This window comes from Nitratireductor arenosus (genome assembly GCF_009742725.1).
GTDB lineage: Bacteria > Pseudomonadota > Alphaproteobacteria > Rhizobiales > Rhizobiaceae > Mangrovimarina > Mangrovimarina arenosa.
The window spans coordinates 1-223,965 of record NZ_WPHG01000003.1; the positions used below are offsets into that span (position 1 = coordinate 1).

The 223,965-nt window shown below is 64.6% G+C and carries 226 protein-coding genes, 2 tRNA genes and 1 pseudogene (1 of these 229 only partly in view); 151 read left to right on the top strand and 78 right to left on the bottom strand.

Annotated features, from left to right (window positions below; translation table 11 throughout):
* Window positions 1–273: 273 nt before the first annotated feature.
* The 7 genes from mobC (at window position 274) to GN330_RS11985 (ending at window position 9,307) form a co-directional block, all read left to right on the top strand.
* Window positions 274–678: a plasmid mobilization relaxosome protein MobC gene (mobC, locus tag GN330_RS11955; protein WP_156713718.1), complete on the top strand. Its 405-nt coding sequence runs from the start codon at window positions 274–276 to the stop codon at window positions 676–678.
* Window positions 675–1,931: a relaxase/mobilization nuclease domain-containing protein gene (locus tag GN330_RS11960; protein WP_156712950.1), complete on the top strand. Its 1,257-nt coding sequence runs from the start codon at window positions 675–677 to the stop codon at window positions 1,929–1,931. The genes mobC and GN330_RS11960 overlap by 4 nt, the downstream gene beginning before the upstream one ends.
* A gap of 79 nt (window positions 1,932–2,010) precedes the next feature.
* Complete coding sequence (locus GN330_RS11965; RefSeq protein WP_156712951.1) at window positions 2,011–2,667, top strand: DUF2726 domain-containing protein; 657 nt, start codon at window positions 2,011–2,013, stop codon at window positions 2,665–2,667.
* A 762-nt stretch (window positions 2,668–3,429) separates the two neighbouring features.
* Window positions 3,430–4,629 carry an anti-phage 6A-MBL system MBL-fold protein gene (gene mblB, locus GN330_RS11970; RefSeq protein ID WP_156712952.1) on the top strand — a complete coding sequence of 400 codons (1,200 nt, stop codon included), beginning with the start codon at window positions 3,430–3,432 and terminating at the stop codon, window positions 4,627–4,629.
* Between the two features lie 7 nt (window positions 4,630–4,636).
* Window positions 4,637–6,874: an anti-phage 6A-MBL system cap2_3 protein gene (cap2-3, locus tag GN330_RS11975; RefSeq protein WP_156712953.1), complete on the top strand. Its 2,238-nt coding sequence runs from the start codon at window positions 4,637–4,639 to the stop codon at window positions 6,872–6,874.
* 2 nt (window positions 6,875–6,876) lie between these two features.
* Window positions 6,877–7,599, top strand: coding sequence for a hypothetical protein (locus GN330_RS11980; protein WP_156712954.1), 723 nt, complete (start codon window positions 6,877–6,879; stop codon window positions 7,597–7,599).
* Between the two features lie 235 nt (window positions 7,600–7,834).
* Window positions 7,835–9,307, top strand: a complete 1,473-nt coding sequence (locus GN330_RS11985; RefSeq protein WP_156712955.1) for a T6SS phospholipase effector Tle1-like catalytic domain-containing protein — start codon at window positions 7,835–7,837, stop codon at window positions 9,305–9,307.
* Between the two features lie 147 nt (window positions 9,308–9,454).
* Here the strand turns inward: GN330_RS11985 and GN330_RS11990 are convergent, their stop codons facing one another.
* The 3 genes from GN330_RS11990 to GN330_RS12000 form a co-directional block, all read right to left on the bottom strand.
* Window positions 9,455–10,348, bottom strand: a complete 894-nt coding sequence (locus tag GN330_RS11990) for an ArdC family protein (protein WP_156712956.1) — start codon at window positions 10,346–10,348, stop codon at window positions 9,455–9,457.
* 338 nt (window positions 10,349–10,686) lie between these two features.
* Entirely contained in the window at window positions 10,687–11,433 is a 747-nt protein-coding gene (locus tag GN330_RS11995) for a hypothetical protein (protein ID WP_156712957.1), read from the bottom strand.
* Complete coding sequence (locus GN330_RS12000; protein WP_156712958.1) at window positions 11,430–11,702, bottom strand: hypothetical protein; 273 nt, start codon at window positions 11,700–11,702, stop codon at window positions 11,430–11,432. The genes GN330_RS11995 and GN330_RS12000 overlap by 4 nt, the downstream gene beginning before the upstream one ends.
* Window positions 11,703–11,992: 290 nt before the next feature.
* Here GN330_RS12000 and GN330_RS12005 point away from each other — a divergent pair, with 290 nt between their 5' ends.
* Window positions 11,993–12,559: a recombinase family protein gene (locus GN330_RS12005; RefSeq protein WP_156712959.1), complete on the top strand. Its 567-nt coding sequence runs from the start codon at window positions 11,993–11,995 to the stop codon at window positions 12,557–12,559.
* 53 nt (window positions 12,560–12,612) lie between these two features.
* Here GN330_RS12005 and GN330_RS12010 read toward each other — a convergent pair whose 3' ends face one another.
* Both GN330_RS12010 and GN330_RS12015 read right to left on the bottom strand, forming a co-directional pair.
* A complete protein-coding gene (locus GN330_RS12010) occupies window positions 12,613–12,969 on the bottom strand; it encodes a DUF3768 domain-containing protein (RefSeq protein WP_246188661.1) in 357 nt (118 codons plus the stop codon).
* On the bottom strand, window positions 12,966–13,208 hold the full coding sequence (locus GN330_RS12015) for a hypothetical protein (RefSeq protein ID WP_156712960.1): 243 nt from the start codon (window positions 13,206–13,208) through the stop codon (window positions 12,966–12,968). The genes GN330_RS12010 and GN330_RS12015 overlap by 4 nt, the downstream gene beginning before the upstream one ends.
* Window positions 13,209–13,532: 324 nt before the next feature.
* On the opposite strand from GN330_RS12015, the gene GN330_RS12020 reads away from it, so the two are divergent.
* The 4 genes from GN330_RS12020 (at window position 13,533) to GN330_RS12035 (ending at window position 14,526) form a co-directional block, all read left to right on the top strand.
* Window positions 13,533–13,754, top strand: coding sequence for a hypothetical protein (locus tag GN330_RS12020; protein WP_156712961.1), 222 nt, complete (start codon window positions 13,533–13,535; stop codon window positions 13,752–13,754).
* Window positions 13,755–13,871: 117 nt separating this feature from the next.
* Window positions 13,872–14,081 carry a hypothetical protein gene (locus tag GN330_RS12025; protein ID WP_156712962.1) on the top strand — a complete coding sequence of 70 codons (210 nt, stop codon included), beginning with the start codon at window positions 13,872–13,874 and terminating at the stop codon, window positions 14,079–14,081.
* Window positions 14,071–14,343 carry a type II toxin-antitoxin system RelE/ParE family toxin gene (locus GN330_RS12030; RefSeq protein ID WP_156712963.1) on the top strand — a complete coding sequence of 91 codons (273 nt, stop codon included), beginning with the start codon at window positions 14,071–14,073 and terminating at the stop codon, window positions 14,341–14,343. Before GN330_RS12025 ends, GN330_RS12030 begins: the two co-directional genes overlap by 11 nt.
* Window positions 14,344–14,364: 21 nt before the next feature.
* Entirely contained in the window at window positions 14,365–14,526 is a 162-nt protein-coding gene (locus tag GN330_RS12035; protein ID WP_156712964.1) for a hypothetical protein, read from the top strand.
* A gap of 6 nt (window positions 14,527–14,532) precedes the next feature.
* On the opposite strand, the gene GN330_RS12040 is transcribed toward GN330_RS12035, so the two are convergent.
* From GN330_RS12040 to GN330_RS12050, 3 genes are all read right to left on the bottom strand, one after another.
* Complete coding sequence (locus GN330_RS12040) at window positions 14,533–14,967, bottom strand: hypothetical protein (protein ID WP_156712965.1); 435 nt, start codon at window positions 14,965–14,967, stop codon at window positions 14,533–14,535.
* Window positions 14,968–15,041: 74 nt separating this feature from the next.
* Entirely contained in the window at window positions 15,042–15,560 is a 519-nt protein-coding gene (locus GN330_RS12045) for a hypothetical protein (RefSeq protein WP_156712966.1), read from the bottom strand.
* A gap of 404 nt (window positions 15,561–15,964) precedes the next feature.
* Window positions 15,965–17,746, bottom strand: a complete 1,782-nt coding sequence (locus GN330_RS12050; protein ID WP_197435141.1) for a ParB/RepB/Spo0J family partition protein — start codon at window positions 17,744–17,746, stop codon at window positions 15,965–15,967.
* A 433-nt stretch (window positions 17,747–18,179) separates the two neighbouring features.
* Here GN330_RS12050 and GN330_RS12055 point away from each other — a divergent pair, with 433 nt between their 5' ends.
* The 3 genes from GN330_RS12055 to GN330_RS12065 all read left to right on the top strand — a co-directional run bounded on the left by GN330_RS12055 (window position 18,180) and on the right by GN330_RS12065 (window position 19,953).
* On the top strand, window positions 18,180–18,827 hold the full coding sequence (locus GN330_RS12055; RefSeq protein WP_156712968.1) for a hypothetical protein: 648 nt from the start codon (window positions 18,180–18,182) through the stop codon (window positions 18,825–18,827).
* A gap of 76 nt (window positions 18,828–18,903) precedes the next feature.
* Complete coding sequence (locus GN330_RS12060) at window positions 18,904–19,557, top strand: adenylate/guanylate cyclase domain-containing protein (RefSeq protein WP_246188662.1); 654 nt, start codon at window positions 18,904–18,906, stop codon at window positions 19,555–19,557.
* Window positions 19,558–19,587: 30 nt separating this feature from the next.
* Complete coding sequence (locus tag GN330_RS12065; RefSeq protein ID WP_156712969.1) at window positions 19,588–19,953, top strand: hypothetical protein; 366 nt, start codon at window positions 19,588–19,590, stop codon at window positions 19,951–19,953.
* Window positions 19,954–20,355: 402 nt separating this feature from the next.
* Here GN330_RS12065 and GN330_RS12070 read toward each other — a convergent pair whose 3' ends face one another.
* Complete coding sequence (locus GN330_RS12070) at window positions 20,356–20,718, bottom strand: hypothetical protein (protein ID WP_156712970.1); 363 nt, start codon at window positions 20,716–20,718, stop codon at window positions 20,356–20,358.
* Between the two features lie 119 nt (window positions 20,719–20,837).
* Window positions 20,838–21,932, bottom strand: a complete 1,095-nt coding sequence (locus GN330_RS12075) for a porin (RefSeq protein ID WP_197435142.1) — start codon at window positions 21,930–21,932, stop codon at window positions 20,838–20,840.
* Window positions 21,933–22,337: 405 nt separating this feature from the next.
* On the opposite strand from GN330_RS12075, the gene GN330_RS12080 reads away from it, so the two are divergent.
* Entirely contained in the window at window positions 22,338–22,643 is a 306-nt protein-coding gene (locus GN330_RS12080) for a hypothetical protein (RefSeq protein ID WP_156712972.1), read from the top strand.
* A 114-nt stretch (window positions 22,644–22,757) separates the two neighbouring features.
* On the opposite strand, the gene GN330_RS12085 is transcribed toward GN330_RS12080, so the two are convergent.
* The 8 genes from GN330_RS12085 to GN330_RS12120 form a co-directional block, all read right to left on the bottom strand.
* On the bottom strand, window positions 22,758–24,161 hold the full coding sequence (locus GN330_RS12085; protein ID WP_156712973.1) for a sensor histidine kinase: 1,404 nt from the start codon (window positions 24,159–24,161) through the stop codon (window positions 22,758–22,760).
* On the bottom strand, window positions 24,148–24,825 hold the full coding sequence (locus GN330_RS12090; protein WP_156712974.1) for a response regulator: 678 nt from the start codon (window positions 24,823–24,825) through the stop codon (window positions 24,148–24,150). The genes GN330_RS12085 and GN330_RS12090 overlap by 14 nt, the downstream gene beginning before the upstream one ends.
* Window positions 24,826–25,014: 189 nt before the next feature.
* A complete protein-coding gene (locus tag GN330_RS12095; protein ID WP_156712975.1) occupies window positions 25,015–25,299 on the bottom strand; it encodes a copper-binding protein in 285 nt (94 codons plus the stop codon).
* Between the two features lie 19 nt (window positions 25,300–25,318).
* Entirely contained in the window at window positions 25,319–25,795 is a 477-nt protein-coding gene (locus GN330_RS12100; protein WP_156712976.1) for a cupredoxin domain-containing protein, read from the bottom strand.
* 38 nt (window positions 25,796–25,833) lie between these two features.
* Entirely contained in the window at window positions 25,834–27,192 is a 1,359-nt protein-coding gene (locus GN330_RS12105; RefSeq protein ID WP_156712977.1) for a multicopper oxidase family protein, read from the bottom strand.
* Window positions 27,193–27,208: 16 nt separating this feature from the next.
* Window positions 27,209–28,663 carry a TolC family protein gene (locus GN330_RS12110; protein WP_156713720.1) on the bottom strand — a complete coding sequence of 485 codons (1,455 nt, stop codon included), beginning with the start codon at window positions 28,661–28,663 and terminating at the stop codon, window positions 27,209–27,211.
* A complete protein-coding gene (locus GN330_RS12115; protein ID WP_156712978.1) occupies window positions 28,660–28,890 on the bottom strand; it encodes a hypothetical protein in 231 nt (76 codons plus the stop codon). Before GN330_RS12115 ends, GN330_RS12110 begins: the two co-directional genes overlap by 4 nt.
* 82 nt (window positions 28,891–28,972) lie before the next feature.
* Window positions 28,973–29,506, bottom strand: a complete 534-nt coding sequence (locus GN330_RS12120) for a hypothetical protein (protein ID WP_156712979.1) — start codon at window positions 29,504–29,506, stop codon at window positions 28,973–28,975.
* 1,723 nt (window positions 29,507–31,229) lie between these two features.
* Here GN330_RS12120 and GN330_RS12130 point away from each other — a divergent pair.
* Complete coding sequence (locus GN330_RS12130) at window positions 31,230–31,613, top strand: hypothetical protein (RefSeq protein ID WP_156712981.1); 384 nt, start codon at window positions 31,230–31,232, stop codon at window positions 31,611–31,613.
* 258 nt (window positions 31,614–31,871) lie between these two features.
* Here GN330_RS12130 and GN330_RS12135 read toward each other — a convergent pair whose 3' ends face one another.
* The gene (locus GN330_RS12135; RefSeq protein WP_156712982.1) at window positions 31,872–32,882 is read right to left on the bottom strand and encodes a TauD/TfdA family dioxygenase; all 1,011 of its coding nucleotides are present in this window, start codon (window positions 32,880–32,882) and stop codon (window positions 31,872–31,874) included.
* A 275-nt stretch (window positions 32,883–33,157) separates the two neighbouring features.
* On the opposite strand from GN330_RS12135, the gene GN330_RS12140 reads away from it, so the two are divergent.
* Window positions 33,158–33,865, top strand: a complete 708-nt coding sequence (locus GN330_RS12140; RefSeq protein ID WP_156712983.1) for a hypothetical protein — start codon at window positions 33,158–33,160, stop codon at window positions 33,863–33,865.
* 272 nt (window positions 33,866–34,137) lie between these two features.
* Here the strand turns inward: GN330_RS12140 and GN330_RS24205 are convergent, their stop codons facing one another.
* Window positions 34,138–34,329 (bottom strand): ribbon-helix-helix protein, CopG family, encoded by a 192-nt coding sequence (locus tag GN330_RS24205; RefSeq protein WP_156712984.1) that lies wholly within the window; start codon window positions 34,327–34,329, stop codon window positions 34,138–34,140.
* A gap of 107 nt (window positions 34,330–34,436) precedes the next feature.
* On the opposite strand from GN330_RS24205, the gene GN330_RS12150 reads away from it, so the two are divergent.
* Window positions 34,437–35,615: a hypothetical protein gene (locus GN330_RS12150; protein ID WP_156712985.1), complete on the top strand. Its 1,179-nt coding sequence runs from the start codon at window positions 34,437–34,439 to the stop codon at window positions 35,613–35,615.
* A gap of 10 nt (window positions 35,616–35,625) precedes the next feature.
* Here GN330_RS12150 and GN330_RS12155 read toward each other — a convergent pair whose 3' ends face one another.
* Window positions 35,626–36,264, bottom strand: a complete 639-nt coding sequence (locus GN330_RS12155) for a hypothetical protein (protein WP_156712986.1) — start codon at window positions 36,262–36,264, stop codon at window positions 35,626–35,628.
* Between the two features lie 276 nt (window positions 36,265–36,540).
* Between GN330_RS12155 and GN330_RS12160 the strand changes: the two genes are divergently transcribed.
* The 8 genes from GN330_RS12160 (at window position 36,541) to GN330_RS12195 (ending at window position 41,897) form a co-directional block, all read left to right on the top strand.
* A complete protein-coding gene (locus tag GN330_RS12160) occupies window positions 36,541–37,314 on the top strand; it encodes a SprT family zinc-dependent metalloprotease (protein ID WP_156712987.1) in 774 nt (257 codons plus the stop codon).
* A complete protein-coding gene (locus GN330_RS12165; RefSeq protein WP_156712988.1) occupies window positions 37,227–38,597 on the top strand; it encodes a hypothetical protein in 1,371 nt (456 codons plus the stop codon). Before GN330_RS12160 ends, GN330_RS12165 begins: the two co-directional genes overlap by 88 nt.
* Before the next feature lie 77 nt (window positions 38,598–38,674).
* Entirely contained in the window at window positions 38,675–39,244 is a 570-nt protein-coding gene (locus tag GN330_RS12170) for a hypothetical protein (RefSeq protein WP_156712989.1), read from the top strand.
* A complete protein-coding gene (locus GN330_RS12175) occupies window positions 39,241–39,642 on the top strand; it encodes a hypothetical protein (RefSeq protein ID WP_156712990.1) in 402 nt (133 codons plus the stop codon). Before GN330_RS12170 ends, GN330_RS12175 begins: the two co-directional genes overlap by 4 nt.
* On the top strand, window positions 39,639–39,944 hold the full coding sequence (locus GN330_RS12180) for a hypothetical protein (protein ID WP_156712991.1): 306 nt from the start codon (window positions 39,639–39,641) through the stop codon (window positions 39,942–39,944). The genes GN330_RS12175 and GN330_RS12180 overlap by 4 nt, the downstream gene beginning before the upstream one ends.
* Window positions 39,941–40,216, top strand: a complete 276-nt coding sequence (locus tag GN330_RS12185; RefSeq protein WP_156712992.1) for a hypothetical protein — start codon at window positions 39,941–39,943, stop codon at window positions 40,214–40,216. The genes GN330_RS12180 and GN330_RS12185 overlap by 4 nt, the downstream gene beginning before the upstream one ends.
* Window positions 40,213–41,649 (top strand): type IV secretory system conjugative DNA transfer family protein, encoded by a 1,437-nt coding sequence (locus GN330_RS12190; RefSeq protein ID WP_156712993.1) that lies wholly within the window; start codon window positions 40,213–40,215, stop codon window positions 41,647–41,649. The genes GN330_RS12185 and GN330_RS12190 overlap by 4 nt, the downstream gene beginning before the upstream one ends.
* Window positions 41,646–41,897 (top strand): hypothetical protein, encoded by a 252-nt coding sequence (locus tag GN330_RS12195; RefSeq protein WP_156712994.1) that lies wholly within the window; start codon window positions 41,646–41,648, stop codon window positions 41,895–41,897. Before GN330_RS12190 ends, GN330_RS12195 begins: the two co-directional genes overlap by 4 nt.
* Before the next feature lie 5 nt (window positions 41,898–41,902).
* On the opposite strand, the gene GN330_RS12200 is transcribed toward GN330_RS12195, so the two are convergent.
* Window positions 41,903–42,154, bottom strand: a complete 252-nt coding sequence (locus tag GN330_RS12200; protein WP_156712995.1) for a hypothetical protein — start codon at window positions 42,152–42,154, stop codon at window positions 41,903–41,905.
* A gap of 86 nt (window positions 42,155–42,240) precedes the next feature.
* Here GN330_RS12200 and GN330_RS12205 point away from each other — a divergent pair, with 86 nt between their 5' ends.
* The 4 genes and pseudogenes from GN330_RS12205 to GN330_RS24210 form a co-directional block, all read left to right on the top strand.
* Window positions 42,241–42,708: a hypothetical protein gene (locus GN330_RS12205; RefSeq protein WP_156712996.1), complete on the top strand. Its 468-nt coding sequence runs from the start codon at window positions 42,241–42,243 to the stop codon at window positions 42,706–42,708.
* A 153-nt stretch (window positions 42,709–42,861) separates the two neighbouring features.
* On the top strand, window positions 42,862–43,569 hold the full coding sequence (locus GN330_RS12210) for a hypothetical protein (protein WP_156712997.1): 708 nt from the start codon (window positions 42,862–42,864) through the stop codon (window positions 43,567–43,569).
* 14 nt (window positions 43,570–43,583) lie between these two features.
* Window positions 43,584–44,024 carry a hypothetical protein gene (locus tag GN330_RS12215; RefSeq protein WP_156712998.1) on the top strand — a complete coding sequence of 147 codons (441 nt, stop codon included), beginning with the start codon at window positions 43,584–43,586 and terminating at the stop codon, window positions 44,022–44,024.
* Window positions 44,021–45,010, top strand: a pseudogene (locus GN330_RS24210) (recombinase family protein); the annotation flags it as partial. The gene GN330_RS12215 and the pseudogene GN330_RS24210, both read left to right, overlap by 4 nt.
* Before the next feature lie 541 nt (window positions 45,011–45,551).
* Here the strand turns inward: GN330_RS24210 and GN330_RS12225 are convergent.
* Window positions 45,552–45,628 (bottom strand) — tRNA-Arg (locus tag GN330_RS12225).
* Window positions 45,629–46,006: 378 nt separating this feature from the next.
* On the opposite strand from GN330_RS12225, the gene GN330_RS12230 reads away from it, so the two are divergent.
* Together GN330_RS12230 and GN330_RS12235 are read left to right on the top strand one after the other, a co-directional pair.
* On the top strand, window positions 46,007–46,186 hold the full coding sequence (locus tag GN330_RS12230) for a hypothetical protein (protein WP_156712999.1): 180 nt from the start codon (window positions 46,007–46,009) through the stop codon (window positions 46,184–46,186).
* A gap of 40 nt (window positions 46,187–46,226) precedes the next feature.
* Window positions 46,227–48,107 carry a methyl-accepting chemotaxis protein gene (locus GN330_RS12235; protein WP_156713000.1) on the top strand — a complete coding sequence of 627 codons (1,881 nt, stop codon included), beginning with the start codon at window positions 46,227–46,229 and terminating at the stop codon, window positions 48,105–48,107.
* Between the two features lie 2 nt (window positions 48,108–48,109).
* Here GN330_RS12235 and GN330_RS24215 read toward each other — a convergent pair whose 3' ends face one another.
* The gene (locus GN330_RS24215) at window positions 48,110–48,400 is read right to left on the bottom strand and encodes a Rid family hydrolase (RefSeq protein ID WP_425487164.1); all 291 of its coding nucleotides are present in this window, start codon (window positions 48,398–48,400) and stop codon (window positions 48,110–48,112) included.
* Here GN330_RS24215 and GN330_RS23485 point away from each other — a divergent pair.
* Entirely contained in the window at window positions 48,314–48,598 is a 285-nt protein-coding gene (locus GN330_RS23485) for a hypothetical protein (RefSeq protein ID WP_197435208.1), read from the top strand. The two genes, GN330_RS24215 and GN330_RS23485, sit on opposite strands and share 87 nt — an antisense overlap.
* A 277-nt stretch (window positions 48,599–48,875) precedes the next feature.
* The gene (gene uxaC / locus GN330_RS12245) at window positions 48,876–50,285 is read left to right on the top strand and encodes a glucuronate isomerase (RefSeq protein WP_156713001.1); all 1,410 of its coding nucleotides are present in this window, start codon (window positions 48,876–48,878) and stop codon (window positions 50,283–50,285) included.
* A 19-nt stretch (window positions 50,286–50,304) separates the two neighbouring features.
* Here uxaC and GN330_RS12250 read toward each other — a convergent pair whose 3' ends face one another.
* Window positions 50,305–51,261 carry an NAD-dependent epimerase/dehydratase family protein gene (locus GN330_RS12250; RefSeq protein ID WP_197435144.1) on the bottom strand — a complete coding sequence of 319 codons (957 nt, stop codon included), beginning with the start codon at window positions 51,259–51,261 and terminating at the stop codon, window positions 50,305–50,307.
* A 212-nt stretch (window positions 51,262–51,473) separates the two neighbouring features.
* Between GN330_RS12250 and GN330_RS12255 the strand changes: the two genes are divergently transcribed.
* From GN330_RS12255 to GN330_RS12285, 7 genes are all read left to right on the top strand, one after another.
* Window positions 51,474–53,153 carry a glycosyltransferase family 39 protein gene (locus GN330_RS12255; RefSeq protein ID WP_197435145.1) on the top strand — a complete coding sequence of 560 codons (1,680 nt, stop codon included), beginning with the start codon at window positions 51,474–51,476 and terminating at the stop codon, window positions 53,151–53,153.
* Window positions 53,150–53,965: a hypothetical protein gene (locus GN330_RS12260; protein WP_156713004.1), complete on the top strand. Its 816-nt coding sequence runs from the start codon at window positions 53,150–53,152 to the stop codon at window positions 53,963–53,965. Before GN330_RS12255 ends, GN330_RS12260 begins: the two co-directional genes overlap by 4 nt.
* 98 nt (window positions 53,966–54,063) lie before the next feature.
* On the top strand, window positions 54,064–55,377 hold the full coding sequence (hmgA, locus tag GN330_RS12265) for a homogentisate 1,2-dioxygenase (RefSeq protein WP_156713005.1): 1,314 nt from the start codon (window positions 54,064–54,066) through the stop codon (window positions 55,375–55,377).
* Window positions 55,378–55,431: 54 nt separating this feature from the next.
* Complete coding sequence (locus GN330_RS12270; protein ID WP_156713006.1) at window positions 55,432–56,382, top strand: MBL fold metallo-hydrolase; 951 nt, start codon at window positions 55,432–55,434, stop codon at window positions 56,380–56,382.
* Entirely contained in the window at window positions 56,379–56,945 is a 567-nt protein-coding gene (locus GN330_RS12275; RefSeq protein WP_246188664.1) for a DinB family protein, read from the top strand. The genes GN330_RS12270 and GN330_RS12275 overlap by 4 nt, the downstream gene beginning before the upstream one ends.
* Before the next feature lie 49 nt (window positions 56,946–56,994).
* Window positions 56,995–58,608: an FAD-dependent oxidoreductase gene (locus GN330_RS12280; RefSeq protein WP_156713007.1), complete on the top strand. Its 1,614-nt coding sequence runs from the start codon at window positions 56,995–56,997 to the stop codon at window positions 58,606–58,608.
* A 2-nt stretch (window positions 58,609–58,610) separates the two neighbouring features.
* The gene (locus GN330_RS12285) at window positions 58,611–58,808 is read left to right on the top strand and encodes a DUF2783 domain-containing protein (RefSeq protein WP_156713008.1); all 198 of its coding nucleotides are present in this window, start codon (window positions 58,611–58,613) and stop codon (window positions 58,806–58,808) included.
* A gap of 23 nt (window positions 58,809–58,831) precedes the next feature.
* On the opposite strand, the gene GN330_RS12290 is transcribed toward GN330_RS12285, so the two are convergent.
* Entirely contained in the window at window positions 58,832–59,467 is a 636-nt protein-coding gene (locus tag GN330_RS12290; protein WP_156713009.1) for a helix-turn-helix domain-containing protein, read from the bottom strand.
* 143 nt (window positions 59,468–59,610) lie between these two features.
* Here GN330_RS12290 and GN330_RS12295 point away from each other — a divergent pair, with 143 nt between their 5' ends.
* The 9 genes from GN330_RS12295 to GN330_RS12335 all read left to right on the top strand — a co-directional run bounded on the left by GN330_RS12295 (window position 59,611) and on the right by GN330_RS12335 (window position 68,782).
* Window positions 59,611–60,756, top strand: coding sequence for an NAD(P)/FAD-dependent oxidoreductase (locus GN330_RS12295; protein WP_343040615.1), 1,146 nt, complete (start codon window positions 59,611–59,613; stop codon window positions 60,754–60,756).
* Window positions 60,744–62,030: a TRAP transporter large permease gene (locus GN330_RS12300; protein WP_343040616.1), complete on the top strand. Its 1,287-nt coding sequence runs from the start codon at window positions 60,744–60,746 to the stop codon at window positions 62,028–62,030. The genes GN330_RS12295 and GN330_RS12300 overlap by 13 nt, the downstream gene beginning before the upstream one ends.
* Before the next feature lie 46 nt (window positions 62,031–62,076).
* Window positions 62,077–63,057, top strand: a complete 981-nt coding sequence (locus tag GN330_RS12305; RefSeq protein WP_156713010.1) for a TRAP transporter substrate-binding protein — start codon at window positions 62,077–62,079, stop codon at window positions 63,055–63,057.
* 4 nt (window positions 63,058–63,061) lie between these two features.
* A complete protein-coding gene (locus GN330_RS12310) occupies window positions 63,062–63,604 on the top strand; it encodes a TRAP transporter small permease (protein WP_156713011.1) in 543 nt (180 codons plus the stop codon).
* Window positions 63,601–65,055 (top strand): M81 family metallopeptidase, encoded by a 1,455-nt coding sequence (locus GN330_RS12315; protein WP_343040617.1) that lies wholly within the window; start codon window positions 63,601–63,603, stop codon window positions 65,053–65,055. Before GN330_RS12310 ends, GN330_RS12315 begins: the two co-directional genes overlap by 4 nt.
* The gene (locus GN330_RS12320; RefSeq protein WP_156713013.1) at window positions 65,052–65,906 is read left to right on the top strand and encodes an alpha/beta fold hydrolase; all 855 of its coding nucleotides are present in this window, start codon (window positions 65,052–65,054) and stop codon (window positions 65,904–65,906) included. Before GN330_RS12315 ends, GN330_RS12320 begins: the two co-directional genes overlap by 4 nt.
* Complete coding sequence (locus tag GN330_RS12325; RefSeq protein ID WP_156713014.1) at window positions 65,903–66,895, top strand: ornithine cyclodeaminase family protein; 993 nt, start codon at window positions 65,903–65,905, stop codon at window positions 66,893–66,895. The genes GN330_RS12320 and GN330_RS12325 overlap by 4 nt, the downstream gene beginning before the upstream one ends.
* A 138-nt stretch (window positions 66,896–67,033) precedes the next feature.
* Window positions 67,034–68,008, top strand: coding sequence for a complex I NDUFA9 subunit family protein (locus GN330_RS12330; protein WP_156713015.1), 975 nt, complete (start codon window positions 67,034–67,036; stop codon window positions 68,006–68,008).
* Between the two features lie 6 nt (window positions 68,009–68,014).
* The gene (locus tag GN330_RS12335; protein ID WP_156713016.1) at window positions 68,015–68,782 is read left to right on the top strand and encodes a sulfite exporter TauE/SafE family protein; all 768 of its coding nucleotides are present in this window, start codon (window positions 68,015–68,017) and stop codon (window positions 68,780–68,782) included.
* 75 nt (window positions 68,783–68,857) lie between these two features.
* Here GN330_RS12335 and GN330_RS12340 read toward each other — a convergent pair whose 3' ends face one another.
* On the bottom strand, window positions 68,858–69,664 hold the full coding sequence (locus GN330_RS12340) for an undecaprenyl-diphosphate phosphatase (RefSeq protein ID WP_156713017.1): 807 nt from the start codon (window positions 69,662–69,664) through the stop codon (window positions 68,858–68,860).
* Between the two features lie 377 nt (window positions 69,665–70,041).
* Between GN330_RS12340 and GN330_RS12345 the strand changes: the two genes are divergently transcribed.
* From GN330_RS12345 to GN330_RS12390, 10 genes are all read left to right on the top strand, one after another.
* Window positions 70,042–70,734: a glutathione S-transferase family protein gene (locus GN330_RS12345; protein WP_156713018.1), complete on the top strand. Its 693-nt coding sequence runs from the start codon at window positions 70,042–70,044 to the stop codon at window positions 70,732–70,734.
* A 2-nt stretch (window positions 70,735–70,736) separates the two neighbouring features.
* On the top strand, window positions 70,737–71,909 hold the full coding sequence (gene queG / locus GN330_RS12350) for a tRNA epoxyqueuosine(34) reductase QueG (RefSeq protein ID WP_156713019.1): 1,173 nt from the start codon (window positions 70,737–70,739) through the stop codon (window positions 71,907–71,909).
* Window positions 71,906–72,790, top strand: a complete 885-nt coding sequence (locus GN330_RS12355; protein WP_156713020.1) for an SDR family oxidoreductase — start codon at window positions 71,906–71,908, stop codon at window positions 72,788–72,790. Before queG ends, GN330_RS12355 begins: the two co-directional genes overlap by 4 nt.
* 71 nt (window positions 72,791–72,861) lie before the next feature.
* A complete protein-coding gene (mepA, locus tag GN330_RS12360; RefSeq protein ID WP_156713021.1) occupies window positions 72,862–73,872 on the top strand; it encodes a penicillin-insensitive murein endopeptidase in 1,011 nt (336 codons plus the stop codon).
* Window positions 73,873–73,968: 96 nt separating this feature from the next.
* On the top strand, window positions 73,969–74,388 hold the full coding sequence (locus GN330_RS12365; RefSeq protein WP_343040619.1) for a methylglyoxal synthase: 420 nt from the start codon (window positions 73,969–73,971) through the stop codon (window positions 74,386–74,388).
* A gap of 6 nt (window positions 74,389–74,394) precedes the next feature.
* Window positions 74,395–75,423, top strand: a complete 1,029-nt coding sequence (locus GN330_RS12370) for a glucokinase (protein WP_156713022.1) — start codon at window positions 74,395–74,397, stop codon at window positions 75,421–75,423.
* A 196-nt stretch (window positions 75,424–75,619) separates the two neighbouring features.
* Window positions 75,620–77,473: an ABC transporter ATP-binding protein gene (locus GN330_RS12375; protein WP_343040620.1), complete on the top strand. Its 1,854-nt coding sequence runs from the start codon at window positions 75,620–75,622 to the stop codon at window positions 77,471–77,473.
* Window positions 77,474–77,478: 5 nt separating this feature from the next.
* Complete coding sequence (gene dapB / locus GN330_RS12380; RefSeq protein WP_156713725.1) at window positions 77,479–78,285, top strand: 4-hydroxy-tetrahydrodipicolinate reductase; 807 nt, start codon at window positions 77,479–77,481, stop codon at window positions 78,283–78,285.
* On the top strand, window positions 78,282–78,731 hold the full coding sequence (locus GN330_RS12385) for an EVE domain-containing protein (RefSeq protein ID WP_156713024.1): 450 nt from the start codon (window positions 78,282–78,284) through the stop codon (window positions 78,729–78,731). Before dapB ends, GN330_RS12385 begins: the two co-directional genes overlap by 4 nt.
* 9 nt (window positions 78,732–78,740) lie before the next feature.
* Entirely contained in the window at window positions 78,741–79,358 is a 618-nt protein-coding gene (locus GN330_RS12390) for a 2,3-bisphosphoglycerate-dependent phosphoglycerate mutase (protein ID WP_156713025.1), read from the top strand.
* Window positions 79,359–79,423: 65 nt separating this feature from the next.
* On the opposite strand, the gene GN330_RS12395 is transcribed toward GN330_RS12390, so the two are convergent.
* Window positions 79,424–80,116 (bottom strand): GNAT family N-acetyltransferase, encoded by a 693-nt coding sequence (locus tag GN330_RS12395; protein ID WP_156713026.1) that lies wholly within the window; start codon window positions 80,114–80,116, stop codon window positions 79,424–79,426.
* A gap of 186 nt (window positions 80,117–80,302) precedes the next feature.
* Window positions 80,303–80,890: an outer membrane protein gene (locus GN330_RS12400; RefSeq protein ID WP_197435146.1), complete on the bottom strand. Its 588-nt coding sequence runs from the start codon at window positions 80,888–80,890 to the stop codon at window positions 80,303–80,305.
* A 157-nt stretch (window positions 80,891–81,047) separates the two neighbouring features.
* Here GN330_RS12400 and GN330_RS12405 point away from each other — a divergent pair, with 157 nt between their 5' ends.
* Together GN330_RS12405 and GN330_RS12410 are read left to right on the top strand one after the other, a co-directional pair.
* A complete protein-coding gene (locus GN330_RS12405) occupies window positions 81,048–82,916 on the top strand; it encodes an ATP-binding response regulator (RefSeq protein ID WP_156713028.1) in 1,869 nt (622 codons plus the stop codon).
* 16 nt (window positions 82,917–82,932) lie between these two features.
* A complete protein-coding gene (locus GN330_RS12410) occupies window positions 82,933–83,331 on the top strand; it encodes a response regulator (RefSeq protein ID WP_156713029.1) in 399 nt (132 codons plus the stop codon).
* A 163-nt stretch (window positions 83,332–83,494) separates the two neighbouring features.
* Here the strand turns inward: GN330_RS12410 and GN330_RS12415 are convergent, their stop codons facing one another.
* Window positions 83,495–83,899, bottom strand: a complete 405-nt coding sequence (locus GN330_RS12415) for a response regulator (RefSeq protein WP_156713030.1) — start codon at window positions 83,897–83,899, stop codon at window positions 83,495–83,497.
* A 10-nt stretch (window positions 83,900–83,909) separates the two neighbouring features.
* Window positions 83,910–85,280 (bottom strand): aminotransferase class I/II-fold pyridoxal phosphate-dependent enzyme, encoded by a 1,371-nt coding sequence (locus GN330_RS12420; protein ID WP_156713031.1) that lies wholly within the window; start codon window positions 85,278–85,280, stop codon window positions 83,910–83,912.
* 352 nt (window positions 85,281–85,632) lie between these two features.
* On the opposite strand from GN330_RS12420, the gene GN330_RS12425 reads away from it, so the two are divergent.
* Complete coding sequence (locus GN330_RS12425; protein WP_156713032.1) at window positions 85,633–88,005, top strand: putative bifunctional diguanylate cyclase/phosphodiesterase; 2,373 nt, start codon at window positions 85,633–85,635, stop codon at window positions 88,003–88,005.
* 383 nt (window positions 88,006–88,388) lie between these two features.
* Here GN330_RS12425 and tlpA read toward each other — a convergent pair whose 3' ends face one another.
* Window positions 88,389–89,060, bottom strand: a complete 672-nt coding sequence (tlpA, locus tag GN330_RS12430; protein WP_156713033.1) for a thiol:disulfide interchange protein TlpA — start codon at window positions 89,058–89,060, stop codon at window positions 88,389–88,391.
* Between the two features lie 30 nt (window positions 89,061–89,090).
* Here tlpA and argH point away from each other — a divergent pair, with 30 nt between their 5' ends.
* From argH to GN330_RS12465, 7 genes are all read left to right on the top strand, one after another.
* Window positions 89,091–90,491 carry an argininosuccinate lyase gene (gene argH, locus GN330_RS12435; protein ID WP_156713034.1) on the top strand — a complete coding sequence of 467 codons (1,401 nt, stop codon included), beginning with the start codon at window positions 89,091–89,093 and terminating at the stop codon, window positions 90,489–90,491.
* 74 nt (window positions 90,492–90,565) lie between these two features.
* Window positions 90,566–90,775: an LPS translocon maturation chaperone LptM gene (gene lptM / locus GN330_RS12440; protein WP_156713035.1), complete on the top strand. Its 210-nt coding sequence runs from the start codon at window positions 90,566–90,568 to the stop codon at window positions 90,773–90,775.
* Between the two features lie 63 nt (window positions 90,776–90,838).
* On the top strand, window positions 90,839–92,104 hold the full coding sequence (gene lysA / locus GN330_RS12445) for a diaminopimelate decarboxylase (RefSeq protein WP_343040622.1): 1,266 nt from the start codon (window positions 90,839–90,841) through the stop codon (window positions 92,102–92,104).
* A 143-nt stretch (window positions 92,105–92,247) separates the two neighbouring features.
* Window positions 92,248–94,809: a TIGR02302 family protein gene (locus GN330_RS12450; RefSeq protein ID WP_246188667.1), complete on the top strand. Its 2,562-nt coding sequence runs from the start codon at window positions 92,248–92,250 to the stop codon at window positions 94,807–94,809.
* A gap of 113 nt (window positions 94,810–94,922) precedes the next feature.
* Complete coding sequence (msrB, locus tag GN330_RS12455; protein ID WP_156713037.1) at window positions 94,923–95,393, top strand: peptide-methionine (R)-S-oxide reductase MsrB; 471 nt, start codon at window positions 94,923–94,925, stop codon at window positions 95,391–95,393.
* Entirely contained in the window at window positions 95,383–95,913 is a 531-nt protein-coding gene (gene msrA / locus GN330_RS12460; RefSeq protein WP_156713038.1) for a peptide-methionine (S)-S-oxide reductase MsrA, read from the top strand. The genes msrB and msrA (GN330_RS12460) overlap by 11 nt, the downstream gene beginning before the upstream one ends.
* 265 nt (window positions 95,914–96,178) lie before the next feature.
* Window positions 96,179–97,426: a cation:proton antiporter gene (locus GN330_RS12465; RefSeq protein ID WP_156713039.1), complete on the top strand. Its 1,248-nt coding sequence runs from the start codon at window positions 96,179–96,181 to the stop codon at window positions 97,424–97,426.
* 76 nt (window positions 97,427–97,502) lie between these two features.
* Here GN330_RS12465 and GN330_RS12470 read toward each other — a convergent pair whose 3' ends face one another.
* Together GN330_RS12470 and GN330_RS12475 are read right to left on the bottom strand one after the other, a co-directional pair.
* Window positions 97,503–99,230 carry a M28 family peptidase gene (locus GN330_RS12470; protein ID WP_156713040.1) on the bottom strand — a complete coding sequence of 576 codons (1,728 nt, stop codon included), beginning with the start codon at window positions 99,228–99,230 and terminating at the stop codon, window positions 97,503–97,505.
* 221 nt (window positions 99,231–99,451) lie between these two features.
* Entirely contained in the window at window positions 99,452–100,258 is an 807-nt protein-coding gene (locus tag GN330_RS12475) for an IclR family transcriptional regulator (RefSeq protein WP_197435147.1), read from the bottom strand.
* A gap of 125 nt (window positions 100,259–100,383) precedes the next feature.
* Between GN330_RS12475 and GN330_RS12480 the strand changes: the two genes are divergently transcribed.
* The 11 genes from GN330_RS12480 to GN330_RS12530 all read left to right on the top strand — a co-directional run bounded on the left by GN330_RS12480 (window position 100,384) and on the right by GN330_RS12530 (window position 114,570).
* A complete protein-coding gene (locus GN330_RS12480; protein ID WP_156713042.1) occupies window positions 100,384–101,139 on the top strand; it encodes an aspartate/glutamate racemase family protein in 756 nt (251 codons plus the stop codon).
* A gap of 48 nt (window positions 101,140–101,187) precedes the next feature.
* A complete protein-coding gene (locus GN330_RS12485; protein WP_156713043.1) occupies window positions 101,188–102,843 on the top strand; it encodes an ABC transporter substrate-binding protein in 1,656 nt (551 codons plus the stop codon).
* An 84-nt stretch (window positions 102,844–102,927) separates the two neighbouring features.
* Window positions 102,928–103,905: an ABC transporter permease gene (locus GN330_RS12490; RefSeq protein WP_156713044.1), complete on the top strand. Its 978-nt coding sequence runs from the start codon at window positions 102,928–102,930 to the stop codon at window positions 103,903–103,905.
* Window positions 103,898–104,794 carry an ABC transporter permease gene (locus tag GN330_RS12495; RefSeq protein WP_156713045.1) on the top strand — a complete coding sequence of 299 codons (897 nt, stop codon included), beginning with the start codon at window positions 103,898–103,900 and terminating at the stop codon, window positions 104,792–104,794. The genes GN330_RS12490 and GN330_RS12495 overlap by 8 nt, the downstream gene beginning before the upstream one ends.
* Entirely contained in the window at window positions 104,791–105,807 is a 1,017-nt protein-coding gene (locus GN330_RS12500) for an ABC transporter ATP-binding protein (RefSeq protein WP_156713046.1), read from the top strand. The genes GN330_RS12495 and GN330_RS12500 overlap by 4 nt, the downstream gene beginning before the upstream one ends.
* Window positions 105,808–105,893: 86 nt before the next feature.
* On the top strand, window positions 105,894–106,832 hold the full coding sequence (locus tag GN330_RS12505; protein WP_343040772.1) for an ABC transporter ATP-binding protein: 939 nt from the start codon (window positions 105,894–105,896) through the stop codon (window positions 106,830–106,832).
* Entirely contained in the window at window positions 106,832–107,827 is a 996-nt protein-coding gene (locus tag GN330_RS12510; protein ID WP_156713047.1) for an NADPH:quinone reductase, read from the top strand. Before GN330_RS12505 ends, GN330_RS12510 begins: the two co-directional genes overlap by 1 nt.
* A gap of 51 nt (window positions 107,828–107,878) precedes the next feature.
* Window positions 107,879–109,705: a hydantoinase B/oxoprolinase family protein gene (locus GN330_RS12515; protein ID WP_156713048.1), complete on the top strand. Its 1,827-nt coding sequence runs from the start codon at window positions 107,879–107,881 to the stop codon at window positions 109,703–109,705.
* Complete coding sequence (locus GN330_RS12520) at window positions 109,692–111,731, top strand: hydantoinase/oxoprolinase family protein (protein ID WP_156713049.1); 2,040 nt, start codon at window positions 109,692–109,694, stop codon at window positions 111,729–111,731. The genes GN330_RS12515 and GN330_RS12520 overlap by 14 nt, the downstream gene beginning before the upstream one ends.
* Window positions 111,732–111,736: 5 nt before the next feature.
* Window positions 111,737–113,101, top strand: a complete 1,365-nt coding sequence (locus tag GN330_RS12525; protein ID WP_425487172.1) for a M20/M25/M40 family metallo-hydrolase — start codon at window positions 111,737–111,739, stop codon at window positions 113,099–113,101.
* A 191-nt stretch (window positions 113,102–113,292) separates the two neighbouring features.
* Entirely contained in the window at window positions 113,293–114,570 is a 1,278-nt protein-coding gene (locus GN330_RS12530) for a glycerate kinase type-2 family protein (RefSeq protein ID WP_156713051.1), read from the top strand.
* Window positions 114,571–114,652: 82 nt separating this feature from the next.
* Here GN330_RS12530 and GN330_RS12535 read toward each other — a convergent pair whose 3' ends face one another.
* Together GN330_RS12535 and GN330_RS12540 are read right to left on the bottom strand one after the other, a co-directional pair.
* Window positions 114,653–115,417, bottom strand: a complete 765-nt coding sequence (locus tag GN330_RS12535) for a class II aldolase/adducin family protein (protein ID WP_197435149.1) — start codon at window positions 115,415–115,417, stop codon at window positions 114,653–114,655.
* Window positions 115,414–116,553, bottom strand: coding sequence for a TauD/TfdA family dioxygenase (locus GN330_RS12540; RefSeq protein WP_156713052.1), 1,140 nt, complete (start codon window positions 116,551–116,553; stop codon window positions 115,414–115,416). Before GN330_RS12540 ends, GN330_RS12535 begins: the two co-directional genes overlap by 4 nt.
* A 116-nt stretch (window positions 116,554–116,669) precedes the next feature.
* Here GN330_RS12540 and GN330_RS12545 point away from each other — a divergent pair, with 116 nt between their 5' ends.
* Window positions 116,670–117,617, top strand: coding sequence for a LysR substrate-binding domain-containing protein (locus GN330_RS12545; protein WP_156713053.1), 948 nt, complete (start codon window positions 116,670–116,672; stop codon window positions 117,615–117,617).
* Window positions 117,618–117,700: 83 nt separating this feature from the next.
* On the opposite strand, the gene GN330_RS12550 is transcribed toward GN330_RS12545, so the two are convergent.
* The gene (locus GN330_RS12550) at window positions 117,701–118,843 is read right to left on the bottom strand and encodes an ABC transporter substrate-binding protein (protein ID WP_156713054.1); all 1,143 of its coding nucleotides are present in this window, start codon (window positions 118,841–118,843) and stop codon (window positions 117,701–117,703) included.
* Between the two features lie 52 nt (window positions 118,844–118,895).
* On the bottom strand, window positions 118,896–119,393 hold the full coding sequence (locus GN330_RS12555; protein WP_197435150.1) for a winged helix DNA-binding protein: 498 nt from the start codon (window positions 119,391–119,393) through the stop codon (window positions 118,896–118,898).
* A gap of 130 nt (window positions 119,394–119,523) precedes the next feature.
* Here GN330_RS12555 and GN330_RS12560 point away from each other — a divergent pair, with 130 nt between their 5' ends.
* Window positions 119,524–120,237: a glutathione S-transferase N-terminal domain-containing protein gene (locus tag GN330_RS12560; RefSeq protein WP_343040626.1), complete on the top strand. Its 714-nt coding sequence runs from the start codon at window positions 119,524–119,526 to the stop codon at window positions 120,235–120,237.
* 16 nt (window positions 120,238–120,253) lie between these two features.
* On the opposite strand, the gene GN330_RS12565 is transcribed toward GN330_RS12560, so the two are convergent.
* From GN330_RS12565 to GN330_RS12575, 3 genes are read right to left on the bottom strand one after another with little or no spacing between them, the layout of a single operon-like run.
* Window positions 120,254–120,814 (bottom strand): carboxymuconolactone decarboxylase family protein, encoded by a 561-nt coding sequence (locus GN330_RS12565; protein WP_156713056.1) that lies wholly within the window; start codon window positions 120,812–120,814, stop codon window positions 120,254–120,256.
* Window positions 120,815–120,817: 3 nt separating this feature from the next.
* A complete protein-coding gene (locus GN330_RS12570) occupies window positions 120,818–122,386 on the bottom strand; it encodes a class I adenylate-forming enzyme family protein (protein ID WP_156713057.1) in 1,569 nt (522 codons plus the stop codon).
* A gap of 30 nt (window positions 122,387–122,416) precedes the next feature.
* The gene (locus tag GN330_RS12575; protein ID WP_156713058.1) at window positions 122,417–124,765 is read right to left on the bottom strand and encodes an oxidoreductase; all 2,349 of its coding nucleotides are present in this window, start codon (window positions 124,763–124,765) and stop codon (window positions 122,417–122,419) included.
* 124 nt (window positions 124,766–124,889) lie between these two features.
* Between GN330_RS12575 and GN330_RS12580 the strand changes: the two genes are divergently transcribed.
* The gene (locus GN330_RS12580; protein WP_197435151.1) at window positions 124,890–125,378 is read left to right on the top strand and encodes a MarR family winged helix-turn-helix transcriptional regulator; all 489 of its coding nucleotides are present in this window, start codon (window positions 124,890–124,892) and stop codon (window positions 125,376–125,378) included.
* 153 nt (window positions 125,379–125,531) lie between these two features.
* Here GN330_RS12580 and GN330_RS12585 read toward each other — a convergent pair whose 3' ends face one another.
* Window positions 125,532–125,744 carry an ABC transporter permease family protein gene (locus tag GN330_RS12585; protein ID WP_156713060.1) on the bottom strand — a complete coding sequence of 71 codons (213 nt, stop codon included), beginning with the start codon at window positions 125,742–125,744 and terminating at the stop codon, window positions 125,532–125,534.
* 339 nt (window positions 125,745–126,083) lie between these two features.
* A complete protein-coding gene (locus GN330_RS12590) occupies window positions 126,084–126,986 on the bottom strand; it encodes a LysR substrate-binding domain-containing protein (protein WP_156713061.1) in 903 nt (300 codons plus the stop codon).
* A gap of 121 nt (window positions 126,987–127,107) precedes the next feature.
* Here GN330_RS12590 and GN330_RS12595 point away from each other — a divergent pair, with 121 nt between their 5' ends.
* From GN330_RS12595 to GN330_RS12640, 10 genes are all read left to right on the top strand, one after another.
* Window positions 127,108–128,775: a Na/Pi cotransporter family protein gene (locus GN330_RS12595; RefSeq protein WP_156713062.1), complete on the top strand. Its 1,668-nt coding sequence runs from the start codon at window positions 127,108–127,110 to the stop codon at window positions 128,773–128,775.
* Window positions 128,776–128,873: 98 nt separating this feature from the next.
* The gene (locus GN330_RS12600) at window positions 128,874–130,076 is read left to right on the top strand and encodes a 2-aminoethylphosphonate--pyruvate transaminase (protein WP_246188669.1); all 1,203 of its coding nucleotides are present in this window, start codon (window positions 128,874–128,876) and stop codon (window positions 130,074–130,076) included.
* A gap of 132 nt (window positions 130,077–130,208) precedes the next feature.
* A complete protein-coding gene (gene phnA, locus GN330_RS12605; RefSeq protein ID WP_156713063.1) occupies window positions 130,209–131,471 on the top strand; it encodes a phosphonoacetate hydrolase in 1,263 nt (420 codons plus the stop codon).
* A gap of 12 nt (window positions 131,472–131,483) precedes the next feature.
* Window positions 131,484–132,938 (top strand): phosphonoacetaldehyde dehydrogenase, encoded by a 1,455-nt coding sequence (gene phnY / locus GN330_RS12610; RefSeq protein WP_156713064.1) that lies wholly within the window; start codon window positions 131,484–131,486, stop codon window positions 132,936–132,938.
* 49 nt (window positions 132,939–132,987) lie between these two features.
* Window positions 132,988–134,334 carry a (R)-1-hydroxy-2-aminoethylphosphonate ammonia-lyase gene (pbfA, locus tag GN330_RS12615; RefSeq protein ID WP_156713065.1) on the top strand — a complete coding sequence of 449 codons (1,347 nt, stop codon included), beginning with the start codon at window positions 132,988–132,990 and terminating at the stop codon, window positions 134,332–134,334.
* A 59-nt stretch (window positions 134,335–134,393) separates the two neighbouring features.
* On the top strand, window positions 134,394–135,509 hold the full coding sequence (locus GN330_RS12620; RefSeq protein ID WP_246188670.1) for a TIGR03364 family FAD-dependent oxidoreductase: 1,116 nt from the start codon (window positions 134,394–134,396) through the stop codon (window positions 135,507–135,509).
* A gap of 12 nt (window positions 135,510–135,521) precedes the next feature.
* Window positions 135,522–136,361: a DMT family transporter gene (locus tag GN330_RS12625; protein ID WP_246188671.1), complete on the top strand. Its 840-nt coding sequence runs from the start codon at window positions 135,522–135,524 to the stop codon at window positions 136,359–136,361.
* Between the two features lie 179 nt (window positions 136,362–136,540).
* A complete protein-coding gene (locus GN330_RS12630; RefSeq protein WP_156713067.1) occupies window positions 136,541–137,563 on the top strand; it encodes a putative 2-aminoethylphosphonate ABC transporter substrate-binding protein in 1,023 nt (340 codons plus the stop codon).
* Between the two features lie 149 nt (window positions 137,564–137,712).
* Complete coding sequence (locus GN330_RS12635; protein WP_156713068.1) at window positions 137,713–138,834, top strand: putative 2-aminoethylphosphonate ABC transporter ATP-binding protein; 1,122 nt, start codon at window positions 137,713–137,715, stop codon at window positions 138,832–138,834.
* 7 nt (window positions 138,835–138,841) lie between these two features.
* Window positions 138,842–140,848: a putative 2-aminoethylphosphonate ABC transporter permease subunit gene (locus tag GN330_RS12640; RefSeq protein WP_156713069.1), complete on the top strand. Its 2,007-nt coding sequence runs from the start codon at window positions 138,842–138,844 to the stop codon at window positions 140,846–140,848.
* 243 nt (window positions 140,849–141,091) lie between these two features.
* On the opposite strand, the gene GN330_RS12645 is transcribed toward GN330_RS12640, so the two are convergent.
* A tRNA-Ser gene (locus GN330_RS12645) sits at window positions 141,092–141,181 on the bottom strand.
* Between the two features lie 254 nt (window positions 141,182–141,435).
* Here GN330_RS12645 and GN330_RS12650 point away from each other — a divergent pair.
* The 5 genes from GN330_RS12650 (at window position 141,436) to GN330_RS12670 (ending at window position 145,492) form a co-directional block, all read left to right on the top strand.
* Complete coding sequence (locus tag GN330_RS12650; protein WP_156713070.1) at window positions 141,436–141,774, top strand: hypothetical protein; 339 nt, start codon at window positions 141,436–141,438, stop codon at window positions 141,772–141,774.
* 30 nt (window positions 141,775–141,804) lie between these two features.
* Complete coding sequence (gene msrA / locus GN330_RS12655) at window positions 141,805–142,470, top strand: peptide-methionine (S)-S-oxide reductase MsrA (RefSeq protein ID WP_156713071.1); 666 nt, start codon at window positions 141,805–141,807, stop codon at window positions 142,468–142,470.
* Between the two features lie 173 nt (window positions 142,471–142,643).
* Window positions 142,644–143,633, top strand: a complete 990-nt coding sequence (locus GN330_RS12660) for a BMP family lipoprotein (protein WP_156713072.1) — start codon at window positions 142,644–142,646, stop codon at window positions 143,631–143,633.
* Window positions 143,634–143,924: 291 nt separating this feature from the next.
* Window positions 143,925–145,130, top strand: coding sequence for an MFS transporter (locus tag GN330_RS12665; protein ID WP_156713073.1), 1,206 nt, complete (start codon window positions 143,925–143,927; stop codon window positions 145,128–145,130).
* Window positions 145,127–145,492 (top strand): VOC family protein, encoded by a 366-nt coding sequence (locus GN330_RS12670; RefSeq protein ID WP_156713074.1) that lies wholly within the window; start codon window positions 145,127–145,129, stop codon window positions 145,490–145,492. Before GN330_RS12665 ends, GN330_RS12670 begins: the two co-directional genes overlap by 4 nt.
* 29 nt (window positions 145,493–145,521) lie before the next feature.
* On the opposite strand, the gene GN330_RS12675 is transcribed toward GN330_RS12670, so the two are convergent.
* The 4 genes from GN330_RS12675 to GN330_RS12690 form a co-directional block, all read right to left on the bottom strand.
* Window positions 145,522–146,247, bottom strand: coding sequence for an anti-sigma factor domain-containing protein (locus GN330_RS12675; RefSeq protein ID WP_156713075.1), 726 nt, complete (start codon window positions 146,245–146,247; stop codon window positions 145,522–145,524).
* A 99-nt stretch (window positions 146,248–146,346) separates the two neighbouring features.
* On the bottom strand, window positions 146,347–146,550 hold the full coding sequence (locus tag GN330_RS12680; protein ID WP_156713076.1) for a SlyX family protein: 204 nt from the start codon (window positions 146,548–146,550) through the stop codon (window positions 146,347–146,349).
* The gene (locus GN330_RS12685) at window positions 146,547–146,984 is read right to left on the bottom strand and encodes an acyl-CoA thioesterase (RefSeq protein ID WP_156713077.1); all 438 of its coding nucleotides are present in this window, start codon (window positions 146,982–146,984) and stop codon (window positions 146,547–146,549) included. The genes GN330_RS12680 and GN330_RS12685 overlap by 4 nt, the downstream gene beginning before the upstream one ends.
* 30 nt (window positions 146,985–147,014) lie before the next feature.
* A complete protein-coding gene (locus GN330_RS12690; protein WP_156713078.1) occupies window positions 147,015–148,190 on the bottom strand; it encodes an iron-containing alcohol dehydrogenase in 1,176 nt (391 codons plus the stop codon).
* A gap of 129 nt (window positions 148,191–148,319) precedes the next feature.
* Between GN330_RS12690 and GN330_RS12695 the strand changes: the two genes are divergently transcribed.
* The 8 genes from GN330_RS12695 (at window position 148,320) to deoA (ending at window position 158,057) form a co-directional block, all read left to right on the top strand.
* Window positions 148,320–149,852 carry an ABC transporter ATP-binding protein gene (locus GN330_RS12695; RefSeq protein WP_156713079.1) on the top strand — a complete coding sequence of 511 codons (1,533 nt, stop codon included), beginning with the start codon at window positions 148,320–148,322 and terminating at the stop codon, window positions 149,850–149,852.
* Window positions 149,849–150,991, top strand: a complete 1,143-nt coding sequence (locus GN330_RS12700) for an ABC transporter permease (protein ID WP_156713080.1) — start codon at window positions 149,849–149,851, stop codon at window positions 150,989–150,991. The genes GN330_RS12695 and GN330_RS12700 overlap by 4 nt, the downstream gene beginning before the upstream one ends.
* Window position 150,992: 1 nt before the next feature.
* Complete coding sequence (locus GN330_RS12705) at window positions 150,993–151,964, top strand: ABC transporter permease (RefSeq protein WP_156713081.1); 972 nt, start codon at window positions 150,993–150,995, stop codon at window positions 151,962–151,964.
* Between the two features lie 82 nt (window positions 151,965–152,046).
* Window positions 152,047–152,439: a cytidine deaminase gene (cdd, locus tag GN330_RS12710; protein ID WP_156713732.1), complete on the top strand. Its 393-nt coding sequence runs from the start codon at window positions 152,047–152,049 to the stop codon at window positions 152,437–152,439.
* Entirely contained in the window at window positions 152,436–153,233 is a 798-nt protein-coding gene (locus GN330_RS12715) for a purine-nucleoside phosphorylase (protein ID WP_156713082.1), read from the top strand. The genes cdd and GN330_RS12715 overlap by 4 nt, the downstream gene beginning before the upstream one ends.
* Window positions 153,234–153,253: 20 nt before the next feature.
* The gene (gene deoC / locus GN330_RS12720) at window positions 153,254–154,258 is read left to right on the top strand and encodes a deoxyribose-phosphate aldolase (protein ID WP_156713733.1); all 1,005 of its coding nucleotides are present in this window, start codon (window positions 153,254–153,256) and stop codon (window positions 154,256–154,258) included.
* A gap of 7 nt (window positions 154,259–154,265) precedes the next feature.
* The gene (locus tag GN330_RS12725; protein WP_156713083.1) at window positions 154,266–156,686 is read left to right on the top strand and encodes an aldehyde dehydrogenase family protein; all 2,421 of its coding nucleotides are present in this window, start codon (window positions 154,266–154,268) and stop codon (window positions 156,684–156,686) included.
* A gap of 51 nt (window positions 156,687–156,737) precedes the next feature.
* On the top strand, window positions 156,738–158,057 hold the full coding sequence (gene deoA / locus GN330_RS12730; protein WP_156713734.1) for a thymidine phosphorylase: 1,320 nt from the start codon (window positions 156,738–156,740) through the stop codon (window positions 158,055–158,057).
* 6 nt (window positions 158,058–158,063) lie between these two features.
* Here deoA and GN330_RS12735 read toward each other — a convergent pair whose 3' ends face one another.
* The 3 genes from GN330_RS12735 to GN330_RS12745 all read right to left on the bottom strand — a co-directional run bounded on the left by GN330_RS12735 (window position 158,064) and on the right by GN330_RS12745 (window position 160,573).
* On the bottom strand, window positions 158,064–158,888 hold the full coding sequence (locus GN330_RS12735) for a TIGR02281 family clan AA aspartic protease (protein ID WP_343040631.1): 825 nt from the start codon (window positions 158,886–158,888) through the stop codon (window positions 158,064–158,066).
* Window positions 158,857–159,486 carry a uracil phosphoribosyltransferase gene (gene upp / locus GN330_RS12740; protein WP_156713085.1) on the bottom strand — a complete coding sequence of 210 codons (630 nt, stop codon included), beginning with the start codon at window positions 159,484–159,486 and terminating at the stop codon, window positions 158,857–158,859. The genes GN330_RS12735 and upp overlap by 32 nt, the downstream gene beginning before the upstream one ends.
* A 115-nt stretch (window positions 159,487–159,601) precedes the next feature.
* Window positions 159,602–160,573 (bottom strand): adenosine deaminase, encoded by a 972-nt coding sequence (locus GN330_RS12745; RefSeq protein WP_156713086.1) that lies wholly within the window; start codon window positions 160,571–160,573, stop codon window positions 159,602–159,604.
* A 112-nt stretch (window positions 160,574–160,685) separates the two neighbouring features.
* Here GN330_RS12745 and ubiE point away from each other — a divergent pair, with 112 nt between their 5' ends.
* The 7 genes from ubiE (at window position 160,686) to GN330_RS12780 (ending at window position 166,601) form a co-directional block, all read left to right on the top strand.
* A complete protein-coding gene (gene ubiE, locus GN330_RS12750; protein ID WP_156713087.1) occupies window positions 160,686–161,462 on the top strand; it encodes a bifunctional demethylmenaquinone methyltransferase/2-methoxy-6-polyprenyl-1,4-benzoquinol methylase UbiE in 777 nt (258 codons plus the stop codon).
* 13 nt (window positions 161,463–161,475) lie between these two features.
* On the top strand, window positions 161,476–163,044 hold the full coding sequence (gene ubiB, locus GN330_RS12755; protein WP_156713088.1) for a 2-polyprenylphenol 6-hydroxylase: 1,569 nt from the start codon (window positions 161,476–161,478) through the stop codon (window positions 163,042–163,044).
* A gap of 84 nt (window positions 163,045–163,128) precedes the next feature.
* Complete coding sequence (locus GN330_RS12760; protein ID WP_156713089.1) at window positions 163,129–163,371, top strand: FitA-like ribbon-helix-helix domain-containing protein; 243 nt, start codon at window positions 163,129–163,131, stop codon at window positions 163,369–163,371.
* Window positions 163,356–163,778, top strand: coding sequence for a type II toxin-antitoxin system VapC family toxin (locus GN330_RS12765; protein WP_343040635.1), 423 nt, complete (start codon window positions 163,356–163,358; stop codon window positions 163,776–163,778). The genes GN330_RS12760 and GN330_RS12765 overlap by 16 nt, the downstream gene beginning before the upstream one ends.
* A gap of 18 nt (window positions 163,779–163,796) precedes the next feature.
* Window positions 163,797–165,017 (top strand): bifunctional phosphopantothenoylcysteine decarboxylase/phosphopantothenate--cysteine ligase CoaBC, encoded by a 1,221-nt coding sequence (coaBC, locus tag GN330_RS12770; protein WP_156713090.1) that lies wholly within the window; start codon window positions 163,797–163,799, stop codon window positions 165,015–165,017.
* A complete protein-coding gene (locus GN330_RS12775; protein ID WP_343040636.1) occupies window positions 165,014–165,556 on the top strand; it encodes a GNAT family N-acetyltransferase in 543 nt (180 codons plus the stop codon). Before coaBC ends, GN330_RS12775 begins: the two co-directional genes overlap by 4 nt.
* Before the next feature lie 127 nt (window positions 165,557–165,683).
* The gene (locus tag GN330_RS12780) at window positions 165,684–166,601 is read left to right on the top strand and encodes a pirin family protein (RefSeq protein ID WP_156713091.1); all 918 of its coding nucleotides are present in this window, start codon (window positions 165,684–165,686) and stop codon (window positions 166,599–166,601) included.
* Window positions 166,602–166,637: 36 nt separating this feature from the next.
* Here the strand turns inward: GN330_RS12780 and GN330_RS12785 are convergent, their stop codons facing one another.
* From GN330_RS12785 to GN330_RS12825, 9 genes are all read right to left on the bottom strand, one after another.
* Window positions 166,638–167,030: a VOC family protein gene (locus GN330_RS12785; protein ID WP_246188673.1), complete on the bottom strand. Its 393-nt coding sequence runs from the start codon at window positions 167,028–167,030 to the stop codon at window positions 166,638–166,640.
* Window positions 167,031–167,120: 90 nt separating this feature from the next.
* Window positions 167,121–167,660, bottom strand: coding sequence for an SRPBCC family protein (locus GN330_RS12790; protein WP_246188674.1), 540 nt, complete (start codon window positions 167,658–167,660; stop codon window positions 167,121–167,123).
* The gene (locus GN330_RS12795) at window positions 167,653–168,060 is read right to left on the bottom strand and encodes an ArsR/SmtB family transcription factor (protein WP_156713093.1); all 408 of its coding nucleotides are present in this window, start codon (window positions 168,058–168,060) and stop codon (window positions 167,653–167,655) included. Before GN330_RS12795 ends, GN330_RS12790 begins: the two co-directional genes overlap by 8 nt.
* Before the next feature lie 114 nt (window positions 168,061–168,174).
* Complete coding sequence (locus GN330_RS12800; RefSeq protein ID WP_156713094.1) at window positions 168,175–168,831, bottom strand: peroxiredoxin; 657 nt, start codon at window positions 168,829–168,831, stop codon at window positions 168,175–168,177.
* Window positions 168,832–169,031: 200 nt separating this feature from the next.
* Window positions 169,032–170,183: an adenylate/guanylate cyclase domain-containing protein gene (locus tag GN330_RS12805; RefSeq protein ID WP_197435152.1), complete on the bottom strand. Its 1,152-nt coding sequence runs from the start codon at window positions 170,181–170,183 to the stop codon at window positions 169,032–169,034.
* Window positions 170,184–170,292: 109 nt separating this feature from the next.
* A complete protein-coding gene (locus GN330_RS12810; RefSeq protein ID WP_156713096.1) occupies window positions 170,293–170,655 on the bottom strand; it encodes a hypothetical protein in 363 nt (120 codons plus the stop codon).
* Between the two features lie 75 nt (window positions 170,656–170,730).
* Window positions 170,731–171,108: a hypothetical protein gene (locus GN330_RS12815; protein WP_156713097.1), complete on the bottom strand. Its 378-nt coding sequence runs from the start codon at window positions 171,106–171,108 to the stop codon at window positions 170,731–170,733.
* Between the two features lie 77 nt (window positions 171,109–171,185).
* Window positions 171,186–172,772, bottom strand: coding sequence for a peptide chain release factor 3 (locus GN330_RS12820; protein WP_156713098.1), 1,587 nt, complete (start codon window positions 172,770–172,772; stop codon window positions 171,186–171,188).
* 103 nt (window positions 172,773–172,875) lie between these two features.
* Window positions 172,876–173,625: a pentapeptide repeat-containing protein gene (locus GN330_RS12825; RefSeq protein WP_156713099.1), complete on the bottom strand. Its 750-nt coding sequence runs from the start codon at window positions 173,623–173,625 to the stop codon at window positions 172,876–172,878.
* 212 nt (window positions 173,626–173,837) lie between these two features.
* Between GN330_RS12825 and GN330_RS12830 the strand changes: the two genes are divergently transcribed.
* Window positions 173,838–175,403: a tryptophan halogenase family protein gene (locus GN330_RS12830; protein WP_156713100.1), complete on the top strand. Its 1,566-nt coding sequence runs from the start codon at window positions 173,838–173,840 to the stop codon at window positions 175,401–175,403.
* Here the strand turns inward: GN330_RS12830 and GN330_RS12835 are convergent.
* Window positions 175,384–175,662, bottom strand: a complete 279-nt coding sequence (locus GN330_RS12835) for a DUF6356 family protein (protein WP_246188676.1) — start codon at window positions 175,660–175,662, stop codon at window positions 175,384–175,386. The two genes, GN330_RS12830 and GN330_RS12835, sit on opposite strands and share 20 nt — an antisense overlap.
* Window positions 175,663–175,793: 131 nt before the next feature.
* Between GN330_RS12835 and GN330_RS12840 the strand changes: the two genes are divergently transcribed.
* The 5 genes from GN330_RS12840 (at window position 175,794) to GN330_RS12860 (ending at window position 179,669) form a co-directional block, all read left to right on the top strand.
* Window positions 175,794–176,264 (top strand): Lrp/AsnC family transcriptional regulator, encoded by a 471-nt coding sequence (locus tag GN330_RS12840; protein WP_156713101.1) that lies wholly within the window; start codon window positions 175,794–175,796, stop codon window positions 176,262–176,264.
* Between the two features lie 82 nt (window positions 176,265–176,346).
* Window positions 176,347–177,543: an MFS transporter gene (locus tag GN330_RS12845; protein WP_156713102.1), complete on the top strand. Its 1,197-nt coding sequence runs from the start codon at window positions 176,347–176,349 to the stop codon at window positions 177,541–177,543.
* A gap of 79 nt (window positions 177,544–177,622) precedes the next feature.
* Entirely contained in the window at window positions 177,623–178,078 is a 456-nt protein-coding gene (gene dut / locus GN330_RS12850) for a dUTP diphosphatase (RefSeq protein WP_156713103.1), read from the top strand.
* Window positions 178,078–178,731, top strand: coding sequence for an HAD family hydrolase (locus GN330_RS12855; protein ID WP_156713104.1), 654 nt, complete (start codon window positions 178,078–178,080; stop codon window positions 178,729–178,731). Before dut ends, GN330_RS12855 begins: the two co-directional genes overlap by 1 nt.
* A 134-nt stretch (window positions 178,732–178,865) precedes the next feature.
* Window positions 178,866–179,669: an isocitrate lyase/PEP mutase family protein gene (locus tag GN330_RS12860; RefSeq protein WP_156713105.1), complete on the top strand. Its 804-nt coding sequence runs from the start codon at window positions 178,866–178,868 to the stop codon at window positions 179,667–179,669.
* 96 nt (window positions 179,670–179,765) lie between these two features.
* Here the strand turns inward: GN330_RS12860 and GN330_RS12865 are convergent, their stop codons facing one another.
* A complete protein-coding gene (locus GN330_RS12865; RefSeq protein ID WP_156713106.1) occupies window positions 179,766–180,626 on the bottom strand; it encodes an META domain-containing protein in 861 nt (286 codons plus the stop codon).
* 137 nt (window positions 180,627–180,763) lie between these two features.
* On the opposite strand from GN330_RS12865, the gene GN330_RS12870 reads away from it, so the two are divergent.
* The 5 genes from GN330_RS12870 (at window position 180,764) to GN330_RS12890 (ending at window position 185,283) form a co-directional block, all read left to right on the top strand.
* Window positions 180,764–181,765: a proline racemase family protein gene (locus GN330_RS12870; RefSeq protein WP_156713107.1), complete on the top strand. Its 1,002-nt coding sequence runs from the start codon at window positions 180,764–180,766 to the stop codon at window positions 181,763–181,765.
* 105 nt (window positions 181,766–181,870) lie between these two features.
* Window positions 181,871–182,488 (top strand): LysE family translocator, encoded by a 618-nt coding sequence (locus GN330_RS12875; RefSeq protein WP_156713108.1) that lies wholly within the window; start codon window positions 181,871–181,873, stop codon window positions 182,486–182,488.
* A gap of 151 nt (window positions 182,489–182,639) precedes the next feature.
* Complete coding sequence (locus GN330_RS12880) at window positions 182,640–182,978, top strand: hypothetical protein (RefSeq protein ID WP_156713109.1); 339 nt, start codon at window positions 182,640–182,642, stop codon at window positions 182,976–182,978.
* A gap of 172 nt (window positions 182,979–183,150) precedes the next feature.
* A complete protein-coding gene (locus GN330_RS12885) occupies window positions 183,151–183,405 on the top strand; it encodes a helix-turn-helix domain-containing protein (protein WP_343040639.1) in 255 nt (84 codons plus the stop codon).
* A gap of 168 nt (window positions 183,406–183,573) precedes the next feature.
* Complete coding sequence (locus GN330_RS12890) at window positions 183,574–185,283, top strand: SulP family inorganic anion transporter (protein WP_343040641.1); 1,710 nt, start codon at window positions 183,574–183,576, stop codon at window positions 185,281–185,283.
* On the opposite strand, the gene GN330_RS12895 is transcribed toward GN330_RS12890, so the two are convergent.
* Window positions 185,272–186,210 (bottom strand): LysR family transcriptional regulator, encoded by a 939-nt coding sequence (locus GN330_RS12895; protein WP_156713110.1) that lies wholly within the window; start codon window positions 186,208–186,210, stop codon window positions 185,272–185,274. The genes GN330_RS12890 and GN330_RS12895 overlap by 12 nt on opposite strands.
* 123 nt (window positions 186,211–186,333) lie before the next feature.
* Between GN330_RS12895 and GN330_RS12900 the strand changes: the two genes are divergently transcribed.
* Complete coding sequence (locus tag GN330_RS12900) at window positions 186,334–186,960, top strand: FMN-dependent NADH-azoreductase (RefSeq protein ID WP_156713111.1); 627 nt, start codon at window positions 186,334–186,336, stop codon at window positions 186,958–186,960.
* A 160-nt stretch (window positions 186,961–187,120) separates the two neighbouring features.
* On the opposite strand, the gene GN330_RS12905 is transcribed toward GN330_RS12900, so the two are convergent.
* A complete protein-coding gene (locus tag GN330_RS12905; RefSeq protein WP_156713112.1) occupies window positions 187,121–187,990 on the bottom strand; it encodes a C40 family peptidase in 870 nt (289 codons plus the stop codon).
* A 168-nt stretch (window positions 187,991–188,158) separates the two neighbouring features.
* Here GN330_RS12905 and GN330_RS12910 point away from each other — a divergent pair, with 168 nt between their 5' ends.
* From GN330_RS12910 to GN330_RS12925, 4 genes are all read left to right on the top strand, one after another.
* Window positions 188,159–188,854, top strand: a complete 696-nt coding sequence (locus GN330_RS12910) for a CerR family C-terminal domain-containing protein (RefSeq protein ID WP_156713113.1) — start codon at window positions 188,159–188,161, stop codon at window positions 188,852–188,854.
* The gene (locus GN330_RS12915; RefSeq protein WP_343040774.1) at window positions 188,854–189,813 is read left to right on the top strand and encodes an HlyD family secretion protein; all 960 of its coding nucleotides are present in this window, start codon (window positions 188,854–188,856) and stop codon (window positions 189,811–189,813) included. Before GN330_RS12910 ends, GN330_RS12915 begins: the two co-directional genes overlap by 1 nt.
* A gap of 1 nt (window position 189,814) precedes the next feature.
* Complete coding sequence (locus GN330_RS12920) at window positions 189,815–190,732, top strand: ABC transporter ATP-binding protein (protein ID WP_156713115.1); 918 nt, start codon at window positions 189,815–189,817, stop codon at window positions 190,730–190,732.
* A 61-nt stretch (window positions 190,733–190,793) separates the two neighbouring features.
* Window positions 190,794–191,924 carry an ABC transporter permease gene (locus tag GN330_RS12925; RefSeq protein ID WP_156713116.1) on the top strand — a complete coding sequence of 377 codons (1,131 nt, stop codon included), beginning with the start codon at window positions 190,794–190,796 and terminating at the stop codon, window positions 191,922–191,924.
* A 154-nt stretch (window positions 191,925–192,078) separates the two neighbouring features.
* Here GN330_RS12925 and GN330_RS12930 read toward each other — a convergent pair whose 3' ends face one another.
* Window positions 192,079–192,825 carry a hypothetical protein gene (locus tag GN330_RS12930; protein WP_156713117.1) on the bottom strand — a complete coding sequence of 249 codons (747 nt, stop codon included), beginning with the start codon at window positions 192,823–192,825 and terminating at the stop codon, window positions 192,079–192,081.
* Window positions 192,826–193,002: 177 nt separating this feature from the next.
* Between GN330_RS12930 and GN330_RS12935 the strand changes: the two genes are divergently transcribed.
* Window positions 193,003–193,299: a hypothetical protein gene (locus tag GN330_RS12935; protein ID WP_156713118.1), complete on the top strand. Its 297-nt coding sequence runs from the start codon at window positions 193,003–193,005 to the stop codon at window positions 193,297–193,299.
* A gap of 338 nt (window positions 193,300–193,637) precedes the next feature.
* On the opposite strand, the gene GN330_RS12940 is transcribed toward GN330_RS12935, so the two are convergent.
* Window positions 193,638–194,636 (bottom strand): threonine ammonia-lyase, encoded by a 999-nt coding sequence (locus tag GN330_RS12940; RefSeq protein WP_156713119.1) that lies wholly within the window; start codon window positions 194,634–194,636, stop codon window positions 193,638–193,640.
* A gap of 144 nt (window positions 194,637–194,780) precedes the next feature.
* Here GN330_RS12940 and mbfA point away from each other — a divergent pair, with 144 nt between their 5' ends.
* Window positions 194,781–195,764 carry an iron exporter MbfA gene (gene mbfA / locus GN330_RS12945; RefSeq protein WP_156713120.1) on the top strand — a complete coding sequence of 328 codons (984 nt, stop codon included), beginning with the start codon at window positions 194,781–194,783 and terminating at the stop codon, window positions 195,762–195,764.
* Window positions 195,765–195,781: 17 nt separating this feature from the next.
* Here mbfA and GN330_RS12950 read toward each other — a convergent pair whose 3' ends face one another.
* The 3 genes from GN330_RS12950 to GN330_RS12960 all read right to left on the bottom strand — a co-directional run bounded on the left by GN330_RS12950 (window position 195,782) and on the right by GN330_RS12960 (window position 196,772).
* Window positions 195,782–196,129, bottom strand: coding sequence for an antibiotic biosynthesis monooxygenase family protein (locus tag GN330_RS12950; protein ID WP_156713121.1), 348 nt, complete (start codon window positions 196,127–196,129; stop codon window positions 195,782–195,784).
* The gene (locus tag GN330_RS12955) at window positions 196,126–196,458 is read right to left on the bottom strand and encodes an NIPSNAP family protein (RefSeq protein ID WP_156713122.1); all 333 of its coding nucleotides are present in this window, start codon (window positions 196,456–196,458) and stop codon (window positions 196,126–196,128) included. The genes GN330_RS12950 and GN330_RS12955 overlap by 4 nt, the downstream gene beginning before the upstream one ends.
* 89 nt (window positions 196,459–196,547) lie before the next feature.
* Window positions 196,548–196,772 (bottom strand): YjiS-like domain-containing protein, encoded by a 225-nt coding sequence (locus GN330_RS12960; protein WP_246188677.1) that lies wholly within the window; start codon window positions 196,770–196,772, stop codon window positions 196,548–196,550.
* 68 nt (window positions 196,773–196,840) lie between these two features.
* Between GN330_RS12960 and GN330_RS12965 the strand changes: the two genes are divergently transcribed.
* The 5 genes from GN330_RS12965 to GN330_RS12985 all read left to right on the top strand — a co-directional run bounded on the left by GN330_RS12965 (window position 196,841) and on the right by GN330_RS12985 (window position 201,857).
* Window positions 196,841–197,527 (top strand): ArsR/SmtB family transcription factor, encoded by a 687-nt coding sequence (locus GN330_RS12965; protein WP_156713123.1) that lies wholly within the window; start codon window positions 196,841–196,843, stop codon window positions 197,525–197,527.
* A gap of 79 nt (window positions 197,528–197,606) precedes the next feature.
* Window positions 197,607–198,236, top strand: a complete 630-nt coding sequence (locus tag GN330_RS12970; protein ID WP_156713124.1) for a CDGSH iron-sulfur domain-containing protein — start codon at window positions 197,607–197,609, stop codon at window positions 198,234–198,236.
* A gap of 484 nt (window positions 198,237–198,720) precedes the next feature.
* Window positions 198,721–199,743, top strand: coding sequence for a C4-dicarboxylate TRAP transporter substrate-binding protein (locus GN330_RS12975; RefSeq protein WP_246188678.1), 1,023 nt, complete (start codon window positions 198,721–198,723; stop codon window positions 199,741–199,743).
* Between the two features lie 60 nt (window positions 199,744–199,803).
* Entirely contained in the window at window positions 199,804–200,469 is a 666-nt protein-coding gene (locus tag GN330_RS12980) for a TRAP transporter small permease subunit (protein ID WP_156713125.1), read from the top strand.
* Window positions 200,466–201,857, top strand: coding sequence for a TRAP transporter large permease (locus GN330_RS12985; RefSeq protein WP_343040643.1), 1,392 nt, complete (start codon window positions 200,466–200,468; stop codon window positions 201,855–201,857). The genes GN330_RS12980 and GN330_RS12985 overlap by 4 nt, the downstream gene beginning before the upstream one ends.
* Before the next feature lie 6 nt (window positions 201,858–201,863).
* Here GN330_RS12985 and cysK read toward each other — a convergent pair whose 3' ends face one another.
* A complete protein-coding gene (gene cysK / locus GN330_RS12990) occupies window positions 201,864–202,835 on the bottom strand; it encodes a cysteine synthase A (RefSeq protein ID WP_425487165.1) in 972 nt (323 codons plus the stop codon).
* Between the two features lie 8 nt (window positions 202,836–202,843).
* A complete protein-coding gene (locus tag GN330_RS12995; RefSeq protein WP_156713743.1) occupies window positions 202,844–203,644 on the bottom strand; it encodes a potassium channel family protein in 801 nt (266 codons plus the stop codon).
* Window positions 203,645–203,869: 225 nt separating this feature from the next.
* On the opposite strand from GN330_RS12995, the gene GN330_RS13000 reads away from it, so the two are divergent.
* The 10 genes from GN330_RS13000 (at window position 203,870) to GN330_RS13045 (ending at window position 214,564) form a co-directional block, all read left to right on the top strand.
* Window positions 203,870–204,481 carry a YkoF family thiamine/hydroxymethylpyrimidine-binding protein gene (locus GN330_RS13000; protein ID WP_156713127.1) on the top strand — a complete coding sequence of 204 codons (612 nt, stop codon included), beginning with the start codon at window positions 203,870–203,872 and terminating at the stop codon, window positions 204,479–204,481.
* Window positions 204,482–204,532: 51 nt separating this feature from the next.
* Complete coding sequence (locus GN330_RS13005; RefSeq protein ID WP_156713128.1) at window positions 204,533–205,114, top strand: ECF transporter S component; 582 nt, start codon at window positions 204,533–204,535, stop codon at window positions 205,112–205,114.
* Window positions 205,089–206,795 (top strand): ABC transporter ATP-binding protein, encoded by a 1,707-nt coding sequence (locus GN330_RS13010; protein ID WP_156713129.1) that lies wholly within the window; start codon window positions 205,089–205,091, stop codon window positions 206,793–206,795. Before GN330_RS13005 ends, GN330_RS13010 begins: the two co-directional genes overlap by 26 nt.
* Window positions 206,792–207,562, top strand: a complete 771-nt coding sequence (locus GN330_RS13015; RefSeq protein WP_246188679.1) for an energy-coupling factor transporter transmembrane component T family protein — start codon at window positions 206,792–206,794, stop codon at window positions 207,560–207,562. Before GN330_RS13010 ends, GN330_RS13015 begins: the two co-directional genes overlap by 4 nt.
* Window positions 207,563–207,662: 100 nt before the next feature.
* Window positions 207,663–209,027 carry a cytochrome ubiquinol oxidase subunit I gene (locus GN330_RS13020; RefSeq protein ID WP_156713130.1) on the top strand — a complete coding sequence of 455 codons (1,365 nt, stop codon included), beginning with the start codon at window positions 207,663–207,665 and terminating at the stop codon, window positions 209,025–209,027.
* A gap of 69 nt (window positions 209,028–209,096) precedes the next feature.
* On the top strand, window positions 209,097–210,101 hold the full coding sequence (locus GN330_RS13025) for a cytochrome d ubiquinol oxidase subunit II (protein WP_156713131.1): 1,005 nt from the start codon (window positions 209,097–209,099) through the stop codon (window positions 210,099–210,101).
* Window positions 210,102–210,244: 143 nt separating this feature from the next.
* On the top strand, window positions 210,245–212,530 hold the full coding sequence (locus GN330_RS13030; RefSeq protein ID WP_156713132.1) for an efflux RND transporter permease subunit: 2,286 nt from the start codon (window positions 210,245–210,247) through the stop codon (window positions 212,528–212,530).
* Entirely contained in the window at window positions 212,527–213,045 is a 519-nt protein-coding gene (locus tag GN330_RS13035; RefSeq protein ID WP_156713133.1) for a hypothetical protein, read from the top strand. The genes GN330_RS13030 and GN330_RS13035 overlap by 4 nt, the downstream gene beginning before the upstream one ends.
* A complete protein-coding gene (locus GN330_RS13040; RefSeq protein WP_156713134.1) occupies window positions 213,042–213,956 on the top strand; it encodes a carotenoid biosynthesis protein in 915 nt (304 codons plus the stop codon). The genes GN330_RS13035 and GN330_RS13040 overlap by 4 nt, the downstream gene beginning before the upstream one ends.
* Window positions 213,957–213,961: 5 nt before the next feature.
* Window positions 213,962–214,564 (top strand): SRPBCC family protein, encoded by a 603-nt coding sequence (locus GN330_RS13045; RefSeq protein WP_156713135.1) that lies wholly within the window; start codon window positions 213,962–213,964, stop codon window positions 214,562–214,564.
* Window positions 214,565–214,591: 27 nt separating this feature from the next.
* Here GN330_RS13045 and sigJ read toward each other — a convergent pair whose 3' ends face one another.
* The 4 genes from sigJ to GN330_RS13065 all read right to left on the bottom strand — a co-directional run bounded on the left by sigJ (window position 214,592) and on the right by GN330_RS13065 (window position 216,780).
* On the bottom strand, window positions 214,592–215,470 hold the full coding sequence (gene sigJ / locus GN330_RS13050) for an RNA polymerase sigma factor SigJ (protein WP_156713136.1): 879 nt from the start codon (window positions 215,468–215,470) through the stop codon (window positions 214,592–214,594).
* A 3-nt stretch (window positions 215,471–215,473) separates the two neighbouring features.
* A complete protein-coding gene (locus GN330_RS13055) occupies window positions 215,474–216,025 on the bottom strand; it encodes a hypothetical protein (RefSeq protein WP_156713137.1) in 552 nt (183 codons plus the stop codon).
* A complete protein-coding gene (locus GN330_RS13060) occupies window positions 216,022–216,414 on the bottom strand; it encodes a hypothetical protein (RefSeq protein WP_156713138.1) in 393 nt (130 codons plus the stop codon). The genes GN330_RS13055 and GN330_RS13060 overlap by 4 nt, the downstream gene beginning before the upstream one ends.
* Before the next feature lie 96 nt (window positions 216,415–216,510).
* Window positions 216,511–216,780: a hypothetical protein gene (locus tag GN330_RS13065; protein ID WP_156713139.1), complete on the bottom strand. Its 270-nt coding sequence runs from the start codon at window positions 216,778–216,780 to the stop codon at window positions 216,511–216,513.
* 356 nt (window positions 216,781–217,136) lie between these two features.
* Here GN330_RS13065 and GN330_RS13070 point away from each other — a divergent pair, with 356 nt between their 5' ends.
* Window positions 217,137–217,547 carry a hypothetical protein gene (locus tag GN330_RS13070; protein WP_156713140.1) on the top strand — a complete coding sequence of 137 codons (411 nt, stop codon included), beginning with the start codon at window positions 217,137–217,139 and terminating at the stop codon, window positions 217,545–217,547.
* 161 nt (window positions 217,548–217,708) lie between these two features.
* Here GN330_RS13070 and proX read toward each other — a convergent pair whose 3' ends face one another.
* The 3 genes from proX to GN330_RS13085 form a co-directional block, all read right to left on the bottom strand.
* Window positions 217,709–218,746 (bottom strand): glycine betaine/L-proline ABC transporter substrate-binding protein ProX, encoded by a 1,038-nt coding sequence (gene proX, locus GN330_RS13075; RefSeq protein ID WP_156713141.1) that lies wholly within the window; start codon window positions 218,744–218,746, stop codon window positions 217,709–217,711.
* 73 nt (window positions 218,747–218,819) lie between these two features.
* Complete coding sequence (locus GN330_RS13080) at window positions 218,820–219,740, bottom strand: ABC transporter permease (protein WP_156713142.1); 921 nt, start codon at window positions 219,738–219,740, stop codon at window positions 218,820–218,822.
* 38 nt (window positions 219,741–219,778) lie between these two features.
* A complete protein-coding gene (locus GN330_RS13085) occupies window positions 219,779–220,975 on the bottom strand; it encodes a quaternary amine ABC transporter ATP-binding protein (protein ID WP_156713143.1) in 1,197 nt (398 codons plus the stop codon).
* 318 nt (window positions 220,976–221,293) lie between these two features.
* Here GN330_RS13085 and lepA point away from each other — a divergent pair, with 318 nt between their 5' ends.
* Together lepA and GN330_RS13095 are read left to right on the top strand one after the other, a co-directional pair.
* The gene (gene lepA / locus GN330_RS13090) at window positions 221,294–223,099 is read left to right on the top strand and encodes a translation elongation factor 4 (protein ID WP_156713144.1); all 1,806 of its coding nucleotides are present in this window, start codon (window positions 221,294–221,296) and stop codon (window positions 223,097–223,099) included.
* Window positions 223,100–223,492: 393 nt separating this feature from the next.
* Window positions 223,493–223,965, top strand: partial view of a hypothetical protein gene (locus GN330_RS13095; protein WP_156713145.1) — the 5' portion only. 139 nt of this gene lie beyond the right edge of the window; the window shows 473 of its 612 coding nt (coding positions 1–473); it begins with the start codon at window positions 223,493–223,495; its stop codon lies off the right edge, out of view.

The window sequence follows — 223,965 nt, forward strand, 5'->3', positions numbered from 1 at the left end:
CTCGGCAACGTCCCGCCGGTCGAGTTCGCCATGAAGATCAGGCTGGAAAAACAGGCCGCATGAGGCCACAAACGAAACCCTCGGACTCTCCCTTACGCTGGAGGGAAGTCGGGGCTCAGGTCACTATTTCTGCTAACCTATTGAAAAATCTGGCGCGCCTTACAGGAGAGACGTCGAACCAGATTTTCGCAGAATTGGAGGACTGGGAGCAAGTCCTGAAACACACATCGCTGGCCAGACCACGGCCCCCGCAGCCGTGACGGGGTGGCCGCCATGTCACAGGATTCATCGGGTAATTCCGGGAGGAAGAAGCCCGAAACCAGGCCGTTTTCCATTCGCCTTACCGACGCCGAAAAAGCCCTTCTGCTGCACCGCGCGGGCTGTCTGCCGGTGGGCGCCTATATCCGGGACCGTGTGCTGGGCGACGGCGTGGCGTCAGAACGGGTGCGCTGGCGCAACCCGGTCAAGGATCACGAAGCGCTGGGGCGGGTTCTTGCCGCACTGGGCCAAACACGGATCGCCAATAATCTGAACCAGCTTGCCAAGGCCGTGAATATCGGCGTGCTGCCGGTCAATGAGGAGACCGAGGCCGATCTTTGTGAAGCCTGCCGCTCGGTGAGCGTCATGCGCTCGGAGCTGATGAAGGCTCTGGGGCTTTCCGGTGGAGATGGGGCATGATTCTCAAAGGCAGCAAACGCGGCGGTGCCTGGGATCTCGGCCGGCATCTGCTCAAGGCCGAGAACGAGCATGTCGAGGTTCACGAGATCAGGGGCTTTGTCGCCGACCGTGTGATCGATGCGCTCAAGGAAGCCGAAGCCATCAGCAAGGGCACACGCTGCCGGAAGTTTCTGTTCTCGCTGGCGCTAAACCCGCCCGAGACGGAAGAGGTGCCTGTTTCCGTTTTCGAGAATGCGGTTGCGTCAATCGAAAAGAAACTCGGGCTTGTCGACCAGCCGCGCGTGATCCTTTTCCATGAAAAGGAAGGCCGGCGTCATGCTCACTGCGTGTGGTCGCGGATCGATGCCGAAAGCATGACGGCGATCGATCTCCCCCACTTCAAGCTCAAGCTGATGGATGTCTCAAGGCAGCTCTACCGGGACCATGACTGGCGGATGCCGGACGGCATGATCGACCCGGCCTTACGCAGCCCACTCAGTTTCGATCGCAAGGAATGGTTCCAAGCCAAACGTGCCGGCACTGATCCGCGCGTCGTCAAGGAAGCGTTCCAGCAATGCTGGGCAGCCTCTGATTCCGGCAAAGCCTTTCGCAGCGCTATGGAACAGCGCGGCTATTACCTCGCACGCGGTGACCGCCGCGGCGTGGTCGCCCTCGATCTGGATGGTCAGGTCTATGCCGTCGCCCGCTGGGTTGGCATCCGATCCAAGGACGTTGTCAATCGGATGGGGAACGATGCAACGCCCCTGCCATCCGTCACCGAAGCCCGCGAACAGATCAAAGGCCTGGTAAGCCAGAAACTCTCCGCATTCGAGCGGGAAATATCCGAGGACTTCGCCCGGGCAGCCCAGCAGCTGGAAGCCGAACGTCTCGTTATGGTCGAGCGGCACAGGGCTGAACGCAGAAAACTACAAACCCTGCATGATGAGCGCTGGAACCGCGAGGCCAAAGCCCGCAGCGACCGGTTCCGACGCGGCCTGCGCGGACTATGGGATCGTATCACCGGCCAGCACGCCAGACTGCGCGAGCAGAACGAGGCAGAAGTCGCCGATGCCAAAGTCCGTGACAACAATGAAAAGCAAGCACTCATAGAACGCCAGCTGCGCGAAAGACGAAGGCTTCAGCAAGAAATCAAGAAAGAACGGATGCGCCATACGAAGGAGGTGACGCGTTTGCGGCACGATGAGCCAGGCAAGCACAGTCGCCGGCGCGTTCGCTCGATTTGTCCCGAGCGCCGAAGAAGCATTGAGCCATGACTTGGCAGCGAACGAGTAGATACAATTGCTTCATCGTGATTAGCGCCTTCTATGCACTTTCCGGCTATTTTGGCCGATCATGCCCATCGAACTTATCGCATTGGTCGACAACTCCGTTTTCCCGCTCGTCATCTTCCTAGGCGGCGCCTTTCTTGGTGTGGCCGCGGAGCGTTTGCGTGCGAGCGCAGCCCGCCGCAAATGGCGGGAGCAAAACGGATCGCGACGGGATGGCACGAAATTCACCAACGATGGCCGTGGCGCCGGACCGCTCGACGCGGCAGACCAGCTCAGGATCGTGATGGAAGCCGAGTTCTCGGTTCAACCGATCCTCAACAAAAGCGAGGCGCGTGTATTCAAGGAACTCGACCAGATGGTGCTAAGCTGCAATCCATCATGGCAAGTGATGGCGCAGGTCTCGCTGGGCGAAATTCTCCGGTGCCGCAATTCGAAGGCGTTCAGCTGCATCAATTCCAAGCGCGTCGATCTTTTGCTGGTCGACGAACATTGCCGGCCACGCCACGCCGTCGAGTATCAGGGGACCGGACATCATCGGGGAACGGCTGCTGCACGTGATGCAGTCAAGAAAGAAGCTCTGCGCCGCGCCGGCATCGGCTATCACGAAGTCGTTGCTGGCCAAACCACGCCCTCAGAGCTGAGGCGTCTCGTTGAACGCCTCGTGGACAAGCCGAAGACTCTCACCCACGCTAGCGCGGCGGGCGCTCGCCTTTCGGCTTAGATCGCGTCCGTGACGACGCCACACAATCGGTCGCCTCGCGCGGCAGCTTTGCGCCCTCGGCTTGGTCGTCCAGCGGTCGAGCTACCAACGGCGGATTTGAGCCCTTCCTCGTCATTAGACTCTTGTCGCAGTTGGGACACTCTGACCTGCTCTCCTGTATTGTCCTCGCTTTGAGGTTAGCCTGCTCCCAGGATTGGTCTGCTACCCGATGCGCCCTCGGCAGGCGCTAGAGTTTTCCGGCCTTGATCAGCAAGACGGGCTGGCTGCGTGTGCCGATTTCATAAGCGCGGCCGGGACCTTGTTCCCGATCGCGCCGTGTGGCTGCTGCTCGTTGTAGTCTCCACGCCAAGCCTCCGAACGGCGAAGTTTCGGCAATACCTAGGGTAGCAACTACTTGCGCACCGCTATCTACGTTCCTATCTTCAAACCCAGCCGCGACATTATGTCAGCAATGCAGACCAATTAACTGTTGACTTTTCAGATTTCCGCGATATTTTAAGTGTACGCACGCCATTTCAGATATTTACATCAAACTCGAGCTATGCCAGTAACAAAGGCAGCCGGCACATTGCGCCGACTGCCTTCGTTTGTTTCGAGCTGCGGTATTGCCCAGTCGCTGTCGCTCGGAGCTGACCACTAGCCCGAGACCTTCAACAAGTCCGATCTAGTGCGCAGAGGCCCCATGACAAGCTGGGCCTCAAAAGCTCGCACCGGTTAGGTCCTCCCAAGACGGCCGCGCGGGCAAGCACAGGACCGCGTCAAATGTCTGCTAAGCTATCTTTTTACCCCGTGGGTAACGGGGACATGGCACTTATTACCCTCGACAATGGCCAGAACATTCTCATCGACGTCAACATCCGCGCCGCTGCAGACGGTGAGGACGAGGATGTCCACGATGTCGCCCAGGACCTGAAGGACAGGCTGCCGCGCGATGATGATGACCGTCCCTACGTGGACGCCTTCCTTATCTCGCATCCGGACGTCGACCACGTCAGCGGCCTGCGCAACCACTTCCATCTCGGACCGCCGGACGAGTACCCGGACGACGACGGCGAAGACCGCATCCTCATCCGGGAGATGTGGTCCTCGCCGATCATTTTCCGCCGCGCCAGCTCCCAGCACAAGCTGGGCGATGACGCCAAGGCCTGGGCAAAGGAAGCACGCCGCCGCGTCGCGCTCTTCCGAAAGGAAGGCCTCGAGGGGACCGGCGACGGCGACCGCATCCTCATCCTCGGCAAGGACCGCGACGGTAAGACCGACGGTATAATGGAGATCGTAAAGCTCCAGGACGAGCTGGTCACCGCTGCCAACCGCGAGGAAGCCGGGCAGTTCGAAGCGCGGCTCCTCGCCCCGATCTACGTGGATCCGGACCAGGAGGATGCGGATAAGCTCATCGAGCTGCTGTCGAAGAACAACTCCTCCGTCATTCTCAGGTTCTCCATTAACGCCGACGGCAAGAAGGACGCCTGCCGCTTCCTTTCGGGTGGCGACGCGGGAGTCGAAATCTGGGACCGCCTGTGGCGGCGCCACAAGGGCAAGAACGAAGACTGGTTCAGCTACGACGTCATGGAAACCCCTCACCATTGTTCGTGGCGTACCCTCAGCCATGATCGCTGGTCGGAAATGGGCGAGGATGTGAAGGTCTCGAAGGACGCGCGTAACGCCCTGTCGCAGACGCGCGATGGCGCCCACATCGTCGCCAGCTGCAATCCCATCAAGAAGGAGGAGCCGAACCCGCCGCACGAGCGCGCCAAGCGCGAGTATGTATCGATGACGGCATCCGACCGGTTCACCTGCACCGAGGAATACTGGGAGAAGCACTCGCGGCCAATCGAGTTTTCGATCACACATGCCGGGCCCGCGTTCAGTCACCGGGTAGCTGCCAAGAAGGTGGCGGCGACGATCGGCATCTCAGCGATTCCTACGGTGGCACGGGGCCACGGGGCGCGGGGTCGCAGGTAAGACGGCCGTGGCAAAGGCTGACATGCAGCGACACGCAGAACATTTCCTGCGTGTTGTCTCCCAATATCCGTATGTCGTCACCGCCGGAATCACCGGCGTTGCCGACACTGCGGCGGTCCTGGCACTGGAGCTTGCTGTTGAGCTCCCTAACGCGGCGCGACTGGCTGGGCAGAGCAACACGGGCGTGCAAGCGGTCGAACCCGTCGAGGTTGTCTTGCGCGGCGATTATCCGCGCCGCTGCCCTGCATTCCGGCTCAGGCATGATTTCCCCCCGGCGATGCCGCACCTCGCGCCGGGTGACGGCAAGGCACGGCCTGTGCCGTGCCTTGTCGACGGTTCCCCCGATGAGTTCTTCGCTCAGCATGACCTCGTAGACGCAGGTATCATGGCGATCGTCGACCAGATGTGCCTCTGGTTCAAGCGGGCGGCAATCGGTCGGCTTGCAGATGATGAACACGGCTGGGAGCCAATTAATCGCGAACTCGCATTTCACCGGGTCGTTTTTGACCGGGAGGACATCCTTGCCAAGCACATCGGCAAGGACGCCGGCGATGTTTGGCTGCGATCGAACTACGTCAAGCGGCTCTTCCAGATCGATGGTGAGAACATCCTTGGCGTCTGGGCCTCGCGCGCAATAGCTCCGAAGAAGGGCAACCTCACGACCTTCCCGTTCACCTACGAGCTTGCCGATCAACCCGGCACTACCATAACCGCCGTGCTCTGGCCGAACGAGAAGGCAGTTAGCAGGGACATTCTTCCTGACGATGTCGCTGACATTGGGCAACTCGAGGCAAGGGCCGAGGCCTATGGCATGGGGGACCAGTTCCGGCAGCTCGTGACAGGTCTCGAAAACCGTTTCGCGGACAAATGGACGGAGGAGTCGATCCCGGTCGTCGTGATTCTCTGCGTGCGCCGGCCGTTCCGCCTGATGGGACGTACTTCGAGCATCGAGCTCCTCGCCTATTGGTTCAGGTATCACCGTCCGAAGGCGGCAAAGCAGCCTCCAGCTTTGACCAAGGACAGTCCTGTCTTCGTGGCGAAGCAGATCGACATGCCAACCCCGACCCTCTTCAGAAACGTCAGCGGCGCCCCAGAACTTCCTGCCACTAGCATCGTCGGCTGCGGCAGCGTCGGATCCAAGCTAGCCATGCATCTCGCCCGCAGCGGCGCGCACATCTTGGCCGTAACGGACAATGGACTGCTGAGTCCTCACAACATGGCCCGCCACGCGCTGGCCCGGAACCCCGTTCCGATGTTTAAGGCCTCCGAGCTCGCCGCCGAACTCGGCACACTCGGCGCGGCCCCGTCACCGCATATCGACAATGTCATTGCGGCACTCGGCAACCCCACCGACCTGCGCAGGATCATCCCCGACGCGACCGGCCTGCTGGTCAACACCACCGCCTCCCGGTTGGTCCGCGAGGCGCTGTCGGCATGCGCTGCTGGCAAGACCAAGGCTAAGGTGGCCGAAGTTGCTCTCTTCGGCCGCGGCGATGGCGCGTTCGTGTTCGCGGAGGGTCCTGGCGGCAATCCATCCCTCTCACAACTTGAAGCCAGTCTCTATGCGACCGTGACGAAGCGGGAGCGGCAGCTCCTGTTCGATCCGGACACGGGCCTGACCCAAGTGCAGATCGGCGAGGGCTGTGGATCGCTGACCATGCCGATGACAGATGCGCGGCTCTCCGCCATGACGGCCATGGCGACCGAAGAGCTTGCACGTATGGCACCGACCGCCACGGGCCAGGTCGCCATCGGTGTCAGGGACCGTACCGGGTTGACGACAAGTTGGAGGAGGATGGACGTTCCGGCCTTCCATCGCGTCAAGGTTGACGGCGGTAACTGGAACCTCGACATCGCCGACGATGTCGTTCGCCGGATCCGTGACGAAATCGCTGCCTACCCCGCGGTCGAGGCCGGCGGCCTGCTGGTCGGCACCTGTAACTCGCGGCTTCGCGCGATCACGGTCGTCGATATCCTGCCGGCACCGGAAGACAGCAAGCGCGGCGCGGCCCTGTTTGTGCTGGGCACCAAGGGTATGAAGAAGCTCGTCAGCCAGCGCTACCGGGAGAGCGGGGGCAGCCTTTTCGACGTCGGTACATGGCACAGCCACCTCGCCGACCAGGGTGCGTCGGCCCTCGACTGGCAGACCGCCAAGGCCCTCGCGGAGGAGCGGCCACCGCCCGCGGTGCTGCTGATCTGCACGCCCAAGCGATTCCTTGCTATCACCGGTACGAACGGGGCCTAACTATGGACTTCTTCGACACCTACTCCCTGAAGGCGCGCCTGTTTCCGGCCATCCTTACCGTGGCGCCAGTGGTAATCCTCTGCCTGCTGTGTGCGAGTTGGGTCGATCCTGGCCTGCCGGAAGCCGTTGGCGCGGTGGCGGTGATGGTGCTGTTCTTCGCCGCAGCCAACCTAGCCCGCCGCTTCGGCCGTGCCAAAGAGCGCGAGATATTCTCGGACACCGACGGCCGGCCGCGCAATCCCGAGTTGACGCACGCCGACAGCACTTTCCCCGCGTCACAGAAGGGCCGCTACCGCGACTACCTAGCCGCACAGCTGGGGCTTCCGGCTCCCACGGCCCACGACGAGCAAGAGCGACCGCGCGACGCCCAGGCATTTTACGACCAGGCTTACGTATGGCTTCGCGAGAACACCCGCGATACCGAGGCGTTCAAGCTGCTGTTCAATGAGAACATCAGCTACGGTTATTATCGCAATTTGCTTGGCCTGAAGCCGATCGGCATCCTGCTCAACCTACTGTCACTGGGCGTGGCAGCGGCTATCGTCCACTACCAGCCGGCCTTCGCGTCCCTTAGCAACGGCAAGCTGGTGGCCCTTGGCGGGTTGGCCGCTATCCACTTCGGCTACTTCGTGCTCGGCGTAACCAGGAAGGCGATGCTTGACGCATCTGCAATCTATGCGCGCCAGTTGGTGCTTAGCACGGAAGCCCTGATGAAACGAACTTAGCGCGTAGCTGATTGCATGGCATAGCCACCAGCAAACGGCTGGACATAGAGCTACAGCACCAGAACCCCACAACCTGCTTGCGGCCCGTGAGATGGCAGAGGGCGCTGGAGCAATCGCTGGCGCAACTCACAGAAGAGAACGCCTAGATTATTGGATACCTTGAGGTATGCAAGTAGTGTTGTAATGACGCTCGACGCATTGCGATTCGACAAGTTTCGACTAGGAGGGCGCGGCATTGGCAAAGTTGCTTTTGATCTTCTCCGATGGGACCGGTCAGGTCGGAGGACTTCGTCCTGACCAGCGGCTATCGAACGTCTACAAAATGTATCGTGCGATGCGGCCCGGCCCAGACTCTCCAATCAGGCCGCACCAGCAAGTCGCCTTCTACGACCCTGGTCTAGGAGCCGGTGAAACCGATGGACTCAGCTTCCGCAGAATTAGGAATACGCTTTCTGCCGCAGTGGGGACGGGTATCGATCAAAATGTCATAGATTGCTACGCGGCGATCATTGCCAACTACCAGCCCGGCGACAAAATCTGCCTCTTCGGCTTCAGTCGAGGAGCTTACACCGTCCGCTCGCTAGCGAACGTCCTGAACCTCTGTGGCGTACCAGCTAAAGGAGTCGACGGGGGACCCGTGTCGCGCTATGGGCCAAAACTGCGCAAGATAGCTTCGGACGCTGTCCGGTACGTTTACAATCACGGAGCTGGTTCCAAGCGGTCGCTCTATGAGGAAGAGCGCGAAGAAAAGGCTAGGCGCTTTCGAGCCAGATACGGCTCTGAGGGCGTTGGCGCGGACGGCGAACCGCAAGGCAACGTTCAGCCCACCTTCATCGGCGTATTCGACACGGTGGCGGCACTTGGTAGTCGACAGGCTACACTCTTAGCTGCCGTCGGCTTCTTTCTGCTCATTCTGTTGACTTGGTGGATTTCAACCGTGGCATCGTGGTGGATTACAGCGTTGTTTGCACTGGTTCCGTTGGCGGCCGCATACTGGACGATCGTAGTGATGGCTGGGCAAGTGAAATACTTCTTCAAAGACCCAGATCGACGCGTGCAGCTCTGGAACCCATTCGACTGGATCGCGATCGCGCGGCATGGACACCTCGCATGGTGGTCGGGAAAGAATTACGACCGCTATGTCGACCGCGAGGTTCGCTTTCTGCGCCATGCGCTCGCGATCGATGAGGCACGCCGGAAGTTCCCTCGTGTGTCTTGGGGCCGGAGCGTTGATGTCGATTGGAACAACAAGCGGGGCAATCACGATTGGATGAAGCAGGTGTGGTTCGCTGGCAATCACTCCGATATCGGCGGAAGCTATCCTGAGGAAGAATCGCGGCTTTCCGACATCGCACTCCAATGGATGATAGACGAGCTGAAAACAGCGATCCCAGAAATTCAGATAAGAGCGGAAATGCTCGTCACCTCGCCCGATCCCCTCGGGCTCCAGCATGACGAACGCGAAGGCGTGTTGGGCAGCCAACCTGCGCTGCTTCGTTGGTTGACCCGCGATCGCTTGACGTGGACCACGCAGGTGCGGAACATTGAGAACCAGGTGACGCTGCATCCTTCGGTCAAGGCACGCTTTGAAGCTGACGCCGTTCCGCAGATGGGGGAAGTAAAGGCCTACCGCCCCTCCAACCTGCACAACCATTCCCAAGTGGCCAAGTTCTACAGCGAAGACCTAGAGGCTCACAATCCTAGCTAAGGGATGCCTCCAGCTGCGAAGAGATCCATGTACGGCGGGTTCCTACCCGGACGGCAGCTTAGGCGGTCAAAAACGGACCGGCAGCAAGCGGCCCCATTCCAGCCATGCGGGCACCTTGCTGGTCTGCGACGATCCGGCGGTCCTTCCCTATTTGTGCGCCATCAGCCAGTTTGTGGCTTCGCTGGCTTTGGACGCAGCGGTGAACACTGCGCGCTTGTCGGTTTTGAGGACCTTCAACCAACTCGCGATGTAGGATGCGTGATCGGCACGCGGCTCGGGTGTGATGGCAAGCTCGCTGCAGAGGAAGGCTGCCCCGAGCTCGGCGACCAATTCCTCCATGGCGTAGCTGTTGGAACCGAACCGGCCGGTGAGATCGCGGGCGAGCCGGGATTTTGCGCCCGACCAATGGGTGAGTTCATGACATAGAGTCGAATAGAAACCTTCGGCGGGCGTCGTTGTGTCAGTACCGGTGAAGCGGTTGCGGTCCGGCATGCGGATGACATCGGCTGAAGGGATGTAATAGGCGCGATCACCGCTCTCCTCGATCACGGCGCCGGTGGCTCGTGCAAATGCTTCGGCGCGGGCGATCGGATCGAAAGCCGGTTCGTCCGGCAGATCGGGCGCGGGTTCGAGCTCGAAGTCTTCGACCTGCGCGGCGTTGAAGACGTGACTGGCCCGAGCAATAAGTCGTTCGGTCGTTCCGCCCTCGCTCGTAACCTCATTCGTCTCCTCGATCTCGAACGTCTTGTAGAACACGACCAACGAGGACTTTTCGCCCTTGCGAACCTGGCAGCCGCGCTGCTGCCATTGCCGGTAGGTGCCCCAGAGATGCGAGGGATAATCGGAGGCAAGCGCCGATATCCAAAGCGAGACGATGTTGACGCCATTGTAGGGATTGCCCGATGCGATATTGGCCGGGCGTTTCATCGATCCGCCCATGTCCCTGATCCAGGGCAGGCGGAACTCGCCGGCGGTTTCGATCGCGTCGACGATCCGGTTAGTGATCTCCTGGTGGACATCGAGTTTCTGATTGCGGGGCATGGCTTTCTCCTTTCGCCGATCTGAGCGCCGCGACCATCGCGGCCTGATGGCGTCCGAAGAGGCAGGGAGGAGCGCCCTTGCACCCCAAGCGGCACGCGCCGGGGCGGGCGAAGCGGAAAGACGGGGCATCCCGTTGCAAGGGTGCGGAAGGCCCCTGCCAGGACAGCCGAAATCAAGGCCGCCGGGATGCGGCCCCGTACATGTCCGAAAGGAGGAGTGCCCGAAAGCAGGTAACGACCTGAGGTGATCAGACCGGGTCGAGCGGTCCAGGCATTAGCCTGAGATGCGCGGAACGGGACAAGCTCAGGGAGCTTTCGACCCCTGCTGCTGAGCAACGGCTATCCGGGCGTCGGTCCGGTTGGTGCTGTCGACGGCATCATGTCCTCGGAGATGTCGAGGTCGATATCTGCGGTGACGGAGTCGGGTGCTGCTTCCGCGTCATGGTCTCGCGCAAGGTCGGGAATCTGAGCGCGGACGGCGCCGGGCATATCGGCCTTAAGGCCTTCGCGTAACTGCTCGTACTCGCCGCGGGTCAGGTTGCCCTCGTCCAGCCGCTCGCGCGCGTCGTCGAGCTTTTGCTGATAGTCGAGAATGTCAGTGCGTTCGTGCTCCAGCGATTCGAGCCGTTGCCACTGCGTCTCGAACTTTTCCCAGCGGGGCCGTCTGTCATCGATTTCCCCTGGTGCAATCACGTCACCAAAGAGTTCTTCGCCGTGCTCGTCGAAGACGCGCAGGCCATCGTCGGTCTTGAAGACGCGGCGGCCATCCGGGAGCACATGCGCCTTGGCCAATAGCCGGTCCATCTCCTCGCGGGTGTGGATCAGCTGGCGTTCGTTTTCCTGCAAGGCCGCGATGGTGGCGGCATCGTAGGTGTCGAGCTCAATGCGGAACTCATTGGCCTCGTCGATGGTGATCATCGCCATGGCGAAGTCCATGAACTCGGCAGCCTCGCCCTCCATCTGCTCCTTGCGCTCGCGGCGTTCTTTCTCCGCCAGTTGGTGTTGACGAGCGGCAAGGCGATAAGCCTCGCCGCTGCTTTGACGGAACGAACGTCGGAGATCGATGGGAGGCGAGACAACCATCATTCACCGCACTTCTTTTTAATGAGCGCGGCGACGATGACCGGTGGGCCGTGTTCGGGGTATTTGCGGAACGCTGCCGTAATATCCGCGTATGACTTGCCGTTCCCGGAGAAGAACCAATTGTAGATGCAGGTCATTCCGGTTTCAGTCTTGGCGCCCGCCGCAACGGTGTCTTTTCGGAACCGTGCATAGGCCATGCCTTCCACGATGCCGTAGACATAGGAGTAGAGTTCCTTGGGTTTCATCTTCTCCATGACGACGCCCGCGGTCATCGGCGTATCGGCCAACGCCGTGGGCGAACATATGCCCGCTGCCAGGCAAACGGCGATTGCTGCCGCTCCATTCCTTGAGAAACCTGTTCTCGAAATCGCCCTCATATCCGACCGGTTTGGTGGATATTTGAAGTGTGGGCTTCGGATTTGGTAAAATATTCTGAAAGACAGGAATTCCGCCGGTACGGCGGGTCGGGATCAACACGAACGCTGTCCGGGGAAGGACGGCACATAAAGGGTCAATAGTGTGGCCATGTGAAAGAAACTTAAGCCATTGAAACAAAACGATTATGAAGCGCATTGCCTACATCCGCGTGTCGACCGCCGAGCAGCGGCCCGACCGCCAGATTGACGGACTGAAACGGATCTCCGACGAACTGCATATCGAGACGCTCTCCGCCGTTGCCCGGCGGCGGCCTGTCTATGAGACGGTGGTTGCCCGCTTGGGGCCTGGTGACACCCTGGTCGTGTGGTCGCTGGACCGGGCGTTTCGCTCGGCGCGCGATGCGCTGAATGAGTTGCATTCCCTGCAAAGCGGCGGGGTGCAATTTCACATTGCCGATCTCAATCTCGATACGGCGACGCCGCACGGCAAGCTGACCTTCACGCTGATGAGCGCGGTCGCCGAATTCGAGCGCGATGTTCTGATCCAGCGCACCAAGGAAGGCATCGCCGCCGCCCGCGCCCGCGGCAAGCGCATCGGGCGCCCGCCCCTCTTATCCGAGCGGCAATTGAGTGAAGCACGCGAACGGGTCGATGGCGGCGAGACCCTCGCAGCGGTTGCCGATGATCTTGACGTCTATGCCTGGACACTTTCACGGGCGTTGAAGCGCGGTGTGGTGGATACGCTCCTTTAGCAGCAAGAAAACCGGCGCGTTGCCGCGCCGGTTTCGGTTGATAGTCAGCCTGATCAATACTCCGAGGCTAGCATGATGGTGAGCACGCGGCGTGTGACACTCGGGTCGGACGGATCGGGACTGCCCATCTCGTAGTCGAGATCGTAATAGTCGATCTTCCAGAAGATGGTTCCGACGCCTTCGTGCTCGATTGCCCCGAAATCATGCTCGCCGTAGGGATCGTTTTCCTCAGTGAAGACGTTGAAATCCCGCACCTTGGCGATGATCTCTATCTGCGCCACAGGAGGCAGCGCGGCGACGCCGCGCGTGATCAGGTGCCTGCCCTTAAGCTCGCTTGCCTCGAACTGGGGGATCTGCATCACAGAGCGGAAGCGGTCGTTCTGCTCTGCGAGCGTAAGGCGGGGGCTCATAATGAGCCCCCGTTGTCGGCCTGATCGACCGGCAGGACGAAGATGACGCCCTTGCGCTGTGCGAGTTCGACCGGGATATGGGCGAATGAGAGGATGCCGCCCTGCTTGCCGTTCTTGCGCGGCCAGATGGCGCCAATCTCCTTGGGCCGGGTGACGATATCGTTGCCGTCCCTGTCCTGCTCGATGCGCGAGAAGGTCACGCGGAAGAGCGGCCTGTCATTGGTGGGTTTGTGTTCCATAGGATGTCTCCTTTGCTTGGTTTGGCGGCTGGACCATCCAGCCGATGCGCGGGAGAGATCGGGCCGGTCACAAGGCCGGCGGTCATGGTCAACACGGCCCTCCGCCAAGGCTTCGGGCCGCAGGCGGGAGGGGTGGAGCGGGCAGGCCATTGAACGGCGGGCGCCGGTCCGAAATAACCGCCATCGAACCGGCTGGGTGGCCAGCGCCGGTAAGGGGATCGGACATCTTTCACCAAGCCACCGTCGGGCCAAGCTCTGCGCGGGTTTGAGCCCACAGGGCCGGAAATTCTGGCAATGAGAGGGTGAATCCGGTAGAATGAAGAGATGAGCAAGACGTCAAAAACGCAGCAGGACAAGGACCTTGCCGGGGCCAGGCAGCGCCGGCTCGTCGCCGCGCATTTGCAGGCCATCGAGGACAGCCCGCCGACGGCTGAGCAGACGGCGATGTTCGAGATGTTCGAGCGCGAGGGCTGGTCCCACCAAAAGCGCCGCGCCTGTATCAAGGCGCGCACCGAGGCCGCAACCGTGGTTCATGCCGCTGAATGACCGATGGCGCGTCCGCATGCGTCAAAATGCTGATATAATTACACTTTCCATAATCCACTGGGTGGCTCGAAGCGCATTCTTCTGGCGATTTCCGGCGTAATCGCCTATACTGGTTGTATGAGCTCCATCGAGACTATCAGCATCGATATCTACCCGTGGGCCGCGCCGACCGAGGCGCAGCGCGCCTGGTTCGATGCGCTCTCGTCCGAAGAAAAGCGCGAAGTCCTGCGCGCGGCGCTTGAGGAAGGCTTTGAAAGCCCTGCCTCGCAAAAATCGATCGACGACATCATCAAGGAGGCGCGCGCCGATCTTTCGCATGCGCCATAGGCTGACGCAGCGCGCGGAGCGCGACCTCAAGGATATCTACCGCTACACCTTCGAGACTTTCGGCCACAAACAGGCCGAGCGATATTTGCGCGAACTCGACGCCGTCTTCGAGCTGATCGCCGACCAGCCCGGAATTGGCCGCGTCTATGAAGGTCGCACACAGCTTTTCGTGCACGGCAAGCACATCATCCTCTACCGGCAAGCGGGTGGACACGTTACCATCGGCCGCGTCTTCCATGGCGCGCAGTCGCGCCCGCGCTGACACTGTCGGGGAGCCGTTTCGTTGCCGGATCGCAAGAAGCCGCCGATTCTTTTTGAGGGTCAGTCCATTCGCGAGCTGCCGCCCATTCCTTACTGGACGCCCGGCAAGAAGGGCTTTGTCGCCGGCGCGCTCGGCATGGCGCTGTTTTGCACCGTCCTGTGGTGGTTCGGCGTGATCGGATAGACTTGGCTAATGCGCTTCCCTGATCTTCCGCCAGGCCGCATCGGCCTGCTGCAAGGTGCGGATCATTTCAGCGCGGCCCTCGTCTCCGGCGAGATGGGTCAGGTCCTCGGATGCTTTCTGGATGATCACCCAGAGCTCGTAAGCGGGCAGGAAATGCGGCTTGGCGCCGCGTATGGTGGCGAAGGGAATGAGCAGTTCCGCCGTCCCCGTCTGAAACGTTCCGCTTGGTGCCGCGCCCCAGACGGGCCGCACGCCCGGCGGCATGGTCAGGCTGATGGAGAGCGAAAGAGAATCGTCGCGCACCGGCTTGGCCGTGCCTTCATAGCGTCCGCCGTCGAAGGTGTTGCCGCGCAAATAGCCGTTATGGAACGCGATGATGCCGAGGGAGCATCCGGCGCTGCCGCTGACCATCACCGAATAGACGCCGCGAAGTGTCTGCACGCTTTCGTTCCTGCTACTCACAAACCCACATAGCTAGTTCTCCTGCCGGGAACCCTGCACGAATCGGCAGGCTCTTATCCAAGCCGTTCCGAGGTGCCGTTGCCGGCATGTCTTACGTCATCTGGATCAAAACCCATCAATCGCCACACGTCATCAAGGCGGTTGATCCCACGGCGGTGTTCCGATGTGCTGAATATCGCACCAACGGTAAGGGTCCGACCGAAAAAGCGCACCACCCAGAGGCTTCTGACAGGGATATGATCTCTGAAGGTGACAAAAAAGTAATCCGCAACCTCCGGGTCTGCGTGGTGGTAGGCGGCAAGATCAAAGAACTCTTCCGGCATATCGCCACGCCAAATATCTCCCCAAACCCGCTCGTTGCCTGGGTAGCTCTTGTCTCCGTGATAGGCGTTAAGTCCGCGAATGACTTTTTGGAGGCTGGTGATAACCCGGGGGTCTTCGGCAGGATAGATACGATACCTGCCCGGCAAATCGGCTGCGGCCCTCAGAATGGGCCGTAGGTCGCGCACCCGCCGCATCCCGTCCTCTTTGCGCAAGCTGCGGGATATCTTGGTTCGCCAGACTTCGTTCACGGCAGAGCGTCCCTCTCCGGCCAGCGACATGACAAGTCGAAAGTGGGCGTCGTCGTCGGAGGCTCCGCCGTTGCACGTTTCGCAGGCCTTGATCGTGATACGCCTAGCCGTGCTGCTCTTCGGGTAGAACCCTTTGGGGATGACATGATCGACGGTGCTCAGACGCACCGCTCCGCACAGTTGGCAAGCCCTCACCCTTCGCTTGTTCATATGGCGTGATACCAGACGGCAATGCTCGTCAAAAGGCGTCACTGACTCCACGAATGGCACCGCCCCGCGCCCGAACTAGCTGGCGCCCGAGCCGGCAAAAGCCTAGCCTCGCGCGGCTGGAACAAAAAACGGTTGGAGCAACAAAAAGCGCCGCCCGGCCTTGAGCCGGGCGGCGTTTATCGTTCGGCATCGGCTCAGGCCGCGTCTTCGGCGTTTGCTTCATCGGCGTCGGTGACCTCGGCATCATCGTCGATACCTGCCTCAAACGGACCGACCACCGCATACCCCTCGAAACGCCCGGTGTAGCCGGTGCCGGGGAAGCCCATGTAGCGCGGTTGCCAGTGCTCGACCTTGGTGCGGTCTTCGCCGGAAAGGCATTTGGCGATGATCTTCTTTTGCAGCTTGGCGGTGGAGGAAAGATGCGCATCGGCTGTCGCCTCGCCCGCGACCTCGCGCAGCATGGCGTTGATGGCGGGCTTGTCGCGCAGGAGGTCGAAGAAGGTTTCGTCCGGCCTCCACCACTCGGCCATGTCGGTCTTGAGCAACTGGCCGAGCCCTTCGATCAGACCGGTTCCGGCTTCGAGCGTCTCGGCCATGACGAAGGTCAGGATGCGCAGCACGGTGTCATCGTCCATAAGCAAGAGCATGGCGAGAATATCGGCCAGTTCGCGCTGATGCTTGAAGAGCCCCGGCGGCACGATGCGCTGATCCTCGTCCTCGCCCGGCTCCTCGATGGCGAGAAGCGTGCGGATCGCCTCGCGTTCTTTTGCGAACTGCTGTTGCGCCGGTGATCCGGCGAGGCTGTCGCGGATATCCTCCGAATGCGCCCTTTGCGGCTCGGGATTCACGCTCCACAGGCTCGACCCGGCGATGATGTGGGCCACCACCAGCCGCAGCGCGACCTTGGGATGGGCCAGAAGCCCGGTGCGCACCGCCGCATGTTTGTGCAGATCGATATAGTTGACCATCGCCTTGGTGCATTCGGGCCGCGCGGGCTTGGTGTCGGCAGCATCACCGCCATCACCGCCTTTGCCCGCCTGTGCCTTTTCCAGCCGCCTTGCTTCCTTGGCGCTGACATAACCTTCATGGAAGGTCACTGCACCGTTGCGAGCAATGGCGATGAACACCTTGCCGCCCTTGGTTCTGGCGACCTTGGCATGCTCCCATGTGGCGAAACGCTCACCGGGTTCGAGGATGACAACCTCTTTCCAGCCCGCCGCGAGATAGGCATCGCGCCTTTCGGCGATGGCCTTGTTCTGCAACGGCCAGAAGGAAGCGGCATCGGCAAAATAACGTTCCTCGCCGAAGAGGTCGGCGATGATCGCGCCCGGATACTCGCCTTCGGCAAAAAGGGCTGCGGAGACGGGAATATGCTGCCCGCCAAAGAGCCAGTCTTTGAGCGCCTGTCCGTAGGGCAGGTATTGCTCTTCATCGGTGAAGAGCTCCCACCATGCCTTTTGCTGCGCCTTGGTGGCGAGCGTCAGAACCCGCACTGTGCCGGGATCGATATCCTGCTTGCGGTAGGCAGTGAGGATCGGGCCAATCAGATTGGCGATTGCCAGCCTTTGCTTGACCAGCCGCTCGGTGACGCCGAACTTCGCCGCCACGTCCGCCGCATCCATGCCCTTCTTCACCAGCGCGGCGAAGGCCTTGTACTGGTCGATTTCGTCCATGGGCAGACGGGCGATGTTTTCTGCAAGCGAGGCCTCGATGGCCCTGGCGTCGTCGCCTTCTTCCATCACCGCGCAGGGCACCGGCTCGGCGATGCCTTCCTCGGCCAGTTTGCGCAGCGCCCGGTAGCGCCGCCCTCCGGCGATGATTTCGTAAGCTTCCCCGTCCGGTCTGACCAGCAAGGGCTGCAGCACGCCGAGCGAGCGGATGGAGGGCAGGAGATCACAGAGATCGCCGCCGCCCTTCTTCCTGACGTTGAGTTTGGAGGGGAAAAGTTCCTTGAGTTTGAGATGGGTGAGTTTCATGGGCTTGGGTCCTTTCATAGCCTAAGAGTTGAAAAGCGAAGCCCTTCGAACCCTGCCCACCGGGCAGACACAAAAAGCCGCGCATGCACCCCTGGCCAGCGCCGAGCGTCCAAAACACAAAGCAACAAAAAGACCACGCCGCCGCCAAAGCGGCGGCGACCATTGATGGACGCAAAGGACCGAAAGCCGGGGGCGCCAAAGCCGAACCGCGCCAGCGGCGCCGCAGGCGGGCCCGACAACACGGCCCTTCGCCAAGGCTACGGGCCGCAGGCGGGAGGGGTGGTGCGGGCCGGAGGGCCTGAGGCTATTGGGTCACGTCCCCGGCGTCGGTGTAAGCTGGATCAAAGGGGTGCCAGGCGCGCGACCAGCGCGGCTGAATGACAAAGCCGGCCGTCAGGCCGTCACTATCACTACCGCGAGGGATCGAAGCCGGATGGCCGAGACAGCGCAGCGGCTCGGTTCACGAGAGCCCGGTCGCGAAGCGACGCGCCGATTGGCTAAAAAGCCGCGACGACTCGACATATCGGCATGCCGTGCGATGATTTCGCCGCTTGGGGACGAACCGGACATGCGGTGGATCCTGCTGTCAGTTGTGCTTTTGGTAAGTGCCTGCTCGGCAGGGCTGGCGCCATCAACCACGCCCGTCACGGAACAAAGCTTCACGGTGTTCGGGCCGGGCAATGCGGTGGTGTGCGAAGGAACCTACCAGCGTGCCCCGGACGCACTGACGGCAAGCGCGCCTGTCGCCTGCCAGGACGGCCGCAGCGGCAGCATCACGATAGACACGCAGGCCAACGGCCACCCCGTCACGGGTATGATTACGCTGGTCGACGGCGCTGCCTCACCCGTCAGCTTCATGCCGATCCTCGGGGACAAACATGCCTATGCCCGCGCCCCGATCCTCAGCCGGGCCCAGATCGACGTCACCCGCCCACCGCTGATTACCAGCCGGCCGGCAGCGCGCGCCGCCCGGGCGCAAAGCAGCGGCTGCTGCAAGGTCTGCACCACCGGAAAGCCGTGCGGCAATTCGTGCATTTCGCGAAGCTACACCTGCCGCAAGGGCGGAGGCTGCGCCTGCTGAGCAGCCGCGCAAGGAGAATTTTATCCACGGGGTCTCCAAACGAGCAGACAATCTGCGCGGACACGCAGGAGCCCCAATGATGATCCATACCGTCTTTGTCGACATGGCCGGCTTCAGCGCGATTACCGACGTCTATGGCGATGCCTCGGCGCTGGCCATCCTGGAGCGCTTCGAAGCCTTGGTGTTGAACGCCGTCGGACAGAGCGGAACGGTCGCCAAATGGATCGGCGACGAGGCCATGCTGGTCTTTGCCGATCCAGCGACCGCGATTCTGGCAATGGGGCGGCTGATACCAGCCAGCCGCACGATCGCGGAAATACCGCTGATCAGGGTGGCCCTGCATGACGGGCCGGTCGTCGAAAGAAACGACGATGTTTTCGGCGCCACCGTCAATATCGCGTCGCGCATCGCAGATGCCGCAAGCCGGCTTGGCATTGCCTCGCATTCGCTCGGTTCACGTGCGTTGCGGTCCGTCACCAAGCCTGTCGAACTTCACTCGGTCCATGTGGCGCGGGAAATCGACCCAGCGTGGATCGATCCGGTCTGCAAGATGGCCGCCTCACAGTCGACTTTCGAGACGAGGCCTCCTGGACGGGCCCTGGTTCTGTTCCGAAGGCTGCGAGCGAGCCTACAGGGCATCGCCGGACACATACCAGGTGTCTTCAGGAAGATAGCCGGTTGGCTCGGAAGACAACCGCGGTATCGGCGACGCGCCCGGACCATGCTATAATACCAACCCAAAAATTCAGGGAGGACTGCCATGTACGTGCATTCCCTGATTGCCGGCCTGCTGTTCGCCACGGTTGCCAGCGCCGGGGATATGCCGGTCTTCCACACGCTGCGTTTGGACAACACGACCGTCAATCTCAGCCTGCTCAGCAGCCTGGGCTCGACAGAACCCGGATATGACTTCGACGTCATCGTCGGATTGACGGAGCTGGATGGCAGCGGCCAGCGGATATTCCGCGACCGCGGTGGGCATCGCGCCCGGGTGCGTTGCGGCGCCCCGGCGAGCGTTTTCGTTGGCGGAGCCGACCATGCGATCGGCCTTGCCACCACATCTCACGAACCCAGGGATTGGAAGACCGATCTCTGGCGCTCGATCTGTACCGTGCCGACATCGTGAACTGGTGGCGAAAAGGAGTTGTAAAGCGAATGTCGCCCCCTATTGGCTGCGCTGATCGTCGCCGTCCTCCCCGTCGGCGTCGCGACCGTCCGCTGATATCGGCAGCGCCGCTCTGCTTCCGGCAGCTTCATCAGAATATCACCTTTCTATTCAATAATATCAGATATTGCTTTTTCAATTACCTGAACTATAATTTTACTTTCCGTATCATTCTCGCAGGAGGGATAGCATAAAACCTTGAATTTATCGTATCGTTGTTGTTTAATTTTTGCGATGCATATATTATAGTGAGGAAGCTGATCACGCAAAGCGATCTCAATCTCAGTTAAGAATTCGAAGCTATACAGTTTCGAATTGTTGGGCGGAATGATGATGAAGCGACGTCGCATATTTCGTTTCACCTTACTGGCTGCCGGCCATCAAGAATCCAAGACCGACGACGATGAGAGCGACGCCCGCGATCCGAATGCTATCGAAACTTTCGTCAAGAACAAACGCGCTTAACAGGGAGACGAAGACGTAGGTTAAACCCATCCCTGGAAATATTATCATGATGTCATATTGAGATATGAGCACCACATAACCTGAAAGAGATAACGCAAATAAAAATAGTCCGCCAATAAATCGCGCACTCGTTAGAAGGCGAATGATAATTGCGATATCGATCCTCTCTGCGTGCAACGATGATCTAGCTTCCAGTTTCAGCAATAGCTGTGACGCGGCGTTTGCCCCCGAAGAGATGACCAAGACCGTTGGAATATCCATTACATCACCGGTTTGGCGGCCGCAGCTTTCCGATGGCTGCGGCCGCGCTTTTCGGGTTACAGCAAGAGCGACTTTGTCGCTTTTCTCATGGGGGTCTTTGCCCTGCCAGCGCTTCGTTCCTAGAAGTACCGGGTGAACCGGAGGAAGCCAGACGTCGTTCCGCCGAGATTTTCGATTTTGCTGTGGGCAAGTTCGCCGCGCACCTCGAAATTCTCAACAGGCATCCAAACCGTCGAGATTTCCGCCGCGAAAGCATCGATACCAGTGGTCACCAGGCCTGCATGCAAGTTGCTGTAGTAGTGCCCAGCCACGGAAATGCCGAGTTGTTCATTAAACTGATGGTTGTAGGATGCCAGCGCTGACCATTCGGCGCTGATGGCGTCGAACTGGCCTGTAGAATAGATATTGGCGTTGTTGGCATACGTCCCGATCAGGCGAAGTGACGAACCAGGCATATTTGGCATGTTGACATGCAGACCAAGCTTAGCAGCCCATCCGTCCGTACCCAAAAACGATTCATCGTAGCCGAATTGTGCCCACGCGCCGCCCCAGCCTTGGTTAACGCCGGCCTTGACAACGACATCTGGCAAATATCCGTCACCCGCTAGCGCATCATCCTCCAGCGAGACCGTCCCATAGTAACCGGGGCCGCCCCTGAACGTGTAGGAAACCTGCGCTCGTTGCTGATAGCCATAGCCCAAGCCTGACCAGGAGTGGGAGCCTGGGAAGTTGGACACACCGCCGCCTTGGGTTCTTGTCCAGGCGGACTCGGTATATCCCATGCGCAGGCCGCCGAGTTCCAAGTAGGCCTGGTCGAAAACCGCCGGGCCGTCTCCCACACCGTTCCAATTTGCTTCGAGCCGAATGAACGATCGAAGCAAACCCCATTCAGTCTGCGAGCGAGCATCGAAGTTCAACCGGGCGCGTACTGTCTTGTAAAAGCCTTCGGTGACCGGATCACCTGGATGAAAGGTGAGCGGTGGCGTATCTCCAGCGTCCCGGCTCTCAGCGCCAATCTGATAATAGACGTAGCCCGAGATCTGTAGACACGTTTCGGTGCCGGGAATGTAAAAGAAGCCGGCACCATAAGCGTCACAGACGCGTACATATTCAACCGGCTCCGGTTCGGCAATAATGATCGCGTCGGCTGCTCTCGCCGATGTAATCCCTGCAGCGCTGGCTGCGCATGACAAAAGTACTAATATTTTCTTCACGTTGCCCACCTCCGTTGTTTGCGGGTTAACCAGCCGAAGACAGAGGCGCCACAAACGTCCATCCCGACTGCCGGAGAAATAAGGGGCGGAAGCCTGTCGAGATTTTTCCTCCAACTTTACATCTGCGTAAGATACGTTGCATTCGCCCTCTTGCACGAATGCTGTTGCCGATTGGCAACATTCGCATGGACCCTTTTTCCGGCCGATCATGACGTTTGTCAGATTCGTAAGTCGGACGAAAAGGCGAAGTGAACCGCGGCCTCTAGTTTCGTTCACGCATCGGTACTGAGCTCCGCGTTCTTCAGGAGGCAAGGGTCGATACCCTCTCTGAGAGAACGTTGCGGCCGCCGCCGGAGCAGTCGTCTGGGTGAGCAACCTGTCACCCCGTAGAAATTGGAGAAAACAATGACCCGCATTACCGCAATCACTACCGCCTTTTTGCTTAGCTCAGCATCTCTGGCTTTCCCTCACCAGCAGACGGTTGATCCTTTGACGACTTCATCTGTCTCAAACGCGCAGCGCGTGGAAGCGTTGCTGCAAGGAGAAGGCAGACCCGGTGACTCGGTGACTTCAGTTTCTGATCCGAACGTTACGTTTACTGTGATGGAAAACGGGCTGGTTGAAAGAAGGAACGATCGCTACGGCACAGTCCAATACATTCGGCCCCTCGCACCGTGGGAGCGTGGTTTTGACTACCGGGGGGGGCGGTAGTTCGTCGGCGAGCATTTTTACAGAGATGTAAACACGGAGAAAAGCGCAGCTTAACTCCCTCTGTAAGGGTACACCCGCATCTCTAGATGAAAAAGCATCTCCATGTGATGCCCTTTACCCGCCCGCGTACCTGACCTCCGCGGGCGGGTTTTTCAATAAACTATCGCCCAGCTTCGGAAACCGAATGTGAACGGCCAACCCCGGCTTGTTGTTTGCTAGGTAAAGCGTAGCACCATGTAGATCAGATATGGCCTTTACCATGCTCAGTCCCAGCCCCGAGCCTTCCGTCCGTCGGCTTTTGTCCAATCGATAGAAGCGTTTGAGAACGTTCAATCGTTCTTCAACCGGAATGCCAGGGCCGTCGTCTTTGACCACAATAACGACCTCCCCCTTCTGCGTTTCGCTTCCAAGTTCAATCTGCGAACCGGGCGGCGTGTGACTAATGGCATTTTGGACTAGGTTGGCTAGCATCTGTCTAAGCAGATCCGGATCACCCCGTAGCATGGTTTGGCCGCCCCGCTCCATGGCAAGACGAATGTGACGACCGTTGTTGCCCGCAATATCAGCATAAACTTCGAATACATCCTGGAGAAGTTCATTCACGTTAATTCGCCGAAACCGTTGGCGTTGCACCCCGGCCTCGATCTGGGAAATGCGCAAGAGCGCATCGAACGTTGCGGTGATCGCGCGGATATCAGTCAAGGCCGTTTGAATCAGCGGATGGGCGGCGCTAAGGGTTGAGGCTTGTGCCGCTGCCTCCAGCAACAGGAACAAGCGGGAGATTGGAGTCTTGAGATCATGAGCAATGTCGGTGGTAACCTGCCGCATGGCATTGACGCTGGCTTCAAGGTAGGCAAGTGACACATTTACCTCTTCTGCTAGCGCGTCAATGTCATCCATGCGCGACGAGACTGGCAAGCGCGTTGAAAGCTTACCGGAAGCTACCTCGCGCATGACGGCCGACAATGCTGCGATCCGCTTTCGCGTCCTCAAGGCAAGAAAGGCGCCCCCGCCTAGACCGGTCGCGAGCAGTATGGCCGTCGCCCAACCGAAACTTGTCAGGGCGATACTGCGCAGGCTGTTGGTATCATCGTAGCTTACGCCTATGATGAGTTCCGCTGGGCCGAGCGCGTTCCGATAGAGTCGATAGTTGACTGGGATGGCATTGTGACTACTCGCATCAAGGGTAGAAAAGCCTGGCGATGCGTCAGTGATGTCGATGTTCCCGGCGAGCAGAGTGCCATCCGGTGCGCGTAGCGAATAGATTGTTTCCTGACCTCGGATAGCGGGACCGTGGTTTTCAATCATCGCGCTGGCGCCGGCTAGTCCTCGCTTGTCGAAAGCTGTTTGGATTTCTCGGAAGCGCTCCATCACGTGCGAATCAAGACGCTGGCTGAGGTGACTGGCGACCATATTGTAGGCGGCCAAATTCACCCCAAGATAGCAGACCAGAAAGAGAGCCAAATAAAGTATTGCAAGGCGGAACGACGTAGTGCGTGCGATACTACCTTGGGACATGAAGGCTGTAACCGGTGTTTCGTGTCGTATGAAGCAAAGAAACCTCAAACGGCTTATCGATCTTGCTCCGCAGCCTGCTGACATGCGTCTCGACGACCGTACTCTGTGGATCGAAATTGAAATTCCATATACGTTCCAAGAGCATGTGTTTGGTCAGGATGCGACCTTCGTTGCGCATGAGAATTTCCAGCAGGGCAAATTCTCGCGGCAGAAGATCAATTACTTTGCCTTGTCTCTTGGCCACTCGTCGCACGAGGTCCAATTCGAGGTCTGCCACTTGCAGGTGAGTTTTCTCGCCGGACATCGGAGGGCGGCGCCCAAGGGCACTGACGCGCGCCGTTAGCTCGGAAAACGCAAACGGTTTCACCAGATAGTCATCTGCGCCCGCTTCCAGTCCCGCGACACGATCTTCCACTCCTCCAAGGGACGTGAGAAACAAGATTGGAATCTTGCCACCGGCTGCACGTAGGCTCTTTACAAGCGCAAGGCCATCCAACCCGGGTAGCATGCGGTCAACGATGGCCACGTCATAGGGCTCTCTAAGGCCGATACCGAGTGCATCGCGACCATCCTTCAGAATATCAACCGTGTGTCCCGACGAATGCAATCCGCTGGCAATGTAGTTGCTGGTCCGGTCATCGTCCTCGACCAGGAGTATTTTCATTGTGGTCGCCTTCTCGGTTGTAGTTATGCCGACATGGGTGACCTCTGGCAGGGGCAAGCGTACCCACCGCGCCCGGCGACGCCCGGCGGTAGGTACGCTGCATCTCTATCGACGGATTAGACCGTTCTTGGTTATTGGGATGGGCTGGATCGCTTCGGTCCGATTCGTCGGACCGAGAAAAGGCATTTGCTACTTGATCTCGGTGACCGTGAGTCGTCCATTTACGCGTTCGGCGACGAACTCTATCGTCTGACCTTCCTCGACCTTGTCGATCATGGCGTCGTCGGCGACGACGAACACCATCTTCATGGCCGGCATGTCGAGATTCTTCAGTTCCTCGTGCTTGATCGTCAGCTTCTTCTGCTTGACGTCGATCTTGGTCACCTCGCCCTTGGTGTATTCGGTGGCCGAGGCTGCACCGCCGAGCGAGATCGCCAGGCCGAGGGCGGCTATCGCGGTTGCGATGGATTTCATGGCTCTCTATCCTTTCTGCTTAATTGCTGACCGTGATCTCGCCCTTCATGCCGGCTTCGTAGTGGCCCGGAATGAGGCAGGCGAACTCGAAATTTCCGGCCTTGGCGAAGGTCCAGACGATCTCTCCCTTATCGCCCGGCGCCAGCCGGACGGAGTTGGGATCGTCATGTTCCATTTCCGGGAACTTCGCCATCATCTCCTTGTGCTTCATGAGCTCCTCATGGTCGTCCATCACGAACTCGTGGTCGGTTTCGCCCTTGTTGACGAAGCTGAGGCGGATGGTCTCGCCCTCCTTCACCTCCAGTGACGCCGGCTCGAACAGCATCGCGCCGTCGTCGTTCTCGAACATGGTGATGGTCACCGTCCGTTTTGCATTGACCGCTTCCGCCGGCTTGCCGATCGCCATTTCGTCGTGTCCACCAGCGTGTTTGCCAGCGGCATGCGCCGCGCCCAATGCGAGCGCCGATGCGGTGAGCGCAATGATCAGATGTCTCATGCTGTTCCTTTCCTGGTTGCTTGTCGGTTGAAGGAGACTCATCCCTGTTTGTGCCCCGCGTGCGGATCGGCCGGGAGCATCTCTTTTGTGTCGCCTGATCTTGTTGGCTCGGGCGTGTCGCCCGTCCATTCGTACGAGACGGTGCCGGCCGGGTGCTCATACCAGCCTGGGTCGGCGTAGTCGTCGGCGGCGAGTCCCTCGCGAACCTTCACGACGGAGAACATGCCGCCCATCTCTATCGCGCCGAATTGTCCCCAGCCTTCCATCATCTTGACAGTATTGTCAGGCAGCGGCATCTCCATCTCGCCCATGTCGGCCATGCCGCGAGTGCCCATGGCCATGTATTCCGGCTGCACCCGCCGGATTTTCTTGGCCACCTCGGTCTTGTCGGCGCCGATGAAGGTCGGCACGTCGTGGCCCATCGCGTTCATGGTGTGGTGCGATTTGTGGCAGTGGATCGCCCAGTCGCCGGGATACACCGCGTCGAACTCGTAGGCACGCATGGCGCCCACGGGAATGTCGATTGAGACCTCCGGCCAGCGCGCTTCGGGGCGTACCCAGCCACCGTCGGTGCAGGTGACCTCGAAGTCGTAGCCATGCATGTGGATGGGGTGGTTGGTCATCGTCAGATTGCCGACGCGCACCCGAACCCGGTCGTTCTTGGCCACCACCAGCGGGCTGATGGCCGGGAAGAGACGGCTGTTCCAGCACCACATGTTGAAGTCCGTCATCTCCATGACACGCGGCACGTAGGAGCCGGGGTCGATGTCGAAGGCGTTGAGCAGGAAGACGAAGTCACGGTCGACCCGGTGCTCGGCCGGATCTTTCGGGTGGATAACGAAAAAGCCCATCATGCCCATCGCCATCTGCACCATCTCGTCGGCATGCGGGTGGTACATGAAGGTGCCGCTCTTCACGAGATCGAACTCGTAGACGAAGGTCTTGCCGGGCGGGATGCCGGGCTGGGTCAGTCCGGTTACCCCGTCCATGCCGTTGGGCAGGATCATGCCGTGCCAGTGGATCGTGGTGTGCTCCGGCAGCCGGTTGGTGACGAAGATGCGCACCCGGTCGCCCTCCACGGCCTCGATGGTCGGGCCGGGCGACTGGCCGTTGTAACCCCACAGATAGCCCGTCATGCCGGGCGCCATCTCGCGTTCGACCGGTTCGGCGACAAGATGGAACTCCTTGACCCCGTTGTTGATGCGATGCGGCAGTGTCCAGCCGTTGAGGGTGACGACGGGCTGGTAGTCCGGCCCGCTCGACGGGAACAGTGGCGGCTGCATGTCGGCCGATTCCATGATCGGCGCTTCGGGCAGGCCCATTGCGGCGGTCTTCGTCCAGGCGGCCGCTCCGGCAAGGAACGCGCCGCCACCGAGGATTTGTCGTCTGGTGATCATTTTCCGGTTCTCCTGCTCAGTGTCCGCCGCCGCCGTCGCCAGCCGCCGCAACCTCGGTCGCCATTGCAGGCGACGAGCCCGAACCGCCCCCATGGATTGCGGTGCCCAGGTCAACGTCGGCCAGCCAGAACTGGCGCTTGGCGTTCAGCGACAGCATGATCGAATCGATCTTCGCGCGGGTGTCCGCGAGCAGTTCGAACGTGTTGGTGATCATGCCGTTGTAGGTGAGGAGAGACTCCTCCTCGATCGTCGTCCGCAAGGGGATGACGTTGTTTCGGTAGTGCCGGGCGATGTCGTAGGTTGACCGGTATGCGTCATAGGCGCCGCGCGCTTCGGAGCGGATGTTGACCGCCCTTTCGGCCAAGAGATTGGCAGCCTGCATGTAGGCGAGTTCCGCCTTGCGCATCCGCGCCTTGCCGGTGTCGAAGATCGGGATGACGAAGTCGATCTCGGCGATGCCGATGACCTCGGTTCTCGTGCTTCCATCCTCTTCCTCTTCCCGCTCGATCTCCACGCCGGATCGTAAGCCGAGATCGCTCACATAGCGGGTCGCCGAGGTCAGCCCGTAAGATCGCGCGAGAGCTTGGAGTTCGAGCCGAGCGATTTCCAGATCGACACGATTTTTCAGCGCTTCCGTTTCGATCGCCCGCTTCGCCTTCGTGCCCTTCGGCAATGCCGGAAGCGCGTCGGGGACTTGGTAGTCGACGTCGTAGCCCCACAGTCCCATGAGCCGCGTCAGCGCCTCCTTGGCCATCCGCGCCTGCATGCGGGCCTCGGCCGTCTGCCCGGCGAGCTCGGCATAGAAGACGTGTTCCCGCGCCTGGCCCGTCTTGGTGAAAGCGCCCGTTTCGCCGAGCTTCTGCGCGAGCGCGGACGCTGCGTCCGCCGCCGCCTGGGCGCGGTTGAGGTAGGCGACCCGCTCCCACGCCGCTACCGCTTCGATCCATGCGCGGCGCGTGTCGGCGGCCAGACGCAAGGTCTCCTCCGCCGCCCGCAGTTGCGCCTGCCGGAACCGCGCCTCGGCGATGGCCACCCTGCGCGGCCGGGTGATGAGCGCGAGGATGTTGGTGACGACGGCTGCTTCGACGGTTCGCACCGGATCGACGCCGATCACCCCGATCGAAATCGGCGGATTGACGAGCATCGTCTCCTGCCAGACGTCCGCCGCCGACATACCGATGTCGGCATAGGCGGCCTGAAGGCCCTTGTTGTTGAGGAGCGCCACCTGCACGGCCGTGTCGGGTCCGACCGTCCTGTTTCGGACCAGCGCCTGCACGCGTTCTCCGGCCTTGCGCGCCTCTTCGGCGGACTGGAGCCAGACCGTCTGCTTGCCGGTCACCGACGCGGTCCGGTCGGAGACGGGCGCAAAGGCGTTCAAGGGATTAGTGTCGACCGCTCCCGTCGTGGCGCAGCCGGCGGTTAGAAGAGGCAGCGCCGCAAGGGCGATGATCCTGGGAATGCCAGTCCTCATGACCCGGCTCCTTTCGAAGCCGGCGACAGCCGCTCGTTGAGCCGCCGCCAATCCTGCGGACCGACCGGCTGGCGGTGGTGATAATCACCCACGACGGGACGATAGCTGGTTTCGCGAACGCCCATCGCCGGGTCGGCTGCGTTGTAGGCCGGCAGCACGACCGGCGGTGTCGCCGCACATGCGGCAACCGAAAGCGGCGCGAGCACCGCAAAAAATGCAAGTTTCATCCTGAATTACCTGAACTGAACGAGGGATCGCGCCGTCGTGACACGAAACGTCACGCGGCAGGCTCCGCCCGATGAGGGCGCGTCAGTTCAGGTATCTGGGAGGTTTTGCGAGGACGCTGGTTTCGCCGTCGACGAGCGCGACGATGCATATCGCACCGTGGCCACTGCTGGCCGGCCATTGCGGGAACGGACAGTCGACCGGCACCGCGGTGACCGGTGCGCAATGCACCTCGCAACCGCCACCGGCAAACTTGCCGCCCTTGTGATGCTGGACCTTGCTTTGCGCGTGCCCGCTATCAACGCCGGCGTGATGACCGCCCTCATGCGCATGGTCCGCAACGGCATGCGATGTGTGGACCTGAGTGACCTCGGCGGGCATGGTCGCGGTCAGGCCCTTCGCGCTCGCCATGGAGAACAGGCCCGGCTGCACCGATGTGAGCAGAAGAAAAAGAAAAGCAAGCGCCAGCCGGAGCGGCGCGGCATACATCAGCTTGATGGCGTGCCCGATTTGCATGGCGCGAATAAGCTTGATCCGCGTGCTCCATGTCAAGTGGGATATTTGGGCCACATCCGGGCGCCGGCTGAGATGAGGCTCGATGCTCGAAGCAATCAGCATCGTCCTCACCAGACACCTTTGATCATTCCGGTCCACAGATAGAACCAGAACGTCGGATGGTACCATTGCTTCGACTCGCCGGTGGTAGGCAGTATCTTGATGTCCCCGTTCAAGACCCGCCCAACCGTCTCGACACAGCTCTCGCGGGAGCGTGCCGCCAGCCGGTAGGGATAGGTCATGATTAGGTTAATCTGGGTTGGGGTCTTCCTTTGGTTGAGGTTGGTGGGCGACGTGCACTACGGGGTCGCCCGCTAGCTGTGATCGTTCCAGCAGGTGGAATGTCAAGCTCTCTCTGATGTAAACTGGTGGGATCCAACGGGAGGCGTGGAACAGCCTCCCTTGGCAAGATGCGGCTGTACTGTTCTATGAAGAACGCTGACGTGTATTACAGCCGACAGCTTGCGAGGGTCGCAGGGCGACCTGACGGGCGGCTTTAGCCGACAGCTTGCGAGGGTCGCAGGGCGACCTGACGGGCGGCTTTAGCCGACAGCTTGCGAGGGTCGCAGGGCGACCTGACGGGCGGCTTTAGCCGACAGCTTGCGAGGGTCGCAAGGCGACCTGACGGGCGGCTTTAGCCGACAGCTTGCGAGGGTCGCAAGGCGACCTGACGGGCGGCTTTAGCCGACAGCTTGCGAGGGTCGCAAGGCGACCTGACGGGCGGCTTCGCGGCGAGGTTTTTCTGAAACGCCAAGCTCGCGTTAGTGGGCAGAGAATGTCACGGGACAGGGGACTGTTTTTCGGCTTGTATTCCGAAGTGGTACCCAGGACGTTGCAAACTCTCCCACCAACTTGAGTTAGGGGGAGTGCTGCTAGTAGACGGGATGTCCCTCGTGCTACAATTCGGCCGATGCCGCGTCCTCAGAATCCAATATCGCTGATCCATTCGCCTGCTGGCGACTTCGGGTCAGTTGGTTCGATCAGTCGACTGAAGACTTACAAATATTTCCGGCTCGCTGGCTTTCAGGACTTTCGTTTCCGCGCAGGGATTTTTGATAAGAGCCGCCTCTGCGTTGCGGAAATGGTAGAGGGAGCGAAGCGAGAGGTGTCGGCCGCTTGGGGCGCATTCCTGCCGCCCTCACTGAATGAAAACGATCGACTCGCGAGGTTAGGCGCATCGCAGGTTAAGCGCGCACTCGATGACAAATCGATGTCATTCCAGACAGCGTGTTTAGCTATTGTCGCCTTGGAACTCGCTGTCCAAGCAACAGGGCGAGACATCGATATCTACGAACGTCGCAGGAATGAAGATCCAGACCCGATAAGGATAGAACCTATGTTGTTCGGACCTGGATCAGCCCGCCGTCGTCGGCTTAGACCCCGCTGAGGAATTGAACGTCACGACCCAGTGCCTTTTCCTCAATCGACCATTCCCGCCGCTCGGCGCCGGTGAATATCGAACCGGCGCACCCAGCCACCTCACTCGGCTTAGACGTAAGCTCTAAGATCGTCATGTTGCGAAGCCTTCAGGGGCTCCGACCACCGCCCCTCAAACTCCGGTCCGAAATATGCCGCCGATAGGGCGTCGACGGTCGAGCGAGTATTAGTACCAATACGTCCAAACGGAGGTTAATTTGATGCGCACTCGAAACGAGTTTGAACTCTGGGTATCCATGATGGGAAACAATTCGTACGCACCAATATTGGTCGTCTGATGGTGTAGACCGCTGCATGGATTTGCATCGACTCCATCAATGCAAACCAGCCGGATCTTGCCCGTAAGGGAATGTCGATCGCTTATGCGAAACAGATCGCCATACTCTTGTGCTGCGAGTTCAACGGACTTGGCCTTCACGGCCCTAACAGGCCGTGCGTCAATCACATAGGCTCGCATGGCTCGGTCTACGGCGAAGATATCGGACTGTCGCACTTGGCGGCTAGCCTCAGCGGTTATGTCGGCAGAGGTGGCATCATCGCTTATTTCGGCTGTATGAACATCGAGGAAACCGAAATGGTTGATGGCGGCTCGAATCGCGAGGTGGATCGCGGTGTGGAGCCGCCGGCGCCTGCCTCGGTGGTTCGTGTCTATGTGGATGCTAACACGATCACCTGCAGCGAGGTCGAAACTACCATTGCAGATGATCCAAACTTTGCCCTCAAACTTTGCTGATTGGTTGAACGGTCGAGTATGACCAGACTCAGTTTGGATGAATCCTATGTCGGTCGGCTCGCCGCCCCCAGCGGCCCTCACCAAGTTCTCCGACGTCGCGAATGCGAGGTTGCCGAGAAGTGACTTGGTGTCCAGTACGGTCGTCGAGATCGATACGATCTCTGGCAGGCGAAGATAGAGATTGACTTGATCAGTCATGACGTACTCCGCAAAGTAAGAAGGTGGCGAAGCGTTGCTCCGCCACCAGTTGCTGTAGGGTTAGTCGGTAAGGGACGTGACGAAAGGATCGACCGGAAAAATAGGTCCCGGCTGCCCCGTCACTTTACGGAGCAGTTCGAGGCTTCGAACGCTGTATGTCCGAAAAACAAGACGGTCGCCGGAACCAATCGCGCCGCGCTTGTGTGCGCCCCGCAAGTTGTTGAAGGTGAGAAAGCAACCCGGATCGAGCGGCATGCCGACAGCGCGTTGGTTAAGAGCTGTCTTGAGCGCAACCAGCGCCGCCGCAGCTAAGGTGTCATCGGAAGCGATTGGGCGGGTCGCATAACTGGGAAATCGGAGTTCAAACTCGTTGCTAGGACCGCGGGTAACGATAGCGCAGGGCTGAGACCATCTGTCAGTGCCTACGCCAAAGCTGATGGGAAAGCGCACGCGAAATCGCGGCTCAGACAGCACCTCCTTGTGTTCGCGATCGAGCGAAAGCAGTGCATCGCCTACAGGCGAATAGCTGGTTAACGTTCCGGGCGGATTTTGTATGCCATAGAGATTGATGAACTCAGTGCGGGCCTCGCGAGGCATGGCGGCGTCGTCTGTATGGATGTCGAATTCATCACGGGTCGAGTTGGTGTTCGCCGCAGACTCCTGCAGCGGTCGAAGTTCCATTATTAACCTCCCCTCGTTCTGAGAGGAGTAGTTAAAGAGCATCCCCAGCTCGCGAGACATCCCCAGTAACGCAAGCTGGGCTCGGACCTCATCCGTAGGAAGCCCTGTGATATATAGCGCATCAAGCTTGCCGTTCTTCGCTTGGCGCAGCAGCTGCGAAACATGCGGAAGTGTATCCCGGATCAGAGCGCGCGCGGCGCCACCGATCGCGGCTTGCTCGTCTGGTTCATCCGGCCAGCGGATTGCTGCCGCAAACCGGTCGATTTCGAGTTCCAGGATTTTGCGTTCGTCTACAGCTAAAGCCGCAGTTTGAACGCGATCCGACGCGTTCGCGAGACACTGCGAACAAACTCCAGAACAGGCATCTTGACATACATGCTTTGCAAACATGGCATTTCTCCATTTCTGGGTTGGAAATGCCTTGCCTGCGCAAAGATCAGGCTCTACGTTGCAACCTTCCGCAGCTGCGGCGAGAACATCACGTCGCGCAAGCAGGCACCGTCACTTTTGTGACGGTGCCAATTTATTGGTCGCTGAATCGGCGGTACACTGAACGTGTTGGAACGTTCCTGGACCAGTTAAGATTTTCTAGAACCAGAGCTTGCAGGAAGCTCCCCAGCCGGTCTAATTCTACGCCAACCAAGGATTCTGAGGAGGGTGGCAGAATGCCGCGACCGACTTCGCCATATGATTTGATCTATGCCCCAGGTGACGATGTCGCGTACCCGGATTGGCTGCATGACGTCGGCGATCGAAGCGTTTTCAGGATCAGTGGCCTGTGGGAGTACCGTATCGCTACCGGGCGCGATGACAGCGGGAAGAAGGGATTTGCTAACCCGGCCCGCTTGGAACGGGCCACCGCAAAACTAGCGCAGTACGGTTGGGATACGTACTGCGAACCGGCCAGGACACCCCTGTCAGCAACCGGCGTTGCGACGATATTGCGGGCGCGTGACGGCCGGCGCACTAAGATGAGTCTTCATAGCGCCCTGCTTCTCATCCTTATGCTTGAAGATTTCCTGGCCGAGCGAGGGTCGCCGATTGACATTTACTCCGGCGGGTTCACACCTCGCTTGCCAGCCCCTGTCAGGATCGTCCCGTACATTTTTGATCTGAAGCAGGCGACCGCAGCGAGACTTGATGATCTTATCAGGCGAGGGCGGGAGATTCGCCGTCGAGCTTACCAGGAAAATTTGGATTTCCTCGAACATATGTGCCGCTGCGAGGAGATGTTCAGTGAACATACTTGTCGAGTGGTGTCCGAAGAAGGGCAACTTGAGGCTGGAATCGATACCGTGATCCGCAGAAAAAAGAACTCAGGTAATGGGTATCGCGTTGCCTGCAACCTAGATCGAGTTGTTTACCCTATTTAACTAGGGAGATTTGAATTTAGGTGGAAATATATTAAGTATGTTCTTTATCTTTTTCTTGTTCCCTTCGCTTGTTCTACTGACAATTCTCCAGAATTGCTTTTCAGATATTAGATCAAGATCCCCGTAGAAATGGAGACCGGAGTCGTAGAGCTTATCGTTAATCTTCCCAAGTGACGAATTCTGGCCAAATATCGTGTATATGCTCACTGCTTTGTATTTTTCATCATGTAAGTCCATTGTAACCTCTCAAAAGAATATTGAAGGCGATGTCCCTACAAGTCAAGATCACCTTGCGCACTGTCTTCGTGCTGCTCAAGATAAGCCAATAGTGCCTGTCGAATGTGGTGGGCGTTTGGCAGCCCCGTACGCGCCGCAACGGCGGTAAGGCGCCTATAGAGGCGCTCATCGACTTGCGCGCTAATCGGCACCTTCGTCTCCCGTACAGTGGCCTTGGAACCAGTCATGCTGCCATGCTGAGTGCAAACCTCGTCTCTACTCCCGAATCATAGCACAACATTCATTAGTTCAGAATGAGTTAATTTGAGTTACGCAAATCGAGCGAGGCTGGACGTTGCGAATTCAGATAGGTAACCAAGGCCGCGCGCCCGACAACAGGCGCCTGGGCGAATATGAAGCGTTTCGTCGGCTGGTCGAGAGGCGGCTAGGCTTATCGACGCTTCAGTTCTTGAGTAACGAGTTGCAGAACCAAGCATTTCAACGCTCTTTGGTGAGCGCGGCGCAATTGCTTGGGGGTTCTGTGTGTCAGCGTGACGCCCGAGGTCGCCGACTACTGATTTTGGCGGGCTATGTCGACCGAATGCTCCCTAATGCGCTGGCCGACCGTGACGGGGACACGCATCTGATCGCAATGTACACGCCGCTGTTCGCGGCTCTGAGCGAGTTCGCGATGTTCTGCTTCACGCAACGCGCCTTTTTCGCCGATGTCGGTGACCCGTTGGCAGAAACATCCCCGCCACCGCCGGAAGGCCACGTACCGGGCCTGTGGCTGCTACGCTACACGCTGGCCGGTGGCAAGGTCGAGGAGCGCCACCGTGAGCAATTCACGCCGCGCGACCCGGTGCGCTACGACATCTCCCTTTACCTCGGTTACCTGATGGCGCGGTTCGTGTGGTTTCACGAATACGCGCATTGCTTCAACGGCCATGTCGCCTATGTCCAGGAGAATGCCATTGCGCTGCGGCTCTATGAGGTCTCGGAGCCGAGCAAGGGGGCGCCTCGGGCTGCGCAGCCTGCCCAGCCGGGACCGCGCGACGACGAACTGCGCTGCCTGGAACTTGACGCCGACGAAGCGGCCATGTGGGCGACGTTGCAGGTGCAGGAAACCGACCGCGAAAACCTCGAAAGCTTCGCGTCACTGGATCGTAGCCTGCGCAAACGGCTTACGCTGTTTGGCGCCTATGCGATGACATGGCTGTTCGAAGAGTTTCAGAACTACATGGAATCAAACACGGGGCTAGATCACCCTGCGCCGTATCTTCGGCTGCAGAACATGGTACATCTGGCTCGGCAGCATTTTACCGCGCCGGAAGATCAGGAGCTCCAGCGGGTGGTGTTGAAGGAGTTCGATCACATCGCCTCGGTCATCCCGAACATGTATCGCTCCGACAATCTGATGCGCGACATTTCGGATCCGTGGCTCATTGGCGAACTTCAGCGCCAGCTCGCTCGGCTGGATGCATTGAGGCCGGCCTTGGCGCCCTACCGCTATGCGCCGGTAGCTGGCTCCTGATCGCGATGGGTCATCGCGACTGATCCTGCCCGCCCTCGACCCTGATCGTCAGCAGATGCAGCTCGCGTAGATGCTTTGGCTGGCGGGCGAAGTGCGCCGCGAGATCGCCGAGGGTCTGCCAGTCGAAATAGGTTCGCGCGCGCGCCGGCTTCGTGATCCCGGCCGGGAACGGCTCCGGCGCGACAAACAGCATGAAACGATGGATGCCGGGATGGCTGCGCTCGCGGATCGGAACGAAACGCTTGTCCTTGATGCCGGGTATCAGCACCGGCCCGGCATCGTGGCGGAGTGAGGCCTCGCCGCTAGCGAAGAGAACCGCGCCCCAGGCCTGCTGGGCGTCGTGCTGAAGGACAAAAAGGAAGCCGCGACGAGCGGTGCGGTATTCGATCAGGAAGGCCTCACCGAGACGGACCGCGGGGAGGTCATCATCGTCGGCGACGTGTTCGACCAGGCCGAGCGATGGCGGGCGGACCAGCTTGGCCGTGCCGGTCCGTGCCTCGGCGGCGATGATATCCTCGATTGACGGGGCGGTGTCGGCGGTCAGCGCGCGTTCAAGGGCGGCGACGCTGCCGGTCAGCAGTGCGGCGACCTCTTCGCGGGTGTGTTTGCCGGGCAGCGCTTCGGTGAACAGCGCGACCAGCGCGTCCATGTGTTTGTCGGGAACCCGGTCGGGATCCACGTTGCGCTTCAAATTGCCATCTGCCCACGACTCGATCGTGCTGACCACCACGCCGAGCCGCGCTGCGATATCGGCCCGTCGCCAACGCGGTCCGTGACGCCCGAGCAGCTTCAGCTTGATACGCAGTTGTGGAACGAACACTGGCGCTCTTCACCTCCCCTAAGCCAGCCTTTTGCTGGAAACGGTCTGGGTTTGGCAAGGCGGCCACGGTGTAGGGACGGGTTCGAAAGTGAGCCGCGACCCGACATGGCCAACAATCCGATCAAACGCACGCAGATCATCTCCGGTGACGGAACGACCCCGCACGCATTTTCTGTACAGCCAAATTCGCGCCGGCTGAGCCCGACCTTTGAGGTCTCGGCCGAATGGCAGGCGCGCTACTCCTATTTCAATGCGCGGCTGTTCGGCGGCATCCTGCCTGATTGCATCATCACCTTTACCAAGCACCCGCTGGCGCAGGGCTATTTCTGCGCCGAGGCGTTCCGCGACCGCGATGGCCTGATCGCGCACGAGATCGCGATGAACCCGGCCTGGTTCGCGCTGGGCGACATGGAAAGCTTCGCCACGCTTGTCCATGAGATGTGCCATCTGTGGCGTCATGTCTTCGGACCGCGCAACCGCAAGGGCGGATACGGCGCGCCCGGCTATCACGACCGTCCGTGGGCCGACAAGATGGAGGCGATCGGACTGATGCCGTCCGATACCGGCAAGCCCGGCGGCAAGCGCACCGGCTTCCACATGCGCGATTACCCGATCGAGGGCGGCGCATTCGATCTCGCCTGCCGGGAACTCTTGATCGGCGGCGACAGCGTGAACTGGCGCGACGCGCGCGAGTTCGAATGGGTTGCCGATCCCTTCGCCGGGACGGGCACGCCCGCCGGGGAAAACCCGATGCCGCCGCGCCGCTCCAAATCCACCCGCACGCGCTTCGAATGCGCCGGCTGCGGCCTGAAGGCGTGGGCCAAACCCTCCGCGCGGCTTTCCTGCCGCAATTGCAACCGTCCCCTGACCGCCAGCTGACCGACCAAGGAGTTTTTGTCATGGCCGATCCCCACACCAACGATCCCGTCCGGTTGCCGGCGCGCCGGCTGCCGGCACTGCTCGATATCGCGCTGCCGGCGGTGGCGGTCGGCAGCGGCGCGATGCTGTTCATGGCGGTGCCCAACATTATTGGCGGCGACGATCTCTGGTCGTGGACGAAGGCGATCACGCTGGCCTTGAGCGCAACCGTGGTCGGCTATGCGGTGAACAAGCTCGCCATTGAACGCGGCGCGCCGCAGGCCGTGCGGGGCTATCGCATGGCCGGTATCCTGAGCGTCGGCTCGATCCTGGCGGTCGGCGGCGGGCTTTTTGCCGCGACCTATTCCGGGCTGGTGTTCAAGCATGTCACCGAACTGCAGCTGCAAGAACATGGCGCGGCGCTGAGCGTCCATGTCAGCACGCAAGGCGCGGCAGCGGCGAAGACCGGACAGGTCACCCCGGCGATCGGCTCCATCACCACCGACCTGAGACAGAAGGCCGATTGCGAGATCGAAAGCTCGTGTGTCTCGGGGCGCGGCAATGGCGGCCGCGGCCCGGTGGCCCGCGCGCTCGATGAACGTGCCGGGCGCGCCGAGGCGATTGCCGGCCAGGTGGCCAATGGCGAACGCATGCGCGGCCTCAGGCTCGACGAACTGAACGGTCTGATCGGCGACTATCAGGGTGTGCTTGCCGATGATGAGGTTCCGATCTCCGAGCGGCGCGTCGAGCTGGCCGGGATCGATGCCAGGGTACGTCAGGTGGCGGGTGAGCTTGCCGAGGCGGTGCCGGTGGCAATGCTTTCAGCCTTTGCCGGCGAGCTCAAGGGCGGGGTGGAGATTCCAGGCCGTCCTGCCGCGCAGGCCAGCCTCAATGCCATCCTCGCGCGCCACGGCCAGGGGCTTGACGATGTGATCGGCTCGGTCGAGCGGCTGGAGATGGCGCCGCCAGCCTTTCCCAAACGCACAGGGGTCTCGGACACGCTCGGCTATTTTGGCCACTTCTTGCCGGTGGCGGCGATCGCGGCGGTGGTGGAGCTGATCTTCCCGCTGGCGCTCTGGCTCTACACCTTCATGGCCCTGCACTGGGAAGGCCATGTGAAGGAGGCGGGGCAGCGCCGCGGGCGGCCTGGCACTGGCGATGATGACCCGAGCTCGTCGTCGGGCAATGGCGCGCTGCCCCCGCAAGAACAGCTTACCGACACCAATGTCGCGGCGTTCCTGCCGCCCAGACGCCGCCGCAACGGGCGCGGTGCCCGGCGCGGACGCTTCGATTCCCTCAACTGATCCTTTGCCTGCCCACACCAAGGAGACCTCCCATGCTTCCGGGTCCTTTCCCCGCCGATATCCTGCCCAAGGCTTTTGTGGCCTCGCTGCTGGTTTGGGGCGGTGCCAACTATCTGCTGATCGGCCCCAAGATAGGCGAGCGGGTGGTGCGCGCCGATTACCTGCCGGCCTGCGAGATCAACCTCCGCCAAATGGTCAAGCAGCAAGGCAAGGACCGGCTCGCCGGTCTCAACCTGCCTTCGGCCGATCCCGCCAGGGAGCTTGCCGCGCGCCAGCTGGAGCGCTTTAGCAACAGCCCGGCCATGGAGGGACTGCGCCGCATGTCGCGTGGCATGGGCGATCTCTTCGGGCTCGATGGCATGGCCGGTGATCTCGGCGCGCTCTACCGCAGGCAAGCCGCAGAAGCCCGCCAAGCCTACCAGGATGCCAAAAGGCGCATCGAAGCCGAGACAAAAACCCGGCTCGGCGAGGCCGGCGATGTCTGCGGCTGCATTGCCGACAAGGCGATTGGCGAGACCAGGAGCGATTGGGCCTTGTTCACCGGCTCGCTCACCGCCTATCGGCCCGCCTCGATTGCCAGCTTCGGCCAGAAGATGGCCGAGGTGCAGCGCGCCGGTGCCTGCACGGGCAAGGCAGGTGGATCATGAGCGGCGCGATCTATTATCGCTCGGGCCGCTTCGAAGTGACCGAGTACCTGCTCAAGACGCCGCGCAAGACCTATGCGATCGCGCACATCGAAAATGTCTCGGTCGAGCGGCCTCTGCTTTACTTCCTCGTACCGCCCGCACTCGGGCTGATCGGCTTTGCCGCGATCTTCCAGCGATATCTCTATGCGAGCGAGATTGCGGCGCTGGCCGTAGCCTTCGCGCTCGCCCTTGCCGCCGCCCTTATCTTCGGTTGCCTGCAGGTGCATTCGCTGGCGCTGCGCGGTGAAGAGGTCGCGCTGACTTATGGGCTGGTCCGGCAATTGCGCGAGGTTCGCGACGCGGCCGCGGAAGCCATGGTCGCGCATGAAAAGCGCAGGCGCCGGGACGACGTGACATGAACCGTCTTCCGCGCTCCATCGGCGCCGTGATCGGCATCAATCTACAGCTTCTCTGGGCGGCGGCCTTCGGCTTCATCGCCTGGGTATCGTGGCCGGGCAGCGCCGAATGGTGGGGCTTTGGCGTTTTGAGCGTGATGATGGGCCTGGGATCGCTGGGCGCGCTGGTCAATGCGCTGAACGCCATTACCGGTCTTTATGCCCGCGACAAGGCGCTTGCCGAACTGATGGCCCAGGGCGGCCCGCCCAAATCGGCCCGGCTTGCCGGCCATGATGATTTGAAGCGTGCGGGGATGGTCGAATGAAGACGCCGCGCCAGCCTCTCGGCCTGATTGGTCCGCGCCCGCTCTTTGAGCCGGTATTGAAGCCACGGGCCACCCTCGTCGCGCCACCCGGCAGCGGCAAGACGACCTGCGTTGCGGTGCCGTTCGTTGGCCCTGGCGGGCAGGATCGCGATCCCGGCGTCACCGAAGACCACAAGGGCAGGTCGCTTCCGACATCGTTTGTCCGCGCCCCGCGCGGCGGTCGCCAGCCGGTCGTATTCGATCCGTTTTATATGAGGAGCAAGCGGCCATGAGATGGCTCCGCCCTTTCCGCCCGCGCCGCCGGCATGCACCCGCCGGACGCCGCATTCTCGGGCTGACCTTTGACGGGCGTCCGATCCTGGAACCCAAAAACGCCGGCTCGACGCTTGTGTTCGCGGCCGCGGGCGGCGGCAAGACGACCTGCGTCGCGGTCCCGGCGATCGAATGCCTGCTGGCGGATCCCGGCCGGGCGTTTTTTGCCAATGATGTCAAACAGGGCGAGATCGCCGCGCAGGTGGCGCCGCTTTGCGCCATTCATGGCCGCAAGTTCGGCATGGTCGACGACTTCGCCGTGCTGGGCAAGGACAATCCCTTTCGTCTCTCGCTCAACCCGTTCGGCGCGGCGGTGGAGGCCGTGCGCAACGACGATGACGATTTGCCCTTCATCATCGACAATATCTGTCATGCGCTGATCGAAGAACCGAAGGAGGATGCCAAGAATTTTTATTGGCGCGAGAGCCCGCGCGAGTTCCTGGCCGTCGGCCTCAATATCCTGCTCGCGCGACACCCGCGGCTGGCAACCCCAGGCGGGCTGAACGCGCTTTTGCGCGATCCGCGCTCCTGGCACAGGGCTTTGTCGGACGCTGCCGATGCCGATGACATGATATTGGCTACCGGCGCGCACCAGATCCTGGCGCTGATGGCGGACAATCCCGAGCATTATTCGCAGCATCTGCGCGCGGCACTCTCTGCGCTCAAGATCTACGCCAGCGGGCCGCTTGCCGAGGCCGGGCGTTCGCCCGATCTCACGCACCGTGAGCTGATCGCGGATGGCTGGGGGGTGTGTTTTGTCAATCCGGCGCGCCATACCGACCGGCTCGGCGCGCATTACGCCCTGCACTTCCTGGCGCTGATGAACGCGCAGCTCTCGGGCAATGTCGGCGCGGCGGACTATATTCTCGATGAGGTCTGCAACGCGCCGATGCGCGATGCGCTGAACCGCGTCACGATCCAGCGCGCCTACCGCGCTCGCTCCATCTTCATCGCGCAGTCTCGCCAGGACATCGTCCGCCGTTATGGCGAGAAAGAAACCGCGATCCTTGAGGAGAACTGCACCACCAAGCAGTGGCTGAAGTTCTCGAACTTCGAGGAAGCCGAGCGTGTCTCCAAAGCGATGGGCGACGGCCAGGCGGTCTCGACGGGCCTGGGGCTGAGCTCGAACCGCAATGATTATTCCAGCAATTACTCGAGCGGGCGCGAGCGCCTGTTCACCGCCGACATGCTGATGAAGCTCCCGCCGGACGAGCAGATCGTCCACCTCCCGGATGTGGGCTTCATCCATTGCAAAAAGATCCGCCAGAACGAGATCGGACCGTTCTGCTTCGATCTTGGCGCCAACCCGCTCGAAGGCGCGCCGCTGCCGCCTGATCCCAAGGTGTGGCTGGACGTTCCGCCGGCGCGTGATGCCGGGGAGGACGCCGCATGAAACCCCGCTTGCTGCGTCCCTCCTATCTTCTGTGGCTCCTCGGCCCGATCGCGGCGTTTGTGATCTACCAGGCTTACGGCCTGCCGCATCCGGTGTGGTCTTATTCCTATCATGGCGGGGAAACCGGTCTTGCGTCGCGCTGGTATACGCGCTGCGTCTTCACCGGTCCCTACGGTCAGTTCGTCACCAGGCCGAAAGACGGGCGCTGCCCGTGGTTTGTGATGCGCAAGAAGGAGGCGGCGCGATGATCGCCTCAATGGAGCGCATACCAGGGCATGACATCGCGCGGGCGCAGGCCGTAACGCTGGACAAGCTCAAGCCGCACCATGCCCTTGAGCACCGAAAGCGCGCTCGCCTCGTCGACGCTCCCGGCGGCGATGTCGGCATCGCAGTCCGCGCGCTCGGGCAGTTCGAGGCCGAACGGCGCGACCTCGCGCCAGAAGGCGTCCCAGCCGAGCGGTGCCAGCCACTCTTCCACATCTTCCCGGTCCTCGAAGCTCTGCATCCTGGAAGCATGCCGAAACCGGACCGGCCAATGCAAATCGTGTCATCAAAGCGAGGCTCAGCATGGGTTTGACGGTCTCAGAGGAATTGCGCCGGGTCTTCGAACTGGCATCCTTGCGCAAGGATGCAAGGGCGCTCAAGAGCCCGCGCCAGTGGGGCGAGCGGCAGGCGATCCAGTCCCGCTGCGATCGGGCCCGCGCCCGCGAGAAGGATCTTTATGCATCGCGTTACCTGAGCCGCGTCGAACAGACCCGTCGCCGGCTGATCGACGAGGCGGCGCAAAAATCGTTCGATCTCAAGCCGGCCTGGGCGGAACATGACCGCTTCGATGCCGCCGCCACGCTCCGGCAGGCGCAGCGCGAGGTGCGCGAGGCCCATCACCAGCGCATTGCCCGTATCGACGACTTCGAAAGCCAGAAACTGCGCGAGCTCGTCCAACGCTCCATGCGCGAGAACAATTGGCGCGGCAAGGCGCGCGAAGAGTTTGGGCGCGTCACCGACCGCCGCAGCGGCATTGAGCGGCGGGGCCGGCGCAACCGGCCGCGGCAGCGATGATCCGGGCAGGACACGGCGTCAAGCTGTGCGGTTGCACAGGTTACGTCAAATGAAACGAAACAAAGTTGCGCGGATTTGTCTTGGGTGTACTAGGAATAATGTCCTAGTATGTTCGCTGAATGTTCTGGTAGCAAGCAACGAAAGGAGACGACCATGAACTATTTTTACGACCCCAAGGAAAAAGACCGGGTGATGGAAGCCCGGGAGAGCTTCTCGGGAAGGCTTTTGACCGATCCCCAGTTCGACGAGGCGATGGCCAATACCGGCATCATCGAGCGCGAGATCAAGAAGTCCGGCGCCTTCAAGGAAAAGCTCTCCGACTACGCCTACGCCTTTGCCCGCACCGAGAAGATCGACCTGGCCAAGGGCGAGACCATTCTTCGCGATCTCTTCCGCATACGCACCGGCAAGTCGATGAACCAGATGCGTGAGGAGCTGGCCGAGCGCGAGCAGAAGCTGACCGAGCCGCAGCGCAAGCTTGCCTATGATTATGCGCTGGGCGTCGGCGACATGATCGAAAAAGGCGACAAGATCAACTTCAACCGTGCCTTCGCCCATCAGGGCGCGGCGCTTGCCGACGAGCTCGGCATCACCGATGCCGGCGCCAAGCGGCTGATGAAGGAGGAGTTCAAGGCCGCCGAGAACGCGGAGCTTTACGATTGGGGCAAGGAGCTCGAGGAGCAGTTCTACCGCCCGCAGATCGAGGCCGAGAAGGAAGCCCGCGAGCAAAAGAACGGGCGCGGTGAGCGCAGCCGCCGCTTCCAGCGTTCGGCCTCGGGCCGCGAGGATGGCGATGATGTCCGCGAGGCCCCGGCGCGGCGCCAGGGCGCCTCGCGCTCGCGTGTCGGCCCGCGGCCTTGAGGGGAGCTGGCGGTATGCGGAGTTTGACGACAAATGACGAGCATGGGGGCCGCGCCGTAACGGTACGCGGCCCCCATCGATCCGGGCTGGAGGACGATATCGATGAGGACGCGGCCTGCCCGCCGCGTCCGCTCGGGCCGATTGAGGTCGATTGGCGGCTGTTTGAACATCACCTGGCCGATAGCGATCTTAGCGAGGATCAAAAGCGTGAATTTATCGAGGCGCTCTGGTATATTATCATCACCTTTGTCGATCTCGGCTTCGGCATCGAACCCGTCCAGCAAGCCATGCGCCTTGCGGCTGCGTCCTCGAATGAAGAGGACGCGGCAACGCAGAAGGAGTCCGGCCCTGGCGCTGCGTTCGGCAAGACCGGAGGCGACCGGGAAGCCGGACACAACCAACAAGCCGGACACAACAAAGAAGAAGGAGACGATCCAGGAGGAAACACATCATGAAGTTCGATCAGAAGAACCACAACGTCACCCGCGCGGTGATCTATTGCCGCGTCAGCAGCCGCGCCCAGGTCAAGAGAGGCGATGGTTTGGGCTCACAAGAGACCCGATGCCGGCAATATGCGGCCTATAAGGGGTATGCCGTCGAGCGCCTGTTCACCGACGATCTGACCGGGCGCCGCGCCGATCGTCCCGGCCTGATGGCGCTGCTCACCTATCTGCAGGCCGACCGCAAGAACCCGCGTGTCGTCATCGTTGACGATCTGACGCGTTTTGCCCGCAATGTGCGTGTTCACTTCGAATTGCGGCAGGCGATCTCGCGGGCCGGCGGCATTCTGGAATCCCCCTCGGTCGAACTGCGCGATGACGCCGACGGCGAGCTTCACGAATATATCCTGGCTTCGGTCTCGCAGCACCAGAGCCGCAAGAATGCCGAGCAGACCTTGAACCGGATGCAGGCGCGCTGCCTCAACGGCTATTACGTCTTCGCCGCGCCGGTCGGCTACAAATACAAGAAGCGCGACGGCCACGGCAAAATGCTGGTGCGCGACGAGCCGCTGGCCTCGATCGTGCAGGAAGCGCTCGAAGGTTATGCATCCGGGCGTTTTGCCAGCCAGGTCGAGGTCAAGCGCTTCCTCGAGGCCCAGCCCGAATATCCCAAGGACCTGCCCAACGGAGAAATCCGCAATCAGCGTGTCAACGACCTGCTCACCCGCATCACCTATGCGGGATACATCGAAGTGCCCAAATGGGAGATTCCGCTTCGCGAGGCCAAACACAAGGGCCTGATCACGCGCCAGACCTTTCAAAAAATCCAGGACCGCTTGAAGGGCGGCGCCAAGGCGCCGGCGCGCCGCGATATTAGCGCCGACTTCCCGCTTCGAGGCTTTGTCACCTGTGGTTCGTGCGGGCGTCCCCTGACCGCCTGCTGGTCGACCAGCCGCACCGGCAAGAAGCACCCCTATTATCTCTGCCACAACAACGACTGCGTCGATCGCCGCAAATCGATCCCGCGTGACCAGGTCGAGGGCGCGTTCGAAGCGATGCTTCACGACCTGACGCCGACGCGCCGCATGTATGCGATCGGCAAGGAGATGTTCCGCACCGGCTGGGAGATGCGCCGCGCGCAGGTCGACGGACTTATCGAAGCCATGCGCGCCGAGATCGTCAGCATCGAACGCCAGGTCGAGCAGATCGTCGATCTGATCGTAAAGGCGACCTCCACGACCGCGGTCCAGGCCTACGAAAAGCGGCTTGCCAAACTGGAGCGCGACAAGCTGATTGCGGCTGAAAAGATGCAGGTGAAGCCGGCCCCACCGCGGTCCTTCGACGAAATGTTCGAACTCGCCATGGCCTTCCTCGCAAGCCCTTGGAAACTATGGGCTTCGGAGCGTCTGGACGACAAACGAACGGTGCTGAAACTGGTCTTTGCCGAGCGGCTGGCCTACCACCGCGAAGACGGGTTTCGAACCGCAAAAACCACCATACCATTCAACATGTTAGGAGGTCACGAGATGGCAAAAAGTGGATTGGCGCACCCGACAGGATTCGAACCTGTGACCTCTGCCTTCGGAGGGCAGCGCTCTATCCAGCTGAGCTACGGGTGCAGGCCGGTCGGCCGGCGATCATTCGCCAAGCTTGAACGAAAGCTGGACGACGTCGCCGCTTCTTAGCCGAAGCAGGCCGGTGCATCAATGAGGAAATCGAGCCGCATGCGGACTGAAGGCGGAGACCCGGCTTCCAGGCCTGCCGGGTAGGACTGGTGGAAAGGTGGCGGCGCGCCGAAAGAGCGGGCGTTCGTCGCCGCGCGTGCCCGCCGCCTTCGGCCCGCCATCCGCTTTCAGCACCGTCCTCGCGGCCGCCGGTGCCGGCGATAGCCTCGCACGGGCGTCGCCGGGCAAGATTGGAGCAAGTTTTGTCGAGCATGGTTGCCCGAACAGCTGTGATTCGACCGGCCGTCGCGTCCGCCGTTCCGGAGGACATCCATGATCGAGTTTCCGTGTGCCACCATATTCGCCGCATGTCCGTTCGCGCACGCTGCGGCCGCGCGGAACCATGTCGCGCCGGTTGTCGATGACGCCGAGGCCAATATCGTGCCGTGGCAGGCCGATACGGCTGGCGGAGAGCCGATCGTTACCGCCGGCGCCGGTGTGGGCGGCGCTTGACGGCACGGTTTGGCCCAGGCGCGAAACGCGAAGGACAGGCATGCGGCGATTCGGTTTTCTCGGCGGCTTGTCGATCACCTTCAAGCTGATCCTGGGCGCGGTTTTCGTCAATCTGGCGGCGTTCGCCTCGTCGATCCTCATCGTTGACCGGATGGCCGGGGCCGACCTCCAGGCGCTCGCCATCGACGGCTGGGCCATGCGGACCGGCCAGATCGCCGCGGCCGCGGCCGGGGGCATCGGGTCGAAAACGCCTGACCTGGTTGCCGAGGCCTATGCCGGTTATCAAGCCGATCCCGACAGGAGGCTGCTGATGGCCGCGGCGTTCGGCGCCGACACGGTCGAGATCGCCGGTTTCGTCGCGCCGGGCGTCGACGCGGCGCCGATCGAAGCAGCGATCGCCGCGCTCGTCGCGGCCGCGCCGGAGACGATCCGCACCACGCGGCTCGATGGCAGCGTCGTCATGGTCGCGCCGGCCGGCCGCGCCCCGAGCGGCAGACCGCTCGGACATATCGCGCTGGCGTGGAACACGGCCCCGATCGAGGATGTCAGCGGTTCGCTCTACGCCGGCCTGGCCCTCGTGCAGACGGTGTCGACCTTATTTCTGATCGTTCTTCTGTCGTGGATTGTCGGCAGGCTGATCTGCAAACCGTTGCGCGCCCTTGCCGGGCGCGTCGACGCGCTCGCGGCCGGCGATCTCGATCCCCCGGTCGCGCAGCGCCGGCGCGTCGATGAGATCGGCCACGTCGCCCGCGCGCTCGAGGACTTCCGCGCCATTTTAGCCGAACGGCGCGCGGCCGACCGTGACGTTGAGGCCCAGCGCCACGACATTGAGCGGGAGCGCGTTCGTAACGAGGCTGCCCGCGCCGCAGCGGCCAAGCTGCAGTCCGCGGTAGTCAGGCTGCTGGGCGCCGGCCTCGTTCGGCTCGCCGACGGCGACCTCACCACGCGGCTTACGGTCGATGTCCCGGCCGAGTTCCGCAAGTTCCGGGATGATTTCAATCGCGCGATGGACCGCCTCCAGGATACTATCGGCCGCGTCGCCGACACTGGATGCCGGCTCGAAAGCGGCGCCGGCGGGGTACGCGCCGCCGCGGTCGAATTCGCCCGCCGCGCCGAGCAGCAGGCCGCGGCGCTGGAACAAACCGTAGCCGCGGTCAACGACGTTGCCAGTTCGGTCACGGCTACTGCCAAGGGCGCGGCCGAGACGAGGGCCGCCATGTCGGAAGTGGCGCGCGACGCCGATCGTGCCGCCACGGTCGTCAGCCAGACGATCGTGGCGATGACCGGCATCGAAAAATCCTCGCGCGAGATCACCAAGATCACCGGCGTGATCGACGAAATCGCCTTTCAGACCAACCTCCTGGCGCTTAATGCCCGGGTCGAGGCTGCGCGCGCCGGTGAGGCCGGTAAGGGGTTCGCGGTCGTCGCCCAGGAGGTGCGTGCGCTCGCACGGCGTTCGGCCGAGGCCGCGCGCGAAATCAAACAACTGATCAAGGTTTCCGCGAGCGAGGTGAAGGACGGCACCCGGCTGGTGTCGGAGACCGGCGAGTTCATCGACAGCATCGGCGGCCGGGTCGGGTCCCTCGACGCGATTGTCAGCATCATCGCCAAGGCGGCCGAGGAGCAGGCACAGACCCTGCGCGACGTCGACCGGGCGATAAACGGCATCGACGCCGCGACCCGACGAGGCGCGGCGCTGGCCGAGCAGTTTGCCGCGACTGGCCACACAGTCGCGCACGATGGCGCGGCACTGATGGATCTGATCGCCGATTTTCGCGTCGAGGCCGGTTATCGGGTCGGAGGCCCGGCATCGCTCACGCCGTCCCACCAGGCAGGGTCACCGCCAGTGCCCCGTGCTGCGACCGACGGCGCCACCGCGCTTGCGCTTGACGCCGAGACGGATGGCTGGCGGGAATTTTAGGCTCAGGCTTCAAGCCGAACGGCCAACGCCCTAGCCCGCGATGACCGCATCGGCTTCGAATTCGACAAGCCATTCCGGGTTGACGAAACGATTACGGCCATGATCGTGTCCACCGGTCGGACGTCCTTGAAATATTCCTTCCGAACGTCAAGGGCGGTTTTCCAGTTGTAGATGTCCGTCAGAACTACGCGAGTGCGTACCACATCATGAAGACCGGAGCCGGCCTCCTCAAACGCCGCCTTGATGATTTCGATACATTGGCGCGTTTGCGCCGCGACGTCGCCCACGCCCACGGTCTTGCCGTCTTGCCATCTTGCCCGACCGGGGCGGTTCCGCCGATCGATATCAACGGGCCAACTCTGACAGCGCGGCTGAAACCGACGATTGCCTCCATTGGATTTCCGTTTGAAATCAGTTCTCGATCGAACATCACGACGCGCCCTCACTCGCAGCTTCCGACGGCCGACGGTAGGGCAATGGTGGTCAAATAACCATCGTTTGGTATTCCGGACTGCTTCGTGCGGGAAGCATTTCCGGCGCGATGCGCATCGGCGCCGGGGCGCAGGGAGCCCAGTCTGTGTCCGGCTTGAGTATCGGCGGGGTAATGCGCCCGGCACGATTTGTCGAAACATGCGTCGCACCGGGTTCTACTGCCGATCGCCGGCGAAGCCTCCGGCCAGATTTTTTGTCGTGCGGCCGGGGCCGGCGAGTTGACAGGCGCGCGCGGTGACGGGCTTGCTGCGCGCGGATCGACGATGGAGAGGCGTTTTGGGTGCGTTGCTGGACAAAGACCGTCTGTTTCCGATCGAGCCGGGCGCGCGGGCGCTGGCGCGGCGGCTTTACGATCTTGTCCGCGACCTGCCTATCGTCAGCCCGCACGGTCATACCGATCCGCGCTGGTTCGCGCGCGACGAGCCTTTCGCCGATCCCGCCGAGTTGCTTGTCATCCCGGACCATTACGTGTTGCGCATGCTCATCAGCCAGGGCGTGCGTCTCGACGCTCTCGGCGTCGCCAGACTATCGGGCGAACGGCGCGAAACCGACCGCCGCGCCGTGTGGCGGCTTTTTGCCGAGCATTATCACCTGTTTCGCGCCACCCCGACCCGGCTATGGCTCGACCACACCTTCGAGACGCTATTTTCCATGACCGTGCCGCTCGGACCCGAAACCGCGGATTGCTACTACGACCGCATCGCCGAGCAACTGGCAGGGGCGGAGTTCCGGCCGCGCCGACTTTTCGAGCGTTTCAACCTCGAGGTCCTGGCGACGACGGAGGGCGCGCTCGACGATCTTGCCTGGCACGAGCAGATAGCCGCCTCCGGCTGGAGCGGGCGCGTCATCACCACGTACCGGCCCGATTCCGTCACCGACCCCGATTACGAGGGTTTCGGTGACAATCTGCGCCGGTTCGGCGAGGTCACCGGCTGCGATACGCAAAGCTGGAGCGGATATCTGGAGGCCCATCGACGTCGCCGCGCCTTCTTTCGCGCCGCCGGCGCCACCGCGACCGACCATGGCCATCCCACCGCTGATACCGCCGACCTGTCGCCGGCCGAAGCCGCCGAACTTTATGCGCTCGTGGCCGGTGGCCGCGCAGGGGCCGGCGAGGCGACCCTATTCAGGGCGCAGATGCTGACCGAAATGGCGCGCATGAGCGTCGAGGACGGCATGGTCATGCAGATCCACGCCGGCGCGCGCCGCAACCATTCGCCGGCGATCCACCGGCTGTTCGGCCGCGACAAGGGCTTCGATATGCCAGGCCGCGCCTCCTATGTCGACGCGCTGAAACCGATGCTCGACGCGGTCGGCCTCGAGCCCGGCCTGAACGTCATTGTGTTTACCCTCGACGAGACCGCCTATGCGCGCGAACTCGCCCCGCTTGCGGGTGCCTATCCATGCCTCACCCTCGGCCCGCCCTGGTGGTTTTACGACAGTGTCGAGGGCATGCTGCGCCACCGCCGCGCGACCGTCGAAACGGCGGGGTTCTACAACACCGCCGGCTTCAATGACGACACCCGCGCCTTTCCCTCCATACCCGCGCGTCACGACGTCGCCCGCCGCGTCGACTGCGCCTTTCTGGCCGAGCTCGTCCTGACCGGTCGGCTGCGCGAGGATGAGGCGGCAGACCTTGCCGCGGACCTGGCCGTCAATCTGGCCCGGGCCGCCTATCGGCTCTGAGCGGGAAGGGGCGCCGGCTTCAGCGCGTCGCGCGCGGAATACCGATGCTCTCGAGCGCATCGGAAAGGTTCGCGCAATAAGGGTCGAGGCCGAAATCGGTCGGCGTGACCGCGTGCTCGAAGTCGAGCTCGCGGTGCTCCATGCAGTAGCGATCCCACGGCGAAAGCCGGATGCGGAAGGCGCGGATCGCCGATTCCGCCATCCAGTCGCGCAGCCGCAGGCGCCGCCCGACCGGACGGCCGATATGGGCGCAATAGGCCGCGACGAAATCGTCGACGCTCATAGCCGGATTGCCGAGCACCAGCCGCTCGGCGCCGGCGCGTTCGCCTGGTGGCGCGTCGACGAGATGCGCGACGATCCGGGCGATGTCTTCCGCGTGGATGAAATGAAAACGGCCATCCGCCGAAAGCCGGCGCACGAGACCCGCCCAGCGGCCGGCCTCGATCAGCAGCCGGGCGAAATGCGAATGGGTCTCCGGTCCGGTCCCGCCGATCACCAGAGTGGGAAACAGGCCGACCATGTCGACCCGCTCGGCCATGGCCTCCATGGCGCCGACGAGCTGGAATTTGGAGCGGATATAGTCGGTGCCCAGCGCGTCGGCAGCCGAAAGCAAGGCGCCGTTGCGGGCAAGCACGCTGGCGCTCGAAAAATAAAACACGCGGCCGCCATCGGTGACCAGGGCGGCGGCGACGCGATTGGCGTCGAGATTGAGCTGAAAAGCTTCCGGTCCGCCCCAGGCGGCGGCGGCGAGCACCGCGGCGTCGACCGCGCCGATCTCGGCCCGGTGGTCGCCGATCGCGCGCATGTCGGCCGTCACAAGTGTGATGCGCGGGTGATCCCGCGTCCACGCCTCCAGCCGGGTGGGATCGCGCACCACAAGCACCTGCTCGTGGGGTGTTTGCGCGGCGATGCGCGCGACGATGCGCCGTCCGACACAGCCTGTCGCGCCCGTGATCAGGATACGCTTGTGCGTCACTGTCGTTCCCCTGCCGCAAGGCATCGGCGAGGCCCTCGCCCGGGCGTTGCCGCGGCGCCGACGCGCGGCTCGATTGACCTTGCGTCGAAAACCCGTCTATGGCTTGCGCATGGTTGGGCCAGGGGCGCAATAGCCCCGCCGGCTGGCGGATGCAATCGCGTCGCGGGCGCTGCGTCCGAAACCGGATGTCGAGAGGCCCTGGGAGAGGGTGCGTGCTGGCCAAGGCGATGAGGCGAGCCGTCGAGCGGCCGATGCTGGTGCTGACGCCGATCCTCGCGCTCCAGACCCTGCCCACCCTGTGGGCGAAAGAGGTTTGGTTTCCCGACGAGCCACGCCATGCCGCCGCCTTCATGCAGATGATGGAAAACGGCCACTGGCTGGTGCTTCACGTCGGCCAGATACCCTATCCCGACAAGCCGCCGCTCTATTTCTGGATGCTGGCCGGGCTGAGCTGGCTATTCGACAGTCGCGACCCGGCCCTGTTCCAGTTCGCCGCCGCGCTGTCGGCGCTTTTTTTCCTCACCGCGACGGTTCATGCCGCGCGGGCCTTTTGCCTGCCGCGCAGCGTCCCGCTGCTGGCTGGGCTCGTGCTCCTGACGGATCATTTCTTTATCGAGCGTGCGCATTTCCCGCGCATGGACCTGTTGTTTTGCACCTTCATCCTGTTGAGCCATGTCTTTTTCTACCGCGCGGCGACGGGACCGCGGGACCTCACGCCGCGCGCGGCGATGCTCGCCTTCGCCATGGCCGGCCTGGCGACGCTGACGAAGGGACCTATCGGGATCCTGCTGCCGCTGGCGGGCCTCGTTCTGTTTCTCGCCCGCGAACGCCGGCTCGCCGCGCTGCTCGACCGTGGCTACGGGGCGGGCCTAGCCGTCTACGCCGCCATGATGGCAACCTATCTGGCCGGTGTCGTCGCCGTCGAAGGTTTGGGCTTCCTGCACGCCATTCTCGTCGAGCAAACGCTTGCGCGCGCGCTCGATACCTGGATCGCGGCCGAGCCGTTTTATTTTTATCTGCGTCGGCTGCCGGAATTCTGGCTGCCCTGGACGGTGCTGCTGTTTTTCCTGCCCTGGCGCCGGCTGGGCGAAAGCGCGTTTTGGCGTACGCTGTGGGGTGCGCCGCAAAAAAGCGGCGAACACAAGGGCCGCGCCTATCTCTGGATCACGGCCCTCGGCAGCCTGGCGATCATATCGAGCTTCGACTACAAAGTCCGCTTCCTGGTGCTGACCTTCTACCCGCAGACGGCGATGCTGATCGCGTTGTTTTTGGCCGAGCTTCCCCGCTCCAGGCGCGTGGCCGTGTTTTCGGTCGTGCTCGGCTTCCTGGCGGTGCTTGTCACCGCCCTGCCGGCCTTGCCGCAGGCGCTGCCGTGGCCGGAGCGGATCAAGGGCGAATGGATGATCTTTGCCACCGGACTGGTGGCGCTGGCGTTACTCGTTATGCTGCGTCGTCGGCCCCCGATTATCTTCGTAGGCAGCCTGGCGACCGGGCTGGCGCTGGTGTTTCTGCCCTATTACCTACTGACCATCCGGGGCTTGAACGATACAATGTCGCCGCGCGTGCAAGGCGAGATCATGGGCCGGCACGCCGATGCCGGTTATGCGCTCTATTATTACGATCCGCCCTTCAGCGAAGGCATGTTCGATTATTATGCCGGCCGCGCCGTACCGAACATCTGGGGCACAAAGGCGTTGGCCGCCGCCGTGGCCGGCAAGTCCTGCGGCGTTGTCGCCATGCGCGATCGCTACTGGCGCTCCTGGGACAACCGGCCCGAGGGCATGGAACTGATCGACGAGCGCATTCTCGACCGGCGCACGATCATGCTGTTGCGTTGGCGGCGCGGAGCGGACGGGGAAAAACCCTGCACTGTCCCGGCGGCGGCGTCGTGACGGCGGCACGAGACCCGTTCCGGCGCACGGTGGCGAGCACGCTCGCAGACCTCAACAGCCTCTTTGGCATCGACCCGGCCCCGTCGCCGTTGGCCACGCCGGAGGCGGCCGCGAAGGTCCGCGTCTTCGTCAGCCTGACGACCATCCCGCCGCGCATCGGTGGGCTCGGCCGCTGCCTCGATTCCCTTCTGGCGCAGTCGCATCCGCCCGAGCGCATCTTCGTCAACGTGCCACGCGACTATCGTCGCTTCGGCAGGTTGGACGCGGTTCCAGCCTGGCTCGGCGATCGCGATGAGCGCATCGAGGTCGTCCGCTGCGAGCACGACCACGGTCCGGCGACCAAGTTTCTCGGCGCGCTCGATCGCGTGCCGCGCACGCCCGACGCGCTGATGGTGGTCGTCGACGACGACGTCGCCTACCGCGATTACATGGTGTCGACATTCGCACGCGCCCATGCCGCCGATCCGCACCGCGCCCATTCCTTCTTCACATTCCGCTATCGCGGCGTCACCGTTGGCCAGGGGGTCGACGGCATCGCGCTACCGGCGGCGGCGCTCGACGGCATTGCGGATTTCTGGGCCCGGATCGCCAATGACGAGGACGCCTTCTTGGTCGACGATCTGTGGCTGTCCTACTATCTGCAGCGCGCCGGGCGCCCCGTCATCAGCCTGGCGCGCCAACGGCCGGATCGCGAGCCGGTCTACACGATCTACAACGATGCCGGTTCCTTGCTCGGCCTGACCGGCGCGAACCGGCGCTGGAAGGCGATGGCCGGCGCACGGCGCGCGCTGCGAGCGGCCTTCGGCGCCTGAGAACGGGCTTGCGGTCCGGCCGCGACCGGCGTTTGATAGTTACATTTTCGATGGTTACAAACGCAACGACTTGACCGCAACGCCGCAAGGAGGCGCGATTGGCCTTTTCCTACATGCCGGGCTTCGGCAACGATTTCGAGACCGAATCGCTTCCCGGCGCGCTGCCGCAGGGCATGAACTCGCCGCAACGGCCCGCCTACGGGCTTTACGCCGAGCAACTTTCGGGCTCGCCCTTCACCGCGCCGCGCGGCACCAACGAACGATCCTGGCTCTACCGCATCCGGCCGAGTGTCCGGCATACCGCGCGCTTTTCCGCCTTCGCGCAGCCGCACTGGAAAAGCGCGCCCAATGTCGACGATCACCAGCTGGCGCTCGGGCAGTTGCGCTGGGACCCGGTGCCGATACCGACAGTCGAAACCGATTTCGTCGCCGGCATCCGCACCGTGACCACGGCCGGCGACGTGCTGACACAGGTCGGCATGGCCGCGCATGTCTATGTCGCCAATGTCGACATGGTCGACGATCATCTCTTCAACGCCGACGGCGAACTGCTTGTCGTGCCGCAACAAGGCGGCCTGCGCTTCGTCACCGAGATGGGCGTGATCGAGGTTGCGCCCGGCGAAATCTGCGTGCTGCCGCGCGGCCTGGTGTTCAAGGTCGAGCTGATCGACGGTCCGGCGCGCGGCTATCTGTGCGAGAATTACGGCGCCAAATTCACCCTGCCCGACCGGGGGCCGATCGGCGCCAATTGCCTGGCCAATCCGCGCGATTTCAAGACGCCCGTCGCCTGGTTCGAGGAAAAGGACATGCCGTGCCGGCTGATCGTCAAATGGTGCGGCCGCTTCCATGTCACCGAGATCGGCCATTCGCCGCTCGACGTGGTCGCCTGGCACGGCAACTACGCGCCCTACAAATACGATCTGTCGACCTTCTCGCCGGTGGGTGCGATCCTGTTCGACCATCCCGACCCGTCGATCTTCACCGTTTTGACCGCGCCGTCGGGCGAGGACGGCACGGCCAATATCGATTTCGTCATCTTCCCGCCGCGCTGGCTGGTGGCCGAAAACACGTTTCGCCCCCCCTGGTACCACCGCAACATCATGAGCGAGTTTATGGGCCTGATCCGGGGCCAGTACGACGCCAAGGAAGAGGGTTTCGTGCCCGGCGGCATGAGCCTGCACAACATGATGCTCGCCCATGGGCCCGACGCGACCGGTTTTGAAAAGGCCTCGCGCGCCGATTTGAAGCCGGTCAAGCTCGACGACACCATGGCCTTCATGTTCGAGACCCGCTTTCCGCAGATGCTGACGCGTTTCGCCGCCGAGCTCGAGACCTTGCAGGACAACTATATCGATTGCTGGCGCGACCTGAAAAAGCGCTTCAACGGCACCAGGGAAGGCGATTGGAGCTGATCTCCGGCGCCGGCCATCAGGCGAACTTGAACCGATAGACGGGGACACCCATCCATGACCAAATCCTTCGCCTCCGCCGGCGACCTGGCCGAAAAGAAGATCTCCTTCACCGAGATCGGCCGCGATCTGTGGGCTTTCACCGCCGAGGGCGATCCCAATACCGGCGTCATCATCGGCGACGATTGCGTGATGATCGTCGACGCCCAGGCCACGCCGCGTCTCGCCAACAAGGTGATCGAGAAGGTGCGCTCGGTCACCGACAAGCCGATCAAATATGTCGTGCTGACCCATTATCACGCTGTGCGCGTGCTCGGCGCTTCGGCCTATGGCGCGTCGGAGACGATCATGTCCGACACGGCGCGGGCGATGGTGGTCGAACGCGGCCAGGAGGACTGGGAGTCCGAGTTCGGCCGCTTCCCGCGCCTGTTCGAGGGGCATGAATCGATTCCGGGCCTGACCTGGCCGAGCCTGACCTTCTCCAGGAGCGCGACCTTCTTCCTTGGCAAGCGCCGGGTCGATCTGCGCTTCCTCGGCCGCGCCCACACCGCCGGCGACATCGTGGCGTTCGTGCCGGACGCCAATGTCATGTTCACCGGCGACATCGTTGAATATCACTCCGCCTGCTATTGCGGCGACGGCCATTTCGGCGACTGGCCGGCGACGCTGGAGGCGATCCGGGCCTATCGCCTCGACGCGATTGCGCCAGGGCGCGGCGACGCGCTGGTCGGCGAGAAGATGGTCAACGCCGCGCTCGACAACACCGCCGATTTCGTCACCTCGACCTTCCGGCCGATCATGCGCATCGCCCAGGGCGGCGGTTCCTTGAAACAGGCATGGGACGCCTGTCGTGCCGCCTGCGACCCGAAATTCGCCGATTACGCGATCTACGAACATTGCCTGCCGTTCAACGTGGCGCGCGCCTATGACGAGGCGCTCGGCATCGACACGCCGCGCATCTGGACGGCCGAACGCGACCGCGAGATGTGGGCAAGGCTGCAGGGATGAAGACGGCCGACGCCGACAGCGACGCGAAATCCGGCGAGCAAGGAGCCGCAATGCAGCCCTATCGCCTGATGGCGCTGAACAATGCCTGGGCCAATGCGCGGCTATACGGCGCGCTGCGCGACCTGTCGGCCGCGGCCTTCACCGCCGCGCGTCCGGGGTTTTTCCCGTCGCTGGCCGCAACGCTCAACCATATCCACGAGGTCGATCTTTATTACCTCGACGCGCTCGAGCGTGGCGGCGCCGGGCGCGCGGTCTACGACCGGCCCGAGATCGACGATCCGGCCGCGCTCGGTGCCCTGCAGGCCGAGGCCGATCTGCGTCTGGCGCGGTTTTGCCAGGCGCTCGACCCGGCCGCGCTCGCCGAGACGCGGGTGACGGCGCGCGCGGACGGCGCGGTGACGGAACGGGTCGACGCGCTGCTGCTGCATCTTTTCCAGCACCAGATCCACCATCGCGGCCAGGCGCATGTGCAAGTGCAGCATGCCGGGATCGCACCGCCGCAGCTCGACGAATTCTATCTCGATTACGACCGCCATCCCACGGCCGCGCCCTATCACCGATAGCGCGTGAGGCAGGGGCCGGGGTCGGGTCGACGGGAGGACGACCAGCATCATGAACCGAATCTTCGAAACCCCGCTTTATGCCTATCGGCGCTCGCCCGATCAGGACGCAGCCACGCCCGCGCGCCGTCCGGTCGTCGTGGTCGGTGCGGGGCCGGTCGGGCTTGCCGCGGCGATCGACCTGGCGCTGAACGACGTGCCCGTCGTCGTGCTCGACGACAACGACAAGGTGTCGTTCGGCTCGCGCGCGATCTGCTTTGCCAAGCGACCGCTGGAAATCCTCGACCGGCTGGGTTGCGGGGCGCCGATGGTTGAAAAGGGCGTCACCTGGAATCTCGGCAAGGTCTATTTCGGCCAGCGCCGGGTCTACGGGTTCAACCTGTTGCCGGAGGCGGGCCACAAGCGGCCGGCCTTCATCAACCTGCAGCAATATCATTTCGAAAAATATCTGGTAGACCGGGTCCGCGAGCTCGAGGCCGAGGGCAGGCCGATCGAGATCCGGGGTCGAAACCGGGTGACGGCGGTGGAGACCGGCGCGGACGGGGTGCGGCTTGAGGTTGAAACCCCCGATGGGCCGTACCGGCTCGAGGCGGACTGGCTAGTCGCCTGCGACGGCGCCGGCTCGCCGGTGCGCGCCATGATGGGGCTCGATTTCGTCGGCCGCGTGTTCGAAGACAATTTCCTGATCGCCGACGTGCGCATGGAGGCCGATTTTCCCACCGAGCGCTGGTTCTGGTTCGACCCGCCCTTCAACAAGGGCCAGTCCGCGCTGCTGCACAAGCAGCCCGACGGGATCTGGCGGATCGACCTGCAACTGGGCTGGGACATCGACAAGGAACGCGAGAAGAAGCCGGAAAACGTCATTCCGCGGCTGAAGGCGATGCTCGGCGAGGACGCGCGCTTCGAACTGGAATGGGTGTCGGTCTACACCTTCCAGTGCCGGCGCATGGAGCGCTTCCGGCACGGACGGGTGGTGTTTGCCGGCGACGCGGCGCACCAGGTTTCGCCGTTCGGCGCGCGCGGCGCCAATTCGGGCCTGCAGGACACCGACAATCTGGTCTGGAAGCTGAAACTGGTTCTCGACGGGTTGGCGCCCGAAAGCCTGCTCGACAGCTACGATGAAGAGCGCCTCCATGGCGCCGACGAGAATATCTGCAACTCGACCCGGTCGACCGATTTCATCACGCCGAAATCCGAAACCAGCCGGCTGTTTCGCGACGCGGTTCTCGATCTGTCGGAAAGCTTCGCGTTCGCCCGGCCGCTGGTCAATTCGGGCAGGCTGTCGGTGCCGTGCACCTATGACGGGTCGCCGCTCAACGGGCCCGACGCCGACGACATGCCTGCGCGGACACGGCCCGGCTCGCCGGCAGCCGACGCGCCGGTGGCCGGCGGCTGGCTGCTCGACCGGCTGGGCGGCGGCTTCCAGCTTCTGACAATCGATCGCGACGCGCCCGACCGGCTCGACGTCGACGGCGTCGAGATCGCACGGGTCGCGCTGGCGTCGGATGACGACCCGTCCGGGGGGCTTGCCGAGCGTTATCTCGGCGCGGCGTCGGGTGCGGTCTATCTGATGCGGCCCGACCAGCACGTGGCCGCGCGCTGGCTGGCCTTTGACGAAGAGGCCGTGCGCGCGGCTCTCAGGCGCGCGGTAGGGCGGGAGACATGACGATGGCGAAACTCGTTACACAGCCCAACATTGCCGGTCCGGACGATTTTTATGCCGAGTTGCTGGCGCTGCATGACGGGCGCGACAAGGCCGAAAGCGACGCCATCAACGCGCGACTGATCCTGTTGCTGGCCAACCATATCGGCGATCGGAACGTGCTACACGAAGCGTTCGAGGCGGCGGCCGGCGACAAAAAATAAGCCGGCTACAGTTCGTAGCGCTGTTATGTCGACGAAGGCTCCGGCGGCTCGAACGGGCGCGTGCACACCACCAGCATGCGTGCCCCGTCGGGCCCGGCGGCGGCGTAAAGATGGCCGCGGCCCGAATCGAAATAGGCGCTCTCGCCGGTGGCCAGCGTGACGGGCTCCAGATCCTGGAAATGAATGGTCACGCTGCCCTCGATGACGAAGGCGAACTCCTCGCCGTCATGGCTGATGAAGCGGTCGAAGCGCATCGTCTCCAGCGGCCGCAACGTGCCCAGCATCGGCGTCATGCCCTTGTGCCACAGATCGGGAAACAGCATCTCGTAGGAATAGTTTTCCGTCTCGTGCAGGCGGAACTCACCGACACGCGACACCGCGACCTCGCCGGGGCGGAAGCGTTCGCCGTGTTCGGAAAACAGCGCCGACACGTCGACGCCGAGACCGTCGGCGAGCTGGCTGAAGCGATCATAGGTCAGCGCCATCAGGCCGCGCTCGACCTTCGATACGGTCGAGACGGCGAGCCGCGAACGTTTCGCCACCTCGGCCAGCGTCAGGCCGCGCTCGTGACGGATCTCGCGCAGCCGCTCGCCCATTCTGACCCGGCGGTCGGCCGGTTCGGTCAGTTTCAGGGCGCGTCGGTCTGTGGGTTTGTCCATCGGCGAAGTTTACGCGCGGCGCAGTGCGGCGTCCACAGATTTTCCGATAGGAAAATATCGATTTTCTTATCGGAAATTTCTTGCTACGGTTTTGACATTCGTCGGGCGACAGCCCGGGAGAGAGCTTTTGGGAGGAGGCTTGCGTGGCGGAGCGTTTGCCGCAAGACGTCGACATTGCCGTCATCGGCGCGGGCATTGCCGGCGCCTCGGTGGCGGCCGAACTGGCGGCAAGCGCGCGCGTGGCCTTGCTCGAGCGCGAGGCCCAGCCCGGTTATCACACCACCGGCCGCTCGGCGGCGTTGTTTTCGACGATTTACGGTCCCGCCCCGATCCGCGCCCTGTCGCGCGCCTCGGCCGGCTTCTTCGACGCGCCGCCGGACGGTTTCGCCGCCGGGCCGTTGCTGTCGCCGCGCGGCGTGATCATGATCGCCCGTCAGGACCAGCTTGGTTCCGTCGAGGCGATGTTGGCCGACCTGGCGCAAGGCAGCGCGGTCGCGCGGCTCGACGCTGCCGCGATCGCGGCGATGGTGCCGCTGCTGCGCCCCGGCTATGCCGTGGCCGCCGTGCACGAACCGGGCGCGCGCGACATCGACGTTGATGCGCTGCATCAGGGATATCTGCGCCGCTTTCGCGATCTCGGCGGTCGGCTCGTGACCGACGGCGGCGTTGACGCGCTGGCGCATGACGGCCGGGGCTGGCGCATCGACACTGCTCGCGGCGCCATCCGCGCCGGCACCGTGGTCAACGCCGCCGGCGCCTGGGCGGACGAGATCGCCGTGCTGGCAGGCGCGACCCCGGTCGGGCTGGTGCCCAAGCGCCGCACCGCGATGATCGTTTCGGCCCCGGAAGGAGTACCGGTGTCCGGCTATCCAACTGTCGTCGATATCGACGAAGAATTCTATCTGAAGCCGGAATCCGGCCGCCTGCTGATTTCGCCGGCCGACGAGGCGCCGTCGCCGCCCTGCGACGCCCAGCCGGAAGAAATCGATATCGCGATCTGTGTCGACCGGATCGAGCGGGCCTTCGACCTCAAGGTGACGCGCATCGACAACAAATGGGCTGGCCTGCGCAGTTTCGTCGCCGACAAGGTGCCCGTCGTGGGTTACGACCCGTCGGTGCCCGGCTTCTTCTGGCTGGCCGGGCAGGGCGGCTACGGCATCCAGTCCGCGCCGGCGCTGGCGCGCTGCGCGGCGGCGCTGGTGCTGCGCAACGACCCGCCGGCAGACATTGTCGACCACGGTCTCGATGTTCGCGCCCTTCGGCCCGAACGCCCGGCATGCCGCCGATGATCTGGCTCGTTCCGCTCGCCGCACTGGGACTTCTGGCGTCGGGTCTGGCGCTCGCCTACATCATCGGCGCCTCGGCGGTGCTTGTCTTCGTGGCGACCGACAATGCGCGCTATCTCGCCATCCTGCCGCAAAAAGTGTTCTCCCAGATCAGCGTCTTCGCGCTTCTGGCAATGCCGCTGTTCATCCTCGCCGGCGAAATCATGAACCGGGCCGGCGTCACCCGCGCGCTGATCGACCTGTCGATGGCGCTGGTCGGGCGCCTGCGCGGCGGGCTCGGCCACGTCAACATCATGACCAGCGTGTTCTTCGCCGGCATCTCCGGTTCGGCGGTGGCCGACGCGGCCGCGCTCTCCAACACGCTGGTGCCGGCGATGCGCGAGCGCGGCTACTCGGCCACCTATGCCGGCGCCATCACGGCGGCCTCCTCGATCATCGGGCCGATCGTGCCGCCCTCCATCATCCTGATCTTCTACGGCGCGCTGATGCAGACCTCCGTGGCGGCGCTGTTCATGGCCGGCATCCTGCCGGGGCTGCTTTTGACCGGGGCCTTGTTCGCGCTCAACGCCTGGTATGCCTGGCGAGACGACCATCCGCGCCTGGAGCGCGGCGAGGCACCCGCCTTCGGCCCGACCTTGGTCGGGGCCCTGCCGGCGCTCAGCCTGCCGCTGATCATTGTCGGCGGCATCGTCTTCGGCTGGATGACGCCGACGGAAGCCGCCGCGGTCGCGGTCGTCGCCGCGCTCGCCGCCGGCACCTTCTATACCGGCATCACCCGCCAAGGACTGCTGGAGGCACTGCGGCGCACGGCAACGCTTACCGGTTCGATCTTCATCATCCTGTGCGCCGTCGCGGCCCTCGGCCATCTGGCCGCGCTGGAGCGCATTCCCGAAGCGATCGCTAGGCTGGTCGCCGATCTCGGCCTCGGGCCGATCGGTTTCATGCTGGCCATGAACATCATCTTCATCGTTGCCGGCATGGTGCTCGACATCACCGTAGCGCTGGCGCTGCTGGTGCCGCTGCTCGCCCCGGTCGCGCTCGCCGGCGGTGCCGACCCGGTCCATCTCGGCATCGTGATCTGTTTCAATCTGTGCATCGGGCTGGTGTCGCCGCCGCTTGGCGGCTGCCTGCTGATCGTCTCGGCCGTCACCCGCGTCGGCTACTGGCAACTCGCGCGCGCCGTGATTCCCTTCGTCATTTTGGAGATGGTGGTGCTTGGCGCCATCATCGTCTTTCCGCAGATCAGTCTTGTCCTGCCCCGCGCCATGGGGCTGTGACGCAACAGGGCCGAACCGACAATAACGGCCAGAAAGGGAGGAGAACATGAAACTTCGACACTGGATCGGAAGCCTCGCGCTCGCTGCCGCCGTCGCCGTCGCGCCGCCGGTACTGGCGCAGACGGTCAAGGTGGCGCTCGACAGCCCGCCGGACCTCGAGCAGTCCGGCACTTACGTGTGGGCGCACGCCTTCGCGACCTATCTCAACGAGAACGGCATCGAAGCGGAGGAGTTCCAACGCGGCGCGCTGGGCGAGGAAGCCGAGCGCCTCGATCAGGTCAGCCAGGGCCTGCTTGAAGTCTCGATGTCGGACGTGAAATCGGCCGGCACGCTCGATACGCTGATCTACGGCGTCTATCTGCCTTATTTCTTCGACGATCTCGGCGAAGTCGACAAGGCGCTTTACGCGGGCGGGATGCTCGAGAAGATCAATGCCGGCACGACGCCCAAGGGCGTGCGGGTGCTTGGCGTTGCCCATCTCGGTCTTCCTGCCGGCATCTTCAACACCAAGAAGCCGGTTGCCGGCGTTGCCGACATGGCCGGGCTGCGCATGCGCGCGCTCGATGAAATCCAGATATCGCTGTTCGAGGCCTGGGGCTCGACCGGCACCATCGTAAGCTGGGCCGAGGTGCCGAACGCGCTCCAGACCGGGGTCGCCGACGGCTATATCAATCCGCCCTTCGTGCCGCTTCTGTTTGGTCATACCGGCTTCATCAAGCATTTCACCGATGCCGGCACGTCGCCCTCGGTCCGCCTCGCGATCGCGTCCGAGGACTGGTATCAGGGCCTGTCCGAGGAAGAGCGCCGGACGGTCGACGATGCCGTCAAGGCGGCCGACAAGGCCAATCGCGCCTGGCTTGAAAAGCGTTCCGGCATTCTGAGCGCGCTCGAGGAAGCCGGCATCGCCGTCACCCGCCTGACGCCGGAGGCGCGCGCCGAATTCCGCGAAAAGTCCCGGGCGGTCTACACCGCCGGTCCGGTCAGCGCCGATCAGCTCGCCATCTGGTCGGCGTCGCTGGGGCGCTGAGCGCATGCGGGCCGTGGCCGCCATTCTCGACCGGCTTTCGGCATCGCTCAACGCGGCCGCGCTATGGGGCGCGGTCGCGGCGGTGGTGGTGATGGTGCTCGCGGCGAGCTGGCAGGTCGTGGCCCGCTACATCCTGGCCGCGCCGCCGATCTGGACCGAGGAACTCGCCCGCTACGCCATGGTGTGGGCCGGCATGCTGGGCGCATCCTGCGCCTTTCGCGCCCATGCCGACCCGAACCTGTTTCCCGCCATGCGCGACAAGGCCGGCCCCGTCGGCGCGTTGATGGCGCTGGCGCGGCTTGCCGGCGTGGCCGTCTTTGCCGCGCCGGTTCTGTATTATTCGCTGTTTAGCGCCTCCGGCGACCCGACGCGCGGCTATCTCGCCCGCCTGGTCGGCCGCCATTCCGAGACGCTGGGCATCTCCATGGCCTGGTTCGGCCTCGCCATTCCGATCGCCTTTGCGCTGATCTTTCTTCATCTCCTGGCCGATTTCGCCGCCCGGCTGTCGGCCTTCGATCCCGACGAACAGCAGGACAGCACGCCGTGAAAAAAATCTTTATCGCCGGCCTCGCCACCGAGACCAACACGTTTTCGCCGATTCCGACCGGTCTGGCCTCGTTCGAGGAAACCTTTCTGAGCCGTGAGGCGACGCGGGAAACGCCCAACCTGTTTTCCGCGCCGCTGCATGTGTGGCGCCGCCGCGCCGAGGAACGCGGCTGGCAGGTGGTCGAAAGCCTCGCCGCCTTCGCCCAGCCGGCTGGGCTCACCATCGGCCCGGTCTACGAGGCCTTCCGCGCCGAAATCCTCGCCGACCTGCGCAAGGCGATGCCGGTCGACATCGTGCTCTTGTCGATGCACGGCGCGATGATCGCCCAGGGCTGCGACGATTGCGAGGGCGATCTGATGGCGCATATCCGTGAGCTCGTCGGCACGGAAGCGGTGATCGGGCTCGAGATCGACCCGCACAACCATCTCACCCCGTTGATGCTCGAATCCGCCGATCTGATCGTCTGCTACAAGGAATATCCGCACACCGATTCGCCCGACCGGGCCGAGGAACTGTTCACGCTCGCCGCCGATACCGCCGACGGCAAGATCCGGCCGGTCATGCGCGATTATGACTGCCGCATGATGGGCTCCTACCAGACGCCGAAGGAGCCGATGCGCGGTTTTGTCGACGCGATGATCGCCCGCGAGGGAAGCGGCGGCATCCTGTCCTTGTCGCTGGCGCACGGTTTTCCCTGGGGCGACCACCCGCTGGTCGGTACGCGCATGCTGGCGATCGCCGATGGCGACGCCGATCTGGCCGCCGCCACCGCGCGCGAATTCGGCGAGAAATTGTGGTCGATCCGCGAGGGGTTGCGCTCGGACTTCCCGTCGATCGACGCGGCGCTGGACCGGGCGAGCGCGTCCAACGGCAGCCCGGTGGTGCTGGCCGACTATGCCGACAATGCCGGCGGCGGCGCGCCCAGCGATGCCACCTTCGTCCTCCAGGAGGTGCTCAGGCGCGGGCTCAAGGACATCGTGCTCGGACTTTTCTGGGACCCGGGCGTGGTGCGCATGTGCCAGGAGGCCGGCGAGGGCGCGGTGATGCCGATCCGCCTCGGCGGCAAGGTCGGGCCGATGTCCGGCGACCCGGTCGACATCACCGTCACCGTCCGCAAGGCGGCCAGGAACCTGTCCCAGCCTATGGGCGAGACGCTGATGCCGATGGGCAACGTGGTCTGGCTGGAGGCCGACGGCGTGCATCTGGTCGTCAACGATCTGCGCACCCAGACCTTCCACCCCGAAGCCTTCACCCAGCTCGGCATAGATCTGGAAGCAATGCGCATCGTGGTGGTCAAGTCGTCGCAGCATTTTTACGCCGGCTTCGCCCCGATCGCCGCCGAGGTGATCCATATGGCGACCCCCGGCGCGATCGCCCCCGATTTCGCCGCCATTCCCTTCACCCGCAGAAAGGGCGATTATTGGCCCAAGGTGGAGAACCCGTTCGCATGACCAACCCGCTGATTGCCGACCGCGACCGTTTCGCCGCGCGCCATCCCGAACGGCGGGTGAGCCTGCGCGGCCGCGAATGGGGCGTGGTTGCGGCCGGCACCGAAGGCCCGGCTCTCGTCCTGATTCCCGGCACGCTGGGCCGCGCCGATATTTTCTGGCAGCAGATCGAGGCGCTGGCCGGTCGCGCCCGGGTGATCGCCGTCACCTATCCCGACAGCGGCGGCGTACGCGAATGGGGGGGCGACCTGGCCGAACTCCTGCGCCAGCGCGGCGTACGGGCGGCCACAGTGCTGGGCTCCTCGCTCGGCGGTTATCTCGCGCAGTATTTCGCCGCCGTTCACCCGGAACTGGTCAAGCGGTTGCTGGCCGCCAACACGCTTGGTTCGGTGGACGAGATCAAACAGTTCCCGCCCTATAATTCCGATCTCGACCACGGTCCGATTGCCGAGCTCAGGGCCGGCTTTGGGCGCGGCTTGACCGCGTGGGAAAAAACCCATCCCGACCAGGCCGATCTGGTCGCGCTGCTGATGGCCGAGCAGGGCGGACGCATTTCAGAACCCGAACTGCGCGCCCGGCTGAAGGCGCTGCGCGACGGACCCGATCTGCCGCCCGTTTCCCTGCCGCACGAGCGCATCGTCGCGATCGAGAGTGACGACGACCCGCTGCTGCCGCAGCCGCTGCGCGAGGCGCTGCGCGCGCGGCTCGACCCGGGCGTGTGTTACCGGTTCGCCTGGGGGGGCCATTTTCCTTACGTGGTTCGCCCGGCCGCCTATACCGGGCTTCTGGAAGAACAGCTCGATCTGGAGGTCACCGGCCAGGGTTGGGGCGAGGGGACGACGCGCCGGCAATGATCGTACTTTCCAATCTGAACGTTGCCGCCTGCCTGAAGATGGCCGATGCGATCGAGGTGGTGGAAACCGCGATGAAGGCGGTCTCCGCCGGTCAGGCCAATCTGCCGCTGCGCTCGCTCGTTAATGTCGGCGGCGACAACCGCATGGGCGTCATGCCCGGCGCGCTCCTGCCCGGCGTTGCCGGCCAGCCGGCCTGTTTCGGCATCAAGCTTCTGAGCCTTTTTCCGCAAAATCCCGATGCCGGGTATTCCTCGCACGAGGGCGCCTATGTGCTGTTTGAGGGCGAGCACGGCACGGCGATCGCGATGATGAACGCCGGGCTGATGACGGCGATCCGCACCGCCGCGGCCAGCGCGGTCGCCACCCGTGCGCTGGCGCGGCCAGATGCGCGCGTGCTGACCATCATCGGCGCCGGCGAACAGGCCGAGCATCATCTCGAGGCGATGATGTGCGTGCGCGATATCAGCCGGGTGCGCGTCGTCGGCCGGAGGATCAGGAATCGCGACGCCTTCATCGCCCGGGCCCGGGCGCGCTACGGCGAGGTTGCCATAGAGCCGGCTGACGACGTCAGAACCGCCGTCGCCGGCGCCGACATCGTCTGCACCGTCACCTCGTCGCCTGAGCCCGTTCTGAAGGGCGGCTGGATCGATCCCGGCACCCATCTCAACGTCGCCGGCGCGTCGGTGCCGTCGAGCCGCGAGGTTGACGAGGATATGGTCGCGCGCGCCACGCTGTTCGTCGATTACCGCGCCTCGACCTTCGCCCAGGCCGGCGAGGTCATCGCCGCGCTCGAAAGCGGCCGCATCGCCAGGGACCACGTGCGGGCCGAGATCGGCGAGGTGCTGGCCGGTGCGCATGGCGGCCGCGGCGCCGACGACGAGATCACGCTTTACCGTTCGCTCGGCGTCGCCGCGCAGGATCTGGCCGCCGCCTGGTACTGCATGGAGCGGGCGCGCGAGCGCGGTCTCGGCGTGACCGCGACGCTCTGACATCGTCCGGCGGCTGCGCTCCCGGTGGGCATGGCGAATGGTCGCGCTTTGCCTTCGCGCTGAAACCGATTATGAAGCGGCGCGAGGACGCCATTGTCTAATGGCGCGGTTTCGGCTGCCGACGGAGAAGTTCGCGCCATGACGACGATTATATCCAACCCCAAGCGCATCACCGTGTTCGGCGGATCCGGCTTTCTCGGCCGCCATGTCGTGCGCGCCCTCGCGCGGCGCGGCTATCTGGTACGCGTCGCCTGCCGGCGGCCCGACCTCGCCGGCCATCTGCAGCCGCTCGGCAATGTCGGTCAGATCCAAGCGGTCCAGGCCAATCTGCGCTATCGCTGGTCGGTCGACCGCGCGCTCGAGGGTTCCGACCACGCCGTCAATGCGGTCGGCATTCTGTTCGAATCCGGTCGCCAGCGCTTTTCGGCCGTCCAGGATTTCGGCGCGCGTGCGGTGGCCGAAGCAGCTCGCGCCGCCGGCATCGGCATGACCCAGATTTCTGCGATCGGTGCCGATCCCCAGTCCGAATCGATCTATGCCCGCTCCAAGGCGCTCGGCGAGCAGGCGGTGCGCGAGACCCTGTCCGACGCCGTTATCGTGCGTCCCTCGATCCTGTTTGGCCCCGAGGACGATTTCTTCAACCGTTTTGCCGGCATGGCCCGTTTTTCGCCGATCCTGCCCTTGGTCGGCGGCGGACACACCGGCTTCCAGCCGGTTTATGTCGCCGACGTCGCGGAAGTCGTGGCGCGTGCCGTCGACGGTAATCTGGCCGCTGGCACGACCTACGAGCTCGGCGGGCCGGAAGTGCTCAGCTTCCGCGAATGCATGGAAAAGATGCTTGAGGTGGTCGAGCGCAAGCGCATGTTCGTCGATTTGCCCTGGTCGCTGGCGCGCTTGCAGGCCTGGTTCCTCGAATTCATGCCGACCCCGCTTCTAACGCGCGACCAGATCACGCTGCTCCAGACCGACAACGTCGTTTCTGAAGCGGCGGTTGAGGACGGCCGCACGCTGGAAGGGCTCGGCATCCGGCCGCAGGCGCTCGACACCATCCTGCCGACCTATCTGTGGCGTTTTCGCAAGACCGGACAATTCGTGACCGGCAAGGTGGCCTGACCGGTCTTGGATCTGCCCTTCGCCCTGCTGCCGGACGGGTTTGGCATCGCGGCGGCGGCGATATTGGTGAGTGCCAGTTTCTTCACCTCGGCGCTGACGGCCGCTTTCGGTGTCGGCGGCGGCGTGGCCATGCTCGCGCTGATGGGCCAATTCATTCCCGTCGCCGCGCTGATACCCGTCCATGGAGCGGTTCAGCTCGGCTCCAACACCGGCCGGGCCTGGCATCAGCGGGCCAATGTGTATTGGGCAATCGCCGCCCCCTTCCTGATCGGCAGCGTGATCGGGGCGGCCGGCGGCGCCTTCTTCGTCGTGCAATTGCCCGACGCGCTGCTCAAGCTCGCACTTGGCCTGTTCATCATCGTGGTCACCTGGAGCCGCATTCCCGGCATCGGCCGGCTCGGGGCCGCCGGCTTGACGCTGGGCAGCGCGGTGCTGGCTTTCGTCACCATGTTCATGGGCGCGACCGGACCGTTGCTGTCGGCCTTCTTCGCCCAGCTTTTTCCCGACGACCGCAAGGCGCTGGTGGCCACGCACGCCGCCGGCATGACGGTCCAGCACGCGCTCAAGCTCGTCGTGTTCGGGCTCGCCGGGTTCGCCTTCTGGCGCTGGCTGCCGCTGATCGTGGCGATGATCGCCTCCGGCTATCTCGGCACGGTTTACGGCACGCGGCTGCTCGAGGCCCTGCCGGAAAAGGCGTTCCGCCAGGTCTTTCGGATTGGCATCACCCTTCTGGCGCTCGACATGATACGGCGCGGAGCGACGGCGCTTTTGTAAACGGCCCGAGCGCAAGCGCCGTAGCCTGAAAACGGGGCCGGATCGCGCTGTCGTCGGGTTTGCCGTGCTCGCGGTCTATCCCCAGACAAGAAGCGCGACCAGGCCGATGGAGCCGACGACCAGCCGCCACCAGCCGAACAGCCGGTAGCCGTGCCTGGAGACGTAGTCGAGCAGGTAGCGCACGACGATCACCGCCATAATGAAGGCCATGACGAAGCCGACCGCTATGATCGGCAGGTCGGATGCCGACAGCACGTCGCGGTTTTTGTACAGGTCGAAGACGAAGGCGCCGGCCATGGTCGGCATCGCCAGAAAGAAGGAAAACTCCGCCGCCGAGCGCTTGTCGGCGCCCATCAGCAGCGCGCCGACAATCGTCGCGCCGGAGCGCGAGGTGCCTGGGATCATCGCCAGGCACTGGAACAGGCCGATCTTGAGGCAAAGGCCGGGCGGATAGTCCATTACGTCGGAGTAGCGCGGCTCGAGGGCCAGGCGGTCGACCCAGAGCAGGATCACGCCGCCGACGATCAGCATGATGCAGATCAGCATCGGCGTCTCGAACAGCACCGTCTTGATGAACCCGTGTGCGGCCGCGCCGACGATGGCAGCCGGCAGGAAGGCGATCAGGATGCCGGCGACGAAGCGTCTTGTGCGGGCGTCGCTTGGAAAGTCGACGAGAAGCCGCAGCAGCCGGGTGAAATAGACGCTGAGAATGGCCAATATGGCGCCGAGCTGGATCAGCACCTCGAACGCCTTGCCGGTCGATTCGAAGCCGAGGAAATGGCCGGCGAGCAGAATATGGCCGGTGGAGGACACCGGTATGAACTCGGTCAGCCCTTCCAGAAGGCCGAGCATCGCCGCGTCCACAATCGTTTGCTGTGCCATGAAATTCTCCGGCTCGTCTTCCGGGCGCCGCCTTGCGCGTCCTAGTGTGTGCCCCTAAGAGACTGGCCTTTGACGCGACCTTGCCGGAGGCGCGGGAGATTTAGCGCGCCGGTCTTCAAAAGGCCATAGGCCGGGGCCAGTCGTCATGCGGGTTTTGGAGCGCGACATGAGAAATGATCTCCCAGATGCGGCATCGAGAGGGCGGAAGGGGGAGGTCCCTTCCATGCCGGCGCGCTTCCGTCATGGCCAATTGTGGCCATATCCTTGCGCAACGCGTTAGCTTTCGGCTTGCGCGCAGCCTGTCCCGGACTTGCCGGCGGCAAGTTCCGAGCTCCGAACCTAAACGTCGATTGGCCCCCTAACGCACAGTTCGAATCATGCTGACACTGTTTCATCACCCGCTGGTCGCTTCCTGCCGCTACGTGCGCCTGTCCTGCGCCGAATATGGCGAGGAACTGCAACTGATCGACGAAAAGCCGTGGCTACGGCGCCCGGAACTGCTCGAAATGAACCCCGCCGGAACCCTGCCGGTGCTGCTCGCCGAGGGCGACACGCCGATCGTTGGCGCGGGCGTGATCGCAGAATATCTCGACGAGACGCGCGGCGCGCTGATGCGTGAGCGCCGGCTCTACGGCGACGACCCGTTCACGCGCGCCGAGGTCCGCCGCCTGGTCGACTGGTACCTGGTCAAGACCGACAACGAGGTGACCCGCCATCTGGTGCGCGAGCGCGCCTTCAAACCGCTAATGACCAGTATGCAGGGCGGCGGCTCGCCCGATTCGGCGGCGATCCGTGCCGCGCGCGCCAATGTGAAGCCGCACATGAAATACACCAACTGGCTGGCCGGCACGCGCGACTGGCTGGCCGGCGACCGGCTGTCCTATGCGGATCTTGCCGCCGCCGCCGCGCTGTCGGTACTGGATTATCTCGGCGAGGTGCCGTGGGAGGATTATCGCGCCGCGCGCGACTGGTACGGGCGCATCAAGTCCAGACCGTCCTTCCGTCCGCTGCTCGCCGACCGCGCGCCGGGCCTGTCGCCGGTGTCGCACTACGCCGATCTGGATTTTTGATCATGGGCCAGACCGCGCGGCCGGCGAAGAGCCCCTTGCGGACCTTCCTCGATCGCGAGGCGGCAGCAGCCGGGTTCGATCTCGTGCGCGTGGTGCGGCCCGACGCCGTGCCCGAATTGCCGCAGCGGCTGCGGCAATTCGTCAAGGACGGTCATCACGCGACGATGGGCTGGCTCGCCGAACGCATGGAGGCGCGCGCCGACCCGCGCCGGCTTTGGCCGGAGGTCCGCTCGGTAATCATGCTGGCGATGAATTACGGGCCGGACCACAACCCGCTCGACGATCTCGCGCGGACCTCGCACGGGGTGATTTCGGTCTACGCGCAAAACCGCGACTATCACGACGTCGTCAAGGGCAAGCTCAAGCAGCTTGCCGGCAAGCTGGCCGCGCGCGCCGATGCCGACGTCAAGGTGTTCGTTGACACCGCGCCGGTGATGGAAAAGCCGCTGGCTGCCGCGGCAGGCCTCGGCTGGCAGGGCAAGCACACCAATATGGTCAGCCGCAGCCATGGCTCGTGGCTCTTCCTCGGCTCGATCTTCACCACGACCTTTCTGGAAGCCGATGCCGCAGAAAGCGATCACTGCGGACGCTGCAGCGCCTGTCTCGACATCTGCCCAACCAACGCCTTTCCCGCGCCCTACCGGCTCGATGCGGGCCGTTGCATCTCCTATCTCACAATCGAGCATCACGGTCCGATCCCGCGCGCACTGCGTCCGGCGATCGGCAACCGCATCTATGGTTGCGATGATTGTCTGGCGGTCTGTCCGTGGAACAAGTTCGCGCAGAGCGCCTCCGAAGCCAAGCTGGCCGGCCGGGCCGACCGGCGCGCGCCGGCTTTGCGCGACTTGCTGGCGCTCGACGACGCGGCCTTTCGCAGCCTGTTCTCCGGTTCGCCGGTCAAGCGCACCGGGCGCGACCGTTTCGTGCGCAACGCGCTGGTTGCGGCCGGCAATTCGGGCGACGCCGCGCTGGTGCCGGCCTGCCGACGCCTGCTCGACGACGCCGCGCCGGTGGTGCGCGGCGCCGCTGTGTGGGCGTTGTCGCGGCTTCTGCCGGCGCGGGATTTTCTCGCACTTGCCGCCGAACGCGCCGCCGATGCCGACCAAAGCGTGCGCGAGGAATGGCAGGCGGCGCGCACGGCCGCGCGCACCGGAAACGACAGGGAGTTCGCATGAGGCTGATGATCTTCGGCGCCGGCTATTCCGGCCGCGCCATTGCACGACATATGCGCGCCGAAGCCGAGTGGATCGCCGGCACCACACGCGCGCGGGAAAATTTCGACCGGCTGCGCGCTGCCGGGATCGAGCCGCTGGTCTTCGACGGTGAAACGTCCGATCCGGAATTGCGCGAACGTCTGTCACAGGCAACGCATCTCGTCGTTTCGATCGCGCCCAAGGGCGCGGCCGATCCGGTTCTGGCTGCGTTCGCCGACTTCGTCCGACGCGACATGCCGGAACTCGCCTGGATCGGCTATTTGTCGACCATCGGCGTTTATGGCGACCATGACGGTGCCTGGGTCGACGAGGACACCGCGCCACGGCCGGTTTCGCCGCGTTCGGTCGCGCGCGTGGCGGCGGAAGAGGCCTGGCTGGCGCTCGGCCGCGAACGGAGCGTCCCGGCCGCCATATTGCGGCTTTCGGGGATTTACGGTCCCGGCCGCAACGCGCTCTTGAACCTGTCGAAAGGCACGGCCCGGCGCCTGGTCAAGCGCGGCCAGGTCTTCAACCGCATCCATGTCGCCGACATCGCCGGCGCCACCGCCCATCTCGCGCGCGGCGCCCGGGACGGCCTCTTCAACATCACCGACGACGAGCCGGCGCCGCCGCAGGACGTGGTGGAATTCGCGGCCGAGATAATGGGCGTGGCGCCGCCGCCGGAAATCCCGTTCGCGGAAGCCGAACTGACGCCGATGGCGCGTTCCTTCTGGGCCGAGACCAAGCGGGTGTCGAACGCGCGCATCAAGGCGACGGGCTATCGCTTTGCCTATCCCGATTACCGCGCCGCGTTGACGGGGCTGTGGCGGGACGGAGCTTGGGATATCGAACCGGGCGCCTGAGCGGCGGCGTCGCGTCGCCACCGACGCCATGCTATGATTCGCGCAATATCGGGCGGCGATACCGGGAGCGCATGATGACTTTGACGGCTTTTTTCCGCGCCAGCGCGGCGGCGGCCCTTGTCGCCGCCGTGGCGACGACGCCAGGACAGGCCGCCGAACCGCTGGCCAAGGAGCTGTTCGGCGCCAAGCGCCTGCCCGCCGCGACCGCGCCCAAAACCTGGGGCTTCTATTCCAAGGGCTGTTTTTCCGGCGGCGTCGCGATCGCCGTCGACGGTCCCAACTGGCAGGCCATGCGCGTGTCGCGCAACCGTCGCTGGGGCCATCCGCAGATGATCCGGCTGATCGAAAGACTGTCGCGCGAGGCGGCGGCCGATGGCTGGCCCGGCCTTCTGGTCGGCGACATCTCGCAGCCGCGCGGCGGCCCGATGCTGACCGGCCACGCCTCGCATCAGATGGGGCTCGACGCCGATATCTGGCTGACGCCGATGCCTGATCGGCGCCTTACCGCCAGCGAGCGCGAAAATATGAGCGCGACCTCGGTGCTGAAGAAGGGCTCGCTCTACGTCGACGACCGCATCTGGACGCCGGCCCATGCGGCTTTGCTCGAGCGGGCCGCAAGCTACCGGGAGGTCGAGCGCATTCTGGTTCATCCCGGCATCAAGAAGAAGCTCTGCGACACGGTGACCGGCAACCGCGCATGGCTGTCCAAGATCAGACCGTTCTGGGGCCATCATTATCATTTCCATGTCCGTATCGGCTGTCCCGACGGCTCGACCGGCTGCCGCAGCCAGAAGCCACCGCCGGCGAGCGATGGCTGTGACAAATCGCTGGCCTGGTGGTTCACGGAGGAGCCGTGGCGCCCGGCCAAGGGCCCGGCCAAACCCAAGGCGCGCGACGTTATGGTAATGAAGGACCTGCCGGCCGCGTGTCGCCATGTGCTGGAGGCGCCGGCGCCGGTGTCCGAGGCCGCCGTGACTATCGGCGGAAGCGATGCCGTCACGGCGCCGCCGATCGCCGCCAGCGCCTTCGCCGCTACGCCGCGCCGCGAAATTCCCCTGCCCGAGCCGCGCCCGCGCCGCTGAGCCAGGTAATACGCGGCTTTTCAACGACCAGGGCTTGTCCTAAACTTTTTAAACCGGTTTAAGGAACCGAACGGACCGGCGGGAAGGAATCCAGACGTGTCTGACAGGCTGCGTCTTGCGCTGATCGCGCATGACAAAAAGAAGGATGAGCTGGTTGCATTTGCGCGCCGGCACCGCGCGCGGCTTGCCGCCTGCGAGCTTTACGCCACCGGAACCACCGGAGGGCGGATCGTCGAGGCCTGCCCGGCGCTGTCCGTCACGCGCGTGAAGAGCGGTCCGCTCGGCGGCGACCAGCAGATCGCCGCGCTGATCGCGGAAGGCGGCATCGACGCGCTGGTGTTTTTCGTCGATCCGCTGACGGCGATGCCGCACGATGTCGACGTCAAGGCGCTGATGCGGCTCGCGATCGTCTATGATATTCCCATGGCGCTCAACCGGTCGACCGCCGAAGCGGTTCTCGGCCGGCCGCGGGCACCCGGTAGCGATGATCCAGCTTCGGAAACGGACGGCAGGTAGGACGACATGCCCATTGCGGAGGATGCCGATACGGTTCTCAAATTCCCGATCCTGATCGGCGACATCGGCGGCACCAATGCCCGCTTCGCTATCCTGATCGATTCCTATGCCGAGCCGAAGCAGTTCCCGATCGTGCAGACGGCCGATTTCGCCACGATCGACGAAGCCATCCAGGCTTCGATCCTGGACCGCACCTCGATCATTCCACGCTCGGCCGTGCTGGCCGTCGCCGGTCCGATCGACGGCGACGAGATTGCACTGACCAATTGCGACTGGGTGGTGCGGCCGAAGGCGATGGCGGCCGCGCTCGGTCTCGAGGATATCGTGCTGCTGAACGATTTTGAGGCTCAGGCGCTTGCCGTGATTGCGCTTGGCGAGGAGCATATGGTCAAGATCGGCGGGGGTGAGGTCGAGCCCAATGCCGGCCGGATCGTGCTCGGCCCTGGCACCGGCCTCGGTGTCGCCGGCCTGGTCCATGCCTGCCATACCTGGATCCCGGTGCCTGGAGAGGGTGGGCATGTCGACATGGGCCCGCGCACCGCGCGCGATCTCGAGGTCTATCCGCATCTGGAGCCGATCGAGGGGCGAATCTCGGCCGAACAGCTTTTGTGCGGCCGCGGCCTCGTCAATCTCTACGGAGCGGTCGCGGCGGCGGACGGCAAACAGGCGCAACTCGCTACTCCGGCGGAGATCACGGCCGCCGCGCTCGACAAAAGCGATCCCGTCGCCGAGGAGGCGCTGTCGATGTTCGTGGTTGGCCTCGGTCGGCTCGCGGGCGATCTGGCGCTTGTCTTCATGAGCCGCGGCGGTGTCTATCTGACCGGCGGAATTGCCCAGAAGATCGTTCCGGCGCTGAAGGAGCCGGCGTTTCGTGCGGCCTTCGAGGACAAGGCGCCGCACAGTGAGTTGCTTGGGCAGATCCCGGTTTTCGTCATCACCCATCCGCTGGCCGCGCTCACCGGTCTGGCCGCCTATGCGCGCACGCCCGCCCGGTTCGGGGTCGAGATCGACAGCCGCCACTGGCATATCCAGTAAGGTCGCGGCGGCGCCGGCTTGACGCCGGTGTTGCAGCGAAGGCATAGGCATTGTCCGGCGATGACGCTAAGAGGGGCGCTCCCCGTCGGCAGGCGGGTTGCGCCTCCGTCGACCGCGATCCCGCGGCCGGCCGGCGGCGCGCTTAACTCCCGGACGGCCAACGGCCTTCCACCCGCCGCAACGATCGGAACCGCACGTGACGTCACAGGGATTGCACAGGCCATCGATCGATCCCGGCGAAGTCGTCGCGATCCTGCGCCGCGTGATACGCGAGAACGGGCGCGAATATCTGCCGCATTACGGCTTCGCTGTGCTGTGCCTGATCGCGGTCGCCGGCACGACCGCATTCGTCGCGTGGATCATGAAGGATGTCGTCGACAGCATCTTCAACGACCGCCGCTACGACCTGATCGTGCTGATCTGCGGCAGCATCGCCGCCGCTTTCATCCTGCGTGGGCTGGCCACCTACGGGCAGGCCGTGCTTCTCGCCAAGATCGGCAACAATCTCGTGGCGCGTTACCAGAGGCGGCTGTTCGACCATCTGATGCGCCTTGGCGTCGATTTTTTCGCCGACACCCGTTCGGGCCAGCTTGCCGCGCGTATCAACGAAAACGTCAACGGTATCCGCGATCTCCTGTCGATGACCCTGACGTCGCTCGCCCGCGACGCCGTCTCGCTGGTGGCGCTGGTCATCGTCATGATCATCCAGGACCCCGTCCTGTCGCTGGTGGCCTTCCTCATCGGTCCGCCGCTGATCTACACCGTCAACCGGCTGATGCGCCGGCTGCGGCGCGTGACGCGCGAATCGGTCGAGATCAACGCCCATCTGATCGGCGCCATGCAGGAAGCGGTGCAGGGTGTCGCCATCGTCAAGGCCTTCACGATGGAAGGACAGCTTTCGGCCCGACTGTCGCGGCTGATCGACGACGCCGAATACCGAGCCAACAAGATCGCCCGGGTTTCGGAGCGCACCACCCCGATCGCCGAGATCCTGGCCGGTTTCGCGGTGGCGGGCGTGATCGCCTATGCCGGCTATCGCACCGCCTTCGAGCAGGAGCCGCCGGGCGCGGTGATCTCCTTCATCACCGCGTTGCTGCTCGCCTATGATCCGGCACGCCGCCTCGCCCGCGTCCAGGTCAATCTCGAAAGGTCGCTCGTCAATGCGCGCATGATCTACGAGATACTCGACATAGAGCCGCGCCAGCGCGATCGCGTGGATGCGCCGGCGCTGGCCGTTGCAGGCGGCGGGGTGCGTTTCGACAAGGTCACCTTCGGCTACATACCGGATAATCCGGTCCTGACGGATGTCAGTTTCGTCGCGGCGCCTGGTCGAAAGACGGCCATTATCGGGGCCTCCGGTGCCGGCAAGACGACAGTGATCGCGCTCCTGCAGCGTTTCTACGATGTGTGGGACGGCACGATTTCGATCGACGGCCAGGACATATCCGGCGTGACCAAGCAATCGTTGCGCCAGTCGATCGCCTATGTCTCCCAACAACCTTACCTGTTCGAAGGCTCGATCCGCGACAATATCCGGTACGGTCGTCCGGATGCCAGCGACGGCGAGATCGAGGCGGCGGCGCGCCAGGCTCATGCCGACATTTTTATCGCCGCCTTGCCGCGCGGTTACGATACGCAGGTGGGCGAAAACGGCATGACCTTGTCGGGTGGCCAGCGCCAGCGCCTGTCGATCGCGCGGGCAATCGTGCGCAACGCGCCGATCCTGCTGCTTGACGAGGCGACATCGGCGCTGGACAGCGAATCGGAGGCGCGCGTCCAGCAGGCGCTCGAAACCGTGATGGAGGGCCGCACCACCATCGTCATCGCCCACCGGCTCTCGACTGTCGTCAACGCCGACCATATTGTCGTGCTCGAAGCCGGTCGCCTGGTCGAGGAGGGCACGCACAAGCAATTGATGCGCAACCGCGGCGGGCTTTATCACCGCTTCAACCAGATGCAGGGCACCAAGGATCTGGAACTCGTGCGCGACGTCGCCGGTAAGCCCGCAACCGCGACCGCGCGCAGGAAATCGGCGGAGAGCAAGTCGTGAGCGCGATGAAACTGGTCGTTGTCGGCGCCGCCGGCCGCATGGGGCAGACCCTGATCCGGGTCATTCGCCAGACCGAGGGGGTCCGGCTTTCCGGCGCGGTGGAAAGGGCGGGCTCGCCCTTCATCGGCCGCGACGCGGGCGAACTGGCCGGTATCGGTATGCTCAATGTCGCGATCCGCGACGACCCGCTGCCGGTATTTGCCGAGGCGGACGGTGTCCTCGACTTCACCGTGCCGGCGGCCACTGTCGAGTTCGCAGGTTATGCCGCGCAGGCCCGCATCGCCCACATCATCGGCACGACGGGCTGCGCGCCCGACGATGAGGCCGCGATCGCTGCCGCCGCCCGCCACGCCACGATCGTCAAATCGGGCAATATGAGCCTGGGCGTCAATCTGCTAGGCGTGTTGGTGCGCCAGGCAGCCGCGGCGCTGGACGAGGATTTCGACATCGAGATCGTCGAGATGCATCACCGTCACAAAGTGGACGCGCCTTCGGGCACGGCGTTGCTGCTCGGCGAGGAGGCCGCCTCGGGGCGCGGCATCGCGCTGGACGAGCACAGCGTGCGGGTGCGTGACGGCCATACCGGTCCGCGCCCGAACGGCGCGATCGGTTTCGCGACCTTGCGCGGTGGTTCCGTGGTCGGCGAACACCAGGTGATACTGGCCGGCGAGGGCGAGCGGATCGCGCTGTCGCATCTGGCCGAAGACCGTACCATCTTCGCCCGTGGCGCGGTCAAGGCGGCGCTCTGGGCGCATCGCCGCAAACCTGGCCTCTATTCCATGCTCGATGTTCTGGGGCTCGAGGGGCGATGAGCTCGCACTGGATCGGCACGGCTGCGGCGGTGCATGTGCGCATTGCGGTCGAAGGCGGGTTCGCGATGTTCTCGCATGGCGAAAAGGCGGCTGTCGCCAGGACCCTGCCCGGCGACTGGATCGCCTATTATTCGCCGCGCGAAGGGTACAGGGAAGGGGCCGAGTTGCGCGCCTTCACCGCCATCGGTCAGGTCCTGCCCGGCGATCCGGGCGAGCGCGAGATGGTAGCCGGCCATATCGGCTGGTACCGCCCGGCGCGCTGGCTCGCGCAGGCGCAACCGGCCGATATCTATCCGCTCCTCGACCGGTTCTCCTTCGTCAGAAACCGTCGGCACTGGGGCATGTATTTCCGCAAATCGCTGTTTTCGATCGACGCGGCCGATTTCGCGCAAATCGCCGTGGCAATGCGTGTCGGCGATCAGTTTTCGCAATCGGCAAGCCAATAGGGAGACCCCATGTCAGGCACACTCGTCCTCGTTCGCCACGGCCAGAGCGAATGGAATCTCAAAAACCTTTTCACCGGCTGGCGCGACGTCGACCTGACCGAAAAAGGCCATGGCGAGGCCAAGGCGGCCGGCGCGCTCTTGAAGGCGCGCGGCACGACGTTCGACATCGCCTTCACCTCGGTGCTGATGCGGGCGCAGAAGACCTGCCAGCATATCCTCGATGCCGTCGGCCAGGGCGAGCTAAAGACCGAGCGTGACCTGGCGCTCAATGAGCGCGACTATGGCGACCTGGCCGGGCTCAACAAGGATGACGCGCGCGCCAAATGGGGCGAGGAGCAGGTGCATATCTGGCGCCGGTCCTATGACGTTCAGCCGCCCGGCGGTGAAAGCCTGCGCGACACCGGCGCCCGTGTATGGCCGTATTACATGCACGTCATCCAGCCGCATGTGCTGCGCGGCGAAACCGTTCTGGTTGCCGCGCACGGCAACTCGCTGCGTGCCCTGATCATGGCGCTCGACGGGCTGAAGCCGGAGGAGGTGGTGAAGCTGGAACTTGGCACCGGCGTTCCTATCGTCTACCGGCTGAATGCCGATTCGACCGTGGCGTCGAAGGAGATTCTTGAATAGCGCCGGCGACCGGCTGATACGCTGCCGGCCTGGCGCGATCCGAGGCCCTTTGACATCGCGCGCGCTCAGCGCAGCGCGCGCATGGCCTTGCTGGCACCGGCGGCTCCGTCGGGACGCACGCCGCCCATAGCTGCGAACTGGAAATCGAGAACGGCCTTCGTCAGGCCAGAAAACGCCGCCGCGAGATCGGGTTCCGCCGCCGAGGCGGCTACAGGCGCGGGCCTGGCTGGCGGACGCGGCAGCGCGCGCGCTTTGCGGCCTTGCGCCGGCCGCTGGGTAAGATCGATCATGCCGGCCGCTTCCAGGTTTTCGAACCGCAGCCCGGCGTTGAACTTGCGCGCCAGCGCCTTCATCGCCTGGTTCTGGGGGTGGGTGGTCACGTACAGACTGACATGGCCGAGCGCGACCGCGCGCTCGATGAGGCGCTCGAACAGTCGGCTGCCGATGCCGCGATGCTGCAGCGAGCGTTCGACGCTGAACGCGATCTCGGCCGATTTTTTGGGCGCGTCGGCGCGTTCGTGCAGTTCGGCCGCGCCGCGCATGGTTCCGCCCGCGAAATAGCCGATCACCAGCGCCCGCTTGTCAAAACAGCGGGCGGCATAGGACATCACGAAGCGGTCGTCGGTCACCCCGTTGAAGCGATCGCGCCGGCTCGATGCGTCGAGGCGCAGCAGATGCTCACGGAAAAGGGGTAGATCGCGCGGCGAAAGCACGCGGATCGTGCCGGCCGGAGACGGAAGCGGGTGGCGCCTGGCCATGTGTCAAACATCCTCGCGGTATTCCTCCCCGAGTCGTCGACTCTTTGCATGGCACGCATATTGTGCGCCGCACACAAAAGAACAAGGCGCCGGCGCCGTTTCAGCCACCCGTTCGCGAATTTCTGATGCCTGCATGATGCATGGCTCGCGCCGCCCGCGAACTGGTTGCCTGCCGCCGTGTCGATGTCAGAATTTGTAGCCGATCCGCGCGGTCACCGTATCGAGGCGCGCGTCGATCAGCGTGTTGTCGAATTCCTCGAAATCGAAATGCGTATATTGCAGGCCGAGCAGGATATTGTTCGTCAGCGCGTAATCCACATTGGCGCCGAGGGTCCAGCCCCAATCCTGCAACCTGATATTGGTCGTGGCATAGACGGCGCCGCCATGGGCCGACACGAGCAGCCTGTCCATCGCATAGCCGGCGCGCAGCTTGGCCGCTACCGCGTCGTTGGCGTAGATTTTGAACGGCGCGCGCTCGAAGCGGATGTCGAGATTGGTGTATTCGACCTCCGCGCCCACCACCACGGAGCCGAACTGATGCAAATAGCCGGCATGGGCGCCGACGACCCAGTCCTCGCCATGGTCGGGGAAGGGCGGGACGAAGGATCTGTCGACATCGTTCATCCATGAATAGCCGACGCTGGCGCCGACATAGGCGCCCGTCCATCCGAAACGCTCGGGATTGATCTCGGGGGCCTCGATGATATCGAGATCGGCCGCCGAAGCGGCGCCGACGGTCGCGAGCAGAAAAAGGCAAGAAAAGGCCTTGCGCATGGAAAGGCTCCCTAACGATCCATAAACCATGTTTGGAAAGATACGTGCTTATGGTTTCCGATTGCTTAACGGCCAACGGCGCGCGTGAAGCCTTGTTTACGTTCTCTCAAAACTTGCGGCGCAAAATTGCCTGTCAATCGGGGACGAGGGTCGACAAATGGAAATTCTGCGCAGACTCGACGCGCTGCTGGAGTGGCTGACGCCACCGCAATACCGCAACGACCTGCACGTGCAGAAGCGCGTGCGCATGTTTCTGATCAGCCATATGTTCGGGCCGATCCTGGGCGCGCCGATCCCGGCCTTTCTCTACATCGCCGACCCCAGCCCATGGCCGCACGTGCCTCTGCTCGCTGCCTCGATCACGGCGTTCTGGTTATTTCCCATCGCGCTGAAACTGCTGCCGAACCATTATACGGGGCTGGCGCTCTTGTCGGTCTTCAACCTAAATTTCGCGATCCTGTGGGGGTCGTACCACTATGGCGGGGCGAGTTCGCCCTTCCTGATGTGGCTGCTAGTCATGCCTTTGCTGGCGTTTTTCTACCTCGGCTCGAACATGAACACCCGCATCATCATCTTCGCGCAGATCGCGTTCGGGCTCGCCTCCTTCTATGCCGCCTTCCTGCTCGAGAACTCCTTCCCCTCGCATATCCCCGTCCAGGACATGGTCGAGATCGGCGTCATCTCCGCGTTCTGCGCCGCGACCTACGTCTTCTTCATGGCGAGCTACTATTCGCGGGTGGTCGATTCCCAGTCCGAACTCCTGAAGGAAATCGATCGACATCAGGACACGATGAAGATGCTGCGGGCCTCCAAGGAGGAGGCCGAGCGCGCCAACGGCGCGAAGTCGGAATTCCTGGCCAAGATGAGCCACGAGCTGCGCACGCCGCTTAACGCGGTGCTCGGCTATTCGGAGATTCTGCTTGAAGACGCCGAGCTTGAGGGGCGCGGCGAGGACATCGCCGACCTGCAGAAGATCAGCGCCGCCGGCAAGCATCTTCTCGCCATGGTCAACGACATCCTCGACATCTCCAAGATCGAGGCGGGCAAGATGGAACTCAATATCGAACCTATCGATCTTCCCGACCTCATTGACGAAATCGAGGCGACGGGCCGGCCGCTCGCCGCCAAGAACACCAATGCCTTCATCGTCGATCGTGCAGCGGATCTGGGCGCCATGAACGCCGACGCCACCAAACTGCGCCAGACGATCTTCAACCTTTTGAGCAATGCGGCCAAATTCACCCAGAATGGCGAGATCACGTTCTCGGCCCGCCGCGAGCGCCGTGGCGGAGCCGACTGGCTGGTGATCAGCGTCAAGGACACCGGCGCGGGTATCGCGCGCGAGCAACAGGCCAATCTGTTCTCCAATTTCGCCCAGGCCAATCCGGCGATCACGGCGAAATATGGCGGCACCGGTCTCGGCCTGTCGCTGAGCCAGAATTTGTGCCGCCTGATGGGCGGCTGGATCTCTGTCGAAAGCGAGCTCGGCAAAGGCTCCTGCTTCACCATCCACCTCCCCGCAGGCACGGAGGCGCAAGCCGACGCTGGCGAGCAGGAGATGCTTGCCGATGCGGTCGCTGGAACCCGCGAGCGCAAGGCGGGCTTTGCTGGTTTGTCGAGCGCCGAGGGCGCAGCGCGGCAGAAGATCCTGATCGTCGACGACGATGTGGTGTTCCTGGAACTTGCCGAGCGTATGCTCGTCAAGGAGGGCTTCAGCCCGGTCTGCACCGACGCCCCGGAATCGGTCCTGCAGATCGCGCGCACGGTCATGCCGGCAGCCATCCTGATCGACATCCAGATGCCGGGACTCAATGGGTGGGACGTGCTCGACACGCTGCGTTCCGACCCGGTCACCACGTCGATCCCGGTCTTCATGCTGTCGATCTACGAGGAGCGTCACAAAGCGCGTGAAAACGGCGCCTCGGGCCTGATCTCCAAGCCGCTCGACATCAACAAGCTGAAATCCGCGATGCGCTCCGCGCACGAGCAGCAAGCCGACGCCGCGCCCGCCCGCGCGACGGGCTAGCCAAATAGAGGCGATCATGACCCTGATTCTCATTGTCGAAGACAATCCCATCAATCGCGATGTTCTCGGCCGCCGGCTCGAACGACGCGGCTACAACATACGCTTCGCCGAGGATGGCCCGGCCGGCGTCCAGGCGGCGGGAGACGTGATGCCCGACGTCATCTTGATGGATATCGGCCTCGGCGAGATGGATGGCTGGGAGGCGACGCGGCGCATCAAGGCCGATCCGCGCACCGAAGCCATCCCCATCATCGCGCTGACGGCGAGTGCATTCGAATCCGACCGTGTCAAAAGTCTTGAGGCCGGCTGTTGCGATTTCGACACCAAGCCCGTTGACCTGCCGCGGCTGCTGGGAAAGATCGAAGGCAGTCTGCAGGCCCGCGCGCGCTCGCGCGCAGCCGACAGCGCAGCCTGACTGACCGGGCCCGCTGTCGCTCACATCAACCGGTCGCCTGCCCTCCGCCCCGCATCCAGCGTCATGGCGGAAGCGCTTCGATCAGCGGCTCCAGGCAAGCTCTGTTTCGAAATCCGCGTCCAGCCTTGCGGCGCAATACGCCAACGGCCGAAGTCGCGGGCGGTCAGGCGGCGGCTACAACCTCCCGCGACAACAGCATGGCGCGCAATTTCTGGAAATCGAGCGGTTTCTGTTGCACGTAGGGTACTTTGAGGCCAAGCGCCTCGGCTCTGGCCTGGGTCTGCAGGAGGACATCCTCCTGCTCGCCGCTGACTATCAGGATGCTGCCTGTGAACCCGGCCTGCGAAAGCAGGCGCATCAGGTCGAGCGCGTCCAGGTTCGGCATGTTGATGTCGAGCGCCATGATGTCGGGCGACAGCGCTCGCGCGATGTTCAACACACCGCGCGAGTCGGAGGTTGCGAAGGCTTCATAGCCGCAACGCTCGGCCACGCGCACGATGAGTTCGGCCGAGGCCGCGTCGTCGTCGACGGCGAGCAGACGCAGGGAGTGCGTAGGACGGCGGTTCATGCCCTGGGCCTCATGCCGCGTGCGAGGCGGCTTCCCAGCCGCGAACCGCCCCCGGCGAGGGGTCGTTTTCACGATAGGAGCGGAATTCGAGGTCGGCGTGGCGCATGGCGTCGCGCATCAGCCGAACCAGTATGTCGACGTCCTCGGCCGAGTGATCGGCCATCACTTGCACCCTGAACCGCGCCCCGCCCTGCGGCACCGCGGGATATTCGACCAGATTGGCGATCGCGCCCACCGAAGCCAGCTCGCGCGAGGCGATCCGCGCCAGGCCTTCCGCCCCGACGCGCACGGGCACAATGGGGGACGGGTCGCCCAGCGTTTCCATGCCGGCCTTGGTCATTTCGTTGCGCATGTAGAGGATGTTGTTCATCAGACTGCGGCGGCGCTGGCGGCCCTCTTGCGAGCGTATGATATCGAAGGCGGCAAGCACGGTTGCCGCCTGGACTGGCGACAGCGCGTTGGAAAAGGTCTGGGTTGCGCTGTAATATTTCAGATATTCGGCCGTGGCGCGGCTCTTGACGGCGACGAAGCCGCCATTCGAGGCGAAGGTCTTGGAAAAGCTGCCGATGATGATGTCGACATTGTCGATCATGTTCTGCAGCCCGAGATGGCCGAGGCCGTCATCGCCGATGCAACCGAAATCATGCGCGCAGTCGACGAGCAGCGTCGCGCCGTACTCGTCGCATGTCGCTCGCAGTGCGGCGATGTCGGGTGTGTCGGAATGCATTGAAAACAGGCTCTCGGTAACGACGAGTATGCCGTTTTCCTTGTCCGAGTTGCGGATGCGCTGAAGTCGCCGCGCCAGCCCTTCGACGTTGAGATGACCGTGAAAATGAATGTTCTGCGTCGCCGCCCGGGCGCCTTCCTGGAGACAGGAATGGGCCAAGACGTCGAGAACCACATGGTCGTTGGGCCGGACTAGGCCCTGCACCGACGCGAAACCCGCCGACCATCCCGTCGGGTAAAGCACGATTTCGCGCTCGTTCAGATAGTCGGAGATCGTCCGCTCCAATTGCAGCGAATGGCGGGTGTTACCCAGAAGCGCGGCCGAACCGGCACTGTGAACGCCATATTCCTCGATTGCCTCGATCGCCGCCTGCTTGATCTGCGGATGCGAGGCGAGGCTCAGATAGTCCTGCGAGGCGAAATTGACTCCGGAGATTTCCTCACCGCAATCGGTGCGGGCCGAACAATGTGTTTTCGGTGCCGAAGCGGTTGACTTTGCGTAGGGCCACAGCCCGTACTCGCGGCGTTTGCCCTGCCAGGCGAAAAAGCCGTCCCCGCGCCTGATCAGGTCGGCGCCCGCCGGTTGGCGATAGTCGCGCAGGCTGCCTTTCAGCGCTGCTTCCGGGATAACCGTGCCTTTTTCATGTGCATTCATGATACCGTCCCCTGTCCCATGGTCGCATTTGTTTCCACGAGACAATAGGCAGGAACACTTCAATGTCGAATTAAGACGAATGGTTTATTTTGAATTTATGCGTTATCTAGAAGTATAGAGCAAATATCAGACGGACGTTATGAAAAATTAGTATATATAAGCTCGATGTAATTTATGTTAAATTTGAACTGCCAAATCCTGGTATGATTAAATATTTGTTATGTTGCCAGGATGACGAAAATCTACATCCGGCTTATCAATTTCATTTTGGCGTGGAAACAGAAACTTAAGTGGATCGCTCTAGTGTCGGCGAACGCAGACCGTGGGGGTTGAGTTGTCGATATTGGGGGTAATGCGCCGGTTAGGCGCCAGGTTCGAGCGTGTGGTGGGGGCGAAAGAGCTTGGTCCGTCTATCCGCGCGGGTTTGTACAATCAGCAGATCAAGGCGGTTGCGGAAATCCTGCCGACCGCCGCTGCCGGAGCGCTCGTCGCCGCCCTTTCCCTTATATGGGTTGCGGTGGGGACGCCGGCGTTTCCGGCGATCCTGATCTGGGCCGCAGCGCTTCTGGTTTCGTTGCGCCGCAGCCTGACATTGTGGCGTGGAACCGTACGCGAGGACGCGATAGGCGACCGGACGCTACGCGCGATCGTTACCGACACATTGGTCACCGGAACGCTGTGGGGGCTCGTACCGGTCTTGCTGATAAGGCAGGATCTGCCAACCGTAACCCTGATCACGACGGTGACTATCGCCGGCATGTTGAGCGCCGGTGGGCTGATCCTGGTCACCCTTCCGCAGGCGGCCGTGGCGTTTTTGCTACCGGTTTTCCTTGGTTCGCTCATCGCGCTCACCCAGATGCGGGACCACGCCGCCGCGCTGGTGCTGGCCATGCTTCTGGTTTGCTTCATGGTGGTTATCACGCTCGCCAGTCTGCGCCATGTCCGCGACTTCGTTGCGCACCGCGTGTCGGAAATGAAGATCCGGGAGCAGAATGAGATCATTTCCCTGCTTCTCAAGGAGTTCGAGGAAAATTCCTCCGACTGGCTGTGGGAATTCGATCGCGATGGGCGCATCGACCGGGTTTCGGAGCGATTCGAGGCCGCCGCGGGCCGCGGGCGGGCGGCGCTGGTCGGCGTCGATTTCCTCGCCTTCCTGCGCAGCCTGGGCAGCGGCAACGACCCGGTCATCCGAAGCATCGAGGTCGCGATCGCCGAGGGCGCCCCGTTTTCCGATGTTGAGATCCGGATTGACGACGGTTCCCGCGAGACGTGGTGGCGTATGACCGGCAAGCCGGCGCGCGACGAATTCGAAGCCTATCGCGGTTATATCGGTACCGCGTCCGATGTAACCGCCGAAAAGAAGGCCGAGCGGCGGATCAGCTTCCTGGCCCACAACGACGCTTTGACCGGGCTGGTCAACCGCGCCCGCTTCACCGAGCTCCTGAAGCAGAACGTCGCCAGGCTGGAGCGTTATGGTTCGCCGTTCGCGGTGCTTTATCTCGATCTCGACCAGTTCAAGGCCGTCAATGACAGCATGGGCCACATGGTCGGCGACAAGCTGCTTGAAATGGTTTCGCGGCGCATCAAGAAGGTCGTGCGCGAGACCGACATCGCCGCGCGGTTGGGCGGCGATGAATTCGCCCTGATTTTGGCCAATGAATGCGAGACGGCGACGGTTGCCGACCTGGCGGCGCGGCTGGTCGAGGACCTGTCCAGCCCCTACCAGATCGAGGGCGATTTCGCCTCGATCGGCGTCAGCATCGGCATCGCCATCGCACCGGTCAACGGCATTCGTCCCGACCAGATCCTACGCAACGCCGACCTTGCGCTTTATCGCGCCAAGGCCGAGGGGCGCGGTGCCTATCGCTTTTTCGAATCGCAGATGGATTCGGATGTGCGCGAACGCCGGATGCTGGAGGCGGAACTGCGTCAGGCGATCGCGGAGAACGAACTCGTCCTACACTATCAGCCGCTGGTCTCGGCCGAGGACAACCGGCCCAGCGGCTTCGAGGCGCTGGTGCGCTGGAACCACCCAATCCGCGGTCTCGTACCGCCGTCGGAATTCATCCCGCTTGCCGAACAATCGGGGCTGATCAAGCAGATCGGCGACTGGACGATCGAGGCGGCCTGCAAGGCCGCCACCTTGTGGCCGGGCGACTTCAACGTCGCGGTCAATCTGTCGGCGCGGCATTTCCAGCTTTCCGACATAGTTTCCGTCGTCAGCGACGCGCTGGCGAAAACCGGGCTGCCGCCCCAACGGCTGGAGCTCGAGATCACCGAGAGCCTGTTGATCGAAAACCCGGACGAGGTCATCGAAAGGCTCAACCGCATTCAAGCTTTGGGTGTCACGGTCGCCATGGATGATTTCGGCACCGGCTATTCCAGCCTCGCCTATCTGCTGAAATTCCCGTTCGACAAGATCAAGATCGACAAGTCGTTCGTGACGGCTTCGTCGGAAGACGCGGTGGCGCGTGATATTCTGCGCTCGATCGCATCGCTGGGCCGCACGCTCAAGATCCACATCACCGCCGAGGGGGTCGAAACCCTCGAACAGGTCGAGTTCCTGCGCGAGATCGCCTGCAACCAGTTGCAGGGGTTCTACTTCGCCAGGCCGCTGGAGGAACTGGATCTGGCCGGATACGTCCTGGCCAACGCGGCCCCGCGGCTCGAAGCGCGCGCGACCCCGCCTGGTCCGCCGCAGCGCAAGTCCGAAGCGGCAGGCTGATCATGCCGTGAAAGGAAAACGACCGATGATGGCGAACCGTCAAACCACCACAATTTTCTAGAATTCGAAGTCTAGAACTCGAATTTCTGACGGCTGTCGCCGAACAGATCCCGGAAAGGATCGTGCGGATGCGCCGAATGCGGGACCCCGTTGAACGGAGATGCCTGCTCCTGCGATGAGTCTGCGACATCCCGCAATACAGATTCACTGCCAGAACGGTCGCCGTGAGGCTGCTGTTTGTCTTCCCCGACCATAGTCCCCTCGATCACGCTACGCGTTGCCACAAAATCAGATCTGCCCCGGAAGTGCGTCTGTATACGCCAAAACCGACCGCGACGCTGTCACAAATCCTTACGGCGTGTTACCTAATTGTGGCCTATTCCCTAATCGTTATCCTGGACGGCGCGGATGAGCGCCTTTGCTTCCTCGGCGTGCCATTCGGCCGGGCCGTTCATATGCGCCAGCAGGCAGCCCTCCTCGTCGATCAGCAGCGTTACCGGCAAGCCGAGAGCGAGCGAGCGTTTTTTCAGCTCGTTGAACAGGCCAAGCGTGTTGTCGCGGTAGAAGCCCAGCGCCTCGACGCCGATCTCGTCCAGGAATTTCAGCGGCTTCTCGTCGCTGCCGGTATCGACATTGACCGCCACCACTTCGAAATCCGGACCGCCAATCTCCTGTTGCAAGGCGTCGAGCGCCGGCATTTCGGCCCGGCACGGCGCGCACCAGGTCGCCCACAAATTCATCAATACCGTCTTGCCGGAAAGCGCGGCGAGCGTGATCGGCTTGCCATCCGGGTCGTTGAAGGCGAGATCGGCCAGCGATTGCGGTGGGTCGGCGGCCAGCATCGCCGCGACCGCGCCCTTTGCGGCCGCGCCGGCGGCGGCGGCGTTGGCCGTCTTGGCCTCGCAGCTTGCCGCGGCAACCTCGGCACCCGGGGTGCCATTGTTGCCATCTGGAGCCGACCTCACGTATACGGCGATCGCGCCGGCCAGAATTCCGGCGACCGCGGCGGCCAGGATCAGGCGTGTGGCGGGCATGTTCAGCTTCTTCCAGTCCATAGGGCCTAACTCCGGCGTCCGGTTAGCATCATGAGCAACAAAAAGACCAGCAACGAAATGTGGGGCGGACGTTTTGCCTCGGGGCCGGCGGCCGTCATGGAGGCGATCAACGCATCCATCGGCTTCGACCGCAAGCTTTACGCCCAGGACATTCGCGGCTCGCTCGCCCATAGCGAAATGCTCGCCGAAACAGGCATAATCTCGGCGGAGGATCAAAACCGTATCGCTCACGGCCTGAACACGATCCTGCGAGAAATTGAGGCGGGCGAGTTCGTCTTTTCAGCCGCGCGCGAGGATATCCATATGAATATCGAGGCCCGCCTGGCCGAATTGATCGGGCCGGCGGCCGGGCGTCTGCATACCGCGCGCTCGCGCAACGACCAGGTCGCCGTCGATTTCCGGCTGTGGGTGAAGGAGGAGCTTACCCGCACCGCCGAGGCACTCAAGGCACTGATCGGCGCCTTTCTGGCGCGCGCCGACGAACACGCCGCAACCATCATGCCGGGTTTCACCCATCTGCAGTCGGCCCAGCCCGTGACCTTCGGACATCATTGCATGGCCTATGTGGAGATGTTCGGCCGCGATCTGTCACGGGTGCGCGACGCGTTGGAGCGTCTTGACGAAAGCCCGCTCGGCGCCGCCGCGCTCGCCGGCACCGGCTTTCCGATCGACCGCGCCATGACCGCAAGGGCGCTCGGTTTCCGCGGCCCGACCCGCAATTCGATCGACAGCGTGTCGGATCGCGACTTCGCGCTCGAATTCCTGTCGACGGCGGCGATCTGCGCCACGCATTTGTCGCGCCTGGCCGAGGAGATCGTCATCTGGTCGACGCCGCAATTCGGCTTCGTGCGCCTGTCGGATTCCTTTTCGACCGGCTCCTCGATCATGCCGCAGAAGAAGAACCCCGACGCCGCCGAACTCGTCCGCGCCAAGACCGGGCGCATCAATGGCGACCTGCTTGCCTTGCTGACGGTGATGAAGGGCCTGCCGCTCGCCTATTCCAAGGACATGCAGGAAGACAAGGAGGCGGTGTTCGATGCCGCCGAAGCACTGGAGCTCATGCTGGCGGCGATGACCGGCATGGTCGCCGACCTTGCGGTCGACAAGACCGCCATGCGCAAGGCGGCCGGCGCCGGCTATTCGACCGCGACCGATCTCGCCGACTGGCTGGTACGGGTGGCCGGTCTGCCGTTCCGCGAGGCGCACCATGTTACCGGCCGCGCCGTGGCGCTGGCCGAAAGCAGGAAAACCGCGCTCGAAAAACTGACCCTAGCCGAATTGCAGGCAATCCATGCCAGTATCACCGAGGACGTTTATTCGGTTCTGTCGGTGCGCAATTCGGTACGCAGCCGCACTTCCTTCGGCGGCACCGCGCCTGGCGAGGTGCGCCGCCAGATTCGCTCCTGGAAAAAACGGCTGGCGCGGGCCTGACGCCGCGTTCCAAAAGGGGTGCATCGCAAAACGATCTCCGCTAAACACAGTGCATCGTCATGACGAGGATTGCCATGAGCCTCCGCCGAACCGCCCTGCTGTTTGCCCTGCTGGCCGTCGCTGGCTCCCTGGCTGCATGCGGGCGTCGCGGTCCGCCGATCACGCCTTACGAGGCCGCGCTGGAAAAACGCGCCGAGGCCGAGAAGAGGGGCGAGGAACTGCCGCCGGCGCCCGAGCCGCCGCAAGCTGACAAACCCTTCATCCTCGACGGCCTGATCGACTAATGCGCGGCGCTGTCCGGCGCCCTCGCGCCGACCCGCCGGAAATTTCTCTTTGCTGGACATGACGTGAACCATTTCGACTATCGCGACGGCGTCCTGTTCGCCGAAGACGTGCCGGTGCCGCGGGTCGCGGCCGCCGTCGGCACCCCGTTCTATTGCTATTCGACCGCCACTCTGAGCCGGCACTACACAGTGTTTTCGGACGCCTTCGCCGATCTCGACGCACTGGTGTGTTACGCGATGAAGGCGAATTCAAACCAGGCGGTACTGAAAACGCTCGCCGGCCTCGGCGCCGGCGCCGACGTGGTCTCGGAGGGCGAGTTGCGCCGCGCGCTGGCGGCTGGCATCGCACCGGGAAAAATCCTGTTTTCGGGCGTCGGCAAGACCGCCGCCGAGATGGACTTCGCGCTCCAGGCCGGCATTTTCTGCTTCAACGTGGAATCCGAGCCCGAACTGGAGCTGTTGTCGGCGCGCGCAGTCGCGGCCGGGCGGGTCGCGCCGATCTCGCTGCGCATCAACCCGGACGTCGATGCCAGGACGCACCGCAAGATTTCCACCGGCAAGGCTGAAAACAAGTTCGGCATCGCCTGGCAGCATGCGCGCGACGCCTATCGTCGCGCCGCCGCCCTGCCGGGGCTGCGCGTCGCCGGCGTCGACATGCATATCGGCAGCCAGATCACCGAGTTGCAGCCTTTCGACGACGCCTTCGCTCTGCTGACGGAATTGACGCAGGCGCTGCGAGCCGACGGCCACGCCATCGAGCATGTCGATCTTGGCGGTGGGCTCGGCATTCCCTACCGTTTCGACGACGATCCGCCGCCCTTGCCGGATGCTTATGCGGCTATCGTACGCAAGCGCATGGCCGGGCTGGGCGTCAAGGTGATCTTCGAGCCGGGGCGCATGATCGTCGGCAATGCCGGCATCCTGGTGTCGAGCGTCATCTTTGTGAAGGAAGGCGATGCCCGTAACTTCCTGATCGTCGACGCGGCCATGAACGATTTGATCCGCCCGACGCTCTACGACGCCTATCACGACATCCGCCCGGTCGTGCAGCCGGGTCCCGACACGCAGCATCTGACGGTCGATGTGGTCGGGCCGGTGTGCGAGACCGGCGACTATCTCGGACTGGAACGGTCCCTGCCCCGGATGGAGCCGGGCAACCTGATCGCGGTTGGTACGGCCGGTGCTTATGGCGCGGTGCAGTCGGGCACCTACAACACCCGCCTGCTGGTGCCCGAGGTGCTGGTCAACGGCGATCGGTATCATGTCGTGCGCCCGCGTCCGACCTATGACGCGCTGATCGGCCTGGATTCGGTTCCCGACTGGCTTTAGCGCGGGGAAAGCGCGCCTGATGATCCCCGAATGGCCGCACGATCACGATTGCGGGAATTGCCTCGTCTTCGCCGTCATTTGAGATATCTTGTGAGTCGTGACGCGGTGTCGATCGGCGGCCGCGAGCGGAACAGGACGACGCAATGGCGACAGACCCCGCGGGCCGCGCCGGCGGAAACGGCTCCCTGAAGATCGGCCGAACGCGGTTTTCGGCCGGGCTGGCGATGCTTGCCGAGCGTGGTTGGCCGCTTGTCCTGCCGCTGTTGTTGGTGGCGGGGCTTTTCCTCGCGGCCTCATGGTTCGGCCTGTTCCGTCTCTTCCCCGACTGGGCGCGCATCGCCGCGGTGATCGCCTTCGGCCTGGCGGCGCTTGCCGCGCTCTATCCCTTGCATGCCTTCCGCTGGCCGTCGGCGACGGAGATCGACCGGCGCATCGAGTTGGCCAACAGGCTTCGGCATCGCCCGGTCACAACCCAGACGGACCGGCCCGCCGGATCGGCTGACGATTTTTCCGACGCGCTGTGGCGCGAGCACCAGCGCCGCCTCGCCGAAGGTCTCGGAGCGCTTTCGGGCGATCTGCCGCGCCCGCGCGTGCCCGAACGCGATCCCTGGGCCCTGCGTGCCCTGGTTCCGCTGCTGCTCGTTGTCGGTTTCGCCTTTTCGACCAGCCCCTATGGCGGGCGCGTCGGCGACGCGTTTCGTCCGCATGCGGCGACCGGCGCGGTGCCGGCGCGCATCGACGCCTGGGTGACGCCGCCATCCTATACCGGTAAGCCGCCGATTTTCCTGACTGCCGAAACCAATCGCGGGCAGGAGGGCTTCGAGGTGCCGGCCGGAAGCGAGGTGTCGCTGCGCGTTACCGGCGGTTCGGGTGAGGAATCGCTTTCTTTCCGCGCGGCCGCCGCGCCCGAGGGGGCCGATATGACGGCCACGGCCGATGGCGAAGCGGCCCGGCCCGGGGTCTCGCAGTTTGTCTACCGCCTGCGCGAGGACGGCACGCTCTCCCTGATGACGGGCATGCGCGAACTCGACCGGTGGGCCTTCACCGTGATCCCGGACCAGCCGCCGCGGATCGCTTTCGTGGAGGAGCCGAAACGCGCGGTCAACGGCACGCTTGAACTCGTCTACGAGATCGAGGACGATTACGGCGCGGCCTCGGCGCGCGCGATCATCAAACAGCGGGCTTCGCCGCCGGAGAATGCCCGGCCCCTTTACGAGGCGCCGGACCTGCCGCTTTCGCTGCCGCGCCGCGGCGCGGACGAAAACCGTGCCAAGACCTCCCGCGACCTGACCGAACATCCCTGGGCGGGTGTCGAGGTCGGCATGCGGTTGGCTGCGGTCGACGATGCCGGCCAGGAGGCAACGAGCGAGGACAAGACGCTCGTCCTGCCCGAGCGGCCCTTTACCAATCCGCTGGCGCGCGCGGTGATCGAGCAGCGCCGGCTTCTGGCGCTCGACGCCAACCGCAAGGCACGGGTGCTGGCGCTGATGGACGCCGTCACGTTGAGACCCGAGGATACGTTCGACGCCATGGCGCATTATCTGGCCCTGGTGAGCGCGCGCGAGCGTCTGGCGCTGGCCGGCGACGACGATGCGCTGCGCGGCGTGGTCGACTATCTGTGGGAGATCGCCCTCGGTATCGAGGACGGCGACCTGACGGCGGCCGAAAAACGCCTGCGTGCCGCCCAGCAGGCCCTGCGCGACGCGCTGGAAAACGGCGCGTCGGACGAGGAGATCGAGCAGTTGATGGCCGAACTGCGCGAGGCTATGCAGGAGTTCCTGCGCGAATTCGCCGAGCGTGCCGCGCGCGACCCCAACATGGCCATGCAGATGCCGCAGAACGGCGAGGAACTGCGCCGCAACGACATCGACCGGATGCTCGACCAGATCGAGGATCTCGCGCGTTCGGGCGCCCGCGACAAAGCCCAGGAACTCCTGTCGCAACTGCAGAATATGATGAACAATCTCCAGGCCGGTCGCCACCAGCGCCAGCAGGGCGACGGCCAGCAGAGCGAGATGCGCCAGCAGATGGACAAGCTTGGCGAGATCATGCGTCGCCAGCAGGAAATGATGAACGAGACTCACCGGCTCGACCAGATGCGGCGCGGCCAGCAAGGTCAGGATCCCGGTGAGCGGCGCGGCCAGAACGGCGGGCAACGCGGCGACAATGGCGAGCAGGGGCAAAACGGCCAGGGCGGCATGAGCGCGGAGGAATTCGCCGAAGCGTTGCGCCAATTGCAGCAAGGCCAGGGCCAGCTGCGCGGCGAACTGGGTGAATTGACCAATCGCCTCGAAGGCATGGGCATTCAACCCGGCCAGGGCTTCGGCGAAGCCGGCGAGGCGATGGGCGAGGCCGGCGAGGCGCTCGGTGAGGGCCAGGGCGATCGCGCCGTCGGCGAGCAGGGCCGCGCGCTCGAAGCACTGCGCCGCGGCGCGCAGGATATGATGCAGCAGATGCGCCAGGCCATGCAGGGCGAGCAGGGTGGTTCGGAGGAAGGCGGGCGCCAGCAGAACGCCGACCGCGATCCACTCGGCCGGCCGCGCGCCACGACCGGCCCCGATTTCGGCGATTCGGTCGAGGTGCCCGACGAGATCGACGTTCAGCGCGCGCGGCGCATTCTCGAAGCGATCCGCCGCCGGCTCGGCGATGCGCTGAGCCCCGAGCTGGAAAAGGACTATCTCGAACGCCTGTTGCAGCTCGAATAGGCGCTGCGCCCGCGCCAGGTCCTGTGGCTCGAAATGCCCGACCACATCCGGGCGGGACTGGCGAGACCGCGCGCAAATACCCATCTCACGACCGACAGGATCTGGAGCGGACCATGACCGGCAAGACGTACCGAAAGACCCGTGAGGCGCTCGAGCGGCTGAGCGCGGAGCAGTTTCGTGTCACCCAGCAAAACGGCACCGAGCGGCCGTTTTCGGGCGCCTATGTCGATAACAAGGATGCGGGCCTCTATGTCGACATCGTCAGCGGTGAGCCGCTTTTTGCGTCGACCGACAAGTTCGAGTCCGGCTGCGGCTGGCCGAGCTTCACCCGCCCGCTAGCAGCCGCCGAGATTGTCGAGAACCTGGATGAGAGCCACGGTATGCGACGCATCGAGGTGCGCTCGGGCCATGCCGACAGTCATCTTGGCCATGTCTTCGAGGACGGGCCGCGCGAGGCCACCGGCCTGCGCTATTGTATCAACTCCGCCGCCTTGCGCTTCGTTCCCGCCGCGGAAATGGAGGCTGAGGGCTATGGTGAGTTTCTGCACCTGTTCGCCGAGAAGGAGAAGACCGATGAGCGCTGACATCGAACGCGCCGTGCTTGCGGGGGGCTGTTTCTGGGGCATGCAGGATCTGCTGCGCCGGCTCCCGGGTGTGGTCGCAACCCGCGTCGGCTATACGGGCGGAGATACAGACCGGCCGGTCTACGAGACCGTGAAGAAGGGAACGACCGGCCATGCCGAGGCGATCGAGATCGAATTCGATCCCGGCAAGACCACCTATCGGGCGGTCCTGGAGCTGTTTTTCCAGATCCACGATCCCACGACCCTGGACCGCCAGGGCAACGATGTCGGCAGCCAGTACCGCTCGGCGATTTTCTACACCACCGACGAGCAGCACCGCATTGCCGAGGACACGATCGCCGATGTCGAGGCGTCGGGCCTGTGGCCAGGCAGGGTGGTAACCGAAATCGTGCCGGCCGGTGCGTTCTGGGAAGCAGAGCCCGCTCATCAGGACTATCTGGAAAAATATCCGAACGGCTACACCTGCCACTTCCCGCGCCCGGGCTGGACGCTGCCGGTTCGAAATACGCTGACGGCCTGATCACCGCGCACTGTCGGCCGCAGGCAGCGGCACGGATCGGATCTGGACGCGTACGCTCGCTTCCGGCCCGGCCAGCATAGCGCGACGGCCACCCGCCGCCCTATGCTGGTTGTGTGGTGCCATCACGATACTTTCTGTAATACCCTTTGTCATGGCCGCGCGGCAGCGAGTCGCGCCGCGCCGGAAACCCGGTCATCCGCTCTATGGGTCACGACGCACCTGAGGCAGACGTCCGGGCGCGCGTAACCGCCTGACAGGAGGGGCGATGTCGTCGGAACTGGTTGTCGGACTGTTGTTCCTGGTGGCCGCCTACGCCTTGCTGTCGCGCGTGCTGGAAGTCCGCCTGATCACCTTGCCGATGGTATTCACCGCAACAGGGCTCGTCGTCGGGCTCGCCGGCGCGGAAATCGTGCCGATGCATGGCGGGCGCGAAGTCGTGCATATGGTCGCCGAGGTGACGCTGGTGCTGGTGCTGTTTTCCGATGCCTCGCGTATCAGCCTGCGCGCGCTGTCGGGCGGTTTCGCTATTCCCGTGCGTATGCTTTTAATCGGCATGCCGCTGACGGTGCTGTTCGGCACGCTGATCGCCAAATGGGTCTCGCCCGACCAATCCTGGGCGCTCGCCATGCTGGTCGCCGCCATTCTCACCCCCACCGACGCAGCGCTCAGCCAGCCGGTGGTCACCAGCGATGCGGTGCCGGGGCCGATCCGCCGCGGCATCAATGTCGAAAGCGGGCTCAATGACGGTCTGGCCCTGCCGATCGTTCTTATCGCGGCCACGCTTGCCGCCGGCGCCGGCACCATCGATGCAGCCCAGCAGCCTGGCGGGCTCGCCGCCTTCGCGCTGAAGCAGGTCGTGCTCGGCCCGCTGGTCGGCGTGGCGATCGGTTTCGGCGCCGCGCGCCTGCTCGATGTCGCCATCCGGGTCGGGACGTTGAGCGAGGTCTATCAGGGTATCTTTTTCCTCAGCATCGCCTTCATCGCCTATTTCGGGGCCGAACTGGTCGGCGGCAACGGCTTTATTGCCGCCTTCACCGGCGGGCTCGCCTTCGGCAACAGCCTGCGCGCTTCCGCGCGCTTCATCGAGGAGTTCATGGAAGGGGAGGGTCGGTTGCTGACCATGCTGACCTTCCTGATCTTCGGCGCGGTGCTGGCGCCGCTCGGCTTCCAGCATGCCAGCCTGAAGACCGTGGCGCTCGCGATCCTGTTCCTGACCGTCGTGCGCATGTTGCCGATCTGGCTGTCATTGGCGGGGTCGGGGCTGGGCAATTACGAAAAGCTGTTTCTGGGCTGGTTCGGGCCGCGCGGCCTGGCCTCGATCCTATTCGTGCTTTACGTACTCGAACAGTTCAACGTGCCGGGGCGCGACGAACTGATCGCCTGCGTGGTGCTGACCGTGCTGATCAGCATCGTTGCCCACGGGCTGACCGCAAGCCCGCTGGCCGCCCGCTTCGCCGGCCGAACCGAGGCCGGCAGGGGCGAACCGGCGGAAAAAGTGCCCGGCGATCATTGACCGCCGGGCATCCGACTTTTTGACCCTCCGGCCGGCGCCTCGGCGCCGGGCTCCACGGTGCGCTCGCGGCGGACGATCAGCCGGCGACGAGCGCGATGTGGCGCTGGGCCTGGCGCAGCGCCGAGATCAGGCGGTTTTGTCCACGCACGAGCTGGGTCCTCGCGAAACCGAGCGTGGTGTCGTCGAACCGGTCGAGTTCGGCGGCAGCCGCTATCGACGGCAGCGGCGGAATGGTCAGGGCCGGATCGTGACGGAACCGGTTGACGCGGGTGAAGTTGATAGGCACCAGGATGCGCGCCAGGTCCTGGATCACCCGGTTGGCCTTGCCGGCGTCGACCGCTTTTGACGCGACACGGCCATAGAAATCCTCGAGCGCAGCCCTGAGGTCCCTGACCGCCTTCGTGGACGGTGTGAGGTCGAAACGGTCTCCGGCCTTGGCCTGGTACTCCGCCACCGTCTCGGCGAATTCCTTCGCCGTCGCGCGCCAGTCGAACGGCAGGATCTCGGCGTTGGCGTTGCGCAGCACGGCGAGCAAATAGACCTTGATGTCGCGCAGCAGGATGTCCTTGTCGGCGATCTCCAGCGTGTCGTTTTCGGTGTGCCAGGCGATGTTGCCGCCGCAGCCGCCGACCGTGTAGTACTCCTTCTCCTCGCGCAGCACGTCAGGCATGGTCGACGACAGCATCAGATAGCTGGAAATGCCGATATTGTTGAAGGAATAGTCGCCCGCCCGGTGCGGCCGCTCACCCTCGATCGCCTTGCCGGCGACCTCTTCGATCACCCCGGCCAGAAAATCCTCGGTTTCGCTCATCCGGGTCAGGTTGATGAACTCGGTGGCCCAGCGGCAGCCGGGACTGTCGCAATTGACCTGGGCGACGCAATTATCCTCCAGGTCGAGCGCGAAGGCGTCTGAAAACCAAGTCGAGCCGGCATAGCGGCCGGTCGAATGGCCCGGCCACCAGCAGATCCGCACCGAACGTTTCAACGCGCCGCGATTGGCCCACAGAACGCGCGCGATCTCCAGCATCGTCGCGTCGCCGGTGGCGTTGTCGCCCACGCCGACGTCCCAACTGTCGAGATGGCCGTGCAGGAAGACATATTTGTCGGGCTCTTCGCTGCCCTTGATGAAAACCTCCAGCAGCTTGGAGCTGTACCAGCCTTCCTCCATCTCGGCGAACAGCGTCACGCTGCCGCCTTGATCGGCGATGGCGGCCAGCTCTTCCCCGTCCGGCTTGTTGACCGCGACGGCCGGGATTGTCGGCTTGCGCGGCAGATCGTCGAGATCTGGCGTGCCCCAGATCGTGGTGCAGATGCCCCAATGGACATCGACGCCGGGATTGATGCCGATCACGCCGATCGCGCCGATCTCCTCGAACTGCGCGACCAGACCGGGGCTCGCGAAGCCTTCCGACATCACGATCTTACCACGCACCCGCTCGGCGAGTTCCTTGGTGGTGTCGATCTTCTGCTCGAACATGTCGGTGATCATGGCGTTGTGTCGCGCGCCGACATAAACGAGCGTTCCCGAAAGCCCGCTGCGCGCATCGACGCAATAGGCCGGCGGCTTTGCACGGTAGCTCTTGCCGTTCGCCTCTACGCGGGCGGCGCCCGGCAGGCTAAGATAGAGGCTCGGCTCGTGCACCGTCACCTCGACGCCATGCTTGCGCAGCCGCGAGACGACCTCGTCCATGCCGCGGTTCACGTCGTCCGGGTGTTCGCGCTTGAAGCTCGCGAAGCTCTCCACCAGCCCCCAGGGCTCGTCCAGCGTCACCGCATCGAGGATCGCGGATTCGGTCTCGTTCATGCGAACACTCCTTTCTCGTTTTATCTATCGAAACAATGTTTTATAATTATCGAGACGCTAACAGAGCTTCCGTGCCGCCGCAAGCCTTAGGGCCAGGGCACGGCGCGGTGCGAATTGGGTGCATCATCACGGTCGGCGCCGGTGGTGGTGCGTCGGCGGGCCATCGGGCTGGTGGGGGGCGTGGGCGGTTGGGAAAGGGCGCCTTAACGCGTGCCGCCTGCTCAGGCGCTCGATTTCACCGGCGCCGGCAGATGATCGCCGGACGGATGGATCGACAGTTTCGACGAGATCGCCGCGGCGGCGTCGCGTACCGCCTTGAGGTGGATTTCGCGCTTTTCCTCGTTGTAGCGCGCCACCGCGCCGGCGACCGAGATCGCCGCGATGACCTCGCCGTCGATGCCATGGATCGGCGCGGCGATTGAAAAGGCGCCCTCATCGAGGTCATTGAGCGCGATATTGTAACCGTTGGCGCGGATGCGTTCGAGCGTTTCGCGCAATTTCTCCCGGTCTGTGATCGTGTAGGGGGTGAACGCTTCCAGCGGTTCGGCCAGCACGGCGTCGATGACGCTGGCGTCGGCATAGGCCAGAACCAGCAGCGAGCCGCCGCCGGCGTGCAACGGGCCGTTGCGTCCGGCCTGCGCGAACAAGCGGATCGAGTGATGGCCAGGTCGGGTGGCCAGCACCAGCGAACGGTGGCCTTCGCGCACGACCAGATTGACGTTTTCCAGCGTCCGGTCGCGCAGCGCGTCCATTACCGGCCGCGCCGCGAAAAGCAGGCTGCCGTCGCGCCCGACCCGCTCGCCGAGCACGCCCACCCGATAGCCGAGCGAATAGACCGCTCGTTCGGGGTCGCGGAACACGAAACCGCGATCCTCCAGTGTCTGCAGCAACCTGAAGACGATCGTCTTGGTCATGCCCAGCGATTTCGCCAGCGCTGTGACGCCTTGGTCGGGCTGGTCGGCCAGCGCTTCCAGGACGGAGAGCGCACGATCGACCGCGGCGATCTTGTAGTTCTTCGTGCCGTTCATCGCGAAAGCTCCCTTTGGACCGATTATGGTCGGTTGAACGGTTCTTGCAATATTGCAGAAATATGGTTTACTCAACAAAATAAGAAACATTGTTTCGACCAATGAAACAAATATGAGGGGCGGATATGCGAATTGCCTATGTCGTGCCGGGCCCGATGTCGAAGGGACCGATGGGAGCAAGCGAGATGCGCCGGCGTGAGGCGCTTCTCAACGGCTGGGCCTTCGCCGGGACCGAGGTCGTCGTCGTCGATGTGCCCGACGGTCCGGCCTCCATTGAATCGGCCTATGAAGAGGCGATGTCGGTGCCGGCCACGGTCGAGCGCATCATGGCTTGCCAGCGTGACGGTTTCGACGCCGCCATCATCGGCTGTTTCGGCGATCCGGGCCTGGAGGCCGCGCGTGAGCTGGCTACCATTCCGGTCATCGGACCGTGCGAAGCCTCGCTGCTGCTTGCCGCCGGCCTCGGCCACAAATTCAGCGTGCTGACCATCTTCGATAGCCTGATCGCGGGCCAGGAGATGCTCGCCGTTCGCGCTGGCGTGCGCGACAAGCTGGCATCGGTGCGTGCGACCAACATTCCCGTGCTCGATCTGATGAAAGACCCCGGCGCGACGAAAAAACGCCTTGTCGACGTGGCGCGCGCCTGCGTGGAGGAGGACCGGGCTGACGCCTTCTTGTTCGGCTGCATGACCATGTCCTTCCTCGACATGGGCGACGAGGTTTCAGCTGCGGTCGGCGCTCCGGCCGTCAACGCCGGACGAGCCGCGCTCAAACATGCCGAAATGCTGGTTTCAATGGGGCTTAGCCATTCCAAGAAAGCCTATCCCCTGCCGCCGAAAATGGCGGCCGGACAGTCCTTCGAGACCTTGCGGGTCGCCTGAGGCGTTCCGCCAATAATGATAACGATCCCGTTCCAGAGGAGAAAAGCGATGAAGTTGATCCACAAGGCGGCGCTGGCGACTGCGCTTGCCACGCTGTTTGCATCGGCCCCGGCGCTGGCGGGCGACCCGATCCGCACCATAGACCTGTTCACCCGTCCGCAGGCCGCGCAGCCGCAGGAATTCCAGTCCGTCCAGCTGATCGCGCAGGAATGGCGCAAGCTGGGGCTCGACGTCAATGTACGGGTCATGCCGTGGGAGCAGATGGCCGATATCGTCTGGTATCAGCGCGACAAGTGGGACGTGACCGCCTGGCAGATGGTCGGCCGCCCCGAGCGCTCCGATCCGGACGAGATCGTCTACAATCTGTTCCATTCCTCGACCGCCGAGAAAGGCTATAATTTCATCGGCTACAGCAATCCCGAGTTCGACGCTGTCGCCGAGGCGCAACGCGTGGAGATCGACGAGGCCAAGCGCAAGCAACTGGTCTACAAGGCGCAGGAAATCCTCGCCGCCGACCAGCCCAACATGATGCTGGTGCATCCCAAGTCGACCTTCGCCTATGACAAGACGGTGTGGAAGCCGGACTCGGTCGTCAACCAGAGCGGCATCGGCATCCGCAACACCTGGACCTTTATGTCGCTGGAGCCGCTGGGCGATCAGCGCGACATCATCGTCAATTCCGGCGACAACGTGCAGGCCGTCAACCCGCTCTACATTTCGGGCGGCGTCGACAGCTGGGTAACCGAGCTGCTCTACGACCGGCTGGCGCGCGTCGGGCCGGACGGCCTGCCCAAGCCGTGGGCGGCCGAAAGCTACGAGTGGAAAGACGACAAGACGATCGAGGTCAAGCTGCGCGCCGGCATGACCTGGCATGACGGCAAGCCGGTAACGGTCGAGGACGTCAAGTTCTCCTTCGATGCCGTCGTCAGCGGCGAGGCGCCGATGTACAAGCCGTTCGCCACCAATGTCGCCGGCATCGACATCGTCGACGACCGCACCTTGGTCTTCCATCTCAACAATCCCGCCGCGTCCTTTGTCACCTCGAGCCTGGCCAAGATCAACCTGATTCCCAAACATGTGTGGGAGCCGGTGCTTGAGGACCTCAAGACCAAGGAGGAAAACGCCGAGAGCTATCAGGAAGACACCCCGATCGGCTCGGGCCCCTTCAGGTTCGAGCGCTGGCTGACCAACGAGGAGATCGTTCTGTCGGCCAACAAGGATCACTTCAACGCGCCGAAGGCCGACCGCTGGATCCTGCGCATCGTTCCCAATGTCGAGGCCGCGCTCGGTATGCTGCGCTCCGGCGAGATCAACTTCATTGGCGAGTTCTCCGGTGATCCGCAGGTGTTGATCGACGCCGCCGAGGCCGATGGCGACCTGAACGTGGTGTCGACCGTCGATATCGGCTTCCGCTATCTCGCCTTCAACGAGCGGCGCGCGCCCTTCAACGACGCGGCGTTCCGCCGCGCTCTGTCGGCCGCGGTCGACCGGCGGCTGATCGTCAAGGCGGCCTTTAAGGGCTTCGCCGAAGCCTCGAACTCGGTCGTATCGCCGGCGCTCGAATTCTGGCACGACGCCGCCGTGGTCGAGAATTTCAAGGCGGGCCAGGACGTGGCCAAGAAAATCCTCGAAGACGCCGGCTACACGCTCGAGGGCGACCGCTTGCACTATCCGGGCGACCAGAAGGAAGAATACGCCCAGTAGAGACCGAAGAGCCGTGCCGGTCCCGTTCCGGCACGGCCTTGCTCGACAGGGCCGTTCTGACGCCACCACGGGAGTGCTCGGGGAATGTTTCAGCTAAAGGCGGCGGTCGGCCGGATCCTGCAGCTCGGTCTCGTGCTGTGGGCGGTCGTGACAATCTTGTTCCTGATGTTCCGCCTGATGCCCGGCAATCCGATGGCGGCCTATATCGATCCAACCTTCACCGAAGAGCAGCAGCTCGCTCTGATGGCCCAGTTCGGCCTCGACAAGCCTTTGTGGGAGCAATATTTCATCTATCTCGCCAATCTGGTGCAGGGCGAACTCGGCCAGAGTTTCCGCTACCGCGAGCCGGTCGCCGAACGCATCCTGGCCCTGTTGCCCAACACGCTCATCCTCACCTTCACCTCGCTGATCATCGCCTATGTGTTTGGGGTTTTGGCCGGCGCCTATCTCGCCTGGCGGCGCGGCAGCGCGGTCGAACAGGCAGCGATCCCGGTCGTCCTGACGACGCGCGCCATGCCCGAATTCTGGCTCGGCATGGTTCTTCTGGCGATCTTTTCGTTCTGGCTCGGCTGGTTTCCCGCCGGTGGCACGCGCTCGGCCGGCACCGATCATGGCAACCTTCTGGGACTTTACACCTCCGCCGATTTCCTGTCGCATCTGGCCCTGCCGGCGCTGACGCTGGCCATCTACAGTCAGGGCCTGCCGCTGCTTTTGATGCGCTCCAATATGCTCGACGTGATGAAGGAGGACTTCGTCACCATGGCGCGCATCAAGGGCCTGTCTAACTGGACCGTGGTTGTGCGCCATGCCGCGCGCAACGCGCTGTTGCCGGTGATGACCTCCTTTGCGATCGCCGTCGGTTACCAGCTTCAGGGCAATGTCGTGGTCGAATCGGTGTTTTCCTGGCCGGGGCTGGGGCGCGAACTGGTCAATGCGGTGTCGGCCTCGGACTACCCGCTCGCCCAGGGTGCGTTCTTGATGATCGCGATCGTGGTCATCCTGATGAATTTGATTGCCGACCTGCTCTATGCGCTGCTTGATCCGAGGGTGACGCATGTCTGAAACCGTCATCGCCCGCCCCGCCCTCGTCTCGCGCCTGTTCGGCGCGCTGCGCTTGCCCATCAACGATCCGTTCGCCGTCGCCGGGCTTGTGATCTACGCCGTTTTCGTGTTGACCGCGATCTTCGCCGACCAGATCGCGCCCTACGATCCGACCGAGATCCTCTACACCGAGGAGTTCGATCTCGCCGCCGATCTGAGACCCGGCGAGCAGGGCTTCGTGCTTGGCACCACCAGTCTCGGCCGGGACATCTTTTCGCAGATCGTCCACGGCAGCCGCTCGGCGCTGCTGATCGGCGTCACGGCGGCCTTCATGGTGGCGCTGATCGGCTCGATCGTCGGCCTCGTCTCGGGCTACTTCGGCGGCTGGATCGACGCGCTTTTGATGCGGCTGGCCGACATCGCCTTCGGTATTCCGTTCCTGCCCTTCGTCATCGTTCTGGCGGCCTTTCTGGAGCCGTCGATCTGGAACGTGGTTTTCGCCATGGCGCTGGTCTTGTGGCGTGACACCGGCCGCGTCATTCGCAGCCAGGTTCTGACCCTGCGCTCGCGCGGTTATGTCGAGGCGGCGCGCGTGGCCGGTTCCTCCAACCTCAAGATCATTACGCGCCACATCGCGCCCAACATCCTGCCGCTCTCCTTCCTCTACGGCTCGATCGCTATCGGCTGGGCGATCCTGACCGAAGCCTCGATCAGCTTTCTCGGCTTCGGCGATCCGAGCCAAATCAGCTGGGGCTACATGCTGCAGGACGCCTTCGCCAGCCAGGCGCTCGCCAAGCAGGCCTATTACTGGTTCGTGCCGCCGGGCATCTGCATCATCCTTGTCGTCAGCGCGGGCTTCTTCATCACCCGCGGTTACGAAAACATCCTGTTTCCGAAGTTGGGCAGATGAGCGACATCCTGCTTTCGGTGCGCGACCTCGAAGTCGGCTACAAGGTCGGCCGCCGCATTATCCATGCCGTCGACGGCGCCAGTTTCGACGTGCCGCGCGGCGCGATCGTCGGGCTTGTCGGCGAATCGGGGTGCGGCAAGACCACGGTGGCGCGCGCGCTGACCCGCGTCATCGCCGACAACGCGCTGATCACCGGCGGGCAGATGGTCTTCGACGGCCGCGACATCGCTGCCCTGCCCGAGCGCGAGATGAACAGGCTGCGCTGGCGCGACATTGCCTTCATCCCGCAAAGCGCGATGAACTCGCTCGATCCGGTCTACACGGTCGAATACCAGCTCAACGAGGTGCTGCGACGGCGCGGCGGGCTGAGCGCGCGCCAGGCGCGCATGCGCTCGGAAGAGCTGTTCGAGATGGTCGGCATCGAGCCCGGCCGGCTGCGCGATTTTCCGCACCAGTTCTCCGGCGGCATGCGCCAGCGCGTGGCGATCGCACTGGCGCTGGCGCTCAATCCCAAGCTGATCATCGCCGACGAGCCGGTGACCGCGCTCGACGTGATCGTGCAGCGCCAGATTCTCGACCAGTTGCGCGAGCTGCAGTCGCAGCTCGGCATTTCGGTGATCCTGGTCACACACGATATTTCCGTCGTCGCCTATGTCTGCGATCGCGTCGTGGTGATGTATGCCGGCCGCGTCGCCGAGGCCGGACCGATGGCGGCGACTATCACCCGGCCGGCTCACCCTTACACGATCGGGCTGCGCAATGCCTTTCCCGATCTGCAGGGCGCGGCCGATGGCATGCTGGTGCCGATCGAGGGCGCGCCGCCGAGCCTGGTCGAGCCTCCGCCCGGCTGCCGGTTCGCGCCGCGCTGCCCGTTCGCGCTCGAAAGATGCCGCCTCGAGGTGCCGGAAACCCACGTGCTGGCCGATGGTCATAGCGCTGCCTGCCATCGCTCCGGCGAGGCCGACATGCTGCGCGCGGAAGGATCGAAAACCCAGACATGGCTCAGCGCATGACGACGGCCGGCAAGCACAGGCATGAGGTGTTCGTGTCCGCGCGCGATGCGCAGCTCCATTTTCGCGCCGGCGGCGCGTTGGCCGCGATGCGCGGCAAGTCCCGCCTGATCAAGGCCGTCGACGGCGTCAGCTTCGACATTTGCCGCGGCGAAAGCGTTGGCCTGCTCGGCGAATCCGGCTGCGGCAAGACCTCCATGGGCCGGATGCTGCTCAAGCTGGAGGAGGCGACCGGCGGCGCCGTCACCTTCGACGGGGCCGATCTCAACACGTTGCGCGGCGAAGCGCTCAGAGCCTTCCGCACCCGCGCGCAACTGATCTTCCAGAACCCGTTCGACGCGGTCAATCCGCGCTTCACCATTCGCGCCACGCTGGCCGAACCGCTGGAGAACGCGGGCGTGCCCCCGGCCGAGCGCGAACAGCGCATCATCGCCGCGTTGGAACTGGTGCGCCTGCCCAATCCGGCCGAATTCCTCGACCGCCATCCACATCAGCTTTCCGGCGGCCAGCTCCAGCGCGTGGTGATGGCGCGCGCACTCATTCTCCAGCCGGATTTCGTGGTGGCCGACGAGCCGGTCTCGATGCTTGACGTGTCGGTGCGCGCCGGCGTTTTGAACGTGTTTCGCGACGTGCGCGACCGGCTGAACCTGACGGCGATCTATATCAGTCACGACCTGGCGCTGGTGCGTTATGTCTGCGAGCGCACCATCGTCATGTATCTCGGCCGCATCATGGAGGACGGTCCGACAGAGGACATCGTCCGCGAGCCGCTGCATCCCTATACCAGGGCGCTGGTCGCCGCCGTGCCGGTGCCCCATCCCGACCAGGACCACGCGCCATTGCCGATCGGCCGCGGCGCTCCCGACCCGCTCAACCCGCCATCGGGTTGCGTGTTCCGCGATCGCTGCCCGAAGGCGCACGCACGTTGCGCCGCCGAAATCCCGGTGCCGCGCCAGGTCGGCACGCGCCGCGTCGCGTGTCATCTCTATGACGAGGCCGGGGCGGCCGCGCCGGGGAAGACGGCCTGATGCGCGCCGCCTTCTACACCCGCACCGGCCCGGCCGCCGACGTGCTCGAAATCGGCGAACGCCCCGATCCGGTCGCCGGACCCGGCGAGGTGTTGGTGCGCGTGCGCGCTTCCGGCATCAACCCGGCCGACGTCAAGCGCCGCGCCGGCTGGCGCGGCATGGCGATGGAGCATCCGCTCGTCATCCCCCATACCGACGGCGCCGGCGAGATCGTCGATGTCGGGCAGGGCGTCGATCGGGTGCGGATCGGCGAACGGGTGTGGCTGTGGAACGCGCAGGGCGGGTATGGCGAGGCCGGTCGCCCCTTCGGCAGCGCCGCCGAGCTGATCGCGCTTCCCGCCGCGCAGGCGGTCCACCTGCCCGATGAATTCGACTTTGCGGCCGGCGCCTGTCTCGGCGTGCCGGCGATGACGGCGCATCGCGCCGTCCATGCCGACGGGCCGGTCGCGGGCCTGACGATCCTCGTCAATGGGGCCGCCGGCGCCGTCGGCCACATTGCGGTGCAGATCGCCGTCGCCGGCGGCGCCAACGTCATCGGCACGGCCGGCAGCCCAGCGGCGGCGGCGCACGCCCGCGCCGCCGGCGCGGCTGAAGTGATCGATCGCCGTCGCGAGGATGTCGCCGCGCGGGTGATGGAACTGACCGGCGGGACCGGCGTCGACCGGGTGGTGGAGGTCGATTTCGGCGCCAACCACCACACCGACATCGCCGTGCTGAAGGCGAACGGCACGATTGCGTCTTATTCGTCGACGAGCGCGCCGGAGCCGATGCTGCCCTACTACGCCTTTGCCAACAAGGGCGCCAATCTGCGCTTCATCCAGGGGTTCGCCATTCCCACGGCCGCGCGCCGGGCCGGCGAACGGCGCCTGGCCGAACTCGCGGCGGCCGGCCGGCTGACGGTCGCGATCGCCGAGACCTATCCGCTCACCGAAATCGCCGCCGCCCACGCGCATGTCGAAAAAGGCGCCATCGGCAATGTCGTCGTCACGATCTGAGTTGAGCCGGGCGCGGACCGCGCCCGCAGATGATCTTCGAGGAAGGAAATGATGCTTCAATCCGTTGAACAGCACAAGCCGGGCGCGGAGGCCGGCCGGACTTGCGATCCGGTGTCGCTCGAGATTATCCGCGGCGCCATCGCAGCGGCCCAGTCGGAGATGGAGGCGCTGCTCGAACGCACCGCGATCTCGGCCTTCATCCGCGAGAAGAAGGATTTTTATACCGCCTTGTTCGATGCCGATGGCGTCATGGCGGTCGGCTCGATGGTGCCGATCTTCGGCGACATGACGGGCCCCGTGCTGGAGGCATTTCCCGCCGACACGATGAAGCCCGGCGATCTCTACTGGTACAATGATTGCTACGGCTCGCGCGGCGCGGTTTCGCATTCCAACGATCAGGTGCTGCTGGCGCCGGTGTTCCAAGACGGCAGGCGTTGCGCCTTCGTGATGAGCTGGGCGCATTTTGCCGATATCGGCGGCATCCGCCCGGGCTCGATCAGCCCCGACGCGACCGAAATCTTCCAGGAAGGCATCATCATCCCCGTCACCAAGCTGATCGACGGTGGCGTGACCAACGAGGCCACGCTGTCGATCTTCCACCGCAATTCGCGGTTCCCCGAGCAGAGCGTCGGCGACATGCGCGCCCTGATGGCGAGTGTGGAGCTGGGTGTCAGACGTGTTGCCGAAATCGTCGACAGGTTCAGTCCGGACGTGTTTTCCGACGCGCTCGCCCAGTTGCTGGCCCGCACCCGGCGCCTGGTGCGCGAGAGGCTCGCCGAGACCTTCGATTATGGCACCCACCGCTTCACCGACGCCATTGACGGCGACGGCCACGGCAACGGACCGTTCAAGATCCGGTTCGCCCTGACCCGGGAAAAGGGCGGGGACGGCGAGGATCGTTTCGTCTTCGATGCCGGCGAAACCGACGACCAGGCGCCGGGTCCGGTGAACTACATCATGAATCGCGGCGTGCCCGGCATGGCGCTCGGGCTTTATTATCTCGGCGGCGATGCGGGCCAGGTGTGCAATGCGGGCGGGCCGGACGCGATCGACGAGGTGCGCCTGCGCGAGGGCTCGCTTCTGATGCCGCGCTTTCCGGCCCCGCTCGGCATGCGCGGCCTGACCACGATGCGCGTCCTGTCGGCCATGAACGGTCTCGTCAATGTCGCCGGCGGCGGCGCGCCGGCCGCCAATTCGGCCTATGTGATTTCCATCATGCGCGGCAATTTCCGCACCGAGGCCGGCCAGTTGGAGCGTTTTCTGCTCGCCGACGGTATCGGTGTCGGCTATGGCGCCAGACCCAACGCCGACGGCATCGACGCCGTCTATTTCGTCGCCCAGGAGAACTATCCCGTCGAGTTCCTCGAACTCGGCTATCCGGTGCGGCTCCTGCGCTACGGCGTCGTGCCCGATTCCGGCGGACCCGGCCGCTACCGAGGCGGCTGTGGAATCGTGCGCGAATACGAGATCCTCGCCGAGGATGCCGTGCTCGCCGTGCGCATCGACAGCGTCAAGAACCCGCCCTGGGGCATCGATGGCGGGATGGGCGGTGGCGTCGGACGCGCCACGGTCAATCCCGGCACCGAGCGCGAGCGGGTTCTTGCGCCGTTGTCGGACGGCAACCGTCTGGTGCGCGGCGACATTCTGCGCATGGAGACCGGCGGCGGCGGCGGCCACGGTCACCCCTTCGACCGGCCGGCCGAGCGTGTGCTGGACGACGTGCTCGGCGGCTATGTCGGCGTCGACGCCGCGCGCGACAACTATGGCGTCGTCATCGCCGATGGCGAGATCGACAGGCAGGCAACGACCGCCCTGCGCAAGAAAAGGCCGGCCACGCGCCGCTTCCACCGTCAGGAGTATGTCGATGCCCTCGTCTGAGCAGTTCGCGATTGCCGTCGACATCGGCGGCACCTTCACCGACATCTCCTTGCTCGAGCGCGGGACCGGCAAGGTCTGGCGTGCCAAGACGCCGAGCGTGCCGTCCGATCCCTCACAAGCCTTCCTGACCGGCATAAGGCTGGCGCTCGGTGATGCCGGCCGCGACGCGTCGACCCTGGCCCAGGTGCTGCACGGCACCACCGTGGCGACCAACATGATCCTGGAAAACAAGGGCGCGCGCGCCGCGCTGGTCACGACGCAGGGCTTTCGCCATGTGCTGGCCATCGGCCGCCAGGACATCCCACGCAAGGCCAACCTCTACAATTGGGTGAAGCCGGAACGGCCAGTGCCGGCCTCGCGCATCGTTGAGGTCGACGAGCGGGTTGCCGCCGGCGGCACCGTGCTGCGCGAACTCGACGAAGCGAGCGTTCTTGCCGCCGCCGAAAAGCTGAAGGCGATGGATATCGAGGCCGTCGGCGTCTGTCTGCTGCACGCCTTCGCCAATCCCGTCCACGAACGGCGGGTCGCGGACATGCTGCGCCAGGCGCTGCCGGACATTGCGGTCACCACCTCCACCGACGTGCTGCCGGTGGTGCGCGAATATGAGCGCTCCCTGACCACCGTGCTCAACGCCACCGTCATGCCCGGCGTGACGAACTATGTCGGCCGGCTCGAACAGCGTCTCCAAAGCGAGAACGTCGCCGCGCCGCTGCTTTTGATGCAGTCGAATGGCGGCGTAGCCGGCGCTGCGGCGATCCGCCAGGCGCCGGCGCTGACCGCGCTTTCCGGCCCGGCCGCCGGTGTTGTCGGCGCGCGCGCGATCGCCGCTGCCTGCGGCATCGACGACCTGATCACTGTCGATATCGGAGGCACCAGCGCCGATATCTGCCTGATCAAGGACGGCAAGATCGGGCTCACCCAACACGGCAAGGTCGGCGAATGGCCGCTGCCGCTGCCGATGGTCGACATGGTCACGATCGGCGCCGGCGGCGGCTCGATCGCCGCAGTTGGGGACGACACGCTCACGGTCGGGCCGCGCAGCGCCGGCGCCATGCCGGGGCCCGCCGCCTACGGCCATGGCGGCGAAGACGCCACCGTCACCGACGCCCACGTCGTGCTCGGCCATCTGCCGGCCAGGCTGCTGGGCGGAAAGATGGCGCTCGACGCCGAGGCCGCCCGCGCGGTGATCGACAGAAACGTCGCCGGGCCGCTCGGCCTGACGGTCGAGGAGGCCGCGCGCGGCATTCTGGCTATCGTCGACAACCACATGATCGGCGCCGTGCGGGTGGTGTCGGTCGAGCGTGGCCACGACCCGCGCGACTTCACGCTGGTGCCGTTCGGCGGCGCCGGGCCGCTGCATGGCTGCGCGCTCGCCGACCTGCTCGGCATCGCCCGCGTGCTGATCCCGCCGGCGCCGGGCGTGCTGTGCGCCGACGGCCTGCTTGCCGCCGACCTCAAGGCCGAGTTCAGCCGGACCCTGCCCAAAGCCGGCCCGGTCGACGTTGCTGCGGCCGCGACGATCTTCGCCGATCTGGAGACACAGGCCAGGCGCTGGCTGGAAAGCGAGAATGTCGCGGCGCAAAACCGGCGCATCGCGCGGGTCGCCCTGCTGCGCTATCACGGCCAGGGCGGCGAGATCGCCGTCGCCTGGGGCGAGACTGCCGACGAGATCGAACGCAGCTTCACCGCCGAACACCAGGCGCTCTATGGTTTCACGCTCGACGCCGCGATCGAACTGATCACGCTCAGGGTCGAGGCGACCGGCCTGACCGCACCCACGGTACCGGAGACGCTGGCTCCGGGTGATTCCATCGAGCCTTACGATCATGTGCCGGTCCATCTCGGCGCCGAAAGAGCGAAAGTTCCCGTGGTCGATCGCGCCGGGCTCGGCGCGGGGGCGCGTTTTGCCGGGCCGATGGTGCTCACCCAGCTCGACACCACCACCCTGGTGCCGCCGGGCTGGAACGCAATCGTTCACCCGACCGGCGCCCTGATCCTAACCCGCAGCGAGGACGACAAGGCGTGACCGAGATTGCTTCGCCGCTTGCCGGCATTTTCGACCATATCGAGGCCAACCGGGACGCGTTCGTCACGCGGCTGATGGACTATGTCCGCCATCCGAGCATCAGCGCCCACAATCAGGGCATCGGCGAGGTCGCCGGGATGCTCGTGGGCTTCCTGCGGAAGCTCGGCATGGAGGCAGAGACGGTGCCGACCAGCGGCCACCCGATGGTGCTTGGCCGCCGCGATGTCTCGCCCGACAAGCCGACCGTGCTGCTTTATGGCCATTATGACGTGCAGCCGCCGGACCCGCTGGAGCTGTGGACCAGCCCGCCCTTCGAGCCGACAATCCGCGACGGGCGCATCTATGCGCGAGGCATCGGCGACAACAAGGGCCAGCATTTCGCGCAACTGCTGGCGCTCGAATCGCATCTCGCCGTCACCGGCGACCTGCCCTGCAACGTCTTGTTCCTGCTTGAGGGCGAAGAGGAGATCGGCAGCCCGCATATCGCCGAGTTCGTGCGCGCCCATGCCGACAGGCTGAGGGCCGATCTGGTCGTGACCTCCGACGGGCCGCTGCACGAAAGCGGCGCGCCCGTCGTCACCTTCGGCGTGCGCGGCGTCGCCGCCTTCGAACTCAGGGCCAAGACGGCCTCGCGCGACGTCCATTCCGGCAATTTCGGCGGCGTGGTGCCCAATGCCGTGTGGACGCTGGTTCATCTGCTCGCCACGATGAAGGACGAGGACGGCGAAATCACCATCGAGGGGCTGACCGAGCCGGTGATCCCGCCGACCAATCTGGAGCGCGACGCGGTCGAGCGCCTGCCGCTCGATCTCGAGGCTATTAAGGCCGAACTCGGCCTGTCGCGTCTCGATGCGCCGGCCGGACGAGGTTATTTCGACCGGCTGATGTTTCATCCCACACTCACCGTCAACGGTTTTCATGGCGGTTATGGCGGGCCGGGCATGAAGACGGTCTTGCCGTGCGAGGCGTTCGTCAAATGCGACATTCGCCTGGTCGAGCCGCTGACCCCGGACTATGTGTTCGACAAGGTGCGCGCCCATGTGCAAAAACACGCGCCGGAGGTCGAGTTCGTGCCGCTCAACGGCATGTTGCCGTCGAAGACCCCGATGGACTCGCCCTTTGCCGAACCGATCCGCCGCGCGGTGGTTGCCGCGCGCGGCGTCGAGCCGCTGCTCTACCCGACCGTCGGCGGCAGTCTGCCCGACTATGTCTTCACCAAGATCCTCGGCCTGCCGGCCTTCGTCATTCCCTACGCCAATGCCGACGAGGCCAATCATGCGCCGAACGAGAATTTGAAGATCGCGTGTTTCATCGACGGCATCAAGACGGGCGCCGCGCTGCTTGCGGAACTGGGCGCGCTGCGGCGCTGACGCCCCGCGTCGCGTTGCCTCGGCCCAAACCGTTGCAGCGCGGCCGGGGCCTTGCCAAGCGGCCGGCCTATCGCCGATGATCGGCACGAGCCGGCGCGGTGGACGGACAATCTCCCGTCCGCGCCGGCCCGTTTTCGTCACGGCGGCGCGCTGCCCGCCCCTCTGTTCGGTCTCGACACGGTGATGCCAGGATGACGCCGCCTCTTGCCGATCCGCGCGGGTTTCTCGCCGGCCTGTTTGCGACCGCCGTCGAGGCCGCCGATCCGCTGGCGGCGCTGCGCAACCACCTTCCGCAACGCCCAGCCGGCCGCACCGTCGTGGTCGGCGCCGGCAAGGCGGCGAGCCAGATGGCGGCCGCCTTCGAGCGCCTGTGGGACGCAGAGCTCACCGGGGTCGTAGTCGCGCGCGCCGGCCCGGTTGAGGCCTGCGAGCGGATCGAAGTGCTGCAGGCGTCCCACCCCGTGCCAGACGAGAACGGGCTTGCCGCCTCGGCGCGGCTGCTTGAAACGGTCGGCGGGCTGACCGGCGACGATCTGGTCGTGGCGCTTATCTCGGGCGGCGGGTCGGCCCTGCTCGCCGCGCCGGCCGAAGGCCTGACGCTTGCCGATGAGATTGCGGTCAACCGCGCGCTGCTTTCCTCGGGCGCGCCGATTTCGGTCATGAACGTGGTGCGCAAGCACATCTCGCGCATCAAGGGCGGGCGGCTGGCCGCCGCAGCAGCGCCGGCGCGGGTAGCAAGCCTGATCGTTTCGGACGTGCCGGGCGACGATCCGGCGCTGGTCGCCTCCGGGCCGACCGTTCCCGACTCCGCCACCGCCGAGGAAGCGCTTGCGATCGTGCGCGACTATCGCATCGAGCTGCCCGAGCGCGTTCTCGCCCATATCCGCTCCGCCGGGTCGAGAGCGCCGTCGCCCACAGATCCCGCCTTCCGCGACAATGTGGTCGAGGTGGTCGCCTCGGCGCGGCTGTCGCTCGACCGCGCGGCCAGGGCGGCGCGCGCGGCCGGCGTGGAAACCACGATCCTGTCCGACCGCATCGAGGGCGAGGCGCGCGAGATCGGCCGCATGCATGCCGCGCTTGCGCTCGAGCGCGCGCGTCAAGGCAGCACCGATGGTCGGCCGGTGCTGCTGCTTTCGGGCGGCGAGACCACCGTCACCATCGGCGACGGCACGTATGGCAAGGGCGGCCGCAACACGGAATTTTTGCTTTCCTTCGCGCTCGACATTGACGGGGTCGAGAACGTTCACGCGCTCAGCGCTGACACGGACGGCATTGACGGCTCGCAAGACAATGCCGGCGCATTTTGCGACGGTACGACGGCGGCCCGCATCCGCGCGGCGGGCGGCGACCCGCGCCGTTTGCTGCTCGCCCACGATGCCTGGTCGGCCTTCGATCTTGCAGGGGATCTGTTCGTGCCGGGGCCGACCGGCACAAACGTCAACGATTTCCGCGCCATTCTCGTCAGGTGAGAGCGGCAGCCTCGCGTCTTAGAGCGCTTCCACGCGAACCGCCTACCTCTCCGCCTGAAAACGCGCGAATGGCGGTGCGGCTCTATTCGCGCCAGGACGGATCGCGGGCGTCGAGGGTCGATTTCAGGTAGTCGAAATGGCGTTGCCCCATGCCGCGATAGGCGGCCCAGCCCGCCGCGGTCGCGCGCGCAACGTCATCCGACAGCACCGAAAGCGACTGGCCGGTGGAGCGCGCCAGCACCAGCGTTTGGGCGGCCTTTTCAAAAAAATACAGATCCTCGAACGCGTCGGCGACCGTCTCGCCGGCGATCGACACGCCGTGATTGGCCATGACGAGCACGGTATTGCCCTTCATCGCCTCGGCCAGGCGCAGGCCTTCCTCGGCCGCATCGGCAATGCCGCCGAAGGCGAGGTCGTACCCGATGCGCCCGAAGAACCGGGCGGTGTTGTTGTCGAGGGGCAACAGCGTCGGGTCCTTCAGACAGGCCAGCGCCACGGCATGGGGCGCGTGGCAATGCAGGATCACCCGCGCCTGCGGCAGCATCCGGTGCATGGCGCCGTGGATGGTCCAGGCCGACGGGTCGGGTGCGTCGGGCCGTTCCATCACGCCCGGATCGTCGGCGTCGAGCAGGATGAGGTCGCTGGCCCTGATCGTGGCGAAATGCTGCCAGCGCGGATTGAGCAGGAAGCGCCGCCCGTCCGGCGACACGGCGGCGCTGAAATGATTGCCCACCGATTCGCTCCATCCGAAATGGTGGCAAAGCCGGAAGGCGGCGGCCATGTCGCGGCGCAGGGCGACGACCTCGTCGGTTGGGTCCGGAACGGCTTTCAGGCCGCGTGTCATCATGTCTTGAACCGTCCTTCGCCGACCAGCGCGCGATAGGTCGAGCGCATCTCGGCGCGGTCGGTGTAGCAGCCGCGCAAATAACGCTCGCCGCTGGTTGCCGAATAGGCGGCGCGGCCATGCACGATGCGGTGATTGTCGAAGGTGATGCATTCGCCCGGCTTGATCCGGAAATTCATCACGTAGCGTGGGTCCTGCAGCATTTTCCCGAACCGGCAGAAGGCCGGATAATAGTCGTCGAGCAGGCCTTGCGGCAGGTCGAACATGTCGGCTAGGTGCTGGCTGATCGTCAGGCCGCTGACCTCGTTTTTGTCGTCCAGCTCGATCACCCTTTGGCGCGCGCGCATGTCGTAGCCGTCATGTTCGCAGTAAAACGGGATATCGATACTGGACAGGAGGCGGAAGCCTTCGGGATCGATCGCGCGAAAGTCATTGGCCACCGCCACGCCGTCGGCGAACAGGTTGCCGCCGCCTTCGACAGAATTGGCGCGGCAATGCAGGAACTGGACCCCTGGCGCGACCTCCTCGGCCGGCGTATCGGTGTGCAGTTCCAACGCCTTGGCCGTATAGGCAAGGTTCGTCGGCTTTATATGGGTGCGCACGTCGAAATAGCTGCCCCAGAAGGTCGGGCGAACCTGACCGATCAGTTGGGCGGTCTCGGTCAGTCCCGCGTCGCTGTCCGGCATGTCGGCGACCAGCGCGACCCCATCCACGATCATCGCCTCGATCCAGGCGGACACTTTTCCACGGTCGGCAAGCAGCTCGGGTTGCGAGAAACGCGCCATCCGCGGGTAGTGGTCGGCGTACCAGGCCTGCCGCGGCAGGTCGGCCGGATCGGGGCGCCGGTTCCCGTCCGCGTAAAGGGCGAGCGTCGCCACCGGCATCCGCGTCACATGGTCCTCGCCCTGCCAGCGCACCATCAGCGCATCGCCGTCGAATGCGGCCGTTTCGGCGCGCGGCGGCTGGTCGAGATGGAAGATGTCGAACACCCGCTCGCGCGTTGCCGGATCGAACGATGTGGGGCAATTGTCGCGCAGCCAGTAATAGTTGAAATAGGCTTGCTGGCCGTCGGCAAGGATGACATGCAGCCCCTTTTCCGACAGGCTGACGGCTGGGGTCGCGGTCTGCATGACGTTCATCGCATTGTCCTTAACTTAAGAACGGTGTTGGCTTGTGGTAACGCCAGCATCGCTCTACTCTCTCGGCAAAGAAAAGGCGGATAAAACTGATCTCAACTTAAGTCGGGTATTAAGTCATGTATCGCTTGCCGCCGCTTCGTCTGCTGACGGCCTTCGACCTCGTCGCCCGGCTCGGCTCGATGCGCCATGCGGCAGCGCGGCTCAACGTGTCGCAGCCGGCCGTCACCCAGGCGCTGAAGGCGCTCGAGGACCATGTCGGAACCGCGTTGCTGGATCGGGGCACCCGCCCGGCGCGCCTGACGGAGGCGGGCCAGCAACTCGCCCGCGCAACCGGCGAAGGGCTCGGCATGATTGCCGCCGCCATCGCCGATCTCCGCGCCTCCGCCGATATCCAGCACCAGCGGATTACCGTCGCCTGCACGCTCGGCATGGCGACCTACTGGCTGATGCCGCGGCTGCCGGATTTTTATGCGGCTCATCCCGAGCTGCTGGTCAACGTGCAGGCGCCGCCGACCGATCTCCCGGCGGTCTCCGCAGGCATCGATGTCGCGCTGCGCTACGGCTGGGGCGGGTGGACGGACGGAGAGACGCAAAAACTGTTCGACGAACTCGTCTGCCCGGTCGGCCATCCCGTGCTCATGAAGCGGCTGCTGGGGTCCGGCACCGGCCTGGAGGGCGCGCCGCTCATCCACGTGCGCAACGCCGAGACGCGGCATTGGGCCGACTGGCCGGACTATCTGGCGCGGCGCGGCGCCGGCCGGCATACCGGTTCCAGCCAGATCTTCGACAATTACGTCCAGGCCGTGCAGGCTGCCGTTGGCGGCAGCGGTCTGGTGCTCGGCTGGCGCTCGATCACCCAGGGACTGGTCGACGAGGGGGCGCTTGTCGCCTGGCCCGACGCCGGCGTTGACCTTGGCTCGGGCTATTACGCCACGCTGTCGCCGGGCGGTGCTGCCAAGCCGGCCGCGCGCGTTTTCGCCGCCTGGCTCAGGACGGTCCACGCGCGGGAGGCTTCGAGGGAGGTCGCGCGCGCCGTCCTCGATCGCAGCGGCAAACACAGCTGAGCCCGCCCTCCCGCTTTGTTGCCGCGGGAGGGCGGGCCCGGTTGGTCGTCACCGGCCCGGCCGGCGGCGTTCAGCCATCGGTATTAAAGCTTGCAGTCCTTGGCGTAAGCGTCCTGGTGATCCTCGAAGGCGACGCCGACCACCTCGTTGGTGAGGTCGCCGTCATCCGACTTGACGACCTTGCGCACATAGATGTCCTGGATCGGATGATTGTTCGACCCGAACCGGAAATCGCCCCGCGTGGAGGCGAAATCGGCCGCCTTCAGGGCCGCGCGGAACGCATCCTTGTCCTTCACGTCCGCCTTGGCCGCCGCCGACAGGATCAGCTTGGCGGTGTCGTAGCCCTGGCTGGCGAAGATCGAGGGAATGCGGCCATATTTGGCCTTGAAGGCCTCCACGAACGCCTTGTTGGCGTCGTTGTCGAGATCCGGCGACCATTGCGCGGTGTTGAACACGCCGAGTGCGGACTCGCCGATCGCGCCCAGCACGTCCTGGTCCATCGCGAAACCCGGCGCCATCACGGGAATGTCGACCGCCGACTGGGCGTATTGCTTCATGAAGGCAATCCCCATGCCGCCCGGCAGGAAGAAATAGACCGCGTCGGCGCCCGAGGCCCGGATCTGGGCGATCTCGGAGGCGTAGTCGCTCTGGCCGAGCTTGGTGTAGAGCTCACCCGCCAGTTCGCCCTCGTAGAAGCGCTTGAAGCCGGTCAGCGCATCGGTGCCGGCCGGATAGTTCGGCGCCAGGATGAAGGTCTTTTTGTAGCCCGACGTGTTGGCGTGCTTGCCCATTGCCTCGTGCAGGTTGTCGTTCTGCCAGGCGGCGTTGAAATAGTTCTCGTTGCACAGCTTGCCGGCCAGCGCCGAGGGGCCGGCATTGAGCGAGACGTAAAACAGGCCCTGATTGACCGCGCCCGGCACGACGGCCATCGCGAGGTTCGACCAGATGATGCCGGTCAAAACGTCGACCTTGTCGCTCTGGATCATCTTGTCGGCGATCTGCACGGCAAGGTCGGGCTTCATGGCGTCGTCCTCGATGACGACCTCGATGTCCTTGTTGCCGGTTTCCTCGATCGCCAGCATGAAGCCGTCGCGGGCGCCGATTCCGAGGCCGGAGCCGCCGCCCGACAAGGTAGTGATCATGCCGATCTTGAGCGGCTCGGCAAAGGCCGCCGTACTTGCCAGTGAGACGCCCAGAAGCGCCGCGATTGCAGTGATCTTCTTCATGCCATTCCTCCCAAAAATGGTGTGTGGTCATCATTGCCGGCCGCGCCGGGGGTCAGTCCTCGTGTCGTTGCGCCGACATCAGCCTGCTGCCGTGGTCGTAGACCCCGGTCAGCAGTCCGAGCGCCCTGGTCAAGGCTTCGAGATGTTGGTCGCCGTCGCTGAGTTCGCCCACCGAAGCGGTCAGATATTCGCGCCGCATGGCGACCAGCCGGGCCGAGATGCGCGCGCCCTCGGCGGTGACCTCGTAGGCCGTGCCGCGCTTCGAGGCGCCCCGGACCTGGCGCGCGAGACCCGCCTTCATCAGCTTGCGCAGCGAATATTGGACGTTGGAGGCGTCGTCGCGATTGGCGAAGCGCAGCAGGTCGCCGACCTTGCGCGGCGAACCTGCGACCACGAGCTGCTGCAGGATGACGCAATCCTGGCCGGTGAGATTGTTGTCGCGCGCCGCTGGGCCGAGCAACGAACTGGCAAAACGATAAAACGCCTCGGCCGCGCAGATCAGCGCTTGTTCGAAGGCGGTGATGGCCGCCTCGCGGCTCGTCGCAGACAAATGCGGCGCGATCCGAAGCGCTGACGCGCCCTCGGTCATGTGAGGATTATCACTGGATTTGACCGATGGTTTCAATGTAATTTCACCATTAAATTCACGATTGATTATGCCGATCGCGCAGGAAAGGTCAATGGCGATGTCGATGGTTCTCTACGAACTCGTGGGCCGGGACGGTCTGCGATACAGCCAATTCTCCTGGCGCTCGCGTCTCGCCTTGGCGCATAAGGGGCTGGACGCTTCTTTCTGCCCGGTCGCCGTCAGCGACAAGGCCGCGCTCGCTTTCAGCGGCCAGGACAAGGTGCCGGTCCTGGTCGACGGCGCGCGCGTCGTCCCCGATTCCTGGGCGATCGCCACCTATCTCGAAGAGCACTATCCCGACCGGCCGTCGCTGTTCGGCGACGCGACCGCGCGGGCGTTGGCGGCGTTCGCTGCGCAATGGGTCGACCGGCAGGTCGTGCCGGTGCTGGTGCCGCTGCTGGCGATCGATGTGGTCGCGTGCCTGGACGCGGCGGATGCCGCCCATCTGCGCGGCCAGTTCGAGCGCGCTTTCGGCGCCACGCTCGAAGAGCTCGCCGCCGATCGCGAGCGGCGTATCAAGAGCTTCCGGCGGACGATCGCGCCGGCGCGCGCGGTGCTGCGCGCGACGCCGTTCCTGTCGGGCGCGCGGCCGGCTTACGCCGACTATGCGCTGTTCAGCATCTTTCAGTGGGCCAGGCTGGTCAGTCCGTTCGAGCCGCTCGAAGACGGCGATCCGGTCGGCGTGTGGCGCGAGGCGATGCTGGACCTGTTCGACGGTCTCGCCCGCTCCCATCCGTCGTGGCGGGAGCGGGCTGAAGCGGACTGAAGGCTGGGGCCGCGCCTCACACCCGATCGTTGCCGTCCCAGGCCATGCGCGACAGGAAGTCGTCAAGCGGCGTTTCGGCCAGCCGCGAGAAATAGTTGGACAGCGTCTTCATGGCCAGGCCGACCAGCAGTTCGGCCGCCTGTTGCTGGGTGAAGCCCGCATCGAGAAAGGCCTCGATCTCCGCCTTGTCGGCCTTGCCGCGCCGTTCCAGCATATGTTCGGTGAAGCTGCGCAGCGCCTGCAGGCGGGTATCGTTAGCCGGCGAACCGGCTCGTACCGCCTCGATCGCCTCCTTGTCGAGCTTGGCCATGCGCCCGCCCGACGAATGCGCCGCCACGCAGTAGCGGCAGCCGTTGCGGGTGCTTGCCGTCAGCAGTACGAGCTGCTGCTCGGCCGGCGTGAAGGAGGTCCGGGACAGGATCTCCGTTAGCGTCAGATAAGCTTCCAGCACGACCGGCGCGCCGGCCATCTGGCGGTAGAGATTGGGCAGCAGCCCGCCCATCTTCTCCTGCACGCCCGAAAGCTGCGCACCGGCATTGCCCGGCGCGGATGCGGGCTCGAAAAGTTCGTATTGCATTGTCTATCCTTGTTGGGTTTTGGGAGTGATCAGCATTGCCGCCAGCGCGCCGCGCATGACCTTGCGGGTCGGCGTCATCGGCAGATTGGGAAGGATCTCCAGCCTCTCGGGCCATTTATATTTGGCGACGCCGCGCGCCTCGAGCAGCGTGCGGATATCGTCGAGCGTGATCGCCTGGCCGGGCCTTGCTTCCACGCACAGACAGGCGCGCTCGCCCAGGACGGCGTCCGGATAGGCAACCACGGCGCAGTGCAGCACGGCCTGGTGCGTGATCGCGATCAGTTCGACCTCGACGGGGTTGTATTTGACGCCGCCGCGATTGATCAGCTCCTTGGTCCGACCGGTGAGCGTCAGATAGCCGGCCTGGTCGATGCGCGCCAGATCGCCGCTGCGGAACCAGCCATCCGGGGTGAAAGCGCGTTCGGTTTCGGCCGGGTTGTTCAGATAGCCAGCAAAAACCGACGGACCGCGTACTTCGAGTTCCCCTTCCACGCCGGCTGGCGCCGTTTCGCCGGTCTCCGCCACGATCCGCAATTCGGTGCGCGGCGAAACCCGGCCAGCCGTGGCGATACGCGTTTCGAGCGGGTCTTGCGGACGGCCGAACGTGCCGGCCTGCAATTCGCTCATCCCCCAAAGCTGGATGACCGCGCCGTCGTCAAGCAGCGCGTCGACCGCCGCGGCGAGCGGCGGCGGAACGGTCGTGCCCGAAAGGCAAAGCACTTCCACCGAACGCAGATGCGCCTCCGTCAGCGCGCTCTCGGCGACCAGCGGGGCGAAATGCGCCGGCGCGGCAAACACATGGGTCGGCGCGAGCGCCTCCAAGTCCTGGGCGAACGAGGCCGGCTGGAACGCCGGCAGCAGCGTGATCGTCGCCCCGGCAGCCAGCGCCAGGTGGACGGTGAACAGCCCGTAGAGATGCGACAGCGCCGCGACCGACAGGACGCGCGAGTCCGGCCCGATCTCCAGTTCGGCGACGGAGCGGAACGCGTTGCCCAGAAAGGCGCGCGCGCTGTGCGGGACACCTTTCGGCTCGGCCGTGGTGCCGGAGGTGTAAAGCACAAGATAGGTGTCATCGGGGCCGGCCGCGGTTTCGACCCTGAGGGGCTCTGAACGCAGCAGCGCCGCGTAGGACAGTGTCCCGTCGACAGCCCCGCCGACGCCGACGACATGCTCGAGTGTCGGCAGCTCGGCCTTCAGCGCCAGGATGTCGCTTGCCGGCGAGGCCCCGCCGGCGGCCGCGAGCGCAAACACCGCCTTGGCACCGGCATGGCCGATGAGATAGCGCAGTTCCTTGCTGCGATAGGGCATGTGCAGGGTCTGGAAGATTGCCCCGAGCGCTGCCGTGGCCAGGAACGCCGTCACGAATGCCCGGCCATTGGGCAGTTGCGCGGCCACGACGTCGTTCTTGCCGATGCCTGAAGCCGCCAGGCCCGCGGCAAGCCTGGCGACGTCGTCGGCCAGCTCGGCGTAGCTGACGTCGGCGCCGTCGCCGCTGATCGCGACGGCGTCCGGGCGTTCGCGCCGGTGGACCTCCAGCCAGTCCGGCAGCGTCGCCAATTCGGTTGTCGGCATTGATGGACCTCCCTCCTCGTGAACTCGCGGTCAGGCGAGATTGTGCCGTCCGGGCGCGGCCTTCTTTTGCAGGTCGACGAGTTTTTCACGCGTCTTTTCCTGCTCACGGAAGGCCTGCATGGCGCCGGAAAGATATTGTTTCGGCCACATCGCCTCATTACGGGTCCCGTACCAGGCGGCGGCCTGATGGGTGAAGAACGGGTTCCACAGATGCGGCCGCGCCAGCGCGACCAGATCGGCGCGCCTGGTGTGCAGGATGGTGTTGATCTGCGCCGGTTCGGTGATCGCCCCGACCGCCATCGTGGCGATCTTGGGCACGTTGCGGACGGCTTCGGCCAGATGGGTCTGGAACATGCGTCCATAAACGGGCTCCTGATCGGCGACCGTTTGGCCGGCCGACACGTCGATCAGGTCGCAGCCGGCCTCGTGAAAGGCCGTCGCGATGGCGAGAAGATCCGCCTCCGACAGGCCGCCCTCCTTCCAGTCGGTGCCGGACACGCGCACCGACATCGGCCGTTCGGACGGCCAGGCCTCCCGCATGGCCGAAAACACCTCCAGCGGCCAGCGCAGCCGGTTTTCGATCGGCCCGCCATAGGCGTCGCTGCGCGTGTTGGTCAGCGGCGACAGGAAGCTGGCCAGCAGATAGCCGTGCGCGCAATGCAATTCGAGCATGTCGAAACCCGCGCGCGCGGCGCGCCGCGTCGCCGCCACGAACTGGTCGCGGATGCGCTCCATGCCGGTCCGGTCCAATTCGGCCGGCACCGCGTTGACGCCGTCGACGAACGGGATCGGCGAGGCGGAGACGAGCGGCCAGTTGCGGCTTTCCTCGGCGATCGGCACGTCGGCCTTTTGCCAGCCGAGCTGGGTCGAGCCCTTGCGGCCGGCATGGCCGAGCTGCATGCAGATCCTGGCCCCCGAATGGGCATGCACGAAATCGACGATCTCACGCCAGCGTCGCTCGTGTTCGTCGCTCCACAGGCCGGTGCAGCCCTCGGTGATGCGCGCATCCGGCGACGGGCAGGTCATCTCGGTGACGATCAGCCCCATGCCGCCCATCGCGTGCGATCCGTAATGCACCTTGTGCCAGTCGGTCGGGTTGCCCTGGTCGTCGGCGCTGTACTGCGCCATCGCGCTCATCACCACCCGGTTGGACAGTTCCATCTCGCGCAGGCGAAAGCGGGTGAACATCGGCGTCGGCCGGTTGTCGCGCACGTCCTCGCCGGTCTCGCGCCAATGGCGCTCGTACCAGGCGTCGTCGGCGCGCTGCACGAAGCCGGGGTCGCGCAGCAGGAGATTGTCGTAGGTCACCGATTTCGCGCGACACATCACCACCATGGCGAATTGCAGCGGATCGAGATCCCACGACCGGTCCATGTGCTCGAACCAGGCAAGCGAGACGTCGGCATTGTGCTGGGTGATCTGGCAGGGCGTGCGGCGTTCGCGGTCATAGGCCTCGAAGGCGGCCTCGACGCCGTCCCGTTCATGCGCCACCAGCGCGTCCGACAGGGCGATGGCGCATTCCATCGCCAGCTTGGTGCCCGAGCCGATGGAAAAATGCGCCGACGCCTTGGCGTCGCCCAGGATAGCAATCTTGCCGGACCGCCAGGTCTCGCAGAACACGCGCGGAAAGCGGCGCCAGAACGAGCGGTTGAGCAGCAGGGGATGTCCCTCGAGCTCCTCGGCGAAGATGGATTCGAGGCGGCGCCGTGAATCCTCCTCGTCGAACTCGGAAAATCCGTGCCCCTGCCAGCACGCCTCGTCCATCTCGAACACCCAGGTCGAGCGGTCGGGCTGGTACTGGTAGCAATGCGCGCAGATGATGCCGTGTTCGGTCTCGCGGAAGAAATAGTTGAACGCGTCCATCGGGCGCGACGAACCCATCCAGCAGAAGCGGTTCTGCTTGAGCTCGGTCTTTGGCCGGAAATCCTCGGCAAAAGCCTCGCGAATACGCGAATTGATCCCGTCGCTGGCCACGATCACGTCGCTGTCGGCGAAACGTTCGGCGATCGTGTCGGGGTCGATCGTCGTCCCGAAGCTCAGCGCGACGCCCAGTTGCGCGCAGCGTTCCTGCAGGATGCTCAGCAATGTCTGGCGCGACACGCCGCAAAAGCCGTTGCCGCCGATGCGGATTTCCTCGCCTTTGAAATGAATGGCGACGTCCTGCCAGTAGGCGAGTTCCTCGCGCATGCGCTCGAAGACCGGCTTGTCGCGGCTCAGGAATTCGTCGAGCGTCTCGTCGGAAAAGACGACGCCGAAGCCGAACGTGTCGTCGGCCTGGTTCTGCTCGAACACTTCCACCGTCCAGTCCGGACGGGCCTTTTTGGTCAAGAGCGCGAGATAGAGGCCCCCCGGGCCGCCTCCGACGACGGTGATCTTCATGAACGGCGCTCCAGGGCGGTCAGTGTTATTATGTGGGAAAGCACATATCATACACATAATTGCCAATCAAGACGTCGCCGTGGTAACTGGCGTTTGGCGTGGACAGCCGGAAGGGAAACGGGCCTTGGCGACGGACGAGATGGTGGAGACCGATGGCGATGCGCGCGTGCCGCGCCCCGACGAGCCGCTGGTCGACGCGCCGGAATATCTGATCTCCTTCCTGCAACGCCTCAATCGCGATCAGATGGAGACCGCGCTCAGGGCTTCGGGGCTGAAGCTCACCGGCTGGCGCATCCTGTCGTGCCTGGACGAGCGCGGCCCGATGTCGCTGCTGGACCTGGCCGAGCTTTCGGTGATCGAGCGCACGGTAACGAGCCGTCTTGTCGATCGCCTGATCGCCGACGGCCTGGTCAGCAAACAGGCGTTCTCGCACGACAAGCGCATTTCGATCGTGGCGATAACCGGCAAGGGGCGGGACCTGCTGCGGGCGAGCAATCTCGGCGTGCGCAATCTGCGCGCCCAATTGTTCAGGGATTTTTCCGACGACGAATACCGTCAGCTGTGCCGGCTCCTGCAGCGCTTGAAGGCGAACGCGCAGTCGCTGCGGCGCTGACCGGGAACATTGTCCCGAAACACTGGCCGAAACCATGAAAACGGAGCCGTCCGACGTGGGCGAAGCTCGGTTCTCGGTGTTATGGGATTGCTGCAAAGACCGTAGGCGCTGAACGTCACCAAGCGAGGGAAATTCCTACCGCATCCTGGCGATCTACTTGCGCACCCAGCCGGACCCGATCTCGGCCAACAGCATCAGGCCGACGATCACCAGCAGGATCGCCGCGACCCGCGTGCTTTCCAACTGCTGCGTCGTCCCCTTGAGATACCACCCCATGCCGCCGCCGCCGAAGAAGCCGACCACGGTCGCCGCGCGGAAGGCGACGTCCCAAGTGTAGATGGCGATGCCGGTAAAGGCGACGCGCACCTGCGGCAGAACCGCGTATTGGAATACTTGCTGCGGGGCTGGCGCCCGCGGAGCGCATGGCCTCCACTGGCCCCCTGTCAATCGGCTCGAGGTCGCCGGAAAACAGCTTGCCGGCGAAGCCGATGCAAAACACGGTCAGAGCCAGCGTTCCAGCAAGCATGCCGAAACCAAGCAACCTCACGAACAGGATTGTCCAGATCGTCTCGTGGATCGAGCGGCTGCCTATGATGGCGAATCGGCTGAGCGGATAGGCGATGCGTTTGCTGATGGTGATATTGCGCGCCGAATACCGGCTGGCCTGTCTTCAGCTGCGCCGCCATTCCCCCAAGATCGAAGCGTTTATGGGCCCGGTTCCGTAGGCGCAGGCGACGTATCGACGGATGCCAGTTCACCGGCGATGCTCCAGAACGCGCGCACCAGCTTGCCACCCGAGCGTTCGCGCAGGCAGATCAAGGCTTCGTCCATCAGCATCTGCGGGGCATCGATCTCGATCGATGCCAGCGTGCGATCCCTGCCAAACTCGGCTGACGACACGAAGCCGACGCCGCCGCCCGACGCGACGATCTCCCGGACCGCCTCGCGGCCTTCCGCTTCGATCGACGGGCGCAAGGCGATATTCTGCGATGCGGCCATCGCTTCGAGCTTCTGCCGGGTCTTGGATCCACGTTCGCGCAGGATCAGCGAATGCTCGGTCAGTTCGGTGAAGCTCATCTTTTTCCGACCCGCAAGCGGGTGTGCGTTCGCGACGAAGGCGATGATCGGCGTCGAGTTCAGTTTCAGCATGTCGAATTCGCGCCCTTTCGGGATTTCGCCGAGAACGCCGATATCGGCTTCATAGGCGAACAAGCTGGCGATCACCGTCTCCGTATTGCCGGATCGCACCGATATCCGGATGCCGGGATAACGTTCGCGAAAGCGGCCGAGAATCTGCAGCAGATGATGCGCGGCATCGGCGATGATACGCAGCGTGCCGGACCTGAGCGCGCGCGATTCAGACAAAAGATCCAGCGCCTGCTGCTCGGTGTCGAACATCCGATGCGTGATTTCGAGCAACTGCTGTCCGAAGCCCGTCAGCGTCACCTGCTTCTTATGCCGGTTGAAGAGGAGCACGTCATACTCCTCTTCCAGTTTCCGCACTTGGTCGGAGATCGCCGGCTGGGTCAAAAACAGCGCTTCGGCCGCGCGCGAAAATCCGCCGGTAATGGCGACGTAGTGGAAGGCGCGGAGTTGTACATAACGCAAGCGGCGGAGCCTTCGATAGTTTCAATCGATGGAAGTATAGAAACTAACGAATTGACTTATGTAAAGCGAAAAGTGACCGTCCCCGCTTCTGTCATGCGTCTACGAAACGGGGCGGCACGCCATGCATTTTTCCATCATCCTGCTCCATCTGGCCGGCGCGACGATGTTGTTGCTTTATGCCGTGCATATGGTGCGCACCGGCATGGAGCGGGCATATGGAACCGCGTTGCGCCGGCTGCTGGGCGGGGCCAAGAGCGGCCCGGTGAAGGCCGCCGGCGGCGGCGTTGCGCTGGCGATCATGCTGCAGAGTTCGACGGCGGTGGCGATGCTCGCCTGCGGCTTCGCCGCCAGCGGCGTGCTCGCGCTGCCGGTGGGGCTGTCGCTGCTGCTGGGCGCCGATCTCGGTTCGGCGCTGGTTGTGCGCGTCCTGTCCTTCGATCTCGGCTGGATGGTGCCGGTCTGCCTTTTCGCCGGCGGTGTGATGTTTCTCAAGTTGCCGGGACAAAGGGTCCGCGAGGCGGGACGCATGGTGCTCGGCATCGGCTTTGTTCTCTTGTCGCTAAACCTTATCGGCGAAGCCACACACCCACTGCGCGAAAGCACTATGTTGCCGGCCTTCTCGGCCTATCTGGCCGACGACTACGTCACCGCCTTCATCATCGGCGCGATGTTCACCTGGCTGGTTCATTCCAGCGTCGCGTCGGTCCTGATGGTGGCGGCCTTTGTCAGCCAGGGCCTGCTGCCGTTGGAGGCTGGCGTGCCGTTGGTTCTCGGCGCAAATCTGGGCGGCGGGCTGATAGCTTTCTGGCTGTCGCGCGGCATGCAGCCAGCGGCGCAGCGCATCCCGGTCGGAAACCTGCTGTTCCGGGCTGTCGGCGCCGTGTTCGCCCTGATGGCGGTGGAAGCGGCCGGTCTGCCGGTCGAGCTGCTCGGCGGCAATCATGGCGCCGCCCTTGTCAATCTCCACGTCGTCTTCAACGCCTGCCTGCTCGTCGTTTGCCTGCCCTTCGCGGGGTTGATGGCACGATTGACCCAGGCGCTGCTGCCCGACCTGCCTGGCGCCACCGGCGCGGAAAGCCAGCTCGGCAACCGGACCAGCGCGCTCGATCGAGCCGTCATCGACAGACCCAGGCTGGCGCTTGCCAGCGCGACGCGCGAACTGTTGCGCATGGGCGAACTCGTCGAGATCATGGTGCGCCCCGTGATGAAGCTTTTCGCCTCCGGCACGCGCGAGGAAATCGCCCGCTTGCGCGGGGTCGATACCGAGGTCAACCGGGCCCATACCGAGATCAAGCTCTATCTCGCCGAGGTCAACCGGGGCCACATGACCGGCGAGGAGGCCAGGAAAAGCATCGAACTCACGGACTTCGCGATAAACCTCGAACACGCCGGCGACATCGTCGCCAAAACCCTGCTGGTGCTTGCCGACGAGCGGTTGCGACGCAATCTGCGCTTTTCCGGCGAAGGTTGGGCCGAACTCACCGAACTGCACGACCGGCTGGTGGAAAACATGCATCTGGCGCTCAACGTACTGGTGTCGAACGACTTGCCGGCGGCGCGCCAACTCGTCGTCGAAAAGGAACGGATGAGGGTGCTGGAGCGCCGCAGCCATGACCGTCACCTCTCGCGGCTGCGAACCGGTACGCCGGAAAGTGTCGAAACCAGTGACATGCACCTGGAGGTCGCGCGCGCTCTCAAGGAGATCAACTCGCTCCTGGTCACCGTCGCCTATCCCTTGCTGACCGAAAGCGGCGATCTTCTGCACAGCCGGCTCACACAGACAACATGAACGATCTAGTTTATGATTTGATATAAAATAACGATTTTGCAGATACATCGAATTGGCCCAGAGTGCTGCGGATACAGGCGGCACCGGGAGGAACCACGATGAGGGCCGAAACCGACATGGCAACGACCGAAGGCTTCGATTCGCCAGCATTGGGCGAACCCTATCTCCTAACCCCCGGCCCCTTGACCACGTCCTTCGCCGTCAAGCAGGCCATGCTCCGCGACTGGGGCTCGTGGGACGGTGACTTCCGGGCCATGACCGCCGATCTGCGCCGCAGGCTGCTGGCGCTGACGGGCGACGCCAAGGCAGAATTCGACTGCGTGCCGATCCAGGGCAGCGGCACTTTCTGCGTCGAGGCGATGCTCGGCTCGTTCGTGCCGCGCGATGGCAAGGTTCTCGTGCTGGCCAATGGCGCCTATGGGCTGCGCGCCGCCCAGATCATGCAATATCTCGGTCGCGCCCACACGCTCATTGATAAGGGCGACTACCTTCCGCCCCGCGGTGAGGAAGTGGCCGCGGCTCTCGACGCCGATCCGGCGATCACGCATGTCATCGCCATCCATTGCGAGACAAGCTCCGGCATCCTCAACCCGGTCGCCGAAATCTCCCGCGCCGTCTACGCCAGCGGCCGCAAGCTTCTGGTCGATTCGATGAGCGCGTTCGGTGCCATTCCCCTCGACGTCAACGAGATCCGGTACGAGGCGATGGTGTCCTCGGCCAACAAATGCATCGAGGGTGTGCCGGGTTTCGGTTTCGTCATCGCCAGGAAGAGCGAGCTCGAGGCCGCCAAGGGCCGCAGCCATTCCTTGTCGCTCGACGTCCACGCCCAATGGGCGACGATGGAAAAGACCGGTCAATGGCGTTTTACGCCGCCGACGCATGTCGTCGCCGCTTTCCTTGAGGCATTGCGCGCCCATGAGGCCGAGGGCGGAGTCGCGGCGCGCGGTGCGCGTTATCTCAAGAACCGCGACGTCATGGTCGCCGGTATGCGCCAACTCGGCTTCGAGACGCTGCTTTCCGAACGCTGGCTGTCCCCGATCATCGTCACTTTCTTCTGTCCGGCGCATGCGAATTTCTCGTTCCAGCGCTTCTACGAGCTGATGAAGGACAAAGGGTTCGTCATCTATCCGGGCAAGCTGACGGTGGTGGAATCGTTCCGCATCGGCTGCATCGGCCGCATGAACGAGGATGTCATGCGTCGCGTGGTCGAGGCGGCGCGCCAATCGCTTTCGCAAATGGATGTGTCCGACGCGGCGCCACCGCGCGCCGCGCTCGACGAGCGCGCGAAGCTGGCCGCGTGAATATATAGATCAGATCAATGGATAGAATTCAGAATAACGATTTTGGCAAATGGATCTACTGAACCAAGGATCCCGCCCAACGATCAGCGATACGCGCGCGATGGCCGCGCGGCCGAGCCAGGGAAAGCAGCGATGAACCAGATGTCCCCCGTCACAGTTTCCGCCAACGGGCGCAACTACGCTTGGCCACGTGTGGCCGCGATCGCGATCTGTCTGGACGGTTGCGAGCCGGCCTATCTGGATGCGGCGATCGCGGCGGGTCTGATGCCGGCGCTGGAGAAAATCAAGGCGAAGGGCACGGTCCGCTTCGCGCATTCGGTGGTCCCGAGCTTCACCAATCCAAACAATCTGTCGATCGCCACCGGCCGGCCGCCGGCCGTGCACGGCATTTGCGGCAACTATCTCTACGAGCGGGAGACCGGCGAGGAAGTGATGATGAACGATCCGCGCTTTCTGCGCGCGCCGACCGTCTTCCAGGCCTTCTACGATGCCGGCGCCAGGGTCGCGGTGGTCACGGCCAAGGACAAGCTGCGCGCGCTGCTCGGCAAGGGTCTGAAATTCGACGAAGGCCGCGCCATGTGTTTCTCGGCGGAAAAGTCGGACACTACCACCGTGGCCGAGCATGGGATCGACAATGCCTCGAAGCATTTTGGGCTGGCCGTGCCGGAAGTTTATTCGGCGGAGCTGTCTGAGTTCGTGTTCGCTGCCGGTGTGCAACTGCTCAGCGAGTTCAGACCCGAAATCATGTATCTGACCACGACCGACTATGTGCAGCACAAATACGCGCCGGGCGTGCCGCAGGCGAACGCCTTCTACGAGATGTTCGACACATATCTCGCGAAGCTCGACGCCATGGGCGCGGCGATCGTCGTCACCGCCGATCACGGCATGAAGCCGAAGCATCTGGCCGACGGCTCGCCGGCGGTGGTCTACGTGCAGGATCTGCTCGACGAATGGCTGGGCAAGGACGCCGCCCGTCTCATCCTGCCGATCACCGATCCCTACGTTGTGCACCATGGCGCGCTCGGCTCGTTTGCGACCGCCTATCTGCCCGAAGGCGTCGACCGGCAGGCGATCATCGACAGGCTTGCGAAGGTGGACGGCATTCTGCTCGTCGTCGACAATGCGACGGCCTGCGACCGTTTCGAGCTGCCGGCCGACCGCATCGGCGACATCGTGCTGATCTCCACGCAGAATATGACCATCGGCACCAGCCAGCACAGGCACGATCTCGCGGCGCTCAACGAGCCGCTACGCTCGCATGGTGGACTGACCGAGCAGGAAGTGCCGTTCATCGTCAACCGCGTCCTGCCCGACCTGCCCGACAGGCCCGACTTGCGCAATTTCGACGCTTTCTACTACGCGGCGCTGGCCGCGGCTCAGCAGACGAATTGAGGTTGGAACGCCATGACCAAGGCTGAAACAACTATCGCGGTCCGCCACGAGCCGATGCGGATCGCCGGACAAAAGGTCGATGCCGAGGGCGTTGTGGAGGTCCGCTATCCATGGAACGATACAGTCGTCGGCACGGTGCCGGCCGGCGGCGCGGACCATGCGCGACGCGCCTTTGAGATCGCTGCCGCCTACAAGCCGACGCTGACGCGCTACGATCGCCAGAAAATCCTGCTCAAGACGGCGGAGCTTCTAAACGCGCGCAAGGACGAGATATCCGATCTCGTCACGCTGGAACTGGGCATCTCCAAGACCGACTCGCTTTACGAAGTCGGCCGGGCCTTCGACGTCTTCACCCTGTCGGGGCAGATGTGCATTCATGACGACGGACAGATATTTTCCTGCGACCTGACCCCGCACGGCAAGCAGCGCAAGATCTTCACGACGCGCGAGCCGCTGAAGGCGATTTCGGCGATCACGCCCTTCAACCACCCGCTCAATATGGTGTCGCACAAGGTGGCGCCGGCGATCGCGACCAACAACTGCGTCGTGGTGAAGCCGACGGAACTCACGCCGATGACGGCGCTGGTGCTGGCCGACATGCTCTACGAAGCCGGTCTGCCGCCCGAGATGCTGTCGGTGGTCACGGGCTGGCCCGACGATATCGGCGACGAGATGATCACCAATCCGGACATCGAGCTGATCACCTTTACCGGCGGCGTGCCGGTTGGCAAGCTGATCGCATCCAAGGCCGGTTACAAGCGTCAGGTGCTCGAACTTGGCGGCAACGACCCGCTGCTTGTGCTCAACGACCTCTCCGACGACGACCTCGCCAGGGCCGCCGACCTCGCGGTGGCCGGCGCGACCAAGAATTCGGGCCAGCGTTGCACAGCCGTCAAGCGCATCCTCGTTCAGGAGCGGGTGGCCGACCGTTTCGTGCCGCTGGTGCTGGAACGGGCCAAGAAGCTCCGTTTCGGCGATCCGATGGACCCTTCGACCGACCTCGGCACGGTTGTCCACGAGCGTGCCGCGAAGCTGTTCGAGGACCGCGTCGACATGGCCGCCGAGGCGGGCGCGGACATCCTCTACAATCCAGGTCGCCGCGGCGCGCTTCTGCCGCCGATCGTCGTTGACCGCGTCCCCCACGCCTCCGAACTGGTCATGGAGGAGACTTTTGGGCCGATCGTGCCGATCATCCGCGCGCCCGACGATGACGACGCTCTGATCGCATTGTCGAACTCGACGGCGTTCGGCCTCTCGTCTGGCGTGTGCACAAACGACTTCCGCCGTATGCAGAAATATATTGCCGGTCTTCAGGTCGGTACGGTCAATATCTGGGAAGTGCCGGGCTACCGTATCGAGATGAGCCCCTTCGGCGGCATCAAGGATTCGGGCAACGGTTACAAGGAAGGGGTCATCGAGGCGATGAAGAGCTTCACCAACGTCAAGACGTTCTCCTTGCCGTGGTAGAACTTGGCGGCGTCTTTCTCGCGCCGCCGGCTGCCGACAGGGAGGGGCCATGAGCGTCGTTCATACCGAAGGCGAATCGAACAGGGCGGCCGCGCGCCTGGAATGGAACGCCAGACAGGATCACGCCCCCTCGCGTGACCTGCTTGAGCGCGATGCCAGGGCCTTCCTGCATCAGAGCCTGTCGAGCCCCTGCGTTGCGACGATCGCCAGGGCGCAAGGCATCTGGATCGAGGATTTGGCCGGCCGCCGCTACATGGATTTCCATGGCAACAGCGTCCACCATATCGGCTATGCGCACCCGCGGCTGGTCGGCGCCATCAAGCAACAACTGGACGAACTGAGTTTTTCGCCGCGACGCTTCACCAACGAAACGGCCGTCGAACTGGCGGAGACGTTGGGGCGGCTCGCGCCGCGTGATCTGTCGAAGGTGCTGTTCACCACCGGCGGCTCGGACGCGATCGAGGTCGCGCTGAAGGTGGCGCGCGCGGCAACCGGACGGCACAAGACGCTGTCGTTCTGGGACGCGTTTCATGGCGCGGGCTTCGGCGCGGCGAGCGTTGGCGGCGAGGCGACCTTCCGCTCCCACATCGCCGGGCCGATGATGACCGGTGCCGAGCATGTGGCGCCATGGGCAAGCCGCAACTGCGCTTACGGTCACGACAATCTGGAGAGTTCGGCGCGCGCCTGCGCCAACATGATCGCCTACGTTCTCGGCCGGGAAGGCGACTTCGCCGCGTTCGTCGCCGAGCCGATGCGCGCGACGCCGCTGGTCCCGGCACCGGGTTTCTGGAAGGCGGTGCGCGAGGCCTGCGACAGGCACGGCACACTGCTGATCTTCGACGAGATTCCGACCGGGCTCGGCAAGACCGGCAGCTTCTTCGCCCATGCCCACGACGACGTGACGCCCGATATGGTCGTGTTGGGAAAGGCGCTGGGCGGCGGCATTCTGCCGATTGCATCCGTGATCGCGCGCTGCGATCTCGATGTCGCCGGTGACTTCGCCATCGGCCACTACACGCATGAAAAGAACCCCGTCACAGCGCGCGCGGCGTTGACCACCATCGCCATTATCCGCGAGGACGGGCTCGCCGAGCGGGCCGCCGAACTAGGCGCCTACGCGATGGATCGCTTACGGGAACTGATGGCCAAGAGCCGGCACGTCGGCGAGGTGCGCGGGCGCGGCCTGATGATCGGCGTGGAACTGGTCGATGATCGGGACGATTACCAACCCGCCCGCGACATGGCCGAGCGGGTCTATTACCGGTGCCTCGAACGTGGGCTGAGCTTCAAGATAAGCGCTGGAAACGTCCTGACGCTGTCGCCGCCGCTGGTGATCGGCCGCGAGGAGCTCGATAGCGCGCTCGCGATCGTGGAGGATGCCGTTCTTGCCGCCTGAACCGCAGTCTGCTGGCGATGGCCGGACTCCTTTGGTCCCCTTTCTCGCCCGGAGTGATCATGCATTATGACCTCGCCGTCGTCGGAGCCGGCATTATCGGCCTGGCCCATGCGCTCGCCGCGGCCAGGCGCGGCCTGCGCGTCGTCGTCATCGATCGCGACCGGCAAGCGAACGGCGCGTCGATCCGCAATTTCGGGCTCGTGGTCGTCACCGGGCAGGCGCCCGGTATCTCGCGACGACGCGCGGAGCGGACACGCGAAATCTGGCTCGACCTCGCCGCCGAAGCCGGCCTCGACATCCTCCACACCGGTAAGCTCGTCGCGGCGCGGCGGCCGGAGGCGCTGGCGGTGCTTGAAGCGTTTTCAGCCGGTCTTGACGGCCGGGAATGCCGGATGCTCACGGCGGATGAAACGGCCGCGCATCAGCCTGGCCTCGCCGCAGAGAGGGTCGTCGGCGGCCTTTATAGCCCGTTCGAACTGCGCGTTGAATCGCGCGACGTGCTGCCGAGACTGGCCGCTTTCCTGGGCGAGCGCCATGCCGTGGAGTTCCGCCTTGGCGTCGCAGTTTCGTCTGTCGAGCCGACCGCGTTGCAAACCAGCGACGGGCCGGTGCACGCGGCCAGGATCGTCGTCTGTCCGGGCGATGATCTCACCACGCTTTGTCGCGAGCGCATCGCGCACTATGGCGTGCGGCGTTGCAAATTGCAGATGTTGCGGCTGGCCGACCCCGGCATGCGGCTGAATTCGGCGCTGGTCTCGGATCTCAGTCTTTTGCGCTACGGCGGTTACACGGGGTTGGACGAGGCGGCCGCGCTGAAGCAAAGGCTGATGCGTGAATGCCCGCTCGCCCTCGACAATGGTGTCCACCTGATCGTGGTGCAGAGCGCCGACGGTTCCCTGATCGTCGGTGATTCGCACCACTACGCCGAGACGCCGGACCCGTTTGCCTCCGACGCCGTTGATCGGCTTATACTCGACGAATACGCGGCCCTGTTCGGCGCGCCGCCGCCCGTGATTGCGCGCTGGACGGGCACCTATGCCTCGGCGCCCGGCAATGATTGTTTCAGCGATGCGCCGCACCGGGACGTACGCCTCGTCATGGTGACAAGCGGCACCGGCGCCAGCACCTGCTTTGCGATCGGCGAGGAAACGGTCGCCGATCTGTTCGCCGTATGAAGTCGGCCTGAATTGTCCACCACCGCACTTGCCATCGTCCTGTTCTGCGCGCTCCTGCATGCGAGCTGGAACGCGATGGTCAAGGCCGCGGACGACCGCGCGCTGACCCTGGCGGCGGTGTCGGCCGCGCATGCGGCGGCGGGGATTGCTCTGATCGCCGTGTCGGACCCGCCGGCGCTGGCCAGCTGGCCTTCGGTCCTTGCGTCGACGGCCATCCACTACGCCTATTACGCGCTGCTGTTCAGCGCCTACCGTCTGGGCGACCTCAGTCAAGTCTACCCGATCTCGCGCGGCATGGCTCCGGCGCTTGTCGCCGTCGGCACATTCCTGCTTATTGGAGAAACCATGTCGCTGACGGGCTGGGGCGGTCTCGGTCTCGTCACGCTCGGCATCGGCACGATCGCGTTTCAGCGTGGTGCTGCGCAGGCCGACCGCACGGCGATCGGCGTAGCAGCGCTCCTCGGCCTGGCCATCGCGGCCTATTCCGTCGCCGATGGTATCGGCGTGCGGCTTTCCGAAAGTCCCACCGGCTATATGGGCTGGCTCTTCCTGCTCGAGGCACCGGTGCCACTGGCGATCCTGTGGCGGCGTCGCGCCATCAGAAACCCCATCGACTGGCGGGTGTTCGTATTGGGTCTGGTCGGCGGCGTCCTCTCCGTCACCGCCTATGGGCTGGTACTCTACGCCAAGACGATCGCACCGATCGCCGCCGTCTCGGCGGTGCGCGAATCGAGCGTCATCATTGCCGCGTTGATCGGCGTGCTGGTGTTCGGGGAACGGCCGTGGCAAGGCCGCGTCCTTGCCGCCCTGCTTGTCGCGGCCGGTGTGGTCGTCCTAGCCACCAGTGGGTAAAATCCTCGCAAACGCATCGCGTAGGTCGATAGCTTCATAGGATAAATAGATTTTACTTATCCCTCGACCCATACGACCATCACTGGACAGACGAAATCGTCCGGCCGCGCGGCCGGCGCATGGCCGAAGAGCACGATCGTCTCGATGCATCGCAGATTGTGTCAACGGGGAACTGAATCATGAAATCTTCAACCTCCATCGTCATCGCCGCCCTTGCGGCAGCCCTTTCGGCGTCGGCGGCCTTCGCCGAAACGACCCTGACCGTCTACACTTCGGTCGAGGCCGTTGATCTCGACCGTTACAAGCAGACCTTCGAGGCCGCCAATCCCGATATCAAGATCGACTGGGTCCGCGATTCCACCGGCGTCATGACCGCCAAGCTGTTGGCCGAGAAGAACAACCCGCAGGCCGACGTGGTTTGGGGCGTGGCGGCGACCTCGCTGCTGCTGCTCAAGGGCGAAAACATGCTGGAGCCCTATTCGCCGGTCGGCGTCGAAAAGCTCGATCCCAAATTCGTCGATTCCGCTACACCGCCCAGTTGGGTCGGCATGGACGCCTACGTCGCCGCGCTCTGCTACAACACCGTCGAGGGCGAGAAGCTCGGCCTGACCCCGCCGACAAGCTGGGCGGATCTCCTCAAACCCGAATATAAGGGTCATGTGATCATGCCCAACCCGAATTCGTCGGGCACCGGGTTCCTTGATGTCTCGGCCTGGATCCAGATGATGGGCGAGGAGGCGGCCTGGGCCTTTATGGACGGCCTGCATGAAAACATCGCGGCCTACACGCATTCAGGCTCCAAACCGTGCAAACTGGCCGCCGCCGGCGAGACCGTGATCGGGGTTTCCTTTGAATTTCCAGGGGCCAAGGCCAAGAAGGATGGCGCGCCGATCGAGATCATCTTCCCCACGGAAGGCTCCGGCTGGGAAGCCGAGGCGACGGCCATTATCGCCGGCACCGCCAATCTCGAGGCCGCCCGGAAACTGGTCGACTGGTCGATCACCAAGGAAGCCAACGAGATGTACAATGTCGGCTACGCGGTCGTCGCCTATCCGGGTGTGGCCAAGCCCGTCGAGTTCCTGCCCGAAGATGTCGCCTCCAAAATGATCGAGAACGACTTCGAGTGGGCCGCCAACAACCGCGCCGCGATCCTCAAGGAATGGGCAGCGCGCTACGACGGTAAGTCCGAACCCAAGACCTGACCAGGCTTGTCGCCGAGGCGGGCGCCGTAATCGAAAGCGGCGCCCGTATTCAAAAGTCAGCGCGGATTTGTTCGCCGATCTTGACCGGATATGCGATGAAACATGAGAGCATTTCACAACGCGCGGCCGCTCCGCTCGGAGGCATCGCAATGCCAGACACCGCCGCCGGCCAAGCCTATCTGCAGATCGACGATCTGTGGAAGGCGTTTGGCGACTTCATTGCCCTGCGCGATATATCGTTATCGATCCAAGAAGGCGAATTCGTCTGCTTCCTCGGACCTTCGGGGTGCGGCAAGACCACGTTGCTGCGCGCCATCGCCGGGCTCGATCTGCAGTCGCGAGGCACGATCCGGCAGGCCGGCGAAGACATCTCCACCCTGCCGCCATCGCGGCGCGACTACGGCATCGTCTTCCAGTCCTATGCGTTGTTCCCGAACCTAACCATCGAGCGCAACATCGCCTTCGGGCTCGAGAATGCGAGGCGCCCGCGCGCTGAGATCAAGCGCCGCGTCGAGGAACTGCTCGTTCTGGTCGGGCTCGCCGAGCAGGCTCGAAAATATCCCGCGCAATTGTCCGGGGGCCAGCAGCAGCGTATCGCGCTTGCCCGCGCCATCGCGATTTCACCGGGCCTGCTGTTGCTCGACGAGCCGCTGTCGGCACTCGACGCCAAGGTGCGTGTGCATCTGCGCCACGAGATCAAGGAACTGCAGCGCAAGCTCGGCGTCACCACCATCATGGTCACGCATGACCAGGAGGAAGCGCTGTCGATGGCTGATCGGATCGTGGTGATGAACCATGGCGTGATCGAGCAGATCGGCACGCCGACGGAAATCTACCGCCATCCGCAGACGCTGTTCGTCGCCGATTTCATCGGCGAGACCAACCAGTTTCCGGCCAAGGTGCTGGCCGATGGCAAGGTGGCGCTCGCCGGGACGCAACTGGTCTGCGCCGGGCACCAGGTGCCCGTTGGCGCGGAGGCGACCGCCGTTATCCGGCCCGTCGACATCATCCCGCACGGCATCGGCGTCCGATCGCCCGGCACGCCCGACATCGTCGAGACACCGGAAAACCTCGTTGAGACGACGGTCGAGGAAATGGAGTTTCTCGGCGCCTTCTGGCGCTGCCGGCTTTCGTCACCACGGCTTGGCGCGCGTATCCTCGTTGCGGATTTCTCGATCAACGCCGTGCGCCGGCTCGACATCGTGACGGGTGGCTCGATGCGGATCGAGTTGCCCGGCGAGCGCCTTCTGGTCTTTGCCGGGAATGAGTGAGGCGACCATGACGACGCTGTCTCTTCCGGCAGGTCGCCTGCCTCGCCACTCGGTATCGCGCGACGACATCGTCAAACGTGGATTGATGGTCGCGATCTCGCTCTACCTCATCCTCTCCCTGGCGGCGCCGCTTTATGTGATGTTGTCGAAGTCGATGTCGGTCTATCGTTTCGACCTCACGCAGTTCGAATTCCAGGTCAGCGACGAGACGGCGACCGTCTGGAGTGAACCCAGGACCGCCGCGGCACTCAACGCCGAAAGCTCCGCCGTCAGCGCCGACGATCTGCGCGCCGGCTCCGACAGTCGATTGGCGGCGACCAGCTTCTTCGCGGATTTTTCGTTTCGCAGTCCCGTGAGATATCGCCTGCGCGGCACCGTCGACGAAGCCAGTTGGCTGGTCGGCTCCACACCGGGCGGCGGCACGGAGTGGCAGGAATTCGATTCCAATACGTTCCGCCGCATCGTGCTGCGCCCGTCGAGCACTTTCGGGCTGGACAATTTCACGACCTATTTCGCGACCCCGTCGCTCTCGAACTCGATCCGCAATTCGGCGCTGATGGCGACCATCAGCACGGTGATCACGATAAGCGTCGCCTTCGCGCTGGCCTATGCGCTCAACCGTAGCAATATGCCCTTCAAGGGGCTGGTCCGGCTGGTGACGACAATCCCTATCCTCGTGCCGTCTTTGCTGCCCGGCATCGCGCTGATCTACCTGTTCGGCAATCAGGGGCTCCTGAAACCGTTGATGATGGGATATTCGATCTACGGGCCGATCGGCATCGTCATCGGTTCGGTGTTTTTCACGCTGCCGCATGCCTTTCTGATCATTTCGACGGCGCTCGCGGTCGCCGACGGCCGGCACTACGAGGCCGCGGCCTCGCTGGGCTCCTCGAAATGGCGCACTTTCTGGGTGGTGACCGTGCCGGGCGCGCGCTTCGGCATCATCTCGGCGATGTTCGTGGTTTTCACCCTAGTCATCACCGATTTCGGCCTGCCCAAGGTCATCGGCGGTCAGTACAACATGCTTGCCGTCGACATCTACAAACAGGTGATCGGCCAGCAGAATTTCGAGATGGGCGCGGTCGTCTCGGTCATCCTGCTGTTGCCGGCCATCATCGCCTTCACCGTCGACCGCATCATTCAGCGCCGGCAGGTGGCCCTGTTGTCGGCCCGGTCGGTTCCTTATGCGCCGCGGCCCAGCCGCGGGTTCGACATGCTGTGCCTCGGCTGGTGTCTTGCCGTCGCAATCTTCCTCGTCGGCATTATCGGCATTTGCCAGTTCGCCGCGCTGGTGAAGCTGTGGCCCTACGATATGAGCCTCAGCCTGAAGAACTATGCCTTCGACCTGATGGATGGCGGCGGCTGGGCCTCTTACGGCAATTCGATCAAGCTCGGATTGCTGACGGCGTTTTTCGGCACCATCGTCGTCTTCACCGGCGCCTATATGGTGGAAAAGACGCAGGGCTTTTCGGCCGGCCGCTCAGCCTTTCATTTCCTCGCCATGCTGCCGATGGCGGTGCCCGGCATGGTACTTGGCCTCGCCTATATCTTCTTCTTCAATGACCCGTCCAATCCGCTCAACGCCATTTACGGCACGATGGTCATCCTGGTCGTCAGCACGGTGACACATTTCTATACTGTCTCGCATCTTACCGCGCTCACGGCACTGAAGCAGATGGACGCCGAGTTCGAGCCGGTGGCGGCCTCCTTGAAGCAACCGTTCCACAAGCTGTTCTTCCGGGTCACCGTTCCGGTTTGTCTTCCGGCCATCCTCGACATCTCGATCTATCTGTTCGTCAACGCCATGACGACGGTTTCCGCAGTCGTGTTCCTCTATTCCACCGACACGCAGCTTGCCTCGGTGGCGGTGCTCAACATGGACGATGCCGGCGACATCGCGCCGGCGGCGGCGATGGGCATGATGATCTTTTACACCAATGTCGCCGCCCGGCTGGTCCATGCCGGCGTCTCGACGCTGCTCCTGTCGCGCACTCAGCGCTGGCGCGCCCGCTGACGGCAGGTTTCGGGCTCGTCGGTACCGGTTCACGGGAATGGCTACGAGCGAGAACCGCAATGGCGAGAAGAACCGGCGCCGACGGTGATGATTGGCGTGCCGCAAGCTCGTGGCAGAGGTTTGAATGTGATTTCGAACCCGGTGCCGAAGGTCGCGACCGCGGAGAGGCCAACACGGGACGGCCACCTACGTCTTAGGTGCGAAACGCCACCCATGTCTCCGGTATGGACCCAACGAAAAAAATGGCGGAGAGAGAGGGATTCGAACCCTCGATACGGTTGCCCGTATACACGCGTTCCAGGCGTGCGCCTTCAACCACTCGGCCACCTCTCCGCAGGCGACGCGTCCGCGTGACGGACCGGCCATCCGCGCTCATCTAGTCGATATGGCCGCGAATGCCAAGCCGTTGCGGCACGGAATTTGGCGATAGCCGGCCAACGATCCTCGCGCGCTCGCCCCGGGGTCGGCGGCGGCGGCGGATGTCAACTTCGCGTGTGACGATTGAAGCGCCGCGCGCTTGGCCATAAAAGGGCTGCGTCAAAGCCCAAGCACGGGCGGAAAGGACGTCGCATGGCGGGCAAGGCAGCATGATCAGGTTCGTTTTCCGGCTTCTGGCGACGGTCGCGCTGGCTGTCGCGGTCATCATGGCCGTTCTCGACGCCACCCGTTCGGTCGCCGCGTCCGCGCTGATTTTCACCCCGCTCGGCACCAGCTGGTACGCGGTCTCGCCGGACACACTCAACCTCGCACAGGCGCTCACCCAGCGTTATGTGCATCCGCTGCTGTGGGACCCGGTAATGATCCGCATCCTCACTTTGCCGGGTTTCGTGGTGTTTTTCGCCCTAGCCTTGCTGCTTTACCTGATCGGCCGGCGTCCGCGCCGTCGTGGCGGTCCGCTCGGTCGCGGAAGCCGCAGCCTGTCCTGAACAGCCTGTCTCGAAGCGGAGTGACGAGCGATGTTTTTCCTGAGCGACATGCTGAACAAGAAGCTCACCCTGCCGGCCGCCGATGAGGCACTGCCCGGCCGCGTCAAGCCGGTCGCCACCGCGGCCAGGCATGCCGTGTCGAAAAGACCGCTGCGCGGGCCCTATCCGGTCCGACTGGAGAGCGCCCATTTCGGCATGGGCTGTTTCTGGGGCGCGGAGCGGCTTTTTTGGCAAACGCCGGGCGTGTGGGTGACCGCGGTCGGCTATGCCGGCGGCTTCACGCCCAATCCGACCTACCAGGAAACCTGCACCGGGCTGACCGGCCATGCCGAAATCGTGCTGGCGGTGTTCGATCCGGTCGCGATTTCCTATGACGACATGCTGAGGCTGTTCTGGGAAAACCATGACCCGACCCAGGGCATGCGCCAGGGCAACGATGTCGGCACCACCTACCGTTCGGCGATCTATGCGGCTAACGAGGCCCAGTTGCAGGCCGCGCTTGCCTCGCGCGATGCCTATCAGGCCGTTTTGACGCGCGCCGGACGCGGCCGGATCACCACCGAGATCGCACCCGCACCGGACTTCTATTTCGCCGAGGCCGAACACCAGCAATATCTGGCCAAGAACCCGTCTGGCTATTGCGGCTTGAAGGGTACGGGCGTGTCCTGCCCGCAGCCGGGCGGCGCGGCGGAGTAGGCGCCGGCACCGGCACCTTGTCCAGAAGGTCAAATTTCCGCGTGAATTTTGCGCGACGGCATGCAACAGTAAATGCCGAGCGGGCGACGAACCCGCGGGGCTTTGCGCGGCCGCTCGCTGACGCGCGAGGTCCGGACAAGAACCGTACGCAAGACCAACAGGGTGTGGATCACATGAAGCGTTTCGTATTCGGCCTCCTGGCCGCAACCGTTTTCGCCGTCCCGGCCGTGGCCGCGGATATCAAGCCCGGCCTGCTGTTCGACCTGGGCGGCAAGTTCGACAAATCCTTCAACGAGGCCTCGTTCAACGGCGCGGAGAAGTTCAAACAGGAAACCGGCATTGAATATGTCGAGTTCGAGATCTCCAACGACGCCCAGCGCGAGCAGGCGCTACGTCGCTTCGCCGAGGACGGTCGCGATCCGATCGTGATGGCGGGTTTCTCCTGGGCCGCCGCGCTCGAGAAGGTGGCTGCGGAATATCCCGACACCGATTTCGCCATCATTGACATGGTTGTCGACGCGCCGAACGTGCGCTCGGTCGTCTACAATGAGCACGAAGGCTCCTATCTGGTCGGCATGATGGCGGCGATGGCCTCCGAAACCAAGAAGGTCGGGTTCGTCGGCGGCATGGACATTCCGCTGATCCGCAAGTTCGGCTGCGGTTATGTCGGCGGCGCCAAGGCGGCGGGTGCCACGGACGTCATCCAGAACATGACCGGCGACACGCCGGCGGCCTGGAATGACCCGACCAAGGGCGGCGAGATCGCCAAGTCGCAGATGGACCAGGGCGCGGACGTCATCTACGCCGCTGCCGGCGGCACCGGCGTCGGCGTCATGCAGGCGGCCGCGGACGCGGGCAAGCTCGGCATCGGCGTTGATTCCAACCAGAACCACCTGCAGCCGGGCCATGTCCTGACCTCGATGCTCAAGCGTGTCGACGTTGCCGTCTATGACGCCTTCAGCGACGCCATGAACGACAAGTTCGAGGCCGGCATCAACGTGCTCGGCCTGGCCGAGAACGGCGTTGGCTACGCCATGGACGACAACAACAAAGACCTCGTCAGCCAGGAGATGGTCGACGCGGTCGAAAAGGCCAAGGCCGAGATCATCGCCGGCGACATCAAGGTCCACGATTACATGTCCGACAATTCCTGTCCGTACTGATCGGAACGGATCATCCGACAAAGAACCGCCGGGCTCCGCGTCCGGCGGTTTTTTCGTATCGCGCGCAGCCTGGTGTTCCGAATCCGAAATCCGCTTCATTCTCGGGCGCGCCGTACCGATTTCGTATTTAATCAGGCATGCGCAAAATCACGAGGCTGAAACGCACGGAGCGAAACTGAGGATCGCGGCACGAGTTGGTCTTCCCAACCGGGGTCCGTGGGCCATTTTGCCGCGCGCGCTGGCGCGCTATTCAGGCGCCCGGCCGAATCGGCGGCAAGGAATGGAGCGCGCATGAGGCAGGACCTGACGACCGCAGCCGAAGGCCCTCGTCGCATCGCCGCCCTCATATTTCTGCTTCTGGCTGGCATCCTGGCCGGAACTCAGCTCGGCAAGATTGCGCCGCTGGTGGCCTGGTACCGCGCCGAAGCCGGCTTCTCGCTGGTCATGGTTGGCTGGCTGACCTCCACGCTTGGCCTGTTCGTGGCGCTCGCCGCCCTGCCGGCCGCCTTTGCCATCGACCGGGCCGGGCTCTACCGCTCCTATCTGGTGTCGGCCATCGCGCTCGCCATCGGCGGTGTCGGCCTCGCGCTTTTCGACGGGCCGCTCGCCGCGCTCGCCGCGCGGCTGGTTGAGGCGCTCGGTTATCTCATCCTGGTGATCGCCATTCCCGCACTGCTTGCCACGCTTGCGCCGGAGCGGTTGAAGGCGCCGGCGCTCGCCATCTGGGGCGGCTTCGTGCCGCTCGGCTATGCGGTGGCCGATTTCCTGTCCGCCGCCATGCTGCCGACCCACAGCCCGCAGCGTTTCCTTCTGGTCAGCGTGGCGTTGTTCATCGTCCTGGCCGCGCTCGCCGCCTGGCTGGCGCGCGGCCTCGAGCCGGTCGCCGACACGGCGCGACCGGCCGGCGGCACGCCGGGCGTCGCGCGTCTGGCCGCGTCCTTTTCGGCGCCGGTCGCGCTTTCCGCGCTCGCCTTCGGCGTCTACGTCATCCTGTCGATCGGCTTTTTCACCTTTTTGCCGAGTTTCGTCGCCGAGGGGCCGCCCGTGGTGCTGTCGGCCGGCATGATCGCGCTGCTGGTTCCGCTCGGCAACGTGCTTGCCGGCGTCCTGCTCAAGCAACGCGACGCCCGCTTCGCCGCCCTTGTCATCATGGCCGGCTTTCTCGCCAGCGCTGCGAGCGCGGTGCCGTTCTTCGGCGCAGGCGATCCGGTGCTGGCGACGGCGTCGGCGATGGTGTTCGCGATTGCCGGCGGCGTCGTCGCCGCCGGCATTTTCGCCAGCGTGCCCTTCATCGTGCCACCGGGCGGGGCGGCGGCGATCGTCATCGGTCTGATCGCCCAGTCGGGCGGGCTCGGCACGCTCGCCGGGGCGCCGCTTGCCGGCTATGTCATCGGGCGCTTCGGCTGGTCGGGTTTCGGCTGGGCGCTTGCCGCCTTCAGCTTGCTCGGCTTTATTTGCATGGCGCCTCTGGTGGCGCGACGCAGGAGGCCGGCATGACCAAGGTGACAGGCATTGGCGGGTTTTTCTTTCGTGCCCGCGACCCCAGGGCGCTCGCGGCCTGGTACGAGACCCATCTCGGCGTGAACGACATCGCCGCGGCCGTCTGGCGCCAGGAGGCCGGCACCACGGTCTTTGCCCCCTTCGCGCACGACACGGATTATTTTGGTCGCCCCGATCAGGTCTGGATGATCAATTTCCGGGTTGATGACCTCGACGCCATGATGGCAAAGCTCAAAGAGGCCGGCATCGCGGTCGAAACGCGCGCCGAATGGGATTCCGAGATCGGCCGCTTCTGCCGCGTGCACGATCCGGAAGGCAATCCGGTCGAGTTATGGGAGCCAGCCGATACGGCCGTCTGATCGGATCGGCCGCGCACCACTGGTCATTTTCAGCGTCCTGGGACAATCCGGTTACGCGGGCCTTCGGCCAATGCCGTTTCCGAGCTCCCGCCCGCCGCATTTTCCAGCGTGAGACGATAGGCGCGCACGGCCTCGGCCGTGCCGCCGGTTGGGGCCTGGAGTCGCGTCGCTCCGCTGACCGCGACCCTTCCCAGCGCCACCGCCCTTTCCGGCGCCTCGCTGATTGCCCAAAGCCGTAACACCGTGTCTGCGGGAAGTTCGGACAGGGTCAACGGCTGGAACACAAGCGTCCCGTCGGCGAAACTTTCCACCAGCGCGCGCGGTGCGCCCGCCATGTCGTCGAGCATGGCGAGCGCGCGCCTGTCATCGGTGGCGTCGGCCATCCTGCCGGCCACCAGGCCGATACCGAAGGCGGCGGCTAGGCAGGTCGCGACCGCCACCCCGCGCCAGCCGCCGAGCGCGTGCGCCGATGCTCCCGGCCCTGGGGGCGCTTCGGCGGGCACGAAACCCGCGGGTGAAGCGGCGCGCATTTGCGGCAGGTCGGCAATGTTGGCATGGACCGCCCGCCACACATCGCCGCGCGGCCTGGCTCCGTCGGCGGCGGGGCCGCGCAGCCTTTGGGCGAACCGCATCACCGCGTCGCGGAATGCCGGATCGCGTTCCAGATCCTTTTCCGCGCGCTCGCGCTCGGCCTCGTTCATGCGGCCCATGACGAAATCGCCGGCGCGTGCCATGCGGTCACTGTCGCTTGTCATCGAAAACACCCGCGACCCAGTCGTGTCCGCGGAAATTTTAGAGCGACTGGCCGGCGAAGGAAACCGAATTGCGTTGCGCCAGCGTCGCGGCCGGAACCGCTACCAGTGCGGCGGTTTGGTTATCGGAACCTCGGGCCCGGTCTGCTCCTCCAGCGCCAGGAAGCGCTGGGTCAGCCGATCGAGCTGCTTTTGCAGACGTTCGATCGTTTTCCATTGGGCGGCGACCTCACCCGACAGCTCCTCGATCGTGCGTTCCTGTTCGGCGACGACTATTTCGAGCGTCGCGGTGCGGTCCTGGGTCATGCGATTATGTCCTCAAGTGCGGCGCGTAGCGCACCGGCGAGCGGTTTGGGGCGTCGCGTCGCGCTGTCCACATATACATGCACGAAAAACCCCTCGGCCGCCGCATGTTCGTCCCCGTTGCGAAACAGGCCCACCTCGTAGCGTACCGATGAACTGCCGAGCCTGGCGACCCGTAAGCCGGCGGTGACAGTGTCGGGAAAGGCGAGTTCGCCGAAATAGCGGCAGCCCGTTTCCACCACAAGCCCGATCTGGTCGCCGCCATGCATATCGAGCACGCCCTTGTCGATCAGCCAGCCGTTCACCGCGGTGTCGAACAGCGAATAATGCACCACATTGTTCATGTGGCCGTAGATGTCGTTGTCCATCCAGCGCGTCGTGATCGCACGGAAGGCGCGATAGGCGGCGCGCGCGGCCGGTGCCGGACGATCAGCCATCGATGTATTCTCCTGCTCGGTCGATGGCGCTCACCACGCCGCCCGGTAGATTGCCAGCGCGTCGGGCTCGCGCAGTTCGCGCGGATTGTTGACCAGAAGCCGCGTCTGTTTCATCGCGTCGGACGCCATCTTGGCAAGATGTTCCTTGCCGATACCGACTTCGCGCAATTGTGCGGGCAGTCCGAGCTTTTTCGAAAGCTCGGCCAGCGCCCCGATGAAGGCGTCGCATCGTGCCTGCACGCCGTCTTCATGCGTCAGTTCGGGAAAGGCGTCGGCGGCGATCTCGGCGTAGAGCCCCGCGGCCTCCGGCGCGTTGAAACGCAGCACATGCGGCAGCACCAGCGCGTTCGACAGGCCGTGCGGTACGTGAAACGTCCCGCCGATCGGATAGGCCAGCGCATGCACGGCCGCGACCGGCGAATTGGCGAAGGCCTGTCCGGCCAGCATCGAGCCGAGCAGCATCGCGCCGCGCGCGGCCACATCGTGGCCCTCGAAGACGGCGGTTTCGATATGCGCGCCCAGAAGCCGCAGGGCCTGGCGCGCCAGCATTTTTGACAGCGGGTTGTTGTTGGCGTTTCTGGAGGCGTAGGCCTCGATGGCGTGCACCATGGCGTCGATGCCGGTCGCCGCGGTGATCGCCGGCGGCAGGCCCAGCGTCAGCTCCGGGTCGAGAACGGCGATGTCGGGCAGGATGACCGGGCTCGAAACGCCGCGTTTTTCCTGCTCGCCGACGGTGATGATCGAGACCGGGGTCACCTCCGAGCCAGTGCCTGCCGTGGTCGGCACCAGCGCCAGCGGTAGGCGCGGTCCCCGTGCATTGCCCACGCCCCACGCAGCGTCGAGGTCTTCGCCCGAGCCGATCAGGAGCGCGGCGAGCTTGGCGACGTCGAGCGAGGAGCCGCCGCCGAAGCCGGCGACACCCGTGACCCCGGCGGCCCGGCCGGCCTCGACCGCTGCCGTCAGCGTTTTCAGCGACGGATCGGCCTCGACCCGGTCGAAGATCGTCACCGCGATCCCGGCCGCTTCAAGCGAGGCGAGCGCCGGATCACACAGGCCGAGCGCCCGCAGGCCGGGGTCGGTGACGAACAGAACCGTCTGGCCGAGACATGGCCCGGCGATTTCGCCGAAGCGGCGGGCCGCGCCGGCCTTAAACCGCACTGATGGCGTCGTATTGAAGGCAAAGGGCGGGAAAGCGTCATTTGTCATGCCACGAAAATTGACAAGCCGCCGCGCTTTTGTCGAGAGTGATTGGCACGACGGTGCGGATTGGCAAATGGCTTGCCGCCATGTTAGTTTTTTTACCAAACGATAAAAACCAGAGGGGTAGGCGGTTGCATGGCTCAGTCTGCAATCGAACTTAAGGGGATCGACAAGAGTTTTGGTGCCGTGCGCGCCAATCGCGACATCAATCTCGAAATCGCGCCAGGCACCATTCACGGCATCATCGGGGAGAACGGCGCCGGCAAGTCGACGCTAATGTCGATCCTGTACGGCTTTTACCAGGCAGATCGCGGGGAAATCTTCGTCAACGGGCAAAAGACCGACATCGACTCGCCCAATGACGCGATCGCCGCCGGCATCGGCATGGTGCACCAGCATTTCATGCTCGTGCACAATTTCACCGTGCTTGAAAACATCATTCTGGGCGCCGAGGGGTCTTCGCTGCTCAATACCGGGATCGCCCGCGCACGCTCCGAACTGCATCGGCTGGAGGAGGAATACAGTCTCGATGTCGATCCCGACGCGATTGTTGAGCAACTGCCCGTCGGCCTGCAGCAGCGTGTCGAAATTCTCAAGGCGCTCTATCGCGGCGCCGAAATCCTCATTCTCGACGAACCGACCGGCGTTCTGACCCCGGCCGAGGCCGATCATCTGTTCCGCATCCTCCGCAAGTTGAAGGACGAGGGCAAGACGATCGTCCTGATCACCCACAAGCTGCGCGAGATCATGGCCGTGACCGACAATGTGTCGGTCATGCGTCAGGGCACCATGGTCGCCACCCGCAAAACCGCGGCAACCACGGTGGAAGAACTGGCCGAACTGATGGTCGGCCGGCGCGTGCTCCTGCGCGTCGAAAAGGGTGAGGCGAGCCCGAGTGGCGTCAAGCTCTCGGTCAAGAACCTGTCGGTCAGGGATTCGCGCGGCGTCACCATGGTCGACAACGTCTCCTTCGACGTGCGCGCCGGCGAGATCGTCGGGATCGCCGGGGTCGCCGGCAACGGCCAGTCAGAGCTGATCGAGGCGATCGCCGGCACCCGTCGGGCCGAGACGGGCACCGTTTTGCTCGACGGCGCGCCGATCGACGTCGCCGGTTCGGCCGACCCCGGCGAGTTGCGCGCGCGCGGTCTCGCCCATGTGCCGGAGGACCGCCACCATGTCGGCCTGGTATTGCCCTTCGAGGAGAACGAGAATTCGATTCTCGGCTATCACGGCATGGATTTTTATCTGAACGGCCCGTTCCTCAATATCGAGGCGATCCGCTCCGACGCGCGCGACAAGATCGAGAAATACGACATCCGTCCCGCCGATTGCCGGCTGAAGACGGCCAATTTCTCCGGCGGCAACCAGCAGAAGATCGTGCTCGCCCGCGAGATGGAAAAAGATCCGGGCGTGCTCGTCGTCGGCCAGCCGACGCGCGGCGTCGATGTTGGTGCCATCGAATTCATCCACAAGCAGCTCATTGCCATGCGCGACCAGGGCAAGGCGGTGCTTCTGATTTCCGTCGAGCTCGACGAGATCCGTTCCCTGTCCGACCGCATCCTTGTCATGTTCGACGGTCGCGTCGTCGGCGAACGCGGCCCGGACGCCACCGAAGGCGAACTTGGCCTGTTGATGGCCGGTGTCGAGGCGCAGGAGGCAGCCGAATGAGCGCACCCTATGCAAAGCTGCCGGCCTGGGCCGATTACGGGCTGATTCCGCTTATCAACCTCTTCGTCGCCTTTCTGGTCGCCGGGTTGGTGGTGCTTCTGGTCGGTGAAAGCCCGATCGAGGCCGCCGGATTGTTGTTGAAGGGGGCTTTCGGCTCCGGTTCCGGCATAGGCTACACGCTGTTCTACGCCACCAGCTTCATCTTCACCGGATTGGCGGTGGCGGTCGCCTTCCATTGCGGCCTGTTCAATATCGGCGGCGAGGGCCAGGCTTATGTCGGCGGGCTCGGCGTGGCTCTGGTCTGCCTCACCTTCGACGGCATCCTGCCCTGGTGGCTCAATTTCCTCCTCGCCATTGTCGGCTGCGCCGCGATCGGCGGCATCTGGGCCATGATCCCCGGCTGGCTGCAGGCCAAGCGCGGCAGCCATATCGTCATCACCACCATCATGTTCAACTTCATCGCCGCGAGCCTGATGGTCTATCTGCTCGTCGGGCCGCTGAAGCCGCTGGGCTCGATGGCCCCGCAAACCCGTACCTTCATGCCGGACGCGCATCTGCCCAAGCTCAACTGGTTGATCGAATTGTTCGGGTTTTCGGTGCGCTCGACGCCGCTCAATCTGTCCTTCATCCTGGCGCTGGTGATGGCGGTCGTGGTCTGGGCGCTGATCTGGCGCACCAAGCTCGGCTACGAGATCCGCACCATGGGCTTTTCGCCCAAGGCGGCGCGTTATGCGGGCATCAAGGAGGCCAGGATCATCGTCATCACCATGGCGATCTCCGGCGCCCTCGCCGGCATGATGGCGCTCAATCCGGTCATGGGAGACCAGCACCGCCTGCAGCTCGATTTCGTCACCGGCGCCGGCTTCGTCGGTATCGCCGTTGCCCTGATGGGACGCTCCCATCCGGCCGGCATCGTGCCGGCGGCGATTCTGTTCGGGATGCTCTACCAGGGCGGCGCCGAAATATCCTTCGTCATGCCGCATATCAGCCGCGACATGATCGTCATCATCCAGGGGCTGGTGATCCTGTTCGCCGGCGCGCTGGAGCATATGTTTCGGCCGGCCGTGCAGGCCGCTTTCGCCAGCCTCAGTCCGCGTTCCGTCGGCATCGACGTCGAAGCCAAGGGGGAGGGTGCCTGAGATGGATTTCCTCAACCTAATCCTGCAACTCCTCGACGCCACGATCCGCGTCTCCGTGCCTCTGCTCCTGGCCTGCCTCGCCGGCCTCTATTCCGAACGGTCCGGCGTGTTCGACATCGGTCTGGAAGGCAAGATGCTGGCCGGCGCCTTCGCCGGCGCCTCCACCGCTGCCGTCACCGGCTCGGCTTGGCTCGGCATGCTGGCCGCCATCACCATATCGGTGTTTTTCGCGCTGGTGCACGGTTTTGCCTCGATCACCCATCGCGGCAACCAGATCGTGTCGGGCGTGGCGATTAACTTCATCGCTGCCGGCTCCACCGTCATTCTCGGTCAGGCCTGGTTCAGCCAGGGCGGGCGCACCCCCTCGCTGGTCGCCGATGCGCGTTTCAACGCCATCACCCTGCCGTTCGCCGACACGCTGCGCGAGGTGCCGCTGATCGGGCCGATCTATTCCGAACTCGTTTCGGGTCATTCGCTGATCGCCTATATCGCCTTCCTGATGGTGCCGTTCACCTGGTGGGTGCTGTTTCGCACCCGCTTTGGCCTGCGTCTGCGCGCCGTCGGCGAAAACCCCGCCGCCGTCGACACGGCCGGCATCTCGGTCGCCTGGCTGCGTTATCGCGCCGTCATCTGTACCGGCGTGCTGACCGGTCTTGCCGGCACTTATCTCGCTGTGTCGCAGAATGCCGGCTTCGTGAAGGACATGACCGCCGGCAAGGGGTTCATCGCGCTCGCCGCGCTGATCTTCGCCAAATGGCGGCCGGTGCCGGCCATGTTCGCCTGCCTGCTGTTCGGCTTCCTCGACGCCTTCGCAATTCGCTTCCAGGGCATCGCTCTGCCTTTGATCGGCAAGGTGCCGGTGCAATTGATGCAGGCGCTGCCCTATATCCTCACCGTTATCCTGCTCGCCGGCTTCATCGGCAAGGCGATCCCGCCCAAGGCCGGCGGCGTCGCCTATGTGAAGGAGCGGTGAGAATGGCTGCATGCGATAGTTTCGGTTTTCGCCCCTCATCGTCAGGATCCGACACCATGGCCAGGCAGAAAAAGTGACGTTTATGTCCCACGATCTGTTCGAGGCCGCCGTCGCGGCGATGACCAAGGCGCACGCGCCCTATTCGAAATTTCCGGTCGGCGCGGCGATCCGCACCGTCGACGGCCGCATTCATGCCGGCGCCAATATCGAAAACGCCTCTTTTCCCGAGGGTTGGTGCGCCGAAACCACCGCGCTGTCGCATTTCGTCATGGCCGGCGGCGGCGAGATCGCCGAGATCGCCGTGGTCGCCGCGCGCATGGCCAGGATCACGCCGTGCGGCGGCTGCCGGCAAAGGTTGGCCGAATTTGCCACCGCCGACACCAGGCTGCATTTGTGCGACGACACGGGTATAGTCGAGACCACCACCATGGGCGCGCTGCTCCCGCTCGGTTTTCGCGGAGATGGGCTGAAATGAAGGCTGCCGTCGATCTGCTCGTCGAAAGGCTTGACGGCTTAGTTCCCGGGACCGCGGTCGTCCTTGGCTCGGGTTTGGGAGGGCTGGTCGACGAGGTCGCCGATCCGGTTCGCCTGCCCTATGCCGACCTGCCCGGTTTCCCGCAAAGCGGCGTCACCGGCCATGCTGGAGAGCTGGTAGCCGGCAGCTTTTCCGGTACGCCCGTGCTGATGCTGGCCGGCCGCGCCCATTATTACGAGCACGGCAACGCGGCCGCCATGCGCCCCGCGCTCGAAACCCTGGCCGGGATCGGCATCAAGCGTCTGGTCCTGACCAACGCTGCCGGTTCGCTCGACCCCGACATGCCGCCCGGCTCGGTGATGTTGATCACCGACCATATAAATTTTTCCGGCACCAATCCGCTGTTCGGCGAGCCGAGCGACCGGCGCTTCGTCGGCTTGACCGAGGCATACGACGCCGATATGCGCGCGGCGCTCGAAAACGCCGCCGAGGCGACCGGAACGCCGCTGAAAAAGGGCGTCTATATGTGGTTTTCCGGCCCGTCCTTCGAGACGCCGGCCGAAATCCGGATGGCGCGCGTGCTCGGCGCCGACGCAGTCGGCATGTCGACCGTGCCGGAGGTGATCCTCGCCCGCTTTCTCGGCATGCGGGTTGCCGCCTGTTCGGTCATCACCAATCTCGCCGCCGGCATGACCGGCCAGGAACTCTCGCATCAGGAAACCAAGGACATGGCACCGCTCGGCGGCGCGCGCCTCGCCGCCGTTCTGCGCCGCGCCATCGGAGATTTCCAATGAATGTCGACCCGCAAAAAACGATGACCGACGCCGTCGGGGCGGGCGCGGCCCGCGATCTCGTTCAGGTCGCGCAGCCCCATTCACGCAACCAGGGTGTCGCCTTCGACGCCGCCTGGTTCGACGCGACGGATATCAATCTTTCGGCGGTCGAGCGCCGCACCGCCACCTTGACCACGCGCCGCACCGTCAAGAAGGAATGGCAGGTCGCCTGGCTGATCAAGGCGATCGAGGTGATCGACCTGACGACGCTTGCCGGCGACGATACCCCGGGACGTGTCGCGCGGTTATGCGCCAAGGCGCGCAATCCGTTGCGCGCCGACCTCGCTGACGCCCTCGGCCTGGCCGGCCGGCGGCTGACCACCGGCGCGGTCTGCGTCTATCCGACCATGGTGGCCGGTGCGGTGAGGGCGCTGGACGGCTCCGGCATTCCGGTCGCCTCGGTCGCCACCGGTTTTCCCGCCGGATTGACGCCGATGGCCGAGCGGCTTGCCGAAATCCGCTACGCGGTCGGCCAAGGCGCGGCCGAGATCGACATCGTGATCACCCGCGCACATGTGCTGACCGGCAATTGGGCCGCGCTGCACGACGAGATCGCGCTGATGCGCGAGGCCTGCGGCGACGCCCATATGAAGGCGATCCTGGCGACCGGGGACCTGAAGACCCTGACCAATGTCTACCGCGCCTCCATGGTGGCCATGCAGGCCGGCGCCGACTTCATCAAGACCTCCACCGGCATGGAGGGCGTCAACGCCACCTTGCCGGTCAGCCTGGTGATGGCACGTGCCATTCGTGATTATCTCGAGCGCACCGGCCACAAGGTTGGTTTCAAACCGGCCGGCGGTATCCGCACGGCCAAGGACGCGCTCGCCTGGCTGATCCTGATGCGCGAGGAGCTCGGTCGCGAGTGGATGGAGCCGGAACTGTTCCGCTTCGGCGCCAGCGGTCTGCTCGCCGACATTGAACGCCAGATCGAGCATTTCGTCACCGGCCGCTATTCGGCCAATGATCGCCACGGCGTGGCGTGAGGGCTTCATGAACAAGATCGTCTCAATCCTCGACAGCATGGAATACGGCCCCGCGCCCGAGGACGACGCCAATGTCCGCGCCTGGCTGGCGCGCCACAAGGGCAGTTTCGGCCATTTCATCGGCGGCGTTTTCACGCGGCCCGGCAAGGGCGCGAGCCTGACCGCCGTCAATCCCGCGAATGGCGAGGCGCTGGCCGAAGTGGCCGAGGGCGGCGAAAAGGATGTCGACGCCGCGGTCGAGGCCGCGACCAAGGCCTTCAAATCCTGGTCGGCGCTATCCGGCACGGCGCGTGCTCGCCATCTCTACGCGCTTGCCCGCCAGGTTCAGAAGCACGCCCGTTTCCTCGCCGTTCTGGAGACGCTCGACAACGGCAAGCCGATCCGCGAGACGCGCGACATCGACGTGCCGCTGGTCGCGCGCCATTTTTATCACCATGCCGGCTGGGCCGAATTGCGCGACCAGGAATTTCCCGGATACGCGCCTGTCGGCGTATGCGGCCAGATCATCCCATGGAACTTTCCGCTACTGATGCTGGCCTGGAAGGTGGCGCCTGCGCTCGCCGCTGGGTGCACGGTGGTGTTGAAATCGGCCGAGCACACGCCGCTTTCCGCGCTCGCCTTCGCCGAGATTTGCCGCGAGGCCGGACTGCCTGCCGGTGTCTTCAATCTCGTCAATGGCGGCGGGGCGACCGGCGCCGCCCTTGCCGCCCATGACGGGCTCGCCAAGCTCGCCTTCACCGGCTCGACCGAGATCGGCCGCGTCCTGCGCCGCCAATCGGCCGGCACCGGCAAGAAATTGTCGCTTGAGCTTGGCGGCAAGTCGCCCTTCATTGTCTTCGACAATGCCGACATCGACGCCGCGATCGAAGGTGTGGTCGACGCCATCTGGTTCAATCAGGGCGAGGTTTGTTGCGCCGGCTCGCGCGCCATCGTCCAGGAAGGCGTGGCTGAAAAATTCCACGCCCGGCTCAAGGCACGCATGGAAACCTTGCGGGTCGGACCGCCGCTCGACAAATCGACCGATATCGGCGCCGTCGTCGCCCCGGTGCAGATCGAGCAGATCCGCGCCCGCGTCGAGGCCGGCGTCAGGGAGGGGGCGGCACTTCACCAGCCGAGCTGGGCCGGCGAGACTTTCGCCCGCGCCACCGAGGGCGGCTGCTTCTTCCCGCCCAGCCTGTTCACCGGTGTCTCGCCGGCCTCGCCGCTGGCCCAGGAGGAGATTTTCGGCCCGGTTCTGGTCTCCATGACCTTCCGTACTCCCGGGGAGGCGATCGCGCTCGCCAACAACAGCCGCTACGGGCTCGCCGCCTCGATCTGGTCGCAGAACCTCGACACCGCCTTCGACGCGGCCCGCAGGGTCAAGGCAGGCGTGGTCTGGATCAATTCCACCAATATGTTCGATGCGTCGGTCGGGTTCGGCGGCTACAAGGAAAGCGGCTTCGGGCGCGAGGGCGGCCGCGAGGGGATGTTCGAATATCTGGTGGCAGCCTGGCAGAAAAATGCACGGGCGCTCCCCGAAAGCCCGCCGCTGGCCGCACCGGTGCCGGTCGACGACGAGGCCGGCCCCGGCTCGGCGCCGGCCGGGCTCGACCGCACCGTCAAGCTTTATATCGGCGGCAAGCAGGCGCGTCCGGATTCGGGCTATTCCTACCCGGTCCTAGACGGCCGGGGGCGCCTCATCACCGAAGCCGGCCACGGCAATCGCAAGGATATCCGCAACGCGGTCGAGGCGGCCCGCAAGGCCGAGGGCTGGACGGCCATGACCGGCCATGCCCGCGCACAGGTGCTGTATTTCCTGGCCGAGAACCTTGAATTGCGCGCCGGCGAGTTCGCCGAGCGCGTCGCCCGGATGACCGGCATTTCGGCGAAGAAGGCCGCCGCCGAGGTGGATACCTCGGTCGCACGCCTCATCCACAACGCCGCCCGCGCCGACAAATATGACGGCCGCGTGCGCGCGCCGCAGCCGCGCATGCTGGCGCTCGCCCTGCCCGAACCCTACGAGGTGATCGGCATTTCCTGTCCCGACGAGGCGCCGCTGCTGGCCTTCGTCTCTCTGGTCGCACCGGCGATCGCCATGGGCAACCGCGTCGTCGTCACGCCCTCGCAGCACCATCCGCTCGCCGCCTGCGACCTATATCAGGTGCTCGACACGTCCGACGTGCCGGGCGGCGTGGTCAACATCGTGACCGGCGCCCGCGATCAGCTCGCTTCCGTCATGGCAAAACACGACGACATCGCGGCGTGCTGGTATGTCGGCTCGGCCGAGGGCAGCGCCATGGTCGAGGCCGAATCGGCCGGTAATCTCAAGGCCACCTGGGTCAATAACGGCAAGGCGCGCGACTGGTTCGATGCCAGCCAGGGCCAGGGCGAGGAGTTTCTGTTCCACGCCACCCGCATCAAGTCGATCTGGACGCCGTTCGGTGTGTGATCCGAGAAGAGGTGAACGCGGGACGGGCGAGGAGGCCCGGCGCTGCGCATGATGCTTCCCCAGGAATTCATCCGTCTGAAGCGCGACGGCAAGCCGTTGCCGGGCGACGCGATCGCCGCCTTCGTCGCCGGCATCACCGATGAAAGCGTCACCGAGGGACAGTTGGCCGCCTTCGCCATGGCCGTCTTCTTCAACGGCATGAGCCGCGACGAGGCGGTGTCGCTGACGCTGGCAATGCGCGATTCGGGCGACGTGCTGTCGTGGCCCGGGCTCGACCGCCCGGTTGTCGACAAGCATTCCACCGGCGGCGTCGGCGACAATGTCTCGCTGATGCTGGCGCCGATCGTGGCCGCCTGTGGCGCCTATGTGCCGATGATTTCCGGCCGCGGCCTCGGCCATACCGGCGGCACGCTCGACAAGATGGACGCGATCCCCGGCTATCGCAGCCAGCCCGACAATGACGATTTCCGCCGTACCGTACGTGCGGCCGGTTGCGCGATCATCGGCCAGACCGGCGATCTGGCGCCGGCCGACAAGCGGTTTTATGCGGTGCGCGACATCACCGCGACGGTGGAATCGGTGCCGCTTATCACCGCCTCGATCCTGTCGAAGAAGCTCGCCGCCGGGCTAGGGGGGCTGGTGCTCGACGTGAAATCGGGCAATGGCGCCTTCATGCAGAAAAGTCGGGATGCCACCGCGCTCGCCAAGAGCCTGGTTGAAGTGGCCAATGGCGCCGGGCTTCAGACCTCGGCGTTGATGACCGACATGAACGAACCGCTCGCCTCGGCCGCCGGCAACGCGGTTGAGGTCGTCAACGCGGTCGATTTTCTGACCGGCCGTGTCCGCGATCCTCGGTTGGAGGAGGTCACGCTTGCCCTTGCCGCCGAGATGTTGATGTCGGCCGGTCTAGCGTCGTCTCACCGCGAGGCCGGCGTGATGGCGCGGGATGCGCTCGGCTCGGGAGCCGCGGCCGAACGTTTCGCGCGCATGGTGGCGGCGTTGGGCGGCCCTTCCGATTTCGTCGACGATTGCCGGGCGCACCTGCCGAAGGCCCCGCTCGTCCGTCCCGTGCTGGCGCCTGCCGACGGGTTCGTGACCGCGATCGACACACGCGGTCTGGGCGTCGCCGTGGTAGCGCTCGGCGGCGGTCGCGTTCGTCCCGGCGACCCGGTCGATCACGCGGTCGGGCTGAGCGGCATTGCTCCGGTCTGCGCTGAAGCCCTCAAGGGTGAACCGCTGGCGATGGTACACGCTAGGAACGAGGCGGATTTCGAGGTCGCCTCGCGCGCGGCGCTCGCGGCCTACGCGATCGGGCCGACGCGTCCGCCGCGCCGCAAGCCGGTGTCGCGCCGTATCGGCCCATCGGCTTGAGGGCTGTCATTGCTCCATCAGCATGGTGCCGTCTTCGACCCGGAAGACTGCCAGCTTCTTCAAAAAGCTCATGCCGATCAGCGTGCTCGACAGCGCCTTGTCCTCCAGCACCAGCGCCTCGACGTTCTCGATATGGATCCGCCCGATCTGCAGGCTGTCGATCCGGGCCGCTGCCGCCGAAACCGTGCCGTTGGCCGTATTGACCTCGTAGCGGAAGTCGGACGGGCCGAGCTTGATTCCGACCCGGCGCGCGGTCGTTTCGTTGAAGGCCACCAGCGTGGCACCGGTGTCGATCATGGCCGGAAGGCGGCGGCCATTGAGCTTGAACTCGGCCATGAAATGCCCGCGCGAATCCATCGGCACCTCGACCCGGCGACCGCTCAGTTGCTTGCGTTCGCGCGCCGGCTCGCTCGTCTTTGCAAGCTGCGGCTGAGCGCTCTGGGCGGGATTTTCGGTGAACCGTTCGCGGACGATTGTTTCGAACAGTTCCGGATTCGTCTGGTAGATCAGCGGCACCGACGCCGCGCTGCCGACAATGATACTCAGGGCGATCAGTTTGTGCATCACCGTTCCCTTGGACGTGAGCGCGAAAGCGGGACCCGGCCTTCGAAAACGATCATGCCCCAACCAAATAAAGGGATCACAACCGCGCTTTTGCGAAACGACATCGTGATCCAGAGTCGGCGACAAGATAGCCGCGATTGATTGACCGCGTTTTAACCGCTCGGCACCGCAAGGACCTGGCGATCCGGAACCGCATCTTGCGTTAACCGGTGGTAAATGCGCGGCAAAAGGCGTTCTATTTGGTGCCGTACATGCGGTCGCCCGCATCTCCCAGCCCTGGCACGATATAACCCTTCTCGTTTAAGCGCTCGTCGATCGCAGCGGTGAAAATCGGCACGTCGGGATGGGCGGCGTTGAAGCGCTCGATGCCCTCTGGAGCGGCCAAAAGGCACAGGAACCGCAGATTGGTCGCGCCGCGCTCCTTCAGCTTGTCGATCGCGGCGATGGCGGAGTTGGCCGTCGCCAGCATCGGGTCGACCACGATCACCAGCCGGTCGGCAAGGTCGCTCGGCGCCTTGAAGAAATATTCCACCGCCTCCAGCGTATCGTGGTCGCGGTAAAGTCCGACATGGGCGACGCGGGCGGCCGGCACCAGGTCGAGCAGCCCTTCCAACAGGCCGTTGCCAGCGCGCAGCACCGAGGCGAACACCAGTTTCTTGCCCTCCAGCGTCGGTGCGTCCATCGGCTGGAGCGGCGTGTCGATCCGCGTCGAGGTCAGTTCCAGCTCGCGCGTCACCTCATAGCCCAAAAGCAGCGATATCTCGCGCAGCAGGCGTCGAAAGCCCGCCGTCGAGGTCTGCTTGTTGCGCATGATGGTCAGCTTGTGCTGGACGAGCGGGTGGTCGATGACGGTTACGCCCTTCATGACACCGGTTTCCCCTCTTCTTGTCGGCCGCGCTGCCAATCAGCTTTAGCCGGTCGACGCTTTGGGCGAAACGATCCACGCGTCCAAACCACAATTAATTGTCGATCGCCGGCGTCTATGCCTTTTGCGCCAGCCGGGCGAGCAGCGCCGTTTTGGTGGCCTTGTCGACAAAGGCAGCCGTGATCGCGGTTCGGGTGATGGCGAGCAGCGCCTTGTCGTCGAGCCCGAAATGTTGGCGAGCGATCTTGTATTCGCGGCCGATCGAGGTGGCGAAATAAGGCGGATCGTCCGAGGACAAGGTGACCTTGCAGCCGGCCGCGCGCAATTGCGGGAACGGGTGGTTGTCGAAATCGTCGAAGACCTGCAGTGCAACATTCGAACCGGGACAACATTCCAGCACGATCCCCTCGGCCGCGATCCGGCGCACGAGGTCTGCGTTCTCGATCGCCCGCACGCCATGGCCGATCCTCGACGGCCTGAGATGGTCGAGCGCGTCCCTCACACTTTCCCAGCCGCTGAATTCGCCGGCATGCACGGTGATGCCGAGCCTCGCCTCGCGCGCGATCTCGAAGGCGCGCACATAATCTTCCGCCTGGCCGAAGCGTTCGTCGCCGCCCATGCCGAAACCGGTCACCAGCGGCTCGCTGCAGCGTGCGGCGAAGCGGGCTGCCGTCTCGACCGCCTCGACACCGAAATGGCGTACCCCGGTCACGATCATGCGTGATTCGATCCCCGTCTTGGCCTTGGCGCGACGCATCCCCTCGGCCAGCGCCGCCGTATAGGCCGCCGGCGACAGGCCGGCGCGTCTGGCGTGATCGGGTGAGGTGAAGAATTCCGAATAGATCGTGCCTTCGCGCGCCAGGCTGGACAGATAATGTTCGGCAAGCCGGGCGTAGTCCTCTTCGTCGCGAAAAAGGCTCGAGGCGGCGTCGTAGGCCGCCAGAAAGCTGGTGAAATCGTGCCAAACGAGTATGCCGTCGCGAATGAAGCCGGACGTGTCCGCGCCGTATTTCCGTGCCTGGCTCTCGACAAGATCCGGCGCGGCCGCGCCTTCGATGTGGCAGTGGATCTCGGCTTTCAGCACCATGGTTCCTCGGCATATCGGATTGATTCGGGCGCGGCGGTTCACCGCGCTTGCGACAATAGCGCCCTGCGGGATCATCGGCTATGGTCCGGCCGGTTTCTTTGGATCGGGATTGATGTCCGAAAAGCGAACGACCGCCGCGGGCGGCATGGAACACTCCTTCGGCTTTCGCGCTGTCGCGGCGGCGGACAAGCAGCCCATGGTCAACGAGGTGTTCGACAAGGTCGCGCGCCGTTACGACGTCATGAACGATTTCATGTCGGCGGGCCTGCACCGCGTCTGGAAGGACGCCATGGTCACCTGGCTCAATCCGCCGAAGCGGCCGGACTACCTTGTGCTCGACGTGGCCGGCGGCACGGGCGACATCGCCTTTCGCATCGTCGAGGCGTCGGGGCGCCAGGCCCACGCCACCGTGCTCGACATCAATGGCGAAATGCTCGCCGTCGGCACCGAGCGCGCCGCCAAGCGCGGCTATGGCGACAATGTCGATTTCGTCGAGGCCAACGCGCAGGAGCTGCCGTTTCCCGACGACAGCTTCGATGCCTATACGATCGCCTTCGGTATCCGCAACGTGCCGGTGATCGCGAAGGCCCTTTCGGAAGCCTTCCGGGTGCTCAAGCCGGGCGGTCGTTTTCTTTGCCTGGAGTTTTCCGACGTCGAAATGCCCCTGCTCGACCGCGCCTACGAATTCTGGTCGTTCGAGGCGATCCCGCGCATAGGCCGCGCGGTCGCGGGCGAGGCGGAGCCCTATCGCTATCTGGTCGAATCGATCCGCAAATTTCCCAACCAGCGCGACTTCGCCGCCATGATTGCGGCGGCCGGCTTCGACCGGGTCACCTTCCGCAACTATACTGGCGGCATCGCGGCGCTTCATTCCGGCTGGAAACTTTGAGGGCGCGCACGCAATGAGCACGGTCGGGGCCTATTTCCGGCTCGCGCGCGCGGGCTGGGTCATGGTGCGCGAAGGCGTATTCGCGGCCTTGCCGGGCGACCAGCTCGTCGGCCTGCCGAAATTTGGCTGGCGGCTGTCGCGGGTGCTTGCCCGTCGCCGCTCGACGGGGCGCGACCGGTCGGAAAACCTGTCCAAGGCGGCGGCACGGCTGGGGCCATCCTATGTCAAGCTCGGCCAGTTCCTGGCGACGCGCCCCGACGTGGTCGGCGCCGACGTCGCGCTCGACCTTGCCAGTCTCCAGGACCGCATGGAAACCTTCCCGCACGACCAGGCGGTGGCAACCGTCGAGGCGTCCCTCGGTCGACCCGTCGGCCAACTTTACGGGACGTTCGGCGATCCGGTCGCCGCCGCCTCGATCGCCCAGGTTCATCGTGCCACCAGCGCTGAAACCGGCGAGCCCGTCGCCGTCAAGGTCATCCGCCCCGGCGTGCGCCGGCGCTTCTTCCACGATCTGGAAAGCTATTTCGTCGCCGCGCGCCTGCAGGAGCGTTTCATTCCGGCTTCCAGGCGTCTGCGCCCGGTCGAGGTGACGCAAACGCTGGCCCAGACCACCAAGGTGGAGATGGACCTCAGGCTGGAGGCGGCCGCGCTGTCGGAGATCGCGGAAAACACCAAGAACGATCCCGGTTTTCGCGTGCCGACGGTCGACTGGGCGCGCACCGGCCGGGACGTGCTCACGCTCGAATGGATCGATGGCGTCAAGCTTTCCGATATCGAGGGTGTGCGCGCGGCCGGCCACGACCTGGAGGCGCTCTCCGTCTCGCTGATCCAGACCTTCCTGCGCCATACGCTGCGCGACGGTTTCTTCCACGCCGACATGCATCCGGGAAACCTGTTCGTGCAGGCCGACGGCACCATCGTGGCGGTCGATTTCGGCATCACTGGCCGGCTCGGCAAGAAGGAGCGTCGTTTCCTGGCCGAAATCCTCTACGGTTTCATCACGCGCGACTACCGTCGCGTGGCCGAGGTGCATTTCGAGGCCGGTTATGTGCCGGCCAGCCACGACGTCGCCGCCTTCGCCCAGGCGATCCGCGCGATCGGCGAGCCGATCCACGGCCAGCCCGCCGAGACGATCTCCATGGCCCGGCTTTTGACGCTGCTGTTCGAGGTCACCGAACTTTTCGACATGACCACGCGCACCGAGCTGGTGCTTTTGCAAAAAACCATGGTCGTGGTCGAGGGTGTGTCGCGCTCGCTCGATCCGGCCTTCAACATGTGGAAGGCGGCCGAACCGGTGGTGCGCGAATGGATCGCCTCGCATCTCGGACCCCAGGGCGTACTGTCGGATGCGCGCGACGGTGTGGCGGCCGTCCTGTCGCTTGCCCGCCAGGCGCCCGAACTGGCCGCGCGCACGGAAAAGCTGTCGCGCGAGATCGACAGCATGGCCGAGCACGGCCTGCGCTTCGACGACGCGACGGCCAAGGCGATCGGCAAGGCCGAGGCGCGCGCCGCCCGTTCCGGCCGCATCGCGCTGTGGGTAATCGCGGCGACGCTGGTGTGGATCGCCTGGGCGCTGGTTTGACGTCAGCTCGCTGCTGGCACTGCATGCGTTGCTAGCATTGCATGCGCCGGCTGATACACCTATTCTTCAGGTGGGAGCAGTGCCATGGCCACGCTGACGATCCGCAATCTTGATGATGACGTAAAACGCGAACTGCGCAAACGCGCGGCCGAGCGCGGCGTTTCTATGGAGCAGGAAGCGCGTGACAGGCTGGCAGCGAGCGTGGCTCGGGACCGTCAACAACGGCGCAGGAAGTCTGTTCTGGTGGAGCTGAGGAAACTGTCCTTCAAACCCGACCGTCGGATCGACTTCAAACGGCTGAGCGACGCGATGTGGGAAGAGAGTTGACAGATTTTGTTGCCGACACTTCCGCGCTGATTGCCATTCTTACCGCCGAGAGCGAAGCGGAGGCGTTCATGGCCGCGTTCGATTCGTGTGAAGCCTATGCGATCAGCGCCGCCACGCTGCACGAGGCGCACTGCGTGGCACGGCGAGCCGGGCTTGTTGATGGCAACGCTCGGCTGGACAGGTTCGTGGAGCTTACCCGCCCCAATGTGGAGCCGTTCGACGGCCGGCAACTCGACGTGGCTCGAGACGCCTATCTGCGATATGGCCGGGGCAGCGGCCACCGGGCTGGCCTGAATATGGGCGACTGTTTTTCCTATGCGCTTGCCAGAACGCATGGTCTTCCCTTGCTTTTCAAGGGGGATGATTTCGTCCATACCGACATTGAGCCGGCGCTGACGCCGCAATGAAAGGATAACGGTCGGGCCATGACCCTTTCCGGCACGCGCATCCTGTTGATCATTTCCGGCGGCATCGCCGCCTATAAATCGCTCGACCTGATCCGCCGCCTCCGCGAGCGCGGCGCGCATGTGCGCTGCGTGATGACCGAGGCCGCGCATCAGTTCGTCACGCCGCTTTCGGTCGGCGCGCTTACCGCCGATCACGTCTTCACCGATCTGTTCGACCGCCAGGCCGAGCACGATGTCGGCCATATCCGGCTGTCGCGCGAGGCCGACCTGATCGTGATCGCGCCGGCAAGCGCCGATCTCCTGGCCAGGATGGCGCACGGGCTGGCAAACGATCTGGCCACCGCCGTCCTGCTTGCCAGCGACAAGAAGGTGCTCGCCGCGCCGGCGATGAACCCGGCGATGTGGAACCATCCGGCCACGCGGCGCAATATCGAGACGCTGAGCGGCGACGGCGTTGCCTTTGTCGGCCCGGCCACCGGCGAGATGGCCGAAAGCGGCGAGGCCGGCCAGGGCCGCATGGCCGAACCGCTGGAGATCGTCGCCGCCGTCGAGGCGAGCCTCGGCGGCGGTTCGAAGCCGCTTGCCGGCAAGAAAATCGTCATGACTTCCGGCCCGACCCATGAGCCGATCGACCCGGTGCGCTATATCGCCAACCGCTCGTCCGGCAAGCAGGGCCACGCGATCGCCGCGGCGCTGGCGCGGCTGGGAGCCGACGTGCGCCTCGTCTCCGGTCCGGTGGCGATCCCCGACCCGGACGGGGTCGAGACGCTTCATGTCGAGAGCGCGCGCCAGATGCACGACGCCGTGCTTGCGCTCTTGCCGGCCGACGCCGGCATCTTCGTCGCCGCCGTCGCCGACTGGCGTACGCAGGACGCCGCGGGCGAAAAGATCAAGAAGGTTGCCGGCAAGGGGCCGCCGGCGCTGCAGATGGTTGAAAATCCCGATATTCTTGCGACTGTCGGCCATCACCGGCAGCGGCCGGGCCTGGTGATCGGCTTTGCCGCCGAAACCGCCGAGGTGGAGACCAACGCGGCCGCCAAGCTTGCCAGGAAGGGCGCCGACCTGATCGTCGCCAACGACGTGTCGCATGACAGCGGCATCGGACCGTCGGGCGTGATGGGCGGCGACCGCAACCGCGTACGCATCGTGTCGGACAACGGATCCGACGCCTGGTCTGAAATGACCAAGGACGAGGTCGCCGCGCGACTGGCCGCGCTGGTCGCCGAGCGGCTGGCGTGAACAGGGCGGGCGTCGACGGCGTGCTCGAAGCGCCCACGCTCGCGACGGAGCGGCTGGTGCTGCGCGCCCACCGGCCCGAGGATTTCGACGCTTACGCGGCAATGTGGGGCGATCCGGAAATGGCGCGCCATGTCGGCGGCAGGCCGTTCACGCGCGAAGAGGCCTGGGCGCGGATGCTGCGCCATCGTGGCCTGTGGGCGATACTCGGCTTCGGCTTCTGGGCGGTGATCGATCGTGTCGACGGCACGCTGATCGGCGAGGCCGGCGTGCAGGAACTCAACCGCGACATCGATCCGCCGATCACCGGCATGCTGGAGGCCGGCTGGGGCGTGATACCGCGCGTCCAGGGGCGGGGTCTCGCCCGCGAGGCGGCGCGCGCCGCACTCGGTTGGGCGGAGACGCGGTTTCCCGGCCGGCCGTTCGCCTGCCTGATCGATGCCGGTCACGTCCGCTCGATAAGGCTCGCCCGCGATCTCGGCTTCCGCGATTTCGCCAAGACGAGCTACGCCGGCGAGGCGGTGGTGGTGATGCGCCGCTGAATACGGCGCGGCCGGATCCGCCCGGCGATGAGTGCGGATGTTGAACACTATGTCACCGCCGCCGCCGCTGCGCGGCCCGGCCGGTATCGCCATATTGAGCGGGACCCCAACCACGGAGGCACAGAAAATGTCCATTCGTCCCGTGAAGCAGATCACCCGGGCCCAGCCGACCGTCGAGGGCGCCGGCGTCAGGCTCGACCGCGCCTTCGGCTTCGGCGATCCCGAGCTTGCCGATCCGTTCCTGCTGTTCGACGATTTCCGCAACGAGCGGCCGGAGGATTACCGGGCGGGTTTCCCCTGGCATCCGCATCGCGGCATCGAGACCATCACTTATGTTTTGGCCGGTTCGGTCGATCATGCCGATAGTCTCGGCAATGCCGGCTCGCTTGACGCCGGCGACGTGCAATGGATGACGGCCGGCAGCGGCATCCTGCACCAGGAAATGCCGCAAGGCGACCAGGCCGGGCGCATGCACGGGTTCCAGCTCTGGGCCAACCTGCCGTCGAGCCAGAAAATGACGCAGCCACGCTACCAGGACGTCAAGGCAGCCGAGATACCCGAGATCGTCGACGATGACGGCACCCGGGTGCGTGTCGTGGTCGGCGAGTTCTGGGGCAAGAGCGGGCCCGTCGACGGCATCGCGGCCGATCCACAATATCTCGACGTGTGGGTGCCGCCCGGCAAACGCAAGGTATTGCCCGTCGACACCTATCGCAGCGCCTTCGCCTATATCTTCGAGGGCTCCGGGACCTTCCGCGACGCGTCCAGGCCACTCGGGGTGCTTCTGGAAAAGGAGGTCGATGGCCGCGAGGTGCATCTGCGCGACATGAGCGGCGACCGCACGCTGGTCGTGTTCGACAGCGGTGACGAGGTGGTGGTGCAGGCAGGCGAAAACGGCATCCGCTTCCTGCTGGTTTCCGGCAAGCCGATCCGCGAGCCGGTCGCCTGGCACGGCCCGATCGTGATGAACACGCGCGCTGAACTGATGCAGGCATTTTCGGAGTTGAATGCCGGCACCTTCATCCGTGAGAGCGCAAAACCCTGATCGGAACGGTGAAGAGGTGGCGCAACACGCGCCACCTCATTGGGTTTCGAATATTTGGATGAGATTGCCGCACCTGTCTTCGAAAAGCGCGGTGGCCGGAAACCCTTCCATCTTGGTCGGTTCGCCGCGAAATCTCACGCCCTTGGCACTCAGCCGCTCATAGTCCGCCCGAATGTCGTCTGTAGCGAACGAGGCCGCGGGAATGTCGGCCTCGTAGAGCGCTTTTTGGTAGTGGCGCGCGAAATCGTAGCCGACCGGTTCCAGAAGCAGTTCCGTTCCTTCGTTCTCTCGGCTCGTTGCCACCGTCAGCCAGCGTGCCCCGCCGACCGCAAAGTCCTGTTTCTTTTCGAAACCCAAAGTGTCGGTATAGAATTTTTCGGCCTTGTCCTGATCGTCGACCAGCACGCTTGTCAGTGCGATTTTCAGCATTTTTGCTTCTATCGGTATGAAAATGAAGTGAAACAGTGAACGTGAGCGGCCAACGCGGACCCCGCCAAAGCGGAGCCGACGTCCGGCGGCCTAATTTCGTGATAAACGTTCCTTGTAGTCCGCCTCCAGTGCGGTGATGCGCGACCAGAACGGCGGCGTCGCCGTGCCCGCGAGAGCGGCCTCCAGGACGGCGAGATGGGCATGCCAGCCGCTGGAAACGTTGGCCATTGCGTCAAGATCGGCGAGCCGCGTGTGGGTCACCACCAGCAAGACCTCGTCTCCGTCCGGGAAGAGCTCGAACCGCACCACACTGTCCTCGCCGTCGCCAGGCCAGGTCATGGCAAGCACGCGCGGTGGATCGCATTCCAGAATGCGGGCCTCGGCGGCAACGCCGTTCTGGTTCATCTCGCAATAGCGTGCCGGCGGGGCCTCGTCGGTGAAATTGGCGTGGCGGAACACGAGCCGCGCCGCGCCGCCGGCACTGAGCTCCATGTCGCCGTCGGCGAGCCATTGCCGTCGCTTGTCGGCCTGCGTCAGATAGGCCCAGATTCGTTCGGCCGGGCCAGGCAGTCGGCGCTCCAGGCGTACCGTGTCGGCCGCCGTCGCGACGCCGTAGCTCTCATCAAACATCGCCATTCCTTTCTTGTTTGCGCGACGGGGTGGGGCAGGAGGACTTTTTGGCCGCGTTTTGCGCCGCCTTAGCGTCCTCGGCCCTGAGAAGGGTTTCGAGACTGTCGAGCCCGCGGGTCCAGTAGCGTTCATAGTGTTTGAGCCAGGCCTGCGCCTCGGCCAGCCGTGCCGCATCGAGCCGGCACAGATGCGTGCGCCCGCGCACCTCGCGCCGAACCAGGCCGGCGCGTTCCAGCACCTTCACATGCTTGGCTGCGCCGGCGAAGCTCATCGCATAGGGGGCGGCAAGATCGCCGACGCTGAGTTCGCCGTCGCAAAGCCGGGCCAGCATGCCGCGCCGCGTGCGATCCGACAGGGCATGAAAAACGATATCCAGCGCGTCGTGTTTTTCTTCAACCATTTGGTTTAATTATTGGGTGGTCGGATGATTGTCAACCGTTCAGTTTAATGATGGTACCGAAAAAAGGCCGGCGCGAGGGCCGGCCTTTTTGCCTTGCGGTTAGCGTGCGGCCTGTCAGGCAGTCGGCTGCTTGGTCTTGCGCAGATAGGGCAGTACGGTTTCGAAGGCGCCAAATTTTTCCTTTGCCGCGTCGTCGCCGACCGAGGTCGGGATGATGACGTCGTCGCCGACATTCCAGTTGGCCGGCGTGGCGATGGTGTGCTTGGCCGCCGTCTGCAACGCGTCCAGCGCGCGCAGCACCTCGGCGAAATTGCGGCCGACATTCATCGGATAGGTCATCGATAGTTTGAGCTGCTTGTCGGGACCGATAATGAATACCGAGCGCACGGTGGCGCTGTCATTGGGCGTGCGGCCGTCCGGCAGGTAGGCTTCCGCCGGCAGCATGTCGAAGGCCTTGGAGACCACGAGGCCGTCATCGGCGATGATCGGGAACTTGGCCTGCGCGCCGCCGACCTTCTCGATATCGCCCTTCCATTTCTTGTGGTCCTCCACACCGTCGACCGAGATGCCGATTACCTTGGTGCCGCGCTTGGTCCACTCGTCGTTAAGCTGCGCGACCGCGCCGAACTCTGTGGTGCAGACCGGCGTGAAGTCTTTCGGGTGTGAGAACAGGATCGCCCAACTGTCGCCGATCCAGTCATGCAGCTTGAACGTGCCTTGATCGGTTTCGACGGTGAGATTGGGAATTGTGTCGTTGATGCGCAAACCCATGGCGGTCTCCTTGCTGTTCGTCCGGATCGAGTGCCCGGATGATTATGTCGATTTGATTATAGCGGAATTCAAAGGCGTTTCGAGGAAATGGACCGCGCATTTCGTCGCGCCCTGGAATGAAAAGGTCCCGAACGGGGCAAAAACGGAATTCCTTTTCGGCTCACCGGGCGGCGCCCTGCCCAGGTCCGCGCGCGGCCGCTTCAATACGAAAAAATCTTCTGGTGACCCTCGAAGCCCTTGAACGGCATCTCGCCCGCGAGCCGGGACGGTTGGCACAGATGCTGGGCCGTCTCGGCCGAGGCCACGCGCCGGGCCGACAGCGCGTCAGCCGCCGACAGCAGCCGGGCCGCGTAGTTCACCGGCCGGCCGATTGCGGTGAAGTCAAGCCGGTTCGCGCCGCCTATGTTGCCGTAGTGGAACCGCCCGGCATGAATGGCCGAGCGGAAGCCGGCCGTCTTGCCCACCGTGCTGCCGGCAAGTTTTTCCTCGCTGTCCAGCACCGCCTCGCTTGCCGCCTTGACGGCGCGGGAAAGCTCTTCTTGCCCGCCATAGGGAAAGATCGCGAAAAAGCCGTCGCCGAGGAACTTCAGGATTTCGCCGCCGCGTTCCTCGACCGGTGGCACGATGATGTCGAAGACGTCGTTGAGCAAGGTCACGATCTGCGGCCCCGAATGACGGTTGGACAGCGCGGTGAAGCCGATCAAGTCGGTGAACAGGATCGCCGCCTCGATCTCTTCGCCGTCGCCGCGATGCACTTTTCCCGCCAGTACCTGCCCGCCGCTGTTGCGTCCGACATAGGCCGACAGGATCGAGGCTGCGTTCAGGCGCAGCAGATAGGCTTCGACCAGCCGTGTCAGCGGCCTGCGAACAGCCTCGACCGCCATCAGCATATCGTCGGAGAATCCGTCCGCGGCTTTGGTCGAAAAGGTCGCCGAATGGGTTTCGCCGGTCGTGAAGATCAGCGGATGGGCGATATAGTCGGTAAAGCCTTCCGACGCCAGTTCCCCGAGGATGATGAATTCGGTCAGCGAAGCGGGGTCGGTCAGCCGGCGGCGGAGTGGTTCCTGGGTGCGCGTCACTCTCGGCAGGGGATTGTTGACATATTCCTCCATGACGAACAGGCCGAGCCCGCCTTCGCGCAAATCGACGCCTGCCTGCGGCGTCCAGGTGAAACGCCGGCCGGCCACGTTGGGATGCAAGGTGTTGATGAACAGGGCGAACCGGTCAATCGGCACGCCGGCCGTCACTAGGTCCCGGCAGAAGCGGTCGATGATGATGCGCGCATCCGCGCTCGGCCGCGCGCCGTCGATCATCCATCTATTCAGATCGTCGATGATGGGGCGCTCGACCATGCAGCCATTCCCGAAACCAGCGCGCATCGCGCCGGGCAAGCATAAGGGATCGCGCCCGCTTTTGTCTGTGCAACAAATCGTGCGACCGGCCCGCCGTCGCGTACGCGGATCAGAGGTTCGGCTTCATCAGCCTTTGCAATCCGGGCTGGTTCGGCGAGACATCAGGATTGACCAGCCGGCACGGTTTGGCCGTGAAGACGCACGTCCAGTTGGGATGGTCCAGACTGCATCCGTTTTGGCTGACGGCGGCGTTTTGCAGCTTCGCCCAGCTTGCGCCATAGGCGGCTTGCGCCTGCTGCCCCCAGCCCTGTTTGGCAATCCGGCGGGCGAGCTTTTTCACCTTGTGCTGGCCGATATTGGTCATCGCCGGCTTGCATTGTTTCTGGTACTGCGCCGCGGCGTCGGCCGCGAGCGTCGCGGCGGCGAGGAAGGTAGCAGACAAGACGGCAAGTGCGGGGCGTTTGTGCGTCATGGTGGCTCCTTGCGTTGAAGCGGGGCACGGCAGGCTCCGGATGTCGTCCGAGAACCCCAACTCTGTCCACAGACCCTAGTCGACGCGCCGGGCTCCCAGGGGAACGGGCCGCGCTGGCTTAGTACCGGGCGCGTGCTCGCCCAGCGTGCCGGTAATGATACATGGTTGGGCCCTGAACTGGCAGGACCAACCACCCGCGATCTTGGTGCAGTCGTTCATCTGCACCTTCGCCTTGTGCACATCCGTCCAGGACGCGCCATGCGCGGCGGTGACTTGATCGACCCAGGCGTTCAGCGCGATCTGCCGGGCCTTGCTGACACCCTTGTGTTGGCCGAACGTGGTGATCGGCCCTTTGCACTGTTTCTGGGTGGCCGGGGCCGCCTCAGTGGGCCCGCTCGCGGTAATCATGGCCAGAATGGCGGCCAGGCCGGCGGCGGCATGCATGGGGTTCATGGGAACCTCCCGCATCGGGTTGCAATCGTTGGTCTGGCAACGATGGCCGGCAGCGGCTGAACCGGGTCTGAACGGCTCTACGCCGCGTCCCGGACCTGGTAATCCTTGACCGCGTCGAACCGGACCGCCTTCCAGCGTTCGGCCTCGTAATTGAGTCCGAATTCGTGCGGCGCGAGAAACACCGGGTCGCCGTCGAGGTCGCGGGCGATGTCGCCGCGATGCGTATCGATGAAGCGCTGCAATTCGTCCTTGTCGGCGGTGATCCACCGACAGACCGAGAACCGCGCCGTCTCGAAATCCACCGGCAGTGAATATTCCACCTCGAGCCTTACCTTCAAGACGTCGAGCTGCAGCGCGCCGACAACGCCGACGATCGCCGGCGAGCCGTCCTCGGGCAGGAACAACTGCACCACGCCTTCCTCGGCCATCTGCTGCAGGGCTTCCCGAAGCTTCTTGGCCTTCATCGGGTCGCCGAGCCGCACCCGGCGCAGGATTTCGGGCGCGAAGTTCGGTACGCCGCGGAAATAGAGCTCCTCGCCCTCCGTCAGCGTGTCGCCGATCCTCAGCGTGCCGTGATTGGGAATGCCGACCACGTCGCCGGCATAGGCCTCGTCGGCGGTGACGCGTGTCTTGGCGAAGAAGAATTGCGGTGCTGACAGGCTCATCGGCTTGCCGGTCCTGACCAGCTTGGCCTTCATGCCGCGTGTGAGCTTGCCTGAACAGACCCGCACGAAGGCGATGCGGTCGCGATGATTGGGATCCATATTGGCTTGGATCTTGAAGACGAAGGAGGTCATTTTCGGTTCGCTCGCCTCGACCCTGCGCGTATCGGCGTCCTGGGCGCGCGGTTGCGGGGCAAACGCGCCCAGTGCTTCGATCAGGTCGCGCACGCCGTAGTTCCTGAGCGCGGAGCCGAAATAGACCGGCGTCAGATGGCCCTCGCGGAAGGCCTGCAGGTCGAACGGCCGGCAGGCGCCGCGTGCGAGTTCCAGTTCCTCGATGAAATCGGCGCGCTCGTTTTCCGGCAGGAGGCCGGCGACGCGGTTGGAGTCCGGGCCGTTGACCGGAACGCGCTCGACCTCGTCGTCGCCGCGCCGAACCGCGTTCTCGGCGAGGTGGTAGGTGCCGGAAAAACTCTTGCCGCGGCCGATTGGCCAGGTCACCGGCGCGGTGTCGAGCGCGAGCTTGGCCTCGATCTCGTCGAGGATTTCGAACGGGTCGCGCGTTTCACGGTCCATCTTGTTGACGAAGGTGACGATCGGAATGTCGCGCAGCCGACACACTTCGAACAGTTTCAGCGTGCGCGGTTCGATGCCCTTGGCGGCGTCGATCACCATGACGGCCGAATCCACCGCCGTCAGCGTGCGGTAGGTGTCGTCGGCGAAATCCTCGTGGCCCGGCGTGTCGAGCAGGTTGAAGACATGCTCGCCATATTCGAACGTCATCACCGAGGTGACGACGGAGATTCCGCGCTCGCGCTCGATCTTCATCCAGTCGGAGCGTGTCTGGATCTTGTCCTTCTTCGCCTTGACCTCGCCGGCGAGTTGGATCGCGCCGCCAAACAAGAGCAGCTTTTCCGTCAGCGTGGTCTTGCCCGCGTCCGGGTGCGAAATAATCGCGAAGGTCCGGCGGCGCGCGACCGCCTTGTCGAGTGTCTCTGCCATTTCGAGGATGTCCGTTGAATGGCGGGCTTATAGCGGCGCGGACCGCGCGTGTCGAACGGGAATTGTTTGCGTGCGGCGGCGGGCCTTCAAAGGTTGCCTCGCGCTATTCGAACGCGCATGGCCAGTCGCGCGGCGTCATCAGCCCGTCCGGAAGCAAGGTTGCCGCGTCGCCGCAGGCGATGTCGATCTGCTCCTGTCGCAATCCGGTGGCGGCGCCGAGATCGACCCCTTCGAACCGTGTCAGGAACAGGAAGGCGCCGGCGAAATCGACCGGACCTTCCATCGTCGCGCCGCGAAAATCGGCCCGCGACAGGTTGGCGAGCGCGAAGCTGTTGTTTGCCAGTGCCGATCCGGAAAATTCGGCCCGGCCAAGCTCGGCCTTCTGGAAGTCGGCTCCCGCCAGCCTGGCATTGTTGAACCGGCTGCGCTGTAATTCGGCACTGGCGAAGGACGCGTTTTCGGCGGACAGCCCCGACAGGTCGCTGCGATAGGCCTCCACCTTGCCGAAATTCGCTTTCTCGGCGCTGGCACCGGCGAGCGAGGCGCGCAACAACGTCGCCTTTTCCAGGTTCGCGGAAACCAGCCGCGCGCCGCGCAGATCGGTTTCGCTGAAATCCGTGTCAACGAGTGCGGCGCCTTCCAGATCGGCGTCTTTCAGGATCAGATTGCTCTTGTTGCAGTCGCGCCAGTCAATGCCGGGTGCGGGCGCGCTCCTGCAGTCGGCCGCCTGGGCTGCGCCGGTTGCGAGCAGGAGCACGATAATGAAGCCGGCCAGTCGTGTCGGCCACGCGCCAGCACGGTTGAGGCGCTCTTTCGACCGGGTCGGCCGGTGGGCCCGCGTCCTGGAGGTCATGGATTTTGTTCGCGACAAGGTCAGGGCCTGCTCCCGCATCGGTGCTCCGGGCATCTTACTACAGCAAGCAGCGAAACCCGCAAAGCAAGTCGTTTGTCCGTCGGCAAACTCGTTGGGGAAGGCGGCTCATTGTTTGTGCACTGACGGTTGACAGGCTTACGGTTTGACAGTTGGATGTCAGTAGTGGGGATAGCAGTCATATCGGGAGGACGATGACTGAGGGGAGGACCCGGCTCGTCGTCGTGGGAGGCGGGACGGCCGGATGGATCGCGGCTTTGATGCTTCAGCGTCACGCCGCGAGCACGGAGATGGCACTCGACATCGTTGTCGTCGAATCGAGCCGTATTCCGACGATCGGCGTGGGAGAGGGCACAACCGCCGTCTTTCGTCAGGTGTTGATGGACCTCGACATCGACGAGACCGACTTCGTGCGCAGGACCGGCGCGACGATCAAATTCGGCATCCGACACAAGGACTGGCGCCGCAAGGGCCACTGCTACGACGGGCCGATTGACGATCCCAATCTTTTGGCATTGTCGCGGCAGTTCATGCCGGGCGAGCAGCAGTCGATGTTGCACATCTATGCGGTGTCGACCGGCTGCAACGTTGCCGATATTCATCTTTTCGGCCAGCTCATGCAGCGCCGGAAATCGCCCTTTGGTCTAGACGGTGACGAACTCGTCCCGGCCGGGCCGTTTCAACATGCCTTCCATTTCGATCAGGCCAAGGTCGGCGCCTATCTGCGCGAGATCACCACCGGCGTGGAACGGATCGATGCAGAGGTCGCCGGTCTGCGCCGCGATGCCGAGACCGGCAATATCGAGGCGCTGGTGATGAGCGACGGCACCGAGCTTGCCGGCGACTTTTTTGTCGACTGCACCGGTTTCAGGCGCAAGCTGATCGGCGAAGGCATGGGGGCGCGGTGGATATCCTACCGGGATCACCTGCCGGTCAACCGCGCCATGCCGTTCTGGCTCGATCATGACGAGACGGACGACATCGCGCCTTATACCTTGGCCTGGGCGCAAGAGGCCGGCTGGATGTGGGCGGTCCCCACCCAGGAGCGTATCGGCTGCGGTTACGTCTATTCCGACGAATTCACCACGCCCGACGCGGCCAAGGCCGAGATCGAGCGGGCGCTCGGCCGCGAAATCGAGCCGCGCGCCGATCTGCGCTTCGACAGCGGTCGCCTCGATCGCGCCTGGATCGGCAATTGCCTGGCGCTCGGCCTGTCGTCGAGCTTTCTGGAGCCGCTGGAGGCGACTTCGATCCATGGCACTGTCGTGCAGATGATGCTGTTCAACCGCTTCTTCCTCAAGGGGGCCTGCAATGCCGACGACACGATGCGGCAAAAATACAACGACGCCGTGTCACGCCAACTCGGTGATTTCCGCGACTTCATCAATCTGCATTATGTCGGCGAGCGCGACGAACCGTTCTGGCGGCATGCCCGGGGCGAATGCATGAACGAGGCCACCCGCGACATGCTTGCCTTCTGCGCCGAAAACATGCCGCGCCGCGCCGATTTCCAGCCTTTTCCGGGCGATTTGCCGCATATCAACGAGCAGCTTTTTTATCCGGTGCTCGACGGGCTCGGTCATCTGAAACGGGCTGTGGCCAAGACCGAGATGGCCGTCAATCCGAAAGTGCGTGCCCATGCTCGCAAGGCGATCGACGCCCATGTGCGCGATTACAAGAAGGCGGCCGGCACCTGCATCGGCCACCGGCGCTATCTCGAACTCGTGGCCGAAGGAGCCGTCAGCTTCCGCTGGCAGTAGCGCCGTCTTCTTGGCACGCCCGAGACCGGCCTGCTTCCGGCCCGTTCGCGCCTCTGCGGTGCGTGCGCTCGAACAGGTCGCGCACGATCCGGCTCGCCGTGGTTTGAAAGGCGAATGGCAGGAAGGCGTGGCCCAACGCGGCGAGCGCGGCCAGGGCCAGGCGCCCGGCAAACCACAATGCGAACGCCATATGGCCGAAATAGGTTTCGTCGACCGAGGCCGGGTGGTCGGTGAACAGTTTTGCGATGAGTGTCGACATATGGGATCTCCTGATGGTGTCGCCACCGGCGGCGACCGTCGAAATCTTGCGCATAGAATAATCTCTCGATTTGGCGAAAATTTCCCAAATTGTTCTTGAAAACCGTCATTCTGTGAGACAAAAGTCCCGCTATGACGCTTGAACTTGATGCGATTGACCGGAGAATTCTGGCTGAACTCCAGATCGACGCGACGTTGTCGGCCGAACAGCTCTCGCAGCGTGTCGGCCTGTCGCGCAATGCATGCTGGCGGCGGGTGCGCATGCTGGAGGAGAGCGGGGTCATTGCCGGGCGGGTCGCGCTGCTCGATCCGGAAAAGCTTGGCTATGGCCTGTCCGTCTTCATGCTGATCCGCACGTCGAGCCACGAGCCGCACTGGCTGGAAACGTTCCGCGGTGCGGTGACGTCGCTGCCCGAGATCACCGGTATCTACCGTATGTCGGGCGATCTCGACTATGTTTTGCGCGCGCGGGTTGCCGACATGAAGGCCTATGACAGGCTTTATCAGCGGCTGATCGCCAAGGTGCCGCTGTCGGACTGCTCGGCGTCCTTCGTCATGGAGGAGATCCGCGAGACCACCGCGCTGCCCGTTCAGCAGCGTTGAGTTGCAGCGTATGGATGCACGGCGGCACTTGCGTGCCTGTCGCCGTGCGCGCACACTTTGCCGGCCCAGACACCGGTGATGCATGTCCGTCAGTGCCAAGGCCGTTTCGGTCTCCATCCTCGTCGTCGCCGAAATGGCCGGGATGAGCCTCTGGTTCGTTTCCGCCGCTGTCCTGCCCGACATGGCGCGTGAAGGCGCGATTTCCGAAACACGCCAAGCCCTTCTCTCGAGCGGCGTTCAGGCCGGCTTCGTGCTCGGCGCCCTCGCCATCGCGATTTCGGGTCTCGCCGACCGGCTCGATCCGCGCCGGGTTTTCGCGGCCTGCGCGCTCGCCGCAGCCCTTGCCAATCTTGCCCTTCTTGTCTTGCCCCCCGGCGGCAACGGCATGATCGCCGCGCGCGTTGTCACCGGCGCGCTGCTGGCCGGCGTGTACCCGGTCGGCATGAAGATCGCCGTCGGCTGGGGCCTGCGTGACAGGGGCCTGCTCGTCGGCTTGCTGGTTGGCGCGCTTACCGTCGGCAAGGCGATGCCCTATCTCGCCGCCTATCTCGGCGGTACCGCCTGGCGGCCGACGATCGTCCTGATTTCGGCGTTCGCCGCCGCGGGCGGACTTCTGGTGCTGGCGGCCGGTCTCGGTCCGCACCACGCCCGCGCGGCACGTTTCGACCCCGGCGCCATCCGTCTCGCCTGGATACATCCGCGCATCCGGCGGGCCTATCTGGGTTATTTCGGCCATATGTGGGAGCTGTTTTCGATGTGGGCCTGGGTCGGCGCCGCGCTGACCGTCTCCTACGCCGTATCGATGGACACGCTCGCCGCCGAGAGCCTGGCCAAGCTGAGCACCTTCGTGGCGATCGCGCTCGGAGCTTTGTTCTGCGTGCCGGCCGGCTGGTATGCCGACCGGGTCGGCAAGGCCGAAATCACCATCATCGCCATGGCCGTCAGCGGGGCGGCCGCGCTGTTGACAGCGATCACCTTTGGCGGCCCGCCCTGGCTCAGCTTCGCGCTGGTCGCTCTTTGGGGCATCGCCGTGATCCCCGATTCGGCGCAGTTTTCGGCCATTGTCGCCGACAATGCGCCGCCCGAACTCGTCGGCAGCCTGATGACCTTCCAGACCGCGCTCGGCTTCACCCTGACGATCGCCACCGTCCAGCTCACGCCGCTGGCGGCCGAGGCGTTCGGCTGGCCGGCGGTGCTGGCCGGGCTTGCCCTTGGACCCGCGGTCGGGATCGTGGCGATGCTGCCGCTGCGCCGGCGCGGCAGGGGCGACATTTCGTGATCCGGCTTTTTGCCGCATCGGCCCGCTCCAGGCCTGCGCGGCCGTTGACCCCGCGCGCCATGTCCGGCAAAGGAGCGCCATGACCACCGCTCTTGGCATCATCCCTCTGCCGCACGCCGCCGGCCTCGACCGTCCCGCCTATGCCAGTGCCGGCGCCGCCGGGCTGGATCTGCGCGCGGCCGTTCCCGAGGACCGCCAGGTCATCATCCTGCCGGGGCGGCGCGCCCTGGTGCCGACCGGCTTTATCTTCGAGATTCCCGACGGCTATGAGGGGCAGGTGCGGCCGCGCTCGGGCCTGGCGCTGAAGAACGGCATCACCTGCCTGAATACGCCCGGCACGATTGACAGCGACTATCGCGGTGAGGTGCAGGTTCTGCTCGTCAATCTCGGTGAGGAGGATTTCGCGGTCACGCGCGGCCTTCGCATTGCCCAACTGGTGCTGGCGCGGGTTTCGCGCCTGCCGCTCGAGGAGCGTGAGCAGGCCGCAAAGACCGTGCGCGGCGCCGGCGGCTTCGGTTCCACCGGGACGAGGTGATGACGCCGCCCCGGCTCGTGCTGTTCGATTGCGACGGGGTGCTGGTCGACACCGAAACCATCGCCAACCGCCGTCTGGTCGAATTGTTCAACGAGGCGGGTTTCGCCACCGATTACGACTATTGCCGGCGCCATTTTTCCGGCCGCTCGCTGACATCGGTTCAAGAAGAGATCGAGGCGTCCGGCGTCAGCCTCGGCGCCGATTTCGTCGACCGCTGGAACGAGGGCCTGCCGGCGCTGTTTGCCGGCCGGGTCGAGCCTATCCCGCATGTCAGGCAGGCGGTCGAGGCGGTTCGCGACGCGGGCATTGCCTATTGCGTGGCGACGTCGGCGCGGATTTCCAAGATGCATATCACGCTCGGCGCGACCGGGCTTATGCCGCTGTTCGAGCACGCCCTGTTTTCGGCCACGATGGTCGCGCGCGGCAAGCCCGCCCCCGACCTGTTCCTGCATGCGGCCAAGACGATGGGACATCCGCCCGAGGCCGCGATCGTCGTGGAGGATTCGGTGCCCGGCACCCGGGCCGGCAAGGCGGCCGGCATGACGGTGCTTTCATATGCCGGCGATCCGATGGCCGATCGCGACGGGCTGGCGGAAGCCGGGGGCATTCTGTTCGACGACATGCGCGACCTGCCTGCTCTGATTGGCCTCTGAGCGGCGAGGCCGGGTGGACGCTGGTGCCCGCCCGGGCTTGTCAGCAGGCCGGGCCTGGACCAAACGTGTCGCCTTTGCAGCCGGCGGACGTCGGCGTAGCATCCCGCGTGCCACGTCTCACCGGAGGAAACGCGATGGACAAGGGCAGAATTTTCCGCGCGCTGCACGAGGCGCCCGCGCCATTCATCATCCCCAACCCCTGGGATGTCGGCACGGCCCGGTTTCTCGCCTCGCTGGGCTTTACCGCGCTCGCCACCACCAGCGCAGGCTATGCGTTCTCGCGCGGACGGCCGGATGGTGCGATCCCGTTCGACGACATGATCGGTCATTGTCGCGAGATCGTCGCGTCGAGCGACCTGCCTGTTTCCGCCGATCTCGAGCACGGCAAGGGCGACAGTCCCGACAGCGCGGCCGAAACCATCTTCGCCGCCGCTGCCGCGGGGCTCGCCGGCTGCTCGATCGAGGATTCGACCGGCGATCCCGACCGGCCGATCTACGAGTTTTCGCTCGCCGTCGAGCGTGTCGCAGCGGCCGTCGAGGCGGCGCGCTCGCTCGGCCACGATTTCGTCTTTACCGCCCGGGCGGAGAATTTCTTGTGGGGCATCCGCGATCTCGACGACACGATCAGGCGGCTCCAGGCGTTTGAAAAAGCCGGTGCCGACGTGCTTTATGCGCCGGCTCTGGCTGATATCGAAACGGTCCGCGCGGTGTGCGCGGCGGTGTCGCGGCCGGTCAATGTTCTCGCCACGCCGGACCTGTCGGTTGCCGAACTCGCCGAAGTGGGCGTGAAGCGCATTTCGCTCGGCTCCAAACTCACCATCGCCGCCTTCGGCGCGGTCGAGGCCGCCGCGCGCGAAATGCTGGACGAAGGCCGTTTCGAATTCTCCCGCCGCGGGCCATCATTCGCGACGCTGCAGAAGCTGTTTTCCGCCGGCTGATCACGCGCCGTCGCCTGGCGGGCGAACGCGGCGCGTCTCCGGCAGCGGGAGCCGGCATCCGTGTTGCCCGTCTGCCGCCTGTCCGGTTGCGGCCGGTCAGAGCCTGCGCAGCACCAGCACGGTCTCGCCGGCCGGGTTCTTCAGCGTCATCCGCGAGCCGCGCAACGTCACCCGGCTTGCCGCGCCAAGCGCCTGCGTGAAGGAGCGCTCGACATTCATCGCCGCCCGGTCCGGGCACATCATCTTGGTCTGCATCGGGGCGCTCGAGCGCCAGGCGCCGCCGTGCTGGACGATCGTTGCAGTGATCGTGTTGCAGCCGGCCCTGGCACGCAGGGCACCGCCGGCGCCGATGTCGACGCGGGTTGCCTGCGACAGGGCCGGGTCGAGCCTCACCAGATGGCCGGTCTGCGCAGTCGCCACCTGCTCGATGCGCCAGGCGCCGCGCACCGCCTCCGAGACGCCCGCGCGGGCTTGTTCGCCCTGCGGCTCAACCGCGCGCGCCGGCACGATGTCGAAGATCTCCCAGCCGCGCGGCTTGCCCGTCGATACCGCGGCAAGCCGCCAGCCCGGGCCGACGCCCGCGCGTACCAGCTTGCCGTTCTGCACCGATTTAAGCGCGTGCGCGCTTCCGCCGAGCGCCAGCAGATGAAAACGTTCCCATCCGCGTGCATGCGGGCTGCCGGTTGCCAGAAACGTGCCGCCGCCTACGCCGGCGCGTATATAGGAATTGTCGGCCACGACGCGAAACGCCACCGTCCGGCCGTCGAGGCGCTGCATGTCGAGCCTCAAGGCCCGGCTGGCACTGTTTGCGGACGCGGCAAGCAGCCCATTGGCGACGGTAACGTATTTGCCGCTTTGTTTGGAGCGCAGCAGCACTTCCTCGGCACTGGCGGCCTGGCCGCCGAAGGCAAGAAACGCCGCGGCAATCGCGACAAGGCCGGTCAATTTCGTCAACATAAAGATCCCCCTGGATTGGCAATCGCTGCATGATGATGCACGGATACTGACGTTGTTGATCTGAACGTCTATTGAAGCCGGCGTTCAGCCACGGTTCACGATCCGGCTGGCCGGCGGCTTTATGCAATGGAGTTTTAATGACCGAACCGCTGAGGGTTGTCGATATGCATACGGGCGGCGAGCCGGTGCGCATCGTCACCGCTGGATACCCGCCTTTGCCTGCCGGCACGATCCTGCACAAGCGCGCCTATGTGCGCGACAATCTCGATCATCTGCGCCGGATCCTGATGTTCGAGCCGCGCGGCCATATCGACATGTACGGTGCGCTGCTGGTCGAACCGGACCTGCCGGGCGCGGACCTCGCCGTGCTTTTCATGCACAATGAGGGATATTCGACCATGTGCGGCCATGCCGTCATCGCGCTGGGACGTTATGCCGTCGACCAAGGGCTGGTGCCGGCCGACGGACCCGTCGCCACCGTCAACATTGAATGTCCATGCGGCATGGTCGAGGCCACGGTTGAGATCGTCGACGGCCGGGCGGGCGCGGTATCCTTCCGAAGCGTGCCGTCCTTTGCCTTTGCCGCCGGCCGTTCGGTCGACCTGCCCGGATTCGGCCCGGTCGGCTTCGACATCGCCTATGGCGGTGCCTTCTACGCCCTGGCGGAGGCGGACCGGTTCGGTCTCGCATTCGGCCGCGATCCCGTGCGTGCCTTCGTCGATGCCGCGAGCGCGCTGACGGCAGCGGTCAAGCGCGCGCATCCGCTCGCCCATCCCGACCACGACGATCTCGCCTTTCTCTACGGGTCGATCCTGACCGATGGCGGCGACGGGGCGGGCGCTGCGACGAAAAATATCTGCGTTTTCGCCGATGCCCAGGTCGACCGCTCGCCGACCGGCTCGGGCGTTACCGCGCGGATGGCGGCGATGCATGCCGCCGGCGCAGTTGGTCTCGGCGAGCCCCGGTCGTTCGAAAGCATCACCGGTGCTGTTTTTACCGCCTGCGTCGAGCGGCAGGTCGACATCGGCGCCCGCCGCGGCGTCGAGGTCCGGGTCTCTGGTCGTGCCTATTATTGCGGCCGCGCCGAGTTCTCCGTCGAGCCGGACGATCCGCTCGGCGGTGGTTTTTTGGTGCGCTGAGCCGGCGGCAGCCAGCGGCCGGGCGACGGCGCTGGCCCATAGAAAAATCCGCCGTTCGCCGCGGCAAGTGTGATATCGGCTCGCGCAGCACAACGGAGCCGACCCATGACGATCGCGGGTTTCATCGCTTACGCCGGCGCGCTTGCCATCGCCGCATCCATTCCCGGCCCGGGCATCACCGCCCTGGTCGCCCGGGCGCTCGGTTCGGGTTTTCGTCCGGCATTGTTCATGAGCTTCGGGCTGATCCTCGGCGATCTGACCTATCTGACCGCCGTCGTGCTCGGCCTTGCCGTGGTCGCGCAGAGTTTCGGGCTGGTCTTCCTGGTCGTCAAATGGGCCGGTGCGGCCTATCTCGCCTGGCTGGCCTATCGTTTCTGGACGGCCGGCATCGTGGCGGAGACGGTGACCGCAGACGCAGGGCGGGGCGGTCTGACGGCGAGTTTCGTCTCCGGCGTCACGATCACGCTCGGCAATCCCAAGACGATGATCTTTTACCTCGCCATCACGCCGACCGTCATCGATCTCGCCGCGGTTTCGGCGAGCGACTACGCCGTGCTGGCGGGGTTGACGGCGCTGGTGCTGCTCGTCGTGCTGGTGCCCTATCTGGCGCTCGCCGCTCATGCCCGTACGCTGTTCGCGCGCCCGGCCGCCTTGCGGCTTCTCAACCGGACGGCGGCGACCTTCCTCGGCGGGGCCGCCGCGGCGATCGCCATGCGCGGTTGACCGGTCGCACGGTGTTCCGTTTCCAACATCGGGTCTCTGAACGGCCCGATGCAGGCGCTTCGCGCAATGGTTGAAAATCCCGCTTGACGGACCGCGCGGGCGGGCGCACAAGCGAATCCTCTCCGATGACGAATAGAGGATGGTCGCGGGCATGAGCGCGTGGGGCTTCCTGCAATTGTGTGTGTCAACGGCGGTCTTTCTCGCCGCCGCCAGTGTCGCCAAAACCTGGACATTGACGCCGTCGACCGGCCGGCTGGTGCTGACCCTTGCGCTCTACACGCTCGGCAATCTGATCATGCTGCGCCTGATCCGCGATTTCGGCATGGGCGTGGCGCTCAGCCTGTCGGCCGTCATCCAGCTCGTGGCCGTCAATTTCGTCGCCTTCGCCTGGTTCGGCGAGCGCATGAATGCCGTTCAAGGCAGCGGCATCGCCTTCGCCGTCCTTGCCGTGACGCTGGTTTCCCTCGGCCCCTATTTCACCGGCCGCTGACGCATCTTGCGGTTCTGCGGCACGGCGTCGCCGTTTTTCGCGCGATGGCGACCCAATGAGACGATTCTCAACCCGCCGTGGCGCCTGCGCCTGCTGTTTATCCATGCATATTGATGTTTTAAACATCATTATGTATAGAGAAACACTTACCAATGAGGGATAAGAGCAGAGCGTGATCACGGCAGCTCAGATGAAGGCCGCGCGCTCGCTTGCCGGCATCGATCAAAAGACGCTCGCCGAGCGGGCGGGGGTTTCGCTGCCGACCATACAGCGCATGGAGGCCTCCGAGGGGGTGGTGCGCGGGGTCGTCGACACGCTGGTCAAGGTGATCCAGGCGCTGAACGAGGCCGGCGTCGAGCTGATCGGCGATCATCAGCCCAGCGCGGGCGGTGGACGCGGGGTGCGCCTGAAGGAGCCGGGCAGCTAGTGCGCTACGGCGAAGGCAGGTTCCCGGCTTTTGCGACACGGTCCCAGCGGTCGGCGGGCCGATGGTTGCTTGTGCTGCGACGGCTGATGACCGGGCCCCGTCCTGCGCCTCGTCTTGTCCGCATGTGGCGCGGCGGCTTCGCCGTGCCTGAACCGGAGTGATGTAAACGTGCAGTCCTCGATTCCCCACAGCGCCCAGCCGGTCGCGGCCGGGTTTCGCGAGCTCTTCACGCCCAAGCTGATCACGGTTCTGCGCGAGGGATACGGCCTGGCCGGGCTGCGCGCCGACGCTGTTGCCGGCCTGACGGTTGCCATCGTCGCGCTGCCGCTGTCGATGGCGATCGCCATCGCCTCCGGCGTTTCTCCCGAACGCGGCCTGTTCACCGCGATCGTCGGCGGTTTCTTGGTGTCGGCGCTCGGCGGCAGCCGTTTCCAGGTCGGCGGCCCGGCCGGCGCCTTCATCGTTCTGGTGGCCGCCACGGTCGAGCGCCACGGCGTCGACGGGCTGTTGCTGGCGACGCTGATTGCCGGCCTGTTCCTGATCGCGATCGGCTTGTTGCGGCTCGGCACCTACATCAAATTCATCCCCTATCCGGTCACCGTCGGGTTCACCGCCGGCATCGCCGTCATCATTTTCGCCAGCCAGTTGCGCGATCTGTTCGGGCTCGCCCTGCCGGGCAAGGAACCGGGGCCGCTGATCGACAAGCTGCCGGTGCTGTGGGCCGCGGCCGAAACGGTCAGCCCGGCCTCGTTCGCCATCGCCGTCTTGACCGTCGCCGTGATCGCCGGAACCAAGCGTTTGCGGCCCGGCTGGCCCGGCATGCTGATCGCCATCGTTTTGGCGGCTGTGGCGGTGGCCGTGTTCTCCTTGCCGGTCGAGACGGTCGGCGACCGTTTCGGCGACATTCCACGCATGCCGCCGGCGCCGGCGCTGCCTGTCTTCAGTTCCGACAAGCTGGTCGCGGTGCTGCCGGACGCCGCCGCCTTTGCGCTGTTGGGGGCGATCGAATCGCTGTTGTCGGCGGTCGTCGCCGACGGCATGACCGGCCGGCGGCACCGCTCCAATTGCGAACTCGTCGCGCAAGGCGTCGCCAATATCGGCTCGGCCCTGTTCGGCGGTATCTGCGTCACCGGAACGATCGCACGCACGGCCACCAATGTGCGCGCCGGGGCGCACGGTCCGGTCGCGGGCATGCTGCACGCCCTGTTCCTGCTCGCCTTCATGCTGCTTGCCGCGCCGCTCGCGCGCTATATCCCGCTGGCCGCGCTGGCCGGGTTGCTCGCTTTCGTGGCCTGGAACATGGTCGAGCGTCATGCGATCGCGGCCATCGTCCGCACCTCCAGCGGCGACGCGCTGGTCCTCGGCGTGACCTTCCTGCTCGTGGTGTTCCGCGACCTGAGCGAGGGCATTCTCGTCGGTTTCGCGCTCGGCGCGCTCTTGTTCTTGAACCGCATGGCCAAGTCGATCGCGGTCGAGGCGCACATGCCGTTTGTCGAGGACGATGTCGCCGACAGCGTCAATGGCGACCGCGCCGCCTACGACGCCGCCGAGGGCAGTTCGCCCGAGACGGTGGTCTATCGCATTTCGGGGGCTTTCTTCTTCGGCTCGGCCGCGACCGTCGGCGCCGTGCTCGACCGCATCGCCGACCAGCGCCGGAACTTCATCCTCGACTGCTCCGCCGTGCCCGTTGTCGACACGACGGCGGCCAATGTGATTGCCGGCGTTGCACGCAAGGCGCATCGCGCCGGCATCCGCTTCGTCATCGCCGGTGCCGCGCCGCCCGTGCGGCGCATGCTGCAGCGCCAGGGCGCGCGCCGGCCGCATGCCGTGTACGCGGCGAGCCTTAAGGATGCGCGCGCGCTCCTGTCAAACGGCTGAGGCGGGCGACAGCGGCTCCACGGCCGAGCAGGCGGCGAGTTCGAGGCGGAACCGGTCGATCATCCACGCGGTCGCCGGCCCCGGCATGCGCGAGACATGGTGGAGCGCGACCAGGGTGAAGGCGCGTTCGGGATAGGCGTCGATCGAAAGCCGCACCAGACGTCCGGCGTCGAGATCGGCGCGCACTGTCGAAATCGGCAACCCGCCCCAGCCGAGCCCGGCGAGGATCAACGCGTGTTTGACCCCCATATCCGTCATGCGCCAGTTGCGGAACGACAGGACGCCGAAATTTCTGCCGCGCGTGTAATCGGTGGGATCGGTGATGACGAGCTGCGTCTGTTCGCGGACCAGTTCGATCGGCACGGGCGGCGCAGCACGTGCCAGCGGATGGCTTGGAGCCGCGACCGGTACCATCGAGGTCGCTCCGACGCCGACGCGCACCATCTGGGCATCGACGCTGGTTACGGTGCCGCCGGCGATGCCCAGCGTTGCCTCCTGACGCACGATCTGGTCGTGCACCATGCCCAGCGCACCGACATTGAGCCGCACACCGACGGTCGGGAACGTCTCGCCGAAGGCGCCGAGCACGCGGGCAAGCGCCTGGGTTGGCACGGTGGCGTCGACGGCGAGCACGAGTTCGGGCTCCAGCCCGCTCTTCAGACCGCTCGCCCTAGCGCGCATCCCCTCCAGTCCGGTGAGAATGCGCCGCGCATCCTCAAGCAACACCGCGCCCGCTTCCGTCAGGCTTGGCAGACGGGTGCCGGCGCGTTCGAACAGCCTGACCTCGAGCTGCGCTTCCAGATTGGCGATCGCGTAGCTGACCACCGATTGCGAGCGGTTGAGCCGGCGCGCGGCGGCGGAAAAGCCGCCGGTTTCGGCGACGGCCACGAAGACCTCGAGCTGGTCGAGAGTGGGATGGGCTTCCATCTAGGAATCCGATAAGTTTCATGAGTATTTTCGCAGTTTTTTTGATGAGCACAAGGGGCCATCTGGGGAACGAGCAAGGAGCGGCCCAACACCCGCATTCCAGCCGAACCCAAGGAGAGCCTCATGTCCTCGATATTGCTTGTCACCGCCAGCCCGCGCGGCGACCTGTCCCTGTCCAGCCGCGCCGCCAGGACCGTGGCCGATGCGCTGGCGCGCCGGAAGCCTGGCGCGCGCATCGTTCATCGCGACCTCGCCGCCGCGCCGCTGCCGCATATCGATCAGGATTTCGCCGTCGCGGTGAAGACCCCGGCCGAAAAGCTGACCGCCGCGCAGGCCAAACTCCTCGCCGCCTCCGACGCGGCGACCGACGAACTGCTCGCCGCCGATGCCGTCGTGATCGCCACCGGCATGATCAATTTCTCGATCGCCTCGACGCTGAAATCCTGGTTCGACCATGTCGCGCGGGCGCACCGGACCTTCCGCTACACGGCTGAAGGACCGCAGGGGCTTGCCGGCGGCAAGAAGGCCTATGTGGTGATCGCCTCGTCGGGCACCTATACCGATGGCGGCCCGGCCGCCGCGATGGACCATGCCCGACCCTATCTGAAATCGATGCTCGGGTTCTTCGGCATTACCGATATCGAGTTCGTCGACATCGAGGGTGTCGGCCTGGGCTTCGAGCCGGACGCTGTGATTGTCGAACGCGCCCTCGGCAAGGTTTCCGCCGTCGATTTGGCCACCGCCGCCTGACGGGGAGCCCCCGATAGGCGGGCGCCGCCGGCTGAAATCCGGACAGCCGACCTGCCGGACACGCTCGCGGCACCAAAGCCTTCGCCTCGTTCCGACCCGGGCCGCCTTGCCGATCGCAGGGCGGCCCGGTCGCGTTCGGTGGCGCGCGGCCGCTGCCGGGTCAGCCCAAGCCCGCCGCCGGTCTTGCCTGATCCTTGGTGCCCGACGGGTCGGGCGCGCCGTCTTCTGCCGCTTTGGCCGTGTCGCCCGTGAGCCGGGTGTTGAGCCAGCGCAAGCGCTTGTAGTCGAAACCGAACACCAGCGTTGGCTTGACGATTTCGAAATAGGGTGAGAGGTCGAAATCGCGTGGCGTGAACAACGAGTGGTGCCGGATCGACATGATTTCGCGGCGCGAAAAGCGCGACTGCGCCGTCATCTGACCGGGTGCGCGAGTGATGCGCGGCAGGATCGGGTAGCGCACCTGTTGATAGGCCTGGGCGATCAGCGACGAGCAGATCGCGCGCGTCGGCTCACCCGAACCGAAGGCGATCATGCGCCGGCGCCAGCGCACCGGCACCGGCGGCGTTGGGAAGAAATAGCGCAACAGGTCGAAAATGTTCTTGGTGTCGTATTTTAGGCCGATGCGTTCGACCATGAAGGCGACCACCGCGTCGCGATCCTCCGGCGTCAGCCCGCTCGGCCGGCAAATGCGCGTGTTGTAGGTGCGGTATTTCGAAAGCGGCACGGCCACGCAGCCCTCGCCGAGATTGACCTCGATCAGCCGTGCTCGCTCGCCGCCGTCCTCGGGCTCGGGCAAGGCGTCGCCGACATAAAGAGCGGCGTGGCTCCAGGTCGACTGGGTCAGATATTTGACTGCCGCCGAAATGCGCTGGTTGCCCTCCACGAGCAAGATGTCGCCGGCCCTGAGCGTGCGCCTGAGCGTTTCCGGATCGGACGGGGTATAGGGCTCGTAGCCGGAGGATTCGGATCGCAGCCGGTCGGCGAGAAACCGTCCGATCCGGTCGAGCATCGTGTCGGGGGCGTCGCTCATGGGACCTCCTTGCCGGGAATATGGACCGCGCGGCCGCCGAGTTGAAGAACCCCTTGCTCACGCTTTCGGCAAGAGGGGACGGCGCGCCTGATAGCAGGCCCGCCGCGCATGACAAAGAGGTCCGTGTCGTAGGTTGCAATTAATCAATCGATTGATTAAATAGGGATCATGATCCCGCCATCCGATCCGCGCGGCCAGGGCGCCGCTTCGCCCGCCTCCGCCGAACAGACAAGGCTAGCCCTCGTCCACGCAGGCTTGAGGCTGTTCGGCGCCAAGGGATTCGACGGCACGTCGACCCGCGAGATTGCCGCCGCGGCCAAGGCCAATATCGGCTCCATCGCTTACCATTTCGGCGGCAAGGAGGGGTTGCGCGCTGCCTGCGCCGACCATATCGTCGCCACCATCGAGCACATGGCCGCCGAGGCGCTGGATCGGTTCGGTTCCGAACTGGACGACGCGGTGCCGCCGGCGGTCGCGCGCGCGGCCTTCGCCCAGGCACTGGAGCGCATGGTAGGCTTTGTCGTCGCGCGGCCCGAAGCCGGCGAGATCGTCCAATTCGTCCTGCGCGAGCTCGCTCACCCCACCGCCGCGCTCGAGCGTATCTATATCGGCGTGTTCGAGCCGACCCACCGGCGATTGTGCCAGCTCTGGCAGCACGCCACCGGCGAGCCGGCCGAAAGCACCAGCACCAAGATTACCGTCTTCACCCTGATCGGCCAGGTGATCTATTTCCGTATCGGCCGCGTCGCGGTGATGCGACGCATGGGCTGGGCCGAGATCGGCCCGGGCGAGGCCGCCGCCATTTCCGGGATCGTGCGCGCCAATCTCGACGCCATTCTCGCCGCCCGTGGAAAGCCGTCATGATCGGCTTTCTCTGCCAAATTCCTTACGTTGCGCTGTTCTTCTCCGCTTGCGCGGCTCCGCCGCCGCTCGCCGTCGGCTATGTCGAGGGCGAATATGTGCTGCTCGCCCCGATCGAGACGGCGCAGCTGCGCACCGTGCCGGTGCGTCGCGGCGACCGTGTGACGCCGGGTCAGTCCGTTGCGGTTCTGGAGGATGCCGACGCCAAAAGCGCCGTCGCCGAGGCCGGGGCTGCGCTCGCCCGCGCTGAGGCCCAACTCGCCGATCTGAGACAGGGAAAACGCCCGCAGGAAATCGCCGTGCTGGAGGCGGCGGTGCGCTCCGCCGAGGCCCAGCGTGGCGAGGCCGTGCGGGTGCTTATGCGTATCGAGGGTCTTTTTGAGCGCGGCATCGCCACCCAGTCGCGGCTCGACGAAGCCCGCACCGCCGTCGAGGTGGCCGAGGCAGGGCTCAACCAGGCGCAGGCCAATCTCGATGTCGCCCGTCTGCCGGCCCGCGCCGAGGCGATCCGGGCCGCCGAACATGCCGTCAGCCAGGCGCGCGCCATGCTCGTCACCGCGCGCTGGCGGTTGGCCGAACGCACGCTCGCCGCGCCGGCCGCCGGCCGTGTCGACGATATTATCCGTTTCCCCGGCGATCTCGCCGGCCCAGCCGCGCCGGTGATCTCGTTCCTGCCCGACGGCGCGGTTAAGCTGAAGCTCTATCTGCCCGAACCCGCCTTCGCCGTGCTTGCCGTCGGCGACCGGCTTTCGGTCCATTGCGACGGTTGCCCCGACGGGCTGGTGGCGCGCGTCTCCTATGTCTCGCCCGAGCCGGAATTCACGCCGCCGGTGATCTACTCGCTCGAGACCCGCCAGAAGCTTGTCTATCTGGTCGAAGCCCGGCCCGAGGCCGACGCTACGCGGCTCAAGCCCGGCCAGATTGTCGATGTCTCCCTGCCGGTGGCCGGCGACGGGGATTGAGATGAACGCGATCGATGTCCACGGCCTGGTCAAGCGGTTCGGCAACAAGACGGTCGTCGACAATGTCAGCATGCAGGTCGCACCGGGCGAGATCGTCGGTTTCCTCGGCCCCAACGGCTCCGGCAAGACCACCACCATCCGCATCATGTGCGGGCTGTTGACGCCCGATGCTGGCTCCGGGCGCGTGCTCGGCTACAACCTCTTGACCGACAGCCTCAAGATCAAGCGCGAGGTCGGCTACATGACGCAGAAATTCTCATTCTACGAGGATTTGACCATCGCCGAGAACCTCGAATTCGTCGCCCGGCTCTACCGGCTGAAGCCGGTCGCAAACCATGTCGCGGACACGCTTGCCGATCTTGGCATGACCTCGCGCCGCAATCAGCTCGCCGGCACGTTGTCGGGCGGCTGGAAGCAGCGTCTGGCGCTTGCCGCCTGCATCATGCATCAACCGAAGCTGCTTTTGCTCGACGAGCCGACCGCCGGCGTCGATCCCAAGGCCCGACGCGAGTTTTGGGACGAGATCCACCGGCTCGCCCGCGACGGGCTCACCGTGCTCGTCTCCACCCACTATATGGACGAGGCCGAGCGCTGCCACCGCATCGCCTATATCTCCTACGGTCGGATGTTGACGACCGGTTCGGTCGCCGAGGTAGTCGCCAATGCCGGTCTGATCACCTACATCGTCTCCGGCCCCGGCCTTGCCGGCATCGCCGCCGCGCTGGAAAGCCGTGACGGCGTCGAGCAGGTCGCGCCCTTCGGCGCCACGCTGCATGTCGTGGGCTCCGACCGGCAAGAACTCGAGGCGGCGCTTTCCGATATCGCCGCCCGCGACGGCGTTACCGTGGCGCCGGGCGAGACCAGTCTGGAGGACGTCTTCATCCAGTTCATGGCCGGCTCGAAGGACAATATGGCATGAGCTCCGGACCAGCGCCTGCCTGTCGGGATAACGGGGGCCGGCTCTTCGGCGGAGCGGGCCGATGAACCGGTTTTTCTCCTTCGGTCGGCTCGGCGCGCTGTTGGTGAAGGAATTCATCCAGATGCGGCGCGACCGCGTCACCTTCGCCATGATGCTCGGCGTGCCGCTGATGCAGTTGCTGTTGTTCGGCTACGCCATCAACACCGACCCCAAGAGCCTGCCGGCCGCGCTGGTCGCGACCGGCAACGATCATTACACCCGCGCCATCGTCTCCGCGCTTCAGACCACAAACTATTACCGCTTCGACCATGTCGCCGAGAGCGCGGCCGAGGCCGAGCGACTGATGGCGCGCGGTGAGGTCTCCTTCGTCGTCACTATCCCGTCCGATTTCGCCCGCCGGGTCGACCGCGGCGAGGCGCCGCAAATCCTGATCGAGGCCGACGCCACCGACCCGTCGGCTTCCTCCGGCGCGGTCTCGACGCTGTCGACGCTGGCCGCGCGCGCGCTCAACCGCGAGCGTGGCGTCGCACCTGGCGCTGTCGGTGGCCCGGCGCTCGATGTTGTCGTCCACCGCCGCTACAATCCCGAGGGCATCTCGCAATACAATATCGTCCCCGGCCTGCTCGGCGTCATCCTGCAGATGACCATGGTGATGATGACCTCGATCGCGCTGACCCGTGAGATCGAGCGCGGCACGATGGAAAACCTGCTTGCCATGCCGGCCAGTCCGGCCGAGATCATGCTCGGCAAGGTCCTGCCCTATCTGGTCGTCGGCGGGGTGCAGGTCGCGGTCGTTCTGGTCACCGCCAAGCTGCTGTTTTCCGTTCCCTTCGTCGGCTCTTTGCCGCTCTTGCTTGGCGCCATCCTGATCTTCGTGCTGGCGCTGGTGCTGCTCGGCTACACGATCTCCACCATCGCCCGTACCCAGATGCAGGCGCTTCAGCTCGCCTTCTTCTTCTTCCTGCCGTCGATCCTGGTGTCGGGGTTCATGTTTCCCTATCGCGGCATGCCCGGCTGGGCGCAGCTTTTCGGCGAGATCCTGCCGCTGACCCATTTCCTGCGCGTCGTGCGCGCCGTCATGCTGAAGGGCGCCGACCTTGCCGCCATCGGCACCGAGATCGCCTGGCTGATCGGCTTCGTGGCCTTCTTTTCCGCGCTCGCCCTGCTGCGCTTTCGCCGCACGCTGGACTGAGCCTGCCCTGGCGGTTTCACAGGTCAAGCACGCCCGAAAACCCATCGAAGCGGGGAGCGTTCGCAGGTAATCGCCGCTCCCGTCAACGTCGATCGTTCGACGCATTATGGGCCGCCAGGCCGCATTGGTCCGAAAACGTCAGATCCGGCCCCGACTACTTGACTTCGATACGCACTGGATCGCCGTAGAGATCGATCTTGGCTGCTCCGGATTTCGTGGCGTTGAAAACGATGCCCCGTGCCGGCGTCGGACCGCCGCATTTGCGGCTGTAGCGCGTGCCCACACTCCCGTCCGCCCAAGTCCCGATTTCCAGCTCTGGCAACTCGGCCGCCACTGTTTCCCATGCCGGCGGGCTCCCGCCACAAGCGCCACGCGCCCCATGAACAACAATCGATTCGCCGACCTTCAGCGATACCGATTTTCGGTATTCGACATCCGCCGCCTGCACACCTTCCGCCGACACTTCAAACCCGGATTGGAACAGATAGATCGTACCGGCCGCTACGGCCGTCAGCGCAGCAAATGTCATAGCCAATGGCGTCTCCATTCCGAACTTTGAGACATCATCGCCGTGAGCAGAGCGCACGTCAGTCGCGCCGTTTGCGCTTTTTCGGGCCTTTTCATACAGGGTCGTCCAATGCCGCTGCACGTCTTCATGGGCATCAATGCGCAGCACCTTCGTCAGAAGGACAAAATTGCGCTTCTGCGGAAGATTCGAGCCACTCCGCCAGTTGCGCAGGTTCTTCAGCGCAGCTTCAAATGCTTCACCGCTTCGGTTGCCTGAAACCGCGCTCATTTCGCTGGCCAACGCCATATTGTCGAGATGGCCTTGCTGGATGCACACGGCATCGAGCAGGCTATGCCATTCCTGATAGCTGCCCCACGGCTCATTCTTGTCCATACCGTCATCCCTGCTGGTCGAGCGGTTCGTCTTGCTTTAGGACATGTACTTGAAAATACTATATTTTTACGAGAGTTTTTCCGGTCTTTCCTGTTTTGCCGCTATTCTGCGGTGACACGGTTCCACCTGCGTTTCATTCTCCCATCGGCCAACACCGCACAGATGGAAAACAGACTGATGAAGATATTTTCACCTATGCTCGCCGCTGTCATCGGGCTCTCCGTGACGCCTGCACTCTCTGGCCCCTTGCTGGAAAACGGCCAGACGGTGGTTGCTTCATTCACGACCGGAAACTTGAAGGGACAGACCTTCCGACTGCGCTACAACGAGAAGAAGAAGATGTTGAAAGATCGACCCGTTACGCAGCATACGAAAAGCATGGTTTCGATCAAGACACCAGGCGGCTGGTGTAAGTTCGCGTCGTCGGGCAAGGTCCAGTGTCACAATGGCACAGGCACGTGGACGGCGCGTTGATGCGATAATAGTCATATCTTTTCAATTGCACGCATCGCGCGATTTTCTAAATGGATGACTGTACGGGTCGCCGTTCATCTGCGGCGGGCCGTGTTTTCACTTGATGGTGAGCGCGCTACGGCGCTGTTCCCAAACGGGTTACTTTATTCCTATAAAGAGGGTGGCATACAGAAACAAGTCTGATCAGATTGTAGATCTGAAAATACTCTTATAAAGGATGCGGCATAAGTGCGAAAAACGGTACGGAAATAGTCGAAGTAAATTATTTTTGTTATGAGTATATTTTCTTAAGGCGAGCGTTGAAGTGGTAAAGATGTCGCCGTTGCAGCGTGATCGGCTCATCGATCAAAAGTCCCGCCCAGCGCCCGCGCCAGAAGCGCCGGATCGACATTGCCGCCCGACAGCACCACCGCGACAGTCTTGCCGGCAATGTCGAGCCCGGGCGAGGCCAGCGCGGCCAGGCCGACCGCGCCGCCCGGCTCCACCACCAGCTTGAGATGCTCGGCCACCTCCCGCATCGCCGCCAGCGCCGCGTCGTCGTTGACCGTCAGCGCGCCGGCGAGCCGGCCGCGATTGATGGCGAAGGGGATCGCACCGGGCGCGGCGGTCAGGATCGCATCGCAGACCGAAGCGTGGCCGGGCCGGTTGGCGACGATCTCGCCCGCCGCCAGCGAACTGGCCCAGTCGTCGAAATTCTCCGGCTCGACCGCCCAGACCCGCGCCTGCGGCGCCGTCGCCTCCAGCGCCAGCGCGATTCCGGCCGTCAACCCACCGCCGCCGCACGGCACCAGAACCATGTCCAGCCGCGCATTGGCGGCCTTCGCCTGTTCGGCCAGCTCCAGGCCGACTGTGCCCTGGCCGGCGATGATCGCCGGATCGTCGAAGGGCGGCACCAGCACCATGCCCTTGTCGACGAAGGGCCGCACCATGGCCATCCGGTCGTCGCGAAACCGGTCGAAGGCGACGATCTCGGCGCCCAGCGCCTTCACATTGCCGGTCTTGATCGCCGGCGTGTCGGCCGGCATGGCGATCACCGCTCGCATGCCGAAGATTTTTGCTGCCGCGGCCACGCCCTGGGCATGGTTGCCGGACGAAAACGCCACCACGCCGCGCGCCCGTTGCGCCTGGTCGAGCTGCGCGATGCGGTTATAGGCGCCGCGCAGCTTGAACGAACCGGTGCGTTGCAGCGTCTCGGCCTTGACCAGGATGCGCGCGCCATGGCGGGCGTTGAGCGTCGGCGATTCCAAGAGCGGCGTTTCGAGCGCGACGCCATGCAGCCTGGCGCGCGCGGTGCGAATGTCGGCGATGCCCGGCAGGGCGGTGTCGGCTGAATTCATGACGAGACCCTCGTTGACGGCGGACAATCGTCGTTGGTTTTTCTCGCGCCCGCCAGCGCCAATTTGTCACCCGGGCAATCGGCGATTGAAACGCGGATCGCGGCGCGTTAGTTTGGAATCATTCTAAACTGGAACACAGCCCTCATGCTTTCCCGCGTCTTCGGCCTTGGCCGCCGCTCGTTCGACACGCTTTCGGAACAGGAAATCCTGGCGCTCGCCATCTCCTCGGAGGAAGATGACGCCCGCATTTACCGCGCCTATGGCGACGGACTGCGCGAAGAGTTCCCGCAATCGGCGAAAATCTTCGACGAGATGGCCGACGAGGAGGACGGCCACCGCGCTGCGTTGATCGACATGCATCGCAAGCGGTTCGGCGAGCGTATCCCGCTGATCCGGCGCGAGCATGTGCGTGGCTACTACGAGCGCAAGCCCGACTGGCTGGTGCGGCCGCTAGGTGTGGATCATGTGCGCCGAATGGCCGAGGAGATGGAACGTCAGGCGCAGCGTTATTATGCAGAGGCCGCCAAGCGCACCACAGATGCCGCCACCCGCAAGCTGCTCGGCGACCTGGCGGCTGCCGAACAGTCGCACGAGGATCTCGCCCACAAGCTTGGCCTCAAGCACACGCCCGGCGAGGTGCGCGAAGAAGAGCACCAGACCGAGCGGCGCCAGTTCATCCTCACCTATATCCAGCCGGGGCTGGCCGGGCTGATGGATGGTTCGGTCTCGACGTTGGCGCCGATCTTCGCCGCCGCGTTTGCCACCCACGACACCTGGCAGACCTTTCTGGTAGGCCTCGCGGCCTCTGTCGGTGCCGGCATCTCGATGGGCTTCACCGAAGTCGCCTCCGACGACGGGCGGTTGTCGGGCCGCGGCTCGCCGATCAAGCGCGGGCTCGCCACCGGCATCATGACCACGGTCGGTGGCCTCGGCCACGCGCTGCCCTATCTGATCCCGCATTTTTCGACCGCCACCGCGGTCGCCATCGCCATCGTGTTCGTCGAATTGTGGGCGATCGCCTGGATCCAGAATCGTTTCATGGATACGCCGTTCTGGCGCGCCTCGTTCCAGGTCGTGCTCGGCGGCGCGCTGGTGTTTGCCGCCGGCGTTTTGATCGGCAGCGGCTGAGACCGGCCTTGCGGCGTTCAGCCGTCATGCCTGGCGCGGCTGTCAGCCGGGGCTTGGTCGCGTTCGGTCATGCCGTAGTCGCGCACCACGTGCGCGATTCTCAGCCGATAGTCGAAAAAAATGCCGCCGCGCCCGGCCTGCTGCGCCTGGCGGTGTTCCTCGGTTGTACGCCAGGCCGTCACCGCCTCCTCGTCGCGCCAGAATGACAGGGACAGCACCCGCTCGGGATCGGTCAGGCTTTGGAACCGTTCGATCGAGATGAAACCATCGAGCCCGTCGAGCGCCGGCCGCAGCCGGGCGGCGATGTCGAGATAGGTCTCGCGCCGGCCGGGCGCCGGCCGCACCTCGAAGATGACGGCAATCATGGTGCGATCCTTTCGCCATGCGGGCCAGAGGCCAGTTTCAAGAACAGCCGATCCTCCTTCAAAATGAAGCGCTCCTTTCGGGCAAAGGCGTAATTTTCGCGGCCGAGCGGGTCGGCCGCGAGCCGGGCCCTATAAGCCTCATAGGCGGCCAGGCTGTCGACGGCATAGACGCCATAGGCGGTCGTCGCCGATCCCTCGTGCGGGGCGAAATAGCCGATCAGTTCCGCGCCGCAGCGCGGGATCGCCTGGCCCCAGTTGCGCGCGTACTCCTCGAAGGCGGCGCGCTTGTGAGGGTCGATTTCGTAACGGATGAAACAGGTGATGCTCATGGTTGCTCCTCATGTCGGTATTGGCCGAGATCATGCTTCGACGACGATCGAAGCATGGACCGGCGCGATGCGGCTAGGATGACCGGGCGTTAGGCGCGGTAAAGCCAGAACGGCGCGCATTCGCGGCGCATATCCGTCTCGGTCAGGCCGATATCGTCGAGCATGCGTTTATCAAGCCTGGCGAGGTCGAGGCGCTGCAGATGGCGCTGATAACGTCGCCACAGCCGGGTGCCGGCGCGCCGCACGTGATGCATGAAGCTGGCCGGCAGCCAATCTGACAAGGACGGGGCGAGCATGGTGGTGAAAATATGCATGGCGGTCTCCTTTCGATGTCCGGAGACTAGTGCTTGCTCCACGAGAATGCTTCGATTAGTGTCGAACTATGCGTGATGGACCCGACATCGCCCGAATAGCCAGCCTGGTCGGTGATCCGGCCCGCGCCAACATGCTGATGGCGTTGATGGATGGCGGCGCCCTGACGGCCAGCGAACTGGCGGTCGAGGCCGGCGTCAGCTTGCCGACCGCCAGTTCGCACCTGTCGAAACTCATGGACGGCGGCCTGCTCGCGCTCGCCAGCCAGGGCCGTCACCGCTACTACAGTCTTTCGGGCACCCAGATCGCGTCGATGCTGGAATCGATCATGGGCGTCGCCGCCGCCGTCGGTCCGCGGCGCACCCGACCCGGCCCCAAGGACGAGACCATGAGGGTTGCCCGCGTGTGCTACGACCATCTGGCCGGCGAACAGGCCGTCGCCATGCTCGACGGCTTCCTTGCCCGCGACATCCTGGTCGTCGCCGGCGAGATCGTCACGCTCGGCCCGGCTGGGAAGGAGTTCTTTGCCACCGCCGGCATAGATATCGCTGCCCTGAGCGGCCGGCGCCGGCCGCTCTGCCGTTCCTGCCTGGACTGGAGCGTGCGCCGCTCGCATCTCGCCGGAGCGCTCGGTGCGGCGATCCTTGATCATATTATGGATCGCAAATGGGCCCGTCGGCTGCCCGGCAGCCGCGCCGTGCGGTTTACCCCGCCCGGCCGCCTCGCCTTCGAGGGCGTGTTCTTGCCGCCGCGCTGACCGGCCTGCCTGGTGCGATTGCCTGACCTTGGAGCATGGGTCTATTGTCGGATACCGACCCGAAAGGCAGGAGGCGACGATGGCGAGCAGGACGACCGAGGGCGAGGCGATCGATATCGGCTTCGACACCAAGCGCTGCATCCACGCGCGCAATTGCGTGCTCGGCCGTCCCGACGTGTTCGAGCCGAACGCGCCCGGCGGCTGGATCCGTCCGCAACGGGCTAGTGTCGAACGCATCGTCCAGGTGGTCGAAACCTGCCCGTCCGGCGCGCTTACCTACCAGCGCAAGGACGGCGGCGCCCAGGAACAGCCGCCGGCGGTCAATACGATCAGGCTGCGCGAGGACGGACCGCTCGCGCTCCATGCCGACATCAGGCTCGGCGAGGAGGCGACCTTGCGCGCCGTATTGTGCCGGTGCGGCGCCTCGCAACACAAGCCGTTCTGCGACGGCAGCCACGCCAAGGCGGGTTTCCGGGCCACGGGAGAACCGGTCGCCAAGGACAGTGCCGCGCTCGAGGCGCGCGACGGTCCGCTGACAGTGACGCCGCAGCAAAATGGCTGTCTCAAGGTCGAGGGCAATCTGGAGATCGTCTCGGGCACCGGCCGGATGGTCGAACGCACGCAGCGCGCCTTCCTGTGCCGCTGCGGACATTCCGCCAACAAGCCCTGGTGCGACGGCACCCACAAAAAGATCGGCTTCACCGCCTGACGGCTGCCGCACGTCCCGCCGGCTCGATGCCCACGTTCGGCCGCAAAGCGGTGTTGCGCCTGCGCATCACCCGGTGCCGAAAAACATTCCCGTCGCCGGCATTTGTCGATATTCCGCTTTTTGGGCACGATTCGGCCTCTTCGGTGGCCCGATTGCCATGCATCGACCACATGTGTTGACGTCGGCATTCACCAGGAATTCATGACTTGGCGATAGGCTTGCGACTCATTCGGGAGGGACAACCGAAGGGACGGGAGTCTGAACAAAAATGGCGTTCTGGAGTACGATGCTGCGTTGCGCGTCCGCGATCCGCGAATTCCTCGCGCCGCGCTATCGGCCTGAACAGCATTATATGCGCGGGCCGGGGCCGGCTTGCGCGCGCCGTTTTCCCGCAGGCGGAGATGTCGCCCAGCATTGATGGGTTGCGCATTTGCGTTCAGCCGCTAGTTTTCTCCCATAACGACAAAAAATGGGAGAAACACCAATGGGTATGTCCTTCAAATTCGCGTTGTTTCCTGCAATCGCGATGTCGTTCGTGGCCGGCGACGCCTTCGCCGCGACCGAGTGGAACGTCTCGACTTGGGGAAAGCGCCGCGCCTTCACTGAACATCTGCACAAGATCGCCGAACTCGTCGAGCAGAAGACCAACGGCGAGTTCACCATGAACATTTCTTATGGCGGCCTGTCGAAGAACCGCGAGAACCTCGACGGCATCTCCGTCGGCGCCTTCGAGATGGCGCAGTTCTGCGCCGGCTATCATCCCGACAAGAACCCGACCATCACCGTTCTCGAACTGCCCTTCCTCGGGGTAAACACGTTGGAGGAGGAAGTGGCGGTCTCCCATGCCGTCTACGAGCATGCCGCCGCGCAGAAGGATCTGGCGCGCTGGAACGCCAAGCTTTTGATGACCTCCCCCATGCCGCAATACAATGTCGTGGGCACCGGGCCGGCGCCGCACGCGCTGGAGGATTTCCAGGGCAAGCGCATTCGCGCAACCGGGGGCCTCGGCAAGGCGTTTGAGACCGTCGGCGCCACGCCCACTTCCGTCACGGCGACGGAGGCCTACAACGCGATGGAAGCTGGCGTGGTCGATTCAGTCGCCTTTGCCCAGCACGCGCATCTGTCGTTCCGCACCATCGATCTTGCCGACTGGTGGACGGCGAACCTCAATCCCGGCACGGTGAATTGTCCGATCGTCGTCAACACCGATGCTTATGAGGCACTGTCCGACGAACACCGAGCCGCGCTCGATTCCTCGGTCGACGAAGCGATCCAGCACTACCTCGCCAATTACGGCAAGCTCCTGGAAAAATGGGAAACCATCCTGGCCGAGAAGAAAGTCGAAAAAGTCGCCTTCTCGCCCGAGGAGATTGCCAAGTTCGAGGACAAGGCCGCCACGGGCACCCGAGAGCAGTGGATCAAGGACATGGAAGCCCAGGGCATTCCCGGCCAGGAACTCTATGACCTCGTCCAGGCGACGCTGAAGGACATACGCGGCTCCAACTGACACGGCCGCCGCCTCGCGCGCCATGCGCGCGGGGACCGGCCGCTCTCGGGGAGGAGACCCATGTCCGCACAAGCCATCCCGCAAGACGGGTCGCTGCTGTCGCGGCTCGACCTGGCCCTGTTCCGGCTGGAAAAGCTGCTGGCGCTGCTTGCCGGCGTGACCATCCTGGTCGTCATGCTGATTTCGGTCGCCAATATACTCGGCCGCAAGATCGTCAACGTCCCGGTTCCCGGCTTCGTCGACTGGATGGAACAATCGGTCCCGCTGATCGCCTTTCTCGGCATCGCCTATTGCCAGCGTCTGGGCGGCCACATCCGCATGGACATTCTCATCGGCAAGTTGCGCGGTCGCGTGCTCTACGCTGCCGAGTGGATCGGAGTGCTCGCGCTTCTGGCGCTGTCGGCGACGCTGATCTGGGGCTCGTGGCTGCATTTCGATCGCAGCTTCGATATCTCGGCCCCGTTGTGGAGCCGCGATTCCACCATCGATTTGAGCCTGCCCACCTGGCCGGTCAAGCTGGTCGTACCGGTCATGCTGTTCCTGCTGGCGCTCCGGCTCGTCCTGCAATTATGGGCCTATGGGCGCGCCTTCGTTGACAACGCGCAAATCCCGGTCGCCGTGCCGCTCATCGAAACGCCGGCCCAGCAGGCCGAACGCGAGGCCGGCACCGTTTCGGGTCTCGCTGACGACAAGGACGGTGCCGGAAGCGAAGGAACGAGCGCGTGAGCCCGATCGAGGTCTCCATCCTTTTATCGCTATTGCTGATCGTGCTGGTGCTGATCGGCGTGCGGGTCGCCTTCGCGACCGCTCTGATCGGCCTTTTCGGCCTGTTCCTGATCTTCGCCATAGACAAGGGCCAAGGCGTGGAACGCGGTTTCATGACAGCGCTCAAGATCGCCGGCCAGGTGCCGCATTCCAAGATGTCGAGCCACGTTCTATCGCTGATTCCGACCTTCATCCTGATCGGTTATCTCGCCTATTACGCCGGTCTGACACGGGCGCTGTTCGAGGCGGCCAAGCGCTGGGTCGGCTGGCTGCCGGGCGGGCTCGGTGTGTCCACCGTGTTCGCCACCGCCGGTTTCGCCGCCGTCTCCGGCGCCTCGGTCGCAACCTCGGCGGTGTTTGCCCGCATCGCCATTCCCGAAATGCTCAAGCTCGGTTACGACAAGCGTTTCGCCGCCGGCGTGGTGGCGGCCGGCGGCACGCTTGCCTCGCTGATCCCGCCTTCGGCCATCCTCGTGATCTACGCCATCATCACCGAAAGCTCGGTCGGCGCCCTGCTTCTAGCCGGGTTCCTGCCCGGCATGGTCTCGGCGCTGATCTATGGCGCGCTGGTCGTCGGTCTCGCCTCGGTGCGCGACGATCTCGGGCCGCCCGTACGCGGCTTCACCTGGGGCCAGCGCCTGCAGTCGCTGCCCGGCGCATTGCCGATTTTGTTCGTGGTCTTCATCATCATCTTCTGCATCTACGGCGGCTGGGGCACGCCGACCGAGGCCGGCGCGCTCGGCGCCTTCGTCGTTCTGGTGATGGCGTTGTGGCGCGGCATGCGCTGGCAACAGCTCAAGAGTGCGCTTCTGGAATCGGCCAAGCTCACGGCCATGATCTTCACCATGATCTGGGGTGTACTGATCTATGTCCGATATCTGGGTTTCGCCGACCTGCCCGGCACCTTCGCCGACTGGATCGCCGGGCTCGAACAGTCGGCCTTCGTGACCTTGCTGATGATTCTGCTGGCTTATGTGGTGCTGGGCATGTTCATGGACGCGATCGGCATGCTGATCCTTACCCTGCCGATCGCGTTTCCGGCCGTCATCGCGCTCAATGGCGGCGAGGAGGTGACGGCGGCCGCCTCCGCGCTCGGCATGTCGGGCACCGAGGTCGCGATCTGGTTCGGCATCATCGTCGTCAAGATGTGCGAACTGTGCCTGATCACGCCGCCGATCGGGCTCAACTGCTACGTTGTCGCGGGCGTGGCTTCGGAGCGCCACGCGATTTCGGTCCAGGACGTCTTTCGCGGCGCCTCGCCGTTTTTCGTCGCCGACGTGGTCACGGTCGGGGTCCTGATCGCCTTTCCCGACATCGTCCTGTGGCTGCCGCGCCTGCTGCTTGGGTAGGACGGTTCAGCCGCCCAGCCCCTCGAACAGTGCCGTCGACAGATAGCGTTCGGCAAAGGAGGGGATCACCACTACCATCAGCTTGCCGGCGTTTTCCGGGCGTGTGCCGACGGTGATCGCTGCGTCGAGGGCCGCACCCGACGAGATACCGGCCGGCACGCCCTCGAGCCGCGCGAGAAGGCGGGCATGGGCGAAGGCGGCCTCGTTGGACACCGCCAGCACCTCGTCATAGATCGACGTGTCGAGGATTTTCGGCGCGAAGCCGGCGCCGATGCCCTGGATCTTGTGCGGACCCGGCTCGCCGCCGGAAAGCACCGGCGAGGCCTCCGGCTCGACGGCGATCACCTTGAGCGAGGGTTTGCGCTGCTTGAGCACCTGGCCGACGCCGGTGATCGTGCCGCCGGTGCCGATACCGGAAACAAGGATGTCGATGCCGCCCTGCGTGTCGTTCCATATCTCCTCCGCCGTCGTTGTGCGGTGGATCTCGGGATTGGCCGGGTTCTCGAATTGCTGCGGCATCACCGCGCCGTCCGTCTCGGCCACCAGTTCCTCGGCCCGGGCAATCGCGCCCTTCATGCCCTTGGCGCCCTCCGTCAGCACGAGTTCCGCACCGAGAAAGGCCAGCATGCGCCGGCGCTCCACCGACATTGTTTCCGGCATGGTCAGGATCAGCCGGTAGCCCTTGGACGCCGCCGCGAAGGCGAGCGCGATGCCGGTATTGCCGGAGGTCGGCTCAACCAGCGTGGTCTTTCCCGGCGCGATGCGGCCGTCTTCTTCCATCGCCTCGATCATCGCGACGCCGATGCGGTCCTTGACGCTGGCGAGCGGGTTGAAGAATTCCAGCTTGCCGACGAGCTGGGCGACGATGTCGGTCTCCCTGGCGAACCTGTCGAGGCGCACCAACGGTGTGTCGCCGATCGTCTCGGTAATCGAGCCGTAAATACGGCCGCGTCCGGGTTTCCTGCCGTCGGTGCTCATGGTCAACCTCATGCCTCTTCGGGGATCTGCAGTTTGTGCCCGCAGGACTTGCAGAACACGGCGTCGGGATCGTGGCGCTGCAGCGCGCATTCGGGACAGGGATAGAAGACCTTGCTCGGCCGGAAGATCGACTGCGCCAGCTTCACGAACAGCGAGATGCCGATGATCATCGTCACGATTGCGGTCAGCTTGCCCCAGACGCCCGGCAGCACGATGTCGCCGAAGCCTGTCGTCGTCACCGTCGCCACCGTGAAATAGAACGCATCGACATAACCCTCGATCCCGCTGCCGTTGCGAAAGAAGCTCGCATAGACGAATCCGGTCACCACGAACAGGAAGGTCATCAGGTTGACGATCGCCTGCATCGTCTCGCGCCATTCGCCGCGGCCGCGCCGTTCGAGCGGCCGCCAGATGAAGCCGCTTCGCGACAGCGACCACAGCCTAAGCACGCGCAGGAAGCCGAGATTGGCAAACGTGTAGGGAAAAAGCAGCGTTACCAGGATGAAGATGTCGACCCACACTGTCGGCTGCCTTATCCAGCGCAGCACGTTGGAGGCGGCAAGCCCGCGCGCCAGGGTGTCGGCGATCAGGAAGCCGGCGATGGTATAGTCGACCCACAGAAATGCCGGCCCCTCGCGCAGCACCGGCGAGGCGACGAAGAACGCGATCACAGAGAGATCGAGCACGATCACGGCGAACTGAAAACGCAGCGCCGTCGGCGTGCGCCCGTGATAGAGACGCCGCAACGTCCCGCGCAGCCTGTCGAGCCGGCTTTCCTCGGTCGTGTTGGCGGCGCTGTCGCTATCCATCCGCACCGAGATAGTCGGCCATGCCGGTCCCGTCCAGTCCTGCGCCGTCATCGCCGCCGCCGGCATGCCTGCCCTGCGTAAATCACCCGTTGTCACGCGCAGCGAATCGGTGCTAGGTCTGCACCACACGACAGGGGTGCTCCGTATCGCCGGGGCTGAGATTGAAGGTGCGAAACCTTCTGACCCTCAAGCTGATCTGGGTAATGCCAGCGGAGCGAGGCAAGCATGTTTTCCGGCGCGCAGATTTCCATCTATCCCATGTCCGACGATTTCGTCGGCGTCATTCTCGGTGCCCTTTCGGCGCTCGATCCCTATCGCGACCGGCTCAGGTTGGAGACCGACGACATCTCCACCTTGATGGTCGGGCCGCCCGAATTGCTGTTCCCGGCCATGCGCGACCTGTTCGTGGCCGCGTCCCGCGGCGGGGTCCATTGCGTGCTGTCGGCTGCCGTCTCGCGCGGCTGCCCCGGCGAGCCCGACGACCCGGCCTGTGCGCCGCGCGACGGGCTTGGCGGCGACGACCGGCCGCTTGCCGAGCGCATCGAGACCGCCCGCCAGGCGGTGATGCGGGCCGACCATGCCGGCTGTCCGGTCGCGGCGCAGTTTTCGCTCTACCCGCTCGGCGCCGGCCACCACATGGACGAGATCTATGGCTGCATCGATTTTGTGAAGGCGTCGGGCGTGTTCGAGCGTTCGAAGAATTTCTGCACCAAGCTGCGCGGTGATGCCGGTCCGGTCTTCGCCGCGATCGAGGAAGCCTTTTTGCGCTTCGGTGCCGCCGACGGCCACGTCGCACTCGACCTGACCGTATCGGCCAACAGCCCGACCGCGGTCTGAGCCTTCTTTGCGCCGCGACGGCAGCGGCGCGCCATCCCGAAAGGACATGCCATGACTTCCCCACGCTGGACCCAGCGCGAAATTCTGATCCTTGCCGTGATCGGCGCCGTCTTCGCCGTGCTCTATCTGGGCTGGGTGCAGGTCTGGCTGATTTCGCAGGCGGTTTTCGGCCCGGTGACGATGGATATCGCGATGGGTTTCTGGTTCATCGCCTCCATCGTCGCCGCCGCGATCATCCGCAAGCCCGGCGCGGCCTTCCTGGCCGAGGTGCTGGCCGCCGCGATCGAGCTTCTGCTCGGCAGCCCTGCCGGACTGATGCTGGTGGTGTCGGCCGCGATCCAGGGCGCGGGCGCGGAAGCCGTGTTCGCGGCCACGCGCTGGCGCAGCTACTCTCTTCCTGTCCTGATGGCGGCCGGCGTCGGCGCCGCGCTCGCCTCCTTCGCCTATACCTGGGTCCGTTTCGACTACGGCGCGCTCGAGCCCGGCCTGCTGGTGGCCATGTTCGTGCTGCGCTGCCTGTCCGGCGCCCTGCTTGGCGGCCTGCTCGGCCATGTCGTCGTCGAGGCGCTCTATCGCACCGGCGTGCTCTCCGGCCTGAAGATCGACCATGACCGTCGCGCTGCCGCAGCCTGACGCCACGCCGGCGCTGGCGCGTGAACACTCGCCGGTGCTCGCCTTCGAGGGCTTTGAAGCGCGGTATCCCTTCGCGACGGCCGCCGCTGTAGGTCCGGTAGACCTTGCAATGCGCGCCGGTGAGCGGGTCCTGCTGCTCGGCCCGTCGGGTTCGGGCAAGTCGACCCTGCTGCTGGCGCTCACCGGCTTGGTGCCGCAGGCCGTGCCGGCGCAGACGCAGGGCGGGGTTCGGCTTTTCGGTGTCTCGGTCGCCGGGTGCCGCCCCTCGGACTGGGCCGGTCGGGTCGGACAGTTCTTCCAGGATGCCGACCAGACCTTGTGCGGCATGCGGGTGGAAGACGAAATCGCCTTCGCGCTCGAAAATCTCGCCTGGCCCGAACCGCAAATCCACGCGGCGGTGAAAAAGGCGCTCGCCGCCGTCGGCCTGCCGGAAACGGTCCGCCGGCGCCGCACCGCCACGCTTTCGGGCGGCGAAAAGCAGCTCGTCGCGCTCGCCGCCACCATCGCCGTGGAGCCGCAATTGCTGGTTGCCGACGAGCCGACGGCCAGCCTGTCGCCGAGCTCGTCGCGCCGGTTCCGCGACCTTCTGTCCAACTGGCCGCTGGAAGGCACGGCACTGATCGTTGATCACCGTCTCGACGGGCTGGTCGACGTCGTCGATCGTGTGATCGTGCTTGGCGATGACGGTCTGGTGCTCGCCGACGGCCCGCCGCGCGTCGTTTTCCGCCGTCAGCGCGCCGCCCTCGACGCGCGCGGCATCTGGACGCCGCTCGCCGCCGCCCTCGACCACGAACTCGACGCTGTCGACCTTGCCGCCCAAACAATGCCGCTCACCGTCGAAGAGGCGTTGGACGAGCTCGATGCGCGCGGCTTGGACGGTAAGGAGAGCGGCAGGGCGCGAGCGGCACTTACCGCTTTCGTCGACCGCCACGCGCCGCCGCCGGCCCGCGCGGCCAGCGATGCGCCACTTGTGGTACGCCTCGAAGCTGCCGCCTGCGCGCCGTTTCTGGGTCCCGTGGTTTTGTCGGAGGTTGACCTCGACATGCGCGCGGGCGAAGTGGTCGGCCTGCTGGGCGCCAACGGCGCCGGCAAATCGACCCTTGGTTTCGCCCTTGCCGGCCTGCTGCGACTGAAGGCGGGGCGGCGCGTCGGCGCCATGGGCTCTGTCTCTTTCCAGAATCCCGAGGCACAGTTTTCGGCCGGTTCGATCGCCGCCGAAATCGAGGCGGCGCTAGCCAGCGCGGACGATGCCGCCAGTCTGCCTGGACAGGCGGCCCGCATCCTGCGCGACTGGGATCTGGAGCGCCTGGCCTCGCGTCACCCCTTCGAGCTCTCGCAGGGCGAAAAGCGCCGCCTGGCGCTCGCTTGTTTGGCTGCCGACGAACGAGCGCGACTGGTGGTGCTGGACGAGCCGCTCGCCGGGCTCGACCGGCGCGGCGCGGCGATGGTGGAGGAGGCCGTTGCCGGTTATGTGCGGGCCGGGCGCGCCGTGGCGATCGTCACCCACGACATGGATTTCGCGCTTCGCATGTGCCCGCGTTGCCTGATCCTCGGCCAGGGCCGCGTGCTCGCAGACGGTCCCACCGTCACGCTGATGCGCGACCGGCCGCTCATGGAACTTGCCAAGCTGGAACCGCCGCGGATAGTGCCGGCGCTGGACTGGCTCGAAAGGCACGCATGATGTTGTCCTGGCTGCACCCGCTGCCCAAGCTCCTGGTCGCGCTGGCGTTTCTGCTGGCCTCGATCCTCGTCTTCGATCTCGTCTTCCAGATTGCGCTCAGCCTCGGCATCATCCTTGTGCTGATCGTTTTCGAGCGGGTGCCCGTCTGGAAAGTGCTACTGTTGTGCGTGCCTTTCGCGCTCTTCGGCTTCGGTTTCCTGACCACCAGCCTGCTGTTCCGCCAGGAGGCCGGCGTCGCGCTCGACGCCAGTGGGCAATCGCTCTGGCACGCGTTGCCGTTTTCGGCCGGCCTGACCCTGTTTTTCCGTGCCGTTGCCGGCGGTCTGGTCTCGATGGCCTTTGCGTTGACCACCGATCCCGGACAATTGGTGCGTGCGCTGATGGCTCGGCGCCTGATGCCGCCGCGCTTCGCCTACGCGCTGTTTTCCGCGCTCGAGCTGGTGCCGGACCTTGCAGGCGCCGCCAACGAAATCCGGCTGGCGCGCGCTATGCGCACCGGCCGCCCGCCGCGCCGCATCCCCGGACCGGTCGAGATCGGCGCGCTGGTGGTTCCGCTGCTCGCCTTCGCCGTGCGCCGGGCCGGGCGTGCGGCGATCGCCATGGAGGCGCGTGGCCTTGCCGCCGGCGGCGCGCGCACCATCATCAACCTGCCACGGTTTTCCTGGCGCGACGCTATCTTCGTTGGCATGGCGGGCCTGCTTCTTGCTATGCTGATCGCCGGCGCCCGGACGGGCTGGGGCGTGCCGGTCTCCGCAGGCGCAGGCTGATCGGCCGCGACAACGCGCCCCATGCGCGTTTCGGTCACTTTGACCCTTTTCCCGCGCTGCCTATGTTCGGCGTCGGGAGGGAACGAACGCCGAGGTTGTGATGGACCCGCTTATTCTTTCGCGTATCCAGTTCGGTGCGAATATTTCCTTCCACATCCTGTTTCCGACGATCACCATCGCGCTCGGCTGGGTACTGCTTTTCTTCAAGCTCGCCTATACCCGCACCGGCGACGACGCCTGGATGCAGGCCTATTTCACCTGGGTGAAGGTGTTCGCGCTCTCCTTCGCGCTTGGTGTGGTGTCGGGCGTGACCATGAGTTTCCAGTTCGGCACCAACTGGCCGGGCTATATGGAAACGGTCGGCAACATCGCCGGCCCGCTGCTCGCCTACGAGATCTTGACCGCCTTTTTCCTCGAGGCGGTCTTCCTGGGCATCATGCTGTTCGGCTTCCGTCGCGTCTCCAACGGCATGCACACGCTGGCGACCTTTCTGGTCGCCTTCGGCACCACCATGTCGGCCTTCTGGATCCTGGCGCTGAATTCGTGGATGCAGACGCCAGCCGGCTTCGAGATGCGCGACGGCGTCGCCCACGCTATCGACTGGTGGGCGGTCGTCTTCAATCCCTCCTTTCCCTGGCGGCTGATTCATATGCTGATCGCCTCCGGCCTCACCGTCGCCTTCCTGATCGCCGCCTTCTCGGCCCTGCGTTATCTCCTCGGCGATCGCGCGGCCTCGATGCGCAAGGCACTCGCCACCGGCGTCGTCATCGGCGCGGTGCTGATTCCGGTGCAGATTTTCGTCGGCGACCTCCATGGCCTCAACACGCTCGAACACCAGCCGCAGAAGGTCGCGGCGATGGAGGCCAACTGGGAAACCCGGGCCAACGTCCCGCTCGTCCTGTTCGCGATTCCCGACGAGGTGACGCGAGAAAACCGGCTCGAGGTTGCCGTTCCCGGCGGCGCCAGTCTGATCCTCAAGCACAGTCTCGACGGGATCGTGCCCGGCCTCAACGACTATGTCGGCAATCATCCGCCGGTATTCGCGGTGTTCTGGGCGTTCCGAATCATGGTCGGGACCGGCCTTTTGATGCTCGCCGTCTCGTGGGCCGCGGCCTGGTGCCTGTGGCGCCGACGCGAGCTGCCCAAGCCGCTCTTGTGGCTGATGGTGCCGATGGGCCTGTCGGGCTGGGTCGCCACGCTCGCCGGCTGGTACACGACCGAGATCGGCCGCCAGCCCTGGCTGGTCACCGGGGTGCTGAAGACGGCCGACGCCGTCGGTCCCGTCGCCGGCACGCATGTCGGCTTCACGCTCGCCGTCTATCTGGCGCTCTATGCCGTGCTATTGATCGTCTATCTCGGCGTTCTGGTCCATCTCGCCCGCAAGGCGGCTGCCGAGGGCGATCCCGAGCCGGCGCCCGCTGCCGCCGACAGGGCCTTGTCGCAGCCGGCCCGGCCGGCGGAATGAAGGAGGCTTCGATGACAGCGCATTTCCGCCATCCCGCCTCGCCACATAGTCACGAAAGAGGCGACGATCATGAGCTTTGACTGGCCGACCGCGTTGCCGCTGATCTTCGCCGGCCTGATGGGCCTGTCGATCCTGATCTATGTCGTTCTCGACGGGTTCGATCTAGGCATCGGCATCCTGTTCGCCGTTGCCGCCGACCACGAAAAAGACACTATGATCGGCGCCATCGGCCCGTTCTGGGACGCCAACGAGACTTGGCTGGTGCTTGCCGCCGGCCTGCTGCTCGTCGCCTTCCCGCTCGCACATGGCGTCATCCTGACCGCGCTTTATTTGCCGGTTTTCGCCATGCTGGTCGGGCTGATCCTGCGCGGCGTCGCTTTCGATTTCCGCGCCAAGGTGCCGGTTCATCGCAAGGGGCGCTGGAACGTGTTGTTCTTCGCCGGCTCGTTGATCGCCGCCCTGTCCCAGGGCTATATGCTGGGCGTTTACGTGCTGGGTCTGCGCGAGGGGATCGGCGCGATCGGGTTCGGCTTCCTGGTGGCGCTATGCCTGGCCGCGGCCTATACGGCCATGGGCGCGGCCTGGCTGATCTACAAGACCGAAGGCGCCCTGCAGGAAAAGGCGGTTCGCTGGCTGCGTTCGGCGCTTGTCCTTACCGTGCTCGGCATGGGGGCGGTATCGCTCGCCACGCCGCTCGCCAGCCCGCGCATTTTCGAGAAATGGTTCGCGTTTCCGGCCATGCTGTGGCTGGTGCCGCTGCCGCTCGCCACGGCGGCGCTGTTCTTTTTCCTGTGGCGTCGGGCCTCCGCCCTTCCGCATCCGCAGGATCGCCACGCGCTGCTGCCATTTTGCACGCTGAGCGTGATCTTCGCGCTCGGTTTTGCCGGGCTCGCCTATTCCTTCTATCCCTATGTGGTGCCCGAAAAGCTGACGATCTGGCAGGCGGCCGCCGCGCCGGAGAGCTTGGCCATCATCCTGGCCGGAACACTGTTCGTGTTGCCGGTGATCATTTTTTACAGTCTCTATGCCTATCGCGTCTTCGGCGGCAAGGCGACCGATCTCTCCTACGATTGATCGTCCCAAAGTGAAGAAACCGAGCCTGGGAGGAGGTTTCTTCCCGTGCCTGCTTGATCCTGCCACCCCGCCCCCCTTAAGCTTCCCGACGGGCGAACCGTAGGGTGCGGCATCTGGCGTGAGCCGGATGCGGCAAAGGGTGTATGGGGAAAATTGCAGGCAGCCGGACCATCGCGCTTCTGGCCGTGTCGTGGCTGGTTCTGCTTCTGGCCGACCTTGCCGCGCTAGTCGGCATCGCGCGGCTCGATTTCGATGACGGTCTGAAGGACGCGTTCGTCTCCGACAGCGCCTGGTACGCCGACTACAACCGCTTCGCCGATCGTTTCACCCAGACCGACGGCGACATCGTGGTTCTGTTCGAAAGTGCGGATTTCGCGCGCCCGCGGGCGCTGACCGGTCTGTCGGATTTCGTGCTCGAGGCGGGTTTCGTCGACGGTGTCGCCTCCACCATCTCGATCCTCACCTTGCGCGGTCCTCCCGGCCCGGACGGCGCGGCAGATCCGCTGGTGCCGGCCAACCTGCCGGATCCCGACACGCTTGCCCGCCTGCTGGACGACATCGCCGCCGGCGCACCGGGCGCGGCGGCGCTTTTGTCGCCGGACCGGCGGCTGGCCGCCGTGCTCGTCAGCCTTGCCGACGGCGGCCGCAGCCTTCAAGGCGCCCGCACCGTAATTGTCGAGTTGCAAAACCTCGCGGCCGAGGTCGCGCGCGACGGCGAACTCGGCTTCTCCGTGACGGGCATCACGCCTTTGCGCGCGGCCGTCGTGGACGGACTCTACCGCGATATCGTCGTTCTGACCGGCATCGGGATCGTTGCCGGCTTCCTCGTCTGTCTGGTGGCGCTTCGATCCTTGCCGCTGGCGCTTCTGACCACCATGCCCTCCGCGACCGCGATGATCTGGACGCTCGGCGTCTTCGGTGCGTTCGGTTTCCGGATCAATATCGTTACGGTCGCCCTACCGGTGCTGATCCTCGTGCTGTCCTTCACCGATAGCCTGCACCTGACCTTTGAAGTCGGCCGCAGGCTTCATGCCGGCCGGCCGCCTCATGCCGCGCTCGCGGATGCGGTGCGCCGCGTCGGGCCTGCCTGCGCGCTCGCCTCGATCACCACGGCGATCGCCTTCGCCGGGCTGACCTTTTCCGGCTCGCTCATCATCCGCGACCTTGGCTTTGCCGGTGTCATCGCCGGCATGGCCTCCCTGTTGGCGGTGCTTTTCGCGCATCCGCTGTTGTTTGCCACCGCCGGTCGGTTTGCCGATCTTGCCGGACTTTTCGCAGGCAATCGCGGCACGCCGCCGGCCCTGTTCGACTGGCAGGCCCTGCCGCGACTGGCGCTCGCCCGTCCGCTGCCGGTCGCCGCCGGCGGGCTCGTTCTGCTTGCTGCCGCGATCGCGGTCTATCCGACCATCGAGCCTGTCCATTCACTGCGCGAGAACGTGGCCGCCGGCAATCCCGTCATCGTCGCGCTCGACCGCGCCGATGTCGGGCTCGCGCCGGTCAACGCGGTCGACATTCCCGTGCACCTTGCCGCCGGCACGCAGGGCGGCCTCGACGCGGATGCTCTAGCGCGCGTCGAAAAGGCGCACGGCGCCGTCGAACGAGCCGTCGCGGACGGAATGGTTTTGTCGCTGGCCTCGCTCGCCCGCCAGATCGGCGACGTGCCGGCAGCCGATAAGGCGGTCCGGCTGCGGGCGCTTCTCGCCCGCATGGACCACAATCAGCGCGCCCGCTTCGTGTCGGGGGACGGCGAATGGGCGCTGGTGCGGCTCCACACGGCCGACAATGGCGGGCGCGCCACCCGCGATCTGACCGCCAGACTCGAAGGCGCGCTGGCGCGGGCCGATCTGCGCATCGGCACGGAAATCGCCCGCCCGACCGGCTTCCTTGCCATGTCGGCCTTCGTCAGCGCCGAGATGATCACCGATCTGAACTACTGTTTCCTGATCGCCGTCGGCGCGTCGGGGCTGTTGACCGTGCTGTGGTTCAGGAACTGGCGCTACGGACTGATAGCACTGGTCCCCAATCTGTTGCCGATCGCGCTGGTCGGCGCCTGGCTCGCGCTCACAGGCCGAGGGCTGCAGTTTGCCTCCGGCGTCGCGCTCACCGTCGCTTTCGGCATCGCGGTTGACGACACCGTCCACGTTTTGAATCGGCTTCGGTTGAACGCGCCGGCCGGCGCCCCGTTCGACCCCGATGCCATCCGCCGGTCGATGGAGGAGGCGACGCCGATCCTCGTCGTCACCACGGCGGTGCTGTCTTTCGGCCTGATCGGCACCTTCCTGTCGACCGTGCCGACCGCAGCTTACTTCGGCGCACTGTCGATCGTTGTGCTGGTGCTGGCCGTCATCGCCGACCTCGTCGTCCTGCCGGCCTGTCTCGCGCTGTTTCATCCGCGCCGGCTGGCAATGGGCGAGGGTCGGCCGGCATGAGGGGGCTTTGCCTGGTCGCCGGCGCGGTCGCCCTGTTCTTACCGGCGGCGGCGGTCGCGTCGCCGCTCGACACATTGATCGGCGTCTGGCGCGGCAAGGGTATGGTCCGCGAGCGCCCCGGCGCGGCCCTGGAGCGCGCGGCCTGCAGGCTGACGGCCCGTTCGCTCGATGCCATGCGGATTTCGGTAACCGGCCGCTGCGGCACGGCTGGCGGCACGGCACGGTTTTCGGTTGCGCTTCGGAAACGGGCGGGTGGGCGCATCGATGCCGTCGTCTCCTCGCCGTCCCTGCCCGGCGACATCAACTATGCCGGCACCGTGTCCGGCAGTCGCCTCATCCTTGGTGCGACCGCGCCGCTGGACATTGACGGCGTGCATTACGCCTCGCGCGTTGTCTTCGCGTTCGCCGACACCGATCGCTTCGTCATGGTCGAAACCGCAACACGCGCGGCCGACGGCGAAAAGCAGATATTCTTCGACATGAGCTACAGGCGCGAGGGAGAGGCCCGACCGTGAAAACCGTCGCGACCCCGACGATATGTCTGGCGCTGGCCTTCGCCGCCTGGGCGGGCAACGCGCTTTATGCCGCCGGCGAGCCAGGCGGAGAGCTGAAATACTGGTCTCCCGCCCTGGTGGCCGGCGCTATGATCGCCTTTTTCGTGATCCATGGCCGCCAACTCTATTCCGGCAGGCAGTTGCTCGCGTTCGCGGTGACGGTCTTCCTCGTCGGCTGGTTCTTCGAGACCGTCAGTGTGCTGACCGGTTTTCCCTTCGGCAATTACCACTACACCGAGTTGATGGCGCCGTTTCTGGGCCATGTGCCGGTCTCCGTCATGCCGGCCTATTGCGTGATGGGGTATGTCTCGTTTTCGATGGCCCGTATCCTGTTGAACCGCATCGGCGGGAGGCCCGACGCGATGCTTCGCTTCGGCGTGCCGGTTGTGGCCTCGCTGCTGATGGTGGCGTGGGACCTGTCGATGGACCCCTTGCGCGCCACGATCGAACAGCGATGGGTCTGGCTCGATGGCGGTCCGCATTTCGGTGTGCCGGTGGAAAATTACTTCGGCTGGGCCTTCGTCACCTGGATCATGTTCCAGGCTTTCACGCTCTTTCTGGGCCGCGGCGCGGCAAACAGGCTTGTCCCGCCTTCGGCCGAAACGGTGCGTTACTGGCTGTCGGTGCCGGTCATCTATCTCGCCTTCGCGGTCGAATATGTCCTCAACCCCGTCTTCGGCGCGACGGGCGCGCGCGCGGTAGCCGTCAACGGCCTGGAGATACCGGTAGCCGAGATCGAGGCGGAGATCGCGTTTCTGACCGCCACGACCATGATCCCCCTCGCTTTCCTCGCAATCGCCAGGTTGCGGCGCGCGTTGGTCCGATCGCGCGCCGGCTTTGGCGACGATGCCGTCTTCAGGCGCAAGGGTTAGGGCCTGTGGCATACGGACCCGAGAAACCCGATTTCGATGTGGAAACGCATTGGCGGCTGGAGGCGCGGCCGGAGGAACTGACCGCGATCGTGCTCGATCCGGAGCTCATCCACCGCTGGTGCCCGACCGTTTTCATGGGCTCCGAACTGGTCGCACGCGGCCGCGTCGACGGTCTCGGCATGACCATCAGGCTCTACACCAAGGGTTTCCTGCCCCATTCCTTCTTCTTTGTGGCCCGCATCGCCGATCTTGTTGCGCATCGGTCGATGACGATCGCGGTCACTGGCGATTTCGACGGCACGGGCTTCCTGTCGGTCGAGCCGCGACCCGGCGGCATCTGCATGGCCAGTTTGCATTGGCGCGTGCGTGTTGCCCACCCCTATGTCGGACGCTTCGTGCGCGTCTTTCATCCCGTGCTGGTGGCCAACCATAAATGGGCGGCGCGGCGTGCCCATCGCCTCCTGCAGGAAGAGGTCTTTCGCCGCCGGCGTCTGTCCAGCGCCTTCGTGCGGGCAAAGCCGACCTTCCCGCATAATCTCGCCCTGTTCCAGGCCTGGCAGCGTCGCCGCGCCGCCCATCGCGGGTGGCGCACGCCGAAGGCGGAATGATCGGCGACCCGGTTGTCAGCCAGCCGGTCACTCGCCCGCCAGCCGGGCGAGCTTGTCGGGATTGCGCACCATATAGACGCTCTTGATCTTGCGCACCGCATCGAGGTCGAAAACCAGCGTCTGGTCGAGCCTGCCGTCGATCGTCACCAACAATCCGGGCTGACCGTTGATCGGCGCGTGCCGCACTGCGATGTGTCCCGCATGGCTTGTCTTTTGCCCGATGCCGACCAGGAAGCGGCCGACTGCATCCGCCCCCCGGATCGTCCGGAGAGCGGCAAGCACCTTGCCGCCGCCGTCGCTAACCAGTTCGGCGTCTTCGGCCAGCAGGTTTTTGAGCCGGGCCGGATCACCTTCGTCGACCGATATCCGGAAGGCCGCGACCAGCCTGTCCACCTCCTCGCGGCTTGGCTGAAAACGCTGGCGTGCTTCCGCCAGGCCGGCGCGGGCCCGCGAGGCGAGCTTGCGGCAGGCCGCCGGCGAGCGCGACAGCGTGTGGGCGACCTCCTCGAAAGGCAAATCCCACAGATCGTGCAGGAAATAGGCTGCGCGCTCGGCCGGCGAAAGCCGTTCAAGTGCCCGCATGACGGCGAAGGAGATGTCGAGCGCGGCGTTGTCCTCGGCTTCGAAGGAGGCATCGGTAACCGGTTCCGGAAGCCATTCGCCGACATAGGTCTCGCGCCTGGCGCGGGCTGATTTCATCCGGTCGAGGCAAAGCCGGGTGACGATGGTCGACAGCAGCCCCGCCGCCTGCCTGACCTCGCGCGCACCGTCGAAGCGCAGCCAGGCTTCCTGCACCACGTCCTCGGCATCCGCGACCGAGCCCAAATGCCGGTAGGCGAGCCTGAGCAAGCGCGGCTTATGTTCAAGAAACGCGCTGAGGCGCTCCGCATCCGCTTGGTCGTTCATCGCCTATCCCGTTGTCTTCGAACCGCGGTCTTCACCAGAGCCGGCCAGCAATCTCGTCAGCACCGGCTCGCAGGCCGCAGCCTGGCCCATACCCCGCTTGAGCAGCGGGTAGAATTGGCCCGCCATCACCGCGACCGCAAGCCCGGCCGCCGCCCGCTCCCCGAACCGGGCTCGGATCTTGGCGACGGTTTCCGGCAGATCGACGGCATTGTCGCACACCCCGTCCGCAAGTCGCACGGCAAGCGCCACCGTCGCGTCCGCCTCGCCATGTCCGAGCGCGGCGAGCACGGTGTCGCGGTCGGCGCCGTCCTCCTGCGCCATGGCCGCCGCAAGCCCCAGGCACGGCCCGCAATCGGCGCGCATCGCGCTTCTGATCTTGGCCGCATGGTAGGCCTGTTTTGGCGCACCGAAATCGTGGGTCAGGAATTGGCTCGCCAGCATCAGCTTGAAACCGGCGGCCGTGTCGGCAGTGACGATCTCGCGCATATAGCCGCTGTCGTAGTCATATTTTCGTTCGAAGCTGTCGATCAGCCGTCGCAACAGCGCCTTGATCATGTCCGCGCCTCCCGCAGCCGATTTTTGCGCGCCAAAAGCGCGATCGCCAGCGGGGCCAAGCCTGGCACGACGATGGTCGCGATGTCGCGCGCGCCGGCGAATGGCGCGATACCGTGCAACATCATTTCGGCGAGGTGCAGCATCGCATGGCCGCCGAGGAAGACGGCCCCGGGCCAGATCGCCGCGGCCGCGCCGCCATTGCGCGCCGCCAGTGCCAGCGACAATGCCGCTGCCAGGAAGCCGAAGCCGATATCACGCACAAAATGGGTGTTCAGCGGGCCGGTATGGGTGACGTCCGGTACGCTCTGGTACCAGAGGTCCGGGAAGGCGAGCATGAACAGCCCGTTGGCCGCCTGATAGATCGCGACAAGAAAAAGAATGTTACGCATGATTGCACCTCCTGCCGGACAAGACGAGCCGGCGGGGTGGTGTGTGACGCGCGGTGAGGAAAATATCGGCGCTTGGCACCCCGACCGCCCGCAAAATCAGAAATATTGGCGTGGCTTCATCACCGGCACCTCGAGGCGAGCCGGCGGGGTGGTGGCCTCCTTGCGGCGCTGCAGATTGAAACGCTGTCGCTTTCTTTCGAACGCGCGCCGTCTCCGCTCGGCTTCCAGAACCTCGCTTTCGGTGTGGCGGCCTTCCTGTTCGAGGCGCTGCCGCTCGGCCCTGATCTGCGCGTCGCCGTCGATGGCGAGCGCGGATTCCATGCCGCCGCACGCCACGCCCGCCGCGACCAGCGCCGCCGCGAGCACTCTCGGAATCCCTGGTATCGGCGTCCGCTTGTCGGAGATCATGTCGTCAATATAGGTCGCTCGTCAGCCGCCGCCAGCCGATGCCGCCGGCCGCACGGGATCACAGTCGGCCGCCGTCTGCGATCCGCCACGAAGAAAATTGGGGTGATCGCCTGATGTCGCCGCAGTCCCGTCTCGACTAGCTTCCCTAGCGTCAAGAGCGGGTCGCCGGGACCCGCCAGCGTTACCCGCTCAGGCGCCTCGCGGCCGGCGGAGACCGCGCAACAGTTCCGGCGCCGCGCCACCCGCGCGGCAGCCGCACAGGGGTAGGGACGAAGACCGCGAAAATCGAAACCGCATTCGAAAGGAAAGACGCTATGTCACCTATCAGCAGAAAATTCGCCGCTGCCATGGTCGCCCTCGCCGCCGCGCTTGCCGGCGCCGCTCTGACAGCCGGTCCCGCCATGGCCGCCGAGGGCTGCAAGAAGGTCTACCTCAAAGTCGTCAACCAGACGGGGGCCCGGATCAAGGTCATCGACCTCGACTACTGGGATCCGAGCTCCAATCGATGGCGTTCCGAGCCAACCAAGAACGAGGTCATTCCCAACGGCCAAGTCTGGCAGGAGACGCGGAGGCTGGAACGGGTCAATGCCGAGCGTACCCGCCTGCGTGTGGAATACCGGCTGCCCAAGTCGAAGGGCTTTGGCAAGTGGGGCAAGAAGAAGAAGGGCTATTCCGGTTATGCGACCTGCACGCATGGCAAAGCCTATCAGGTGGTTCTGCGCTAGCTGCGCAAACACCCAACACCGCCTGCCTGTCGGCTGGTCGATCATGAAGGGACGGAGGGCATCGCGCCGGCCTGATTGCCGCGCGCGATGCCTTGCCGCCGAAAACAGAAAAGCGGGCCGGCCGGCCCGCTTTCCTTGGCTATCGGTTTGTGGCCGAGCGCCTACGAGCCGTTGCGCGCGGCGTCGAGCCAGCCGTCGACCTTGTCGCGGTTCTGCTCGATCCACTCGGCCGCATGCGCCGCGATGTCCTCGGGGTCGCCTTCACCCTCATTCATGCGCGCGTTCTGCGCGAAGATGGCCTCGAGCGGGATGCTGACCTCGGTGAGCAGCGCCCGCACGGCGGGGTTCTTCTCCAGGAACGCCGTATTGGCGACCGGCACGATGTCGTTGGCCGGGAAGCCGAGCGTGCACGGGTCGTCGACGCAGCCCTGCACGCCCTCGAGCGTCGCGGCCTCTTCCAGATCGGCCATGTCGTCCGGCAGGTTGACTTCCGGCACCTCGATCCACATCACGTCCTTGCCTGGCGCGAGTTCATTGACCGTCCAGTTCGGCGTCCAGGTATAGAACAGGATAGGCTCGCCCTGTTCGTGGGCGGCTACCGCATCGGCCATCGAGGCGGCGTAGCTGGCCTTGATCGGGTTCACGTGGTCGCGCAGCGCGTAGGCGTCCATGTGATGTTCGATATTGACCTCGCAGCCCCAGCCGGGCGGGCAGGCGACCAGATCGGCGCGGCCGTCGCCGTCACGGTCGAAGGCCTCCTTAACCTCGTCGCGCTTGAAGTCGTCGAGCGTCTTGATGTCGAACTTCTCGACCGCCGCCTTGGAGACAAGGTAGCCCTCCAGCGCGCCGCCCTTGGCGACCGCGCCGACGATTTCGGCCGAGCCCTCGAAGGTTGGCTTGTAGGTGTTGTGCAGCGGGAACCAGCCGTTCACCCAGAGGTCGACGTCGCCCTGCGAGACCGCCTGATAAAACGGCGGATTGTCGAGCGTGGTCGGACCATCGACCGTGTAGCCGAGCTCCTCCAGGAGCTGTTTGTAGACCGCCGCGTGGAACCAGCCCGTGTCCCAGGTAGCCTGAGCGAAGCGCACGGTCGTGCCTTCGCCCGGCATCTCCTGGGCCGAGGCCGCCAGTGGCGCCGCGAAGATCGCCGCGGCGGATACGCCGCCGATGAGCAGTTTCCTGAATGTGGATGTCTTCATGTCGAAGCCTCCTTGGTGGTTTGCATGAGCCTGCGTGGGCAGGACTTTCCGGTTCGGTCCTTGCGACCGACCGTCAGGCTTCGCCGTCGCGCCCGGAGCGCTTCGGCGAAAACAGTGTGGCGAGGGTGGCTCTGAGCGACGTCTTGCGCATGCGCGCCGGCTCGCCGAGGGATTGCGTGATACGATCGAGAATGATCGCCAGGAGCACGATGCCAACGCCGCCGGCGGTCGCGTTGCCGACGTCGAGACGACCGAGGCCGGTGAACACCGTCAGGCCGAGCCCGCCGGCGCCGATCAGCGCCGCGATCACGACCATCGACAGGGCCAGCATCAGCGTCTGGTTGAGGCCGGCCATGATCGTCCTGAGAGCCAGCGGGAACTGAACGTCCCAAAGCATCTGCCAGCGCGTCGAGCCGAAGGACTGCGCGGCCTCGACCAGGTCGCCGCGCACATTGCGGATGCCGAGATTGGTCAGGCGCACGATCGGCGGCAGCGCGAAGATGATCGTGGCGATGATGCCGGGCACCATGCCGACGCCGAACAGCATCACGATCGGCACCAGATAGACGAAGGACGGGATCGTCTGCATGATATCGAGGATCGGGCGCAGCACGGTCTGGAAGCGGTTGCTGCTTGCCGCCGCGATACCGATCGGGATGCCGATGACCGTGCAGAAAAGCACCGCCGTGACCACCATAGACAGCGTCGTCATCGTCTCCGGCCACAGGCCGATCATGTCGATGAAGGCGAGTGCGATCAGCGTGAATATGGCGACGCCGCGGCCGGCGGTCCGCCATGCGATCAGCGCCAGAACCAGCGTGAAGGCGATCATCGGCACGGCGTTGAGAAAACCGTCGAGCCCGTTCAGCACCTGTGTGATCGGCCATTGCAGCGAGCGGAAGAAGGGCCTGAAATTGGGAACAAGCCAGTCGCGTACGAAGCTGTTGACCCAGTCGGCGAGCGGAATCGTAAGGATGTCGGAAGGGCTGAACATGCGCGCCTCCTCGATTGGTCGGATGGGAGAAAAACTGCTTAGGCGGCGGTCGGTGTGGCGAGCTTGCCGAACACGTCCTGCGGCGCCACGACGCCGGCCAGTTTGCCCTGGCGGTCAATGATGGCAATCGGCAGGCCGCCCTCTGCGAGCGGATAGAGCTCGAACAGCGGTGTCGTGCGTCTGGCCTTCGGAAAATCGGTGATGATCGCCTCGCGCAGCGCGCCGCCATTGTCGCGTATCGAGGCGGCAAGATCGCGATAGGCGACGGCGCCGAGGATCGCCTTGCCGTCGATCACGTAGAGCGCGTCGCGGCCAAGCGCCTCCATGCGCGCGATCGCGCTTTCGGCGGTGTCGCGTCCGATTTCGAGCGCCTCGGCCGCTGTTGCGACGGACGCCGCGGTGAAAACGCGCGATCGGTCGATGTCGGCGGTGAAGGCGGCGACATAATCGTTGGCCGGGTTGTCGACGATTTCTTCAGCCGTGCCGACCTGCACGAAGCGGCCGTCCTTCATGATGGCGATGCGGTCGCCGAGGATCATCGCCTCGTTGAGGTCGTGCGTGATGAAGATGATGGTTTTCTTCAGCGACCGCTGCAGCTCGAGCAGTTCCTCCTGCATGTCGCGGCGGATCAGCGGGTCGAGCGCCGAGAAGGGCTCGTCCATCAGCAGGATTTCGGCTTCCGAGGCGAGGCCGCGGGCGAGACCCACGCGTTGCTGCATGCCGCCAGAAAGTTCGTCCGGATAGCTGTCGGCATGGGCCTTGAGGCCGACCTGGTCCAGCGCCGCTTCCGCCTTCTTGCGCCGCTGATCGGCGCCGACGCCCTTGACCTTGAGTCCGTAGGCGACGTTGTCGGCGACCGTCATGTGCGGAAACAGCGCGAAGTGCTGGAACACCATGGCGATCTTCGAGCGGCGAACCGCGCGCAGCGCCTTACCGGAGCAGTTGGCAACGTCGGTATCGTCGATCAGCATTTTTCCGGAGGTCGGCGCAATCAGCCCGTTGATCATTCGTACCAGGGTCGATTTGCCGGAGCCCGAAAGTCCCATCACCACGAAGATCTGGCCTTCGCCGACCTTGAAGCTGGCGTCCTGGACACCGATCGTGTCGCCGGTCGCCTCGAATATGGCGTCCTTGCTTTTTCCCTGTTTCAGGAGTTGCAAAGCATCGTGCGGGCTGGTGCCAAATACCTTGAAGATCGATCTAGCTTCGACTTTGATTTTCGTCTCGTTGGGCAACAAACTTCTTTCTACGCGGCAGTATCTAAATGGCTCGTGCAAAATAAAACATCTCTCGCCGCGATCAGATACTGATTGCGGTGAGGGTGTAATCTATCTGGAGCTTGTCAGGCCAACCTAGTGCAGCTTGGCCTGCGCGACAACCCCCATGCGCCCCGAATATGCCGAAACTCTAATTCGTGCGGAAAGACCGCGGCACGTCGGCATGCAAGGCAGGTCGCAAGCGGTGTCCGCCTGCGCGCCCGCCGCCCACATTGTCGTCCGCGCGCCATATTCCGGCTTTGCCTTTGCGCGTACCCCTGATAAATGCCCGCTATCATGAGAACACCCCTTTCCCGCATCCGCAATTTTTCGATCGTCGCGCATATCGACCACGGCAAGTCGACGCTCGCCGACCGGCTGATCCAGTCGACCGGCTCGCTCGAGCAGCGCGAGATGAAGGAGCAGGTGCTCGACGCCATGGATATCGAGCGCGAGCGCGGCATCACCATCAAGGCCAACACGGTCCGGCTCGAATACGACGCCGCCGACGGCGAGCATTACGTCTTGAACCTGATCGACACGCCCGGCCATGTCGATTTCGCCTACGAGGTCTCGCGATCGCTCGCCGCCTGCGAGGGCTCGCTGCTGGTCGTCGACGCGTCCCAGGGCGTGGAGGCGCAGACGCTGGCCAATGTCTATCAGGCGATCGACAACGACCACGAGATCGTCGTGGTGCTCAACAAGGTCGATCTGCCGGCCGCCGAGCCCGAGCGCATCAAGGCCCAGATCGAGGAGGTGATCGGCCTCGACGCCTCCGACGCGCTGGAGATATCGGCCAAGACCGGTCTCGGCATCGCCGAGGTGCTGGAGGCGATCGTCAAGCGCTTGCCGCCGCCGAAGGAGGGCGACGCGGCCGCCCCCTTGAAGGCGATGCTGGTCGACAGCTGGTACGACGCCTATCTCGGCGTCATCGTTCTGGTGCGCGTCATCGACGGCGTGCTGAAGAAGGGCCAGCAGATCCGCATGATCGGCACCGACGCCAAATACCAGGTCGACCGCGTCGGCGTCATCACCCCCAAGCGCGTCATGGTCGACAGTCTCGGCCCCGGCGAGCTCGGCTTCATCACCGCCTCGATCAAGGAAGTGGCCGACACCCGTGTCGGCGACACCATCACCGAGGAAAAGCGCCCGACGGCCAAGCCGCTGCCCGGCTTCAAGCCGGCCCAGCCGGTGGTGTTTTGCGGCCTGTTCCCGGTCGACGCCGCCGATTTTGAGGATCTGCGCGCCGCCATGGGCAAGCTGCGCCTCAACGACGCCTCGTTCTCCTTCGAGATGGAGACTTCGGCCGCGCTCGGCTTCGGTTTCCGCTGCGGCTTCCTCGGCCTTTTGCATCTGGAGATCGTCCAGGAGCGGCTCGAGCGCGAATTCGACCTCGACCTGATCGCCACCGCGCCCTCGGTCGTCTACCGGCTGAACCTGACCGGCGGCGAGGTGCGCGAGCTGCACAATCCCGCCGACATGCCCGACGTGGTCAGGATCGACCATATCGAGGAGCCGTGGATCCGCGCCACCATCCTCACACCGGACGACTATCTCGGCGCGATCCTGAAACTGTGCCAGGAACGGCGCGGCATCCAGGTCGATCTCGCCTATGTCGGCTCGCGCGCCATGCTGACCTACGACCTGCCGCTCAACGAGGTGGTGTTCGATTTCTACGACCGGCTGAAATCGATCTCCAAGGGTTATGCCTCCTTCGACTATCAGTTGACCGATTACCGCGAGGGCGATCTGGTCAAGATGCAGATCCTCGTCAATGACGAGCCGGTCGACGCGCTGTCGATGCTGGTTCACCGCCAGGCGGCCGAAAAGCGCGGCCGCGTCATGTGCGAAAAGCTCAAGGAGCTGATCCCCAAGCACATGTTCAAGATCCCCATCCAGGCCGCGATCGGCGGCAAGGTGATCGCCCGCGAGACCATTTCGGCGCTGAGGAAGGACGTCACCGCCAAATGTTATGGCGGCGACGTGACGCGCAAGCGCAAGCTGCTGGAAAAGCAGAAAGAGGGCAAGAAGCGCATGCGCCAGTTCGGCAAGGTCGAAATCCCCCAGGCGGCGTTCATCGAGGCGCTGAAGATGGGGGATTGAGCAGCCGCCGCGCGGGTTTGTCGCGTAGGGGTAGGCCGGGCGTTGGTATCTCCGCCGCGTCATCCCGGAAGGCGTGACCTGTCCGGGACCCATTCCGCGCTCTTTACGCCGCTCACGACCGTTCCGAATGGCCTCCGGATTAAATCCGGGATGATGACCGGGACTTGCCGCAGCGGATTACGGCCGAGGCGGGCCCTTGCGAACGTGGTGGGCGCCGTGACCCGTGAACGACATAGGCCGGCCAATGCCGCAAGCCGGACCTGCCGCAAGCAGCCGAAGCCGATCGTGAACGCCGGATAAACGGTGCTTCAGCCGCGGTTCAGCCGAACGCCGCCATTCTGTCTTCCGGGAGCCACAGCGTGATCCCGCCCGGAGGAGAACGGAGGAAAACCCATGACCCGCCTGCTTATGAGAACGAGTGCCGCGGCCCTGCTGGCCGTGTTTGCCGTCGGCAGCGCCCATGCCGGCGCCCGCATCGACAAGATCGGCATCGCCCGCGAGGGCATCGATTTGGCACCGGTCCACGTCCGCGCGACCCAGGACGGTTACGCCGGCTTCGCGAACAACAGTCATCGCTTCACCGTGCGCCTGTTCGCCAAGGGCCGGGGCAATAACAACATCCATCGCGTCGGCATCGGCAATCGCAACGGCATGGACCTGATCGAGGTTACCGCAGGCCGCTGGCATTATACGCAGCGCACGCCCGACGACGGCTGGGGCGTCTACAAGACCAGCCGCAGCTTCACCGCCGACATGAGGCAGGTCGACTGGGTGGTCACCCCCGGCAAGCTGTGCCGCGACAATCTCGACCAGCGCGTGCGCGCCGGCATGGCGCGTTCCCAGGTGCTGAGCCGGGAATGGACCTT

Coding starts and splice junctions, on each gene's coding strand:
- mobC (WP_156713718.1), top strand. CDS start 274: ATGTCACAGGATTCATCGGGTAATTCCGGGAGGAAGAAGCCCGAAACC.
- GN330_RS11960 (WP_156712950.1), top strand. CDS start 675: ATGATTCTCAAAGGCAGCAAACGCGGCGGTGCCTGGGATCTCGGCCGG.
- GN330_RS11965 (WP_156712951.1), top strand. CDS start 2,011: ATGCCCATCGAACTTATCGCATTGGTCGACAACTCCGTTTTCCCGCTC.
- mblB (WP_156712952.1), top strand. CDS start 3,430: ATGTCTGCTAAGCTATCTTTTTACCCCGTGGGTAACGGGGACATGGCA.
- GN330_RS11980 (WP_156712954.1), top strand. CDS start 6,877: ATGGACTTCTTCGACACCTACTCCCTGAAGGCGCGCCTGTTTCCGGCC.
- GN330_RS11990 (WP_156712956.1), bottom strand. CDS start 10,348: ATGCCCCGCAATCAGAAACTCGATGTCCACCAGGAGATCACTAACCGG.
- GN330_RS11995 (WP_156712957.1), bottom strand. CDS start 11,433: ATGATGGTTGTCTCGCCTCCCATCGATCTCCGACGTTCGTTCCGTCAA.
- GN330_RS12000 (WP_156712958.1), bottom strand. CDS start 11,702: ATGACCGCGGGCGTCGTCATGGAGAAGATGAAACCCAAGGAACTCTAC.
- GN330_RS12005 (WP_156712959.1), top strand. CDS start 11,993: ATGAAGCGCATTGCCTACATCCGCGTGTCGACCGCCGAGCAGCGGCCC.
- GN330_RS12010 (WP_246188661.1), bottom strand. CDS start 12,969: ATGAGCCCCCGCCTTACGCTCGCAGAGCAGAACGACCGCTTCCGCTCT.
- GN330_RS12015 (WP_156712960.1), bottom strand. CDS start 13,208: ATGGAACACAAACCCACCAATGACAGGCCGCTCTTCCGCGTGACCTTC.
- GN330_RS12020 (WP_156712961.1), top strand. CDS start 13,533: ATGAGCAAGACGTCAAAAACGCAGCAGGACAAGGACCTTGCCGGGGCC.
- GN330_RS12025 (WP_156712962.1), top strand. CDS start 13,872: ATGAGCTCCATCGAGACTATCAGCATCGATATCTACCCGTGGGCCGCG.
- GN330_RS12030 (WP_156712963.1), top strand. CDS start 14,071: ATGCGCCATAGGCTGACGCAGCGCGCGGAGCGCGACCTCAAGGATATC.
- GN330_RS12050 (WP_197435141.1), bottom strand. CDS start 17,746: ATGAAACTCACCCATCTCAAACTCAAGGAACTTTTCCCCTCCAAACTC.
- GN330_RS12055 (WP_156712968.1), top strand. CDS start 18,180: ATGGCCGAGACAGCGCAGCGGCTCGGTTCACGAGAGCCCGGTCGCGAA.
- GN330_RS12060 (WP_246188662.1), top strand. CDS start 18,904: ATGATGATCCATACCGTCTTTGTCGACATGGCCGGCTTCAGCGCGATT.
- GN330_RS12065 (WP_156712969.1), top strand. CDS start 19,588: ATGTACGTGCATTCCCTGATTGCCGGCCTGCTGTTCGCCACGGTTGCC.
- GN330_RS12070 (WP_156712970.1), bottom strand. CDS start 20,718: ATGGATATTCCAACGGTCTTGGTCATCTCTTCGGGGGCAAACGCCGCG.
- GN330_RS12080 (WP_156712972.1), top strand. CDS start 22,338: ATGACCCGCATTACCGCAATCACTACCGCCTTTTTGCTTAGCTCAGCA.
- GN330_RS12085 (WP_156712973.1), bottom strand. CDS start 24,161: ATGTCCCAAGGTAGTATCGCACGCACTACGTCGTTCCGCCTTGCAATA.
- GN330_RS12090 (WP_156712974.1), bottom strand. CDS start 24,825: ATGAAAATACTCCTGGTCGAGGACGATGACCGGACCAGCAACTACATT.
- GN330_RS12095 (WP_156712975.1), bottom strand. CDS start 25,299: ATGAAATCCATCGCAACCGCGATAGCCGCCCTCGGCCTGGCGATCTCG.
- GN330_RS12100 (WP_156712976.1), bottom strand. CDS start 25,795: ATGAGACATCTGATCATTGCGCTCACCGCATCGGCGCTCGCATTGGGC.
- GN330_RS12105 (WP_156712977.1), bottom strand. CDS start 27,192: ATGATCACCAGACGACAAATCCTCGGTGGCGGCGCGTTCCTTGCCGGA.
- GN330_RS12110 (WP_156713720.1), bottom strand. CDS start 28,663: ATGAGGACTGGCATTCCCAGGATCATCGCCCTTGCGGCGCTGCCTCTT.
- GN330_RS12115 (WP_156712978.1), bottom strand. CDS start 28,890: ATGAAACTTGCATTTTTTGCGGTGCTCGCGCCGCTTTCGGTTGCCGCA.
- GN330_RS12120 (WP_156712979.1), bottom strand. CDS start 29,506: ATGCTGATTGCTTCGAGCATCGAGCCTCATCTCAGCCGGCGCCCGGAT.
- GN330_RS12130 (WP_156712981.1), top strand. CDS start 31,230: ATGTCGATCGCTTATGCGAAACAGATCGCCATACTCTTGTGCTGCGAG.
- GN330_RS12135 (WP_156712982.1), bottom strand. CDS start 32,882: ATGTTTGCAAAGCATGTATGTCAAGATGCCTGTTCTGGAGTTTGTTCG.
- GN330_RS12140 (WP_156712983.1), top strand. CDS start 33,158: ATGCCGCGACCGACTTCGCCATATGATTTGATCTATGCCCCAGGTGAC.
- GN330_RS24205 (WP_156712984.1), bottom strand. CDS start 34,329: ATGACTGGTTCCAAGGCCACTGTACGGGAGACGAAGGTGCCGATTAGC.
- GN330_RS12155 (WP_156712986.1), bottom strand. CDS start 36,264: ATGGACGCGCTGGTCGCGCTGTTCACCGAAGCGCTGCCCGGCAAACAC.
- GN330_RS12160 (WP_156712987.1), top strand. CDS start 36,541: ATGGCCAACAATCCGATCAAACGCACGCAGATCATCTCCGGTGACGGA.
- GN330_RS12165 (WP_156712988.1), top strand. CDS start 37,227: ATGCGCCGGCTGCGGCCTGAAGGCGTGGGCCAAACCCTCCGCGCGGCT.
- GN330_RS12175 (WP_156712990.1), top strand. CDS start 39,241: ATGAGCGGCGCGATCTATTATCGCTCGGGCCGCTTCGAAGTGACCGAG.
- GN330_RS12180 (WP_156712991.1), top strand. CDS start 39,639: ATGAACCGTCTTCCGCGCTCCATCGGCGCCGTGATCGGCATCAATCTA.
- GN330_RS12185 (WP_156712992.1), top strand. CDS start 39,941: ATGAAGACGCCGCGCCAGCCTCTCGGCCTGATTGGTCCGCGCCCGCTC.
- GN330_RS12190 (WP_156712993.1), top strand. CDS start 40,213: ATGAGATGGCTCCGCCCTTTCCGCCCGCGCCGCCGGCATGCACCCGCC.
- GN330_RS12195 (WP_156712994.1), top strand. CDS start 41,646: ATGAAACCCCGCTTGCTGCGTCCCTCCTATCTTCTGTGGCTCCTCGGC.
- GN330_RS12200 (WP_156712995.1), bottom strand. CDS start 42,154: ATGCAGAGCTTCGAGGACCGGGAAGATGTGGAAGAGTGGCTGGCACCG.
- GN330_RS12210 (WP_156712997.1), top strand. CDS start 42,862: ATGAACTATTTTTACGACCCCAAGGAAAAAGACCGGGTGATGGAAGCC.
- GN330_RS12215 (WP_156712998.1), top strand. CDS start 43,584: ATGCGGAGTTTGACGACAAATGACGAGCATGGGGGCCGCGCCGTAACG.
- GN330_RS12230 (WP_156712999.1), top strand. CDS start 46,007: ATGATCGAGTTTCCGTGTGCCACCATATTCGCCGCATGTCCGTTCGCG.
- GN330_RS12235 (WP_156713000.1), top strand. CDS start 46,227: ATGCGGCGATTCGGTTTTCTCGGCGGCTTGTCGATCACCTTCAAGCTG.
- GN330_RS23485 (WP_197435208.1), top strand. CDS start 48,314: ATGAAGACCGGAGCCGGCCTCCTCAAACGCCGCCTTGATGATTTCGAT.
- GN330_RS12270 (WP_156713006.1), top strand. CDS start 55,432: ATGACCAAATCCTTCGCCTCCGCCGGCGACCTGGCCGAAAAGAAGATC.
- GN330_RS12275 (WP_246188664.1), top strand. CDS start 56,379: ATGAAGACGGCCGACGCCGACAGCGACGCGAAATCCGGCGAGCAAGGA.
- GN330_RS12280 (WP_156713007.1), top strand. CDS start 56,995: ATGAACCGAATCTTCGAAACCCCGCTTTATGCCTATCGGCGCTCGCCC.
- GN330_RS12285 (WP_156713008.1), top strand. CDS start 58,611: ATGGCGAAACTCGTTACACAGCCCAACATTGCCGGTCCGGACGATTTT.
- GN330_RS12290 (WP_156713009.1), bottom strand. CDS start 59,467: ATGGACAAACCCACAGACCGACGCGCCCTGAAACTGACCGAACCGGCC.
- GN330_RS12300 (WP_343040616.1), top strand. CDS start 60,744: ATGCCGCCGATGATCTGGCTCGTTCCGCTCGCCGCACTGGGACTTCTG.
- GN330_RS12305 (WP_156713010.1), top strand. CDS start 62,077: ATGAAACTTCGACACTGGATCGGAAGCCTCGCGCTCGCTGCCGCCGTC.
- GN330_RS12310 (WP_156713011.1), top strand. CDS start 63,062: ATGCGGGCCGTGGCCGCCATTCTCGACCGGCTTTCGGCATCGCTCAAC.
- GN330_RS12320 (WP_156713013.1), top strand. CDS start 65,052: ATGACCAACCCGCTGATTGCCGACCGCGACCGTTTCGCCGCGCGCCAT.
- GN330_RS12325 (WP_156713014.1), top strand. CDS start 65,903: ATGATCGTACTTTCCAATCTGAACGTTGCCGCCTGCCTGAAGATGGCC.
- GN330_RS12330 (WP_156713015.1), top strand. CDS start 67,034: ATGACGACGATTATATCCAACCCCAAGCGCATCACCGTGTTCGGCGGA.
- GN330_RS12340 (WP_156713017.1), bottom strand. CDS start 69,664: ATGGCACAGCAAACGATTGTGGACGCGGCGATGCTCGGCCTTCTGGAA.
- GN330_RS12345 (WP_156713018.1), top strand. CDS start 70,042: ATGCTGACACTGTTTCATCACCCGCTGGTCGCTTCCTGCCGCTACGTG.
- queG (WP_156713019.1), top strand. CDS start 70,737: ATGGGCCAGACCGCGCGGCCGGCGAAGAGCCCCTTGCGGACCTTCCTC.
- GN330_RS12355 (WP_156713020.1), top strand. CDS start 71,906: ATGAGGCTGATGATCTTCGGCGCCGGCTATTCCGGCCGCGCCATTGCA.
- mepA (WP_156713021.1), top strand. CDS start 72,862: ATGATGACTTTGACGGCTTTTTTCCGCGCCAGCGCGGCGGCGGCCCTT.
- GN330_RS12370 (WP_156713022.1), top strand. CDS start 74,395: ATGCCCATTGCGGAGGATGCCGATACGGTTCTCAAATTCCCGATCCTG.
- dapB (WP_156713725.1), top strand. CDS start 77,479: ATGAAACTGGTCGTTGTCGGCGCCGCCGGCCGCATGGGGCAGACCCTG.
- GN330_RS12385 (WP_156713024.1), top strand. CDS start 78,282: ATGAGCTCGCACTGGATCGGCACGGCTGCGGCGGTGCATGTGCGCATT.
- GN330_RS12390 (WP_156713025.1), top strand. CDS start 78,741: ATGTCAGGCACACTCGTCCTCGTTCGCCACGGCCAGAGCGAATGGAAT.
- GN330_RS12395 (WP_156713026.1), bottom strand. CDS start 80,116: ATGGCCAGGCGCCACCCGCTTCCGTCTCCGGCCGGCACGATCCGCGTG.
- GN330_RS12400 (WP_197435146.1), bottom strand. CDS start 80,890: ATGCGCAAGGCCTTTTCTTGCCTTTTTCTGCTCGCGACCGTCGGCGCC.
- GN330_RS12405 (WP_156713028.1), top strand. CDS start 81,048: ATGGAAATTCTGCGCAGACTCGACGCGCTGCTGGAGTGGCTGACGCCA.
- GN330_RS12410 (WP_156713029.1), top strand. CDS start 82,933: ATGACCCTGATTCTCATTGTCGAAGACAATCCCATCAATCGCGATGTT.
- GN330_RS12415 (WP_156713030.1), bottom strand. CDS start 83,899: ATGAACCGCCGTCCTACGCACTCCCTGCGTCTGCTCGCCGTCGACGAC.
- GN330_RS12420 (WP_156713031.1), bottom strand. CDS start 85,280: ATGAATGCACATGAAAAAGGCACGGTTATCCCGGAAGCAGCGCTGAAA.
- GN330_RS12425 (WP_156713032.1), top strand. CDS start 85,633: ATGCGCCGGTTAGGCGCCAGGTTCGAGCGTGTGGTGGGGGCGAAAGAG.
- tlpA (WP_156713033.1), bottom strand. CDS start 89,060: ATGGACTGGAAGAAGCTGAACATGCCCGCCACACGCCTGATCCTGGCC.
- argH (WP_156713034.1), top strand. CDS start 89,091: ATGAGCAACAAAAAGACCAGCAACGAAATGTGGGGCGGACGTTTTGCC.
- lptM (WP_156713035.1), top strand. CDS start 90,566: ATGAGCCTCCGCCGAACCGCCCTGCTGTTTGCCCTGCTGGCCGTCGCT.
- GN330_RS12450 (WP_246188667.1), top strand. CDS start 92,248: ATGGCGACAGACCCCGCGGGCCGCGCCGGCGGAAACGGCTCCCTGAAG.
- msrB (WP_156713037.1), top strand. CDS start 94,923: ATGACCGGCAAGACGTACCGAAAGACCCGTGAGGCGCTCGAGCGGCTG.
- msrA (WP_156713038.1), top strand. CDS start 95,383: ATGAGCGCTGACATCGAACGCGCCGTGCTTGCGGGGGGCTGTTTCTGG.
- GN330_RS12465 (WP_156713039.1), top strand. CDS start 96,179: ATGTCGTCGGAACTGGTTGTCGGACTGTTGTTCCTGGTGGCCGCCTAC.
- GN330_RS12470 (WP_156713040.1), bottom strand. CDS start 99,230: ATGAACGAGACCGAATCCGCGATCCTCGATGCGGTGACGCTGGACGAG.
- GN330_RS12475 (WP_197435147.1), bottom strand. CDS start 100,258: ATGAACGGCACGAAGAACTACAAGATCGCCGCGGTCGATCGTGCGCTC.
- GN330_RS12480 (WP_156713042.1), top strand. CDS start 100,384: ATGCGAATTGCCTATGTCGTGCCGGGCCCGATGTCGAAGGGACCGATG.
- GN330_RS12485 (WP_156713043.1), top strand. CDS start 101,188: ATGAAGTTGATCCACAAGGCGGCGCTGGCGACTGCGCTTGCCACGCTG.
- GN330_RS12490 (WP_156713044.1), top strand. CDS start 102,928: ATGTTTCAGCTAAAGGCGGCGGTCGGCCGGATCCTGCAGCTCGGTCTC.
- GN330_RS12495 (WP_156713045.1), top strand. CDS start 103,898: ATGTCTGAAACCGTCATCGCCCGCCCCGCCCTCGTCTCGCGCCTGTTC.
- GN330_RS12500 (WP_156713046.1), top strand. CDS start 104,791: ATGAGCGACATCCTGCTTTCGGTGCGCGACCTCGAAGTCGGCTACAAG.
- GN330_RS12505 (WP_343040772.1), top strand. CDS start 105,894: ATGCGCGGCAAGTCCCGCCTGATCAAGGCCGTCGACGGCGTCAGCTTC.
- GN330_RS12510 (WP_156713047.1), top strand. CDS start 106,832: ATGCGCGCCGCCTTCTACACCCGCACCGGCCCGGCCGCCGACGTGCTC.
- GN330_RS12515 (WP_156713048.1), top strand. CDS start 107,879: ATGCTTCAATCCGTTGAACAGCACAAGCCGGGCGCGGAGGCCGGCCGG.
- GN330_RS12520 (WP_156713049.1), top strand. CDS start 109,692: ATGCCCTCGTCTGAGCAGTTCGCGATTGCCGTCGACATCGGCGGCACC.
- GN330_RS12530 (WP_156713051.1), top strand. CDS start 113,293: ATGACGCCGCCTCTTGCCGATCCGCGCGGGTTTCTCGCCGGCCTGTTT.
- GN330_RS12535 (WP_197435149.1), bottom strand. CDS start 115,417: ATGATGACACGCGGCCTGAAAGCCGTTCCGGACCCAACCGACGAGGTC.
- GN330_RS12540 (WP_156713052.1), bottom strand. CDS start 116,553: ATGAACGTCATGCAGACCGCGACCCCAGCCGTCAGCCTGTCGGAAAAG.
- GN330_RS12545 (WP_156713053.1), top strand. CDS start 116,670: ATGTATCGCTTGCCGCCGCTTCGTCTGCTGACGGCCTTCGACCTCGTC.
- GN330_RS12550 (WP_156713054.1), bottom strand. CDS start 118,843: ATGAAGAAGATCACTGCAATCGCGGCGCTTCTGGGCGTCTCACTGGCA.
- GN330_RS12560 (WP_343040626.1), top strand. CDS start 119,524: ATGGCGATGTCGATGGTTCTCTACGAACTCGTGGGCCGGGACGGTCTG.
- GN330_RS12565 (WP_156713056.1), bottom strand. CDS start 120,814: ATGCAATACGAACTTTTCGAGCCCGCATCCGCGCCGGGCAATGCCGGT.
- GN330_RS12570 (WP_156713057.1), bottom strand. CDS start 122,386: ATGCCGACAACCGAATTGGCGACGCTGCCGGACTGGCTGGAGGTCCAC.
- GN330_RS12575 (WP_156713058.1), bottom strand. CDS start 124,765: ATGAAGATCACCGTCGTCGGAGGCGGCCCGGGGGGCCTCTATCTCGCG.
- GN330_RS12595 (WP_156713062.1), top strand. CDS start 127,108: ATGCATTTTTCCATCATCCTGCTCCATCTGGCCGGCGCGACGATGTTG.
- GN330_RS12600 (WP_246188669.1), top strand. CDS start 128,874: ATGAGGGCCGAAACCGACATGGCAACGACCGAAGGCTTCGATTCGCCA.
- phnA (WP_156713063.1), top strand. CDS start 130,209: ATGAACCAGATGTCCCCCGTCACAGTTTCCGCCAACGGGCGCAACTAC.
- phnY (WP_156713064.1), top strand. CDS start 131,484: ATGACCAAGGCTGAAACAACTATCGCGGTCCGCCACGAGCCGATGCGG.
- pbfA (WP_156713065.1), top strand. CDS start 132,988: ATGAGCGTCGTTCATACCGAAGGCGAATCGAACAGGGCGGCCGCGCGC.
- GN330_RS12620 (WP_246188670.1), top strand. CDS start 134,394: ATGCATTATGACCTCGCCGTCGTCGGAGCCGGCATTATCGGCCTGGCC.
- GN330_RS12630 (WP_156713067.1), top strand. CDS start 136,541: ATGAAATCTTCAACCTCCATCGTCATCGCCGCCCTTGCGGCAGCCCTT.
- GN330_RS12635 (WP_156713068.1), top strand. CDS start 137,713: ATGCCAGACACCGCCGCCGGCCAAGCCTATCTGCAGATCGACGATCTG.
- GN330_RS12640 (WP_156713069.1), top strand. CDS start 138,842: ATGACGACGCTGTCTCTTCCGGCAGGTCGCCTGCCTCGCCACTCGGTA.
- GN330_RS12650 (WP_156713070.1), top strand. CDS start 141,436: ATGATCAGGTTCGTTTTCCGGCTTCTGGCGACGGTCGCGCTGGCTGTC.
- msrA (WP_156713071.1), top strand. CDS start 141,805: ATGTTTTTCCTGAGCGACATGCTGAACAAGAAGCTCACCCTGCCGGCC.
- GN330_RS12660 (WP_156713072.1), top strand. CDS start 142,644: ATGAAGCGTTTCGTATTCGGCCTCCTGGCCGCAACCGTTTTCGCCGTC.
- GN330_RS12665 (WP_156713073.1), top strand. CDS start 143,925: ATGAGGCAGGACCTGACGACCGCAGCCGAAGGCCCTCGTCGCATCGCC.
- GN330_RS12670 (WP_156713074.1), top strand. CDS start 145,127: ATGACCAAGGTGACAGGCATTGGCGGGTTTTTCTTTCGTGCCCGCGAC.
- GN330_RS12675 (WP_156713075.1), bottom strand. CDS start 146,247: ATGACAAGCGACAGTGACCGCATGGCACGCGCCGGCGATTTCGTCATG.
- GN330_RS12680 (WP_156713076.1), bottom strand. CDS start 146,550: ATGACCCAGGACCGCACCGCGACGCTCGAAATAGTCGTCGCCGAACAG.
- GN330_RS12685 (WP_156713077.1), bottom strand. CDS start 146,984: ATGGCTGATCGTCCGGCACCGGCCGCGCGCGCCGCCTATCGCGCCTTC.
- GN330_RS12690 (WP_156713078.1), bottom strand. CDS start 148,190: ATGACAAATGACGCTTTCCCGCCCTTTGCCTTCAATACGACGCCATCA.
- GN330_RS12695 (WP_156713079.1), top strand. CDS start 148,320: ATGGCTCAGTCTGCAATCGAACTTAAGGGGATCGACAAGAGTTTTGGT.
- GN330_RS12700 (WP_156713080.1), top strand. CDS start 149,849: ATGAGCGCACCCTATGCAAAGCTGCCGGCCTGGGCCGATTACGGGCTG.
- GN330_RS12705 (WP_156713081.1), top strand. CDS start 150,993: ATGGATTTCCTCAACCTAATCCTGCAACTCCTCGACGCCACGATCCGC.
- cdd (WP_156713732.1), top strand. CDS start 152,047: ATGTCCCACGATCTGTTCGAGGCCGCCGTCGCGGCGATGACCAAGGCG.
- GN330_RS12715 (WP_156713082.1), top strand. CDS start 152,436: ATGAAGGCTGCCGTCGATCTGCTCGTCGAAAGGCTTGACGGCTTAGTT.
- deoC (WP_156713733.1), top strand. CDS start 153,254: ATGACCGACGCCGTCGGGGCGGGCGCGGCCCGCGATCTCGTTCAGGTC.
- GN330_RS12725 (WP_156713083.1), top strand. CDS start 154,266: ATGAACAAGATCGTCTCAATCCTCGACAGCATGGAATACGGCCCCGCG.
- deoA (WP_156713734.1), top strand. CDS start 156,738: ATGCTTCCCCAGGAATTCATCCGTCTGAAGCGCGACGGCAAGCCGTTG.
- GN330_RS12735 (WP_343040631.1), bottom strand. CDS start 158,888: ATGCGGGCGACCGCATGTACGGCACCAAATAGAACGCCTTTTGCCGCG.
- upp (WP_156713085.1), bottom strand. CDS start 159,486: ATGAAGGGCGTAACCGTCATCGACCACCCGCTCGTCCAGCACAAGCTG.
- GN330_RS12745 (WP_156713086.1), bottom strand. CDS start 160,573: ATGGTGCTGAAAGCCGAGATCCACTGCCACATCGAAGGCGCGGCCGCG.
- ubiE (WP_156713087.1), top strand. CDS start 160,686: ATGTCCGAAAAGCGAACGACCGCCGCGGGCGGCATGGAACACTCCTTC.
- ubiB (WP_156713088.1), top strand. CDS start 161,476: ATGAGCACGGTCGGGGCCTATTTCCGGCTCGCGCGCGCGGGCTGGGTC.
- GN330_RS12760 (WP_156713089.1), top strand. CDS start 163,129: ATGGCCACGCTGACGATCCGCAATCTTGATGATGACGTAAAACGCGAA.
- coaBC (WP_156713090.1), top strand. CDS start 163,797: ATGACCCTTTCCGGCACGCGCATCCTGTTGATCATTTCCGGCGGCATC.
- GN330_RS12780 (WP_156713091.1), top strand. CDS start 165,684: ATGTCCATTCGTCCCGTGAAGCAGATCACCCGGGCCCAGCCGACCGTC.
- GN330_RS12785 (WP_246188673.1), bottom strand. CDS start 167,030: ATGCTGAAAATCGCACTGACAAGCGTGCTGGTCGACGATCAGGACAAG.
- GN330_RS12790 (WP_246188674.1), bottom strand. CDS start 167,660: ATGTTTGATGAGAGCTACGGCGTCGCGACGGCGGCCGACACGGTACGC.
- GN330_RS12795 (WP_156713093.1), bottom strand. CDS start 168,060: ATGGTTGAAGAAAAACACGACGCGCTGGATATCGTTTTTCATGCCCTG.
- GN330_RS12800 (WP_156713094.1), bottom strand. CDS start 168,831: ATGGGTTTGCGCATCAACGACACAATTCCCAATCTCACCGTCGAAACC.
- GN330_RS12805 (WP_197435152.1), bottom strand. CDS start 170,183: ATGGTCGAGCGCCCCATCATCGACGATCTGAATAGATGGATGATCGAC.
- GN330_RS12810 (WP_156713096.1), bottom strand. CDS start 170,655: ATGACGCACAAACGCCCCGCACTTGCCGTCTTGTCTGCTACCTTCCTC.
- GN330_RS12815 (WP_156713097.1), bottom strand. CDS start 171,108: ATGAACCCCATGCATGCCGCCGCCGGCCTGGCCGCCATTCTGGCCATG.
- GN330_RS12820 (WP_156713098.1), bottom strand. CDS start 172,772: ATGGCAGAGACACTCGACAAGGCGGTCGCGCGCCGCCGGACCTTCGCG.
- GN330_RS12825 (WP_156713099.1), bottom strand. CDS start 173,625: ATGACCTCCAGGACGCGGGCCCACCGGCCGACCCGGTCGAAAGAGCGC.
- GN330_RS12830 (WP_156713100.1), top strand. CDS start 173,838: ATGACTGAGGGGAGGACCCGGCTCGTCGTCGTGGGAGGCGGGACGGCC.
- GN330_RS12835 (WP_246188676.1), bottom strand. CDS start 175,662: ATGTCGACACTCATCGCAAAACTGTTCACCGACCACCCGGCCTCGGTC.
- GN330_RS12840 (WP_156713101.1), top strand. CDS start 175,794: ATGACGCTTGAACTTGATGCGATTGACCGGAGAATTCTGGCTGAACTC.
- GN330_RS12845 (WP_156713102.1), top strand. CDS start 176,347: ATGTCCGTCAGTGCCAAGGCCGTTTCGGTCTCCATCCTCGTCGTCGCC.
- dut (WP_156713103.1), top strand. CDS start 177,623: ATGACCACCGCTCTTGGCATCATCCCTCTGCCGCACGCCGCCGGCCTC.
- GN330_RS12855 (WP_156713104.1), top strand. CDS start 178,078: ATGACGCCGCCCCGGCTCGTGCTGTTCGATTGCGACGGGGTGCTGGTC.
- GN330_RS12860 (WP_156713105.1), top strand. CDS start 178,866: ATGGACAAGGGCAGAATTTTCCGCGCGCTGCACGAGGCGCCCGCGCCA.
- GN330_RS12865 (WP_156713106.1), bottom strand. CDS start 180,626: ATGTTGACGAAATTGACCGGCCTTGTCGCGATTGCCGCGGCGTTTCTT.
- GN330_RS12870 (WP_156713107.1), top strand. CDS start 180,764: ATGACCGAACCGCTGAGGGTTGTCGATATGCATACGGGCGGCGAGCCG.
- GN330_RS12875 (WP_156713108.1), top strand. CDS start 181,871: ATGACGATCGCGGGTTTCATCGCTTACGCCGGCGCGCTTGCCATCGCC.
- GN330_RS12880 (WP_156713109.1), top strand. CDS start 182,640: ATGAGCGCGTGGGGCTTCCTGCAATTGTGTGTGTCAACGGCGGTCTTT.
- GN330_RS12895 (WP_156713110.1), bottom strand. CDS start 186,210: ATGGAAGCCCATCCCACTCTCGACCAGCTCGAGGTCTTCGTGGCCGTC.
- GN330_RS12900 (WP_156713111.1), top strand. CDS start 186,334: ATGTCCTCGATATTGCTTGTCACCGCCAGCCCGCGCGGCGACCTGTCC.
- GN330_RS12905 (WP_156713112.1), bottom strand. CDS start 187,990: ATGAGCGACGCCCCCGACACGATGCTCGACCGGATCGGACGGTTTCTC.
- GN330_RS12910 (WP_156713113.1), top strand. CDS start 188,159: ATGATCCCGCCATCCGATCCGCGCGGCCAGGGCGCCGCTTCGCCCGCC.
- GN330_RS12920 (WP_156713115.1), top strand. CDS start 189,815: ATGAACGCGATCGATGTCCACGGCCTGGTCAAGCGGTTCGGCAACAAG.
- GN330_RS12925 (WP_156713116.1), top strand. CDS start 190,794: ATGAACCGGTTTTTCTCCTTCGGTCGGCTCGGCGCGCTGTTGGTGAAG.
- GN330_RS12930 (WP_156713117.1), bottom strand. CDS start 192,825: ATGGACAAGAATGAGCCGTGGGGCAGCTATCAGGAATGGCATAGCCTG.
- GN330_RS12935 (WP_156713118.1), top strand. CDS start 193,003: ATGAAGATATTTTCACCTATGCTCGCCGCTGTCATCGGGCTCTCCGTG.
- GN330_RS12940 (WP_156713119.1), bottom strand. CDS start 194,636: ATGAATTCAGCCGACACCGCCCTGCCGGGCATCGCCGACATTCGCACC.
- mbfA (WP_156713120.1), top strand. CDS start 194,781: ATGCTTTCCCGCGTCTTCGGCCTTGGCCGCCGCTCGTTCGACACGCTT.
- GN330_RS12950 (WP_156713121.1), bottom strand. CDS start 196,129: ATGATTGCCGTCATCTTCGAGGTGCGGCCGGCGCCCGGCCGGCGCGAG.
- GN330_RS12955 (WP_156713122.1), bottom strand. CDS start 196,458: ATGAGCATCACCTGTTTCATCCGTTACGAAATCGACCCTCACAAGCGC.
- GN330_RS12960 (WP_246188677.1), bottom strand. CDS start 196,772: ATGCATATTTTCACCACCATGCTCGCCCCGTCCTTGTCAGATTGGCTG.
- GN330_RS12965 (WP_156713123.1), top strand. CDS start 196,841: ATGCGTGATGGACCCGACATCGCCCGAATAGCCAGCCTGGTCGGTGAT.
- GN330_RS12970 (WP_156713124.1), top strand. CDS start 197,607: ATGGCGAGCAGGACGACCGAGGGCGAGGCGATCGATATCGGCTTCGAC.
- GN330_RS12975 (WP_246188678.1), top strand. CDS start 198,721: ATGGGTATGTCCTTCAAATTCGCGTTGTTTCCTGCAATCGCGATGTCG.
- GN330_RS12980 (WP_156713125.1), top strand. CDS start 199,804: ATGTCCGCACAAGCCATCCCGCAAGACGGGTCGCTGCTGTCGCGGCTC.
- cysK (WP_425487165.1), bottom strand. CDS start 202,835: ATGAGCACCGACGGCAGGAAACCCGGACGCGGCCGTATTTACGGCTCG.
- GN330_RS12995 (WP_156713743.1), bottom strand. CDS start 203,644: ATGGATAGCGACAGCGCCGCCAACACGACCGAGGAAAGCCGGCTCGAC.
- GN330_RS13000 (WP_156713127.1), top strand. CDS start 203,870: ATGTTTTCCGGCGCGCAGATTTCCATCTATCCCATGTCCGACGATTTC.
- GN330_RS13005 (WP_156713128.1), top strand. CDS start 204,533: ATGACTTCCCCACGCTGGACCCAGCGCGAAATTCTGATCCTTGCCGTG.
- GN330_RS13010 (WP_156713129.1), top strand. CDS start 205,089: ATGACCGTCGCGCTGCCGCAGCCTGACGCCACGCCGGCGCTGGCGCGT.
- GN330_RS13015 (WP_246188679.1), top strand. CDS start 206,792: ATGATGTTGTCCTGGCTGCACCCGCTGCCCAAGCTCCTGGTCGCGCTG.
- GN330_RS13020 (WP_156713130.1), top strand. CDS start 207,663: ATGGACCCGCTTATTCTTTCGCGTATCCAGTTCGGTGCGAATATTTCC.
- GN330_RS13025 (WP_156713131.1), top strand. CDS start 209,097: ATGAGCTTTGACTGGCCGACCGCGTTGCCGCTGATCTTCGCCGGCCTG.
- GN330_RS13030 (WP_156713132.1), top strand. CDS start 210,245: ATGGGGAAAATTGCAGGCAGCCGGACCATCGCGCTTCTGGCCGTGTCG.
- GN330_RS13035 (WP_156713133.1), top strand. CDS start 212,527: ATGAGGGGGCTTTGCCTGGTCGCCGGCGCGGTCGCCCTGTTCTTACCG.
- sigJ (WP_156713136.1), bottom strand. CDS start 215,470: ATGAACGACCAAGCGGATGCGGAGCGCCTCAGCGCGTTTCTTGAACAT.
- GN330_RS13055 (WP_156713137.1), bottom strand. CDS start 216,025: ATGATCAAGGCGCTGTTGCGACGGCTGATCGACAGCTTCGAACGAAAA.
- GN330_RS13060 (WP_156713138.1), bottom strand. CDS start 216,414: ATGCGTAACATTCTTTTTCTTGTCGCGATCTATCAGGCGGCCAACGGG.
- GN330_RS13070 (WP_156713140.1), top strand. CDS start 217,137: ATGTCACCTATCAGCAGAAAATTCGCCGCTGCCATGGTCGCCCTCGCC.
- proX (WP_156713141.1), bottom strand. CDS start 218,746: ATGAAGACATCCACATTCAGGAAACTGCTCATCGGCGGCGTATCCGCC.
- GN330_RS13080 (WP_156713142.1), bottom strand. CDS start 219,740: ATGTTCAGCCCTTCCGACATCCTTACGATTCCGCTCGCCGACTGGGTC.
- lepA (WP_156713144.1), top strand. CDS start 221,294: ATGAGAACACCCCTTTCCCGCATCCGCAATTTTTCGATCGTCGCGCAT.